The sequence below is a fragment of the Robinsoniella peoriensis genome (genome assembly GCF_000797495.1).
GTDB classification, from domain to species: domain Bacteria; phylum Bacillota; class Clostridia; order Lachnospirales; family Lachnospiraceae; genus Robinsoniella; species Robinsoniella peoriensis.
This window is the reverse complement of the sequence record NZ_JTGN01000011.1, coordinates 1-230,686: the sequence shown is the minus strand read 5'-3', so window position 1 is coordinate 230,686 and position 230,686 is coordinate 1. Positions and strand designations below refer to the sequence as shown.

195 protein-coding genes, 2 pseudogenes and 2 riboswitches (1 of these 199 cut by a window edge) are annotated in these 230,686 nt (G+C 40.2%); of the genes and pseudogenes, 161 read left to right on the top strand and 36 right to left on the bottom strand.

The features are described from left to right. Positions 1–722, top strand: the 3' portion of a protein-coding gene (locus QR40_RS21380; RefSeq protein WP_044296686.1) for a glycosyltransferase. The gene continues 151 nt to the left of window position 1, outside the view; only the last 722 of its 873 coding nucleotides appear in the window; the start codon falls outside the window, past its left edge; its stop codon occupies positions 720–722. Here QR40_RS21380 and QR40_RS30135 read toward each other — a convergent pair. Continuing rightward, a complete protein-coding gene (locus QR40_RS30135; RefSeq protein ID WP_052430981.1) occupies positions 719–1,747 on the bottom strand; it encodes a glycosyltransferase family 2 protein in 1,029 nt (342 codons plus the stop codon). The two genes, QR40_RS21380 and QR40_RS30135, sit on opposite strands and share 4 nt — an antisense overlap. A 137-nt stretch (positions 1,748–1,884) precedes the next feature. On the opposite strand from QR40_RS30135, the gene QR40_RS21370 reads away from it, so the two are divergent. The 12 genes from QR40_RS21370 to QR40_RS21315 all read left to right on the top strand — a co-directional run bounded on the left by QR40_RS21370 (position 1,885) and on the right by QR40_RS21315 (position 18,490). Next, a complete protein-coding gene (locus QR40_RS21370) occupies positions 1,885–2,508 on the top strand; it encodes a DapH/DapD/GlmU-related protein (RefSeq protein ID WP_081999007.1) in 624 nt (207 codons plus the stop codon). Positions 2,509–2,560: 52 nt separating this feature from the next. Continuing rightward, positions 2,561–6,322, top strand: a complete 3,762-nt coding sequence (locus tag QR40_RS21365; protein ID WP_044296685.1) for a hypothetical protein — start codon at positions 2,561–2,563, stop codon at positions 6,320–6,322. Between the two features lie 9 nt (positions 6,323–6,331). Beyond that, positions 6,332–7,498: a glycosyltransferase gene (locus tag QR40_RS21360; protein ID WP_044296684.1), complete on the top strand. Its 1,167-nt coding sequence runs from the start codon at positions 6,332–6,334 to the stop codon at positions 7,496–7,498. Between the two features lie 47 nt (positions 7,499–7,545). Beyond that, complete coding sequence (locus QR40_RS21355; protein ID WP_044296683.1) at positions 7,546–7,965, top strand: sugar 3,4-ketoisomerase; 420 nt, start codon at positions 7,546–7,548, stop codon at positions 7,963–7,965. Next, a complete protein-coding gene (locus QR40_RS21350; protein WP_044296682.1) occupies positions 7,966–9,063 on the top strand; it encodes a DegT/DnrJ/EryC1/StrS family aminotransferase in 1,098 nt (365 codons plus the stop codon). 7 nt (positions 9,064–9,070) lie between these two features. After that, the gene (locus tag QR40_RS21345; RefSeq protein WP_044296681.1) at positions 9,071–10,486 is read left to right on the top strand and encodes an oligosaccharide flippase family protein; all 1,416 of its coding nucleotides are present in this window, start codon (positions 9,071–9,073) and stop codon (positions 10,484–10,486) included. Between the two features lie 15 nt (positions 10,487–10,501). Next, positions 10,502–12,274, top strand: a complete 1,773-nt coding sequence (locus QR40_RS21340; protein WP_044296680.1) for a hypothetical protein — start codon at positions 10,502–10,504, stop codon at positions 12,272–12,274. A 66-nt stretch (positions 12,275–12,340) separates the two neighbouring features. Beyond that, positions 12,341–12,850 carry a GNAT family N-acetyltransferase gene (locus QR40_RS21335; RefSeq protein ID WP_044296679.1) on the top strand — a complete coding sequence of 170 codons (510 nt, stop codon included), beginning with the start codon at positions 12,341–12,343 and terminating at the stop codon, positions 12,848–12,850. A gap of 89 nt (positions 12,851–12,939) precedes the next feature. Continuing rightward, positions 12,940–14,037 carry a UDP-galactopyranose mutase gene (glf, locus tag QR40_RS21330; RefSeq protein ID WP_334291799.1) on the top strand — a complete coding sequence of 366 codons (1,098 nt, stop codon included), beginning with the start codon at positions 12,940–12,942 and terminating at the stop codon, positions 14,035–14,037. A gap of 3 nt (positions 14,038–14,040) precedes the next feature. Next, positions 14,041–15,618 (top strand): glucosyltransferase domain-containing protein, encoded by a 1,578-nt coding sequence (locus QR40_RS21325; protein WP_044296677.1) that lies wholly within the window; start codon positions 14,041–14,043, stop codon positions 15,616–15,618. 23 nt (positions 15,619–15,641) lie between these two features. After that, positions 15,642–16,592, top strand: a complete 951-nt coding sequence (locus QR40_RS21320; RefSeq protein WP_044296676.1) for a glycosyltransferase family 2 protein — start codon at positions 15,642–15,644, stop codon at positions 16,590–16,592. Between the two features lie 74 nt (positions 16,593–16,666). Continuing rightward, positions 16,667–18,490 carry a hypothetical protein gene (locus QR40_RS21315; RefSeq protein ID WP_044296675.1) on the top strand — a complete coding sequence of 608 codons (1,824 nt, stop codon included), beginning with the start codon at positions 16,667–16,669 and terminating at the stop codon, positions 18,488–18,490. A 216-nt stretch (positions 18,491–18,706) separates the two neighbouring features. On the opposite strand, the gene QR40_RS21310 is transcribed toward QR40_RS21315, so the two are convergent. Further along, a complete protein-coding gene (locus QR40_RS21310; RefSeq protein WP_044296674.1) occupies positions 18,707–21,526 on the bottom strand; it encodes a lectin like domain-containing protein in 2,820 nt (939 codons plus the stop codon). A gap of 129 nt (positions 21,527–21,655) precedes the next feature. After that, positions 21,656–22,576 (bottom strand): nucleotidyltransferase family protein, encoded by a 921-nt coding sequence (locus tag QR40_RS21305; RefSeq protein WP_044296673.1) that lies wholly within the window; start codon positions 22,574–22,576, stop codon positions 21,656–21,658. 181 nt (positions 22,577–22,757) lie between these two features. Here QR40_RS21305 and QR40_RS21300 point away from each other — a divergent pair, with 181 nt between their 5' ends. The 34 genes from QR40_RS21300 (at position 22,758) to QR40_RS21135 (ending at position 70,785) form a co-directional block, all read left to right on the top strand. Then, entirely contained in the window at positions 22,758–23,699 is a 942-nt protein-coding gene (locus tag QR40_RS21300; protein WP_044296672.1) for a glycosyltransferase family 2 protein, read from the top strand. Positions 23,700–23,756: 57 nt separating this feature from the next. Continuing rightward, the gene (locus QR40_RS30130; RefSeq protein WP_052430980.1) at positions 23,757–25,496 is read left to right on the top strand and encodes an InlB B-repeat-containing protein; all 1,740 of its coding nucleotides are present in this window, start codon (positions 23,757–23,759) and stop codon (positions 25,494–25,496) included. A gap of 235 nt (positions 25,497–25,731) precedes the next feature. Further along, entirely contained in the window at positions 25,732–27,255 is a 1,524-nt protein-coding gene (locus QR40_RS21290; RefSeq protein WP_044296671.1) for an amino acid adenylation domain-containing protein, read from the top strand. Next, positions 27,248–28,132 carry a formyltransferase family protein gene (locus QR40_RS30125; protein ID WP_052430979.1) on the top strand — a complete coding sequence of 295 codons (885 nt, stop codon included), beginning with the start codon at positions 27,248–27,250 and terminating at the stop codon, positions 28,130–28,132. The genes QR40_RS21290 and QR40_RS30125 overlap by 8 nt, the downstream gene beginning before the upstream one ends. 1 nt (position 28,133) lies before the next feature. Continuing rightward, positions 28,134–28,367 carry an acyl carrier protein gene (locus QR40_RS21280; protein WP_044296670.1) on the top strand — a complete coding sequence of 78 codons (234 nt, stop codon included), beginning with the start codon at positions 28,134–28,136 and terminating at the stop codon, positions 28,365–28,367. 3 nt (positions 28,368–28,370) lie between these two features. Next, the gene (locus QR40_RS21275) at positions 28,371–29,969 is read left to right on the top strand and encodes an MBOAT family O-acyltransferase (RefSeq protein ID WP_044296669.1); all 1,599 of its coding nucleotides are present in this window, start codon (positions 28,371–28,373) and stop codon (positions 29,967–29,969) included. A 116-nt stretch (positions 29,970–30,085) separates the two neighbouring features. After that, on the top strand, positions 30,086–32,812 hold the full coding sequence (locus QR40_RS21270) for a YfhO family protein (protein WP_044296668.1): 2,727 nt from the start codon (positions 30,086–30,088) through the stop codon (positions 32,810–32,812). A gap of 140 nt (positions 32,813–32,952) precedes the next feature. Continuing rightward, the gene (locus QR40_RS21265; protein ID WP_044296667.1) at positions 32,953–35,700 is read left to right on the top strand and encodes a YfhO family protein; all 2,748 of its coding nucleotides are present in this window, start codon (positions 32,953–32,955) and stop codon (positions 35,698–35,700) included. A 169-nt stretch (positions 35,701–35,869) separates the two neighbouring features. Next, on the top strand, positions 35,870–36,946 hold the full coding sequence (rfbB, locus tag QR40_RS21260) for a dTDP-glucose 4,6-dehydratase (protein WP_027296812.1): 1,077 nt from the start codon (positions 35,870–35,872) through the stop codon (positions 36,944–36,946). 64 nt (positions 36,947–37,010) lie between these two features. After that, positions 37,011–37,880: a glucose-1-phosphate thymidylyltransferase RfbA gene (gene rfbA / locus QR40_RS21255; RefSeq protein ID WP_027296813.1), complete on the top strand. Its 870-nt coding sequence runs from the start codon at positions 37,011–37,013 to the stop codon at positions 37,878–37,880. A 165-nt stretch (positions 37,881–38,045) separates the two neighbouring features. Then, positions 38,046–38,597 (top strand): dTDP-4-dehydrorhamnose 3,5-epimerase, encoded by a 552-nt coding sequence (gene rfbC / locus QR40_RS21250; RefSeq protein WP_044296714.1) that lies wholly within the window; start codon positions 38,046–38,048, stop codon positions 38,595–38,597. 13 nt (positions 38,598–38,610) lie between these two features. Further along, positions 38,611–39,417, top strand: a complete 807-nt coding sequence (locus tag QR40_RS21245) for an ABC transporter permease (RefSeq protein ID WP_027296815.1) — start codon at positions 38,611–38,613, stop codon at positions 39,415–39,417. Positions 39,418–39,432: 15 nt separating this feature from the next. Beyond that, a complete protein-coding gene (locus tag QR40_RS21240; RefSeq protein WP_027296816.1) occupies positions 39,433–40,728 on the top strand; it encodes an ABC transporter ATP-binding protein in 1,296 nt (431 codons plus the stop codon). 83 nt (positions 40,729–40,811) lie between these two features. Continuing rightward, positions 40,812–41,732 (top strand): class I SAM-dependent methyltransferase, encoded by a 921-nt coding sequence (locus QR40_RS21235; protein ID WP_027296817.1) that lies wholly within the window; start codon positions 40,812–40,814, stop codon positions 41,730–41,732. Positions 41,733–41,807: 75 nt separating this feature from the next. Continuing rightward, complete coding sequence (locus QR40_RS30120) at positions 41,808–44,852, top strand: glycosyltransferase family 2 protein (RefSeq protein ID WP_052430978.1); 3,045 nt, start codon at positions 41,808–41,810, stop codon at positions 44,850–44,852. Positions 44,853–44,889: 37 nt separating this feature from the next. Continuing rightward, positions 44,890–47,334 (top strand): glycosyltransferase family 2 protein, encoded by a 2,445-nt coding sequence (locus QR40_RS21225; RefSeq protein WP_044296666.1) that lies wholly within the window; start codon positions 44,890–44,892, stop codon positions 47,332–47,334. 31 nt (positions 47,335–47,365) lie between these two features. Then, complete coding sequence (locus tag QR40_RS21220) at positions 47,366–50,104, top strand: YfhO family protein (protein ID WP_044296665.1); 2,739 nt, start codon at positions 47,366–47,368, stop codon at positions 50,102–50,104. 4 nt (positions 50,105–50,108) lie between these two features. Further along, positions 50,109–51,293, top strand: a complete 1,185-nt coding sequence (gene rffA, locus QR40_RS21215) for a dTDP-4-amino-4,6-dideoxygalactose transaminase (RefSeq protein ID WP_044296664.1) — start codon at positions 50,109–50,111, stop codon at positions 51,291–51,293. After that, the gene (locus QR40_RS21210; RefSeq protein ID WP_044296663.1) at positions 51,286–53,277 is read left to right on the top strand and encodes a glycosyltransferase family 2 protein; all 1,992 of its coding nucleotides are present in this window, start codon (positions 51,286–51,288) and stop codon (positions 53,275–53,277) included. The genes rffA and QR40_RS21210 overlap by 8 nt, the downstream gene beginning before the upstream one ends. Before the next feature lie 93 nt (positions 53,278–53,370). Continuing rightward, positions 53,371–54,333 carry a glycosyltransferase family 2 protein gene (locus QR40_RS21205; RefSeq protein WP_027296821.1) on the top strand — a complete coding sequence of 321 codons (963 nt, stop codon included), beginning with the start codon at positions 53,371–53,373 and terminating at the stop codon, positions 54,331–54,333. Positions 54,334–54,433: 100 nt separating this feature from the next. Then, positions 54,434–55,834 (top strand): undecaprenyl-phosphate glucose phosphotransferase, encoded by a 1,401-nt coding sequence (locus tag QR40_RS21200; protein ID WP_027296822.1) that lies wholly within the window; start codon positions 54,434–54,436, stop codon positions 55,832–55,834. Between the two features lie 25 nt (positions 55,835–55,859). Then, positions 55,860–57,287 (top strand): LCP family protein, encoded by a 1,428-nt coding sequence (locus QR40_RS21195; RefSeq protein ID WP_052430977.1) that lies wholly within the window; start codon positions 55,860–55,862, stop codon positions 57,285–57,287. A gap of 4 nt (positions 57,288–57,291) precedes the next feature. Continuing rightward, entirely contained in the window at positions 57,292–58,230 is a 939-nt protein-coding gene (locus tag QR40_RS21190) for a glycosyltransferase family 2 protein (protein ID WP_027296823.1), read from the top strand. Positions 58,231–58,253: 23 nt separating this feature from the next. After that, a complete protein-coding gene (gene glmS / locus QR40_RS21185; RefSeq protein ID WP_027296824.1) occupies positions 58,254–60,080 on the top strand; it encodes a glutamine--fructose-6-phosphate transaminase (isomerizing) in 1,827 nt (608 codons plus the stop codon). A 255-nt stretch (positions 60,081–60,335) separates the two neighbouring features. Further along, positions 60,336–62,111: a S1C family serine protease gene (locus tag QR40_RS21180; RefSeq protein WP_052430976.1), complete on the top strand. Its 1,776-nt coding sequence runs from the start codon at positions 60,336–60,338 to the stop codon at positions 62,109–62,111. A gap of 146 nt (positions 62,112–62,257) precedes the next feature. Continuing rightward, entirely contained in the window at positions 62,258–63,733 is a 1,476-nt protein-coding gene (gene clpX, locus QR40_RS21175; RefSeq protein ID WP_081999006.1) for an ATP-dependent Clp protease ATP-binding subunit ClpX, read from the top strand. A 4-nt stretch (positions 63,734–63,737) separates the two neighbouring features. Then, positions 63,738–64,196, top strand: a complete 459-nt coding sequence (locus QR40_RS21170) for a signal peptidase II (RefSeq protein WP_027296826.1) — start codon at positions 63,738–63,740, stop codon at positions 64,194–64,196. Positions 64,197–64,258: 62 nt separating this feature from the next. Next, positions 64,259–65,383: an RNA polymerase sigma factor RpoD gene (gene rpoD, locus QR40_RS21165; protein WP_027296827.1), complete on the top strand. Its 1,125-nt coding sequence runs from the start codon at positions 64,259–64,261 to the stop codon at positions 65,381–65,383. A gap of 176 nt (positions 65,384–65,559) precedes the next feature. Then, the gene (locus tag QR40_RS21160; protein ID WP_044296662.1) at positions 65,560–66,705 is read left to right on the top strand and encodes an ATP-grasp domain-containing protein; all 1,146 of its coding nucleotides are present in this window, start codon (positions 65,560–65,562) and stop codon (positions 66,703–66,705) included. An 84-nt stretch (positions 66,706–66,789) separates the two neighbouring features. Beyond that, positions 66,790–67,995: an ATP-grasp domain-containing protein gene (locus QR40_RS21155; RefSeq protein WP_044296661.1), complete on the top strand. Its 1,206-nt coding sequence runs from the start codon at positions 66,790–66,792 to the stop codon at positions 67,993–67,995. Further along, the gene (locus QR40_RS21150) at positions 67,985–68,350 is read left to right on the top strand and encodes a transporter (RefSeq protein ID WP_044296660.1); all 366 of its coding nucleotides are present in this window, start codon (positions 67,985–67,987) and stop codon (positions 68,348–68,350) included. Before QR40_RS21155 ends, QR40_RS21150 begins: the two co-directional genes overlap by 11 nt. Further along, positions 68,343–68,687: an EamA family transporter gene (locus QR40_RS21145; RefSeq protein ID WP_027296831.1), complete on the top strand. Its 345-nt coding sequence runs from the start codon at positions 68,343–68,345 to the stop codon at positions 68,685–68,687. The genes QR40_RS21150 and QR40_RS21145 overlap by 8 nt, the downstream gene beginning before the upstream one ends. Before the next feature lie 53 nt (positions 68,688–68,740). After that, positions 68,741–69,838, top strand: coding sequence for a glycosyltransferase family 2 protein (locus tag QR40_RS21140; protein ID WP_063837266.1), 1,098 nt, complete (start codon positions 68,741–68,743; stop codon positions 69,836–69,838). Further along, positions 69,835–70,785, top strand: a complete 951-nt coding sequence (locus QR40_RS21135; protein ID WP_044296659.1) for an alpha/beta hydrolase — start codon at positions 69,835–69,837, stop codon at positions 70,783–70,785. The genes QR40_RS21140 and QR40_RS21135 overlap by 4 nt, the downstream gene beginning before the upstream one ends. Before the next feature lie 80 nt (positions 70,786–70,865). On the opposite strand, the gene QR40_RS21130 is transcribed toward QR40_RS21135, so the two are convergent. From QR40_RS21130 to QR40_RS21120, 3 genes are read right to left on the bottom strand one after another with little or no spacing between them, the layout of a single operon-like run. Then, positions 70,866–71,516: a hypothetical protein gene (locus QR40_RS21130; RefSeq protein WP_044296658.1), complete on the bottom strand. Its 651-nt coding sequence runs from the start codon at positions 71,514–71,516 to the stop codon at positions 70,866–70,868. Beyond that, positions 71,516–72,388, bottom strand: coding sequence for an ATP-binding cassette domain-containing protein (locus QR40_RS21125; protein WP_044296657.1), 873 nt, complete (start codon positions 72,386–72,388; stop codon positions 71,516–71,518). Before QR40_RS21125 ends, QR40_RS21130 begins: the two co-directional genes overlap by 1 nt. Then, positions 72,385–72,756, bottom strand: coding sequence for a GntR family transcriptional regulator (locus QR40_RS21120; protein WP_242849195.1), 372 nt, complete (start codon positions 72,754–72,756; stop codon positions 72,385–72,387). The genes QR40_RS21125 and QR40_RS21120 overlap by 4 nt, the downstream gene beginning before the upstream one ends. Before the next feature lie 221 nt (positions 72,757–72,977). On the opposite strand from QR40_RS21120, the gene nadA reads away from it, so the two are divergent. The 3 genes from nadA to nadC are packed head-to-tail and all read left to right on the top strand — an operon-like array spanning position 72,978 to position 75,937. Next, positions 72,978–73,886 (top strand): quinolinate synthase NadA, encoded by a 909-nt coding sequence (gene nadA, locus QR40_RS21115; protein ID WP_044296656.1) that lies wholly within the window; start codon positions 72,978–72,980, stop codon positions 73,884–73,886. 18 nt (positions 73,887–73,904) lie between these two features. Next, on the top strand, positions 73,905–75,089 hold the full coding sequence (locus tag QR40_RS21110; RefSeq protein ID WP_044296655.1) for an L-aspartate oxidase: 1,185 nt from the start codon (positions 73,905–73,907) through the stop codon (positions 75,087–75,089). Beyond that, positions 75,086–75,937 carry a carboxylating nicotinate-nucleotide diphosphorylase gene (gene nadC / locus QR40_RS21105; protein ID WP_044296654.1) on the top strand — a complete coding sequence of 284 codons (852 nt, stop codon included), beginning with the start codon at positions 75,086–75,088 and terminating at the stop codon, positions 75,935–75,937. Before QR40_RS21110 ends, nadC begins: the two co-directional genes overlap by 4 nt. A gap of 167 nt (positions 75,938–76,104) precedes the next feature. Here the strand turns inward: nadC and QR40_RS21100 are convergent, their stop codons facing one another. Next, positions 76,105–76,869 (bottom strand): SDR family NAD(P)-dependent oxidoreductase, encoded by a 765-nt coding sequence (locus QR40_RS21100; RefSeq protein ID WP_044296653.1) that lies wholly within the window; start codon positions 76,867–76,869, stop codon positions 76,105–76,107. A 207-nt stretch (positions 76,870–77,076) separates the two neighbouring features. Between QR40_RS21100 and QR40_RS21095 the strand changes: the two genes are divergently transcribed. After that, positions 77,077–78,168 carry a serine hydrolase domain-containing protein gene (locus tag QR40_RS21095; RefSeq protein ID WP_044296652.1) on the top strand — a complete coding sequence of 364 codons (1,092 nt, stop codon included), beginning with the start codon at positions 77,077–77,079 and terminating at the stop codon, positions 78,166–78,168. An 8-nt stretch (positions 78,169–78,176) separates the two neighbouring features. Here QR40_RS21095 and QR40_RS31915 read toward each other — a convergent pair whose 3' ends face one another. Together QR40_RS31915 and QR40_RS21090 are read right to left on the bottom strand one after the other, a co-directional pair. Further along, positions 78,177–78,320, bottom strand: a complete 144-nt coding sequence (locus QR40_RS31915; RefSeq protein ID WP_160295853.1) for a hypothetical protein — start codon at positions 78,318–78,320, stop codon at positions 78,177–78,179. 115 nt (positions 78,321–78,435) lie between these two features. After that, positions 78,436–79,329, bottom strand: coding sequence for an RNA polymerase sigma factor (locus tag QR40_RS21090; protein ID WP_081999005.1), 894 nt, complete (start codon positions 79,327–79,329; stop codon positions 78,436–78,438). Positions 79,330–79,553: 224 nt separating this feature from the next. On the opposite strand from QR40_RS21090, the gene QR40_RS21085 reads away from it, so the two are divergent. From QR40_RS21085 to QR40_RS21065, 5 genes are all read left to right on the top strand, one after another. Continuing rightward, positions 79,554–80,276, top strand: coding sequence for an ABC transporter ATP-binding protein (locus tag QR40_RS21085; RefSeq protein WP_027296839.1), 723 nt, complete (start codon positions 79,554–79,556; stop codon positions 80,274–80,276). Then, positions 80,273–81,016, top strand: coding sequence for an ABC transporter permease (locus QR40_RS21080; protein WP_027296840.1), 744 nt, complete (start codon positions 80,273–80,275; stop codon positions 81,014–81,016). The genes QR40_RS21085 and QR40_RS21080 overlap by 4 nt, the downstream gene beginning before the upstream one ends. Positions 81,017–81,150: 134 nt before the next feature. Beyond that, positions 81,151–82,023, top strand: coding sequence for a polysaccharide deacetylase family protein (locus QR40_RS21075; protein WP_081820433.1), 873 nt, complete (start codon positions 81,151–81,153; stop codon positions 82,021–82,023). 224 nt (positions 82,024–82,247) lie between these two features. Beyond that, on the top strand, positions 82,248–83,105 hold the full coding sequence (gene dapF, locus QR40_RS21070) for a diaminopimelate epimerase (RefSeq protein ID WP_027296841.1): 858 nt from the start codon (positions 82,248–82,250) through the stop codon (positions 83,103–83,105). A gap of 121 nt (positions 83,106–83,226) precedes the next feature. Continuing rightward, entirely contained in the window at positions 83,227–84,441 is a 1,215-nt protein-coding gene (locus tag QR40_RS21065; protein ID WP_044296651.1) for an LL-diaminopimelate aminotransferase, read from the top strand. 107 nt (positions 84,442–84,548) lie between these two features. On the opposite strand, the gene QR40_RS21060 is transcribed toward QR40_RS21065, so the two are convergent. Beyond that, positions 84,549–85,202 (bottom strand): DsbA family oxidoreductase, encoded by a 654-nt coding sequence (locus QR40_RS21060; RefSeq protein ID WP_044296650.1) that lies wholly within the window; start codon positions 85,200–85,202, stop codon positions 84,549–84,551. Between the two features lie 401 nt (positions 85,203–85,603). On the opposite strand from QR40_RS21060, the gene QR40_RS21055 reads away from it, so the two are divergent. The 4 genes from QR40_RS21055 (at position 85,604) to QR40_RS21040 (ending at position 90,425) form a co-directional block, all read left to right on the top strand. After that, complete coding sequence (locus QR40_RS21055; protein WP_027296844.1) at positions 85,604–86,341, top strand: DUF5058 family protein; 738 nt, start codon at positions 85,604–85,606, stop codon at positions 86,339–86,341. A gap of 12 nt (positions 86,342–86,353) precedes the next feature. Further along, entirely contained in the window at positions 86,354–87,034 is a 681-nt protein-coding gene (locus QR40_RS21050; RefSeq protein WP_044289769.1) for a hypothetical protein, read from the top strand. Between the two features lie 50 nt (positions 87,035–87,084). Then, positions 87,085–88,521 carry a M20/M25/M40 family metallo-hydrolase gene (locus QR40_RS21045; RefSeq protein WP_044296649.1) on the top strand — a complete coding sequence of 479 codons (1,437 nt, stop codon included), beginning with the start codon at positions 87,085–87,087 and terminating at the stop codon, positions 88,519–88,521. A gap of 458 nt (positions 88,522–88,979) precedes the next feature. Beyond that, complete coding sequence (locus tag QR40_RS21040; protein WP_044296648.1) at positions 88,980–90,425, top strand: aminoacyl-histidine dipeptidase; 1,446 nt, start codon at positions 88,980–88,982, stop codon at positions 90,423–90,425. A gap of 99 nt (positions 90,426–90,524) precedes the next feature. Here the strand turns inward: QR40_RS21040 and asnA are convergent, their stop codons facing one another. Next, positions 90,525–91,535, bottom strand: coding sequence for an aspartate--ammonia ligase (gene asnA, locus QR40_RS21035; RefSeq protein ID WP_027296848.1), 1,011 nt, complete (start codon positions 91,533–91,535; stop codon positions 90,525–90,527). Positions 91,536–92,298: 763 nt separating this feature from the next. Between asnA and aspS the strand changes: the two genes are divergently transcribed. From aspS to QR40_RS20970, 13 genes are all read left to right on the top strand, one after another. Next, entirely contained in the window at positions 92,299–93,630 is a 1,332-nt protein-coding gene (gene aspS, locus QR40_RS21030) for an aspartate--tRNA(Asn) ligase (protein ID WP_027296849.1), read from the top strand. 64 nt (positions 93,631–93,694) lie between these two features. Next, complete coding sequence (gene gatC / locus QR40_RS21025; RefSeq protein WP_044296647.1) at positions 93,695–93,988, top strand: Asp-tRNA(Asn)/Glu-tRNA(Gln) amidotransferase subunit GatC; 294 nt, start codon at positions 93,695–93,697, stop codon at positions 93,986–93,988. A gap of 46 nt (positions 93,989–94,034) precedes the next feature. Beyond that, the gene (gatA, locus tag QR40_RS21020) at positions 94,035–95,519 is read left to right on the top strand and encodes an Asp-tRNA(Asn)/Glu-tRNA(Gln) amidotransferase subunit GatA (RefSeq protein WP_044296646.1); all 1,485 of its coding nucleotides are present in this window, start codon (positions 94,035–94,037) and stop codon (positions 95,517–95,519) included. After that, complete coding sequence (gatB, locus tag QR40_RS21015) at positions 95,512–96,957, top strand: Asp-tRNA(Asn)/Glu-tRNA(Gln) amidotransferase subunit GatB (RefSeq protein WP_044296645.1); 1,446 nt, start codon at positions 95,512–95,514, stop codon at positions 96,955–96,957. Before gatA ends, gatB begins: the two co-directional genes overlap by 8 nt. A gap of 84 nt (positions 96,958–97,041) precedes the next feature. Further along, the gene (locus tag QR40_RS21010) at positions 97,042–98,403 is read left to right on the top strand and encodes an MATE family efflux transporter (protein WP_044296644.1); all 1,362 of its coding nucleotides are present in this window, start codon (positions 97,042–97,044) and stop codon (positions 98,401–98,403) included. 289 nt (positions 98,404–98,692) lie between these two features. Further along, the gene (locus QR40_RS21005; protein ID WP_044296643.1) at positions 98,693–101,134 is read left to right on the top strand and encodes a glycoside hydrolase family 31 protein; all 2,442 of its coding nucleotides are present in this window, start codon (positions 98,693–98,695) and stop codon (positions 101,132–101,134) included. A gap of 165 nt (positions 101,135–101,299) precedes the next feature. Next, positions 101,300–103,432 carry an anaerobic ribonucleoside-triphosphate reductase gene (gene nrdD, locus QR40_RS21000; RefSeq protein WP_330373840.1) on the top strand — a complete coding sequence of 711 codons (2,133 nt, stop codon included), beginning with the start codon at positions 101,300–101,302 and terminating at the stop codon, positions 103,430–103,432. An 18-nt stretch (positions 103,433–103,450) separates the two neighbouring features. Further along, the gene (locus QR40_RS20995) at positions 103,451–103,858 is read left to right on the top strand and encodes a C-GCAxxG-C-C family protein (RefSeq protein WP_027296856.1); all 408 of its coding nucleotides are present in this window, start codon (positions 103,451–103,453) and stop codon (positions 103,856–103,858) included. A 10-nt stretch (positions 103,859–103,868) separates the two neighbouring features. Further along, positions 103,869–104,597: a tRNA threonylcarbamoyladenosine dehydratase gene (locus tag QR40_RS20990; protein WP_027296857.1), complete on the top strand. Its 729-nt coding sequence runs from the start codon at positions 103,869–103,871 to the stop codon at positions 104,595–104,597. Between the two features lie 15 nt (positions 104,598–104,612). Beyond that, the gene (locus QR40_RS20985) at positions 104,613–105,485 is read left to right on the top strand and encodes an amidohydrolase family protein (RefSeq protein WP_044296642.1); all 873 of its coding nucleotides are present in this window, start codon (positions 104,613–104,615) and stop codon (positions 105,483–105,485) included. Between the two features lie 206 nt (positions 105,486–105,691). Continuing rightward, a complete protein-coding gene (locus QR40_RS20980) occupies positions 105,692–105,982 on the top strand; it encodes a DUF2325 domain-containing protein (protein ID WP_027296859.1) in 291 nt (96 codons plus the stop codon). Further along, a complete protein-coding gene (locus QR40_RS20975) occupies positions 105,967–106,554 on the top strand; it encodes a DUF3793 family protein (RefSeq protein ID WP_044296641.1) in 588 nt (195 codons plus the stop codon). Before QR40_RS20980 ends, QR40_RS20975 begins: the two co-directional genes overlap by 16 nt. A 40-nt stretch (positions 106,555–106,594) precedes the next feature. After that, entirely contained in the window at positions 106,595–107,026 is a 432-nt protein-coding gene (locus QR40_RS20970) for a flavodoxin (protein ID WP_027296861.1), read from the top strand. On the opposite strand, the gene QR40_RS20965 is transcribed toward QR40_RS20970, so the two are convergent. Continuing rightward, on the bottom strand, positions 107,027–107,884 hold the full coding sequence (locus QR40_RS20965) for an AraC family transcriptional regulator (RefSeq protein ID WP_027296862.1): 858 nt from the start codon (positions 107,882–107,884) through the stop codon (positions 107,027–107,029). Positions 107,885–108,056: 172 nt separating this feature from the next. On the opposite strand from QR40_RS20965, the gene kduI reads away from it, so the two are divergent. From kduI to QR40_RS20945, 4 genes are all read left to right on the top strand, one after another. Further along, entirely contained in the window at positions 108,057–108,917 is an 861-nt protein-coding gene (gene kduI / locus QR40_RS20960; RefSeq protein ID WP_027296863.1) for a 5-dehydro-4-deoxy-D-glucuronate isomerase, read from the top strand. A gap of 76 nt (positions 108,918–108,993) precedes the next feature. Next, entirely contained in the window at positions 108,994–109,797 is an 804-nt protein-coding gene (locus QR40_RS20955) for a gluconate 5-dehydrogenase (RefSeq protein WP_044296640.1), read from the top strand. A 23-nt stretch (positions 109,798–109,820) separates the two neighbouring features. Further along, positions 109,821–110,459 carry an RpiB/LacA/LacB family sugar-phosphate isomerase gene (locus QR40_RS20950; protein ID WP_027296865.1) on the top strand — a complete coding sequence of 213 codons (639 nt, stop codon included), beginning with the start codon at positions 109,821–109,823 and terminating at the stop codon, positions 110,457–110,459. 16 nt (positions 110,460–110,475) lie between these two features. Beyond that, on the top strand, positions 110,476–111,261 hold the full coding sequence (locus QR40_RS20945) for a DUF7402 domain-containing protein (protein ID WP_027296866.1): 786 nt from the start codon (positions 110,476–110,478) through the stop codon (positions 111,259–111,261). Here QR40_RS20945 and QR40_RS20940 read toward each other — a convergent pair. Further along, positions 111,256–112,788, bottom strand: coding sequence for a response regulator (locus tag QR40_RS20940; RefSeq protein WP_044296639.1), 1,533 nt, complete (start codon positions 112,786–112,788; stop codon positions 111,256–111,258). The two genes, QR40_RS20945 and QR40_RS20940, sit on opposite strands and share 6 nt — an antisense overlap. Next, positions 112,745–114,568: a sensor histidine kinase gene (locus QR40_RS20935; protein ID WP_044296638.1), complete on the bottom strand. Its 1,824-nt coding sequence runs from the start codon at positions 114,566–114,568 to the stop codon at positions 112,745–112,747. The genes QR40_RS20940 and QR40_RS20935 overlap by 44 nt, the downstream gene beginning before the upstream one ends. 200 nt (positions 114,569–114,768) lie before the next feature. On the opposite strand from QR40_RS20935, the gene QR40_RS20930 reads away from it, so the two are divergent. Continuing rightward, entirely contained in the window at positions 114,769–115,347 is a 579-nt protein-coding gene (locus QR40_RS20930; protein ID WP_044296637.1) for an HD domain-containing protein, read from the top strand. Between the two features lie 130 nt (positions 115,348–115,477). Continuing rightward, entirely contained in the window at positions 115,478–116,869 is a 1,392-nt protein-coding gene (locus tag QR40_RS20925) for an MATE family efflux transporter (RefSeq protein WP_044296636.1), read from the top strand. Positions 116,870–116,890: 21 nt separating this feature from the next. Here the strand turns inward: QR40_RS20925 and QR40_RS20920 are convergent, their stop codons facing one another. Further along, positions 116,891–118,678, bottom strand: a complete 1,788-nt coding sequence (locus tag QR40_RS20920; RefSeq protein ID WP_052430975.1) for a glycosyltransferase family 2 protein — start codon at positions 118,676–118,678, stop codon at positions 116,891–116,893. A 304-nt stretch (positions 118,679–118,982) separates the two neighbouring features. Between QR40_RS20920 and QR40_RS20915 the strand changes: the two genes are divergently transcribed. From QR40_RS20915 to QR40_RS20885, 7 genes are all read left to right on the top strand, one after another. Further along, on the top strand, positions 118,983–120,797 hold the full coding sequence (locus QR40_RS20915; RefSeq protein WP_242858569.1) for a cache domain-containing sensor histidine kinase: 1,815 nt from the start codon (positions 118,983–118,985) through the stop codon (positions 120,795–120,797). A gap of 13 nt (positions 120,798–120,810) precedes the next feature. Beyond that, entirely contained in the window at positions 120,811–122,334 is a 1,524-nt protein-coding gene (locus tag QR40_RS20910; RefSeq protein WP_027296872.1) for a response regulator transcription factor, read from the top strand. Further along, on the top strand, positions 122,331–123,581 hold the full coding sequence (locus QR40_RS20905; protein ID WP_044296635.1) for an ABC transporter substrate-binding protein: 1,251 nt from the start codon (positions 122,331–122,333) through the stop codon (positions 123,579–123,581). Before QR40_RS20910 ends, QR40_RS20905 begins: the two co-directional genes overlap by 4 nt. A gap of 228 nt (positions 123,582–123,809) precedes the next feature. Continuing rightward, positions 123,810–125,270: an extracellular solute-binding protein gene (locus tag QR40_RS20900; RefSeq protein WP_044296634.1), complete on the top strand. Its 1,461-nt coding sequence runs from the start codon at positions 123,810–123,812 to the stop codon at positions 125,268–125,270. 110 nt (positions 125,271–125,380) lie between these two features. Then, positions 125,381–126,268, top strand: a complete 888-nt coding sequence (locus QR40_RS20895) for a carbohydrate ABC transporter permease (protein WP_027296875.1) — start codon at positions 125,381–125,383, stop codon at positions 126,266–126,268. Between the two features lie 13 nt (positions 126,269–126,281). Next, positions 126,282–127,103: a carbohydrate ABC transporter permease gene (locus QR40_RS20890; RefSeq protein WP_027296876.1), complete on the top strand. Its 822-nt coding sequence runs from the start codon at positions 126,282–126,284 to the stop codon at positions 127,101–127,103. Between the two features lie 113 nt (positions 127,104–127,216). Next, positions 127,217–130,360, top strand: a complete 3,144-nt coding sequence (locus QR40_RS20885; protein ID WP_044296633.1) for an alpha-mannosidase — start codon at positions 127,217–127,219, stop codon at positions 130,358–130,360. A gap of 114 nt (positions 130,361–130,474) precedes the next feature. Here QR40_RS20885 and QR40_RS20880 read toward each other — a convergent pair whose 3' ends face one another. After that, complete coding sequence (locus QR40_RS20880; RefSeq protein WP_027296878.1) at positions 130,475–130,921, bottom strand: GatB/YqeY domain-containing protein; 447 nt, start codon at positions 130,919–130,921, stop codon at positions 130,475–130,477. A gap of 274 nt (positions 130,922–131,195) precedes the next feature. Between QR40_RS20880 and QR40_RS20875 the strand changes: the two genes are divergently transcribed. The 12 genes from QR40_RS20875 (at position 131,196) to QR40_RS20820 (ending at position 143,109) form a co-directional block, all read left to right on the top strand. Next, positions 131,196–131,405, top strand: coding sequence for a FeoA family protein (locus QR40_RS20875; RefSeq protein WP_044289772.1), 210 nt, complete (start codon positions 131,196–131,198; stop codon positions 131,403–131,405). Between the two features lie 15 nt (positions 131,406–131,420). Next, positions 131,421–131,642 (top strand): FeoA family protein, encoded by a 222-nt coding sequence (locus QR40_RS20870; RefSeq protein ID WP_027296880.1) that lies wholly within the window; start codon positions 131,421–131,423, stop codon positions 131,640–131,642. A gap of 99 nt (positions 131,643–131,741) precedes the next feature. After that, entirely contained in the window at positions 131,742–133,898 is a 2,157-nt protein-coding gene (feoB, locus tag QR40_RS20865) for a ferrous iron transport protein B (protein ID WP_044296632.1), read from the top strand. 105 nt (positions 133,899–134,003) lie between these two features. Next, entirely contained in the window at positions 134,004–134,186 is a 183-nt protein-coding gene (locus tag QR40_RS20860; protein ID WP_044289774.1) for a FeoB-associated Cys-rich membrane protein, read from the top strand. 114 nt (positions 134,187–134,300) lie between these two features. Further along, the gene (locus QR40_RS20855; RefSeq protein ID WP_044296631.1) at positions 134,301–134,672 is read left to right on the top strand and encodes a heavy-metal-associated domain-containing protein; all 372 of its coding nucleotides are present in this window, start codon (positions 134,301–134,303) and stop codon (positions 134,670–134,672) included. A gap of 148 nt (positions 134,673–134,820) precedes the next feature. Then, entirely contained in the window at positions 134,821–135,816 is a 996-nt protein-coding gene (locus QR40_RS20850; RefSeq protein ID WP_044296630.1) for an aldose 1-epimerase family protein, read from the top strand. A 256-nt stretch (positions 135,817–136,072) separates the two neighbouring features. Next, positions 136,073–136,285 carry a FeoA family protein gene (locus QR40_RS20845; RefSeq protein WP_027296882.1) on the top strand — a complete coding sequence of 71 codons (213 nt, stop codon included), beginning with the start codon at positions 136,073–136,075 and terminating at the stop codon, positions 136,283–136,285. A 171-nt stretch (positions 136,286–136,456) separates the two neighbouring features. After that, the gene (locus QR40_RS20840; RefSeq protein ID WP_027296883.1) at positions 136,457–136,894 is read left to right on the top strand and encodes a transcriptional repressor; all 438 of its coding nucleotides are present in this window, start codon (positions 136,457–136,459) and stop codon (positions 136,892–136,894) included. Positions 136,895–136,976: 82 nt separating this feature from the next. Then, the gene (locus QR40_RS20835) at positions 136,977–137,339 is read left to right on the top strand and encodes a metal-dependent transcriptional regulator (protein ID WP_044296629.1); all 363 of its coding nucleotides are present in this window, start codon (positions 136,977–136,979) and stop codon (positions 137,337–137,339) included. A 144-nt stretch (positions 137,340–137,483) separates the two neighbouring features. Then, positions 137,484–138,995, top strand: a complete 1,512-nt coding sequence (locus QR40_RS20830) for a 4Fe-4S dicluster domain-containing protein (protein ID WP_027296885.1) — start codon at positions 137,484–137,486, stop codon at positions 138,993–138,995. Positions 138,996–139,013: 18 nt separating this feature from the next. Then, the gene (locus QR40_RS20825) at positions 139,014–139,847 is read left to right on the top strand and encodes a tyrosine-protein phosphatase (protein WP_052430974.1); all 834 of its coding nucleotides are present in this window, start codon (positions 139,014–139,016) and stop codon (positions 139,845–139,847) included. A gap of 7 nt (positions 139,848–139,854) precedes the next feature. After that, a complete protein-coding gene (locus QR40_RS20820) occupies positions 139,855–143,109 on the top strand; it encodes a DEAD/DEAH box helicase (RefSeq protein ID WP_044296628.1) in 3,255 nt (1,084 codons plus the stop codon). Between the two features lie 120 nt (positions 143,110–143,229). On the opposite strand, the gene QR40_RS20815 is transcribed toward QR40_RS20820, so the two are convergent. Further along, positions 143,230–145,386 carry a glycogen debranching protein gene (locus QR40_RS20815; RefSeq protein WP_052430973.1) on the bottom strand — a complete coding sequence of 719 codons (2,157 nt, stop codon included), beginning with the start codon at positions 145,384–145,386 and terminating at the stop codon, positions 143,230–143,232. 88 nt (positions 145,387–145,474) lie between these two features. After that, on the bottom strand, positions 145,475–146,581 hold the full coding sequence (locus QR40_RS20810; protein WP_044296627.1) for an Ig-like domain-containing protein: 1,107 nt from the start codon (positions 146,579–146,581) through the stop codon (positions 145,475–145,477). 259 nt (positions 146,582–146,840) lie between these two features. Here QR40_RS20810 and QR40_RS20805 point away from each other — a divergent pair, with 259 nt between their 5' ends. The 4 genes from QR40_RS20805 (at position 146,841) to QR40_RS20790 (ending at position 151,339) form a co-directional block, all read left to right on the top strand. After that, entirely contained in the window at positions 146,841–148,226 is a 1,386-nt protein-coding gene (locus QR40_RS20805) for a L,D-transpeptidase family protein (protein WP_044296626.1), read from the top strand. Positions 148,227–148,488: 262 nt separating this feature from the next. Beyond that, the gene (locus QR40_RS20800) at positions 148,489–149,781 is read left to right on the top strand and encodes a TrkH family potassium uptake protein (RefSeq protein ID WP_027296890.1); all 1,293 of its coding nucleotides are present in this window, start codon (positions 148,489–148,491) and stop codon (positions 149,779–149,781) included. Between the two features lie 26 nt (positions 149,782–149,807). Next, the gene (locus QR40_RS20795; RefSeq protein ID WP_027296891.1) at positions 149,808–150,476 is read left to right on the top strand and encodes a potassium channel family protein; all 669 of its coding nucleotides are present in this window, start codon (positions 149,808–149,810) and stop codon (positions 150,474–150,476) included. Between the two features lie 59 nt (positions 150,477–150,535). After that, entirely contained in the window at positions 150,536–151,339 is an 804-nt protein-coding gene (locus QR40_RS20790; protein ID WP_044296625.1) for a MerR family transcriptional regulator, read from the top strand. Positions 151,340–151,459: 120 nt separating this feature from the next. Here the strand turns inward: QR40_RS20790 and QR40_RS20785 are convergent, their stop codons facing one another. Next, positions 151,460–152,482, bottom strand: a complete 1,023-nt coding sequence (locus QR40_RS20785) for a YeiH family protein (protein ID WP_044296624.1) — start codon at positions 152,480–152,482, stop codon at positions 151,460–151,462. 116 nt (positions 152,483–152,598) lie between these two features. Here QR40_RS20785 and QR40_RS20780 point away from each other — a divergent pair, with 116 nt between their 5' ends. After that, positions 152,599–153,522 (top strand): LysR family transcriptional regulator, encoded by a 924-nt coding sequence (locus tag QR40_RS20780; protein WP_044296623.1) that lies wholly within the window; start codon positions 152,599–152,601, stop codon positions 153,520–153,522. Continuing rightward, positions 153,501–153,611 carry an NUDIX domain-containing protein gene (locus QR40_RS32345; protein WP_242849173.1) on the top strand — a complete coding sequence of 37 codons (111 nt, stop codon included), beginning with the start codon at positions 153,501–153,503 and terminating at the stop codon, positions 153,609–153,611. Before QR40_RS20780 ends, QR40_RS32345 begins: the two co-directional genes overlap by 22 nt. A 41-nt stretch (positions 153,612–153,652) precedes the next feature. On the opposite strand, the gene QR40_RS20775 is transcribed toward QR40_RS32345, so the two are convergent. Next, a complete protein-coding gene (locus tag QR40_RS20775; protein ID WP_044296622.1) occupies positions 153,653–154,279 on the bottom strand; it encodes a class I SAM-dependent methyltransferase in 627 nt (208 codons plus the stop codon). A gap of 326 nt (positions 154,280–154,605) precedes the next feature. Between QR40_RS20775 and QR40_RS20770 the strand changes: the two genes are divergently transcribed. Genes QR40_RS20770 through QR40_RS20755 form a run of 4 tightly spaced genes read left to right on the top strand, consistent with a single transcriptional unit; the run spans position 154,606 to position 159,840 of the window. Further along, positions 154,606–155,952, top strand: coding sequence for an ABC transporter substrate-binding protein (locus QR40_RS20770; RefSeq protein WP_052430971.1), 1,347 nt, complete (start codon positions 154,606–154,608; stop codon positions 155,950–155,952). Positions 155,953–155,988: 36 nt separating this feature from the next. Next, positions 155,989–156,897: a carbohydrate ABC transporter permease gene (locus QR40_RS20765; RefSeq protein ID WP_027296896.1), complete on the top strand. Its 909-nt coding sequence runs from the start codon at positions 155,989–155,991 to the stop codon at positions 156,895–156,897. A 21-nt stretch (positions 156,898–156,918) separates the two neighbouring features. Beyond that, complete coding sequence (locus tag QR40_RS20760) at positions 156,919–157,767, top strand: carbohydrate ABC transporter permease (protein WP_330373838.1); 849 nt, start codon at positions 156,919–156,921, stop codon at positions 157,765–157,767. A 6-nt stretch (positions 157,768–157,773) separates the two neighbouring features. Continuing rightward, positions 157,774–159,840: a hypothetical protein gene (locus tag QR40_RS20755; RefSeq protein WP_044296620.1), complete on the top strand. Its 2,067-nt coding sequence runs from the start codon at positions 157,774–157,776 to the stop codon at positions 159,838–159,840. A gap of 39 nt (positions 159,841–159,879) precedes the next feature. Here the strand turns inward: QR40_RS20755 and QR40_RS20750 are convergent, their stop codons facing one another. Then, a complete protein-coding gene (locus QR40_RS20750) occupies positions 159,880–160,788 on the bottom strand; it encodes an AraC family transcriptional regulator (protein WP_044296619.1) in 909 nt (302 codons plus the stop codon). Between the two features lie 176 nt (positions 160,789–160,964). On the opposite strand from QR40_RS20750, the gene QR40_RS20745 reads away from it, so the two are divergent. Then, on the top strand, positions 160,965–162,365 hold the full coding sequence (locus tag QR40_RS20745) for a family 4 glycosyl hydrolase (RefSeq protein WP_044296618.1): 1,401 nt from the start codon (positions 160,965–160,967) through the stop codon (positions 162,363–162,365). A 114-nt stretch (positions 162,366–162,479) separates the two neighbouring features. On the opposite strand, the gene QR40_RS20740 is transcribed toward QR40_RS20745, so the two are convergent. Beyond that, the gene (locus QR40_RS20740; RefSeq protein WP_044289784.1) at positions 162,480–162,827 is read right to left on the bottom strand and encodes a DUF4491 family protein; all 348 of its coding nucleotides are present in this window, start codon (positions 162,825–162,827) and stop codon (positions 162,480–162,482) included. A gap of 28 nt (positions 162,828–162,855) precedes the next feature. Then, on the bottom strand, positions 162,856–164,277 hold the full coding sequence (locus QR40_RS20735) for a catalase (protein ID WP_200889765.1): 1,422 nt from the start codon (positions 164,275–164,277) through the stop codon (positions 162,856–162,858). 173 nt (positions 164,278–164,450) lie between these two features. On the opposite strand from QR40_RS20735, the gene QR40_RS20730 reads away from it, so the two are divergent. The 3 genes from QR40_RS20730 to QR40_RS30115 all read left to right on the top strand — a co-directional run bounded on the left by QR40_RS20730 (position 164,451) and on the right by QR40_RS30115 (position 168,049). Further along, positions 164,451–164,816, top strand: coding sequence for an ACT domain-containing protein (locus QR40_RS20730; protein WP_027296901.1), 366 nt, complete (start codon positions 164,451–164,453; stop codon positions 164,814–164,816). Positions 164,817–164,986: 170 nt separating this feature from the next. After that, entirely contained in the window at positions 164,987–167,488 is a 2,502-nt protein-coding gene (locus QR40_RS20725) for a CoA-disulfide reductase (RefSeq protein ID WP_044296617.1), read from the top strand. Between the two features lie 129 nt (positions 167,489–167,617). Beyond that, positions 167,618–168,049 (top strand): DUF6465 family protein, encoded by a 432-nt coding sequence (locus tag QR40_RS30115; RefSeq protein ID WP_052430970.1) that lies wholly within the window; start codon positions 167,618–167,620, stop codon positions 168,047–168,049. 54 nt (positions 168,050–168,103) lie between these two features. On the opposite strand, the gene QR40_RS20715 is transcribed toward QR40_RS30115, so the two are convergent. Then, positions 168,104–168,781 carry a Crp/Fnr family transcriptional regulator gene (locus QR40_RS20715; RefSeq protein ID WP_044296616.1) on the bottom strand — a complete coding sequence of 226 codons (678 nt, stop codon included), beginning with the start codon at positions 168,779–168,781 and terminating at the stop codon, positions 168,104–168,106. Positions 168,782–168,798: 17 nt separating this feature from the next. Further along, the gene (locus tag QR40_RS20710; RefSeq protein ID WP_044296615.1) at positions 168,799–169,284 is read right to left on the bottom strand and encodes a GNAT family N-acetyltransferase; all 486 of its coding nucleotides are present in this window, start codon (positions 169,282–169,284) and stop codon (positions 168,799–168,801) included. A gap of 378 nt (positions 169,285–169,662) precedes the next feature. Here QR40_RS20710 and QR40_RS20705 point away from each other — a divergent pair, with 378 nt between their 5' ends. The 9 genes from QR40_RS20705 to QR40_RS20665 all read left to right on the top strand — a co-directional run bounded on the left by QR40_RS20705 (position 169,663) and on the right by QR40_RS20665 (position 176,515). After that, positions 169,663–170,295, top strand: coding sequence for an ABC transporter permease (locus QR40_RS20705; protein ID WP_027296906.1), 633 nt, complete (start codon positions 169,663–169,665; stop codon positions 170,293–170,295). Between the two features lie 112 nt (positions 170,296–170,407). Beyond that, on the top strand, positions 170,408–171,310 hold the full coding sequence (locus tag QR40_RS20700) for a glycine betaine ABC transporter substrate-binding protein (RefSeq protein WP_027296907.1): 903 nt from the start codon (positions 170,408–170,410) through the stop codon (positions 171,308–171,310). A 22-nt stretch (positions 171,311–171,332) separates the two neighbouring features. Further along, positions 171,333–172,100, top strand: a complete 768-nt coding sequence (locus QR40_RS20695) for an ABC transporter ATP-binding protein (RefSeq protein ID WP_027296908.1) — start codon at positions 171,333–171,335, stop codon at positions 172,098–172,100. Continuing rightward, complete coding sequence (locus QR40_RS20690) at positions 172,097–172,714, top strand: ABC transporter permease (RefSeq protein ID WP_027296909.1); 618 nt, start codon at positions 172,097–172,099, stop codon at positions 172,712–172,714. Before QR40_RS20695 ends, QR40_RS20690 begins: the two co-directional genes overlap by 4 nt. Positions 172,715–172,735: 21 nt before the next feature. Beyond that, complete coding sequence (locus QR40_RS20685; protein ID WP_044296614.1) at positions 172,736–173,173, top strand: LytTR family DNA-binding domain-containing protein; 438 nt, start codon at positions 172,736–172,738, stop codon at positions 173,171–173,173. An 11-nt stretch (positions 173,174–173,184) separates the two neighbouring features. Then, positions 173,185–173,661, top strand: coding sequence for a DUF3021 family protein (locus QR40_RS20680; protein WP_044296613.1), 477 nt, complete (start codon positions 173,185–173,187; stop codon positions 173,659–173,661). A 209-nt stretch (positions 173,662–173,870) separates the two neighbouring features. Then, positions 173,871–174,620 carry an ABC transporter ATP-binding protein gene (locus QR40_RS20675; RefSeq protein ID WP_052430969.1) on the top strand — a complete coding sequence of 250 codons (750 nt, stop codon included), beginning with the start codon at positions 173,871–173,873 and terminating at the stop codon, positions 174,618–174,620. Continuing rightward, positions 174,608–175,495, top strand: coding sequence for an ABC transporter permease (locus QR40_RS20670; RefSeq protein ID WP_044296612.1), 888 nt, complete (start codon positions 174,608–174,610; stop codon positions 175,493–175,495). Before QR40_RS20675 ends, QR40_RS20670 begins: the two co-directional genes overlap by 13 nt. A gap of 186 nt (positions 175,496–175,681) precedes the next feature. Further along, positions 175,682–176,515, top strand: coding sequence for a DNA-formamidopyrimidine glycosylase family protein (locus QR40_RS20665; RefSeq protein WP_044296611.1), 834 nt, complete (start codon positions 175,682–175,684; stop codon positions 176,513–176,515). A 109-nt stretch (positions 176,516–176,624) separates the two neighbouring features. Here QR40_RS20665 and QR40_RS20660 read toward each other — a convergent pair whose 3' ends face one another. Further along, the gene (locus QR40_RS20660; protein WP_044296610.1) at positions 176,625–178,424 is read right to left on the bottom strand and encodes a BlaR1 family beta-lactam sensor/signal transducer; all 1,800 of its coding nucleotides are present in this window, start codon (positions 178,422–178,424) and stop codon (positions 176,625–176,627) included. Continuing rightward, positions 178,417–178,809, bottom strand: a complete 393-nt coding sequence (locus QR40_RS20655) for a BlaI/MecI/CopY family transcriptional regulator (protein ID WP_027296912.1) — start codon at positions 178,807–178,809, stop codon at positions 178,417–178,419. Before QR40_RS20655 ends, QR40_RS20660 begins: the two co-directional genes overlap by 8 nt. A gap of 199 nt (positions 178,810–179,008) precedes the next feature. Here QR40_RS20655 and QR40_RS20650 point away from each other — a divergent pair, with 199 nt between their 5' ends. The 18 genes from QR40_RS20650 to QR40_RS20565 all read left to right on the top strand — a co-directional run bounded on the left by QR40_RS20650 (position 179,009) and on the right by QR40_RS20565 (position 198,070). Further along, positions 179,009–180,181, top strand: a complete 1,173-nt coding sequence (locus tag QR40_RS20650) for an alanyl-tRNA editing protein (protein ID WP_044296609.1) — start codon at positions 179,009–179,011, stop codon at positions 180,179–180,181. Positions 180,182–180,368: 187 nt separating this feature from the next. Continuing rightward, positions 180,369–181,802 (top strand): NAD(P)/FAD-dependent oxidoreductase, encoded by a 1,434-nt coding sequence (locus tag QR40_RS20645; RefSeq protein ID WP_044296608.1) that lies wholly within the window; start codon positions 180,369–180,371, stop codon positions 181,800–181,802. A gap of 1 nt (position 181,803) precedes the next feature. Next, positions 181,804–183,060, top strand: coding sequence for an NAD(P)/FAD-dependent oxidoreductase (locus tag QR40_RS20640; RefSeq protein WP_044296607.1), 1,257 nt, complete (start codon positions 181,804–181,806; stop codon positions 183,058–183,060). 3 nt (positions 183,061–183,063) lie between these two features. Next, positions 183,064–183,423, top strand: a complete 360-nt coding sequence (locus tag QR40_RS20635) for a DUF1667 domain-containing protein (RefSeq protein ID WP_027296916.1) — start codon at positions 183,064–183,066, stop codon at positions 183,421–183,423. Positions 183,424–183,537: 114 nt separating this feature from the next. Continuing rightward, entirely contained in the window at positions 183,538–183,918 is a 381-nt protein-coding gene (locus QR40_RS20630) for a BMC domain-containing protein (protein ID WP_044296606.1), read from the top strand. A gap of 87 nt (positions 183,919–184,005) precedes the next feature. After that, the gene (locus QR40_RS20625; RefSeq protein WP_027296918.1) at positions 184,006–184,521 is read left to right on the top strand and encodes a EutP/PduV family microcompartment system protein; all 516 of its coding nucleotides are present in this window, start codon (positions 184,006–184,008) and stop codon (positions 184,519–184,521) included. Positions 184,522–184,699: 178 nt separating this feature from the next. After that, positions 184,700–184,814, top strand: a riboswitch (cobalamin riboswitch). A 132-nt stretch (positions 184,815–184,946) separates the two neighbouring features. Further along, the gene (gene cbiD, locus QR40_RS20620; protein ID WP_044296605.1) at positions 184,947–186,107 is read left to right on the top strand and encodes a cobalt-precorrin-5B (C(1))-methyltransferase CbiD; all 1,161 of its coding nucleotides are present in this window, start codon (positions 184,947–184,949) and stop codon (positions 186,105–186,107) included. A gap of 33 nt (positions 186,108–186,140) precedes the next feature. Next, entirely contained in the window at positions 186,141–186,659 is a 519-nt protein-coding gene (locus QR40_RS20615; protein ID WP_044296604.1) for a GNAT family N-acetyltransferase, read from the top strand. Between the two features lie 62 nt (positions 186,660–186,721). Beyond that, on the top strand, positions 186,722–187,405 hold the full coding sequence (cobI, locus tag QR40_RS20610) for a precorrin-2 C(20)-methyltransferase (protein WP_044296702.1): 684 nt from the start codon (positions 186,722–186,724) through the stop codon (positions 187,403–187,405). A gap of 1 nt (position 187,406) precedes the next feature. Continuing rightward, complete coding sequence (gene cobM, locus QR40_RS20605; RefSeq protein WP_027296922.1) at positions 187,407–188,171, top strand: precorrin-4 C(11)-methyltransferase; 765 nt, start codon at positions 187,407–187,409, stop codon at positions 188,169–188,171. After that, positions 188,168–189,223, top strand: coding sequence for a cobalt-precorrin 5A hydrolase (locus QR40_RS20600; protein ID WP_044296603.1), 1,056 nt, complete (start codon positions 188,168–188,170; stop codon positions 189,221–189,223). Before cobM ends, QR40_RS20600 begins: the two co-directional genes overlap by 4 nt. After that, positions 189,216–189,947, top strand: coding sequence for a precorrin-3B C(17)-methyltransferase (cobJ, locus tag QR40_RS20595; RefSeq protein ID WP_044296701.1), 732 nt, complete (start codon positions 189,216–189,218; stop codon positions 189,945–189,947). The genes QR40_RS20600 and cobJ overlap by 8 nt, the downstream gene beginning before the upstream one ends. Beyond that, positions 189,940–191,970, top strand: a complete 2,031-nt coding sequence (gene cobK / locus QR40_RS20590; RefSeq protein ID WP_044296602.1) for a precorrin-6A reductase — start codon at positions 189,940–189,942, stop codon at positions 191,968–191,970. Before cobJ ends, cobK begins: the two co-directional genes overlap by 8 nt. 84 nt (positions 191,971–192,054) lie before the next feature. After that, positions 192,055–193,431, top strand: coding sequence for a cobyrinate a,c-diamide synthase (locus QR40_RS20585; protein WP_027296926.1), 1,377 nt, complete (start codon positions 192,055–192,057; stop codon positions 193,429–193,431). Between the two features lie 67 nt (positions 193,432–193,498). Next, on the top strand, positions 193,499–194,473 hold the full coding sequence (gene cbiB / locus QR40_RS20580) for an adenosylcobinamide-phosphate synthase CbiB (protein WP_027296927.1): 975 nt from the start codon (positions 193,499–193,501) through the stop codon (positions 194,471–194,473). A gap of 61 nt (positions 194,474–194,534) precedes the next feature. Beyond that, positions 194,535–195,686 carry a pyridoxal phosphate-dependent aminotransferase gene (locus tag QR40_RS20575; RefSeq protein WP_330373835.1) on the top strand — a complete coding sequence of 384 codons (1,152 nt, stop codon included), beginning with the start codon at positions 194,535–194,537 and terminating at the stop codon, positions 195,684–195,686. Between the two features lie 149 nt (positions 195,687–195,835). Further along, a complete protein-coding gene (locus QR40_RS20570) occupies positions 195,836–197,347 on the top strand; it encodes a cobyric acid synthase (protein ID WP_044296699.1) in 1,512 nt (503 codons plus the stop codon). An 81-nt stretch (positions 197,348–197,428) separates the two neighbouring features. Further along, positions 197,429–198,070, top strand: a complete 642-nt coding sequence (locus QR40_RS20565; protein ID WP_044296601.1) for a precorrin-8X methylmutase — start codon at positions 197,429–197,431, stop codon at positions 198,068–198,070. 360 nt (positions 198,071–198,430) lie between these two features. Here QR40_RS20565 and QR40_RS20560 read toward each other — a convergent pair whose 3' ends face one another. Both QR40_RS20560 and QR40_RS33840 read right to left on the bottom strand, forming a co-directional pair. Beyond that, positions 198,431–199,648: an ROK family protein gene (locus QR40_RS20560; RefSeq protein ID WP_044296600.1), complete on the bottom strand. Its 1,218-nt coding sequence runs from the start codon at positions 199,646–199,648 to the stop codon at positions 198,431–198,433. A gap of 54 nt (positions 199,649–199,702) precedes the next feature. Then, positions 199,703–199,795, bottom strand: a pseudogene (locus QR40_RS33840) (DUF6783 domain-containing protein); the annotation flags it as partial. Positions 199,796–200,198: 403 nt separating this feature from the next. Here QR40_RS33840 and QR40_RS20555 point away from each other — a divergent pair. The 5 genes from QR40_RS20555 to QR40_RS20535 all read left to right on the top strand — a co-directional run bounded on the left by QR40_RS20555 (position 200,199) and on the right by QR40_RS20535 (position 207,125). Then, a complete protein-coding gene (locus QR40_RS20555) occupies positions 200,199–201,425 on the top strand; it encodes a uroporphyrinogen decarboxylase family protein (protein ID WP_200889764.1) in 1,227 nt (408 codons plus the stop codon). A gap of 25 nt (positions 201,426–201,450) precedes the next feature. Next, positions 201,451–202,608: a substrate-binding domain-containing protein gene (locus QR40_RS20550; RefSeq protein ID WP_044296599.1), complete on the top strand. Its 1,158-nt coding sequence runs from the start codon at positions 201,451–201,453 to the stop codon at positions 202,606–202,608. 72 nt (positions 202,609–202,680) lie between these two features. Beyond that, positions 202,681–204,156 (top strand): sugar ABC transporter ATP-binding protein, encoded by a 1,476-nt coding sequence (locus QR40_RS20545; RefSeq protein WP_027296935.1) that lies wholly within the window; start codon positions 202,681–202,683, stop codon positions 204,154–204,156. A gap of 9 nt (positions 204,157–204,165) precedes the next feature. Continuing rightward, the gene (locus QR40_RS20540; protein WP_044296598.1) at positions 204,166–205,149 is read left to right on the top strand and encodes an ABC transporter permease; all 984 of its coding nucleotides are present in this window, start codon (positions 204,166–204,168) and stop codon (positions 205,147–205,149) included. A 173-nt stretch (positions 205,150–205,322) separates the two neighbouring features. Next, positions 205,323–207,125 carry a glycerophosphodiester phosphodiesterase gene (locus QR40_RS20535; protein WP_044296597.1) on the top strand — a complete coding sequence of 601 codons (1,803 nt, stop codon included), beginning with the start codon at positions 205,323–205,325 and terminating at the stop codon, positions 207,123–207,125. A 16-nt stretch (positions 207,126–207,141) separates the two neighbouring features. Here the strand turns inward: QR40_RS20535 and QR40_RS20530 are convergent, their stop codons facing one another. Beyond that, positions 207,142–208,068 carry a DMT family transporter gene (locus QR40_RS20530; RefSeq protein ID WP_044296596.1) on the bottom strand — a complete coding sequence of 309 codons (927 nt, stop codon included), beginning with the start codon at positions 208,066–208,068 and terminating at the stop codon, positions 207,142–207,144. Positions 208,069–208,310: 242 nt separating this feature from the next. Here QR40_RS20530 and QR40_RS32665 point away from each other — a divergent pair, with 242 nt between their 5' ends. After that, positions 208,311–208,433, top strand: coding sequence for a hypothetical protein (locus tag QR40_RS32665; protein ID WP_276325452.1), 123 nt, complete (start codon positions 208,311–208,313; stop codon positions 208,431–208,433). Between the two features lie 209 nt (positions 208,434–208,642). Here the strand turns inward: QR40_RS32665 and QR40_RS33295 are convergent, their stop codons facing one another. From QR40_RS33295 to QR40_RS20505, 5 genes and pseudogenes are all read right to left on the bottom strand, one after another. After that, positions 208,643–209,440, bottom strand: a complete 798-nt coding sequence (locus QR40_RS33295) for a sirohydrochlorin cobaltochelatase (RefSeq protein WP_044290518.1) — start codon at positions 209,438–209,440, stop codon at positions 208,643–208,645. A gap of 264 nt (positions 209,441–209,704) precedes the next feature. Beyond that, positions 209,705–210,304 (bottom strand): annotated as a pseudogene (locus QR40_RS33290) (energy-coupling factor ABC transporter ATP-binding protein); the annotation flags it as partial. A 12-nt stretch (positions 210,305–210,316) separates the two neighbouring features. Beyond that, complete coding sequence (gene cbiQ / locus QR40_RS20515; RefSeq protein ID WP_044296595.1) at positions 210,317–211,102, bottom strand: cobalt ECF transporter T component CbiQ; 786 nt, start codon at positions 211,100–211,102, stop codon at positions 210,317–210,319. A gap of 45 nt (positions 211,103–211,147) precedes the next feature. Further along, a complete protein-coding gene (locus QR40_RS20510) occupies positions 211,148–211,486 on the bottom strand; it encodes an energy-coupling factor ABC transporter substrate-binding protein (RefSeq protein WP_044289789.1) in 339 nt (112 codons plus the stop codon). Continuing rightward, entirely contained in the window at positions 211,476–212,237 is a 762-nt protein-coding gene (locus QR40_RS20505) for an energy-coupling factor ABC transporter permease (RefSeq protein ID WP_027296940.1), read from the bottom strand. Before QR40_RS20505 ends, QR40_RS20510 begins: the two co-directional genes overlap by 11 nt. A 150-nt stretch (positions 212,238–212,387) precedes the next feature. Further along, a riboswitch (cobalamin riboswitch) is annotated at positions 212,388–212,572 on the bottom strand. 746 nt (positions 212,573–213,318) lie between these two features. On the opposite strand from QR40_RS20505, the gene hemA reads away from it, so the two are divergent. The 13 genes from hemA to QR40_RS20440 all read left to right on the top strand — a co-directional run bounded on the left by hemA (position 213,319) and on the right by QR40_RS20440 (position 226,325). Continuing rightward, entirely contained in the window at positions 213,319–214,548 is a 1,230-nt protein-coding gene (gene hemA / locus QR40_RS20500) for a glutamyl-tRNA reductase (RefSeq protein WP_027296941.1), read from the top strand. Between the two features lie 13 nt (positions 214,549–214,561). Further along, complete coding sequence (gene hemC, locus QR40_RS20495; protein WP_044296594.1) at positions 214,562–215,458, top strand: hydroxymethylbilane synthase; 897 nt, start codon at positions 214,562–214,564, stop codon at positions 215,456–215,458. Position 215,459: 1 nt separating this feature from the next. After that, positions 215,460–216,971, top strand: a complete 1,512-nt coding sequence (gene cobA, locus QR40_RS20490; RefSeq protein WP_044296593.1) for a uroporphyrinogen-III C-methyltransferase — start codon at positions 215,460–215,462, stop codon at positions 216,969–216,971. A gap of 51 nt (positions 216,972–217,022) precedes the next feature. Further along, the gene (hemB, locus tag QR40_RS20485) at positions 217,023–218,006 is read left to right on the top strand and encodes a porphobilinogen synthase (RefSeq protein ID WP_081999002.1); all 984 of its coding nucleotides are present in this window, start codon (positions 217,023–217,025) and stop codon (positions 218,004–218,006) included. Next, complete coding sequence (gene hemL, locus QR40_RS20480) at positions 218,006–219,283, top strand: glutamate-1-semialdehyde 2,1-aminomutase (RefSeq protein ID WP_044296592.1); 1,278 nt, start codon at positions 218,006–218,008, stop codon at positions 219,281–219,283. The genes hemB and hemL overlap by 1 nt, the downstream gene beginning before the upstream one ends. A 60-nt stretch (positions 219,284–219,343) precedes the next feature. After that, positions 219,344–219,973, top strand: coding sequence for a TIGR01906 family membrane protein (locus QR40_RS20475; protein WP_044296591.1), 630 nt, complete (start codon positions 219,344–219,346; stop codon positions 219,971–219,973). A gap of 33 nt (positions 219,974–220,006) precedes the next feature. Then, positions 220,007–221,023 (top strand): nucleoid-associated protein, encoded by a 1,017-nt coding sequence (locus tag QR40_RS20470; protein WP_044296590.1) that lies wholly within the window; start codon positions 220,007–220,009, stop codon positions 221,021–221,023. Between the two features lie 203 nt (positions 221,024–221,226). Then, positions 221,227–221,544: a PadR family transcriptional regulator gene (locus QR40_RS20465; protein ID WP_027296959.1), complete on the top strand. Its 318-nt coding sequence runs from the start codon at positions 221,227–221,229 to the stop codon at positions 221,542–221,544. 2 nt (positions 221,545–221,546) lie between these two features. Next, positions 221,547–222,419: a DUF1700 domain-containing protein gene (locus QR40_RS20460; protein ID WP_027296960.1), complete on the top strand. Its 873-nt coding sequence runs from the start codon at positions 221,547–221,549 to the stop codon at positions 222,417–222,419. A 2-nt stretch (positions 222,420–222,421) separates the two neighbouring features. Beyond that, the gene (locus QR40_RS30110; protein ID WP_027296961.1) at positions 222,422–223,198 is read left to right on the top strand and encodes a DUF4097 family beta strand repeat-containing protein; all 777 of its coding nucleotides are present in this window, start codon (positions 222,422–222,424) and stop codon (positions 223,196–223,198) included. Positions 223,199–223,259: 61 nt separating this feature from the next. Then, positions 223,260–223,445: a PspC domain-containing protein gene (locus tag QR40_RS20450; protein ID WP_027296962.1), complete on the top strand. Its 186-nt coding sequence runs from the start codon at positions 223,260–223,262 to the stop codon at positions 223,443–223,445. An 80-nt stretch (positions 223,446–223,525) separates the two neighbouring features. Beyond that, positions 223,526–223,732 (top strand): small, acid-soluble spore protein, alpha/beta type, encoded by a 207-nt coding sequence (locus QR40_RS20445; RefSeq protein ID WP_044296589.1) that lies wholly within the window; start codon positions 223,526–223,528, stop codon positions 223,730–223,732. A gap of 304 nt (positions 223,733–224,036) precedes the next feature. Beyond that, on the top strand, positions 224,037–226,325 hold the full coding sequence (locus QR40_RS20440; RefSeq protein ID WP_052430968.1) for an alpha-L-rhamnosidase: 2,289 nt from the start codon (positions 224,037–224,039) through the stop codon (positions 226,323–226,325). 19 nt (positions 226,326–226,344) lie between these two features. Here QR40_RS20440 and QR40_RS20435 read toward each other — a convergent pair whose 3' ends face one another. Then, positions 226,345–227,319: an AraC family transcriptional regulator gene (locus tag QR40_RS20435; protein WP_027296964.1), complete on the bottom strand. Its 975-nt coding sequence runs from the start codon at positions 227,317–227,319 to the stop codon at positions 226,345–226,347. Positions 227,320–227,521: 202 nt separating this feature from the next. Here QR40_RS20435 and QR40_RS20430 point away from each other — a divergent pair, with 202 nt between their 5' ends. The 3 genes from QR40_RS20430 to QR40_RS20420 all read left to right on the top strand — a co-directional run. Further along, positions 227,522–228,880, top strand: coding sequence for an MFS transporter (locus tag QR40_RS20430; RefSeq protein ID WP_044296588.1), 1,359 nt, complete (start codon positions 227,522–227,524; stop codon positions 228,878–228,880). A gap of 156 nt (positions 228,881–229,036) precedes the next feature. Beyond that, the gene (gene holA / locus QR40_RS20425; RefSeq protein ID WP_027296966.1) at positions 229,037–230,014 is read left to right on the top strand and encodes a DNA polymerase III subunit delta; all 978 of its coding nucleotides are present in this window, start codon (positions 229,037–229,039) and stop codon (positions 230,012–230,014) included. Between the two features lie 450 nt (positions 230,015–230,464). Continuing rightward, the coding region (locus QR40_RS20420; protein WP_044296587.1) for a transposase at positions 230,465–230,686 on the top strand (222 nt) is incomplete at its 3' end.

Below are 230,686 nucleotides of genomic sequence, written 5' to 3'. Positions count from 1 at the left end.
AACAACTTTATGCTAATAATAAAACTGTTATTTGTATTAAATCAGAAAAAAATCTTGGATTTGCGAAAGGAAATAATCTTGGATATAAATATGCGAAAAATAATCTTAGGTCAAGTTTTATAATAATTGCAAATAACGATACAATATTTGAACAACCAGATTTCGTAAATATTCTCAAAAAAGAGTATGCCCAGGAACAATATGGTTTGTTAGGACCAGATATTGTACGTATAGACGGGTATCACCAAAGTCCTTACAGACCAGAAATAATTAGTAAAGATCAGGTGAAGCGTTGGGTTTTAAACAGAAACATCTGGTATGTTTGTTTGAAGGTAAATAAATTTTTTTCTAAAGGTAATAATTCTCCGGTTTTACAGAAAATTTATAACAAAAGAGATAAGAAAAACAGAGCAGTAATTAATCATTCCCAAAGACAAAAACATGTAGTTCTTCAAGGTGCGTGCGTTATATATTCTCCGCTTTTTATCAAAAGATTTGATTATGGTTTTTATCCTGAAACTTTTATGTATTGTGAAGAAGATATTATAGCTTATCTATGTGAAAAAAATGGATTGGTAACAATGTATACACCTTCATTAAAAATTATACATGCAGAATCAGCGAGTACCTCGGCTAATACTGCATGTAAGATTGATAAAGAACTCTTCGTGACTAAGAATATATTAAAATCATTAAAGATTCTTTCCAAACTAATGGATTAGTTCAGATGTTTGGCAACAATTTCAGGAAATAATTTATATCCTAATAAACCTAGGTAATAAAGTATCGTTGGACTGATATAAATGATTACACCGGACATTTTCTCTAAAACACCAGAGTGATCACTTTTTAAAAATGGATATAAATGGCCATGGGTGTTTTGCTTAATACGTTTAAAAAGATTTTTATCATAATACTTGCAGCAAATCATGTTAAAGAGCATCCATAGCGATGTTCTGACTTTTCGATAGGATCCTTGATCTTTAATGTTCATATTCTCATGTTTTAAAATGCACCATATTAAATCTGCAGAATCCATGTTGCTTATTTTTTTAGGATCAAATATGCCTGTAGTTTTCATCTTCTGTAAAGCTGATACTTCATTCAATCTGTAATTGTATAAGGATTGACTAACATAGTGTCCGGTTTGACATGCATTATAATATTGGATTATCCACAGCATATCCTCGCCTACTTTTAAAGCTGTATTAAATCTAAGCTGAAGTTTTGAAACAATAGACATTCTAAACATTTTAGTGCATAAATAACCGCTGATATAATTACTGCAAAGAGTATATTCGTATAATTTTTCCCGAGTCATTTTACAATTTTGAGGTAGCACCATCGAAACAGTATTTCTGTTTTTAAGGCGATTATATCCGCAAAGTGATACATCCGTATTTTGAATAGCTTTTAATAACTCGCGCACAAAGTGTGGAGAAATAAAGTCATCAGAATCAATAAAAGTTAAAAAATCACCAGTTACATGATCAAGTGCAAGATTTCTTGCAGAGGAAACACCCCCATTGTCCTTGGAAAGAAATTTTATTCTGCTGTCTTTTGCTACATATTTTTTACAGATGTCTGGTGAAGTGTCTTTAGAACCATCATTTACTAATATGATTTCCAGGTTTGTATAAGATTGTGCTAAAACAGAGTCTAGACATTCTTCCAGATATGATTCTGCATTATATACAGGAATTATTATACTTACAACAGCTTTGCTTGAATTAGTTTGATTATACATAAATACCTCGCATATTTAAAAAGATAAGATTATTCTATCATAATAAATTTATCATAACAAGGGTTTTATATCTTTCTTGATAATCTAAGAGGTTATTATTAAACAAGTTTAAATTTTATAATGAAAAGAGATAAAAAATGAATTTAGATAATATTGCTAAAAGAATCGCACATATTTGTTCTTATATATATCCAGAAAAAATTATACGGGGATTAAAATATTTTAATAGATTAGTTTTAAGTGAAGTTTACAGTCGGAAATTTAACACTGCTGGTGCTGGCATATATATAAAACCACCGATTCAAATTAAAGGTTGGAAATATATTAATATTGGTAGAAATTTTAGGTGTGGATATAGATTGCGTATAGAAGCGTGGGATGAATATGAGAATGTAAAATATCAACCACAAATTAAAATTGGCGATAATGTAACCGTTGGGGATGATTGTCATATAGGTGCTATCAACAAAGTTATTATTGGCGATGATGTTTTAATGGGCAGCAAGATATATATAGCTGATCATTCTCATGGACAGGTCAAGGCAGAAGAAAAAGATATAAGGATGGTTCAGAGAAATTTACATTCAAAGGGATCAGTAGAGATAGGCAATAATGTTTGGCTTGGTGAAGGAGTTGCAATTCTTCCAAATGTAAAAATAGGTAGTGGAGCTATTATAGGCTCTAATAGTGTAGTTACAAAAGATATTCCTGAAAATGTGGTTGCTGTAGGGGCTCCAGCCAGAGTAATAAGAAATCTATAAAAATTAAGAAGTTATCAAGAGTAAATCAGATATTGAAGAAAGTTGGACTAATATGAATATAAGATTTAAACATATTATCATTAAGGATAAAAAGAGCAGATTAAATGTTTCTCGGATAATCCAATTTGTAATGTGCATTATCATACTAGGAACTATATTATATAGAATTCAAGACTACGATCAAATTATATATGTAAAAGAAGAGGCAAGAATATGGGGGGGGATGTTTTCTTTTTTTGACAATAATTGGTCTGATATTTCTGCAAATCCATCCCTTTTTTCTTTTGGATATAGTTTGATTTTGTTGCCTTTGAATGCAATATTTAGGGAACCTGCCAGTATGTATAAAGCAGCAATCATTTTAAATGCAGTATTACTATGTTGTACTTTTTTAATATCCGTCAGAGTTTCCTATCGTTTATTTCCAGATATTAGTCATATTAAAATTCTATTTATCTGTTTTTTGCTTATTCTTTATCCAGGATATTCAATTGTGCGATCGTTATCAGTTCCAGATATATTACTGTTATTTCTTTTCTGGGTAATCATATGGCTGTATATATCTATAATGGATCGTGTAACTAATTATAAGATTATTTTGTTGGGTGTAACAGCTATTCTTTCAGTAGCTATAAAAAGTTCTTTTATTACTTTGATAATTGGTATAGGACTGGCTATTATAATTTTATATAAGAATAAGGTGATTAATGAAAGGCAGAGTGCTTTGCTGGGATTTGAACTTATATTAGGAATTGTAATTATAAGCCTAATAGAGAAATACTGGTTGAAGTTAATTGGTTATGATGATAATAGGCTTATTGATAATAGTTTACTGGTATTAATAAATGGCATGGTAAAAGGATGGAATGATTTTGGCGTCGTGGGCTTTCTTCAGCAGTTATTAGCTAAATTATATGCATTAGGAATAAGTTCTTTTTTGTTTATTATGCCAGGGATCTTTTGTGTATATAAAAAAATAATAGCTGATAAACAAACAGATGATAAGAATAACTTGATTGTTGTGTTTTTAGGCTTTGTATTTATCAGTATGCTATATTTTTCTTGTTCATATGATCTTTCAAATAATACTATTGATTCTTTAGTTAATATTAGAGATCTTCAGGTTATTTCCGGACCTATTATATTATATGGTATATTAAAGGTATTGGATAACAAAAGCTGGTTGAAAGAGATGATTATATATTCTATGATCTTTATTGTAAGTACATTTACGCTTGCCAGTATAATGAAAACAGTTGGGAATATGTCAGTAGATGAATATAATTGTGGTATATTATCCTTGTTTTATCATAAAGATGTAAGCTTTTCAAGTGCATTGTTTCCAGGTGCTATTATGGCAATTATTATTGCATATATAAGTTTATATCTATATAAACAAAATTATACTATTATTTTATTGAGGAAGTTAAGCTGTTTTTTGTCCGTACTCTTAATTGCCGTGGTTTGCATTGTCATAACCAATTACTTGGATACTACTTTGATTTTAGACAGAATTAGTGAAGATAAAAAGGATAGTATGCAGATTGCAGAGTTATTGAAGTATAATCCTTATGATGGTAATATTTATTATATTAAAAGCGATCATGAGCAAGAGGACAAGATTTCAAGCTTGCAATTTTTATTACCAGATAGAAAAATAAATATTATTGATCCATATAGTAACGATGAAGATGACTCTGCTATGAAAAATTATGAAGAATATAGAAAAGATAAAAAAAATAAAAAAATTATGTATCTGATAACTTCTGGAAAGTCCACTAAGATTACAAAGTTCTCGGATGAATTTACAGTTTTGGAGAAAAATGCATCGTTTGCTTTACTTACTCAAAAGGGGAATGGAGTGGCTGAAGGAATTACTCCTTTTTATAAGGTAAGAGAATACATTCCAGACAATAAAAATATAGAGAATGATAATTCGAATACTATTCAAGATGAAGAGGTAAGCGAAAATAATATTTTATTATCAAATGGTACCTATCTGTGCAATGTTCGTATTTCTGCAGAGAGTAAATCTGATGATCAGGTAGGGTATGTAGAAGTTTTGGATGGAGATGATGTTTTGAATAGAGCGTTTTTTGATCTAAATGAATTAGGAAATGAAGGAGAATTTGATGTATTGATTAGAGTATCAAGCGCTTCTGATAGAAAAAATGTACACTTTAGAATTTCAGATAATTTGTCAAATAATCTATCGATAAATCAGATTGATATTCAAAAGACATCACCTTATTATACTGTAGGTTTGGATTCTTATGACAATCTCCATTCTATTCTGGATCAGATAAAAAAAATCGATGATGAGTGTCATGATAAAGGTATAATTAGTTTTGTATATGATGGTAGTATTGGTGATAATAATAATTTATTAGATCATGTTAAAGAAAGTTTGCCCAATTATCAGGTAAAAAAGGTAGATTTAGAAGAAATTAATAACGATAATTCTCAATATTTTTTGTTTTTTGCAAAAGGGAAAAATTATAGCTCATACATGGATGAGTTGTCAATTATAGCACGAAATGATGATTATATTTTAATGTGTAAGAATGATAATAAAAGAATTGAATACATTAAAGATAAAAATGGTTTTGTGATATCACAGGGGAGAGTAATGGATATTAGAGGTTTTTTAACCCAGCAAAAAAATGGTTATGATTATCAAAAACCGATAGAAATTCCCAGTGGAAATTATAATTATATATTTGAGGTAAATGTTAATGGCCAGCAATTGCCTGATGAAGCTATAGGGGATATTATATTAAAAAGCAAAGATACAATCGTTGTGGAAAAAACCATATACGGTAGAGATATTACCAATGAAGAGTCTAAAATGAGGTTTCAGGTACCTATTGCTGCTAGATCAAAATTAGCCAATGTTACTTATGAATTTACGACTGTAGGTACAAGTGATTTGCAAGTGCAACCAGTTGGTCTTGAATTGGAATCTACAAGACTTATGATAGGGACAGAAGAGAAAGATGGTTTGAAGCAAATGGTTAATTTACTGTCTGATGTCTCCCAAAAAAGTATTATACCAATAAATCTTTACTATGTTGCAACGAATAGGGAAATAGATAATAATATGCTATCAACAGAATATTTGCAAAGTGAGTTGAAAGGTGTTAAAATAGATAGCAAAACTCAAAATGAAGTTTTGGATCTTACAGAAGATGTATTTTTACTAAAATACAATTTTAATGGCAGTAACCTGGGTATGGCTAAAAAGTATACAATTGTCGCTCAAGAAGGAGCATATACTTTATGGGCATCAAGTCATGGTAAATTGTTATATGACGCTATTGAGGCCGGAGGTAAAATGCTATCTAACGGTGGGAAAGTACATGTAAGCTGTTTTAGTAATACAGATTTATCAGCAGATAATAAAAATACAATCGAGAATCTAAAAAAAGGTACTTATGAATTATATCTGAATCTGACTAAAGGTGATTTAGAGAAAGAAGCAAATGTAGTTATTCAATTTAAACAGATTAAGTCTGATTCTGAAATAAAAAAAGAAGTTGATGAGAAGATACAAGATATGATTGATGCAGGCGAGGTGGATGAGACTGCATTTAAGGATAAACACTTAAGGAAAGATGTTAAAGAGACAATTAGCAGTGAAGAAGTATTAAAAACATATAATGTAAAGGACTCTTTATTTAAGGATGTTTATTCAGTTAATGAAGCTGTCTCAATCATATTGGAGAAAAATATAAGTAAATTAAGCGTTGAAGTACTAAATCTAGGAGATAGCAATTTTACTGCAGAATTACAGTGGGTAGAGAGAAAAAATTAGGGTGATTGTATGAAAAAAAAATTATTAGTTACTGGGACGACTTTTCCCAGATGGAAGAACGATACAGAACCACGTTTTGTTTTAGATTTATCAAAAGCATTATTGAAATATTATGATGTTACAGTGCTGGTTCCAGCCACTGAAGGAGCTAAAAACCATGAGCTATTGGAAGGAGTTAATGTAATTCGGTATCATTATTTTCCTATTCATAAACTAGAAACTTTATGTTATCCAGGTGCTATTGTACCTAGAATAAAAGAAAAAAAGGTCAGAATTTTACTGGTACCATTTTTGTTTATAGGATTATTCATTAAGTTGAGTAAAATGTTGCCGGAATATGATATAGTGCATGCTCATTGGGTTATTCCTCAGGGTATAATACAAAGCTTCTTTAGAAAACCTTTTATTATAACCGGACATGGCGGAGATATTATGTCTATGAATCATGGAATTATTAAAAAATTAAAGACTAGAGCGTTAAAGAGAGCATCTTATGTCACAACCGTTTCAGAAGAATTAAAAAGTAAAGCGGAAAGTATTACAAATTTGGGAAACATAGAGGTGATTTCTATGGGATGTAATACTGAGAAGTTTGGTAAAAAATATGCCATTAATAATTATTTTAAACAAAATGATAAAAAAGTATTACTATTTGTTGGAAGACTTGCAGAGAAAAAGGGAATCAAATATTTGATAGATGCTATGAATGAAATTGATGCGTTATTATTTATTGTGGGAGAAGGACCGCTTAGAGGAATACTTCAAAAGCAGGCTGAACCAATAAATAACAAGATTAGGTTTTTAGGAGCTAAAACACACGAAGAACTAAAAGTATTATATGCCTCGGCAGATATTTTTGTTGCTCCCTCTATAACAGCAAAAGATGGCGATACGGAAGGTGTTCCAACCGTATTAATGGAAGCGATGGCATCAGGTCTTCCATGTGTAGCTAGTGATTCTGGTGGAATATCCAGTTTGATATCAAACGGAGAAGAAGGTTTCTTGGTCGAAGAGAAAAATGTAAACCAATTGGTCGATCGTTTAGGTATATTAGTTCAAGATGACAATTTAAGAATCAAGTTATCTGAAAAAGCAAGATTAAAAGCAGAGCAGTATGATTATAAAAATATAGCAGAGAAATACGCAGCAGTACTGAAAAAGGCGCTAAAAAATTAGCGTATAGTGCAGAGGTATGTCGATGTAATTATCAAGGAGGAAAAATTATGCAGGTAATAAAGTATGCATTTCAACAGCATGGAGATGAACGTGGACAATTAGTAGCATTGGAGGAACATAAAGATATTCCTTTTGAAATCAAAAGGGTCTATTATATGTATGATACGGGAATAGATGTACATCGGGGTTTCCATGCACATAAGTCTTTAGAACAAATTATGATCTGTATCCATGGATCATGTAAGGTGCTGTTAGATAATGGTGAAGAGAAAAAAGTGGTATTTCTTGAGAAACCATATGAAGGGCTTTATATTGCTAACAATATGTGGAGAGAAATGTATGATTTTTCTGAGGATGCAGTTCTACTAGTTTTAGCTTCTGATTATTATGATGAAAGAGATTATATAAGAAATTATGATGAATTTTTAAAAACCATTGCTGAATATACCAAAGGAGCGGATAAATAAATGAATGTACCATTTGTATCTTTTGAACCGATGCATAAAGAATTAAATACAGAAATATCAGATAAATTATTAGAAGTATTTCATAAGAATTATTTTGTTGGGGGTAATGAAATACAGGAATTTGAGAAAGAGTTTGCAGATTACTGCGGAGTAGAATATTGTGTTGGTTGTGGAAATGGTTTGGACGCATTATATTTAATATTAAGAGCTTATGGCATAGGAGCGGGAGATGAAGTTATTGTACCATCAAATACTTTTATTGCAACAGCTCTGGCGGTATCTTACACAGGTGCAACACCGGTATTTGTTGAGCCAAATATTGAGAATTATAATATAGACTCATCTAAAATAGAAGCAAAAGTAACATCGAATACAAAAGCGATAATTGCTGTTCATCTGTACGGCTGCCCTGCGGATATGGATGAGATAATGAAAATTGCTGCAGAGTATGATCTTAAAGTAATTGAAGATAGTGCACAGGCACATGGGGCACGTTATAAGGGAAAACGTACCGGAAGTCTAGGGGATGCAGCGGGCTTTAGTTTTTATCCAGGAAAAAACTTGGGAGCCTTGGGAGATGCAGGAGCTGTAGTCACAAATGATAAAGCTTTAGCAGAAAAAGTAAGAGCATTGGGGAATTATGGTTCGCTTGAAAAATATCATCATATTTATCAGGGAAGTAATACACGGTTAGATGAAATTCAGGCAGGTATTTTGAGAATTAAATTAAAAAGATTGGACGAGTGGAATAGATTTAGAATAGAGTTGGCATCAAAATATAAGAATGGTATCCAAAACGAGCATTTAGTATTACCAAATGAGAATCTGGATCGAGATCATGTATACCACTTATTTGTTTTGCGTACTGACAGAAGAAATGATTTAGAGATGTATCTGAATAGTAAGGGGATAGCAACAACGATTCATTATCCAATTCCGATTCATTTACAGGAGGCATATAAAAGTCTGAATATAAAAAAGGGAAGTTTACCAATAGCAGAGCAAATTTCAGAAACAGTTATCAGTATCCCTATGTATTATGGGATGGAAGAAGAACGCATTCAATATATCATAGATTCTTTGAATACATTCCAATAGGTGTGATATGAACAGACTTAAATTATTTTTAGAAAATTTTTTGATATATGGCTTAGGTAGTGTACTAAGTAAGGCAGTACCTTTATTAATGTTGCCTATAATAACTAGACTAATGCCGGACACATTTTATTTTGGGTTAAACGATATGTCATCTGTGGTAATATCATTTGGCTCTGCCTTAGCAATAATGGGCATGTATGATGCGATGTTTCGGATGTTTTTTGATAAAGATGATAAAGAATATCAAAAAGCAATATGTTCAAGTGCATTTGGATTTACCATTATAACATCAGTTATTATCTTTGGAATATTAATTATGTTTCGCAAACAATTTGCAAATTTATTTTTTGATTCTCCCCAGTATATGAATCTGCTTTTTTTATCTGCTATCAGTATATTGATTGGATCTACAAATACGATTGTTTCTGCACCAACAAGGATGAATAATCAAAGAAAACGTTTCTTAATAATTAATACGATAAGTCCGATTATTTCTTATAGCATATCTATTCCTTTGTTAATAAATAAGATGTATCTTATTGCGTTGCCACTGGCTGGTGTAATATCGGCTTGTTTTACAGAAATTATTTTTGCTGTATTAAATAGAAAGTGGTTCAGTTTTAAAAGCATAAAATTTAAATACATTAAACAAATGTTAGTAATAGCGTTACCATTAGTTCCTAATTTTCTAATATATTGGATATTTAATTCAAGTGATCGTCTGATGATAACCAAAATTATAGGTGCTGATTATACAGGTATTTATGCAATAGGTGGAAAGATAGGACAGATTAGTCAACTTATATATACTGCTTTTGCTGGAGGTTGGCAATATTTTGCCTTTTCTACTATGAAAGATAATGATCAAGTCGAATTAACATCAAAAATATTTGAATATTTGGGTATAATTACTTTTTCTTGTAGTATTATTATGGCTGTATTTAGTGAACTTGGTTTTAAGATTATTTTCACGGGTTCGTATGTGGAAGGAGCTATAGTGGCGCCATACTTATTTGCGGCACCTTTATTATTGATGTTATTTCAGATTGCTTGTAATCAATTTCTTATTATTAAAAAGACTTGGCCGAATATGTTTATTTTATTGGGTGGAGCATTACTGAATGTTATTATTAATGCTGTACTTATACCTACAATAGGAATAGAAGGTGCGGCTATAGGTACATTAGTTGGTTACGTGGTATCAGTGGTTGTTTGTATTATTGTATTAACGAAAATGGAATTGATTAGTATTTCAAACAAATTTTTTACATGTACAATGATAGTGGTTATTTATAGTGTGTTATGGAGACTAGTTTTTAAAAATAGCGTTTTAATAAGTGGTACTTTAGCAATTAGCGTAATTGGTATCATGATTTATTTATACCGTAATGAATTGAAATTTCTATTTAAAAAGAAAAAGTAATATTGAAGGAGATTTATGCAAAGTTTTTGTAATATTAATAAAATCAAATCAAATCATATTATATTGTCCGGGTTATGTTTATTTTTATTATTCTTTTTTTTAAAAGATATCGCTAAATTAAATGGAATAGTAGTTATAAATGATGAATTTGGATATTGGGGTATAGCTTCACATATAGCTGGTCATACTTGGTCTGGACTTTTGCCGACCGCACCATATTATGCATTTGGTTATAGTTTGCTACTGGTTCCTTTATATTGGCTGAATATAACACCTACGGCTATGTATCATATTGCAATAATATTTAATGCGCTGTTTATTCTTGCCAGTTATATCATTTCAATTTGCTGTATGAAAAAACTGTATCCTCAAATCTCTGAGCTGAAGTCTTATTTTATTTGCTTTGCAATAACGTTTTATACCAATAATATTATTCAAGCTCAAGTTGCGTGGTCTGAGACATTATTATATTTGCTAGTGTGGCTACTTTTCTATATTTTTATTTTAAACGTAGAAAAAGCAAAATTTTGGAATTATGCAACGGGAATATTAGTTGCTGTTTATATGTATTTTGTTCACCAAAGAATGATTGGGGTAGTATTGGTGTATTTGGTATTAATTATATTTAATAGTTTAAGTAAAAAAGTAAATAAAAAAGTACTGTTAAGTTCATTTGTTATATTTGCAACTTTATTTATTTTTGGAAATATAGTTAAAACCAATATTATAGCTAATGTTTTTACGAATCCTGAATTAGCATCTATGAATGATTTTGGGGGGCAGGCAGGTAAATTACATTCTATTTTATTTACAAAGAATGGGTTTTTAAACTTTTTACAAAGTATTGCAGGAAAATTTTACTACATTGGAGTTTCCACTTTACTCATTGGCTTAGGAGGTTTATGGGTACTAGGTGGAGATGTGCTATTACTTATAATTAATTTATTTAAGACAAAATTTAAGAAATATAATAATAATCAATTAGTTTCTTTATTTGCATTTTTGGCTTTTCTTTCTCTCTTTGTAATTGATGCAATTTCAATGTATAATAATGCAGGAAGATTGGATGTATTAGTCTATGGAAGATATATGGAGCCTGCTTTTGGTTTAATAATATTTTATGGTTTGACAGATTTGATTGTAAGTCAAAAGTCGAAAAGATTTGTCATACCTCAGATTCTTATTTTGTTGATTTTATCTTTTGTTGTAAATACAGGATTTATAGAGGCAAATTCTAAAATATTTAATGGATTTTGTTCATCAACTATTTATTTTTTCTTTAAATATGCATCTGATGTACCAAATCTTTCTTTTTATATTACTTTGCTTTTATTATTGCCGGGTTGCATTATATGGATTATAAATACAGGAAAAAATAAAAATGCAATTTATAATTTTCTGATTACTTTCTTCCTTGTAATAGTTTCCTGGGGGTGGTTATCCAGTTTTTCAGGTGCTCTTTATCAACAAGAAGAGGCACAAAATAATATTGGTCGAATTATTGAACTAATAAAAAGCAATCAAAAGGATGATTATAAAATCGCTTATATAAAGGATTCTAATGATGAGGCTTCCAGTTCAGGTGATATTAATATAAAATATTTACAATTTTATTTTCCTGGTAACACCATAGAAATTATAAATGAAAAAGAAGTAATTGATTATAAAGATAGAAGTGATCTTTTTTTGGTAATGGATAATAACTCAAAAGTTTTTGATAAGCTGGCAACAAAATATGAAATTATTGGAAATACAAATGTTTTTACTCTTTTTTTTGACAGCAAATAAACCCATTTAATAGAGTTTTTATATCTAATAATTGATTGATTTTATATTGAATATGGAGATTTATGTATGATACTTAGAAAATTGAATAAAAAGGATGCTCCTTTTATGTTGGAATGGATGCATGATAGCGATGTTACGTATTATTTAAGAAATGATTTTGCTAATATGAGATTAGAAGATTGTGAGTTATTTATAAAAAAATCTGAGTCAGATTTGAATAATATTCATTATGCGGTATGTAATAATATGGATGAATATATGGGGACAATCAGTCTCAAGAATATTAACAAAAGGGATGCTACTGCAGAATATGCAGTATCTTTTAGGAAGTGCTCAATTGGAAAAGGTCTTGCTAAAGAAGCCACAAAAGATATTTTACGTATTGCTTTTGATGATTTGCAATTAAATAGAATTTATTTGGATGTTTTATGTGATAATAAACGGGCTTTAAGGTTTTATGAGAAAATTGGTTTTATCAAAGAAGGAATATGGAAAGAGCATTTTTATTTACATGGAAAATACCGTGATGTTTTGTGGTTAAGATTATTAAGATCAGAATGGGAAAATGAGTTGTAATATTTATTAAATCAATATATGAGCAAAAGTGAAAGAGATATTTCTATTCTTGAGTGAGTTTGAGTATTATGAAAAGGGAGATGTAAAATATTATGTATGATTATTTGATAGTAGGAGCGGGTTTGTTTGGAGCTATATTTGCCCATGAGGCAATAAAAAAAGGAAAATCATGTCTAGTTATTGACAAGAGAAGCCATATAGGAGGTAATATATATACAGAAGAAATAGAGGGTATTCAAGTTCATAAATATGGTGCCCATATTTTTCACACAAGTAATAAAAAAGTATGGGATTATATAAATCAGTTTTCTGAATTTAATCGTTATACAAATTCTCCAGTTGCATATTATAAAGGAGAAATATTTAATATGCCTTTTAATATGAATACATTTAATAAAATGTGGGGGGTGGTTACACCTAATCAGGCAAAGAAAAAAATTATTGATCAGATTGAGGAGAGCGGTATTACAGATCCGAAAAACTTAGAAGAACAGGCAATTTCGTTGGTAGGAAAAGATATCTATGAAAAATTGGTGAAGGGTTATACACAGAAGCAATGGGGGAAATTGTGTACGGAACTACCAAGTTTTATAATTAAACGCCTTCCTGTTCGTTTTACTTATGATAACAATTATTTTAATGATTTGTATCAAGGTATTCCTATAGGAGGATATACGCAGATCATTGAAAAAATGTTAGAAGGTAGCGAAGTTCACTTAAATACAGATTATTTTGCTGTTCGGTCGGAACTAGATTCCATCGCAAAAAAGACAGTGTTTACTGGAATGATTGATGAATTCTATAATCACTATTATGGTACTCTGGAATATAGAAGTCTGGATTTTGAGACGGAAATAATTGATGAGGAAAATTATCAGGGAAATGCTGTAATTAACTATACAGAATTTGAAGTTCCATATACCAGAATAATTGAACATAAGCATTTTGAATTTGGTGAGCAAGAGAAAACAGTTATTACAAAAGAATATCCAAAACAATGGGAAGATGGGGCAGAACCATATTATCCGATTAATGATGATAAAAATAGTGAGTTGTTTGCAAAATATAAAGCGTTGGCGGACAAAGAAAAAAAGGTGATTTTTGGGGGTAGATTAGCTGAATACAAATATTATGATATGCATAATGTCATTCAACAGGCATTGGAGTGTGTGGAAAAGGAACTGTAAGATATGAAAAAGATGAAAAATATTATGAGGACAAATAAAAATATTATTTTTATAATGCTTGCGATTTTAACATTTCAATCAGTTATATATATGTATGCAGGTAATAAAAAAGAAGCTTTTCATATAGATGAATATTTAACTTATCAGTTATCAAATGGTGTATTTGGATTAAGTGATCCTATAGAGAATGGTAAAATTTATACTAATACAAATCCTTTTCTAAAGTGTTTTGTTGTAGATCAGGAGACTCGCTTTGATTATAAGGGGGTCTGGGAAAATCAAAGTAGAGATGTACATCCTCCTTTTTATTATACGCTAGTTCATACAGTATCTTCATTAATACCAGGTATTTTTACTAAATGGATAGGAATAGGAATTAATATTTTTTTAGCTTTATTTGTTACTATTTTAGTTTATTTTATAACAAAAGAGATTAGTAAAAAAAGTATATTATCATTGATTGTAGCAGCTACATTTGCTTTATCACCCGGAACAATCAATAGCATACTTTTTATTAGGATGTATGTATTTTTATCTATATGGGTTTTAAGCGTATCGTTTTTACATTTAAAATATTATAAGAAGCAAAAATTAGATTATAAATTCTATGTTTTACTTACAATTGTGTCAATTTGTGGAACTTTGACTCAATATTATTTTTTGATTTTTTTGTTTTTCATATGTTTATTTTTTGGTTTACATTTGATAAGAAAAAAATATTGGCAGGATGTTTTAAAATATTGTATATCATTAGCAATTTCAGGTATTCTATCAATAATAATTTTTCCATCAATGATAACACAAATTTTTGGAAATGGGTACAGAGGAATAGAATCGTTTCAAAATTTAGCAAGTTCAGATTTTGGAAACAGATTAGCAACATATTTTGAAATAATTAAGAACCAAATTTTTGGGAGCAGATTGAGTACAGCTATTCTGGTGATTTTAATATTATTGACTGTTAGTCTAAATTTAAAGAAAATAGAAGTAAGACTATTTTGGGTTTTCAAAAATTATATGGTTTTAATATTTCCTGTAGTTACATACTTTTTATTGGTGGTTAAAATATCTCCATATTTAACTGATAGATATGTGTTTTGTATTTACCCCTTTATTTGGATCTCATTTATTTTAATTATTTATTGGGAGTTCATTCAGATAAAAGGCAATAAAATGTTACATAAAGAATACATAGCTATTCTAATTATAAGTTCTTTTTTTATGAGTTATAGTTATAAATTAGGAATACCCTATATGTTTAAAGAAGAAGGTAAAAATATAGAGATTTCCAAAGAAAGTAGTCCTGATACATTACTTTGTATTTATGATAATCAGCAGTGGAAATTAATGTCTAGTTATTTAGAATTAGACAATTATAACAATCTGGTATTTATTCCAAATAATCAGATTAATATTTTAGAGATGAATAAATATAAAGATTTTGATAAAATACAGATTTATGTATCAGCTACATTAGATCAAGATGAAATTATACAGCAAATATTACAATTATATACTAGATATTCGACAGCACAATATTTATATAGCCCTAACTATGGTAATGTATATCAGCTACAATAAGTATTGCGTACAAGGAGAGAAAAATGGAAAAAATATCAGTTGTAGTCCCATGCTACAATGAAGAAGAAGCGATACCATATTTCTACAAAGAAATATGTGCAGTCGAAAAAAATATGAGTGAGTTTGAATTTGAAATTATTTTTGTAGATGACGGTTCTAAAGACCAAACACTAAAAATTGCAAAAGAATTTGCAGAGAAGGATCATCAAATTAAATATATTTCTTTTTCCAGAAACTTTGGAAAAGAAGCGGCAATTTTTGCCGGTATTTCAAAATCGACAGGAGATTATGTCGTAATTATGGATGTGGATCTGCAGGATCCTCCTCGTCTATTGCCTGAGATGATGAAAGCTATTAAAGAAGAAGGGTATGATTCTGTTGCCACCAGACGTGTAAGCCGAAAAGGTGAACCTCCTATAAGGTCGTTTTTCGCCCGGAGGTTTTACCGCATTATAAATCGAATATCAAAGACAGAAATTGTGGATGGTGCCAGGGATTATCGTTTAATGACCAGGCAGTTTGCAAATAGCCTGTTAGAAATAAAAGAGTACAACCGGTTTTCAAAAGGATTATTCGGCTGGGTTGGGTATAATACAAAATGGTTGGAATTTGAAAATGTAGAACGGGTTGCAGGAGAAACCAAATGGTCATTTTGGAAACTTCTATTATATAGCATAGAAGGAATCGTGGCATTTTCTATAGTACCACTATCTATTGCAACAATTTCAGGTTTGTTATTTTGTTTATTGGCATTTTTGTTTGTTATAATAATTTTTCTAAGAGCTTTGATTTTTCAGGACCCGGTAGCAGGTTGGCCATCTTTGGCTTGTATTATCTTATTTGTTGGTGGCATACAATTATTTTGTATGGGAATATTGGGAGAATATTTGGCAAAGACTTATTTAGAAGTAAAAGACCGGCCAATTTATATCTGTAAAGAATCAAATTTATTGGATGACAAGACAGAAAAATAGTTAAAAATATGGTAATAATTATTTTTGATATAAGAGTGTCATGTTTGAGGCTGTATAGATGAAAGGAAACGATTGTGAAGAAAACAATTACTAAACATAACTATATTTATCTGATCATAGCTTTTTTAATAGCGTTTTTACCAAGGGTATATTTGTGCTTACAGGAATATCCGGTACGTATGATATCGGACGAGATAGCAACCCTGTCAGGGGCAGCTCATTTTGCGGGATTAGACTGGTCAGCGGTGATTTCGAAAGCTGGATATTATGGAAGTGGATTTTATGGATTGTTTTTCTGGCTGTTTAAGTTGACAGATAATCCTTTCATAATATATAAGTGCATGTTGATTGGCGCATCTTTGGCGCAGGCTATTGTTGCTGTAGTTGCTTTTGTTATTATGCAGCGTCATTTTGAGATCCGAAATGGAAAGGTTCTATGTGTCTTTTCTATAGCTTGTTCTTATATGGTGGTGACGTTTCCGAACAGAACTTATAATGAACATATTTTGATACTATTAACCTGGATTGTAACTTTACTTTTTTTAGAATTAAAAAAGAGTATCGGACAGAAAGTTAAAACAAGTATCCTGACAGGAATACTAATGTTAACTCTGGCATATGGTCTAACAGTTCATACACGTGCATTGACTTTATGGATTGCCTGTGCGTTTGTGGTACTACTATATTTTTATTTATATAGAAGTTGGCTTGTATCTAAGCTGGTTGTATTGTTTGGCGGCATTATCGGTTATTTTGGAGGTAATCAGTTTGTAGCCTTGGTACAAAAGACTGTATGGGCAGCTGAAAATGGAGAGACTGTTCGTAACGGAGCGATTAATGTTTCTATTAACTTTAAAATACTGGATCCTACCACCTGGTTTTCAGCATTAGCTGTGTTCCTGGGTCAGCTGAATACTATTTCAGTTTTCACAGGAGGTTTCATGATTCTGTGTTTTGTCTTCATGACCTGGTTATTTTTCGGTATGCTTCGGGACAAGTTAAAAAACAAGAATCATACGATACTAGAGCACAAAGAACTTTATTTTCTAATTTCAGTTTATTTATTAGCTTGTGTTGGAATGACAATTGTAGCTCAAACAATCAGCTGGCTTCCCGGTGTAATTGAGGGAGTCAAAGATGGTTTTGGTACGGAAATATATGCAATGAAAGCAATCACGTACATCCGCTACTTTGGTCCTTATCTCGGTCCGGGAATCATGGTTGGATTTGTTTGTGGTTACAAAAATCTGGATTGGTTTAAACGTTATTTTAAACCTGCATTGATTATCTTTATCATACTGCAGGTATTTTGGTCAGGTGCAATTTTACCATTTATAAAAAATAATGGAGTTACAAAAGAAGTATTTATTGCTTTGTCACTCTCAAAACCAGGGCAAAAAGTAGATTTAATGACTTTCTTGCCAGGTGGTGTAATAACGATTGTCGTATTTTTACTGATTATTTATTTATATAAAAAAAATAAAACGATTATCCCGGTAATGATTGTGTGTGGTCTCTGTATGTTCCAGTATGTATATACCAGCGTCTATTTTGATCAATATGCGTCTAAAAAGAATATGAAGAAGGCCAATGCCGGATATGCTTTAGTACAGAAAATGGAAGATAAAGTTGAATTGCCAAAGAAATTATATGTTTATGATGCCACAAAAAAGACAGATCACCAGATCTTTTATCTTTATCAGTTTATGTTAAACCGTTATGAAGTGATACCGGAGCTTCCTGAAAGAGAAGATGACCAGGCAATTATTTTTAGCAATAGCGCTGAAGTGGAAAAGCTGTACCAAATGGGGTATCAGTGTATTCCATTGGATAAAAATGAATTTGTCTATGCCAAGGGCGAGTGGACAGGTGAAATACAGAAGTATTGGAAAAAGTAAAAAATCATTCTAAATAAAATAAATGGGCTGGCGGATAATAATTAATATTATCTGCCAACCCATTATTTTACTTATATATTAAGCGTCAAATAAGTATGTCAAATGTGAGGCATACATGATCCTGACTTAATAAAGAAATATCTGATATGGTATCATACAAAGAGTATTATAATATCACTCGGAAATATGAGTACTATAAACATACCTGCATTTCGTTTATTTTGTAATACTCTTAACCTCTGAATATGCCCCATATACTTTCTTACCCTTCACAACCCGGTAAGCCCTCACTTTATAATAATACGTTCCATTATCTATCAGATTATTATAATAAGTAGTACTTGTTTTGCCGGTAGTTGTTCGAACGCGCTTATATTCACCGTTTTTAGCGTTACTGCGGTATACCTGATAGCCGCTGGCTCCAGAGACTGATTTCCAGGTTACTTTTGCTTTAGAGCTGCCTGATAGGGTAAGTCCATTTAATTTTGGAGCCTGTGGAGCCGGCTTACAGGAACTGATATAGGAGCGGTTGCTGTATACTTTTTTGCCACCGGATACCTTATAAGAGCGGAGCTGGTAGTAGTAGGTTCGTCCTGTGGTCAGCCCTTTATCGATATAAGTGGTTGTTCCGGGGTTCTTAATTGTAGCTATTTTTTTATAGGTGCCATTTTTGCTTGTACTGCGATAAATTGCATAGCCTTTTGCACCATACACTTTATACCAGCTCAAATTAATACTTTTATATCCTCTGGCAGTGACCTTTTCAAAATTCGGCCGGGTTACTTTGATGGTAATACTTTTTGACAGACCATTTGATGTGGTTGCTGTTATTTTAGCGCTTCCATATCCAACGGCAGCAGCAGTTGCCTTTTTACCACCGGAAGAAGTTATTTTGACAACTTTTGAATTAGATGACTTCCAGGTGACAGAAGAAACCGTGCTTTTCTTAGGGGAAAATGCAGCATCTATGCTGATCTCTCTGCCTACATAAGTAGATGTTTTACTTGCTTTCAATGATAAATTTTTAGGTGAAACTGTTTTCAGATCAGATGTAAATGCTTTTATACGTACCGTATCACCTTTGGAACCGGCCATACTATGTGCATCCTGCCAGGTTTTATCGGAATCCTTTTGGATAAAACTTTGATTTTTATTTGAGGTGGAAATAAATCTCACCCAGGAGCCATTGGTATATGTGCGGTCCATGAAAATATACAGCGGGGAATCGCCGGGGGGTGTTAATTGAATTACAATAGCAAAGGTTTCTCCTTTAGACAGTGTTACCGGCTTATCCAGCGTAATTGTTTGATAACCGGCGTACTGACTTACTCCTTTTTGCGGCTTCGACAACATTTTTGTACCACTGGTTGGATTGGAGGCATCTTTGAGATTTTTATATATCTGAATCGAATAATTTACACCGGGAGTATAATGAGCAAAAGATACGGCTTCTAAAAGTTCATCCGCTCCCTTAGCATTCCCCATGGCAGTATAAACATTAGAAACGGAAGTGGTTCCACTATACATGTTATAGGAATTTCCGCTGGATCCATCATACTGGTAATTGTGATCATAGTTATCGACTAATCCAAAATCAAATGCAACACCTGTTGCATCCCCGTCTCCGCTGCTAATAAAAGCATCTTCATAAGAAATCCAGAAGTAGCCTTCTTTCCCCCAGTTGCTGCCCCAGCTGTTTTTGGCAAGCCATGCACCATTGCGGGATGGCTGCTTTCCGGAAAGGAAATTCGTTCTCTTATAATTATCATCCCAGCCAACAATTTCTACTGTATGGTTTTGGCTGTTTACAGCTCCTTTTGCCACATAACAATAGGAAGCAGTATTTGGGTTATAATAGTTAAAGTAATTATTGGGGTCAATGTACAAATTTGCTGCGATGGCACCTTGGGACAGAATCAGTGATTTCATGTCATCCATGGAAGCCGATGGGATAATATATGCATTTTGCAAATGTGCTTTATCAGAATAGGCTAAATCGGAATTTAAGCCGCCGGGAAATTTGAATGGATCATTGCTGTAAGGAGCTACCGATTCATCGGCTGCACCTACCCATTTGGCCAGGGTAAATATGGTAAATAAATTGTTACCACCTGTCTCCAGATAGTTTAGGTTTGGAGATATAGGAAGGTTTCTGTCATTGAGTGTAAGTTTAAGAGGATCATTCGCCGTATTATAGAAAAAGTATGCCAGATGCCGTTCGGAAAGATCCAGGGATGATGTAGCAAGCCCCTTTTTTAATAAGGATGTTTCACCGCAGGCGAGGGAAGAAAATGCCCAACAGGTATCCCATGGCCGCTGATCCCGCACGCCCGTTACAAATCCCAGATCACGGCTGCTGTAATAAGAAGGAAAGGATGCCCTGGCTCGGGGAGCAGTGCCGCCATTTGCATTTAAGGCGGGCATGCCAAAGGATGGAAGCGTTATCAGCTGGGGAGCCATGGATTGCTGCTGATCCAGTTCTTCCTGGGTCATGGGTCTTCCAAGCACGTAATCCAGATCTGGAATTTTCTCTGTTTCGGATTCCTTTTTACCAGCACGATTGGATTTCTTCTTCAATGAGCCGGATTTGTTTGATTGAGGCTCTGATATTGTGTCAGATTGTGGCTCGGTAATTGTCTGTGGTTCCGTCTGAGCGGAAGTCTCTGCAGAAGTTGGTAAATCAGTTTCCGGTGTTTCTGTACTCATTGACGGAGCTTCTGTAGTCGTTATGTTTTCTTCCGATATATCGGATTCATCTGATGTATTCGTTACTTCAGTTTCGCTGTTCATTTCAGCTCCACTGTTATTTTCTAAGTTGTTTTTTTTATCTGTGGTATTGTTATTGTTTGATATTTTATCTTTGTTATTGTTTGCTAATGTTTCAGATTCGTTTTCAGCAATCTGCGAAGCAGAAGCTTTTTGCTTTTGAATATTGACGCTTTCCGGCGTACCGGCAGCCAAAACAGTGTCTGCCGGAGCCATGGTAGAAAGTGAAATACTCAAAATAAGAGATATTGCTAATTTTGATTTTTTCATTAAATCACTCCTAAAGTCAAAAACCCCGCCGAAGGCAACGGGGCATAAAATTTGTTACATTGCAACAGGGGTGTGATCCTCACGGCAGTCACCAACTGTTCCCGTAAGCGTATCTATTTGGTTCGTTGCTCACCGTAATAAAGGGTTTGAATAAACGCCGTCTGCAATCAGTTTCCGGAAAGATGCTACTACGGTATCTTTGTCTTCTTTATATGTAACACCAAACCATTTATCATTTGTTTCTAATAAAGTTACCTGGGCTTTGCCAGATTTGATCATCTGATCAACGATAATCGGAAGCAGGTATTCTTTCTTTAAATCACCTTCTTTTATGCCGGAGAGAAATTCTGCAAAACCTGTTTCCAGCTCGTCCAGTAAATCCGGTGTAAAGCCCCACATATTCATGGAAACATAACTCTTGGCATCAATTGGTTTTTGTGTACCGTCTTCCAAACAGATCGCAGCACCTTCTTTTGTTTTGATGATGTCCGAAGTTTCATCTACATCTACGAGATGGTAATTTTGGTCGATATTACAAACGCCTCTGGTTACGCCTCCATTGTCGCTTAATGTATTGCCTAATATAAAGCCTGCCATACAGAAATTAAACTTACCGGGGACAGGAGCCCAGTTTTCTAAATAGTCATGAATTTTTACAAATGCTTCTTTTCCATAATAGTCATCTGCATTGATAACGATAAATGGGTCATTGAGCAAACCCTTACAGCAAAGTATTGCCTGTCCGGTTCCCCAGGGCTTTGTCCGGTCAGCAGGTTTGGTAAATCCTTCAGGAAGATCGTCTAATTCCTGGAAGGCGTAGGATACATCAGCAATTTTTTCGATGCGTCTGCCGATGATTTCCTTAAAATCTTTTTCCAGATCTTTTCGGATAATAAATACAATTTTATTAAATCCGGCTTCCAGGGCATCATGTATCGAATAATCCATGATGATTTCACCAGCTGGTCCAACAGGTTCCAGTTGTTTGATACCTCCTCCAAATCGGCTTCCGATTCCGGCAGCCATGATTACCAGTGTTGTGTCTTTCATAATTCTTCTCCTTGATATTGTTTTTTCATAATATAGTCAGTATAGCATATAAAAATGGAAATGAACATCCAAAAAGGGGATCTTAAGAAAAATTAATGTTAAATTCTTTGACGATGCCAATTTTTTGGTGTAATATTAATCCAAATGCTAAATAACTAAATTTGGAAAGGAATATAATATTATGGCTTTATTATCCGTAGTTATTCCAGCGTATAATGAGGAACGCATGGTGTCAAAAGCGGCAGAAGCGATTGGAAAAGTACTGGAAAAAGAACATATAGTCTATGAATTTGTTTTTGTAAATGATGGATCAAAGGACGAAACCTGGAATGAAATAGAAAAGCTGAGCAGGAAAAAAGAAAACATCATTGGAATCCATTTTTCCAGAAATTTTGGAAAAGAATCTGCAATATTTGCAGGGCTGGCCAATGCCGGCGGGGATTGTTGTGTTGTGATGGATTGTGACCTGCAGCATCCGCCGGAGACTCTGGTAGAAATGTACCATCTGTGGGAACAGGGGTATGAAATTGTTGAAGGTGTGAAAAAAAGCAGAGGCAGGGAGAGCGTACTCCACAAGGCCAGTGCGGGGATGTTTTATAAGATTATGTCACGTGCAGTAAAGATTGATATGTCCAGGGCATCGGATTATAAACTGATGGATCGCAAGGCGGTTAATTCTCTGCTGAATATGCCGGAAAGAAATGCATTTTTCCGGGCATTGTCTTCCTGGGTAGGATATAGGGGAACCACGGTAGAATTTGATGTTCATGAAAGAATCGATGGGGAATCTAAGTGGTCTACCTGGTCTTTGATAAAATATGCAGTTACAAATATTGTGGCTTTTTCGACAGCACCCATGCAGTTTGTAACAGTAGCAGGGGTTTTTGTGTTTTTCCTGGGTGTTTTTCTTGGAATTCAATCTTTGTATAAATATTTTTCAGGACATGCTGTGGAGGGATTTACCACTGTAATCCTGTTAATATTGCTGATTGGCAGTATCATTATGATGAGTCTGGGTATCATTGGTTATTATATTTCTAAGATTTATGAAGAGGTAAAGGGAAGACCAAGATATTTGATATCGAAGAAGGTTGGTGGACAGGGAAGCGTAACTGAAGATTAAATAAATGATGCGGATTCAGCAGGTCATTTAGAAAAGGATGTAACTAAAGGGGAAAAAATGATTTTAAGTAACAAAACAGGCAGATTACTAGGTTTGTTTTTTGGGATAGCAGTGATTGTCTTTCTGCTATATCCCATAAGGAACGTTTTTGCGGCTACATTGAAAAGTCCGGATGGATTTGACGGCATACAGTGGGAGTACGATCATGAAGCTTCTGTTGTGGATGAGAATGGATGGACACAGGCAATGTGCGCTACGGATAAGTATCTGGTGTGTTTGGAAAACGGACAAAAAGGGGAACCGGATACGCTGATAGCGTTTTATAAGACTGATAAAGATGAAGATGGTTATACTGTACCACAATACAGTTATGCACGACATACCAGAGTGACGGACTATGAACACGGAAACGGGATGACATTTAATCCCAATACAAATGAATTGTACATTGCTACAGGAAATCCCGATAATCCGGATAACTTTGGAAGTCTTATGGTAGCAGATGCAGATACGCTGGAATATAAGAGAACGATAAAAATATTAGATGAAGAGATATTTTTTTCGGGAGTTGATTATAATCCTCAGACGAACCAGTATATATTACAGATGGGACGATCCGGAGGATATTCTTTTTTGGTAACGGATGCAGATTTCAATATCTTATCTAAAATTGAAGGTGTGAAACGTACGACAGGAACTACGTTTCAGGACTTTTGTGTTTCGGGAGATTATATTATCAGTGTATCATATGAATTGAGCTCCGGAGTGAATAATTATATACAGGTCTATTCCATTTCTCAGGGAAAATTGTTAGGCAGGTATTATATTGATTTTGCAGATTATGAAGAGAAGCGGGAAGCAGAGGATATCTGTATGGTGGAACCCGGAAAATTTATTATTAGTACGGGGGTTGCTTCCCCCAGAAGAATCCGGTTTTATTCAGCAACCGTTCCGATTGTATATAATATAGAAGCGAAAGCGCAGAATGGCACCGTAAGTGAAAGCAATGCTCAGGTAGAACCAGGTGGGGAATACAAAATGACCTACCAGCCGAATAAAAATTATGAGGTGAAAAGCGTTACAGTAGATGGAAAAGAAGTTGATATTCAAAAATATCCTTCAGAATATACCTTTACGAATGTGAATGAAGATCATAGTATTTCTGTAGAATTTTCAAAAATACCAAAATATAAAATAGACACAAAGGTTACGAACGGTACTATACATAAGACAAAATCCGTATATCGGGATAAGAGTTATACAGTATCCTACCAGCCGGACGAGCATTATGAATTAGAGTCAATAGTAGTGGATGGAAAAGCGATTGACATTAAAGGCCATGAAACAGAGTATACTTTTGAGAATGTACAGGATCAGCATAGTATCGAGGTGAAATTTAAGGAAATACCTACTTTTGAAATTACTACAAAGGTGACCAACGGAAAGATAAGTGACGGCGCCGCGAAGGTATACCGGGATACTGGCTTCACGGTGGAATATCAACCAAAAGAAGATGCCGTATTATTAGGAATTCTGGTGGATGGCAGATTTGTCAGCAGGAGTGAATTTCAGGATTCGTATAAATTTGTAAATATCCAGGAAAATCATAAAATACATGTTATTTATATATCTGATTTCGTTCCTATGTGTATAATAATTGGAATAGTCATTCTAATACTGGTAATTGGATATACAATTTTGACCATTAGGAGAAGGAAGCGTCGTATTATTAAAGACAGGCGCAGAAGAAGGCGCAGGTTAGATCAGAAAGAAACAGATGAAAACAAGGAATTGTAATATTTTTGTCATATGCTTGTAATATTTGAAAAATCCGGAGATTTAAAAGTATAATTTAAAAAGCAAAGACATTGGGTGTAGGAGGCGCAGACTTCTGCACCCGTTTTTTGATTATAATCAAAAAATCATTAATGGTTAATTATTCATTTGCATGAGGAAAATGATTTACAAATATTGCAAATATATTAAAAATATGTTATTGTAGTATGAATCATGTTTGATCAGGGAGGTCATAATGCAGAGGAATATTTTGGATTTTCTGGAGAACGCTGCACTGCAGTATCCGGAGAAAAAAGCATTTTCAGATGAATTAAAAAGTATTACCTATAGAGAATTACAAGAGCAGGCGAAAGCGGCAGGAAGCCGATTGACAGAAGAAATGGGAAACAGAACAGGTAAGCCTGTCGTTGTTTTAATTGACAGGGATGTTGACAGTATCATTGCGTTTATGTCTGTGGTTTACAGCGGCAATTTTTATGTTCCGGTAGATGGGACAATGCCTGCTAAGCGTATTGAACTGATTCTGGAAACTTTATTGCCTGAAATAATAATAGCACCAGAAAAGTTGAGAAAAAATTTATCAGATGTTCCATATGAATGTAAAGTCTATGCCTTAGGGGAATTAAGCTGCCAGCCTGTTAATGAAAAAGAACTGGCGAGAATCAGAAAAGCGGGGCTGGATACGGATCCCCTGTATTCTATTTTTACATCTGGCTCCACCGGTGTACCAAAAGGCGTATTGGTAGGCCACCACTCCGTAATCGATCTGGTTGACAATTTTGCCAATGAGTTTCATTTTGGTCCTGATTGTATCTTTGGAAATCAGGCGCCATTTGACTTTGACGTGTCGGTAAAAGACATTTATTCTACACTTAAAAATGCAGCGACTATGTATATTATTCCGAAAGTAATGTTTTCATTTCCTGGAAAATTGATTACATATTTGAATGAGAAGAAGGTGAATACAGTAATCTGGGCTGCATCAGCCCTGCGTATTGTGCAGAATCTCAAAGCCCTTGATAAGGAATTACCCCGGCACTTGCGTACAATTATGTTCTCCGGTGAAGTGATGCCGAACCGTGTATTGAACTATTGGCGGAACTATCTGCCGGATGTTCAGTATGTTAACCTGTATGGTCCTACTGAAATTACATGTAACTGTACATTTTATAAGGTAGACAGAGCATTTCAGGATGAAGAGGTCCTTCCAATAGGTAAACCCTTCGAAAACACCGGTATCCTGTTGCTGAATGACAAAAATGAACAGGCAAAGGAAGATGAGACAGGGGAAATCTGTGTAAGAGGAAGTTCTCTTGCACTGGGATATTACAATAATCCGCAGAAAACCCGGGAGGCATTTTGCCAGAATCCACTGAATAATGTTTATCCGGAAATAATTTATCGCACCGGAGATTTGGGTAAATATGATAAAGAGGGAAATTTGATGTTCCTTTCCAGAAAAGATTATCAGATTAAGCATATGGGACACAGAATTGAACTTGGTGAAATAGAAGTAGTAGCCAATGCACTTCCGGTTCTGGATGCGGCATGCTGTATATATGATGAGATAAAAGAGAAAATTGTTATGTTTTATCAGGCGGGAGAAAAGTGTGACAGAGATGTTCTTAAATCTATGGGTCAGAGTCTCCCGAAATATATGTTTCCGAATAAATTAAAATATTATGAATCATTGCCGCTTAACAAAAATGGGAAGATTGACCGCGTATTGTTAAAAAAGGAATATATGGAAAATGAATAAGATGAATATTTGTTATAAGGAAATTATTGTGGTGGGAACAACCCAGCTCGCCGGTCAATGTCTTTCATTTGTGCGGGAAATGAATAAAGATATTTCGGTTTATTTTTGGGATACAGGAGAGAAAGCCAGCGATATTGTGCAGGAATCTTTCAGGAAGGATAATATATCCTATACCACAAAATCGAAAAGAGAGATAATGGATGAACTGAGAAACTGGGGTACGAAAACGTTGGTTTTCAGTATTATGAATCCATATTTATTTCCGGCTGCTGTGGTGGATAACAGTAATCTGAATATCATCAACCTGCATCATGCATTGCTGCCACGTCACAGAGGGCGTAATGGCGAAGCATGGGCTGTTTATGAAGGAGATCAGGAAGCCGGTATAACCTGGCATCGTGTGACACCCGGTGTAGACGATGGAGATATTGTGATTCAAAAACAAACACCTGTTACAGAAGACATGACCTCCATAAAATTGCTGCGTCTGCAGAATAGGCTTGCTTATGAAGGATTTACGGAAGTGTTAGTGGATTTGCTTACGGATAAAGCCGAATACCAAAAACAGATAATTCCCGGCGACAGCAAAATAAATTTGAATAAAAATGTTCCGGGAGGAGGATATCTGGACCTGCAGTGGACAGGGGAGCAGATAAGCCGCTTTCTCAGAACGATGGATTATGGTGTCTTAAAAACACTTGGAACCCCTAAAGTTGAATTTGAAGGCAAGACATATGCCTGGAAAAAGTACAAGATTGAAAGAGAGAGTACCAGACAAGATTCCGTTGTAATGCAGGATGACTGCTTACATATAGATAAAGACGGATATAGCATTTCATTAAAAAAAATATTTGAGACAGAGAAAGGAAGTAAATAGCATGAAAGAAGAATTAATGGAGATTTTGACAGAATTGAGACCCGATGTAGAGTTTGAAGCAGAGACAAAGCTGATTGACGATGGAGTACTGGACTCCTTTGATATTGTATCTTTGGTAGGAGAACTAAATGATGCATTCGATATTGAAATTAATGTAGAACATTTAATGCCGGAAAACTTTAATAATGTGGAAGCAATGCTGCAGCTGATCACTTCCCTACAAGAAGAGGATTAAAATATGGCTTTTGTATCAGGCTCATTCTTGGTTTTCCTTTTCGTAGTATTTACGGCATACTTTCTGACACCGAAGAAATACCAGTGGGTCGTGCTTTTGATTGCCAGCTATACTTTCTATGCATTTTCAGGTGTAAAGTTACTGTTTTTTTTAGTTCTGACAACACTTGTAACTTTTATGACGGGACGTTTACTGGGGAAGGTAAATCAACAAACCTCCCAGTACCTGGCTGCACAGAAGAAAAATCTCAGCAGGGAAGAAAAGAAAGAATATAAAAATAAACAGACTACAAAAAAGAGAAGGATATTATTTTACGCAGTTTTGGTGAATCTGGGTATCCTGATCTTTTTGAAATATTTTAACTTCCTGGCAGGAAATGTGAATTCAGTGATTTCATTGTTTGGAAGTAATGCTAAGATTCCGGTATTGAATCTGCTGCTTCCGCTTGGAATCTCTTTCTACACACTCCAGTCTATTGCTTATGTGGTAGATGTGTATCGAGGGAAGTATGAACCGGACGGAAATATAGCAAAATTTGCATTGTTTATGTCTTATTTCCCTCAGATTGTTCAAGGGCCAATTGCCCGTTATGATCAGCTGGCGCATCAGCTTTATGAATCCCATAAATTCGAGTATAATCGTGTTACACAAGGTGCGCAGCTGATTCTATGGGGATTTATTAAGAAGCTGGTAATAGCAGACCGTCTGGCTGTAATTGTGAATCCCATTTTTGATAATTATCAAAATTATGGTGGAATTTTACTGTTTATCGCAGCAGCAGGGTATGGATTTCAGGTATATGCAGATTTTTCAGGCGGTATGGATATTGCGCGTGGAGTATCACAGATCCTTGGCATAGATCTGGTTCTGAATTTTGAACGCCCGTATTTTGCGCGGTCTCTTGCGGAGTTCTGGCGCAGATGGCATATAACACTTGGAAGCTGGATGAAGGATTACGTATTTTATCCGTTATCCCTGTCAAAACAGTTTTCTAAGCTGGGGAAAGCTACAAGAAAAATTCTTGGCAATTATATTGGCAAAAAACTGCCAACTTTTTTAAGCATGTTTATTGTATTTATGCTGGTAGGTGTCTGGCATGGGTCGAGCTGGAAATATGTGGGATATGGACTCTGGAATGCTGTTATCATTGTCAGCAGTATTTTACTGGAGCCATTTTATATCAGCGTGGCGCAGAAATTCAAAGTAAACACTGAGTGTTTTGGATGGCGGTTTTTCCAGATGGTCCGTACATTTTTGATTTGCAGCTTTGGAAGATTTTTTTCCAGAGGGTTGTCATTTTTAGTTGCTGTCGATATGATTAAGAGAACATTCACGGAATTTAATCCCTGGGTGTTATTCGATGGAACGCTTTTAAATCTGGGATTATCTATTTATAACATATTAGTTTTGATTTTTATGATAATTGTAATGTTAATTGTTGGAAATCTTCAGGAAAAAGGGATACATATCCGGGAATCAATTGCAAGACAGAACCTGTATTTCCGGTGGATGATATATCTGGGTGCACTTATACTAGTATTAGTATTCGGGATATATGGTCCGGGCTATTCAGCAGCAGAATTTATATATCAACAATTTTAACGAGATTTGAAAGGCTATTGGAATCAGAAGCAGGGGCTTTTGTGAAAGGTAGCCTTTTCTTAACATTTCAGGAAAAGAAATAGGGGAGAATGAGAATACCAAAGTGAGGTTATGAAATGAATAAAATATTTTGTGGGTTAAGGAGCACTGATTCCGGAAGTTTAAGGAATCAACGGTTTCATTATTATGCGATTTATACAGTACTGTTTATTCCGGTGGCTTTTTTGTGTTTTTTTGGTTTTTTGTTAGATGGTAAATCCTTGATCTGGAAGGTTGATGGTCTGAATCAGCATTACAGTTCTCTGGTTTATTTTGGGAATTATCTAAGAAGTATTATTTCTTCTTTGTTTTCAACGGGGAAGTTATCCATACCTCTCTGGGACGCTAATATAGGATATGGTTCCGATGTTTTAAGTACCTTAAATTATTATGTCATTGGCGATCCGCTAAATCTTTTGTCCGTATTTGTGCCGGAATCCAAAGTGGAATATCTATATGAATTTTTGATATTCCTGAGAATGTATCTGGCAGGTATTGCCTTTTCTGCATATTGCAGAATGATGAAAAAAGGAAGATTCGCAACACTTTGCGGGACTTTTACATATGCATTTTGCGCTTTTGCACTCTATACAGCCGGAAGACATCCGTTTTTTATTAATCCAATGATATATCTGCCGTTGCTGCTAATTGGAATTGAAAAGATTTTTGCAAATAAAAAGCCTTTCTTTTTTATAGGAATGGTTTTTATATCAGGTATCAGTAATTTTTATTTTTTCTATATGCTAAGTATCCTCATAGTAATCTATGCGGTAATCCGATTCTTTTTCATTTATCGTGAGCATCGTGTTAAAAACTTCTTTTTGTGTCTGAGAAATTTTTCGGGTTATTATCTGACAGGGGTGCTGCTGGCATGTGTGGTATTTTTGCCCAATGCACGGGCTTTATTGTCCAGTGAACGTTTTCAGGTGGACAGAGCTTTTCAATGGTTTTATAATATCGATTATTATAAATCGCTGCCTTTTAATCTGCTGTCTTATAAGATGATAAAGAACTGGACACTATTTGGGTGTGCAGCTATTGTAATACCTGCATTACTATTGCTGTTTTGGGAATGGAAAAAACATAAAGAGCTGGTAATCGGTTTTGTGGTGTTGTCTGCATTCTTTTTATCTCCGGTGGTTGGACGGGTTATGAATGGATTTTCTTATGTTTCAAACAGGTGGTCATGGGGATATTGCTTTTTACTGGCATTCATACTGACAACCATGCTGCCGGATTTATTAAAATTAAAGAAGAAGCAGATTATATTTTTGTCATCCGGGTTAGTCTGCTATTTGATGCTATACCTGTTTCTAACAAGAAAAACAGGTATAGATAAGTCTTTGATACCTTCCTGGATCATTCTGGTAATTACGATTGTTGTTTTGGCAGTATTATCTGTGATGTACACAAAAGGCAGGATTTGCCGAAACAGGATGAAAATATGGTCTTATTTTACCGTTTTTGCTGTAACGGTTTCCAGTATAGTAGTATATGGTAATATGAATTATTTTCCGCGAAATAATAATTGGGATGTTTATGTGACAAAAGGAATGGCTTATCAGGAGGTGGCAAACAGCCAGTCAGGGGCAGCAAACAAGATCGGTGACGATGAGTTTAATCGATTTGAAATTCTGGATCAGGATTCTAATTCTCCGGCTACAAATATGGCGATGCTGAATGGAGTCGCTGGAACCAGCTTTTATTTTAGCCAGTCAGACTGTAATGTATACAGGGCTTTAAGCCAGAACGCCAATCGTTTTTACCACAGTTTTTCTTATAAAAGTCTTGATAACCGTGCGATGCTGGGTACTTTATCAAATGTAAAATATGAAATAATTGAGAAGGGGAAATCAGATAATATTTTTTATGGATATGAACCTTATAGTGATAAAAATACGGAGGGACTGAACTACCAGATATATAAAAACAATTACAGCCTGCCTTTTGGATATACTTATTCCGGTTATATAACTAAGGATGAGTATGAGAATATGAGTCCGTTAAAAAGACAAGAGGCAATGATGCAGGGAGCAGTTCTGGAGCAGGAACCGGCAGGTTTCAATAAAGCAGTCCCCCGATTTTCGGAACGTGAAATACCGTTTCGGATGAAATGCTCGAAAGACATATCCTATAAAAACGGAGTGTTTGTGGTGAAAAAGCCATCAACGGTAACCATAGAATTTGAAGGAGTGGATGCTTCTGAAACCTATCTTTACTTTGAAAGTCTGTTATATCATGGAAAAGGTGACGGCAATTCAATGGCATCTGTCAGTGTAAAAGCAAATGGAATAAGGAAATTTTTATATTTATTAACACCAAATCGCAGATATTTTGAAGGGGTACGCGATCATGCTGTTAATCTGGGATATAATAAAAAGGCATTGAATTCCATCAAAATTAAATTTAAGAATAAGGGAAAATATTCTTTTAAAGACTTGAAAGTGCTTTGCCAGCCAATGGATAATTATATTGGACACATAGAAGCATTAAAGGAAAATTATCTTCAAAACACAGAGTTTGCTGCGAATAAAATCTCCGGAACGATGGAATTGGATTCGCCAAAGTTACTTTGTCTGACCATTCCATATTCAAAAGGGTGGTCCGCTTATGTAGATGGTAACAAAACAGAGATTTTATGTACGAATACCATGTATAGTGGGATTATGCTGGGCAAGGGATCACATTTAATAGAATTAAAATATTTTACGCCAGGACTTAAGGCTGGACTTTTTTGTAGTGCGATAGGTGTGATTATTCTAATAGGAATCAAAAAGGGAAAGCGATGGAAAATGAATAAATAATCACGGCAGTTTTTCTTAATATTTCTTAAAAAGGAAAAGACAGATTGCATGTTTTTAATTAATTTGATAGAATTATGATATTTGAAAGTTACTTACAAAAGAGAAGAGTGTGCATTAGATATTAGAAGTGAGGTTATGAAATGGATGGGATAGTAAGTAAGTTAAAGAAATATGATTCCAAAAGTTTGAGGAATCAACGTATCAATTATTATGTAATTTATACGATATTGTTTATCGCAATTGCTTTTGCATGTTTCCTTGGGTTTCTGCTAGATGGGAAATCAATGATTTGGAAAGTTGACGGACTGAATCAGCATTACAGTTCACTGGCGTATTTTGGAAAATATTTAAGAAGTATTATTTCTACATTATTTTCCACAGGAAAATTGTCTATACCTCTTTGGGATCCGCATATAGGATATGGATCAGATGTATTGAATACCTTGAATTACTATGCAATAGGGGATCCACTCAACCTGTTGGCAGTTTTTGTTCCTGCATCAAAAGCGGATTACCTTTATGAGTTTTTAATTCTTTTAAAAATGTATCTTGCAGGAATTGGATTTTCTGCTTTTTGCAGGATGATGAATAAGGGGCGTTTTGCAACGCTTTGCGGAGCTTTTACCTATGCTTTTTGCACATTTGCTCTGTATACAGCAGGGAGACATCCGTTTTTTATCAACCCTATGATATACTTGCCGCTGCTTTTGATTGGAATAGAAAAAATATTTGCAAAGAAAAAGCCCTATTTTTTTATTGCTATGGTTTTTATATCCGGAATTAGTAATTTTTACTTTTTCTATATGTTAAGTATATTAATTGTAGTTTATGCAATTATCCGATTTTTTTTCATATACCAGGAGCACAGGATCAAGAATTTCTTTTTGTGTCTTAGAAATTTTGCGGGGTATTATATTACCGGAGCGCTGATGGCGTGTGCTCTGTTTTTGCCAAATGCACTGGCGTTAATGTCCAGTGAACGATTTAGTGTAGAACGTGCTTTTCAACTGTTTTATAACAGCCAGTATTATAAAGCGCTGCCATTTAATCTGTTATCAAATAAAATGATCGGTAATTGGACGCTGCTTGGCTGTGCGGTTATTGTAATACCAGCAGTATTTTTGTTAATTCTGGAATGGAAAAAACATAAAGAACTGGCAATTGGGTTTGTGGTTTTGTCTGTATTTTTTATGTTTCCGATTATTGGACGGGCAATGAATGGTTTTTCTTATGCTTCGAACAGATGGGAGTGGGGGTACTGCCTCCTGCTGGCATTTATTCTGACAACAATGATGCCTGATTTACTATGTTTAAAGAAAAAGCAGATAGCATTCATTTCCGGAGGAATTCTTTGTTACCTGCTGATCTACCTGCTCCTGACGATAAACAGGGGGATTGATAAATCTTTAGTTCCATCGTGGATTATACTATTTATTACCCTTGGAGTATTAGCTGCCATATCTCTAAATAAGAAGAAAGACAATATTTTAAAATGCAGTCCAAACAATCTGTCTTATCTCGCCGTACTTGCTGTGACGGTAGCCAGTATAGCAGTGTATGGCAATCTGGATTATTTTCCGAGAAAGGGTAATCTGGATATTTATGTAACAAGAGGAGAAGCTTACCATGAAGTGGTAAATGGACAGGCCGGGGCAGCGAACAAGATAGGAGACAAAGAGTTTAACCGCTTTGAAATTCTGGACCAGTCCCCCAGTTCTACAGCTGGAAATATGGCAATGCTGAATGGTGTCAGCGGAACCAGTTTTTACCTCAGTCAGTCTGACAGTAACGTATACAATGCTTTAAGTGAAAATGCCAACCGTTTTTACCATAGCTTTTCCTATAAAAGTCTGGATAACCGTGCAATGCTCGGTACTTTATCTAATGTAAAATATGAGATAGTGGAAAAGGGCAAATCCGATAATATATTCTATGGATATGAAACCTATACGGATGAAAAGACGGATGGGCTTGATTATCAGATCTATAAAAATAAATACAGTCTTCCTTTTGGTTACACCTATTCCGGCTATATAACAAAGGAACAGTTTGATAACCTGAGCCCTCTAAAAAGACAGGAAGCGATGATGCAGGGAGCGGTGTTAGAGCAGAAGGTTACAGATCTGAATGAGGCAGAGCCGCAGTTTACGGAGAAGGAAATACCATTTGAAGTAAAGTGCTCTAAAAATGTTACATACAAAGATGGTGTATTTAAAGTGAAGAAGGAATCTTCCGTGACCATAGAATTCAAGGGAGCAGAAGCATCCGAAACATATCTTTATTTTAAGGACCTGCTTTTTGAAGGAGGCAATGAGCGTAATTCGAAGGCATTAGTCAGCGTAGGGGCTAATGGCATACACAAGTATTTATATTTGCTGTCACCTGATCGAAGATCTTTTGAGGGAATACGGGACCATGCTGTGAACCTTGGCTATAGTAAAGACTCATTGAACTCAATAAAAGTGAAATTCAAAAATAAAGGCAAATATTCATTTAAAGACATGAAAGTTATCTGCCAGCCAATGGATAATTACCCTGCCCAGGCAGGAGAACTGAAAGCAGAGCATCTGGAAAACACAGAATTTGCTGCCAACAAAATTTCAGGTACCATTGACCTTGCTTCCTCAAAGCTTCTTTGTCTGACGATACCGTACTCAAAAGGCTGGACAGCTTATGTGGATGGCAAAAAAGCTGAAATTTTGCGTACGAATACCATGTATAGCGGTATTGTACTGAATAAGGGGAAGCACGTAGTGGAATTAAGATACTTTACTCCAGGACTTAAGGCAGGGCTGCTGTGTACACTGATGGGAGTGGTTTTTTTGGCAGTTATTATTATTTATCATAAAAAGAAAAAATCAGTGAGTACTGATAGAAAATCGGAGTAACTTATCAAAAACGGAAAACAGAAATGGGATAGATAATGGCAGACTGTGTGAAAAATTGCCGAAAACAAATATTCCTTGCTGTAACCTGCAATATTTGATATAATACCCGTAGCGCAATTCAAAACAGCGCATTTTGGCGCTTTATAAACAAAATTTGGAGGAATAAAAAGTGAGAACATATCTGGTAACAGGAGGGGCAGGCTTTATAGGCTCTAATTATATTCATTATATGTTTAAGAAATATGACAGCGAAATTCGTATCATCAATGTGGACTGTCTGACCTATGCAGGAAATCTTGAGAATTTAAGAAGTGTAGAAAACCGTGATAATTATACCTTTGTAAAGGCTGATATCTGTGACAGTGATGCCATTATGAAGATTTTTGCAGAAAATGATATTGACCGTGTGGTTCATTTTGCGGCGGAGAGCCATGTAGACAGAAGTATTAAGAACCCGGAAGTATTTGTTAAAACAAATGTGTTAGGAACTCTGGTGATGTTAAATGCGGCGAAGGCAGCCTGGGAGCTCCCGGACGGAACTTTTAAGGAAGGCAAAAAATTCCTGCATGTATCTACGGATGAGGTATACGGCTCCTTGGAAAAAGAGGATGAGTTCTTCTATGAGACAACTCCTTATGATCCGCACAGCCCATATTCCGCAAGTAAAGCTTCTTCCGATATGCTTGTAAAATCTTATATGGATACTTATAAGTTCCCGGCAAATATTACGAACTGCAGTAATAACTATGGACCTTACCAGTTCCCGGAAAAACTCATTCCGCTGATTATCAACAATGCACTGCAGGGCAAGAAACTTCCTGTGTATGGTGACGGCAAGAACGTAAGAGACTGGTTATATGTAGAAGACCATGCAAAGGGAATCGATATGGTTCAGGAACAGGGAAGACTTTTTGAAACCTATAATATAGGCGGACACAACGAAAAACAGAATATAGAGATTATTCATATTATCCTGAACACGCTGCAGGAAATGCTGCCCGAAGGGGATCCAAGAAAAGAATTAGTCAGTGAAAATCTGATTACTTACGTGGAAGACCGTAAAGGACATGACAGACGATATGCAATCGCACCGGATAAAATTAAAGCTGAAATCGGCTGGTATCCGGAGACGAAATTTGAAGATGGCATTAAGCTGACAATCAAATGGTTCTTTGAAAATGAAGATTGGATGAAAAATGTGACCAGTGGTGATTATCAGAAATATTACCAAGAAATGTACAAATAAGAAAGCATATAGCAGTGCCCGTACCAAGGCACTGCTCGTTTGCGTTAAATAGGAGGATTATAGAATGAAGGGTATTATATTAGCAGGCGGTTCCGGAACAAGATTGTATCCGCTTACAAAGTCAATTTCAAAACAGATTATGCCGGTTTATGATAAACCGATGATTTACTATCCGTTGTCCATTTTGATGCTGGCCGGAATCAAAGAAATTTTAATCATATCTACACCAAGGGATATTACGGTTTTCGAAGATTTGCTGGGAGATGGTTCACAATTGGGACTCCAGATGTCCTATGCTGTACAGACGGAGCCCAGAGGATTGGCAGATGCTTTTATTGTTGGTGAAGAATTTATCGGAAAAGATAGTGTAGCGCTGATTTTGGGAGATAATATATTTTATGGACAGAGTTTCTCTAAAATTTTAAGAGATGTAGCATCAAGAGAAAAAGGTGCTACTATTTTCGGATACTATGTCAGAGATCCGAGAGAATATGGTGTGGTAGAATTTGATGAAGATGGGAAAGCTTTATCTATTGAAGAAAAACCGGAACATCCAAAGTCGAACTATGCAGTTCCAGGATTGTATTTTTATGACAATGATGTAGTGGAAATTGCCAAAAACGTAAAACCGTCAGCCAGAGGGGAAATAGAAATCACCAGTGTCAACAATGAATATTTAAGGAGAGGTACCCTTCATGTAGAGACCCTTGGGAGAGGATTTGCGTGGCTGGATACCGGTAACCATGATTCACTGTTAGATGCAGCAGATTTCGTTGCGGCATTCCAGAAACGTCAAGGCCTTTATATTTCCTGCATTGAGGAAATTGCTTACCGCAGAGGATTTATAAACAAAGAGCAGTTGATTGAACTCGCTCAGCCGCTTCTTAAGACGGAATATGGCCAGTATCTTATGGAGATTGCAAACGGTCTGTAAAATTCCCGGCAGTCCATATATTTTTAAATTAAGATTTTTATGTAGTTGAAAGAGGTAAAGGCTGAAAGAAAATTATGATACAGAAAGGAAGCCACGATGTAATTCTTTCAGTGTATTATTGTGGCAGTATTGCAGGCTTGCCTGCAATATACAATGGGTAAAAAAATGGGTAAGATTACAGTAGAGACATGTGATATAGAAGGTTTAAAAGTGATTACACCTGCCGTTTTTGGCGATGAACGTGGTTATTTTATGGAGACATACAATTATAATGACTATAAAGAAGCTGGGATTGACATGGAATTTGTTCAGGACAATCAGTCAATGTCTAAAAAAGGTGTACTGCGTGGTTTACATTTTCAGATTAATTTTCCTCAGGACAAATTAGTTCGTGTTGTTTCCGGCGAAGTATTTGATGTTGCCGTGGACTTAAGGGAAGGATCTAAAACTTATGGAAAATGGTTTGGTGTAGTGCTTTCGGCAGAAAATAGAAAGCAGTTTTTTATACCGAAGAATTTTGCACATGGCTTTGTTGTATTGTCTGACACTGCAGAGTTTGCTTATAAATGTACGGATTTTTATCATCCGAATGATGAAGGCGGACTGGCATGGAACGATCCTGAAATTGGGGTTGAATGGCCGATTCCTGCTGATATGCAGCTCATTATTTCTGACAAAGATCAGAAGTGGGGCGGCATTGCGACACTGAAGAAATAATAGAGGTAGTTAAATGTTAAGTAGAATATTTTCCCTGCCGGCGGAGCTTTACCAGAATCGTAAACTGGTAATGCAGCTGGCAAAAAATGATTTTAAAACGAAATATGCAGGATCTTATCTTGGGATTATCTGGGCATTTGTCCAGCCGATTGTAACAGTTCTTGTATATGCGTTTGTATTTTCCAAATTAAGATCCGGACCGGTGCGGGACGTGCCATTTGTTTTATGGCTGGTTGCTGGTCTGGTGCCATGGTTTTTCTTTTCGGACGGACTAAACAATGGGACGAATGCTTTTATCGAGTACAGCTATCTGGTTAAGAAAGTAGTTTTTAAGATTAGTATTCTTCCCGTTGTAAAAGTAATATCTGCATTGTTTGTACATTTGTTCTTTATTTTAGTGGTTCTTTTTATGTATACGGTGTCGGGACACTATCCAACCCTTTATGCTCTGCAGATTATTTATTATACTTTCTGTATGTTTGTAATGGTATTGGCACTGTCTTATGTAACCAGTGCAATTGTTATTTTTTTCAGGGATTTAACCCAGATTATCAATATTGTTTTACAGGTAGGAGTCTGGATGACACCGATTATGTGGAATTTTGAGGATTTGCGCATAACAGGGATACTGGCAGTGATCTTTAAACTGAATCCAATGTATTATATTGTGTTTGGCTACCGCGAAGCTTTAATTGATAAAGTAGGCTTTTGGAATCATCCCTGGCAGACACTTTATTTCTGGGTTTTTACAGCAGTAATATTCTTAATAGGTGCCAAGCTTTTTAGAAAATTAAAGGTACATTTTGCAGATGTTTTGTAGGAAGAGGTAGAATAAATGGATGAAATAGCGATTAAGGTAGAAGACCTTACGAAAATATATAAGTTGTATGACAAGCCTTCCGACCGGTTGAAGGAATCACTGGGCCTTAGCAAGAAAAAAGTCCTTTCCAGAGACCATTATGCACTGCAGCATGTCAGTTTTGATGTAATAAAAGGTGAGACGATAGGTATTATCGGAACTAATGGCTCCGGTAAGTCTACGATTTTAAAGATTATCACAGGTGTGTTAAATCCAAGCGGCGGAAACCTGACAGTAAACGGCAGAATTTCAGCTTTGTTGGAGCTGGGTGCCGGATTTAATATGGAATACACTGGTATTGAAAATATATATCTGAATGGAACCATGATCGGTTTCACAAGAGAAGAGATTGAAAAAAAGATGGATGATATCCTGGAGTTTGCGGATATTGGTGAATTTATTCATCAGCCGGTTAAAACCTATTCCAGCGGTATGTTTGTCCGTCTGGCATTTGCAGTAGCGATTAATATAGAACCTGAGATTTTGATTGTAGATGAGGCGCTTTCCGTTGGAGATGTATTTTTCCAGACGAAGTGTTATCGTAAGTTTGAAGACTTCAAGAAGATGGGGAAGACGATTCTTCTGGTAAGCCACGATCTGAGCAGCATCAGCAAATACTGTGACCGGGTTATTCTTTTAAACAAAGGCAAGAAGCTTGCAGAAGGCGTGCCAAAACAGATGGTGGACATGTATAAAAAGGTTCTGGTAAACCAACTGGATCTGGATGCACAAGGGAAGCTGACGGAAGTTGTGCCGGAGAAAAAACCTGTTTTAGCAGCGGATATAGAGAATCAGGAAGAATGGAATCCGTCCTTTGATGTGAATCCGCATATTAATGAATATGGGGATAAGAAGGCCGAAATAATCGGATTTAATATATTAGATGAAAAAGGAATGTCCAGCAACACCATTGAAAAAGGAAGTTTGTGCACGATTCAGATGCGTGTGAAATTTCATGATAAGATTCATGATCCGATTTATGCATTTACCATTACCGATCTGAAAGGGACAGATATTACCGGAACCAACAGCTTATTTGAAAAAGTAAATGTACAGAGTAAAGGACCGGGAGAGTATCAGGAAATTGCATTTACCCAGCGTATGGATATGCAGGGCGGGGAATATATGCTTTCCCTTGGATGCACGGGATATGACCAGGTAGATTTTGTTGTACATCACAGGCTGTATGAGGTATGCAATCTGACAATCGTATCGACCAAGAACACAGTTGGTTTCTATGATGCGAATTCAAAAGTTGCGTTATTGAATTAGAGCGTGGAAGATCCAGGCTTTATGCTCTGGATGTGTGCTTCGAATAACGATACATCCGATACGGGAAGGGGAAAGGATTGACAATGCAGGAACAGGTGGGAAAAGTTCGTCTGGATTATAAATATTATCCGGGTGAAGATTTGTACAGCGACGGCAAAATTGAAGATATGCTTCTGGAAATTGCAAGCCGTTATGAAGAAGAGGAATTAAATCAGGTAATTGCAGACAGCAGGGATTGGTCGGTGTTATACCATATGTCTCATATCAGACAAAATATCATTGACTGGTTTCCGTTTCATAAACAGGGAGAGGTTCTGGAAATCGGCTCCGGATGCGGAGCGATTACGGGGGCATTGGCACGCAGGGCAAAAGAAGTTACCTGCATAGAACTGTCCAAAAAGAGAAGCCTGATCAATGCTAACCGTAACAGGCATTATGACAATATTAATATATGTGTTGGAAATTTTCAGGATATAGAAAAAAGTCTGGAAAAGAAATTTGATTATATAACTTTGATTGGTGTATTTGAGTATGCGGAAGGCTATATTGGAACGGATGAACCATACACAGAGTTTTTGCGTTTGATCGGAAGCCATTTAAAACCAGGTGGGAAAGTGATTATTGCTATTGAAAACCGTTTGGGGCTGAAATACTGGGCAGGCTGTAGAGAAGACCATGTAGGAACTTATTTTGAAGGCTTGGAAAACTATCCCAATACCAGCGGAGTGCATACTTTTTCCAAACCGGAACTGGAAGATATATTTAAAGAGGCTGGTTTTGCTGAGGCGGATTTCTATTATCCATATCCGGACTACAAGCTTCCGATGACAATATATTCAGATGAATATCTCCCGAAAAAAGGAGAATTGAATACAAATATCTGGAATTTTGACAGAGAACGGCTCCTTTTATTCGATGAAGAAAAAGTTTTTGATTCTTTGATAGACAGCCGCTTGTTTCCGTTGTATTCCAATTCATACCTGGCTATCTTAGAGCGTGTTTGAAAATTCATTCACGTCATCTGCATGCCCCGCTTTGCGGTCTGAATTTGCCAAATCAGAAAGGAACAAATAATTATTATGAAGAAAGTGGTATATTCCAAATTCTCAAATGAAAGAAGTAAAGCATTTGATATTCGTACAGATATCCTGATTGACGAACATAAGAAAAAAACGGTCCGTAAGGTACCCTGCTATGAGGAGGGAATTCCTCATGTGAATAATATAAAGAGGTGGTACGATGAACTGTCACAGATGTTTCATGGTACGAAGATCTCGGTTAATCATTGTGCATTGACTGAAGAAGGTGTCGAACTGGAATATCTGGAGGGGATGTATACTTTAGAAGAGGGGCTGCATCAACTTTGGCAGTCCGGTAAAAAAGATAAAGCGATGAAGTATCTGAATATCTATATTGAGATCATACGTGAAAGTGCTACTGAGCCCTTTCGGATGACGGAAGAATTCAGAGAAATATTCGGCAATCCTTGTCTTCCTGAGAATCAGTATTCTATGCCGGTATCCAATATCGATATGGTACTGGGTAATATTCTGGTGGGCAAAGGCTGGAATCTGATTGATTATGAATGGACCTTTGCTTTTCCGATTCCGGTAGACTTTGTGATTTTCCGTGTTCTTCATTATTTTTTACACGGAAATGAAGATATATCGAAGAATGATCTGACACAATATTACCGGCAGGAAGGTATCTGTCCGGACCAAATTCCGGTTTATCTGGAGATGGAGAAATCTTTTCAGGATTATGTAGTTCGCGGACATGTACCAATTCGTGAGATGTACAGCTCTATTTCTCAGGGATTTATTGACCTGAGAGGGGACGGTCTGGGAGTTAACTATCATCCAAAGACAAAGTTTGTAAGCACCTTGTATTATTCCGGGGGAGAAGTCTTTTCAGAGGAGCGGTCCTTACATCAGAAATTATATTTAGATAAAGAAGGCAGTTTTTCGGTTACCTTTGAAATTGAGAATCCGGGAGATATCGGTATGCTCAGGTGGGATCCTCTGGAGCGGGAAATCTGCTGCTGCAGAATAGATAACATCATTTCTGAGTGTATGACACAGATAGAACCTATGAACGGATTCCATCAGGGAGATGGGGATGTTTTCTGGGATTATGATCCGGCTTATATCATCCATGGCAACTTTAAAGAATTGCATTCCATTACCATTCAGGGACATATCGATATCCTGGATGAAAGAGAGATGGTTAAAAATCTGAAAGCACAGAGAAAAGAGCTGACAGAGCTGCGTGAAAAGGCCCATCGCTATCATGACAAGGGAAAAGAGCTGCAGGATCAGCTGCATGCCCTGAGACAGACAAAAGGCTTTCAGGCTATGGAAAAAATGCGTACGGCACGAAATTATGCCAAGTTTAAGGCAAAGCAGATGATGCCGCAAAAGCCGGATACAGAAGCTGTTAAACCGAAAACGCCTTACCAGAACTGGTTTGAGGCTCAGCTTCCAACGCAGGCTCAGTTAGAAAGCCAGAGAAAGCATCAGTTTCTTTATAAACCAGTGATCAGTATTTTGGTTCCCACGTATAATACACCGCTGAAATATCTTCATGAGATGATAGAATCCGTACAGTCACAGACCTATGGAAAGTGGGAGTTATGTATTGCAGACGGCAGCTGTGGAAATAAAGAACTGGAAGAGGCATTTGAGTCATATGCGAAAAAGGATGCCAGAATCAAATATGTTTTGCTGGACAGTAATAAAGGAATATCTGAGAATACCAATGGGGCAATCCCTTTGGCAACCGGTGATTATATAGCACTTTTAGATCATGATGATGTTTTGGCACCCAATGCGCTCAGTGAAATGGTGCAGGCACTGCAGGATAAGAAGACAGATATTGTATATTCGGATGAAGATAAGGTAAATGCAGATTTGACCGAACATATGGATCCCAATCTGAAGCCGGACTTTAGCCTTGACCTTTTGCGCTCCCATAATTATATCACCCACCTCTTTGTAGTGAAAAGTTCTATATTCCATGAAGTGGGAGGATTCCGTAAAGAATTTGACGGAGCACAGGATTATGATCTGATGTTCCGGTGCATCGAAAAGGCAAAAGTGATCAAGCATGTTCCTAAAATTCTTTATTATTGGAGAATGCACAGCAATTCTACTGCTGAGAATCCGGAAAGCAAAATGTATGCATATGAAGCCGGAAGAAAAGCGATTGAAGAGCACCTGAAACGGGTGGGAGTTAAAGCGGATGTGGAAAGAATGGATCTCTGGGGAATGAATCATGTAAAATATCATACGCCGGGTGATCCCCTTGTTTCCATTATTATACCAAATAAAGATCATACAAAAGATCTGGATCTTTGCGTGCGCTCTATTCTGGAGAAAAGTAATTATAAAAATATAGAATTTATTGTTGTGGAAAATAACAGTCAGAAGAAAGATACTTTCTCCTATTACGAGAAGCTTTCCCAGGAATTTAAAAATGTCCATGTGATTACCTGGGAGAGCGGATTTAATTATTCCGCCATCAATAACTTTGGTGTGAAGCATGCAAAAGGAGATTATCTGCTGTTTTTAAACAACGATACGGAATTAATCAGTCCGGATGGCATTCGTGAAATGCTGGGCTGCTGTATGAGAGAAGAAGTTGGATGCGTAGGAGCGAAATTGCTGTTTGCAGATGATACGGTTCAACATGCCGGTATTGTACTGGGATTTGGCGGATTTGCAGGACACGTCTTTTCCGGTATCGGGAAGGATGACTTAGGTTTTATGCTCCGCCCTGTAATTAACTGTAATTATAGTGCCGTTACGGCTGCATGTATGATGGTGCGCCGTGAGGTTTTTGAAGAAGTTGGATGTTTTAATGAAGATTTTGCAGTAGCATTAAATGACGTGGAATTCTGTATGAAAGTGCGCGCGAAAAAGTATCTGATTGTTTATAATGCTTTTTCACTGTGGCACCATTATGAATCCAAGTCCAGAGGCTACGAGGATACGCCGGAAAAACAGGCGCGTTTCCAGAAAGAAGTAGAGAAGTTCCGTTCTGTTTGGGGCCCGGTTGTAGATGCGGGTGATCCTTATTACAATCAGAATTTCTCAGTAAACCGTGCGCCATTTACCCTTTGGTAATCTGGCAGTATGGGGTGACGAATTTAGGAGGATACGGATGGACAGATTGTTTAATGTACAGATAGCCAGATTTCATCTGGCACACAGGGACTGCTATGTATTGCAGGGAATTTGTGAAGGAGATGAAATCACCGATAAAAATATTTCTGCATTTATGGACCGGAAGCGGCTTCCTGTGAAAGTTACGAACTTATCGGGGATAGAGGTACGGAAAAAATATCTGGCAAAGGGGCTGGAAATAGACCGGGAATATTTTATATGGATTAAACTTCCGAAAGAAATGGGCTCCCACAAAAAGTTATCCGTTTTCCAAAAGACAGAGGAGGAACAGAAGCGGATTTACAGGCTTCCTGTTTCCAACCTTTTAAAGCAGCAAAAAGAAGTGAATTTCTGTATTGATGCTATTCGTGCAGGAGCGGATGGGAAAATGTCCGTAAGTGGCTGGGCAGCGTCGATAGAACCTTATCAAGTTGAACTTAAGGACAGTAAAGGCTGTGAAATAGATGCAGAAATAAAATTCCACGAGCGTGTGGATCTGGCTGGTAATTTTCCTGAGGGGCATCTCTGCAATCAGGCCGGGTTCCAGCTGGAATATAGGAAACCGGCTTCGAAGGTGAAGATTACCGTTACAGCATGTGGGCTTAGTTCCGGCTATACGGTGGGTTCTTCTGCTGCCGGAAAATCAGGACAGCCATCGTATTTAACAAAAGGTATTGCATATCTGAAACGAAACGGTCTGGAGCGTGCCATGAAACGTACGATTGAAAAAGTAATGCGTGTGGATATGAATATTGAAGAGAACTATGGAAAATGGCGCAGGAAACATTTGATTTCCAGAGAAGAACTGGAAGAACAAAGGCGCACCAAGTTCGGGCTCAGACCCCTGATCAGTATCGTAGTACCATTATATAAGACACCTCTTCCTTATTTAAAGGAATTTGTGGAATCCGTACAAAACCAGACTTACGAGAACTTTGAACTATGTCTCTCAGATGGAAGCGGGGAGGATTCGCCTCTCGCTGAAACATTAAATGAAATGCAGAAAAAGGATTCCAGAATCAAGGTCATTTATCCGAAAAAGCAAATGCAGATTTCAGAAAATACTAATTATGCAATTCAGATTGCTACGGGAAATTATATTGCGTTTGCAGATCATGACGATTTACTGGCGCCGGAGGCGCTGTTTGAGTGTGTGAAAGCAATCAATAAAAATCCCCGTATTGACGTGCTTTATTCGGATGAAGATAAAATTACTATGAATGGAAAAGAATATTTCCAGCCTCATTTCAAATCAGATTTCAATATTGATTTACTATGCAGTATGAATTATATCAGTCATTTATTTGTTGTAAAAAAAGAACTTTTAAAACAGGTGGGATGCCTGCGTCAGGAGTTTGACGGAGCACAGGATTACGACTTTATTTTAAGATGTGCAGAGCAGGCAAAAGAGATCTGGCATATACCGAAAGTACTTTATCATTGGCGTGCCCATAAGGATTCCACTGCTGAGAATCCCGAGAGCAAGCTTTATGCTTTTGAGGCGGGAACACGGGCAGTGCAGGCGCATTACGACAGGTTTGGCATCGAAGCAGTTGTTTCAAGTGGAGCATATCTGGGGCTTTATAAGACCCGGTTTGTAATGCCGGAGGAGAAACCTCTGATCTCAGTAATCATACCGAATAAAGACCATTCTGCTGATTTAGATAAATGTGTCCGTTCCATTTTAACCAAATCAGCTTATCCTAATATAGAATTTATTATTGTGGAAAATAACAGCAGTGAAAAAGAAACATTTGATTATTACCGAAAACTGGAAGCAGAGCTTGCATGTGTGCATGTTGTCTGCTGGAAAGATGTATTTAACTACTCCAGCATCAATAATTTTGGTGTGAGACATGCAAAAGGAAGCTACTTACTGTTTTTAAATAATGATACGGAGATTATTAATGAAGATTGTCTGGAAGAAATGCTGGGCTACTGTATGCGGGATGATGTGGGAGCCGTAGGAGCCAGACTGTATTTTGAGGATAATACCATTCAGCATGCAGGCGTTATCATTGGATTTGGCGGGATTGCAGGGCATGCATTTATCGGGAGCAGACGTGATGATAATGGATATTTTTCCAGAATTATCTGTGCGGCTGATTTAAGCGCAGTAACAGCGGCATGCATGATGGTAAAAAGAAGTGTATTTGAAGAAGCCGGAGGGTTTGACGAGAACCTTCAGGTTGCATTTAATGATATAGATTTTTGTCTGAAAGTCAGGGCACTTGGTAAGTTAGTGGTGTATAACCCGTATGCAGAACTTTACCACTATGAGTCCAAGTCCAGAGGATATGAGGATACCCCCGATAAAGTCCAGAGGTTTAACAGGGAAGCCAACAGGTTTCTTGCTAAGTGGCCGGATATCCTGGAAAAAGGGGATCCTTATTATAATGTGAATTTATCGTTAGACAAGGCGGATTTCTCGTTGAAGATTTAATTAGGGAGAATTTCAGCAAGGGGAGTAACGTATGATACAGGAAAAAAATACAAGCAGTTTTAAGACGGCAGGGATTCTAAGCCTGATCATTTTAGGTGCCTGTCTTCTTATTTTTCAGAGTTATATATTTGGAAATGAAACCTTTGTCTTTGGAGACATAGGTTCTGATACAAAGCAGCAGTATCTGATGCAGTATAATACTATTGTGAATCATTTGCGAAACGGAAGTTTTTCTCTGTGGGATTTCAACAATGGTTTTGGGGTAAATATGTTTGGACTGAACCTGACAGATCCCTTTTTGATGGTGCTTTACCTGTTGGGTGTCGTGTTTGGACCGGAGCATCTGGCTTCGTATCTGGTATATTTCCAGATTTTTAAGATACTTCTTGCAGGTATCGCAGTCTATTATTATTTATCCTGCTTTTCACTTTCAGAATATGCAAAGCTTATTGCAGGATTTATGTATGCATTCAGCGGCTTCATGGTGGTCTGGGGGCAGCATTATCAATTTGCTACGGTAGTTGTCTTCTTTCCCCTGCTCTTACTCTGCATAGAAAAAACACTGGTATGTAAAAAATACAAACTGATTCTTGCCGCAGTCTCCGGTATTATTGTATTTGGAAGCTTATATTGGGGATATATGTGTCTGCTTGGAGGCGGCATATATTTATGTTTCCGGCTGATTCAGCTGAATGGATGGAAGCTTAAAGAAAAAATCATGCTTTTATTCAGTGATGGATGCTTTATGCTGTTAGGTGTGGGAATGGGAGCCATTAATCTTTTTCCGGTTGCCGCACTTTTGTTTGGAACAAGTGCAAGGCTGGCCTCCACCACGAGCCTTTCACAGCGGTTGCTGGCTTCTTTCAGTCTTTGGCCTAAAGATTACTATAAGACAGCATTATACAATCTGTTTTCCAGTAACCTGCAGTCGGGATCCACATATTCTTACAGTGGATTTTCAAATTATTATGAAGATATCCACCTGTTTTTATCTACCTTGTTTGTAATATTGTTATTTCAGTATTTGTTTACTATTCACAGGCAGAATACAGATAAAAAGCATAAAATAACCCAATATGCGGCAGTTATACTGATTGCAGTCAGCATTGGTCTGAAATGCGGAAGTATTATATTCAATGGATTTTCTTATGAATTCTCAAGGCACAGCTTTTTATTTATGCCGCTTTTCGCACTGGTCAGCGGGATGATGCTGGACCGGATAATAAAAGAAAGAAAATTAAATATTTTGGGGCTGGCTGCAGCATGTATTGGAATTATTGCGGTATATGGGAAGGCCTATACATATCTGAAAGAAGCAGGATATGGTGAAAATGCCTTTTTTATGCTTGTGACAGGAATAGGCATGGCAGTTGTCCTGTGGCTGTTTGTTCAGAAAAAATGGAAGATACCTTTCAGTAATCTCTATTTAATGCTGGTGGTTCTGTTATTTTTTAATGTCACCAGTGATACGGCATTAAATTATAAGAACAGGGATACGGTAAAGAAAGATGATACTTCTTATTTTGAAGGCACATATCATTCTTCCGTGGAGGAAGCGCTGGCATATTTAAAATCTATTGATTCTTCTTTTTACAGAGTAGAAAAGGATTTTATCTCTGCTTCCCACAGTATGGATTCGCTGGCGCAGTATTATCATGGGGTCAGTACTTATAATTCTACCCAGAATGGAAATATAGCAGCATTTGTAGACCGTGTATGGCCTCAGTTGTACAGTTTGGGGGATATCAATCATTACCAGTTTAAAAATGCGGTTCATGACAGTGATCTGGCAGCTCTTTGTAATGTGAAATACATTTTGACTAAGACGAAGGATTTAAATGTGGACGGCTATCAGTTTTTGCGTGAAGTGGGAGATATTTATATTTATAGAAATCAGAAAACTTCCTCCCTTGGTAAATTCTTTACAAAGACCATGGAAGAAGATGCATTTACCGCAAAGCGAAGCCAGTTTGATGTAGAAGGTTTATTGTCGGATGTTCTGGTACTGGATGAATCGGAAAGCCAAAAGAAGAGCGCTTTTCGGATTTCTGACAAACAATTAAAGGAATATCAGAAGAAAAAAGCAGCAGATTTGATTGCGTATGATAAAATAGATACGTCCGTATGCCAGGCAGGTAATCATGAAATTACAACCTATGACCAGCACTTTATTCATCTTCCGGTTAATCAGAAAACATTACAAAAATACCAGAGAGCAAAGCTTGAATTTACAATCGAGGTAGATTTCCCGACCTATGTGGAAATAAGTACAAACGATGACCGCCCTTACAGAGTGTATGTGAGAAAAGACGAACCGAAGAATATAGCATTAAACATTTTGCCGGATACGGAAAATATTACGATACAGATCAATGAAGGAAAAGTAAATGCAAAGCTGACAAATTTGAACGCTTACGGATATAAAGACTCTATTGTATACGATGAAGAAGCAAATATTGAAATTACAGATCCGAAGCGGGACAGTATGATTACAGGTAAAATTGAAGCACCGGTAGATGGTATGGTGATGCTGGCAATTCCTTTTGAAAAAGGGTGGTCCGTTTATCTGGACGGAAACAGGCAGGAAATAAAAAGGGCGGATTATGGCTTTATTGCCTTTGAAACTCCAGCGGGAAGCCATGAGGTGAAAATAGTATTTGATCCCCCTTTATTTAAAGAAGGAGTCATTGTAAGCATCATAAGCAGTATCATATTTATATCAATGCTGGTATGGAACATAAGGATAAGCAGAAATAGGAAAGAAGAGTAGTAAAATGATCGATTTTAATGTACCACCATTTACAGGAAAAGAACTGGACTATATAAAAGAGGCGATTGACGCAAGGAAAATCAGTGGTGACGGAAAGTTTACAAAGCGGTGTTCCCAATGGATGGAAGATCGTTTCCATGTAAAACATGCTCTGCTTACCACATCCTGCACCCATGCCCTGGAAATGGCGGCCTTTCTGGCAGAGATCCGGCCGGGGGATGAAGTGATTATGCCGGCATATACATTTGTTTCCACTGCGGATGCATTCGTACTCCAGGGCGCAAAGCTGGTATTTGTAGATATCCGGCCGGACACCATGAATATAGATGAACGTCTGATTGAACAGGCGGTAACGGAGAAGACAAAAGCCATTGTACCGGTTCACTATGCCGGGGTGGCATGTGCCATGGATGAGATTATGACAATTGCCGGGAGACATCATTTGGCTGTTATTGAAGATGCGGCGCAGGGTGTGGATGCTTACTACAAAGGCAAAGCCCTTGGTACAATCGGGGATTTTGGATGTTACAGTTTTCATGAGACCAAGAATTATTCTATGGGTGAAGGCGGAGCGATATTATTCCAGGGGGATGAATATCGTGAAAAAGCGGAAATACTAAGAGAAAAGGGAACCAACCGGAGTAAGTTTTTCCGGGGACAGATAGATAAATATACCTGGGTGAATTATGGTTCCTCATACCTGCCTAGCGATATGAATGCGGCTTATCTCTATGCCCAGCTGGAAATCGCAGATAAAATTACAAAGGATAGAATGAGAAGCTATGCATACTATCAGGAGGGCCTGAAGGGATTGGCGGATCAGGGATATTTAAGTCAGCCATCGGTGCCGGAATATGCGGTGCACAATGCCCACATGTACTATATTAAAGTGGAGAATCTTAAAGTGAGAAGCAGATTAATCGCCTATCTTCATGATAATGGCATACATAGTGTGTTTCATTATATTCCTCTGCATACTGCTCCGGCAGGTCTGAAATTCGGACGTTTCTGCGGAGAAGACTGCTATACCACTTTAGAGAGTGAACGCCTTTTGCGGCTTCCCATGTATTATGGTCTGGAGGAAAAGGATTTGGAACATGTGGTAAAAACAATAAAAAGTTTTTTCACAGGAGACAGCAGTTTTGCAGGTCAGCCTGCTTGTGCTATTCAAGGGGACAAAAATGAGTAAACATGCAAAGATTTCCTGGGGAAAGCTGGTAAAACGACTTTCTCCATATAATATTAAAAAAGCGTGTCTGTATCTGAAGCACTATGGCTTCAAGGAGTTTACGGTAAAACTTACAGAGCGTTTTGAACATTCGGATGTGGACTATCCTGTCTGGTTTGACAGGCACAAAGCATCGGCAGAGGAACTGGAACGGCAGAGAGAACAAAACTGGAAGAATCCGGTGAAATTCAGCGTGGTAGTTCCTGTTTACCGGACGCCGGAAGATTTTTTGCGCCAGATGATCGAATCGGTCTGCGAACAGAGTTATCCTCATTGGGAGCTGTGTCTTGCTGATGGCAGCGGAGACGACACGCAGACGGGTAAGATTATAAAAGAATATGTGAAAAGTGATGCCAGAATCCGGTATCAGAAACTGGAAGAAAATCTGGGGATTGCAGATAATACAAATGCGGCATTTACGATGGCTAAAGGAGAGTTCATTGTTTTGTTTGATCATGATGATCTGCTGGCACCAAATGCGCTGTACGAAGTGGCGAAGGCGATAGAGGAAAATCAGGAAGCAGAAGTTATTTATACAGATGAAGATAAAGTGACATCGGATCTTTCGGAACATTTCCAGCCGCATTTTAAGCCGGACTTTAACCTGGATCTGTTGAGATCGAACAATTATATCTGTCATCTGTTTGTGGTAAAGAGAAGTCTGGTAGAAAAAGCAGGAGGGCTTCGCAGGGAATTTGAAGGCGCCCAGGATTATGATTTTGTTTTCCGGTGCATCGAAGAGGCAAGTAAAGGGGAAATGCATGATCAGAGTGTGAACAAAAACCATGTTGATACTGATGGTTCCGGAAGTATCGCAGGCCGCCTTGCAATATGCAGAGGGTCAAAAGTAATACATGTCCCGAAGGTACTCTATCACTGGAGAATTCACAAAGCTTCCACAGCTGACAATCCCGCTAGTAAAGCCTATGCTTTTGAGGCAGGAAAACGGGCAATTGAAGCACATCTGAACCGATGCAAAGTAAAAGGAAGTGTTAGCCAGACAAAAGATATGGGATTTTACCGGGTTTCTTATGAAGTGACTCATAAACCGCTTGTCTCGATTATCATTCCCAATAAAGATCATGCAGATATCTTGCAGAGCTGTCTAAATTCCATCAAAGAAAAGACAACTTATCCGAATTATGAGGTTATTATTGTAGAAAATAATAGTAAAGAGGAAGAAACTTTTGCATTTTATAAAAATTTGGATGGACAAAATCGGATTCAAGTAGTATATTGGGACAAGGAATGTAGACTTTCCTCGGAATGTAGCCCTTCCTCGGAAGGTAGCAATACTTCCAGATTTAATTATTCGGCTATTAACAATTTTGGAATAGCAAAATCTTCAGGGGAATATATCATCTGCCTGAATAATGATATAACAGTAATAACACCGGGATGGATTGAAGAATTTTTAGGCCATGCAATAAGAGAAGAAGTCGGCATTGTCGGTGCAAGGCTTTATTACCCGGATGATACCATTCAGCATGCGGGTATTGTACTGGGGATCGGCGGAATAGCAGGCAGTATGTTTGTGGGACTGCCCAGAAGCCATAGCGGTTATCTGCATAAAGCCAGGCTGCAGCAGGATATGAGCGCAGTGACAGCTGCATGTATGATGGTCAGCCGCAGTGTCTATGAAGAAGTGGGTGGATTTGAAGAGAAACTGGCAGTTGCCTTTAACGATGTGGATTTTTGTCTGAAGGTTGGGAAAGCAGGCTATCTTGTGGTTTATGACCCCTTTGTGGAAATGTACCATCACGAGTCAAAGACCCGCGGACCGGAAGATACAAAAGAGAAAGTAAGACGTTTTCAATCAGAGATAGAATATATGAGAAGTCATTGGATTTCCCTCCTGAAACAGGGTGATCCTTATTATAACCCTAATTTTTCTTTGAAAACCTGGAATTATGAACTGAAAAATGAATTTTCAAACAGGCTTTAATACAGCAACCGCGCAATTTCCACAGACTGGTATTGAATGGCAAAAACTGATGCAGCGCTGTACTGGCCGGAAATGTCGCAAGAGGAATAGTTTATGTGTAAAGTATCAGTTGTGATACCAAATTATAATGGAATGATTTATCTGGATGACTGCCTGAGCGCACTGCGCAGGCAGACGGAGAAAGACTTTGAGATCCTGCTGGTGGATAACGGATCCGGTGACGGGAGCATTTCATTTGTAAAAGAGAAATATCCGGAAGTAAGATGTATAGCATTAAAACGAAATTATGGGTTTTGCCGGGCGGTTAATATCGGGATTCAGAAAGCAAAGGCACCTTACGTGATCCTGTTAAATAATGATACAAAAGCAGAAGAGGATTTTGTCAGGGCCCTGCTTGCAGATATAGAAATGCATCCAAACTGTTTTTCCAGCCAGGCGAAAATACTGCAGATGCATAATCCCGCTCTGATGGACGACGGTGGAAATTATTACTGTTCTTTAGGCTGGGCATTCGCCTGGGGAAAAGACATGCCCGCAAATCTGTATGATGAACCCCGCAGAATTTTTGCATCCTGTGCATGTGCTGCAATTTACCGAAAAAGTATTTTCTCGGTGATTGGATATTTCGATGAACGGCATTACGCATATCTGGAAGATATCGATATCGGATACCGGGCAAGGATTGAAGGATATGAGAACCGCTATGCACCTGGGGCAGTTGTGCATCATGTAGGAAGCGGAACCACCGGTTCCAGATACAATGAATTTAAAATCGGCTACTCAGCCAGAAATAATATTTATTTAATTTATAAAAACATGCCTTTTCTGCAAATACTATTAAATATACCATTCTTAATAACGGGAATTCTGGTGAAAACAGTATTTTTTGGCAGTAAAGGATATTTTAAAGAGTATATACAGGGAATTAGAAAAGGTTTCGCATTGGCGGAAAAAGGAAGTAAAGTTAAATTTAAAAAGAAAAATTTCAAGAATTATGTTAAAATACAATTTGAATTGTGGATTAATATCATAAAACGTCTGAAAAATACGAGATAAGTTCTAAAAAAGTTAGATATCAAATCGAAAAATGACAGTTGCCCTTTTTAGGGAGATATTGTATTATAGAACGTATGGATAAAGCGAGGAGTGAAGATTAGTGATTAAAGATAATCAAAAGTATTTAAATCGCTTTCATGTTGTAATTGATGGCTGTGTTATTGCGGTCAGTTACGTAGCGGCATGGTTTATCCAGTTTTGGCTGCTGGAGGATCCGGATATAGGTAAGCTTCCGGTGCAAACTTATATGTCCGCATTAATTCCATTAATACCAGGACTGCTGCTGCTTTATTATGCTTTCAGCCTTTATACTCCGAAAAGAGTGCAGGGCAGGCGGTTAGAATTTGGTAATATCATGAAAGCAAACAGTATTGCACTGTTGCTGTTTATACTTATTTTATATATGATACATGAAAACAACTTTTCGCGAAAGATGCTTTTCATTTTCTATGGCTTAAATATAGGCATGGAAATTCTGGTCCGTTATTTTATACGTAAAGTATTGATGAATATGCGGGCAAAGGGAATGAATCTTAAGCATATTATTCTGGTCGGATACAGCCGGGCAGCAGAGGAGTTTGTAGACCGGGTGAAGGAAAATCCGCAATGGGGTTATCTGATTCGCGGTATCCTGGATGATAATGTGGAAAGCGGAACCATGTATAAAGGTATTAAGGTTATTGGGCGAATAGATAATCTGCTGGTAATACTTCCGCAAAACAGGCTGGATGAGATAGCGATTACTCTGGGATTGAATGAATATTATAAATTGGAACGTATTGTTTCCTTATGTGAAAAGTCAGGTGTCCATACAAAGTTTATTCCGGATTATAATAATATAATTCCGACAAAGCCATATACAGAAGATCTTCTGGGACTTCCGGTTGTTAATATCCGCCACGTCCCGCTTACGAATACATTTAACATGATGGTAAAAAGAGCAGTTGACATTCTGGGAGGAACCTGTGCAATTATTTTGTTTTCTCCAGTCATGTTAATCGTTACCGGGGTAATCAAGCTGACTTCTCCGGGTCCCCTTATCTTTAAGCAGGAGAGGGTAGGGCTTCATAACAAGCCTTTTATGATGTACAAGTTCCGGTCCATGGAGGTACAAAAGCCAAACACAGAACAGCGCGCATGGACGGTTAAAAATGATCCGCGTGTTACCGGTATCGGAAAATTTATGCGGAAAACCAGTATTGATGAACTTCCGCAGCTTTTTAATGTCCTGAAAGGAGATATGAGCCTGGTGGGACCAAGGCCGGAGCGGCCGCAATTCGTAGAAAAGTTCAGAGAAGAAATACCTCGTTATATGATAAAGCATCAGGTACGGCCCGGGATGACCGGATGGGCACAGATTAATGGTTACCGTGGAGATACCTCTATCAGACGCCGTATAGATTATGACTTGTACTACATTGAGAACTGGACTTTGGGATTGGATATTAAAATCCTTTTTTTGACGATTTTCAAAGGATTTGTTAATAAAAATGCATATTAAAGATTAATTAGAGAAGGGGAATGAAATGTCAGATCGAAAGAAAAACCGCGAAAGCCAGAATAGAAACCAGGGCCGTCCGAATAATGGTCCGTATCAGAGCGGCCCAAATAATGGCCCATACCAGAACGGACCTTATAATGGTCCCTATCAAAATGGACCTTACAACGGTCCGAACAACGGGCAGTATCAAAATGGCCCATACAATGGTCCGAATAACGGATACCAGAATGGTCCGTACAATGGTCCTGGAAACGGTCCGTATAACAATGGACAGTACCAGCAGAATGGATCTTATAACGGACAATATCAGAATGGACCTTATCAGAACGGACCTTACAACGGGCCTGGTAATGGTGCGCCAAAGGGCAGAAAACCGAAAAACAGCAATGTAGCCCCTGCCGGTGGATATCCGGGAGGAAAGGATAAGAAGTCATCCAAGAGAAAAACCAGAAGAAGAGTCATTTTTGTAATTGAAATACTTGTTCTGCTGGTACTTGCAGTAGGATTATTTGTTGCTGCTAAATTCAGTAAATTAAAAACAGAAGATATTGCAGAAGGCGATATTATTATCAACTCAGAGATTCCTTCTGAGCAGGCAGCGGTCATGAAGGGTTACCGGAACATAGCTCTATTTGGCGTGGATTCCAGGGATGCGTCTACAACAGACTCCCGTAGTGATACGATTATGGTGGCAAGTATTAACAACGAAACAAAGGACATTAAACTGGTTTCTATTTACCGCGATACTTACTTAGACAACACGAACGGTGAATATCGGAAAGCAACAGAGTGTTATCAGTTTGGCGGACCGAAACGTTCTATGAATATGATTAATAAAAATCTGGACATGGATATCACCGATTATGTTACGGTTAACTTCAATGCAGTTGCAGAAGTGGTAAATGCACTGGGCGGTGTGGAAATCGATATACAGGAAGATGAGATTGTTCACCTGAATAATTATCAGGTAGAAGGATCCGAAGTAACGGGATTGGAAATTGTCCCCGTGGAAACAACAGGCCTTCAGACATTAAATGGTTTACAGGCATTATCTTACTGCAGAATCCGTTATACAGCCGGAGATGACTTTAAGCGTACAGAACGTCAGAGAACTGTATTAGAGCAGATCTTTAAAAAGGCAAAAACAGCAAATCTTTTGGAATTAAATAAAATTATAGACAGTGTGTTTGATAATATTTCCACAAGTTTAAGTGTTACCGAGATGGCTAGTCTTGCAAAAGACATCGCTTCTTATAACATGAGTGATACGACCGGTTTCCCGTTCGAGCAGATGCCGGCTAATATTGCCGCAGGCGACTGTGTAGTACCTGTTAATCTGGCCCAGAATGTAAAAGAACTTCATACGTATCTATTCGGCAGCGATGGCTATACACCTTCCAATACGGTACAGGAAATCAGTAACAAGATCATTAACGAAACAGGAATTCAATAAACCTATGAAAAATTATACAGTTGATGTTATCATCCCGACTTATAAGCCGGGAAAACAATTTCATATGCTGATGCAGATATTAACCAGGCAGGATTATCCCATACATTGTATTCGTATTATGAATACAGAGAAAAAGTATTTCCCGAAAGCAGGGATTTATGAGAAAATGCCGGGGGTGGAAATCCACCATTTATCTGCAGAAGAATTTAATCATGGCGGCACTAGAAATAGAGCCGCCACGATGTCTGATACGGACATTTTATTGTTCATGACTCAGGATGCCATGCCAAAAGATGAATTTCTGGTTTCGTCCCTGGTAAAAGCGTTCGAGCGTGAATCTGTGGGTGCGGCCTATGCCAGGCAGCTTCCAAACGATGACTGTAAGATTATTGAACGTTATACAAGATCCTTTAACTATGGAGATAAAAGTGTTGTAAAATCAAAAGAGGATCTTCCCGTTCTGGGAATAAAAACCTTTTTTTGTTCCAATGTGTGTGCCGCATACCGAAGGGAGCTGTACGCTGCACTTGGAGGTTTTGAAAAGCATACAATCTTTAATGAAGATATGATTATGGCAGGAAAGATGATAAAATCCGGCAGAGAGATTGCATATGTGGCAGAAGCTATGGTATATCACTCTCATAACTATGGGAATATGATGCAGTTTAAGCGTAATTTTGATCTGGCTGTCTCCCAGGCTGACCATCCACAGATATTTTCTATGGCAAGTTCCGAGAGCGAGGGAATGCGAATGGTAAAGCAGACCGCTGCATATCTTATGAAAATCCATAAACCCTGGCTGATCGCTGATCTGGTAATGAAAAGCGGGTTTAAATACCTGGGATACTTTTTAGGAAAACGATACAGGAGATTGCCGAAATGGCTGGTTTTGAAATGCACTATGAGTCCTAATTACTGGAAACAACAACAAAGCAACCGCTAAATGAATTATGAGGAGGAACAACTATGTGTGGAATTGTTGGTTATATAGGAGAGAGTCAGGCAGCACCAATTTTATTGGATGGCTTGTCAAAACTGGAATATCGTGGTTATGATTCTGCTGGAATAGCAGTTTATGACGGTACCTCAATTGAAATGAAGAAATCCACCGGGCGTCTGAAGATTCTGGATGAACTGACACACGGCGGCGCAACTATGCCGGGGATGGCAGGAATCGGACATACGAGATGGGCAACACATGGCTCACCGTCTGATGTGAATGCACATCCACATTTTAATAAAGATGCTTCCATCGTAGTTGTACACAATGGAATTATCGAGAATTATTTAAAGTTAAAGAAAAAGCTCCAGTCTAAAGGGTATGAATTTTTATCTGAGACAGATACGGAAGTGATTGCCCATCTTCTGGACTATTACTACAAAGGTGACCCGTTAGAGGCGATTACTAAGATTATGCACCGTGTAGAAGGTTCTTATGCCCTTGGAATCATGTTTAAAGAACATCCGGGCGAAATCTATGCCGTTCGTAAAGACAGCCCCTTAATCGTGGGACACAGCAAAGATGGCAACCTGATTGCATCCGATGTTCCCGCAGTGTTAAAGTACACCAGAAACGTTTATTTTATCCAAAATGAAGAAATAGCTATGCTGACGAAAGATGGCATGACCTTCTATAATATTGATGAAGAAGAGATCGATAAAGAATCAACAGAAATACAATGGGATATCAGTGCTGCGGAAAAAGGCGGATATGAGCATTTCATGTTAAAAGAAATGTATGAACAGCCAAAAGCGGTTACCGATACATTGAATCCAAGAATTAAAGGAAATGAAATTGTAATTGAAGAACTGGGAATGACCGAAGAAGAAATTAAGGCAATCCGTAAAATTTATATTATTGCCTGCGGTTCCGCTTATCACACCGGTGTCACTGCAAAATATGTATTTGAAGGTCTGGCTAGAATTCCGGTAGAAGTAGATCTGGCCAGCGAATTCCGTTATCGCAATCCGATTTTTGAGCCGGATACCATGGCAATTATCGTTAGCCAGTCCGGTGAGACTGCAGATTCTCTGGCTGCACTCCGTGAGGCAAAGGCGCATGGCATTAAGGTATTGGGAATTGTAAATGTAGTGGGAAGTTCCATAGCACGGGAAGCGGACAATGTAATGTATACCTGGGCTGGTCCGGAAATAGCAGTAGCAACCACGAAAGCATACAGCACCCAGCTGATTGCCCAGTATTTACTGGCATTAAAATTTGCCCATGTAAGAGGTAAAGTGACAGACAGCCAGATGGAAGAGTACATCAGGGAACTGAAAAGGCTGCCTCAGCAGATTGAAATGCTTTTAAACAACAAAGAAAAGATTCAGCGTTTTGCTAATCGTTATATTGCCGCAAAAGACGTATTTTTTATCGGAAGAGGAATTGATTATTCCATTTCCCTGGAAGGCTCTTTAAAGTTAAAAGAAATCTCCTATATCCATTCTGAGGCTTATGCAGCAGGTGAGTTAAAGCATGGCACAATATCCCTGATTGAAGAGGGAACGCTGGTAGCAGCAGTGCTTACCCAGGAAGACCTTTACAAAAAAATGATCAGTAACATGCAGGAAGTAAAGACAAGAGGGGCATTCCTTCTGGCAGTTACAAATGCAGACCACACTGATGTGGAGAAAACGGCTGATTATGTAATCTACATACCGAAGACAAACCAGTATTTTGCCAATTCACTGGCGATTATTCCGCTGCAGCTGTTCGGTTATTATGTAGCTCTGGGCAAAGGCTGTGATGTAGATAAGCCGAGAAATCTGGCAAAGTCTGTTACCGTAGAATAGTGGAATAAATGTAAGTATATGCATTCGTATATTGTTCCTGTATAGAATCAGTACGGGCGCAGTACAATAGGAAATACAGGATTTTAAATGCAGTCCGTAACTCCTAAAGTACTGCGTCCATATTTATTTTCAACATTTTTTGATATTTTTGTCGTTTCAAATTTTTTTAAAACATTTATCACAGATTGAACACATTTGGTTGTTAAACTGATACCAGAAAATAACAAAGAGGAAAAATACGAGGAGGTAATTCAAATGTATGATGAATTTAACGATAAAGAACAAAACAATGTAACAGGAGGTACTCCTTCTAATTCAGGAGAAGGATACAGACAGGACGAAGTGTATGAACAAAGTGATGCACAGCCATCAAACGAGAATATGGTTTACGATGCAGATGAGACTGCAGATACCATAGAATCACCGGAAACATCAGAAACTGCTGACACAGCTGAGGAACAGGCATATGCACAGCCAGATAATCAAATGACAAGTTCCCAGAATCAAAACGGGCAGGCTCAGAATAATTCATTTTATCATTACGCTTATGACCGGGATAACAGACAGGAAGAAGAACAGCAGCAGGATCAGCAGGGACAACAGCAGCACTCTTATGGCTCCTATCAGACAGGCGGCCAGAACCCGAATCCGCCCCGCTATGAAAAACCGAAAAAGAAAAAATCCATGATGTCCAAAATTGCAGTGGCAGCATCGGTAGCAGTTGTATTCGGTGTAGTGGCAAGCGCATCCTTCCAGATTACAGATTATGTAGGTGGAAAAGTATTCCCGCAGACAAAGCAAACAGAAGCGAAAATCAGTTCAACAGGAACAGTGAATGAGCTGAATAAGACTGCAGAAGGCAGCACAGTCAGTACATCATCCACTGATGTGGCAAAGGTTGCCGAAAATGCAATGCCTTCCATTGTAGCAATTACCAGTAAAACGGTAAAAGAAGTACAGACATATTTTTATGGAACTCAGGCACAGGAAGAAGAGAGCAGCGGCTCCGGTATTATCATTGGTAAAAATGACAAGGAGTTACTGATTGCAACAAATAACCATGTAGTAGAGGGTTCCGAAAACCTGACCGTATGTTTTACTGTAAATGTGGAAAATCAGGAAGATAAAGTAGTTCAGGCACAGGTAAAAGGAACGGATCCGGAACATGATCTGGCAATGGTAGCAGTACAGTTAAGTGATATTCCGGCAGATGTATTAAATCAGGTTAAAATAGCTGAAATCGGTGATTCTGATAACTTACAGGTTGGACAGCAGGCAATTGCAATTGGTAATGCACTTGGCTATGGACAGTCCGTTACATCCGGTATTATCAGCGCACTAAACCGTGAAGTCAGTGTTGAGACTACATCCGGAACAGTTACCAACAGTCTGATCCAGACAGATGCAGCGATTAACTTCGGTAACAGCGGTGGTGCTTTATTGAATATCAACGGTCAGTTAATCGGAATCAATTCTGTAAAAGCAGCATCTTCAGGAGTAGAGGGGATGGGATATGCGATACCGATTAATACTGCAAAACCGATCTTAGATGATTTAATGAACCGTACTACCAGATCAAAAGTGGAAAGCAGCGAAAAAGGTTATATGGGTGTGAAACCGGTGGATGTTTCTGAAGAAGCAAAACAGGTATATAATATGCCGTCCGGTGCCTTTTTATATGAAGTAGTAGAAGGTTCAGCAGCAGAAAAAGCTGGTCTGATAAAAGGGGATATTGTTACAAAGATTGACGGTATTTCCATAACATCTGCGAATGATTTATATGACAGAATGAATTATTACAAAGCAGGGGAAACAATTGATTTAGAGGTTCAGGCAGCCGATGGCGGTGAATACAAAGCCAGAACAGTCAGCATCACATTAGATAAGCAGAGTGCTGATACAACCAGCAATAATACAAATCCCCAGAGTGAAGATTCCTCAAACGGGCAGTCACAGCAGGATCAGATGACCCCAATGATTCCAAATCAGGGCGGTAATGGAATGGAGCAGTTCTTCAACTTTAATAATTAAGTGTCATTAGCAGAATAGTATAACCGTTCCAGGATTTGGAGATCCTGGAACGGTTTTTTATAGATTTTATAAAATCTTCACTTGTGCGAGCTTTTTGTCTATGATATAGTTACTTGTAGTAGTTTGTGCAAAAGAGAGGAAATAATATGTCAGATAAAAAAGATGAAATATATGATAAAGATGTAGTGGATGCTGTTGACTCTGATGATGAAGATATAACAGCAGATATTACAGAGACTGAGGAAAAAGTAAAGACAGAAAAAAATAAAGAAAAACCGGATGACGATGAATATGAAGAGGTCTGTTTTATATGCAGACGGCCGGAAAGCAAAGCCGGAAAAATGGTAAATCTTCCCAACAGTATTCATATCTGTTCGGAATGTATGCAGAAGGCATTTGATACCATGAACAATGGAAATATTCCATATAATGATCTGATGAATATGTCAAACATTAATATGGTAAATCTGTCAGAGCTTACGAATAAAATACCAAACCAGCAGAAGGTCAAGAAGAAAAAGCCCAAGGAGGAGCCTAAGAAGGAATTTGATGTAAAATCAATTCCCGCACCTCACAGGATCAAAGCCAGTCTGGACGAATATGTTATTGGTCAGGAAAAGGCAAAGAAAGTAATATCCGTTGCGGTATACAACCATTACAAGAGAGTGGCAACCGGAAATATGGATGACATTGAAATTGAGAAGTCCAATATGCTTATGATCGGACCTACCGGCAGTGGTAAAACATATCTTGTCAAAACCCTTGCAAGGCTTTTGGATGTTCCCCTTGCCATTGCAGATGCCACATCCCTGACGGAAGCGGGTTATATTGGCGATGATATCGAAAGCGTAATTTCCAAACTTCTGGCGGCTGCCGGCAATGATGTGGAGAAAGCGGAAAGAGGAATCGTATTTATAGATGAAATTGATAAGATTGCCAAGAAGAAGAATACCAATCAGAGAGATGTCAGCGGAGAATCCGTACAGCAGGGAATGTTAAAACTGTTAGAAGGTGCGGATGTAGAAGTTCCGGTAGGGGCAAACAGTAAAAATGCCATGGTACCTCTTACAACGGTAAACACCAGAAATATTCTGTTTATCTGTGGCGGAGCTTTCCCGGGACTGGAAGACATTATCAAAGAACGGTTAAACAAGCAGGCATCGGTTGGTTTCCGTGCGGATCTGAAAGACAAATATGATGAGGATCCCAACATCCTGGAAAAAGTGACGCTGGATGATATCAGAACATTTGGCATGATCCCTGAATTTATCGGGCGTCTCCCTATTGTATATACCTTACAGGGATTGACAGAGGAGATGCTTGTACAAATTTTAAAAGAGCCTAAGAATGCTATTTTAAAACAATATCAGAAGCTGCTTGCATTAGACGAAGTGAAATTGGATTTTGATGATGAAGCACTGGCATCCATCGCTAAAAAAGCATTGGAAAAGAAGACAGGAGCCAGGGCGCTTCGGGCTATTATTGAAGAGTTTATGCTGGATATTATGTATGAGATTCCAAAAGACGATAATATAGGCAATGTAACAATTACGAAAGCTTATATTGAACATACGGGAGGACCGCTGATCACCATGCGCGGAGTGCCTGCTCTGGAGGGATAAGCTTATGATATACATTCTGATACCGGTAATTATATTTATCACTGATTTTTTAATAAAAGACAAAATTGAGAAAACCAGAGAAATTGGAGAAGATGAAGAAATACTGGGCGGTAAAATCATTCTTCACAAATACCATAACAAAGGCGCTATGTTGAATTTTCTGGATAAAAAGCAGGAGTTTGTAGCCGGGCTTTCCACCGGGATGACGGTGGGAGTCCTGTTCGCTTATCTCTGGCTTCTGGGTAAAAAAGGAATGGGGTTATTAAAAACCGGATTCGCCCTGGTGCTCGGAGGTGCAGCAAGCAATATTTACGACAGGATAAAGCGTGGATACGTAGTAGACTACTTCAGCTTTCAGACAAAATGGAAAAAGTTTCGCCAAATTGTGTTTAATATATCGGATATATGCATTTTTGCGGGATCTTTTTTATTTATTTTGTGGAATCTCAGGAACAAAAGTTGACAGGATATGTCAAAAATGTTATGGTAATCTGTAGGAATACCATAGAGGAGAAAAGAAAGTTTATGGATGAATTACAAGAACAATTTTCAAAAGCATTAAAGGGACTTGTCGAAAAAGCAAAAGGTAAAAAAAATGTAATTGAATACAAAGAAATCAATGATGCTTTTGCAGGAATTGAGCTCAGTGAAGACAAGATGGATGCAATATTAGAATACTTGGAAAAGAGCAATATTGATGTATTACATGGTTCTGCAGAAGATGAAGCAGAAGAATTACTGATTGAAAATGATGATGATCTGCTGTTAGGTGAAGAAGAGGAAGTTGAAATTATCGATGATGTTGATGTCCTGGAAGGCGTCAGTACAGAAGATCCGGTACGTATGTATCTGAAGGAAATAGGTAATGTGCCTCTGCTTAGTACAGAAGAAGAAGTAGAACTGGCAAAACGTGTGGAAAATGGCGATGAAGAAGCTAAAAAATCACTGACAGAGGCAAATCTGCGTCTGGTAGTCAGTATTGCTAAAAAATATGTTGGCCGCGGTATGCCTTTCCTGGATTTGATTCAGGAAGGAAATATGGGGCTTATGAAGGCTGTGGACAAGTTCGATTATACCAAAGGATATAAGTTCAGTACTTATGCTACCTGGTGGATCCGTCAGGCGATTACACGTGGTATTGCCGATACCGGAAGAACCATTCGTGTTCCGGTACATATGGTAGAGACGATCAACAAGACCCTTCGTATGACCAGAACCCTGTTACAGGAATTAGGAAGAGAACCAACCGCTGAGGAAGTAGCGGAGAGATTGAATGTTCCGGTTGGAAGAGTAAGAGAAGTTCTGAAAATTTCCAGAGATCCGGTTTCTCTTGATACACCCATAGGTGAAGAGGATGATAGTCATTTAGGTGACTTTATAGAAGATGATTCAGCACTTTCACCTGCAGACTCTGCAGCGTTCTCCATGCTTAGAGAAGAGCTTGGCACTGCACTGGAATCCCTTACGGACAGAGAGCGTCAGGTAGTTAAACTGCGTTTTGGACTGGAAGATGGAAGAGCAAGAACACTGGAAGAAGTCGGTAAAGAATTTAACGTTACCAGAGAACGTATCAGGCAGATAGAGGCGAAAGCACTGCGCAAGCTGCGTCATCCGTCTCGTAGTAAAAGACTTAAAGATTTTCTTATTTAAAGATTAGACAGCATTTGGGCGTGCAGGCTGGTGTAATGAATTTCAAATACACTTTTGAGCAAGATAACGGGATTCGGGAGCCTCATTACAGAAGCTCCCTGGTCCCGCTTTTGTTGTACTGATACGGTTTGTCATTGGTTATAATGTGTGGATGAATAATCATAGGAAAGGTTATTATGAAAAAAATTGTCATTATCGGAGCAAATGATTTCCAAAACCCTCTGATATTAAAAGCGAAAGAGATGGGATACCAGACCCATGTGTTTGCATGGAAGGAAGGGGCTGTCGGAGAACAGACAGCAGATTATTTCTATCCGGTAAGTATTGTGGAAAAAGATGTAATACTGAAGGAATGCAAAAAGATCAGACCGGATGCGGTAGCCAGTATCGGTTCTGACCTGGCGAATATTACCGTGCAGTATCTTGCGGTACGCCTGGGACTTTGTGCAAACAGCGACAGATGTATCTTGTATTCCACTAATAAATATGAAATGCGCAGGGCATTTGTAAAAAATCATATTTCGGCGCCGTTATTTACGGTGGTGGATGAGAAACGAAATGTTGAACTGCCCCAGGGCATGACATTTCCAATTATCGTCAAACCCACGGACCGGTCCGGCAGCAGGGCGATTACCAAGGTTTTCCGGGAAGAAGAGCTAGAAGGGGCAATTACGGCAGCCATCTCTAATTCTTTTGAAAAGAAGGCGATTTTAGAAGAGTATATTGACGGAGAAGAATTCAGTTGTGAAGGAATCAGCTATGAAGGACAGCATACCTTTTTGGCAATTACCAGAAAGTATACTACCGGGGCACCTCATTTTATTGAAACAGGTCACCTGGAACCCTCCGGTCTGCCCCCTGAGACAGAAGCGAAGGTATTCCGGGAGCTTGGAATGGCTCTGGATGCCCTTGAAATCCGAAATGGGGCATCCCACTCGGAATTTCGAATTAATAGCAGGCAGGAAGTGAAAATCATTGAAATAGGGTCACGTATGGGCGGAGATTGTATCGGTTCCCATCTCGTTCCACTTTCCACCGGACAGGATTATCTGAAAATGGTTATTCAGACTGCTTTGGGTGAAAGACCAGGGCTGCTGGAAGAGCCGCTTAATCACTTTGCCAGAATCCAGTTTATTTTAGGAACCGGTGATCTGGAGAAATACAGGCATATAAAAGCAAAATATCCAAAAAATATAGTATTTACCAGCGAGATCCGGGAAATTGGTTCTCATAAGGTGGTTGACAGTGGAAGCCGATTTGGCTTTTACATTATAAAAACCGGGGACTTTTCCCATATGCAGGAGATTGAAGCGCTCCTATAAAAACTGGATTCTTCATTATTAGAAGGAAGTATTTGCAAACATGCTCCAGGGGATTAATACAGACAGGAAACCGAGGAAAAGTATATGAAAAAATTAATGATATTAGGCGCAAGCTATTCTCAGGTACCGCTAATCAGGGCGGCAAAAAAACTGGGATTTTATACAATCGCCGCAAGCATACCAGGTGATTTTCCTGGTTTTGAAGAGGCAGACGAGTTCTGCTATGCCGATATTTCAAAGCCGGAGGAGGTTTTGGAATATGCCAGGAAGTTACAGATAGATGGAATTACCACCTGCTGCCTGGATACCGGGGTGCCGGCTATTGGTTATGTATGTGACAAGATGGGACTTAAGGGACCGGGATACGAAACGGCATGCTGCTCTGTAAATAAATGGAAAATGAAAAAAGTTTTCGAGAGAGAAGCTGTAAGTACCGCCCGGTTCCGACTGGTGAAAAATCAGGAGGAACTGGAAAGGGCATTAGAGGAACTTAGCTTTCCTGTTATTGTGAAAGCAGTTGACCTGATGGGCAGCAGAGGAATCTTTAGAAGTAATACAAAAGAGGAAGCCATTGCAAATTACGGTAAAACAATGGAAGCAACCGGGAAGGATTACTGTCTGGTGGAAGAGTTTATTGAAGGTACAATTTTCGGTACTGAGGCGATGATTCAGGACGGAGAACTTGTATTTATGCTTCCAAACGGAATTGATGCCTATCAGGGTTTTACGCCTACCCCTGTTGGACATTATGTACCCCTTGAGAATATTAACCAGCTTTCACCCCAGATTTCAAAAGAAGTAGGAAAAGCTGTCCGTGCACTGGGAATTGACAATTGCCCGGTTAACTGTGATCTTATATTGAAGGATGGAAAAGTATACGTAATTGAAATCACTGCAAGAGCAGGAGCTACCTGCCTGCCGGAATTAGTGAGTATATACTATGGGATACACTATTATGAAATCATTGCCATGCTGGCAATGGGACTGGATGTCCGGGCTCTGTTTATTCGTGCTTCCATGATTCGTCCGGTGCCGAATCTTTCGAAGATATTAATTTCCGATAAGACCGGAACGGTTACCAGACTTGTAAACGAAAATGAGCCTTCCCAGGATATTATAGATTTGTCCTTTAACATCCGGGAAGGGGATCAGGTGAATAAATATAACAATGGCAGGGACAGAATCGGTCAGATTATTATAAAAGGTGATACCTTGCAGGCATGCAGGGAGCGTTTAGAAGAAGTGATGTCCAAAATCACCATAGAAGTGGATAACGAATATGGCAGATAAGACAAAAAACAAATGGTTCTATATAAAATTATTTACGGTTCTGCATATCAGTCTGCTGTTTAGTTCTCTAAGCGGAGTGGCATCTAAGATGGCTGCAAATCAGAAGTTTTTATCTCTGGAATTTTGCGGTTACTATGGTCTTGTACTGGTGATTATGTTCGTTTATGCATTTATCTGGCAGCAGATATTAAAGCGTATCCCGCTGACGGTAGCTTTTGCAAACAAGCCGGTAACTCTGATCTGGGGAATGATTTTCGGTAAAATAATATTTGGGGAGGTAATCACATGGAACATGCTGCTGGGAGCAGGGATTATCTTTTTTGGAATATATCTGGTGGTGACTTCTGATGAGTAAGCTCAATATTTCCATCTGTATTTTATTATCATCGGTTCTGATTTCTGCAATCTCCCAGATTATGTTGAAGAAGGCTACGATGAAGAAGTATAAGAGCATGTTATTTGAATATTTGAATCCCCTGGTTATCTTTGCATACGGGCTGTTCTTTTTATCAACGCTGCTGACCATGTTCGCACTGCGCTATGTACCGCTTTCCATGGCACCCATTTTAGAATCTACCAGTTACATATTTGTATCCGTAATGGGTTATTTCTTTTTGAAAGAGCGCTTTCCAAAGAAAAAATTAATCGGAATACTGGTCATACTCGTGGGAATATTAGTATTTTCTATGTAGCTGACACAGGTCATATACCCGCAGTAAGCTGGCGGGAATAAAGGAGTACTTAAATGTTAATATCAATTGTGATTCCCTGCTATAATTCCCAGGATACCATTGAGAAGGTAGTGGATTTATGCGTAGAGGAATTTAAAAAAATAGATGGTTACGAGTGTGAATTCGTACTGGTTAATGATTATTCAAAAGATAAAACTTATGAATCCATTAAACGCTGTGCCGATAAATATTCTTTTGTGAAAGGAATTGATCTGGCTAAGAATTTTGGACAGCATAATGCGATCATGGCTGGCCTTCAGCATACAAACGGCGAACTGATAATGGGAATGGACGATGATATGCAGACACATCCGTCCCAGATCCATAAGTTTATCGAGAAAATGAATGAAGGCTATGATCTGGTCTATGGCAGATATCAGACCCGGAAATTTTCCTGGCTTAAAAATCTGACCAGCAAAATCAGTGATTTTATTGTATGGCATATGATCGAAAGACCAAAGGGCATTACGGCATGCAGTTTTTGGCTTGCCAAGAAATATGTCAGAGATGAAATTATCAAATATGACAACTATAATTTATACCTGCAGGTATTGTTTTACCGTACCACAAACCACATTGCAAATGTGGATATCGAACATTTCAGCCGTGAGGTGGGTACTTCCAACTACACCTTCAAAAAGTTATTCCGGTTATTCTTATCCTGTATTAATTATACGGTAATCCCCTTGCGGATTTCCATGTTGCTGGGAGGCATCTTTGCAGTTATCGGTGTAATCGGGGCATTGGTTGTGTTTGTGCGCCGGATCTTAGATCCAACGATGGTTCTGGGCTGGTCTTCCCTTATGTGCGCCATGTTCCTGTTCTTTGGCATCGTACTGTTTATGCTGGGGATCGTGGGAGAGTATATTGGGAAAATTATGCTGAATCTGAATAAAACCCCCCAATATGTCGTCCGTGAGACAATCAACGTGACAGCGAAAAAACCGGAAATAAAACCTGAGATGGAACAGCAAATGAAACTGGAAATAAAACCGGAAATAAAACCACAAGTAGATGTGGAAATGAGGTCACAAGTCCGGACAGAAATAGAAACGAAAGAATATCAGGAAAACGAAGTAGCGGCAACCACAGACCGGGGAGAAACAGAATGAAAAACAAAAAAAAGAAACTGATCATTGGGATTGTTACTGTTCTTGTACTGGTGATAGTAGTGGTTCTTGGATTCATAGGCAATTATTTTTGCGATTATGCCTTAAATCCTAGCGTTATCAATGGAGTTGAATCCGATGATGAGATGGAAAAAACGCCGGATGATGATGAAAAGGATGCTGCCGGATCCTGGCTTTCCGGGGAAGCCGAGGATGTCTGGCTGACCAGTGATGATTCCTTAAAGCTTCATGCATATAAAGTAGATGCAAAAAAGCCTTCCAACAAATACGTCGTTCTCTGCCATGGCTACAAGGGCGAAGCAGCTGATATGGCCATTTATGGAAAACATTTCTATGAAAATAATTATAATGTCTTAATACCGGATGCCAGAGCCCATGGACAGAGTGAAGGAAAATTAATCGGTATGGGCTGGCCCGAGAGAAGAGATATCATTAAATGGATGAATACCATCATATCGGAAGAGGAAGATGCACAGATACTTCTGATGGGAGTTTCTATGGGAGCGGCAACGGTGATGATGACATCCGGAGAAGAAGATCTTCCCGCCCAGGTAAAAGCAGTGGTGGAAGACTGTGGTTACACTTCCGTCTGGGATGAGTTTGATCACCAGCTAAATGAAATGTTTGGGCTGCCTCCATTCCCGGTACTGAATGTGTCCTCTCTGGTAGTTAAAATCCGTGCCGGATATTTTTTAGGAGAAGCAAGTGCAGTAAAGCAGGTAGCAAAGAGCCATACCCCAACGATGTTTATTCATGGTGATCAGGATACCTTTGTACCCTTTGCAATGCTGGATAAGCTTTATGAAGCAGCAGCATGTGAAAAAGAAAAGCTTGTGATACCCGGAGCAGCTCACGGTGAAGCCAGAAAAACCGACAGCAAGACTTATTGGGATGCAGTTGATAAATTTGCCAAAAAGTATATTAAGTAAAAGCATAGAAATTAAAATGGTCCACAAGCTGGGTGTATTTGCTTGTGGACCTCTACGATAAAGGGTCTGTCAGACATAACTTACGTCTGATATATTTTTGAAGTAAAAAGCCAGATGGCAGCAGCCGATGTACCAATCGCCAGAATGCCTGTAATAATTGGGTAAATGTAAAAGTAAGGAGACTGGGCTATTAATAGAATTAAGTCTCCGGATTTTTGGTGAAGGGTAGGATAAATTACTGTTACGGCAATGATTAGACATATTACCTCACCAATAAAAAGTGTGTAGCGAACAATCTTATTATCTATCGTTAGTATCATCAGTGCAACATACCAGGCAAAAATAAAGGAAAAGTAATAAAAGAGTAAGGAACTGATCAAACCGGGCAGTGAACTCTGTGAATACATGTATATTAGATAATCAAATGTAAAAACTGTTTGGTCAAATATACATGTAAGTAAAATATACAAATAGCCCTTAATCAGCAAGTTTTGTACAATACTTTTTTGATGCAGCGGAGCGTACCGCAAAATGGAATGCTCCTCGAAGTAAACTCTTCTCAGTTTCTGTATTGTATATATAAATACCCATAAAGTAAGGGAGAAAACTCCATTTCCAAAGAAAAATGTCTGCGCCAGTAGAAAACATACCAAAATATAGGATAAAATTTGCGTATGCCCCACATCTGCAACTCGCTCCATTTTCTGATAGGCTAAAATATCCTTTACCATTACGCACCCTCCTCTGAAAAATATCTCATAAAATCATCGAATCCCGCTCTTACAAATCGTATTTCATCTGTATTCGTTCCCGCAATATCAGAAGGGCTGGATGATATCAAACCTTCATATCCAAAAGCAGTTTCTTTCATACCCACAATATTTTTTTTGAATTCCGGTGTCATACATTCCGTTGGACAGTGGAATAGCTGGTATTGTTCCAGTAGTGTATCTTTTTCCTCTGCAAATATAATTCTGCCTTTTTCCATAAAAACAACATAGTCTGCAATCCGTTCCACATCCACAGTCAGATTGGTGGAGAAAAGAATGGATTTCTCTTCATCCTGCATAAAATCCATCACCATATCTAAAATATCATCCTTAGACACGGTGTCCAGGTTCGCTGTAGGTTCATCCAGTATCAGTAAATCAGGATTACAGCTAATAGTCAGCAAGACCTGAAATTTCCGCTGCATACCTGTGGAGAAGTTTGCCAGTCTCTGATCCTCATTCAAATGAAACAAGTCTAAATATTTTTCAAACAAATCATATTTGAAATTCTTATAAAAGGGTGCAACTGCATTTGCGATCTGATCCGGAGAAAACCGCGGGTTATAAGCGAGGGCATTTGAGGTAAAGCTAAGCCGCTCCTTGATTAGGGGATTCTTAAGGCTTTTGTCAGTTTCAAAATAAGTGATGGTCCCTTTTTGGTATTTTTGAAGTCCCATGATTGCTTTCAGTAAAGTAGTTTTACCGGCACCATTTCTGCCGATCAGGCCGGTAATAGTACCAGTTTTTATCTCCAGATTGATGTCCGATAATTTAAAATCATTTTCATAAAAGCGAACTTCAAGGTCATTTAAAATAAGTGCGGATGATGTCATATAGATTCCTCCTCTACAAGTTCCCGAACCAGATTCATAAAATCTTCGTTACTAAAACTGATTGTTTTTGCGTAGTGATAAACGTCTTTCAGCTGCTCTTTCAACTGCATACGATAGGAATTTTTAATGAAAGAGGCATCCAGTTCTGCGGCGTAGACGCCTTTTCCATTAATACTGACGGCTATTCCAGATTTACAAAGCTCTTCATAAGCCCGTTTCACCGTAATGATTCCGATTTTGCATTCCTTTGCCAGCATACGGATGGAGGGAAGCTGGGTACCTGGTGGAATTCTACCACTTAAGATCTGCTCCGTTACCTGTTCCCTTATCTGCTCATAAATCGGAATTTCAGAAATAGGTGAGATCATAATATTCAATCGTAATCGCCTCCGTTCTTACCGTGACTATATCATAGACACGGTTTAAAGTCAATTATAATATTAAAAATCTTTTGTTTAAGGTAGGTAGGTATTACTTGTATTATATCCTCTTTTACAGGCTGCCCCAAAAAGTTATGACAACTGTCTTGTCACCTGTAAAGTTTTGTGGTATACTAATTCATCGAAACATATACAAAAGGGAGGTCAAGATGAACGAAAAGCAATTAAGAATCCAGGAATTAAAAAAGGAAAAAGATGCTGTGATCCTCGCGCACTATTATGTAAATGATGAAGTTCAGGAGATTGCAGACTATGTAGGAGATTCTTATTATCTGAGTGAAATTGCCACCAAGATAAAAGAAAAAGTGCTGGTACTTTGCGGTGTCCGCTTTATGGGAGAGAGCGCAAAGATTTTAAATCCGGATAAAAAAGTTTTAATGCCGGATATGCAGGCTGACTGTCCCATGGCACATATGGCTGATGCCCGTAAAATAGAAGAAATCCGCAGAAAATACGAGGATGTGGCAGTTGTCTGTTATGTGAATTCTACGGCGGAACTTAAGGTTCATTCCGATGTATGTGTAACTTCATCCAATGCATTAAAAATTGTCAGAGCATTGCCAAATAAGAATATTTTCTTTATACCGGATCAGCATCTTGGAACTTATGTAGCCTCTCAGGTGCCCGAAAAGAATATAATATTAAACGATGGTTATTGTCCGGTTCATGCAAGAATCACCGAAGAGGAAATCAAGGAAGCAAAAGCAGCCCACCCAAAAGCAAAAATTCTGGTTCATCCTGAGTGTCAGGCTTTGGTTACCGCGATGGCTGATTATGCAGGAAGTACATCCGGTATTATCGAATACGCTTCCAAAGATGATGCATCAGAATTTATCATTGTAACAGAAAAGGGTGTGTTATATGAACTGCAGCACAGGAATCCGGAAAAGAAGTTTTATCTTGTAAATGAAACACAGTGCTGCCCGGATATGAAAAAAATAACATTAGATAATATGATCCAGGCAATGGAAACCGGAGCCCCTTTAATTGAGTTAGAAGAAACATTTATAAACCAGGCGCATGCACCATTGAAGAAGATGCTGGAGCTTGCGAAGTAAGGAAGAAGATGGAGTATTATGAAAAAAAATTATGATGTAATCATTATTGGAACCGGAGTAGCCGGATTATTTAATGCATTGAATCTGCCGGAATATCTGGAGATTCTGATGATTACAAAGGCCGGATTAGAAGAGAGCGATTCTTTTTTGGCACAGGGCGGAATCTGTGTTCTGAAAAATGAAAATGATTTTGAGAGTTATTTTGAAGACACCATGAAAGCTGGTCATTATGAAAATACCAAAGAATCGGTAGAAGTCATGATCCGTTCTTCCAGGGAAATCATATCTGATTTACTGCGGTATGGCGTGGAATTTGAATCAGAAGAGGGAGAGCTTCGCTATACCCGCGAAGGTGCCCATTCCACTCCAAGGATTTTGTACCATGAAGATGTAACCGGAAAAGAAATAACAGGAAAGCTGTTAAAACAGGTTCTGGATAAAGAGAACATTACCATAATGGAACATACAGCCATGACAGATATTTTATGTCACAATAATGATTGTTATGGTGTTATAATAAAATTGGAAAACGGGCAGGAAACCACGGTTATGGCACATGATATTGTACTTGCCTGCGGAGGAATCGGGGGACGCTATCAGCATTCAACAAATTATCCCCATCTAACGGGAGATGCACTTACCATTGCAGGGAAGCATGATATTCGTCTTAAGAATTTAGATTACATACAGATTCACCCTACAACACTGTATTCTACCAAACCGGGCAGAAGATTTTTAATCTCAGAATCTGTCCGGGGTGAGGGGGCAGTATTGTATAATAAAGCAGGTGAGCGTTTTGTTAATGAACTGCTGCCCAGAGATTTGCTTACAAAGGAAATCTATAAGCAGATGGAAAAGGATGATACCCCTTATGTATTGTTATCAATGCAGACCATACAGGGAATAGATGTTACCAGGCGTTTTCCAAATATTTACCAGCACTGTCTGGATGAAGGTTTTGATGTTACAAAAGAATGTATACCGGTTGTACCGGCACAGCATTATTTTATGGGAGGAATTGATGTGGATCTGGATAGCCGTACTTCAATGGAGCATTTATATGCCGTAGGAGAAACCAGCTGTAACGGAGTCCACGGGAAGAACCGCCTTGCCAGTAATTCACTTTTAGAAAGCCTTGTTTTCGCAAAACGTGCTGCAAAGGATATATTGAGCAATCGATCAAAGGAGAAAATGATATCATGAATCAGATTACAACCAAATTAAATGTAGACAATCTTATCATGCAGGCATTGCGTGAAGATATTACCAGCGAAGATATCACCACAAATGCTGTTATGCGTGAGAGTAAACCAGGGAGAGCAGATCTTATCTGTAAACAGGATGGAGTAATTGCAGGTCTGGATGTGTTCACCAGAGTATTTGAGTTATTAGATGATAAGGTTACGGTAGAAAAGTTTTTTAAAGATGGTGACAAGGTTAAAAATGGGGACCTTTTAGCAGTCGTTACCGGAGATATCCGGGTGTTGCTATCAGGGGAGAGAACAGCTTTAAATTATTTACAGCGCATGAGTGGGATTGCAACGTATACAAGAAATGTTGCAGATCTGCTAAAGGGCAGTAAGACAAAATTACTGGATACCCGCAAGACAACTCCAAATATGCGTATTTTTGAAAAATATGCGGTAAAGGTAGGCGGAGGATATAATCATCGTTATAATCTCTCGGATGGAATCCTGATCAAAGATAATCATATCGGAGCAGCGGGCGGAGTAAAAGAAGCAATTCAAATGGCAAAAGAATACGCACCGTTTGTAAGAAAGATCGAAGTGGAAGTGGAAAATCTGGAGATGTTAAAAGAAGCGCTGGAAGCAGGTGCTGACATTATTATGCTGGATAACATGACTCCGGAAACCATGAAAAAAGCAGTGGAAATAGTAGACGGCCGAGCAGAAACCGAATGTTCCGGAAATGTCACCAAAGAAAATATTAAAAACATCATTGATGTTGGTGTTGACTATGTATCAAGCGGCGCCCTGACCCATTCAGCTCCTATTCTGGATGTGTCATTAAAAAATCTTCATGCTGTTTAATAAGATAAATACTGTTTAATAAGATAAATACTGTTTAATAAGAAAACCTCAGGAAGCATATCTACTATGTTCCCTGAGGTTTTTGTCAGCATCTGTTTAAAAATTTATTGATCATTCATTACGATACGCTCTAGTAGTCCATAAGGTAAAACGTATATCTGATAAATTTAAAGGCTGGTGCCGAAATCGATCACAATTTCCTGTCCGGTAATAGCCCTTGACTCGTCGCTGGCTAGAAAAAGAATTGCATTCGCTACGTCCTGTGGCTGGCAGACAGGAAGCTTCATATCTGTATGTTTTGCCATAGCGCCGAGCATATCCATGTCTAAGGTGGAATTTGCGGCACTGGCACCCATAGGTGTGGCTACAGACCCGGGACAAAGAGCATTGCATCGGATACCTTCTGATGCACACCGAAGAGCAGTATGTCTGGTGATGCCCAGGATAGCAGCTTTTGAAGCAACATAGGCAGCACCGCCTCCGCCATTAACGCCTGCAATGGAAGCGACATTCACAATAGAACCGGATTTATGTTTCAACATAACATTTAATACAGTTCGAATGCATTGGATGGTACCTTTGGCATTAATATTGATGACACGGTCCAGCTCATCATCCTGAACCCGGTCTACCGGAAGCAGACCAGAATCTAAGACGCCAGCATTATTGACAAGAATGTCGATATTACCGAATTTATCCAGAGTTACCCGAACTAAGGCAAGGAAACTTTCCGGGTTCGAGATATCGCTGGGAATAGAAAGTACAGAACCTCCTGCCTGTCTGATTTTTTCTGCTACAGCGTCTAATTGCTCTTTCCTTCGGGCAGTGATTACAACGTTTGCTCCTTCAGCAGCAAAAAGCAGAGCCGCAGCTTCCCCAATTCCTGAATTACCGCCTGTAATGATAGCGGTTTTATTTTCTAAACGTTTCATATAAAATCCCCTTTCTAAAAATAGTAATAATTATTGTTATTGATTATATCATAGCGCGAAACTTACCCTATGTCAATGGATAAAAGGTAGACATTTCCCAACAATATAAGTTATTGTATCCTATTTTGTAAAAAACAATAGAAGGCAGGTAGAATTTCAAGTATAATGAAATACTGTAACTTACAAATAAAAAGAAGGGGATAACTCATGAAAGAAATATTTCAAAAACTTACCGATGAATATGCAGAAAAATACCACTTTAGTGGGGCCTGTATGCTGAAATCCTCAGATGAAGTATTATTTTCCGCTGCATATGGGTGTGCCAATCAGGCTTATAAAATAAAGAACAGATTAGATACCAGATTTGATACGGCATCTGTGACGAAGACATTTACAGCTGCAGCAATTCTGCAGCTGGCTGATAAGGGAATCCTGATGTTAGACAGCAGGATTCGCGATCTCGTAGATCTGACAGGAACTAAAATCCCTGAAGATGTCCGCATTGAACATCTGTTAAACCATACTTCGGGAATCGCAGACGATGCAGATGAGGAGGCAGGAGAAGATTATTCCCTGTTATTTACAGAAAGTCCCAATTACGCTATCCGCAATTGCCGTGATTTCCTTAAGAATTTTGCTTTTAAAGACCCCTTTTTCAAAGCAGGTACAAATGTGAGATACAATAATTGTGCATTCATTTTGTTAGGTCTTGCAATTGAGAATATTACACATATGAATTATAGGGAATATGTAGAGAAGAACATTTTTGAGAAAGCAGGGATGAAGAATACAAGGTTTTGTGCAATGGATGAAATATGTGAAAACACAGCGGAAGGTTATGGGGATGTGTTTCGGAAAACAGAATCAGGTGATGAGATATGGAGTGGATTTAGAAAAAATATTTACAGCTATCCGCCCATTGGAGCTGCTGACAGCGGGGCATATACAACAGTAGAAGACCTGGACCGATTTATAAGAAGTATCAAAGCAAATACCCTTATGTCCCATGAATTTTCAAAAATGTTGTTGGAACCCCACTGTGATTTCACAAGAAAGTCCCAGTGGAATGAAGTGGCAGATGCAAGAGTTAGAATGGGGTATGCTTTCGAATTTCTTGAAATTAAGGATGATATTTTCTGCATTTATAAAGAAGGAATCAATGAAGGTGTATCGGCGATGTTTTCCTATTACCCGAAAGCAGATCTTACTCTAAGTATACTATCGAATCAAAATTGTGATGTGTGGAAAATGCACAGAGCTATGCAAACGGAAATTTATCATAATTATTATCATGCATGAAATAGCAACTAAAGCTTCTGTACAATATAAGTAATCACATTGGTGTGAATCATAACCTGCAGATCTTCTCTTGGGATCGTATAAGATTGGGCGGATGTTCTGTTTTGCAGTACGCGGCATTTGAAGAAACTTTTTTTCAGCAGATTTATCATGGTTTCTGTTGGAAGATTGATTTCAAATTGTTTCTTTCAGCATTTCTTATTTTATAAAGTGTATTCACATCTAATCTCCAGGAAATTTATTTATTCGAAAAAAAGTAATTGTATATTAGTTCACATTCTCTATTTTTGCATAACAATCCGTCTTTAGCAGATTCATAAAAAATGTTCTCGCATTTTCCGGTGTCCGGTAGTGGGGCATGCTGGAAAATGCAAGAGAGAGATCGTCTATTTGTTCCATTGCATTTTTACAGCTGATCAGGAGTTCTTCAGGGAGAACTTCCAGTGATGAGTATTCCAGGTTTTGCGGATTCAGACGGTGGGTTTCCATTGCGTAAGGGATACGTTTGCGGCAGCGGCAAAAGCCCTGTTTCCCAAGTTCACAATACTCATCCAGAAATGCAGCCATCTTTTTCCTTATGCGGGAGAGTCTCTGGCGATATGCCTCAGGGGTGATATTCAGTATTTCGCCTGCTATTTTGCTGTCCGCTTTAAACATGGTTCCCAGAATGAATATGCAGCGGCTGTCCGGATCCAGGCACTGCAGCATGACATTGGTACAGGATAATTTTAGTTCCTGCTCTAACAATGGCTGCTCAACATTTTGAGCCGGGTCAGGGATATCGTTTGCTGCACCGTTTTTAATATCATATCCATAGAATTCAAAGCTGAGAGGTCTCTTTGCAAACATACTTTTTTTGTAATTTTTTAAATGGTTTACAGCAATGCGAAAAGCCCAGGTGGTAAAGGAGCTTTCTTTGCGAAAAGTCTCTAAGTGGGTCATGATCCGGATGGTAATTTCCTGAACGGCATCTTCAGCATCCGGTATTGTTCCAAGCATTCTCAAAGACAGATTAAAGATTAAATCCTGTATAGAAACAAGGAGGGTTTCCATAGCGGATCTGTCACCGGATACAGCCAGATCAACGAATTCGTTCCACTCATCATTGGTGTAGTCTGTATCAGAATTATCATGATACAAATTTTTGGTTGTGTTTTCCATAGTTTTCTCCGTTGTAGTTTATTTGGGACAGGTAACTGTCTGATAGCAATAGTATAGCACAGACAAAGGCTGTACGAAAGTAGAAAAACGGTTACGGTTCAGTTGTAAATAAGACTTGACTCTCCCCTTACAGGAGCATATATCCTTACCTTTGCAACAGGAAAACTATTGTAAAAGTATGGTATTTGCAATAGGGAAAAGTGGTGCAACAGAAAGGAGAAACGATGGGAAATGTAATTGAAGTAAGACATTTAGAGAAACACTTTGGAGGAAAAACTGCTGTGAAAGATCTTTCATTTTCAGTAAGCAAAGGTGAGGTCTTCGGATTGCTGGGACACAATGGAGCAGGGAAAAGTACCACCATAGATTGTATGCTGGGACTGAAATCTTATTCAAAAGGTGAGGTTCATATTTTGGGAATGGATCCGGTAAAGAAGCGGAAAGTATTATTCGAACGGGTGGGTGTACAGTTGCAGCATACCTCATATCAGGATAAGATTAAGGTTGGTGAGCTATGTGAGGAGAATGCAGTGTTATATAAGAATCCTGGTAATTATCATGAACTTCTGGAACAGTTTGGACTTTCAAAATGCAAAGCCCAGTATGTATCCACGTTGTCCGGAGGGGAAAAACAGAAGCTGTCAGTTTTATTAGCGCTGCTCCCCAAGCCGGATGTGATCTTTTTAGATGAACTGACAACCGGATTGGATACCCTGGCAAGAAGAGAAGTCTGGAATCAGCTGGTGAAACTGAAGAAAGTGGGAGTGACGATATTTCTGACTTCCCACTACATGGATGAGGTAGAAGCGCTTTGCGACAATATCTGCATCATAAAAGAAGGAAAAAAAGTGGAGTGCGGTCCTGTGAAAACAGTGATTGAAAAAAGTCCTTATGATTCACTGGAGGATGCTTATCTTTGGTATATGGGAGAGGAGGTAGTTAAATGAAACGATTTTTAACACTGCTGAAAATTGAGGGGAAGATTGCAGTCAGGGGAATAGACGGAATCTTCTTTGGCGTCTTTATGCCGGTTGGAATTGCGATACTAATTGGTTTTATATGTGGGGATAAGCCTGCTTATGAAGGGGCTGCGTATACTTTCCTGGAGGCATCCTTTCCGGCACTTATTACGGTAGGAATCTGCGCAACTGCATTTATGGGAATTCCGCTTGGGCTTTCGGATTACCGTGACAAGAAGATATTGAAACATTTTTTTGTCACACCGGTCAGCCCGATGCTGCTTTTAATGGTACAGGTAGCTATTAATTTCCTTAATTCACTTGTTTCAGCCACGGCTATTTTACTGGTGATGAAGTTTGTGTTCGGATATCGGATGAGGGGGTCAAAGATAGGTTTTCTATTTGCCTATATTCTGGTTCTGATTTCCATGTATGCCCTGGGAATGATGCTGGCCAGTCTTTGCCGGACCCTTAAGGTGGCAAATCTGGTATGTACACTGATTTATTTCCCTATGCTGTTTCTCTCAGGAGCTACAATTCCTTATGAGATACTGCCCCAGGCATTGCAGAAAGCGGCAAACATTCTACCTTTGACCCAGGGGATTAAATTACTGAAAGGGTTCTCAATGGGGACCGGGAAAACAGAAATTTTAGTTCCCAGTATTATAATGATAACGGTAGCGGCGGCAGGAATTATCATTTCCATAAAGAAATTCCGATGGGAATAGTCTATTTATGAGTAGATGACTATCCACGAAAATTCAAACTGGCAAAAACAGATAGCTTGTATGTCGAAATTCTCATTATATTCTTAAATTGTGTCTCATATACTATAACCAGAACCGATATTTAGGAGTGGCATATGAGTGAGAAACAATCAAACCAGAATGTTGTCAGAGAATCAGAGCCGGGCCCGGATAAAGAGACTAAATTCCATCAATACAGAGGAATCGGCATTCTGCTCTTGTGCGCTGTTCTGGTAATGGGGGGGATTTACAGCTTTGGGGGAATTACCCTTCAGACGGCAGGGAGCAGTACGGTAGGAAACAGGGAACTTCCGATTTACTGTGTAGATACCCAGAAGAACCAGGTGGCACTGTCTTTTGATGCGGCCTGGGGAAATGAAGATACACAGGAGATACTGGATATTCTGGCAAAACATAACGTACATGTTACATTTTTCATGACCGGTGGATGGGTTGAGGCTTTCCCGGATGACGTAAAACGAATTGCAGCAGCGGGCCATGATCTTGGAAATCACAGTGAAAACCACAAAAATATGAGCCAGCTGAGTGATGAACAGTGCAAACAGGAAATTATGAAGGTACATGACAAGGTGAAAGCTCTGACCGGAATTGAAATGAATCTGTTTCGTCCGCCGTATGGAGACTACGATAATCATGTTATAAAAGATGCTTATGCCTGTGGTTATTTCCCGATACAATGGAGCGTGGACAGCTTAGATTGGAAAGATTACGGTGTGGAAAATATCATCCAGACTGTCACCCAGAATAAAGCATTGGATAAGGGTGCTATTATTCTTATGCATAATGGCGCAAAATATACAGCACAGGCTCTGGATACCGTCATTACCGGTCTTCAGGATAAGGGATACGAGATCGTACCGATATCCCAGTTGATTTATCAGGATAAATACCATATGGATCAGGCAGGAAAGCAGATCAGTGATGATATTCAGAACAATTCCAAAACCCAGACCAGCAGCGGGCAGTGATCAGAAACCGTAAGCCGGGCAGTCTCAGATGTATTGAGGCTGTCCGGCTTGCTGCCGGTTAAATCATGACTGTCACAGGTATTGTCATATAGCTGAATCTGCATACTTTTCAGGTGCCATAAATGGCAGCAGGGAGATTAAAATGGAATAAAAATATTGAGGTTTCAAATATATCATGCTATACTTATCACCGTAAATACCATATTTAAGCGAGGAGGGATATGATGAAATTTACAAAGATGCACGGAATCGGCAATGATTATGTGTATGTAAACTGCTTTGAGGAACAAGTTGCAGACCCGGGAAGGACAGCGGTATTTGTTAGTGACAGACACTTTGGAATTGGCTCAGACGGGTTAATATTAATCAAACCTTCTAAGAGGGCAGACTTTATGATGGACATGTATAACGCAGACGGCTCCCAGGGTGCAATGTGCGGAAATGGAATCCGGTGTGTGGCGAAATATGTGTATGATTATGGTTTGACCGATCAGACAGAGATCAGTATAGAAACAAAAAGCGGAATTAAATATCTGCATCTTACGGTAGAACAGGGTAAGGTGGCTTATGTAAAAGTAGACATGGGTGCGCCAATACTGGAATCCGGTAAAATACCTGTTATTTCCCAGAAGGATAAAGTAGTGGACGAGCCCGTTACCGTAGATGGAAAAACGTATCATATGACAGCGGTTTCTATGGGAAATCCACATACGATTGTCTATGTAGACGATGTGCAGGGACTGAAGATAGAAGAAATCGGTCCGGGCTTTGAAAATCATCCCTGTTTTCCGGATCGTGTAAATACGGAATTTGTTCGGATTATAGACAGACATACCGCCGAAATGCGTGTATGGGAAAGAGGTTCGGGAGAAACGCTTGCCTGTGGTACGGGTGCCTGTGCCGTAGCAGTGGCATCTATTTTAAATGGTTATACAGAGGATGAGGTAACCGTAAAACTGTTAGGCGGAGACTTAAAGATTGAGTGGGACCGAAAAGCAGACCGTGTATATATGACTGGTTCTGCTACCGTAGTATTCGACGGCGAGATAACTTTGCCGGATGAGTCGCAGAGCTGTCAGTAAGCAATTTTCAAACATGCTCTGGAAAAATAGACGAAGCATAGGTATAAGATAAGCACGAAACAAGCACGAAACAGGCATGAAACAAGCACGAAACAAGCATGTTATAAGCGAGGAGGCCGCTATGTTTAAAATCAATGATAATTATTTAAAATTACCGGGAAGTTATTTGTTTTCGACGATAGGCAAAAAAGTTGCTGCATTTACAGAAGCAAATCCGGATAAAAATATTATACGACTTGGAATTGGAGATGTTACTCAGCCACTGGCGCCGGCGATCATTTCAGCCCTGCATGATGCAGTGGATGAAATGTCCGATGCAAGAACGTTTCACGGCTATGCTCCGGATCTTGGATATGAATTTTTAAGAAGTGCCATTGCCAGAAATGATTATGAAGACAGAGGATGCAGCATTGCAGCCGATGAAATCTTCATCTCTGACGGTGCAAAGTGTGATTCAGGTAATATTCAGGAAATATTTAGTGTTGATAATAAAATTGCTGTATGTGACCCGGTCTATCCGGTTTATGTGGACACAAATGTAATGGCGGGAAGAACCGGAACGTATAATGCCGGAACCGAGACATGGAGTGATGTAATCTATATGCCATGTACAGCTGAAAATAATTTCGCACCCGAACTTCCAAAGGAGAGACCGGATATTATCTATCTTTGTTTCCCAAATAATCCAACGGGTTCTACGATTACAAAGGATCAATTACAGGTCTGGGTAGATTATGCCAATAAAGAAGGCGCCGTAATTATCTACGATGCGGCTTATGAAGCATATATATCTGAAGAAAATGTACCACATTCCATTTACGAATGTGTTGGAGCCAGAACCTGCGCAATTGAACTTCGCAGCTTTTCGAAAAATGCGGGATTTACCGGGACACGGCTTGGATTCACGGTTATTCCAAAAGAATTAAAAGCCGGAGATGTATCCCTTCATTCACTATGGGCAAGGCGCCACGGCACAAAATATAATGGTGCACCTTATATTATTCAAAAAGCCGGAGAAGCTGTGTATACGCCTCAGGGGAAGGAGCAGTTAAAGCAACAGGTATCCTATTATATGAACAATGCAAAAGTAATCTTTGATGGCCTGAAGGATGCCGGTTATACCGTATCCGGCGGTGTAAATGCACCATATATCTGGCTGCAGACTCCTAAGGGTATGACTTCCTGGGAATTCTTTGATTATCTGCTTGAAAAGGCAAATGTGGTTGGAACACCGGGTTCCGGATTTGGACCAAGCGGTGAAGGATATTTTCGTCTTACTGCATTTGGCAGTTACGAAAATACGGTTGCTGCTATTGATAGAATTAAGAAAATGTAATAACAATTAAAAAACAGTCCGAAATCCTGATAGGATCTCCAAAGCAGACTGATGAATATCAGACGCTTCTGCTTTTATGGGTCCACATCAAGGATTCCGGGCTGTTTTTAAAATCCGCAGTGCCCGTCTATACCGCAGCTCATTCCGGAAACAGATGTAGTTTCCTGCTGTAATAAAGCATCTGCAATTGCCTGTGCGTATACCTCCGGTGTATGGTAACCAGGCAGACGTGTATCCCCTATATAAATTACCGGAATACTGGTTATGTCATATTCTTCTGATAGGGCATTGAGCTCATCGAGCCGTGCAAGCTGCGATTTAGAAGTGATCTCTTCCAGAAATTCTTTTTCGTTTAGTTCCAGCTCTTTTGCGATGGCACCTAATACATTCAGGTCGCCGATATCTTTTTCATCTTCATAAAAGGTTGTAAATACTTTTTCCGTATATTCCTGTCCAACACCATGATCTTCGCAGTAAAGCAGACCTAAAAACGTATTCGTAGAATAAGGATGCGGAGAAAGTCTGGGAAGCTGCATTGGCAACCCAAGTTCCCTGGCCGCCGGGAGCAAAACTTCATCAAATCTTTTTAAGCGGGCTTCATCATGCATGGGGTCAGCCATTGGAGATGGCGGACGGCGCAGTTCATGAGGAATCCTTTCAAATGTTACATCCAGTCCATTTGCAGCCTGTTTCAGAGAAAAAAATTCCAGGTAACAGAATGGGCATACAAAATCAAAAAATACTTTAATTTTCAGACTCATTTTTTTTCCTTTCGATTTTCTGTTTCAGAATTTAAAACATTTTCAGTTATTTGCAATTAATTACACTCTGCTGCCTCCAAAAACGAACCGCCGGACACAGCCAGGGGTCAACATCCTGCTGAGAAAACCAGTTCTGTAGCCAGCTGACGGAGTTCATACAAGTTTCCACTCCCATTTTTCAGTACATCGTACTATCTACAAAGCGTCCCATAATCACTTAAACCCAAATTCAAGAAATTGTTCACTCTGGTATTATAGTATAACTCAAGGAATAGAACAAGTAAAATTCGGGGAAATAGGAACTATTCAAACAAGCAATTTTACTTCCTTTTTTACTGAATATGAAGTAAAATGGTATTAAGTTTTCTGTATAAACCCGAAAAAAGAGAGGAGATTTATTTATGGGAGAGTATTTGTCACAAGTTAATGCATTACCGTTCTATTTGATCGTAGGCGGGGTACTTTTGTTTATCGTAGTAATGTGTGTGGTATTTTTGGTAAAAAGCTACCGTGCAGGCATTGCCATAGGTATGGATAAAAAAGTATTAAAAAGAGCAATTACATCCAGTGCCACGTTTACCGTACTGCCAAGTATCAGCATATTATTAGGTGTAATTGCACTTAGCGGAACACTGGGAGTTCCGTTTTCCTGGCTTAGGCTATCCGTAATCGGTGCCCTGCAGTATGAATTGAACGTTGCGGAGATTTCAGCCACCAGTATCGGTCTTACAGGACTTAAAGTAAGCGAGATGTCGGTGCAGGCTTTTAGCACCATCGCACTGGTTATGACGGTGGGAATTCTGGGTGGAGTAATCTGCTGTATCTTTGGACTGAAGAAATATCTGGGAAAGGTACAAAAAACTACGACACAGAAAAAGACCGGTAAGCCTGGATTTGGGGCATATGCCACAATAGCGATGTTTATTGGGCTATGCAGTGCATACATAGGATCCTATGTGGGAACTTTTACATCCTCAGGGAATTATCTGCCGTTAGCAGTGGCCGGAATATCTGCTGTGGTAATGGCAATATTTGAGTATTTTACCCAGAAGAAACAAATGGCATGGCTGGATAATTTCAGTGTGGCTACCAGTATGCTGGTGGGCATGATTGCAGCTGTATTAATGAAATTGGCATAAGGAGGCAGAGTTATGGATCAGAATGCAAAAGAAGTATATTTACAAAAATTTAATCAGCAATTGCATATGTTAGGCAGAATTACGCTGGGAGTGGCAATCGTTTTACTGATAGGAGCACCCCTTTTAATGGGTCTGCTCTATGGGGTAATGCCGGATATGTCCGGATTTTTAAAAGGCATCATTAAGGTTGGGATTATTTACATTCCTGTAGCTATCGTGGAATTTCTGGTATATGCACCCATGCTTGGAACCGGCGGCAGTTATCTGACATTCCTTACGGGAAATGTTACGAATTTGAAAATTCCCTGCGCCATGAACAGCAGGGATATTGCAAAGACAGAAGTTGGGACAGTGGAAAACGAAATTATTTCTACTATCAGTATTTCTGTGAGTGCATTGGTGACCATGCTGGTTATATTTATAGGTGTACTTTTACTGGTACCGTTAACTCCGGTATTGCAGAATCCGGTGCTGACACCTGCATTTGACACGGTAGTTCCGGCATTGTTCGGCGCACTTGGTTTGAAGTATTTTATTAAGAGCCTGAAAATCGCATTTATACCTCTGCTTACAATGACACTGTTGTGCGTAATTGTTCCGGCTGCGATTCCCCAGACCAGTCTTCTGTTAATTCCTGCAGGCGGTATGGCACTTGGCATCGGATATTTGCTTTATCGTAAAAATATGTTGTAAACCGGAAAGAACAAAAAACAAAGAACGAAAAAGGAAAGAAGGATTTAATAATGTTGAAATGGATCGTATTAGCAATTGTGCTGATTATTGTTTTGCTGGCAGCAATCGTCTTAATCAGGGCATGTATGATGAAACCTACGGAAGCTTTGAACGCAACAATCGAAAAAGGAGATCCAAAACGTTCCAGACAATATGGAGAGCGGTTATCCAGAATGATTCAATGTGAAACGGTGTCCAGCAGATTTGAGGATGATAAAACAAAATTTTATGATTTTCATAAAGTATTGGAAGAGTTATTTCCGAATATTCATAAAGACTGTGAAAAACATGTTTTTAACGGAAGCCTGTTATTTAAATGGAGTGGAAAAGGTAAAGGGGATCCAATTTTACTGATGAGCCATCAGGACGTAGTGGAGGCAAACGGAACATGGGAACATCCTCCTTTTAGCGGTGAAATTGTAGGTGAAAATATATGGGGCAGAGGGACGGTAGACACAAAAGGCAGCCTGTTTTGTCTGTTAACAGCAGTAGAGGAATTGCTCAAAGAGGGATACAAGCCTCAATGTGATGTATATCTTGCCAGCAGCTGTACAGAAGAATTCAGCGGAGAAGGTGCCCCGTTAACTGTGAAATACTTAAAAGAAAAAGGAGTAAAACTTGGACTTCTGATCGATGAAGGCGGAATGATCATGTCAGAGCCCATACCCGGAGTGAAGGGCACTTACGCAATGGTAGGTGTTTTAGAAAAAGGATACGGGGATGTTAAGTTTACGGCGAAAGGAACCGGAGGGCACGCAAGTGCACCCGGCAAAAATTCACCGTGGGCGAGACTTGCGGCATTTATTAATGATGTGGAAAAACATCATCCGTTCCGTGTGGAATTTAGCCAGACAGTACTTGAAATGTTTCGCAGGCTGACCCCTAATATGAGCTTTGGAATGAAAGTGATATTTGCAAATCTCTGGCTATTCAAGCCGATATTAAAAAAAGTCATGCCCATGATCAGCCCGGCAGGCGCGGCAATGCTCCAGACAACGATAGCATTTACTACCGGAAAAGGTTCCGAGGGCTTAAATGTTCTTCCTCAGGAAGCATATGTAACAGCTAATCTTCGCTTTATTCCTCATCAGCCAACAGATGAGAGTATCGCATTAATTTCAGAGAAGGCAAAAGCATATAATCTGGAGACCAGTGTCATCTATAAAGACTACCCCTGCCCGGTAGTAAACTATAAAGGAGAACAGTTTGCAAAAGTAGAACAGACCATACACGAACTGTTCCCGGGTATCGGCGTCAGCCCATATATTATGACAGGTGGTACAGATGCAAAATATTATAAAGATATCTGTGCCGATTGTATTCGGTTTGCACCCCTGTCCATTACCAAACAGCAATATGAAAGTATTCATGGGCTGAATGAAAACATTAGTATGAATGTTCTGCCAAAAGGCGTTGACTTTTATAAGGCAATTATTCAGAAATCTTAAACGGTATAAGGCGATTACAAAGTAGTTGTGAATAGTAATACTTGCTGACAGTTACATTTGTGATTTCAATAATTGCAAGTATAGCCGCTTATTATATTTGCAGGTGGCTAAGTAAAGACAAGAAAGACAGCTAAACAAAAAACCCCCGCGGAGCACCATTCCGTGGGGGTTTGTGTATCCTATGGATACATAGTTACTTTGTATGAGTCTATAAATAGTTTGATCAAAATGTCAATGATTTTTATGCAATTTATTACTGTGCATAAATGACAGGACAAATGGTGTGTCAACTAAATGAAACCAAACGTGGAAGATATTTATTCTTGAAAATCTCTCATTAAAAAGTTATAATCATATTATTGGCGTTACGTTTTTGATTTTTCTAATAAAGCCAATCTATAAATTCAATTTACAAGTGGATAACATAAAAAAAAATATAGAGAAAAAGGAGCAGAACAATGGGTGTATTAAGTAATCTGGAACCAAATTCAGTTTTTAAATTTTTTGAGGAGATCTGCAGTATCCCTCATGGATCAGGAAATGTGGAGCAAATCAGCGCATACCTTGTAAAATTTGCAAAAGATAGAAACCTGGAATATTACCAGGATGAACTTAAGAATGTAATCATTATTAAGGAAGCTGCGAAAGGTTATGAGCAGGAAAAACCAGTAATTATTCAGGGACATATGGATATGGTTGCCGTAAAAACACCAGACAGTGATATTGATATGGAAAAAGACGGTTTATCATTAGGCATAGATGGAGATTTTATTTATGCTAAGAATACGTCTCTTGGTGGTGATGATGGAATTGCAGTTGCATTTGCGCTGGCACTGATGGATTCTGATTCGTTAGAGCACCCCAGATTAGAGGCTATACTCACCGTGGATGAGGAAGTTGGCCTGGATGGTGCAAAGGGCATTGATTTATCTATGCTGAAAGGAAAGCAGCTGATCAATATTGATTCTGAAGAGGAAGGTTTTCTGCTTACCAGTTGTGCAGGCGGCTGCAGTTTAAGATGCACCATACCTGTTGCAAGAGAAAAGCGGGAAGGAATCACTTATGAAATTTCGATGACCGGACTTCTTGGAGGGCATTCCGGAATTGAGATTCATAAAGAAAGAGGAAATGCAAACTGTCTGATGGGAAGACTCTTATATCAGACAGCGAAAGAAGTGCCGGTTTCCCTGGTTTCTCTGGAAGGCGGAGAAAAGGATAATGCAATTCCTAAAGTAGCGAAAGCAGTAGTATTGATAAGTGAATCAGATGCAGAGAACTTTGAAGCAGCAGTTAAAAAGTTTGAAGGGGCAATGCAGCATGAACTGGCTGTAAAAGATCCGGATGCGAAAGTGAAGATGGAGAAGAAGGAATCCGCGGTAAAGGACTGCCTTACCAAAGATGCATTTGACCGGGTAGCCACATATCTGATTGCAGTTCCAAATGGTGTACAGGCTATGAGTGCATCAATTAAAGGTCTGGTAGAAACTTCAGTGAATCTGGGTGTTATGAAGCTGGAAGAAAATGAATTTAAAGCAGCAGGAGCAGTCAGAAGTTCCGTGCAGACATCTAAAGATTATCTGATTGACAGGATAACCGGGCTCTGTGCAATGGCGGGTGGATCTTATTCACAGGAGGGAGACTACCCTGCATGGGAATATAAATTAGAATCTCCTTTAAGAGATAAGATGCTTTCCGTTTATCAAGATATGTATGGCAAAGATATGATTCCGCAGGCGATTCATGCCGGGCTGGAATGCGGACTTTTATCCGGTAAAATCGAAGGTCTAGATTGTGTGTCCATTGGACCGGATATGGTACATGTTCATACTACGGATGAGAAACTCAGCATCTCCTCTACCAGGAGAGTCTGGGAGTATCTGGTGGAAGTTTTAAAGAGAAAATAATAGAGTAAAGATAGAAAAGGAACGTCAGCAGGGGAGTAGTGATACCCTCTTGCTGACGTTCCTTTTTTGCATTTGCCTTTCGTATGGAAAACCGGAATATTACAGCAGGTCTATGTCATTATCCCGGGCTTTCTGCATTACGCTTTCAGGCCACAGGGAAGCCTGCACTTCACCGATATGTGCTTTTCTGAGATAGAACATACAGATGCGGGACTGCCCGATACCGCCGCCGATTGTGTATGGAAGTTCCTGATTCATAATTGCTTTTTGGAAAGGCATTTCTGCACGATCCGGGCAGCCGGCAATTTCCAGCTGTTTTTGTAAAGCATCTTCGTCCACGCGGATACCCATGGAAGACAGTTCAAGAGCAATATCAAGTACCGGATAGTAGACAATGATATCACCGTTTAAGGACCAGTCGTCATAATCCGGTGCTCGGCCGTCATGTTTTTCACCGGAAGCAAGAATACCGCCGATCTGCATAATAAATACGGCACCTTTTAATTTAGCAATATTGTATTCACGTTCCTTTGGAACACAGTCCGGATACATATCCTCTAATTCCTGGGAAGTAATGAAGAAAATTTCTTTTGGGAGGATTTCTTCGATGTAATCATACTGAATTGCCATATATTTCTCTGTTTTTTTAAGAGACTTATAAACAGTGCGCACAACTTCTTTCAGAGTCTCCTCATTTCGTTCTTCTTTTGTAATGATTTTCTCCCAATCCCATTGATCAACATAGATGGAATGGATGTTATCGGTATCTTCATCACGACGGATAGCACTCATATCCGTATACAGGCCTTCTCCATGAGAAAAACCGTATTTTTTCAATGCATATCGTTTCCATTTAGCGAGAGAGTGTACAATTTCAGCTGGGGCATCGCCCTGTTCTTTAATGCCAAAGCTGACCGGACGCTCTACACCGTTTAAATTATCATTCAGACCGGAATCCGGAGTAACAAAAAGAGGTGCGGACACACGCAGCAGATTCAGGCGTTGTGCAAGAGACTGCTGAAAGAAATCTTTAACTGTTTTGATCCCGATCTGTGTATCGTGCAGGTTCAACTGGGATTTGTAACCTTCTGGTATCATTAATTGTTCCATTTGTGACATCTCCTTTAAAGATAATATTGTGTTTCTTCCGAAGACGGACTGGTATGCCGCCAGACAAAAGAAGGATGAACTGTTGACAGATGTTAAAACAATGGTTTCATGTTATCATAAAACGTGGGTGTTTGTAAATAGATTTTGGAGGTTGTTGATAAAAGACGATAAATAAAATATTTTTTAAAAACCCCTTGCAATCCCAAATAATCTGTGATAGAATCTGTCATTAATAAAGCAAATGCATTGAAAGAGACTCTTGTTACTGAAACTTGACAGGAATACGGCGTCACCGACTGAGAGCGCTGTTTAAGGGAAAGAACAAATAGGGAACACTCTGGAGCAGACTGGTTGAAGGATAAGTAGTATTTTACAGCTTATCACAGTAGGTCAGTACGTAGCACGCGTTAAGTGTATGAGAGAGACAGGTATTGCAATTGCTGTATCTGTAACGCGGGTGGTACCGCGGGAATTATGATAATCCCGTCCCGGAATACGAAAGTATTCCGGGACTTTTTGCGTGGCTGCAAAGGATAACAGTTCCGGGAAAGCTTTCGAACTACAACTGACGTCGAATAACAATTAAAAAAACTGTCGTAAAGGTGCGAATGGGAATTACAGGCTGAGTCTGTGTTTCTTGACCCCTTGCGGCAGTTTTTCAGTCAAATACCCCGCTACAAGCAAGAAGGCATCAAATTTGCAGCACCGCGGGAATAAATGTTTATTCGACAGTATAACGTTTATGGAAAGAAAGGGGAACATGATGGAATTCTTAAGTGGAGTCATGAAAAAAGAAGTGCTGGAGATCAGCAAATTGTCATCGGAGGATTATATTGGCAAAGAGGTGAAGGTAAATGGTGCCATTCATTCCATTCGCGATATGGGAGAGGTTGCATTTGTGGTATTGCGAAAAAGAGAAGGCTTGCTGCAATGTGTTTTTGAAGAAGGAGTGTCGGCAGGGAGGCTTAAGGATTTGAGGGAAGCAGAAACAATTGAAGTTGCCGGAGTGGTCCGGTCAGAAGAACGGGCTCCGTGGGGATTTGAGATCAGAATCATCAGCTTCCGGATTTTAAGCGAACCTGCAGAAGCACTTCCGCTGGCAATTTCAAAATGGAAAATGAATGCTTCTCTGGAAGCAAAACTGAATATGCGTCCGATTTCTCTTCGAAATGTACGGGAACGGGCTAAATTTAAAATTCAGGAGGGGATTGTCAGAGGATTCCGGGATTTTCTCTATGAAGAAGGATTTACCGAAATCAGAACGCCGAAGATCGGGGCAAAAGGTGCAGAGGGCGGTTCCAATATTTTTAAACTGGATTATTTCCACCGGCCGGCAGTTCTGGCACAAAGCCCACAGCTGTATAAACAGATGATGGTGGGGGTGTTTGACCGGGTCTTCGAGACAGCGCCTGTGTTCCGTGCCGAAAAGCATAACACGAAACGCCATCTGAATGAGTATACCAGTCTGGATTTTGAAATGGGCTATATTGACAGCTTCCAGGATATTATGGGAATGGAAACAGGATTTTTACAGTATACCATGAGGCTTTTGGAAAAGGATTATGACAGGGAACTGAAAATTCTGGGGGTAGTGCTTCCAAATGTGGATAAGATTCCGGCAGTTCGATTTGATGAGGCAAAAAGGCTGGTTTCTGAAAAATATGATCGAAAGATCAAGAATCCCTTTGACCTGGAGCCGGAAGAGGAGATTTTGATCGGGAGATATTTCAAAGAAGAGTTTGATGCAGACTTTGTATTTGTAACCCATTATCCTTCTAAAAAGCGTCCTTTTTATGCGATGGACGATCCGGCGGATGCGAAGTTTACTTTAAGCTTTGACTTATTGTTCAAAGGAATGGAAATTACAACAGGGGGTCAGCGTATCCATGAATACCAGATGCTGATGGAGAAAATTGCAGCAAAAGGGATGTCTGCGGAAGGTTTAGAACAATATCTGGATACCTTCAAACACGGTATGCCGCCACATGGGGGACTTGGGATCGGGCTTGAAAGACTTACGATGAAGCTTTTGGATGAGGAAAATGTGAGGGAAACAACTTTATTTCCAAGGGATTTATCAAGACTTGAGCCTTAAGACACACTTTAGTACAGCATTACGCAATAATAATATAATTGAATAGAAAGCAGGAAGAAGGATTATGGCAAATGAGATCAATGATGAAACAATCGAATACGTTGGAATTCTGGCAAAGCTTGAGCTGTCTGACGAAGAAAAAGAGCAGGCTAAAAAAGATATGAACAGTATGCTGGATTATATAGATAAATTAAATGAACTGGATACGGACAATGTAGAACCGATGTCCCATTTATTTTCCACCCATAACGTTTTCCGTGAGGATCAGGTAGATAACGGGGACGAGAGAGAAATGATTCTGGCAAATGCTCCGGAACAGAAAGACAGTATGTTTAAAGTACCGAAAACGGTAGATTAGACAGGCTGCATATTGTGATGGTTCATAAAGAGAGGAGATTCAGATGATGAGTTTAAAAAGTCTGACGGCACTGGAACTGGCTAAGAAGATAAAGCAAAAGGAAATATCCGTAAAAGAAGCCGTTTGTGCATCCCTGGCGCAAATCGGTGAAGTAGAAGATAAGGTGCATGCATTTGTTACCGTGGATAAAGAAGGGGCGTTAAAAAGAGCAGAAGAGGTACAAAGAGAGATCAGTGAGGGAAGGCTGACATCACCTCTGGCGGGAGTACCGGCAGCCGTAAAGGATAATATATGTACCCAGGGAATCCCCACGACCTGCAGTTCTAAGATTCTGCATAATTTTGTGCCGGGATACTCCGCACAGGTCATTTCGAACATGGCAGAAGCTGGAGTGATTATTTTAGGAAAAACAAATATGGATGAATTCGCCATGGGTAGTACCACAGAGACTTCAGCATTTGGCGTTACCAGAAATCCCTGGAATACCGGGCATGTTCCGGGGGGATCTTCAGGCGGATCCTGTGCAGCCGTATCTGCCGAAGAATGCTTTTTCGCACTAGGTTCTGATACTGGAGGATCTATCCGCCAGCCCAGTTCGTATTGTGGGGTTACGGGTTTGAAGCCCACTTATGGAACGGTCTCCAGATATGGTTTGATTGCCTATGGATCATCCCTGGATCAAATCGGTCCGGTGGCAAAGGATGTTTCTGACTGTGCAGCAATTCTGGAAACCATTTCTTCCTATGACAGAAAGGACAGTACTTCCATTTTGAGAGAAAGTTATGACTTTACGACAGCATTAAAAGATGATGTAAAAGGAATGCGGATTGGAATTCCAAGAGATTATTTTGGAGAAGGACTGGACGTCCAGGTAAAGGAAGCTGTTCTTGGAGCAGCAAAAGTGCTTCAGGAAAAAGGTGCAGTGGTGGAGGAATTTGACTTAAGTATGGCAGAGTATGCGATTCCGGCCTATTATGTTATTGCTTCGGCAGAGGCAAGCTCAAACCTCTCCAGATTTGATGGTGTAAAATACGGTTATCGTGCCGAGGAATATCAGGGTCTGCATAATATGTATAAGAAAAGCCGTTCCCAGGGCTTTGGGGCAGAAGTAAAACGGCGTATCATGCTGGGATCCTTTGTATTAAGTTCCGGATATTATGATGCTTATTATCTGAAGGCACTTCGTACAAAGGCTTTAATCAAACAGGCATTTAATCAGGCATTTCAGAAATTTGACGTTATCCTGGGACCTACTGCTCCTTCTGCCGCACCTAAGCTTGGGGAAAGCCTCTCTGATCCTCTGAAGATGTATCTGGGTGATATTTATACAATTTCAGTAAACCTGGCGGGACTTCCGGGCATTTCAGTACCCTGCGGCAAAGATAAAAAAGGATTGCCCATTGGAGTTCAGTTTATCGGCGATTGTTTTGAGGAGAAGAAAATCATTCGGGCTGCCTACAGTTTTGAGCAGAGCAGAACGTATGAAGCGCCTCTTATAGCTGGAAAAGGGGAGGAAAGTGTTCATGAATAAACAATATGAAACAGTAATCGGACTGGAAGTTCATGTAGAATTAGCTACGAAAACGAAAATTTTCTGTTCCTGCCAGACCACATTTGGCGGTGCACCCAATACCCATACCTGCCCGGTCTGCGCTGGGATGCCTGGAAGTCTGCCGGTTCTTAACAAACAGGTTGTGGAGTACGCACTGGCGGTAGGGCTTGCTGCAAACTGTAAGATACACCAGCATTGTAAATTTGACCGCAAAAATTATTTTTATCCGGACAATCCGCAAAACTATCAGATCTCTCAGTTGTATCTGCCAATCTGTTATGATGGTGGAATTGAAATAGAGACAGAAAACGGAAAGAAAACCATTGGGATTCATGAAATCCATATGGAAGAGGATGCCGGAAAACTGATTCACGACGAATGGGAAGACTGTTCACTGGTGGATTATAACAGAAGCGGGGTGCCATTGATAGAAATTGTTTCGGAACCGGATATGCGAAGTGCAGAAGAAGTAATTGCTTATCTGGAAAAGCTGCGCCTGATTATCCAATACCTTGGAGCGTCGGATTGCAAGCTGCAGGAGGGTTCCATGAGAGCGGATGTCAATCTGTCTGTAAGAGAGGCAGGGACAGCAAAACTTGGTACGCGTACAGAGATGAAAAACCTGAATTCATTTAAAGCGATTGCACGGGCGGTTGAGGGTGAACGTGCCCGGCAGATTGAATTGTTAGAGGAAGGGAAAAAAGTCATTCAGGAAACCAGAAGATGGGATGACAATAAAGAATATTCCTATCCAATGCGGTCAAAAGAAGATGCCCAGGATTACCGCTACTTTCCGGATCCCGATCTTATGCCTATTGTGATCAGTGATGAGTGGATACAAAAAATAAAAGAAGCCCAGCCGGAACTTCGTACGGAAAAACTGCTTCGTTATAAAAAAGAATTTGATATTCCGAATTATGATGCGGGCATTTTAACTTCATCCAAAAAACTGGCAGATCTCTTTGAAGCGGCTACCGCAATCTGCAATAAGCCAAAGAAGGTATCCAACTGGCTCATGGTGGAGACGCTGAGACTTCTGAAAGAAAAGAACAGGGAGCCGGAAGATCTCACCTTCTCGCCGGAAAATCTGGCAAAGCTGGTAGAGCTTGCAGATGACGGAACGATTAACAGCAGTGTTGCCAAAGAGGTGTTTGAGCATGTATTCGAAGAAGATGCTGATCCGGTGCAATATGTAGAAGCACATGGATTAAAGACAGTGAATGATGAGGGAGCATTGAGAAGTGCCATTACCGATATCGTAGCCGCAAATCCGCAGTCAGTTACTGATTATAAAAATGGAAAAGAAAAAGCAATTGGATTTCTGGTAGGGCAGACGATGAAAGCAATGAAAGGAAAGGCAGATCCCGGGACGGTGAACAAAATTTTAAAGGAAATATTAAGTGAAAATCCACTTTAAAAAAAACTTGTAATTTGTCAGAACACTGATATAATAGCTTATACACGCGTAATTTAATGACTGAACAAATGCGAGGGAGGGGCTATGTATCAAATTAACAGTAAAGAAGAAAAAAAACAGTTTTACAAATTAGTTGCCACACTGGTTTTGCCTATGGCATTACAGAATTTGATTAATGTCGGTGTAACCTCTGCCGACGTTATCATGCTTGGAAAGGTCGGAGAGACTGCACTTTCAGCATCTTCTCTGGCAGGCCAGGTATATTTTATTATGACTCTGATATTTTTTGGACTGACTTCAGGGGCTGCAGTTCTGACAGCTCAGTACTGGGGAAAAAAGGATATCCGGTCTATCGAAAAGATTCTGGGTATTTCCATGCGCATTGCACTTTGTGTAGCGGCAGGGTTTATGATTGTGGTATTGGTGTTTCCGTATCAGATTATGCACATTTTTACTTCAGAGCCGGATGTAATCCAGGGGGGTGTGGAATATTTAAGAATTACCGTATTTTCTTATTTATTTGCAGCCACAACACTGGTTTATCTGAATATTATGCGAAGTATCGAGCGGGTTATTATTTCTACGATTGTCTACATGGTTTCGCTGCTGGTCAATGTGGCTCTTAATGCCGTTTTCATTTTTGGATTGCTGGGATTTCCTGCAATGGGAATAAAGGGTGCGGCACTTGCCACTTTAATTGCAAGGATAACAGAGTTTGTGATTGTAATGTTCTATTCCAGGAAGATGAACCATACCGTACGTTTCCGAATTAAGGATTTCTTTGTGAAAGATAAGCTTTTAATGAAAGATTTCCTGGTTTATGCAGTGCCTGTAATCCTCAATGAAATGTTCTGGGGACTGGGCGTCTCTATGCTGACAGCGGTAATCGGACATCTGGGAAGCCCGGCAGTTGCGGCTAATTCGGTTGCACAGGTGGTAAAACAGCTGGCAATGGTAGTAACTTTTGGACTTTCCAATGCTACGGCTATTATGATAGGTAAGGTGATTGGAGAGGGCAGGGAAGATCTTGCCAAACTTTATGGCAAACGATTTGTAAAGCTGTCATTGGCTTTGGGGCTGGTTGGCGCCGGCGTCATTTTAACCATATCCCCGATTGTAAGAGCCAATCTGACTTTGAGCGAACAGGCACAGGGATATTTAAGGGCGATGATGTTTGTAATGTCTTACTTTGTAATAGCGCAGGCATATAATACAACCATGGTTGTAGGGGTTTTCCGTGCAGGCGGCGATACCAAATTCGGGCTGATTCTGGATTTGGCTACTCTTTGGGGATTTGCCATCTTCTTAGGCGCGATTGCAGCATTTGTATTTAAGGCACCGGTTATTGTAGTATATATCATACTGTTAAGTGACGAGATCGTAAAGCTTCCGGCGACGACCTGGAGGTATCGAACCTACAAGTGGGTAAAAAATGTCACGCGGTAGAGGCTGATTTATATTCGCCATTAAAGAGCCGGGCGTGGTGCTGCAAGATACAGTTCCTCCGCTCGCGGCGGGGTATCAGGCTTAAAAATAGAATTATATAATGAAAGAAGCACTTACATGCAAATGCATCAGTATTATGCGTGTAGGTGCTTCTTTTTATAGTGGTCAAATCCGTCCAAATTTAAGCGCAGAAAGTCCATGACTGATATTGTTTATCTACTATACAAAATAGACTTTCTTCTATATACTATAATTATAAAGAAAAATACAAAGTGTTGCAGGAGGGTCTATGAAAGTATCGGAAATTATAAAAAATACAGATGGAATTATAATTAAAACAGATCAGGGGAACTATGGATTTTATGGAATCAGAGAAGATATTATCCGCGTAGTGTATACAAAGAAGGAAAATGTGGAAAATCAGTCACTGCTGGTAGAACCTGTGGTATATCAGAAGTCGGTAAAACCGGAATTTTTAGAAAGTGAAACGGACATCGTAGTATATACCACAAAATTAAGGGCAAGATGGCAGAAAGAAACCGGCATCTGTATTTGGGAAGATACACAGACAGGCAGAGTTTATGTGGCGGAGACATTAAAGCAGCTAACTCAGACGGATGTAATCCGATATACGACCCAGGGAGAGAAACCGGTTGTAAAAAGAGTAAAAACAGTAGATGGCGAGCGGAGTTTTATAGAGAATCTGAAACAGGTCAAAGACCGGGTGGCATATCGTGCAAAACTGGGATTCCATTGGGAAGAGGAAGAGGCTATTTACGGTTTGGGACAGGGAGAAGAGGGGATTTACAATCACAGAGGGCAGAATCAGTACCTCTACCAGCATAATATGAGAATCCCTATGCCAATGTTCGTATCCAGTAACGGATACGGTGTTCTGTCAGATTGTTGTTCTATTATGACATTTCAGGATGATATTAACGGTTCTTATCTCTTTATGGATACGGTGGATCAGCTGGATTATTACTTTATCGCCGGAAAAACAATGGATGGCATGATAGATGGATACCGTTATCTGACGGGAAAGGCTGCAATGCTGCCAAAATGGGCATTTGGGTATGTGCAGTCTAAGGAAGCATACCATACAGACCAGGAAATTCTGGAAGTCGCAGAAGAATACCGCAGAAGGGGAATCCCGCTGGACTGCATTGTACAGGATTGGAATACCTGGGTTCCCGGGCTCTGGGGGGAAAAGAAACTGGACCCGTCCCGTTACTCTAATATGAAGGAAGTTAACCGGAAACTGCATGAGATGAATATTCATACGATGGTTTCCGTTTGGCCGAACATGGCTGAAGGAGGAGTAAACCATCAGGAGTTCGCAGATGCCGGGTACATTCTGGGAGATTATTCCACTTATGATGCATTTGATGAAAATGCCAGAAAGCTCTATTGGAAACAGGCAAGTGAAGAATTGTTTTCCAGTGGTTTTGATTCCTGGTGGTGTGATTCTACCGAGCCTTTCAGCGGACCGGACTGGAGCGGGGAAGTAAAGCGTGAGCCATGGGAGCGCTATGATCTGGTAGGAAAGGAACATAAGAAATATCTGGATGCCACCAAAACAAATGCATTTGCCCTGATGCATGCAAAAGGGATTTTTGAAAACCAGAGAGAAGAAAAACCGGACAAACGAGTATTGAACCTGACCCGTTCAGGCTATGCATCCCAGCAGAAATATGGTGTTGTTCTCTGGTCCGGAGATATTTCGGCAACCTGGGAGGTATTGCGTCAGCAGATTGCCGAGGGACTTAATATGGCAATGAGCGGAATGCCCTATTGGACACTGGATATCGGTGGATTCTTTGTTGTAGGAACGGCATGGTGGAACCGGGGATGCAATAACAGCGATAATCCTAATCCATTGTGGTTCTGGAAGGGAGGATATAATGAAGGGGTAGCTGATAAGGGCTATTGTGAGCTCTATACCAGATGGTTCCAGTTTGGCACCTTCCTTCCCATGCATCGCTCTCACGGGACGGATACTCCAAGAGAAATCTGGAATTTCGGGGAGAAAGGCAGTGAGTTTTATGATGCAATTGAAAAATTTATTCGCCTGCGTTACCGTCTGATGCCGTATATCTATTCACTTGCCGGAAATGTCTATCTGGATAACAGCACAATTATGAGAAGTCTGATGTTTGATTTTGCTGATGATGATAAGGTAAGAAACAGGGCAGATGAATATATGTTTGGCCCGAATCTGTTAATCTGCCCTGTTATAAAACCGGTGTTCTACGGAGTTGGCAGTGTTTTGCTTCAGGAAGAAAAGAAACAGAAGGTATATCTTCCAAAAGGCTGCAGCTGGTACGACCTGTGGACAGAGAGCAAGACAGAAGGCGGACAGGAGATTGAGACAGATATTACCATGGACAGGATTCCGGTATATGTTAAAGCAGGCAGTATTCTTCCCCTTGCGCAGGAAGAACTGCAATATGCCCAGCAGGAATTGCAAAAGCCGGTGGCAATCAAAATTTATCCTGGTGCAGATGGAAGTTTCCGGCTTTATGAAGATGCGGGAGACGATTATGGTTATGAAACAGGAGAATATTCCAGAATCCAATTTACTTACTGTGACGCAGAGAAAACATTGTGCATATCAGAACGGGAAGGTTCTTATCCGGGTATGCAGGAGCAGCGTGAATTCGAAATTATTTGCTGCGGGGAACATAAGAAGGTCCTTTATACTGGCAAAGAGGTAAATGTGTCTCTTTAAAGGGGAAGGGATAGATTTTAATTGGGGTTTAAGTTTATCCTGAGAAACTATATTTTTCCCCTTTACTATCATGGTAATTTAGTATATACTGTTTAAGATCAACATCTTGTGATGCGAATGATGAAAACAATATTAGAATACCATATATAGTAAAGGGGAATCATTATGTTTGTAATTAAAAAAGATGGTACACAGGAAGAATTTAATGTAAATAAGATTATAGCAGCTGTCAATAAGTCTGCAGAACGTATCTTGTATAATTTTGATGATGAAGAGATTCAGTTTATCTGTAAATTTGCAAAAGAACGTGCCAATAAAATGAACAGGGATGGAATTACTATCCAGGAAATGCACAATATAGTTGAAGGAGCACTGGAACAGGTGAACCCAAGTGTTGCCAAAAGCTACCGGGATTACCGTAATTACAAACTGGACTTCATACATATGATGGATGATGTCTATACCAAGAGCCAGTCAATCCGTTATATCGGTGATAAGAGCAATGCCAATACGGACAGCGCATTGGTGGCTACCAAGAGAAGTCTGATCTTTAATGAATTGAACAAAAATTTATACCGCAAATTTTTTATGACAAGAAGTGAATTGCAGGCATGCAAAGACGGATACATCTATATCCACGATCAGTCAGCAAGGTTAGACACCATGAACTGCTGTCTGTTTGATGTGGCAACGGTGTTAAAAGACGGGTTTGAAATGGGAAACGTTTGGTATAATGAGCCAAAGACCCTGGATACTGCATTCGATGTTATGGGCGATATTATTCTGAGTACCGCTGCGCAGCAGTATGGCGGATTTACCGTTCCGGAAGTAGATAAAGTGCTGGGCCCTTATGCAAATAAAAGCTATGAGAAATATAAAAAAGAGTTTTTAAGTTACGCAGATCCGTCTTGGCAGGGATATGAGGAAAAAGCAGAAGTTTATGCTGCAGACAAGGTAAAGCGTGATTTTGACCAGGGATGGCAGGGAATAGAATATAAGCTGAACACAGTGGGATCTTCACGTGGAGACTATCCGTTTGTTACCGTTACCATGGGACTTGGCGAGGGGCGTTTTGAACAAATGTGCAATATATCGCTGCTTAATGTACACAAAGAAGGACAGGGAAAACCTGGAAACAAAAAACCGGTATTATTCCCGAAAATTGTTTTCCTCTATGATGAAAATCTTCACGGTCCAGGGAAAGTCTGTGAAGAAGTATTCGAATCCGGAATTGAATGTTCTGCTAAAACAATGTATCCCGACTGGCTTTCCATGACCGGAAAAGGTTATATATCCAGTATGTACAAACAGTATGGCAGAGTTATCAGCCCTATGGGGTGCAGGGCATTTTTAAGCCCCTGGTATGAAAAAGGCGGGATGTATCCTGCTTCGGAACAGGACAAACCTGTATTTACGGGACGTTTTAATGTAGGTGCAGTCAGCCTCCATTTGCCTATGATTCTTGCAAAATCAAGAGCAGAAAGCAGGGATTTCTATGAGGTTCTGAATTATTATCTGGAAATGATCCGAAGCCTTCATATCCGGACCTATGAGTATCTGGGAGAAATGAAAGCTTCTACGAACCCGCTGGGTTATTGTGAAGGCGGATTTTATGGGGGAAGCTTAAAGCCAACAGATAAGATCAAGAAGATTTTAAAACCGATGACCGCATCCTTTGGCATTACGGCATTAAACGAACTTCAGCAGCTTTACAATGGAAAATCCATCGCCGAAGACGGTGCATTTGCATTGGAAGTCTTAGAGTATATTAATAAAAAAGTTACGGAATTTAAAGAAGCAGACGGTTATCTGTATGCAATCTACGGTACTCCTGCTGAGAGCCTCTGCGGACTTCAGGTAGAGCAGTTCCGCAAACAGTTTGGGATTGTGGAAAATGTATCTGACCGCCCTTATGTAAGCAACAGTTTCCATTGTCACGTAACAGAGGACCTGACACCGATTGAAAAGCAGGATCTGGAAGGACGGTTCTGGGAGCTATGCAATGGCGGTAAAATACAGTATGTCCGTTATCCGATTGATTACAACAGGGATGCTATTAAAAGCCTGATCAGAAGAGCAATGGATCTGGGATATTACGAGGGTGTCAATTTATCTCTGGCATATTGTGATGACTGCGGCCATCAGGAGTTAGAAATGGATATCTGTCCTATCTGCGGAAGTACTAATCTGACGAAAATAGACAGAATGAATGGCTATCTGTCCTACAGCCGTGTACATGGTGATACCAGGCTGAATGAAGCTAAGATGGCGGAAATTGCAGAAAGAAAGAGTATGTAAAAAGCAGGAGGAACAAGGATGTCAAACAGAGTAGAAAAAGCTTTAGAAAACCATAAAAAAGGGATGAATTGCTGTCAGGCAGTTGTTTGTGCATTTGCAGATGCAGTAGATACAGACGAAAAATTACTGTTTATGGCAGGAGAAGGATTCGGAGCCGGTATGGGTGGTATGGAATGTACCTGCGGAGCCGTATCCGCAGCGGTTATGCTGGCTGGAATGAAAAACAGCGGGGGTGACATGTCCAATCCCACTACCAAGGGAAAAACCTATGGCTTTTCCAAAGCAATCGTAAAAGAATTTGAAGCTAAAAATGGTTCTGTAGTCTGTAAGGATCTAAAAGGCCTGGAAACGAAAAAGGTTCTGCGTTCCTGTGACGGCTGTATCGAAGATGCAGCCAGAATTGCAGAAAAAGTGTTAGGACTATAGGAGAGAGCAGATGTCGGAACAATTAGTCAGAACAGAACTGCTTCTTGGAAAAGAAGGGGCAGACCGTCTTTTAAACAGCCGGGTAGCAGTATTTGGAGTGGGCGGAGTGGGTGGATTTGCTATTGAAGCACTTGCCAGAAGCGGCGTGGGTACCCTGGACATTATCGACAATGACCAGGTGTGTGAATCCAATCTAAACCGTCAGATTATCGCACTGCACAGTACTATCGGTATGAATAAAGTAGATGTGATGAAAGAGCGGATTGCGGATATTAATCCTGAAATCCGGGTGAATGTACATCGCTGCTTTTACCTGCCGGAAAATGCTGACAGCTTTGATTTTACCTTATATGACTATATCATAGATGCAATTGATACCGTAACCGGAAAAATACAGCTGGTAATGCAGGCGCAGGCGGCAGGCACGCCAATCATAAGCTGCATGGGTGCAGGCAACAAACTGGACCCGGCACGTTTTGAAGTAGCGGATATATATAAAACAAGTGTATGCCCCCTTGCAAAGGTGATGCGCAAGGAATTAAAGGCAAGAGGCGTTAAGTCTTTAAAAGTGGTGTATTCCAGAGAAGAAGCCAGTAAACCTGCGCAAACCATTGCAGAAGGCAACCGCAGGGCGATTCCTGGGAGTATTGCCTTCGTACCTTCAGTGGCAGGGTTGATCCTGGCAGGGGAAGTCGTAAAAGATCTGGTTAACCCCTCTAAGACAATTTCATCCAAGTGATAGAAGGATATAGATATGTTTGGTGAATGTCATGCCCATATGCTGATGAATGGGTATAATTATAAAGAAGCAGTAAATTGTCACAGCAAGTGCGTATGTAAGGAGCTTGTTCGCAGTTATTTTCAGGAATATGTAAGACGGGATGTAACGTTTATCCGGGACGGCGGAGATGCTCTGGGTGTGTCCCGCTACGCAAAAGAAATCTCCGGTGAATACGGGGTGGATTACCGGACTCCTGTTTTTGCGATTCATAAAAATGGATATTATGGCGGCATTGTGGGCAGGGGATTTGATACCATGACAGAATATCGGGGTCTGGTGCAGGAGGTAAAGGCATCAGGCGGGGATTTTATTAAAATAATGGTTTCCGGAATCGTGGATTTCAAGGAGTTCGGTGTGATTACCGGCTCCTGCCTGAAACGGCATGAAATACGGGAAATGATACATATTGCTCATGAAGAAGGCTTTGCAGTCATGGTACATGTAAATGGCAGACAGGCATTTCTGGATTCCGTAGAGTGCGGGGCGGACAGTGTGGAGCATGGGAATTTTATTGATGGGGAATGTATCGATGCCCTTTTGGAAAATAAATCCGTGTGGGTGCCTACCTTAGTAACCATTAGAAATCTACTGGGATGCAAAAGGTATGAAGATGTCACTGTAAAGAAAATCTATGATCTGTCAGCGGAAAATGTGAAGTCTGCATTTTTAAAGGGAGCTTTTCTGGCGCTTGGCAGTGACGCAGGTGCTTATATGGTATCTCATGGAGCCGGAATCTATGATGAGTATCAGGCGTTTAGAGAAATTCTGTCTGATTATGAGACACAGGAAGTAGATCGCCGGCTGTACACAGGAGAAAGTCAAATCAGAAATAGATTTCATTTTTAAAAAAGCAGTTTTCCGGATAATGGATCCGGAAAGCTGCTTTTTAAAAAGTAACCATACATAAAAAGTGAAAATTGAGAAATCCTATCAGTAAAGCTCTAATGCGGATTTTTCTCAATAAGGGGTATTGTATATTTATGTAAAATAGATTATGATACCTGTAGTTAGCAACGACTAACCCCAAAAATACAAATATGAGGAGGTTCACAATGAGTGTTGTAATAATTGGTGGAAATGAAAGAATGGTCTGTCAGTATAAAGAAATTTGTAAAGCCCATAATTTTAAAGCAAAGGTATTTGCAAAGATGGCAGCTGATTTAAAAAGCAAGATTGGAAAGCCGGATCTGATTATCCTCTTCACATCGACTGTTTCGCATAAGATGGTACATTGTGCCATACAGGAAGCAAACAGAAACAATATCGCTGTGGAGCGTTCTCATTCCAGCAGTGCCAGTGCATTGAAGGAAATATTAGGAGGGTTTACATGCCAGCAGAATTAATTCTTGACTATTTATCCAGCAGCAGTGCATGGGAGCAGCTTTGTTTTCAGGTGGTATTTCAATGTGCACCGGTTTTAAAGGGTGTTAAAGCATCTAATCTGATTACGCTTCCAAAAGGAATGTGGCTGCATCTTTTTAACATATTAAAGGATACTGACATTTCCTGTAAGATTTTATATACAGGAAGTAAAAACGAGGTAATCTTTCTATACCGCGAAGACAGGCTAAACTCAATTTTAGAAGATAAAAAAGCCTGGGATTTTGTACAAAGCTACGGATATGCAGATATGGGTATGCCGGAAATTTTAAAAAGACTGCGCAGCAGATATGAATTATTTATGCGCAGGACCGGGGATTTTCCGCATGAGCTTGGTATCTTCCTGCAATATCCCATTGAAGATGTAAAGGCATTTATTCAAAATGGCGGAAAGAACAGCTTATTGTCCGGTTATTGGAAAGTTTACCATAATCCAATGCAGGCAGCACAGGTATTTCGGACTTACGATGAGGTGCGGGATCATGCTGCAAGCGAATTTATGAAGCATAAAAGTATACGACAGGTGGTATGCTAGAGCGTGTTTGGAAAATGCAGACAGAAAGAAGGAGAATATAATGAAGACAATTAAAGTGGTATATTGGAGCGGAACAGGCAATACACAGGCAATGGCGCAGGCGATTGCAGAAGGTGTTGAAAAGGGAGAAGCAAAAGCGGATCTTCTGGATGTGGATACAATTAAGGCAGATGATCTGAAGGATGACAGCATATTTGCAATGGGCTGCCCGGCAATGGGGGATGAAGTGCTGGAAGAAGGAAGCATGGAGCCTTTTATGGAAGAACTGGAGAGCAATTTGTCCGGTAAACAGGTTGCTCTCTTTGGTTCTTACGGATGGGGCGACGGCCAGTGGATGCGTGACTGGGAAGAACGTGTTACCGAAAAAGGCGGAAAGCTGGTTGAGGGCAAAGGGCTGATGTGCTGTGAAGAGCCGGATGACCAGGTATTAGAAGACTGCCGCAAGTTAGGTGAAAAGCTTGCAAAATTGTAATCAGGTTGAAAACTGGGCATATTTTTTTGGTGATATGCCCACTGCTTTTGTAAATGATTTTAAAAAATTACTGTAATCGTTAAAACCACATTGCTCACAAGCCTCACTGACGGTACAGCCGTCAGTCAGCAGAGCCTTGGCAATGGTGATCCGCTTCGCCGTAATATATTTATTTATGGTAGTTCCCGTTGCCGATTTAAAAATGCGGCAGATATAAGAAGGACTTAAAAAAAACTGCTCTGACAATTCATCAATTGTGAGAGGGTTTTTTATATTCTGGTTAATGTAGGTTAAAATCTGGTCTACCTGCTGATGATAGGTAGGCGTCTCGTCGGATAATTCTTTTCTCTGGTTCTTGTAAAATACCTTGTTCAAAAATACCATCAGTTCAATAAAAGCACAGCGTTCGGTCAGATCAGAGCCAAAACCATCTGTCTGGCAGATTTTATGGATAAAATATAAAAATCGTTTTTGTTCTTCTTCGTTCAGGCTCAGTTTATGATCCGTACCCGGATTGCGGCAGGAAAAACAATGATTTAAATCGGTCTGGTCAGAAGAGAGCCTTTTTAGAAAATCCGGATAAATGGAAAGGACAACCCGTTCGTGGACCTCAGAATCAATCTGGGTCAGATGATGGCTTTCGTATTGGTTAATGAAAAAAATATCTCCCGGCTGAATGGAGTAGAAACGGTTATCGATTAAAAACTGTTTGCCTCCGGAAACTGAGAAATAGATCTCATAACAGTTATGAATATGCATCTTCATCGGTTTTTCTTCGTTATATAGATGGGCTATGGAGAAATACTGCCTCTCCAGACAGGATTCAATGGCTGCTTTGCAGGAACTGTATTCTTTCATTTCAAAACCTCCCTTAAAATAGATTACCTCTTTTTCCTTACTATACAGGAAAAGTTCAAAATTTGCAATATTTAGATCAAAAAACAACAGGAAAGAGTAATAATGATATGTTATGATTGTTTCATAAGAGAAATTTATAATTCCGGTAAGGTAAAAAGAAAGGATAGTTGACATGGAACTTAGAACAGCAGCATCCCCAAGAGATGTAAAACATTATACAACAGACCGTTTAAGAGAGGAATTTTTAATTCAGGATTTATTTGTTCCCGGAAAAATGAAAATGGTATACAGCCATATTGACCGTATTATTACAGGAGCGGCAGTTCCGGTGGAACCGGTTATGCTCACAGCGGGAGAGGAATTAAGAGCCGATTATTTTTTACAGCGAAGAGAAATGGGTGTGATTAACATTGGAGCGCCGGGAAAGATAACGGTAGACGGCAAAGTATTTCATATCATGGAAAAAGAAGGAATGTATATCGGTATGGGTGCAAAGGATATCACTTTTGAGAGTGACGATGCAGACGTACCGGCTAAGTTTTATTTTAACAGTGCACCGGCACACACTGCATATCCCACAGTACATATTAAGCCTGAGGGAGAAGCCAGTGAAGGTGTTGTAATTGTAAAAAATGAAAATAAAGTGGAGCTGGGGTCTCTTGAAGAGGCAAACCACCGCACGATCTGTAAGTATATTCTGCCAGGGCAGGTAGAAAGCTGCCAGTTGGTAATGGGAATGACAAAACTGGAACCGGGCAGTGTGTGGAATACCATGCCCTGCCATACCCATGACAGACGTATGGAAGTGTATCTGTATTTTGATATGCCGGAAGATGCATTTGTAATGCATTACATGGGAGAGCCAACGGAGACAAGACATATCGTAATGCGCAGTGAAGAAGCAGTTATTTCTCCAAGCTGGTCCATTCATTCCGGATGTGGTTCCAGAGCCTATACCTTTATCTGGGGAATGGTTGGAGAAAATCAGGACTTTGATGATATGGACGGCGTGGCCAACAGAGATATCCGGTAACGTGGAGACCTGTTTCGTGCAGTATATTTAGCAGAGAACGTGGGAAGCGTTTCCCATTAGAATAGAGGAGAATCAAATGAATATTTTAAATACATTTTCATTAGAAGGTAAAGTGGCGCTGGTAACAGGAGCGGCATACGGAATCGGATTTGCAATGGCAGAGGCTTTTGCTCAGGCAGGGGCAAAAATTGCATTTAACTGCAGAGGACAGGAGCATATGGATAAAGCTCTTGCTGATTATAAAGAAAAAGGAATTGACGCACATGGCTATATCTGCGATGTTACAGATGAAAAGCAGGTACAGCAGATGGTAGCAGACATAGAAGAAGAACTGGGAACCGTTGATATTCTGGTGAATAACGCTGGCATCATTAAGCGGGTTCCAATGTGTGATATGAGTGTGGATGAATTCAGACAGGTTATCGATATTGACTTGAATGCACCATTTATTATGTCAAAAGCTGTGATCCCTGCTATGATCAAAAAAGGTCATGGAAAAATTATCAATATTTGTTCTATGATGAGTGAACTGGGGCGGGAAACTGTCTCTGCTTATGCAGCAGCAAAAGGCGGACTGAAGATGCTTACTAAAAATATTGCCTCTGAATACGGTGAATATAATATTCAGTGTAACGGCATAGGACCAGGTTATATTGCAACACCTCAGACCGCACCGCTTCGCGAACCTTCCGAAGACGGCAGCAGACATCCTTTTGACCAGTTTATTATTTCCAAGACACCTCAGGCACGTTGGGGAACCCCGGAAGACTTAATGGGACCGGCAGTATTTTTAGCATCGGATGCATCAAATTTTGTAAATGGGCATGTACTGTATGTTGACGGCGGAATTTTAGCATACATAGGAAAACAGCCGAAATAAGAATAGATAAGGAGTAAACTCAGATGAAAATAGCATTAATCAATGAAAACAGCCAGGCAGCAAAAAATGCCATGATTTGCGATACCTTAAAAAAAGTTACAGAGCCTATGGGACATGAAGTTTATAATTATGGGATGTACAGTGACAAGGATCCACATCAGCTGACATACGTGCAGAATGGTATTCTTGCAGCAGTTTTGTTAAATTCAGGAGCAGCAGATTATGTAATTACAGGCTGTGGAACGGGAGAAGGCGCAATGCTGGCATGCAATGCATTTCCAGGCGTACTTTGCGGACATATCGTGGATGTTTCCGATGCATATATGTTTGCACAGATCAATGACGGTAATGCCATTGCGCTGCCATTTGCAAAAGGTTTTGGCTGGGGGGCGGAATTAAATCTCCAGTATATTTTTGAAAAATTATTCGAAGGGGAAAGCGGACAGGGCTACCCAAGAGAGCGTGCGGTACCGGAACAGCGGAATAAAAAAATTCTGGACGAAGTTAAAAAGGTCACTCATACCGGTATGACAGACATTCTTAAGAATCTGGATCAGGAGTTAGTAAAAGGCGCTTTAAGCGGAGATAAATTCCAGGAATATTTCTTTGCAAACTGCAAGTGTGATAAAATCGCAGATTGTGTAAAGACAATTCTGGCATAACAAAAGGAGCAGCAATATGCTAAGTATTAAAGTATTGGACAGGGATGATAAAACAATAGCAGTCAGCCGGGGAGAAGAGGAAGTGAACCTGGTGTGTGCAAGAGAGTACAGGGAAGGCGACCGTATTATCCTGGAAGTGGATTGTGAACAGGGATATCTGTGGCTGCAGGTGGATGATGCTCTCGGCAAGTCCCTGGTGTACGTGACGGGAAATGTGGCATTCACTATTCCGTTCGGGGAAAAAAGAATCAGCTATTCACCAAAAGCATTTTACGGAACAAAGCACCTGATTACAGCCAGAACTGCAAAAGATTATGAGGTTAAAGCTTATCGCAATCTGGCATATAATATTAATGACCAGCATGGGGATACCAATTGTTATCCTCATGCCACGGCTAACGTGGAGACCAGAGGGGAGGCTGTTTTTGCAGCCAGAAACGCAATTGATGGAGTGACGGTAAACAGCAGTCATGGGGAATGGCCCTATGAGTCCTGGGGAATCAACAGACAGGATGATGCGGTTATGAGAATTGATTTTGGACGTACTGTAGAGGTTGATCAGGTGGTGCTTTACACCAGAGCGGACTTCCCCCATGATAACTGGTGGAAAAAAGCAGTCCTCACTTTCTCAGATGGAAGTACTCTGGAATTAGACATGAAAAAAAGCGCTTTGCCCCATATAAAAGCTTTCGAGAAAAAACAGATTAACTGGGTTGAAATCAGCCAGTTAATAAAATCAAAAGAGCCATCGCCATTTCCGGCGCTGACCCAGATGGAAGTATACGGTACAGACCTTCTATAATAGCCTGCCCGCATAAGCAGAAGGCGTCTTGCCGGTCTCATTTTTGAAAACCCGGCTGAAATACCTGGCGTCCTCATAGCCTGCGGCGGCAGCTATGGATTTAATATCTGCATCGATGTCTTTTTTTAAAAGCTGCTTTGCATGTTCCATGCGAAGATTAGTCATATACTGCAGCGGCGAAATGCCGCTGTTTTTTTTGTATATACGGTTAATATAAGAAGAAGTATAGCCAAAGCGTTCGGACAGATCATTTAGTGAAATCTTACAGTTGAAATTATCTTCAATATATTTTTTCAGATTCTCATAAAGGGAGTCTGCATTCATCCCCGGGGTATGTTGCCGGATGATTTCCATTAGCGATGAAGAGACGTCTGCACAGAGAGCCTCCGGGTCTTTGTATGTATAGAACCTGCATAGTATCTGTGACATATAATTCCGGCATATATTTTCTTCTACGTGAAATAAGGATGGAAGCGCATGATAAATTTCATACAAAAAGGAATCTGTGTATGCAGCAGGAGCGTGAAGTTTGTGGTATTCAAAAATGCCGTCTTTTGTATATTTTAAAAGCTGTGTCGAAGTGCTAATCTGATGCAGGTATGCACTTAAATTCTTTTGCAGGTTCTGTACCTGCGAAAAATCCGGCAGCGTATCACTGATGCAGCAGTAGCCCCTGGAAAAAGAGGGAACTGTAGTTTCATAGAAATGGCGGATCAGCTTTGCCGTATTCCAGATCTCGCTGCATGGAATCAGGGTAGGGCATACTTCTATGTGAAACGGAACATCAGATACAGCAGAAGCCATATAGCGGTAAAGAGCCAGGGCAAAGTGTTCTGGTGTAAAGGAAGCATTTGTTGTATAAATAATGACGAATTTCTGGAGGCTGTAAGTTTCATCGATCAGCCAGGCATGCTCCAGCTTCTGCCTGCCTTTTAAAAATCCAGGGATATCAAAATCTTCCCAAAGGATCTGGTAATCCCGGCTGATCTGAGGTGAAGTAAACTGGGAAGGCTTGCTGCCAAGACTGATTAGTGCCAGTATAAAACGGCCTTCATGAAAATAATAAGGCCAGCAGGCACTTTCTTCATCACCCTTTAAGGTCATTGAAAGAATATTGCGTTCTTTAGAGTGTCTTTCCAGCTGTATTTTTTGAGCCAGGCGGGTCAGAAGCTCTTTTAAGTCTTCCTGTGACACCGGTTTTAATATGTAATCCTCCACATTGTATTTTATTGCCGTTCTGGCATATTCAAAATTGCTGTAACCACTTAAAATCACAATATGGATTCCGGGATAGCGCTCCCGCACCTGGCAGATTAATTCCAGACCGTTAATTCCCGGCATTTCAATATCAGTAATTAAAATATCCGGCTGTGACACTGCCAGTAGTGCCAATGTTTCATTTCCGCTTTGTGCCTTGCCGATTACAGAAACAGATTCAGAAGAATTTTCCACTTTTTTGACTATATTATTCAGAATGATCGGTTCATCTTCCGTTACAATTACGGTTATTGTCGCATTCGTACTCATTTATATTCCCTCCTATTTTAATGAAAGCTCCCTGGTCTGTATTTTTGATCTCAAATACAAACAGATTGCTGTAAAACAGCTTTAGCCGCAGATATATATTGGCGATACCCATCCCGTTTATTGTCAGTTCGGGATAATTTTCTTCTTTGTTCAGGCTTTCGATTTTCTGATTTACCTGGTTGATTGCCTCATCCGTAAATCCGTTCCCGTTATCCCTGATTTCGGTATACCAGTAATTTTCTTCCAGCCAGGAATGAATCTCTATCTGCAGTGTTTTTCCGTCCTCTCTGGAATATTTTACACTGTTTTCTACCAATGGCTGAATAATCAGGCGGGGGATAGGCAGAAAGCAGAGCCCCGGTTCAATGTGATAATCAAAGGAAATTTTGTCACCAAACCGGATAGACATCAGGTCAGTGTAATTGCGCGTATGTTTTAATTCCTGTTCAAAGGTCGTGTTTTTGGAATAATCTTCGGTTATATAACGCAGCATCTGAGTTAGCTTGATACACATATCAGCTACCTGCATATCATCGTGCTCTTCCGCCATAATGGAGATAATAGTCAGGGAGTTGTATAGAAAATGTGAATCCATCTGTGCCTGCAGTGCCATAATCTGAGCGTGGACAGATAAAGTCTTGGATTTTACAATATCGTCCAGGGATTCTTTTAAACGGACCTGCATCCGGTTATATGCATCGCTTAACAGTTCCAGTTCATTTAAGTTGCTGTCGGGCACATAAGCGGATTCTTCTGAAATGGAGTCCAGTTCCAGATGGGAGATGCTGTCTTTTAAGCGTATGATGGGTCTGGTAATACTCTGGGCTACCCGGTAAGATATTGTCGTCAGCAGTAAAAGTGACACGGCTGCAATCAGGATACCAATGTTACGGTAAAAATGCTGATTGGTGAGGATATAAGAATCGGGAGTAATCAAAAGTGTAGTGAATCCCGTGAAATCAGAAGTATGCGTAGTAACAATCTCACGTTCTTTCGTATTTGGATTTATAAAGCTGGTTTCATTTTTGAAATCCAGTGAAATATAATGGTTAAGCAGCTTCTGATCCAGGTCATAGGGATAGATTAACTTTTTGTTTTTATCAAATATCAGAACTGTTTCCGCATGACGGTTAAAAGAATAAATGGTGTCAGAAATTACCCGGTCCAGTGTATAGTAATTAATCTGTATTTCTATGACGGCCTTTGGGATAGTCAATGCATAACGTCCAAAGCAGCGGAGCATGGAAATGGTGTGGACATCCTTGTCAATCTTATAAATGGTACCGCTGTCGGTAGGCATTATATTTTTTGCCCCATTTAAGTCAATGGTAGGCTGTATTAAATCTTGTTTTATGCTGGAAGTAAGTTCATAAGGCTGATAGTCATAACGCTGGCCAAATGTAATCAGATGATTATCTTCCAGATTCAGGATATTCATGTGGAAAAATTCAAAATCATAACCGCATATTGTGTAAATGGTATTCTGAAATGCCCGGTCAAATGCCAGTTTGCGCCGGGCAGCATTTTCAAAAACATATTCCCGCACTACATCAGATTCCAGCATCTTCTTTTGGAGGACATTTATATTGTCAAAAGTCTGCTCAATCTGATGGGATATAATTTTTGTACTTTGCCTGGAGGTTGCCGTATAGTTTTTCACAAAAGTATTGTAAGAAACAAAATAATACAGAAAGCTGGTAAATAGAGTCAGTAATAAAATAATTGACCCATAGGATAAAAAAATCTTGGTTTTAATAGAAGAAAATAAGTTGGCCTTCATAAGGGTGTCCTCACTGTGTAAATTGTATAGTAAATATGTAAATATAATCTGCTCTTTGTTAATATAACACATAGAGACAAGGATGGAAAGAGAGAAAACGGTACTGATGGGTGGACAATCCGGACATATTATTGACTTTTTTTAAAATACGCTTATAATTACAACTAAATATTCTTTTATTGTATAAGGAGGGAAAACAGATGCAGACAAAGGTAACCAGGGAAGAAGCACTGGAATTATTAAAAAAATATAATCAGGAACCATTTCATATGGTTCACGCGCTCACGGTAGAAGGAGTAATGAGATGGTATGCCAAAGAACTGGGGTATGGAGACGAGGCAGATTTTTGGGGAATGGCAGGTTTGCTGCATGATATTGATTTTGAAAAATATCCGGAAGAACATTGTATAAAAGCACCGGATTTATTAAAGGAGATTGAGGCAGAGGAAGAGCTGATTCATGCAATTTGCAGCCATGGTTATGGAATTGTGGTGGATGTAAAACCAGTACATGAGATGGAAAAGGTACTGTTTGCTGCCGATGAACTGACAGGACTGATTGGTGCGGCAGCGCGCATGCGTCCGTCTAAGAGTGTTATGGATATGGAAGTATCCAGCCTGAAAAAGAAATTTAAGGATAAGAAATTTGCTGCAGGCTGTTCCAGGGATATTATTAGAACAGGAGCAGAACAGCTGGGCTGGGATCTGGATAAGTTATTTGAAATGACAATTCTGGCAATGCGTAATTGTGAAAAAGAAGTTTGTGAAGAAATAAAATAAATTTCTTACCGGGTTGCACGGCAGCTGGGCTTTATTGGAACGATTGGCATCAAATGCCCATATATATATGGAAAATTAAAGAGGAGAGGCGGTATTGCAGAAGAAACTGTAATATATAAAAGGTATAAAAATGGAACAGATTCAACAAAAGAAAGAAAATCCCCTGGGTTATCTCCCAATTGGGAAGTTATTAGGAAAATTTGCGCTTCCGGCAGTTATTTCCATGCTGGTAAATGCACTTTATAACATCGTGGATCAAATCTTCATCGGTCAGGGTGTAGGCTATCTGGGTAATGCGGCAACAACCATTGCATTTCCCGTTGTAACTATCATTTTAGCGGCGGCTACGCTGTTAGGTGCCGGCGGAAGTGCATTTGCAGCCATTAAGCTGGGTGAAAAAAAGGAAGACAAGGCAGAGCAGACATTGGGAAATGTCTTTATTCTGCTTGCCGGAATCGGAGTTTTAGTTGCAGTTCTGGGATTGATTTTTCTGGATCCCCTGCTGAAAGTATTTGGCGCTACCGAGAACACAATGGCTTATGCAAGAGAGTATACGGCGATTATATTGATTGGTGCACCGTTTAATATGCTTGGCATCGGACTTTCCAATATGGCAAGAACAGATGGAAATCCCTCACTGTCCATGTATAGTATTGTAATTGGTGCCGTACTAAATACCATATTAGACCCTATTTATATTTTTGTTTTCCACTGGGGGGTTACCGGAGCAGCGATCGCAACGATTACATCTCAGATTTTATCAGCAGTAGTACTGTTTATTTATTTTATCAGAAAGAGCAATATGCGTATTCGTATCTGTAATTTTAAATTAAGCGGATATATTTGCCGGAATGTGTTAGTTCTGGGGATTTCCAGTGGTATTACCCAGATTGCTGCGACTATCCTGCAGGTTGTACTAAACAATTCCCTGGTCTATTATGGTGATCAGACCAGTGTAGGCGGAGATGCGGCACTTAGTGCAATGGGAATTGTCTCTAAAGTGGGAATGATCCTTGTGTCAATCTGCATCGGAATCGGTATCGGTTCCCAGCCGATCCTGGGATTTAACAAGGGTGCCAATAACCCCAGGAGAATACGTAAGACATACATATGTGCAATAGGAGCGGCAACGGCCGTATCCATTGCAGGGTGGATTGCCTGTCAGCTGTTTCCATATCAGATCTTAATGTTATTTGGAACGTCAGATGCAAACTTTACGAATTTTGCAGTAAAATGCACCAGGATTTATATGCTTGGAATTTTTACAGCCGGTTTTCAGGTCGTTTCCACCAGTTATTTTCAATCCACCGGGCAGCCCATGAAGGCGTCTGTATTGTCCATGCTGCGGCAGTTAATTCTCCTGATCCCGTTTATCCTGATTATGCCTCTGTTTTTAGGATTGGATGGCATATTAATTGCAGGCCCGATGGCGGATATTATTTCCGCATTGATCGTTGCTGTATTTGCAGTTCATGAGTTGAAAAAGCTGTCAAAGAGCTGCGCAACTAACCCCACAATTTAATAAATCTGTTACTCAAAAATTTTAGCATGAAGCGGAATCCAGATATATCATGGTTTTTTCAACATTAAAACTTGGCTGCAAATGCTCTACATATACACCTACAATCGCTCTTTTTTGATTCAGATTCAGCCAGTCATATTTAAAAAGTCCCTGACTGCCGGACATTTTCAGCGTACCGTCCAGATAGACATCCAGGTCCTGATACTGCATCCGTATTCTGACTTTTGTGAAATATAGAGGAGCCTGTACATGGATATACATTCCTGATTCTAAAAAACTCATTACCTCTCCAGGATAGCTCTCTGTTTCTGTTTCAACCGTTATTTTATGTCCGCTTTTTACCGTGGAGTAATCACTGCGGGGAGTATTTCCGATGTGATATGCAACCCGGATACAGATTACAATGCCCATAAAGTTATAGATACTCCATACCAGATTAACGACGAAAGGAATAAGCGTTATATACCCCAGGTGGAGGAATAGACCTCCTGTAATCCAGGAAAACAGGGTAATTGCCGCAATTACCATATGAGGCAGGATTACCTGTGCCTGAAAATGGGAACGGTCATCTCTCATTTCTTTGGGTGTAACGGCAAAGTTTAAACTTGCACTGAAGAATTCCCGTAAAACAGAGAGACACATGTGGGGTGCCATTGCTATTTCATAATAATGAGCCCACTTCAGACTTCTGGTATTGGATATCATAGCGTAGAAAGACATCATCTGACCAATAAAAAACGGCAGGAAGAAAGTCAGGATTCCTGCAAGGTCCGCCTGCATTGCCAGTTTGGTCGTCAGAAGAAACCATATCGGGCAAAAGGTAAAGATCAATTTGGAGAATCCGGTATACCAGTAAATGTCTCCACCCAGATAAGCCAGCTTCTGCCAGTTGCTCAGACCCTTCATGCGCAGAGGGTGGTATTCTCTGGAAGTCTGGATATTTCCCCTGCACCACCGGTCTCTCTGGATCACAAGATCAGTATAAGTGGAGGCTGTGAGTCCCAGTACCAGCACCTCATTAATAAAGACAGACTGGTAACCGGCAGCCTGTAAAAGCATGCCTACAGCCATATCTTCAGTGATCGTATTAGTAGGATACATACCAATGTCCATAATACTATCCCTTCGAAAAACAGCATTTGTGCCTACGTGGAGGACTGCACCTACGGCAGCACGTGACTCCTGGATTTCACGCATAAAAAAATCCTGTTCATTGGGAATTTCTCTTCCCAGATTACGCTGATACATGTCTTTGTTGTAATAGACTTGTGGTGTCTGTACAAAAGCTGTTTCGGCATCGGAAAAATAACCTACCGTATGTTTCAGAAAGTTTTTAGAGCAAATCATATCCGCATCCAGGACCGCAAATAATTCTCCGGAAGAGTGCAGAAGAGCATTATTCAGATTTCCTGCTTTAGCGCCTTCATTGGATCCCCGGGTCATATAGTTGACGCCGCAGCGGGCAGCCAGTCTTTTCATATACCTGCGCTGTCCGTCATCGCAGATGTAGATATTAAGATTATCCCTTGGATAGTCCAGATTAAGGGCTGCTAAAACCGTAGTTTCCACCAGATCTTCCCCTTCATTGTAAGTACAGATAAAGATATCAACTGTGGGGATATGGCCGCCAAAGTCGTCAAGTGACTTTTTCTTAAGTTTATATTTCCTGCTTAATAGCAGCTGGGATATGAGAAACTGGGCAATTCCCAGAAGCTCCCCGCCAAGCAGCAGCGCTCCTAAACACAATTCCATAATACTTGCAGTTGGAATTACGGTCACTCTCCAGATAATATAGATAAAAGTAATCATAAAATTCCACCAAACCAATATTCTGGAGCTGCATCTGTTTCGTTTAACTAGATAGGAAATTAGAAAAGAGCCGCCAACGGCAGCAAGGAAATATAAGAATCCCATTTATGAATACACCTCGTTTGGTTTTATTGATTTATTGCAGTCATTTACCTTATAGTATTACTTGGATTTTGGGAAAGTATGCAGACCTTTTTACACGATCCCAATGTATCACTATATTTTATGTACAAATGGTACAGACTTATGGTAAAATATTCCCCATAAGACCATGAACATTCATAACAGGAAATGGGGAGGTTAAGTGAAGATCTTACACAAAGCGGTAAAATGGTTTGGATCACAGGGGATTGCCAAGAAAATTCTCATTGTTCTTTTGGTAGTTTCCATTATTCCAATTTTATGTATACAGTTCATTTCTTACAAAATCAGTACGTCTACCATTAAGGCGCAGACGGGTGAACTTATACTGGCAAATCTGGAACAGTCGGCAAACAGTGTGGAAAATTTTCTGGAAACTTATGATAAGTTAATTATGAATATTTATACGGACAGTGATTATGTTACCTATCTTAAACCCATTAATACATGGGATTCCGGAGAATTTTATGCTGCAAAGCATGAGCTGGTAAACCGTCTGCAGAATATTTCATATGTAAATCCGGATATTTTGGGAATTGCTATTGTTGGATTATATGGGGATACCGTGTTTTATGACAGCGTAACGGCTTCCGGAAATGAGAACTTCTGTTTCGAAGGAGATAAAATGAGGTATAGTCCGCTGTTTCAGGAATCCATGGAGGAAAAGCACACGATTTATTCGAAAAGCTATCATAAAATGGATTCGGAATATGGGGAAAAGAACTATCTGTATATTGCCCATCAGCTTACGGATTTTAACAGTTATGGAGAGGGACCGATTGGAAGTATCATTATCTGCGTAGATGAGGCAGCTTTCGGAGAGGTGTATGCCCAGGGAAATCATACGGAGTCAAATGTTACTTTTGTAGTGAATAAAAACGGCGATATTATTTCTTATCCGGAAAAGGCTTATGTGGGAGCTAATATTTTTGAGGATGAAAAGGATGAGGACAATATCGGTCAGGCGTCAAAAGAGTATATTCAGAAAATTAAATATGAATCCAAAAAGAAACTGGAAGTCAATTTTAAAAGTATCCGGGACGGTGAATTCTATATTGTCAATGTGCAGGATTTGAATTACACCTTATCCAATGTGTGGTATATATCCGTTTTGATTATTTTAATCGGACTTTTGGTAGGAATCCTGTGTATGCTGATAGCCATTTCCTTTTCGGATATGACGGATAAATCAGTAAAAAAAATACTCCATGGGATGAATAAGGCATATAAAGGGGATTATGATGTCCGGATAGAGATGGAGGGAAATGATGAATTTGCCCAGATCTCCGATCATTTTAATCACATGATCCAGAAAATCAAGAAATCCAATGCGATGGAGAAGGAAGCGATTGTCCGGGAAAAGAATGCGGAGATAAAATCACTGGAGGCACAGATCAATCCGCATTTCTTATATAACACGCTGGATACCATCAATTGGATGGCGATTGCCCACGAAGAGTTTACCATCAGCCGTATGCTTACAAGTCTTGCAGTGATACTGCGTTACAGCGTCCATAAGAGCAATGAGATCGTGGAACTGAGCAATGAGCTGGAATATCTGAAGAAATATGTTTATTTACAGCAGCAGCGTTTTGATTATTCTTTTCAGTGCATTCTTCATGTGGAAGAAGAAGTTCTGAATTGTAAAATACATAAGCTTTTAATACAGCCGCTGATTGAAAATACGATAGTTCATGGATTCCCGGGCAACACGGGATTTGATGAGATCAATCTTAGGATTCACAGGATTGATGATACGAATATAGAAATTGTAGTAGAAGACAATGGAAAAGGCATGGAACCGGAACTTGCAGAATTCTTTAATCACTTTGATTATCGCAAAGAGAGGATTGAATCCAGCATAGGAGTCCGTAATGTAATTACCAGAGTGAAACTCTATTATGGAGAATCGGGACATTTTCATGTTGTTTCCAGTGAAAACGGCACATCGGTAACGATTACAATTCCATATGAGTAGGGAGGATGAGAGTATGCGTATTATAGTTGTGGAAGATGAACCTAATACAAGAGAAGGTTTAATCGGGATTATCAATCGGTATACGGAGCATGAAATAATCTATACGGCGGTAAATGGGAAGGAGGGTTTGGAAAATATCAGATCTCTGAAACCGGATCTGGTCGTAACGGATATCCGGATGCCGGTTATGGACGGGCTTACGATGCTTCAGACACTTCATGATGAAGGAGAGGAGTTTCAGTCATTACTTCTGACCGGCTATTCAGAGTTTGAGTATGCACGGAAAGCCCTGAAATTAAATGTGACAGAATATATTTTAAAACCGCTTGATATTGAAGAATTCTTAAAAATACTGAAAAGAGTAGAAAATAAAATAGAAAAAACGAAGATAGAACGGGTTTCAACCAGCCAGCTTTTATGGAGTTATCTGACTGGCACAGAGGATGAAAAACACAAAATTCTGCCGGTAATAGAAGAGTCTTTACAGGTAAATAAAAAAGTGCAGATTTCTCTTTTTCTGGTGAAAGGAAGCAGTGTGGCAAGAGAAAGTACTACAGAAATGATGGAAGAGACTAATTCTGTGCTGGATGCCATGTGTATGGAAAATTACTATGTGATATTTTTGTCCCAGGATGTAGGATTTCTTGTCATAGTACTGGATACCGAGCGAAACCGCAGTTTAAAACGGATTTTTCAAATGCGGGTACTGGAGAAAATAGGGAAAATATCGGAATGTTTTTGCAGTTATACCACCATATATGGTGTGACCGGGCTGGATGAGAAGGTTCAGGATTTAAAGGAATTGATGCGCCATGCGTTTTCCTTTCCTTCCGGTACAATTTTGGATGAAGAACTGCTGGCAGGATTTCAATATGAAAATATAGAATATCCGGATTCTCTGGAACGTGCCGTGTGCAGGGAGGTGCGCAGTGGTAAAGCAGAGCGCATACAGGAACTGGGCGAACAGTTTAAGAAAGGCGTGATCCAAAGCAAGGGGCACCCGGAATGTATCAGGGAGTTTACGGTTCGGTTTACCGCAGGTCTGCTTCGGGTTGTGAATGAGCTGAAGGAGAATCTGGAAAAAGACAATGGGATTCAGTATATTGTAGGAAATATGGCTAAAAGTAATTCCAGGGAAGAGCTGGAACATCAGTTTGATAAAGTCATGAAGACACTGTCTTTAAATGAAGATGACTTGTCCGGGCTTACGGAAAACGGAATGATTCTGAATGTGATAACATTTATCCGTGAAAATTATGCCAGGGATATCACCTTATCGGAAACGGCGGCGATGTGCGGTGTAACCCCGGAGTATTTAAGTAAGATATTCTACCGGGAAATGAATGTGAATTTTGTGGCATTCTTACAGAACTTCCGTATCAGTATGGCGAAAAGGCTGTTAAGCCTTGGAAAATGTAAGATAGGAGAGGTGTCAGAAGCGGTGGGCTTTCATGATCAGAAATATTTTGTGAAAGTATTTAAGAAAATTTGTGGTGTTACGCCTTCCGATTATAAAAAGGAGATGAACAGCCAATGAAGCTAAGATGGCTATTGGGCGGTGCGGCGGCATGTGTCCTCGTTATGCTGGTTATTACTTATATTGGGTTTTCTTCCAAAAATAATAAAGGGGTAAAAGGGGAAGAGGGCACAGAGCAGATTATCCGGATTCTGGCACCTGACGAAGGCAGTGTTCATAAACAGGCGCTGGAAGAAACAGCACAGAACTATTCCCGGATCAGAGGGAATAAGCAAGTGGAAATCCAGTTCATTTCCCAGGAAAATTATCAGAAAGAAATTTGTATGAGAACGGATGAGGGAACCAATACAGACCTGATCATCTGTGAAAATACAATGATGCCTTCTTTAATTGATATGGGCATATTAGAGGATCTGACTTCTTATGTGGAAGGTAATGTAAAATTAAGATACCAGCAGAATCTCTGGACCAATGCCATCAGCGACGGGAAATACTTTGGGGTACCATTTACGAATGATCCCTATGTATTGTTTTACAATAAAGACCTGATGAAAAAAGAGAGTCAGGCAGTGCCAAAAACCTGGGATGAGTTATTAAACGTATGTGATCATATCAAAGGGCTTGGAAACTATGGATTTGGATTTGCGGCAAAGCAGCCGGAGGAAGTGACATCATTTTTCATGCAGGTGTTATACTCCTGTGGCGGCTCCCTTCGGGAAGTTAATGGAAGTGCAGGGAATCAGGTGTTTCAGTTTCTGCTGCAGCTAAAAAACAGAAAACAGATTTCACCGGATACCATAAACTGGAGTCAGTCAGATCTGGCACACGAATTTGCAAAAGGGCATATCGCAATGATGGCAGGAAATGCCAGCATGGCTTCCGTACTGAGAACAAGCCGCCTGGGATTCGAAGTGGGGGTTGCCGGGATGCCCTCGGGGAAAAAGGAAGCGTATTTACTTCATGGGAAGAATATCGGAATTACAAAATCTGCCGATGTAGAAGAAGCAAAAAAATTTCTGGACTATATCAGGGAGCTGGATGTTGCCAATTTTCTTACGAAAGAAATGGATTCCGTTCCGGTTCTGGTTGAAGGGGTATATGAACAGAAAAAAATAGGTCCTGGCAAAGAACTTGTATCGGATTATATGAAAAATGGAGTCACAAAAGGCGCATATGATTCCTGGTTTGACATATCCGCAGCCGTGGCAAATGGGATTTATGAAATATTGCATGAACGGAATGTAAGTGTACAGGAAATTGGTGACGCCATGCAGGATAAAGTTCGTGTAGCTATTATTGATAAATAGGATAATTTACAAATGATAATATGCAAAAATGTTGTGAAAGTGTATAAAGAAAAATGCCTTCACAACATTTTTTTGACAAAAAATGAGCAAAAAAGTATAGACGAAGATTAAAAATGTACCCCTTTTTCAAAAATGTGGAATTTTCAAAACGAAATTGGGATGATAATATATAGACAGCTTAAGAAAAGCAATGGGACATGAAAAAGTAAAAAAAAGGAGCGATGAAGTATGAAAAGAAAAAAATTGGTGAGCGTTATGATGGCATCCGCAATGGTATTAGGATTGACAGCCTGCGGTGGTTCAGGTGGTGGAACGGATTCCACGACAGCAGGTACTTCCAAGGAGACGAAAGCTGAGACAGCAGCAGGTTCTGAAACAGCTGCAGGCGATGAGACTAAGGCAGCCGGTGACACAGCTGCAAGCGGAGATGCCAAGACAATTACCTTTACTTTCCGGGATGACGGACAAGGTGAGAAAAGTGCTCTTTGGCAGTGGATTCAGGATGGATATGACAGCTGGGATAAAAAAGATTCCGTGAAACTAAATATTTCTCCGATTGTCGCAAGCGAAGGCGATTATTTCGCTAAAATAGCATTACAGCTTCAGGATCCAAGTACTTGTCCGGATTTAGTTTGTGAAGATACTTTCCAGCTTCCAAATGACGTAAGTGCAGGTTATCTTACTGATTTATCAGATTATGTAAAAGATTATACGGAATGGAACGATGGTACATACTATGAATCCATGAAGAATGGTGTTTCTAAGGATGGCAAACCATATGGTATTCCATATTGTACAGATACAAGAGGACTTTGGTATAATAAAGATATCTTCAAACAGGCAGGACTGCCGGAAGATTGGGCACCGAAGTCCTGGCAGGAGGTTTTAGATGCATGCAAGACAATCAAAGAGAAAGTGCCGGATGTTGTTCCTTTCTGGTGTAACTCAGGTGTAGCTACCGGTGAAGCAACTTCCATGCAGACATATGAAATGCTCCTTTATGGAACAGGCGAAAGATTAATCGATGACAGCGGAAAATGGATCGTAAAGAGCCAGGGTATGTTAGACTCCCTTAACTTCTTAAATGACATTTACTCAAACGGATACGGCCCATCCTTATCGAAAGTATTAAATGGGCAGGCTTCCAATACCTCCGCAAGAGAATACCTGCCGCAGGGTAAACTGGCAATCTCCTTGGATGGAAGCTGGATCACAGGAAACTGGGAAGATACAGGCGCTTCACCATGGCCGGAAGCAAAAGACGTAATGGGATTTGCTCCAATGCCAACCAGCACAGGTCAGGAACCGGGAACAATTACCTTAGCAGGCGGCTGGGCATTATCCATTCCTGAAAATTCAGATGCAAAAGATATTACCTTTGAATTTATCAAACATTTAATGGATCCGTCTATTTATACAAAAGCAGTTATCGCACAGGGTAACATTGCAACCAGAACTGATGTAGCAAAAGATGCTGATTATTCTGCAAAACCATTTAAACAGATCTCAACAGATTTCCTTGCTACAGCTGAATTCAGACCTCAGAACGATCAGTACTCCACCGTTTCCACAAGTATCCAGTCCATGGTAGAAGCAGTAGTATCCGGCACGAGCCCGGAAGATGCAATTGCACAGTATGGAACAGAAGTAAAGCGTGCTGTTGGGGATGACAATACTGTTGAAAAATAGTAATTAAATGCAACGGGCGGGGTTAATCAGAATAGATTGAAACCCGCCCGGTCTTATTGAAAGGTGAAAGAGATGCTCATTTCACGAAGAAAGAAAAGGGGGCTGTGCTGATGGCTAGACCAAATAGAAAGGCAATGGTAATGGATGAAGCCAAGAAATCCATTTTGTTATTGCCGGCAATTGTACTGTTAATCGCGTTCTTTATTATTCCGATTGTATTAACTGTTTATTACTCTTTTACAAATTTAGCACTTAGTGGTTCAAATGCGGCGAATTTTCAAATAGTGGGACTGGAAAATTACATAAAAATGCTTACAGATCCAAATACCTTAATCGCCATTAAAAATACTTTGATTTTCTTAGTTGGAAGTTTAATTGGGCAGTCCGTATTAGGATTTACGATTGCCTATTTGATGAAAAATAAAGCAAAGACCTTTCGTAGTATCGTAGGTCCCTGCATCCTGGCAGGCTGGGTTATGCCTGAGATTGTTGTAGCATTATGCTGTTCCTCTTTCTTCCAGGAATCCGGTACACTCAACATGATTATGGGTGCAATACAGATTGAGCCCATCGCCTGGCTGTACCAGCATCCAATGGCTGCCGTTGTAGCTGCAAACATATGGCATGGAACTGCATTCTCTATGATGAACTTTCAGTCTGCACTGGATAATGTATCCGGAGATATCGAAGAGGCTGCAAAAGTGGACGGAGCAAACCGCAGGCAGACACTGCTTCGGATTATCGTACCCTGTATCAAAGATACCATTGCAACCAATACCATGTTAAATACCTTATCAACACTGGGTGTATTTGGATTGATCTACATTATGACTGGCGGAGGACCGGGTAATTCAACCAGTACACTTCCAATCTATATGTACAGACAGGCATTTACCAGCGGACAGATGGGTGCCGGAACAGCAATTGGTATGTTAATCTTAGTAGTTGGTATTGTCTGCAGTATCATCTATGCAAGAATATTGAAATCAGACGATTAAGGAGGGAAATTATATGCATGAAAAAACAACAAAGGGAATCCATTATGCAATCCTGAGCTGTATTGCATTGGTATTCATACTTCCACTTCTCTGGGTTGTTATCGCCTCCTTAGATACGAACGCAAGTGAGGCAATTAAGGCACCTACGCAGTGGACATTAGAGAATTACAAATCAGTACTTTCGAACAAAACGAATTTAAAAGGTTTTGGTATCGGGCTTTTCATCTCCTTTATCCAGGCAACCATCGTAGTAATTGTATCCGGGCTTGGCGCTTATGCTCTTTCAAGATACCGCTTAAGTTACCGCAAAGGGTTCATGTACGTGATCCTTTTTATGACCGCACTTCCGATGACGGCAGTTATTGTTCCTGTATACAAAATGTTTTTATCAATAGGCTTGCTAGATAGCATCTGGGGTGTTATTCTATTCCTGAGTGCTTCATCACTGCCCTATGGAATCTGGCTGATGAAAAATTTTATGGATGGCGTTCCGGTAGAGCTGGAAGAAGCCGCATGGGTAGATGGAGCAACTACCTGGCAGTCAATTCGAAAAGTAGTGGCGCCGCTTATGTTCCCGGGAATTTGTGTTGTATTTATATATACGTTCTCAGGAAGCTGGGGGAACTTCTTTATTCCCTATATCTTATTGAGTACACCTGCTAAGCAGCCTGCATCAATTCTCTTATATCAGTTCTTTGGAAATAATGGAATGGTTCAGTACGGACAGCTTGCAGCATACTCCGCAGTATATGCTTTACCCTCAATTTTACTTTATATCCTGTCTCAAAAATATATGTCAAAAGGATTTACCATGGCAGGGGCAGCAAAAGGATGATATTATACATGTGCCATACATCAGAGCCTGCTTGAAGCAGACTCTGATAAGGCACGTGATGTAGTTATAATAATGCAGATATCTTAATATCTGCCATAAAGAGGAGGTAACTCATGGTTTTAATTAAGGAAAGGATAGGAAAACTGATCGAAGACTTACATGAATTAATCTATCCGGAATCAGTTAATATCCAGAATTACAAAATGATTCAGACCACGGAACGTTTTACTGACATTACAGGTTTGGACACCAGTGCATGGCAGGAATTTTCCAGGGAACAGATTTGGGGCGGACACCGGGAGTATTACTGGTTTGAGACAACCGTAACGATACCCGATAGCTTGCATGGCAAGTGTGTAGTTTATGAACTAATCACCGGAAAAGAGAGCGAGTGGGATGCAACGAATCCACAGTTCTCTGTTTATGTGAATGGAGAAATGAAGCAGGGAATGGATGTGAACCACAGGGAAACGGTTCTGACAGAACATGCTGCTGCAGGCGAAAGCTATCGTATCGTCTTATCTGCATTTACGGGGGACCAGAATTTCAGCCTGAAGCTGGATTCAAAGTTAAAAACATTAGACCGGAAGACAGAAAAATATTTTTATGATATTTCTGTGCCGTTAAATGTTGCAAGGCTGTTAAACCCGGATGACAAAGCATACATAACAATTATTACAAGGTTAAACGAGTCTTTGAATCTGCTTGACTTAAGAAAAGAATATTCCGAAGAATATTACGATTCACTGGAAAAAGCACAGGAATACATTACAAAAGAATTCTATGAAAAAGAGTGTGGGAGCAGTGATGCAGTTGTTTATTGTGTAGGCCATACCCATATTGATGTGGCATGGCTCTGGTCACTGGCAGTGACAGAAGATAAGGCGGTCAGAAGTTTTTCAACGGTACTGGATCTGATGAAACAGTATCCCGAATACATTTTTATGTCCAGCCAGCCCCAGCTTTATAAATATGTAAAAAAGAATGCCCCAGAGGTATATGAACAGATCAAAGAAAGAGTAAAAGAAGGCAGATGGGAACCGGAAGGCGGCATGTTTGTAGAGGCGGATTGTAATATTGCATCCGGCGAGGCACTGGTCCGTCAGTTTATGTATGGACAGAAGTTCTTCCAGGAAGAGTTTGGCGCAGATAATTCAATTCTCTGGCTTCCGGATGTATTCGGATATTCGGCAGCGCTGCCCCAGATTATGAGAAAATGCGGGCTGCCATATTTTATGACAACGAAGATCAGCTGGAATGAATTTAACAAAATGCCCTATGATACCTTCGAATGGGAAGGAATTGACGGCAGCAGGGTTTTGACTCATTTTGTATCAACCAGGGATTATAAAAAAGGCGCAGTGGAAGGCGGATTCGAAACGGAGCATTTTACCACCTATAACGGAGATATTAATCCGTCTCAGATCAAAGGCGGGTGGGCACGTTACAGCCAGAAATATCTAAACGAAGAAATCTTAAATTCCTTCGGCTATGGTGATGGCGGCGGCGGTCCTACTGCAAAAATGCTGGAAAACCATAGAAGATTAGAAAAAGGAATACCAGGTTGTCCGAAAACAGTTATGAGTACAGCCAAGAATTACTTTGAAGTTCTGGAAAAGAATGTGAAGGATCATAAATATCTGCCATCCTGGGTTGGGGAATTATACCTGGAATACCATAGGGGAACTTATACTTCCATGGCATGTAATAAGAAATATAACCGAAAAGCAGAATTCGCATATGAAAATGCAGAACTATACGGAATGATGGATCAGGATCTGACAGGAAATGCCTATCCTGACCATAAGCTTCACGAAGCATGGGAAGTAATCTTACGAAATCAGTTCCATGATATTCTTCCTGGATCCTCCATCAAAGAAGTATATGATGATTCTAAGGCAGAATACGAAAGTATATTTGCAATAAACAAAGATCTGGTAACCAATGCATTAAAAAATATTACAGACAAAGTGCAAGCTCCAAAGCATTCCATTGTAGTATATAATCCCAACAGTATGACAGCAGATGAGATCGTCAGCTTTCCGTGTCCGCAGGGGATGACAAATGCTGCCGTATACGACGGAGAGCGGCTGATTCCATCCCAGACAGCACATACCGGAGAAATTATTTTTAAGGCAGACAGTGTTCCGTCAAAAGGTTACAAGACATTTTATCTGAAAGAAGAAGAGTCAGAGGAAAGCGGCACTATGCAGGTTACTTCCACACATCTGGAAAATGACTTCTTTGCTATTACATTAAATGAAAAAGGACAGTTTGCATCCATTTATGACAAAAAAGCAAAGCGCGAAGTGCTGCAGCCGGGAAAAGCAGCCAATGTGATCATGACTTACGAAGACAGGCCTCATAATTACGATGCCTGGGATGTAAATAATTACTATGTTGAAAAATCCTGGGAAGTAGATCAGGTAGAAAAAATAGAAATCGCAGAAAACGGACCGGTAAGGGCTTGTATTAAGGTACAAAGAAAATACCTGGATTCCACAATTACCCAGTCTATCTGCATCTATCAGGATATTCCAAGAATTGACATCAAAAATGAAATCGACTGGAAGGAACACCAGATTTTCATGAAGACTTTATTCCCGGTAGATGTTCATACCAGCGAAGCTACATTTGATATCCAGTATGGTAATGTGAAACGCCAGACACACTATAACACATCCTGGGATTATGCTAAATTTGAAGTCTGTGTACACAAATGGCTGGATGTATCCGAAGACAATTATGGTGTAAGTATGCTCAATGACTGTAAATACGGCTGCAGTGTACATGATGGTGTAATTGGAATGTCAATGCTGAAATCTGCATGTTATCCAAATCCGGAAGCGGACAAGGAGTTCCATGAATTTACTTACTCCTTCTATCCTCACGAAGGCGACTGGAGAAGCGCAGGCACCGTAAAACAGGCTTACCAGCTCAATAATCCTCTTACAGCAGTAGTAAAAGAGAATGAAGGCGGAGAATTAAAAGATATCTACTCACATGTATCTTCCGATCAGGATAACGTTGTTGTAGAGGTTGTGAAAAAAGCAGAAGAGGGAGACGCTCTAATTGTGCGTCTGTACGAATGCTTCAACCGCAGAACCCACGCATCCCTGACCTTTGCAAAAGATATTGTATCCGCATGGGAATGTAATATGATGGAAGTGAATGAAGTGGAAACAGCTGTTGTTGGCAATAAAATAGAATTTAATATGAAACCTTATGAAATCAAGACATTTAAAGTTATTTTCTGACATGCTCTAGCTTTACAGGGAACAGGTTAAGGACGCTTAGTGAAATCTGTTAGAATACAATAAAGAAGGGGTGCGGCATACAGCATGCCACATCCCCGGATATGATCGGTAAAATTACTGCATCAAACTTCCCAATATCTGATTCACAAGTTTGCCATCAGCCACACCTTTAACCTTCGGCATCAGTTCTTTCATAATCCGGCCTTTGTCCTTACCGGTTGGAGCATCGATGCCAAGGCTTTTCAGCACCTCTGAAATAACAGACTTAATCTCGTCTTCGTCCATCATATGCGGCGCAAATTCTTCATATACAGCGATCCGTTTCTTGCATTCTTCTACAATATCAGTACGGTCGGCAGGCGTTAGTTCCAAGGTTTCTTTTGTCTGCTTAATCTCTTTTAATACCACTTCATTTTCTTCCTGCTCTGTCAGATCTTCTCTTTTGTCGATGGCCTTATTTTTTAAAGCGGACAACAGCATGGAAAGTGAATCTTTTCGTTCTTTTTCTCCGGCTTTCATAGCGGCAACCATAGCGCTTCTTACTTCATCTATTTTACTCATTGTGACCTCCTGTAAATAATTTAATAAATATATTTTTGATATACCTTTTATTATAGGAAGCGTGAAAATAAAAGTCAAGGAGAAATCTTTTGAAGGCATTCCCAAAACCGGTAAATATAGGTTTTGATAATTTTTTTCATTTTTTAAAAAAAAACTATTGATTTATTCTGAAAGTTAGTATATACTAACCATTGAAAAGAAGATTAGCGAAAGCTAACTGAAAGAAAAATAGCAAGGAATATTATAATTCTTACGGATGAGGTGGTGAGTAGTGATGCCTTTAACAATGGCGAGTACCGGAGAAATGAACGTTATTAAAAAAGTTGGCGGAAAAGAAGACACCAGAAGATTTCTGGAGAATCTTGGTTTTGTAACAGGAGCGGCTGTTACGGTTGTATCTGCGATTCAGGGAAATGTGATTGTGAATATCAAAGATTCCAGGGTTGCAATTAATCAGGATATGGCAAAAAAAATCATGATTTAAGAGGAGGAGAATGTAATGGCAACATTAAGAGATGTAGCTTGTGGAAACACAGTTACGGTAAGGAAGTTAAATGGCGAAGGTGCATTGAAGCGCCGCATTATGGATATGGGTATTACGAAAGGCTGTAAGGTTTTTGTTCGAAAAGTAGCCCCTCTCGGAGATCCTGTGGAAGTGACTGTGCGTGGATATGAGCTGTCCCTTAGAAAACAGGATGCTGAAATTATTGAGGTTGAATAAGGTGGTATAGAGAGTTGTTATAAATATGGAGTTCCATGAACTCTATTATTTTTGAAACAGAGTTAGGTGAAACTAACTATAAAGGAGGAAAAAGAGAAGATGGCAATTCGTATTGCACTTGCAGGTAATCCAAACTGCGGTAAAACAACGATGTTTAACAGCCTGACCGGCTCCAATCAATATGTTGGCAACTGGCCAGGAGTTACTGTTGAGAAAAAGGAAGGTAAATTAAAAGGGCATAAAGATGTGATTATCACAGATTTACCCGGAATTTATTCCTTATCTCCATATACCCTGGAAGAAGTAGTAAGCAGGGACTATATGCTGGATGAAAAACCGGATGTAGTGATCAATCTGGTGGACGCTACGAACCTGGAAAGAAATCTTTATTTAACTACACAAATCCTGGAGCTTGGTATTCCGGTGATTATAGCACTTAATATGATTGATCTTGCTAATAAAAATGGTGATAAAATCAATGTCGGAAAGCTCTCAGAAGCATTGGGATGTGAAGTCCTGGAGACCTCAGCACTAAAAGGCATTGGATTAGCTGAGGTGTCAAACAGAGCGGTTGCTCTGGCGGCTAAACAAAAAACAATGACTTCCCAGCATAAATTTTCCGATAAGGTAGAGAGTTATCTTACAGATATTGAAGATCAGCTTCCTTCAGATCTACCTTCAGAACAGGTTCGCTGGTACAGTATTAAAATGTTTGAAAAAGATCCAAAAGTCATAGAAAAACTTTCGCTTTCTGCAGACAGCAGTAAAGTTATCAAAAATGTTGTGGAAGTGGCTGAAAACGAGATGGATGATGATACAGAAAGTATTATTACCAATGAAAGATATGAGTACATAGAAAAAGTGATTCATAATTGTCTGAAGAAAAAACAAAAAGGGATGACAACTTCAGATAAAATTGATAGAATAGTTACAAACCGTTGGCTGGCACTGCCAATCTTCGCAGCAATTATGTTTTTGGTTTATTATGTTTCCGTAACTACAATTGGTGCAGTGGTAACAGATTTTACAAATGATACTTTATTTGGTGCTTGGATTCAGCCGGCTGTACAGGCAGGTCTTGAAAATATAGGCGCTGCAGAATGGCTGATATCTCTGGTAGTAGACGGTATTATCGGCGGCCTTGCAGCCCCCATTGGATTTGCACCGCAGATGGCAATTTTATTCCTGTTCCTTTCTGTATTAGAAGATTGCGGTTACATGGCGCGTGTTGCATTTATCATGGACCGGGTATTCCGCAGATTCGGACTTTCCGGTAAGAGCTTTATTCCGCTTTTGATCGGTTCCGGATGCGGCGTTCCTGGAATAATGGCAACAAAGACGATTGAAAATGAAGAAAACCGTAAAATGACTATTATGACTACCACATTTATTCCCTGTGGAGCAAAACTGCCGGTTATTGCCTTAATTGCAGGTGCCATTATGGGCGGTGCATGGTGGATGGCTCCGCTGATGTACTTCATTGGAATCTTTGCTGTTGTAATTTCCTGTATTATGTTAAAGAAAACAAAATTATTCGCCGGAGAAGTATCTCCGTTTGTTATTGAATTACCCCAGTATCATATTCCGGATGTGAAAACAGTGCTGCTTCATGTTTGGGAACGTGTATGGAGCTTCCTGAAGAAGGCCGGAACGATTCTGTTCCTCTGCTGTATGGTAATGTGGTTCCTTGGAACTTTCGGTTTTGCCAATGGACAATTTGGAATGGCAGCATCCGAGAATGACAGCTTACTGGCTATTATCGGCGGATTTATTGCACCGATCTTTGCACCTCTCGGATTTGGCAACTGGAAGGCAGTGGCATCTTCCCTTTCCGGTTTCGTTGCCAAAGAAGGTATTGTCAGCACCATGGGCGTTATTGCCGGAATGTCAGATGCGGCAGAAACAGATGCCACATTATGGCAGACTGTTATGACATTCTTCCCAAGTGCCATTGCTGCATTCTCCTTCCTGGTATTTAACCTGTTGGATTCTCCGTGCCTTGCAGCTATCAGCACAATGGCAAAAGAATTCAGAAGTAAAAAATGGACCGCATTTGCTATCATATATCAGAACATATTTGCTTATGCAGTGACTTTAATGATCTTTCAGTTTGGTACGGCCTTCACAGGCGGTGGATTTACAGTAGGAACTGCAGTTGCAGCAATTATATTGATTATTTTCCTGTTTATGCTGTTCCGTCCGGCTTACAATCCGAACAAACACAAACAGGCATCCGGCAAGATGGCGAGAGCGTAACAGCATGGTATAAATTCGAACTTGCACGTAACTGTTTATCCGGTACATCATTGTAAACGCTGCAATGTTGTACGAACTTTATGAATGTAGAAAGAAGGAGGTTTTATGTTAAGTTGGATCACTGCGAATGCAGCAACCGTTAGTATATCAATTGCGATTCTGCTTGTCGTAATCCTGGATGTGCGCTATATCATCAAGCAAAAAGAAAAAGGTGGTATGTGTGCCGGCTGTTCCGGATGCGGCGGGAGTTGCAAGAGTTGTAAACCTCAGCATAAAAAGATAGGTTAAACACTGGATTGCGGGGCGGAGGTATGGGATTAAAGCAGGAAGCTGCTCTGGTTCCATGCATCTGCACCCGCATTTCCTGTACATATCTGAAAATGGAAGAGAGGAGAAAATTTCATGAATCCGGCAAATCTTATTATAATCCTGATTATTGCGGCAGGTGTATTTTTGGCTATCCGTCCCACTATCAAACATATGAAAGGGGAGGGGAGCTGCTGCGGCGGAGGTTCTTCGGATGGTTCCAAAAGAAAGAAGAAGAAACTTACAGAGCCTAAATGCGGAGAAAAGGTTATATACGTGGATGGAATGCACTGCCAAAATTGTAAAGAGAGAGTGGAGGATGCAATCAACCAGATTGATGGTGCGGCAGCGGTGGTACATCTGAAAGAGAAAAGAGCAATTGTTTCGATGAGTCGGGAGATTGCGGATGAACCGCTTATAAAAGCAATTGAAAGTGCAGGTTATCGGGTAAAGAAAATAAATCCGTAAAAACGCACATAGAAGAGTTGAAAATTTTAGTAAAAATAGCAATTGAAAATTCCTGAAAAGCCGATACAATTGAATTAGTAAAACTAATTTACAAAAACTAATTTAGCAAAAATCAAGGAGTCTTAGGAGATAAGGCGCAGGAGGGAATATGCAGAAAACGGAATTAAAAAAAATGGGCAGTATACAGCAAATGGCATATGTACGGAATATAGAATTCAAAGAGGGGCGTGCCTGTGGCATGAAGGCATTTCAGGTGAAGTCCGGTAATATTCAGTTTACGGCTGCCCAGGATAAATGCCTGGATATTGTGGAACTGTCTTACAAAGGAAGAACACTGAACTTTTTAAGTAAGCCGGGTTTACAGAACCGTCAGCATTATGATTCCAGTGGTTTTGAAGCGCAGCGCAGTATAATGGGCGGCCTTTTCTTTACCTGTGGAACTGATAATGTAGGAACACCGGAGCCAGAGGCGAATCCGCCGCTGCCAATGCATGGAAGCCTTCGTTCAACACCTGCAGAGCATGTCTGCGCAGATGCTTACTGGGCGGATACGGAGTATCATATCAGGATATCAGGAGAAATGCGTCAGGCACAGCTTTTTGGTGAAAATGTCGTATTGAGAAGAACAATTGAAACTGTTTTGGGTTCCAATGTGATTCATATACATGATGAATTTGAGAATCAGTCATATGAAGAGGTACCGTTTATGCTGCTTTACCATTGTAATGCAGGTTATCCGTTGCTGGATAAGGGAACTGTGATTGATATACCGACTGATCAAACGGTTCTAAGAGGAGAAGACAGCCAGACCTGTCTGAACTGGAGAGAAATGGAAGAACCGGAAGATGGAAAACCGGAAGAAGTATTTTTTCACCAGGTTCAGGCAGATGAAAAAGGTGATACATATGCAGCTGTCATCAACAAAGATATGGGGCTGGGGCTAAAAGTTCATTTTAACAAAAACCAGCTCCCCAACCTGACCCAGTGGAAATCAGCCGCTTCCGGGGACTATGCTCTGGGACTGGAACCTTGTAACTGCCGAGTTAACGGCCAGTCCTGGGAAAAAAAGAACAATACGCTGATGACGCTGAAAAGCGGAGAGAAAAAAGCTGTTGATCTAAAATTTGAAATTATAGAGCTGTAATTAAATTTTTTGAACCAAACAATTTTCAGACAAAAGAGAGGTGCAGTCATGTGTCTCTTTTTTTGTTTGACCGGCAGGGTTTTCTGTATTAAGATATCACCAAAAATTTTGTTGATCAATTTCATGGAGTTAGCTAAAACTAACAAAATAATATTTATTATCAGTAAAGACTTGACTTTTTCTGAAAGTTAGCATAAGATAACTATATAAAAATGATTGACCATTACATACTTTAGAGTTGGAAAGGAGCGGTATTATGCCATTAGCGTTAGCAGCGTCCGGTGATAGAAGAATTGTAAAATCTTATTATGGTTCTGAAGAAATGAAGCGCCATCTGGAATCGCTTGGATTTGTCAAGGGACAGGAAGTCGAGGTTCTGGGGGAGAACGCCAGCGGAATGACCTTAATTATAAGGGGAACCCGTATAGCATTAAACCGCAGCCTTGCTCAGAAGATTATGGTGGAATAGTCTGTGACCATGCGGCTTCCATACAGAATCTATGTAAATAATGGTAAATTAGCAGAATAGATGTTATATTCTGCTAATTTTTACAGCAGTGGTTAGTTACAACTAACTGAAAAACAGCTGGCATAGATAACATTTACCTTTTAAAGTAAAAGAAAGACAGGAGTGATCTAGTTGAAACCAAAAGAATATGACAGTCAGCCGATTCAAAAGCTGATCAATAAAAAAGAACTAATCATAAATGAATTACGCAGCAAAGGGCTTCGAATCACGAAGCAGAGAAAATTAATCATTGATATTATACTGGATGAAGAATGTACCTGCTGTAAGGAAATATATTATCAGGCGCATGGCAAGGATTCTTCTATTGGGATCGCCACGGTATACCGGATGGTGAAAACTTTAGAGGAAATAGGAGCAATAGACAGAAGGAATATGTACCGACTATCCTATGATCAGGAGGCAGGTATTAATAATGGATGTACGATTTTATTAAAAAGTAATGCTACCATCCGTTTGTCCAGGGAACAATGGGCAGAGGTGCTGGAAACAGGATTAAAGAAAAAAGGATTTTTAGCAGAAGATAAAATAGAGGCGGTTTTAGTGCAATAAAGATAGAATATAAGAAAATTGCTGGACGAAAGCCTCCAAATCGTATATATTATAAGGTAATAACTATTGGAGGTGAAACTTGATGTACGAGTCCGGAGAGAATTATTTAGAGACGATATTAATGCTGAAAGAAAAGAACGGTACGGTTCGTTCAATCGACATTGCAAGAGAATTAGAATTTAGTAAGCCCAGTGTCAGCAGGGCAGTAGGAATTTTAAAGGAAAACGGATACATAACAGTAGAAAGCGGCGGAGAGTTAGAACTGACATCGGAAGGTTCTAAACTTGCGCAATCAATATATGAGCGACATAAACTTCTGACGGAGTTTCTGATGAAGGCTGCAGATGTATCAGAGGAAATTGCGGAAAAGGATGCATGTAAAATGGAGCATATCATAAGTCAGGAAGTGTTTCAGGGAATAAAAGAGTATCTGAGTAAGAGTTGACAGGGAAAGCAGGTTTCAACTTGTCACGAGGATAAAAATATGTTAATATAATAGAGCGGCAAGGAGGTCAGAGCGAAATAATGTCTGATCTTTTTTGCGTTTTTTACTATAAATAATAAAATGAATGGAGGATACGCAATGAAGATGCGAGGGATTTATACATCCGTTAACGATATTAGAAGACGAGTATTTACTGAAGTTGCAAGACTTTCGTATGAAGGCGGGGATTATTCCAGGATAGAAGAAGTTCCGTTTCAAATTATTCCGGGTGAAGTTGCTTCTTACCGGGAAAGTGTGTTTTTGGAAAGGGCTATTGTAGGAGAGAGGCTTCGCCTATCCATAGGCCTGCCGCTTCGTAAGATGACAGAACATGCACCTATATCAGATGGAATTGAAGAAAGTGCCATTGCAGAAAAGTATTACGATCCGCCCCTTGTAAATATAATAAAGTTTGCCTGTCATTCCTGTCCGGATAATGTAATCCGTGTAACAGATGCCTGTCAGGGGTGCCTTGCTCATCCGTGTGTGGAAGTGTGTCCCAAAGATGCGGTTTCCATAAAAGAGGGCAGATCCATTATTGACCAGGATAAATGCATTAAATGCGGCAAGTGCATTAAGGTATGCCCTTATAATGCCATTATGAAAATAGAACGCCCCTGTGCAAGAGTATGCGGGATGGATGCGATTGGTTCTGATGAACTTGGACGGGCAGATATTGATTATGATAAATGTGTTTCCTGCGGTATGTGCCTGGTAAACTGTCCGTTTGGTGCGATAGCAGATAAAGGCCAGATCTTCCAGACCATACAGGCAATTAAAAGTGATGTTCCGGTATATGCTGCGATTGCACCGGCATTTGTTGGGCAGTTCGGTCCAAAACTGACGCCGGAAAAACTGCGTGATGCATTTAAACAGCTGGGATTTGAAGATGTAGTGGAAGTTGCAATCGGAGCGGATCTGTGTACCATCGAAGAAGCCAAAGATTTCCTTGAAGAAGTTCCGGAGAAACAGCCATTTATGGCAACATCCTGTTGTCCGGCATGGTCTGTAATGGCGAAAAAACTCTATCCTGATCTGGCACCATACATTTCAATGGCATTAACCCCTATGGTTTTAACTGGCCGTTTAATCAAAAAGAAACATCCGGGCTGCAAGGTCGTATTTGTAGGTCCTTGTGCTGCGAAAAAGCTGGAAGCAAGCCGTAAATCTATCCGAAGTGATATTGATTTTGTATTGACTTTTGAAGAATTGATGGGTATGTTTGAAGCCCGGGATGTGGATTTTGATGCGATTACCAATGAAAGTAAACTGTCCGAATCCAGCGGTGACGGAAGAGGATTTGCAGTCAGCGGAGGTGTGGCGAATGCTGTTGTGAACTGTATAAAAGAGTTAGAACCTAACCGGGAAGTCAAAGTAGTGAGCGCAGAAGGCCTGCGGGACTGCAAAAAAATGCTGATGATGGCAAAAGCAGGAAAGTACAACGGGTATCTGTTGGAAGGAATGGCATGTCCGGGAGGATGCGTAGCAGGAGCCGGAACATTGCAGCCAATCATTAAGTCTTCCGCTGCAGTTAATATCAATAAAAAGAATGCACCTCACCAGGGGGTGTTGTCAAGCGATTATAAAGAGTATCTGGAAAAACTGGAAGAGGAATAGCAGTAAAGGAGGCAGGGGATGATGGTAAACGGACAGCGGATTGTGTTAGAAGGTGTACCCAATGCAAGAGACCTTGGCGGGTATTTGACGGAAGACGGCAGGGTGATTAAAACCCATAGACTTATACGTAGCGGAGCACTGTGGAATTTAACGAAGAAGGATCAGGAGATTCTGATCAGGGAATATGAAGTGAAAACGGATATTGATTTTCGTTCCCATATGGAAGCTGACCAGAAACCGGATCCACAGCTTCCCGGTGTGCGTTATGTGCAGATTCCTATTATCGACGAGTCGGCAGCAGGAATTACAAGGGAGAATGTGAACGGGCTGGAAGATATGATTCTAAAAGCCAGTGATTACATTCTGAAGAGCAGCAAAGCAGCCGGTGAATTTATGAAGAAGACCTACCGGGATCTGGTAACGAATGAATATTCCATAGCTCAGTACCGTAAATTTTTTGATACAGTATCCAGCCATGTGGAAGGTGCTGTACTGTGGCATTGCAGCGTGGGTAAAGACAGAGCCGGAGTCGGAGCGGCATTGGTTCTTCTTGCCCTCGGAGTGTCAAGAGATACGATTATGGAGGATTATTTGCGGACAAACCAGTTTCTGAAGGAAGAGACAGAGCATTTGATAGCGGCTGTGGCAAAAGTCCATAATAGTCCGGAGCTTTTAAAAGCAGCAGCTGAGATAAATGGTGTCTGCAGGGAATACCTGGAAACAGTATTTCAGGCTATGGACGAAAACTGGGGATCAGCCGATAAATTTTTAGAAGAACAGCTGGGACTCACTTCTGAGAAAAGAGAACAATGGACAGAGCGGTTTACTGAACTGCCTGAAATATACAGGTAATGGATAGATGAAGATTGATATTAAAACTATAAAAGATAACTGTTATAATAAATCTTATATCAAAGGTGTTTCGCTGAATGAAAATGGGATGGTCTACGGCGTACATTCCGATATGGATGAATCTTCCGGTATTTTTCATGCCAGCGGGGATGTGGAAGGAAGTTCCGGTACAGATTACCATGTCTGGTTTGATTATGATGTGGAATCAGAAGATTTCCTGGAGTATGAATGTGAATGTCCTGCATTTTTTAAATATCCAGGTATGTGCAAACATTGTGTGGCCCTTGCACTAAAGTATGCCTCATCCACCAAGTCTAAGGCACTGTATGATTTTGAAAAATTCAAAATTCAGCAGTTAAAGTCTAAAAAAGTTCATACGGCGCCGGAATTATCCAAGCTTATCTTTGAATATACCATGCAGAAGAAAGCACAGTTTCTGCAGCCGGATGTTACGGGTAATATAGATCTTGAGCCAACCCTGATACGGGACTATTCCGGTTGGTCACTGGGGTTTCGTGTCGGTGCAGAAAATAAATATGTTGTAAAGGATATCCATTCATTTCTGGAGGCGATAGACCGGAATGAAAAGGTGGATTATGGGAAAAAGTTAGGCTTTATCCATGAAATGGGTGCTTTTACAAAACAGGCGCAGGAGATCATTTCCTATCTGAAAAAGTATATAGGTGAGTACCGTTACTACCACAACAGCACTTATTATATGCCCAGTATGCGATATTTTAAAATATCGGATGAAGCAAGGGGGGCTTTTTTACACATGATGGTGGATAAGTCCTGTAATCTGGATGATTATCTGACCAGAGATAAGGAGTTATTTGTGGTAAAGGAAAATCCCACGCTGTATTTTGGATTGGAACGGTTGGGCGAAGGCGGAGGATTTTCCCTTGTGGTTCCGGAAGAGGAAGCGTTTCTGGGAAATGGGAAGCTGTATCTGCGAAGCGGCAGAACCGTATACGAGTGCGATGCCGATTTCACGCGGGAGATGGGGTCTGTCTGCAGAATAGGCAAGATCAATAAAGAAGTGGTTCTGGATGTGGAAGAAAAGGATATGAGTTCTTTTTGCAGTTCTTTACTGCCGGTTCTAAAAAAATATACACAGCTTAAAGTGGATGGGGATCTGGATAAATATATTCCCCATGAAGCACTTATTAAAATTTATATTGACTATGACCAGGGGTTTATTACCGCAAAAATGGAAGCGGAATATGGTGAAAAGGTCTATGATCTTACGGAACATTATGATTTCAGTAATGCTTTTCGGGATATTCAAAAAGAAGCGATGGCGGTAAAAACGGTTGAATCTTATTTTGAAGGGATCAGTACAGATAACCGTTTTTGGATTGATGAAGAAAATGAGGATATGGTTTACCATCTTCTGACTACCGGTATTTACCAGATAGAAAAAGCGGGAGAAGTATATATTTCGGAAGCTTTTCAGAAGCTTAAGGTTACCGGGGCCTCCAAGATTACAGTGGGAATTTCGGTAAAAGGCGGATTGCTGGATCTTCAGGTAGACGCGGGGAATCTTTCGAAAGAAGACCTGAAGGGGATGCTTCAGAGTTACCGTCAGAGAAAAAAATACCACCGATTAAAAAATGGTGATTTCATAGAACTTGAGGATAATGGACTGGCAGTTATATCTGAGCTGGCTGACGGACTGAACTTAAAAGCCGGAGAGATTTCCGGCGGATCTATTGAGATACCAAAATATCGGGCGTTTTATCTGGATCAGGTTCTGAAAAGTGAAGGTACGGAGGTTCATCGGGATGCATCATTTAAGTCTATGATCCGTAATATGAAGGATGTGGAAGACAGTGATTACGAAGTACCGGTTTCTTTGAAGAAGGTTATGAGAAATTACCAGAAGACGGGATTTCGATGGCTGTGTACACTGGATGCTATGGGATTTGGCGGGATATTAGCTGATGATATGGGGCTTGGAAAGACGCTTCAGATTATAGGTTTTCTCTTGAAGAAGAAAGAAGACAATGAGAAAAAAGAGCCCACCCTGATTGTATGTCCGGCCTCTCTTGTTTATAACTGGGAAAGTGAGATAGAGAAATTTGCACCGGATCTGAATGTATTAGTTTTGGCCGGGGGCATGGCAGAACGAAGAGATCTGCTAAGAGGATATAAGGATTTTGATGTTATCGTAACTTCCTATGATCTTTTAAAGCGTGATATCGAAGAATATGAGGGCAAACATTTTTTTGCCCAGGTAATTGACGAAGCACAAAATATTAAAAATCACACAACCCAGGCATCAAAGGCTGTTAAATTCATCCAGGCGGAAGTGAAATTTGCACTCACCGGAACCCCCATAGAAAATCGGTTGAGTGAGTTGTGGAGTATTTTTGATTATCTGATGCCGGGATTGCTGAACAGCTATGAAAAATTCAAAACAGAGTATGAAACACCAATCGTCCAGGCAAAGGATGAGATTGTGACCAGGCGTCTGCAGAAAATGATTAAGCCCTTTATTCTGCGGCGGCTTAAGTCTGAGGTATTAAAAGACCTTCCGGAAAAAGAAGAAAATGTTATTTATTCCAAATTGGAAGGAGAGCAGAATGAGCTCTACCGCGCCAATGTAAACAAGCTTTTGGAAACCCTTAATCAAACCAGCAAAGAAGAATTCCAAACTGGCAAAATACAGCTTCTGGCACAGCTTACCAGACTTCGCCAGGTCTGTTGTGCACCGTCACTGGTGTATGAGGATTATAAGGGGGGAGCGGCAAAACTGGATACCTGCATGGAATTGATAAAAAATGCAGTGGAAGGCGGTCACAAAATACTGGTATTTTCACAGTTTACAAGTCTTTTTGGGCTTCTGGAGAAAGAGCTGGAAAAGGCAAAAATCAGAAATTACAAACTTACCGGAGCAACTGCAAAATCCAGGAGGGCGCAATTGGTAGCGGAATTTAATGAAAATGATGTACCGGTATTCCTGATATCTTTGAAGGCGGGAGGAACGGGACTCAATCTCACCGGTGCAAGTATTGTAATTCATTTTGATCCCTGGTGGAATGTAGCGGCGCAGAATCAGGCAACTGACAGAGCACACAGGATTGGACAGAAGAATACGGTGAGTGTCTACAAACTAATAGCAAAAAATACCATTGAAGAAAAAATACTTCTGCTTCAGGAAGCGAAAAAGAATCTGTCAGATCAGATTATTTCGGAAGATGGCGTGTCCGTATCTAATTTATCAAAAGAAGATTTTATGGGTATATTGGAAACTGTTTAAGGTTTTATAATACAAAGAGTCAGCAGATACGCCGGGGTGGTGGTTATCTGCTGACTCTTTGCATGGCTGAAAATAATAATTGCGTAATATGAAATCATTATATTTATTCTACCTGAAAGTTTAATGATGATTCACTTGGGCGGCAGTAAACACGGCAACAGAACGTGGTTCCAGCCGGAAAGCATGATCTTCCATGACTGCCATATCAGAGGATTGGATGCATGTTCTCAGCGGATTTTCTTCGGCAGTATTGACTGCAAGCTGCCATTTCAGCGGCTCCTGCAATGAAGGAAGTGTGATAGTCAGTGGTTCCCAGTAAACATTGACAGCCAGATACACAATATCATCCCCTGACTCATCGGGAAGCCGTCCGGAAAACAAAATACCGATCATTTTTGATTCGGAAGTAACATGGCTTTCATAGGGATTTAACTGGTGAATACTGATGGCTTCCAGATTACAGAAACTGGGTGCGAGGCTGCATCTAATCGCAGGGTGGCTGCGGCGAAATGTTATCATATAGGAAAAAAAGTCAAACATATCCTGGTTTTTTTCCAGCAGAGTCCAATCCAGCCAGGAAATTTCATTATCCTGACAATAGGGATTATTGTTCCCAAACTGAGTATTGCAAAATTCATCTCCAGCCAGGAACATAGGGGTGCCACGGCTGCACATCAGTACGGCACAGGCATTTTTGATCATCCGGTGACGTAATTTTAAGACTTGCGGATCTGTGGTATCACCTTCTGCGCCGCAGTTCCAGCTGCGGTTATCATTGGTTCCATCCGTATTATTCCATCCGTTTGCTTCATTGTGCTTCTCATTATAAGAATAGAGATCATATAAGGTGAAACCGTCGTGGCAGGTCAGAAAATTAACAGATGCATTATAGCCCCGCTGTTTGGGGTCATAGAGGTCCGGAGAGCCGATAATGCGTTTAACGGCTTCAGGAGCAAGCCAGTAATCCCCTTTTAAAAAGCTCCGAAGATCATCCCGGTATTTTCCGTTCCATTCCGCCCAGCGGTGCCAGGACGGGAAGGTACCCACCTGATAGAGACCACCTGCATCCCAGGCTTCCGCAATCAGTTTTACATTGCCAAGTATCGGATCAAATGCAAGACTTTGCAGCAGCGGAGGTTTGCTCATTGGAGAACCGTCTTCGTTACGGCCCAGGATGGCAGCAAGGTCAAAGCGAAATCCGTCAACCCGGTAATTGGTGACCCAGTAGCGGAGACATTCCAGTATCATCTGCTGGACGATGGGGTGATTGCAGTTTAAGGTGTTGCCGCATCCGCTGAAGTTATAATATTTTCCGTCCGGCGTCAGCATATAATAGATATTGTTGTCAAATCCTTTAAAAGAAAAATACGGTCCGGCTTCATTTCCTTCTGCCGTATGATTAAAAACTACATCTAAAATTACTTCTATGCCGTTTTCATTGAGAGACTTTATCAGATTTTTAAGCTCCAGTCCTTCCTGGTTCGCTTCGTTATGGGAGGCGTAGCTGGTATTGGGAGAAAAAAAGCCCACGGTATTATAGCCCCAGTAGTTTAGAAGTTCTTTTCCGTTCACTTCCCTGCGGTCGCTCATTTCATCGAATTCGAAAATCGGCATCAGTTCAACCGCATTTATTCCCAGCCTTTTTAAATATGGAATTTTTTCCTTTAATCCGTCAAAAGTTCCCGGATGCTGAACTCCTGAGGAGATATGTTTTGTAAATCCCCGGATATGAAGCTCGTAGATGACCAGATCTTCCATTGTAATCAGGGGCTGACTGAAGTTGCCCCAGTCAAAGTTGTTTTTTACGACCCGTGCCCGGTACTGGACATCACATGAGGATTGCACACCCCACACACTTTGTCCGGTTACAGCTCTGGCATAGGGATCCAGCAGCGGCTTTGTCTTATCGAAAATGAACCCTTTTTCCGGCTGGTAAGGGCCATCCAGACGAAAGGCATACTCGAAATCCGCCATATTCAGACCAAATACAATCATAGAAAAGACATGCCCGATCTTATAAGTATCGGGGTATTTCAGGACGGCATAGGGTGAGCATTGTCCGGGATGGTAGAGCAGCAGTTCGCAGGAGACGGCATTATGGGAATGAACGGTAAAACTGATTCCACCCGGTATAGCAGTGGCGCCGTTAATTTCATAAAATCCTGGACGAACCTTGTATCCTTCTACTGTATCTAACGGAAGGAGATGGTTGCTCATCATAGAAGGCAGTACTTTTGTGGAATACTCTTTTGTTGAAATTACTGTGGATTTTTTCATTATTATACCCCCTGCATATCGCAGGTTCCGCCTGCGATACTGCATTATTAAGTAGTTAAAAAGATGCCGCATTGGCTGCGGCTGATGCTTATTTGCCGATAGCATCCAGAATATAGTCCAGTTCTTTGGCGCAGGTAGACCGTTCATAGTGAATACCGTCTATAGTCTCGAAGCCGGTTTTATTCAGATAGCGGTAGGTATTGATTACACTGGTGCCAAAAGCCGCTTTTAATTTACGGTTAAAAGTCCGGATCTGAGCATCTGTATGATAAGTGAAGGTGCTGTCCACAGGTGTAATAGTAGTAATATAAATTCTGGTTTGTGGATACTGATTCATAAGCTCCCGACAGAGGGCAATGTATCCTTCAATATCCTGCATATCGTTGACCCCCATGCAGATGACGGCAGTTCGTCCGGGATCTTTATCCAGGAACTTTTTTAATTCTACAAATGCGGTGTTTTGAAACCACGGAAGCCTTGCACCGCTTTTTGTAATAAATTGAATGTTTTTCGTACGGTCATCCAGGATCTGTTCTTTACCTTTTGTCCTGGAAGCTCCAACAAAGACAGTTGAGCTTTTTCCCTGTGCAGATCGATTACTTACACGTATGGTACAGGAGGCTGATGACGGATTTTTCACAGATGAAGCTGTTATAACAGCTGTTCCGGTCTGCAAAGCTTTTATATTGCCGGCGCTGTCAACCGACACTGTTGCGGGGGCGCTGGAAACAAATGTTACCCGGTCAGCTGCCATTATTTTCCCGTTTTTATAAGGAGTGATCTTATTTGACTCACCTGCAAAGAGGTTCTGTACATATTTTTTAAAGGTAATTTCTGGTTTTTTAGGGGACACAATTACCGTACATCTTGTTTTCACTGATGCAGCTCCTTTTACGGAGCAGACGATGACTGCTTTGCCAGGTTTTATACCGGTAATCAGTCCTTTGGAAGATATTTTAGCTACTTTCATATTAAGAGAGCGGTATTTTATCTTTTTTCTGGTGGCATTCTGCGGTACCACATGTGCAATACATTTTACTGTCTGGCCTTCTTTTACGGAAAGAGCAGGACGCTTTAATTTGATAGAGACAGGAGGAACTTTGGAAAACCTGCCTGCAGAGACATTCATATTAAGGGAAAAGAATGTGGTAAGTACCAGCAAAACGAGACACAATTTTTGGAATTTCTTATGCATGATTCAATCCTTCACTTGCTGTTAATATTTTATTCATAGATGTAACCCATTATACACAAGGAAAAAAGCATTAGCAACATCTATAATATGAACTTTTGCTTAAGTTTTCATACATGACTTTTATATATTAATCTGGTATGATATACTGTATGAGAGCCTGTCATGTAACGATCATGCAGCAGGCAGTTATCAAACATGTTCAGGCTAAAGAAAATCAGTGTATCGTGAGCTGAAAAAGTACGACATAAGGGGTGAAAAAATGAAGGGAAATACTAAGAAGAAAAAAATAATTTTAGGGGTAGTAATTGGATTTTTCGTGATTATAATTGGTGTTTACCTGGGAATTGCAGTTTATTTTACGAAGCATTTCTACGGCGGCACGGTTATAAACGGTCTGGATTGCAGTAATGCAACCGTTGCCCAGGTAGAGGATAAGATACAGGAGAGTATCCTTGTATACAATCTTACTTTAAAAGGACGTGATAACTTTGAAGAAGTGATTACGGCGGAACAGCTGGGTTTTCAGTACACAGATGAAGAACAGGAAGTAGAGAAGCTCTTAAAAGCCCAGGAGCCATTTTTATGGTTTTTACATATGGGAAAACAAGAGAATTACGAAACATCGGTTAATACTTCCTATGATAAAGAGCTGGTGTCTTCACTGGTTAAGAATTTAAAGTGTTTTAAGGATGGAAATATCGTGGAACCGAAAGATGCTTACATAGAAGAGACGGCCACCGGCTTTGAGATCGTCCCGGAAGTGGCGGGAAATACCATGGATCAGGAGCAGGTGAAACAGGCAATTATTGATGCGGTAGACAAACATAAAACAGAACTATCTTTTGAAGAAGCAGGACTTTACAAGAATCCTGAAGTCTACAGCAACAATGAAAAAATGGTTAATCAGGTGGAAGAACTCAACCGCTTAACCCAGGCAGAGATTACTTTCGATTTTGTTGACCGTAAGATGGTAGCAGACAGAGGTCAGATCAGAGAATGGCTGGTTGAAGGGGATAATGGAGAATACTCCATTGATGAAGATAAAGTAAGGCAGTGGGTCAATAAAATGGCGGCGGAAACGGATACGTTCGGACTCAGCAGGGAATTTAAGACCTCAAAAGGAGATACGATCACTTTGGAGGGCGGAGACTATGGCTGGGCGACGGATGTGGATGCTACAACCGAGATTTTATTAGAGGCTTTAAAAGCAGGCAAGGTGGAGACTCTGGAACCGGAATATGTCTATACCGCTATGGACCGGTCCACAAATGATATTGGTGATACTTACGTAGAGGTAAGCATTGAAGAACAGCGGATGTGGTGTTATAAAGACGGAGACCTGATTGTAGACACTCCGATTGTAACCGGAAACTCTTCCAAAGGATGGGATACGCCGAAGGGTGGATGCTGGGCAATAGATGCCAAGAAGCGTAACGCGATTCTAAAGGGAGAAGGTTATGCATCACCCGTAGATTACTGGCTGCCATTCAATGGGGACGTGGGTATCCATGACCTGAACCGTCCTGCATTTGGCGGAGAGATCTATAAGACAGATGGTTCTCATGGATGTGTGAACACGCCCTATGATAATGCAGAAAAAATTTATGAAGCAGTAGAGATTGGAACACCGGTTATTGTATATTAAAAAATACCTTGACGTTTTCTATACAGTTAAATATAATAGAGTCAAATAAATTTACTGATAAGTTAGAGAAAGGATTTTTGCAATATGGACAGTTCAGAAGATAATGATGGCATTTGTGATATATGCAGGGGACGTTTAGGGCAAAAACCTTAGAAAATAATGGAAAGAGGCATAATCTGATTTTTACGCAGATTATGTCTTTTTGTGCATTTTAAGTTTTTTGAGTTCGGTATTTGCATAATGAAATCACAGGAGGAACGAAATGAAATTTTTTAAAAAGCAATCACCGGGAAGGTTGATTGCGTTGGGATTTGCATTGGTTATTTTTGCAGGTGCTTTGATTTTGATGCTGCCCATATCGGTAAATGATGGGGCTGAAGTAAGTTTTATCAATGCCTTATTTACATCCACCAGCGCAGTCTGTGTAACGGGCTTAATTGCCATTGACACGGCAGAGCATTTTACAGTGTTTGGAAGAACGGTGGTGGCACTTCTGATTCAGATAGGCGGTTTAGGAGTTACGGCTGTCGGTGTTACTTTTATTCTTGCAGCCGGAAAACGTGTGGGAATTAAGGGGAGGCTTTTAGTAAAAGAAGCCATGAACCTGAACAGTTTTAAAGGCGTTGTGCGTCTGGTTAAGGCTGTGTTACTTATGACCCTGTGTTTTGAAGGAGCCGGAGTAATTTTAAGTTTTATTGTATTTGTACAGGATTTTCCACCGCTTGATGCACTTGGCATCAGTTTATTCCATTCGGTGGCAGCATTTAATAACTCCGGATTTGATATTCTGGGAGGATTACAAAACCTGATACCATATCAGAATAACGTACTTTTAAACCTGACTACCTGCGGGCTGATTATTTTTGGCGGTTTGGGATTTCTGGTTATTTTAGATATAATTAAGACACGTTCTTTTAAGAAACTAAGGCTTCATTCTAAAGTAGTTATTACCATGAGTATTTTCCTGCTGGCTATTGGTACGATTCTATTGAAGCTGACAGAAGATATCACCTGGCTGGGAGCATTTTTCCAGAGTGTTTCCGCACGTACAGCAGGATTTAGTACATATCCAATCGGCAGCTTTACAAATGCCGGGTTGTTTGTTCTGACTATTTTAATGTTTATCGGAGCTTCACCGGGATCTACCGGAGGCGGTATTAAAACCAGTACTTTTTTTGCATTGATGCAGGCTACCAAAAGCTCGGCTACGAATCAGCACAGTGCAGCATTTCGCCGTAAGATTCCCACAGAGGTAATCACAAAGGCTTTTATCATTACGTTCCTGGCGCTGCTTGTAGTATGTACCGGTACATTTGCACTATGTATTTTAGAGCCGGACTGTTCTTTTATTCAGTTGTTTTTTGAAGTGACGTCTGCATTTGGTACAGTGGGATTGTCTACGGGAATTACACCGGATCTTTGTGTGGCAAGTAAAGTGGTACTGATTATTACCATGTTTATCGGGAGGCTTGGACCGCTGACCATTGCATCTTTATGGGCATTTAAGGCAACTTCGAATGTAAGTTATACAGAAGAAACAATTATTATAGGTTAGCAATATAAAACAGAAAGGTTAACATTATGAGAAAAAATAGAGAAACATATTCCTATGGTATTATTGGGCTTGGAAGATTTGGGACGGCACTTGCCAAAACACTTGCAGAGGCAGGAGAAGAGGTTATCGTAATTGATAATACGGAAAGTAAAGTAAAAGAGCTGAGACAATTTACGGAAAATGCCTTTGTGGCGGAGACGCTTACCAAAGAAGTTCTGGAAGAAATTGGAATACAAAATTGTGATACGGTGGTAGTCTGCATAGGTGAGAAAATTGATACCAGTATTCTGACGACCCTGAATGTGGTAAGCCTGGGAGTACCCAGAGTCATTGCAAAGGCGATCAGCCCGGATCAGGGAGCTGTCCTTGAAAAAATAGGGGCACAGGTAGTATATCCGGAAAGTGATATGGCTGTGCGTCTGGCAAACAGGCTCCTGGCAAACAGTGTTTTAGATTACATTTCTTTAAATAATAATGTGGAAATTACAGAAATTAAATTATCCGGCTCCCTGGTGGACAAAAGTATCCTTGAAGCAGATCTTCGCCAGAAATATGGGCTGAATATCATTGCAATTGAGAGAGAGAATAAAACAGACATTGAGATAAACCCCAATTACCGTTTTTCGGAGGGAGACATTATTGTTGTAGTAGGGAAAAAAGATAATGTACAGAAATTTGAAGATTCATTGAATTAAAAGGATTGACATTCCACCGCGCAGGAAGGTTTACAATGAGTGTAACAGGGAGGCGGAACATGTATAAGATAAGTGAATTTTCTAAAATCACCCGGTTAACGGTGAAAGCGCTTCGTTATTATGACGAAGCGGGTATCTTAAAACCATCCCACAGAGCCGAAAACGGTTACCGTTATTACAGTGAGGTAGATTTTAAGAAAGCAGAACTGATTCAGTTTCTGCGAAATTTGAGTTTTGGTATTGCGGAAGTGAAGGATATTATGGAAAATTGCAGAAGTACAGAAGATATATCCTATTATCTGGAAGAAAAGCAGGATATGATCCGCAGGCAGATTCAAAAAGAAAAGGAACTTATCCGCCGGATGGACCGCTATTTGAAACCCAAAGACGCGGAGGTGGAATCTATGGAATATAAAATTGAGATCAAAAGTTTCCCTGCTGTCACAGCGGCATCGATAAGATTTAAGGGAAGGTATCAGGATATGGGCAAGTATATGGCTGAGATTTACAGGGAAATCAAGGGAAAAGGAGCCGGCGAACCATTTTGCTGTTACCATGACGATGATTTTAAAGAAGAAGCAGATATTGAGATCTGTGTGCCTGCAAAAGGTCTGACAGAGGGAAAGAATATCAGATCCAAACAGCTGCCGGCTGTAAATAAGGCAATCTGTACCATGCACACAGGTAGTTATGAAGGACTTCACAGAGCATACAAGGCATTGCTCGACTATGCCAGGGAGAAGGGTTATACTTGCATTACGCCTTCCAGAGAAGTGTATCATAGGGGACCTGGAATGATCTTTAAGGGAAATCCGAGTAAATATGTCACAGAGATCATCATTCCGGTGGAATATTCGGAATAGGAATCCGGGATTTCCGGAAAAATGAAAGCCCGTTACCGCATCAGGGGATTGCGAAAGCAGCCGCCCGGGTGCGGTATTTTTATGAAATGGAGTATATTTGCTTTAAAAAGTATAGCGCACTTAAAGCAGGAAGAGCAGGACAATTGCCAATACAGTCTGCATGGTGCCAACCAGTCCCCCATACAGCATTGATTTTGGGCCTTCATCCAAAAGATCCTGGAATTTCACCCGCATACCAATAGCTGCCAGGGCTATGATTTCAAACTGTCCGCTTATCAATTTTGCAGCTTTTATCATCGGAAGGGGTACTATGCCTATACTGCTTATAATACTGAAAATGAAAAATCCAATGATAAACCAGGGAATCCCACAGGAAATTCTTGTACTTTGCGTGCTCTTCCCGGGTTTCTTTATAAAGAGCTTTTCCCCATCAGCAGTGTTCATTTTGGAAAAAACCAACGCCACTACAACCAGGAATACAATTCTGATAATCTTAAATATGGTTGCCATCTGTACCACGTCATCATTGATAAATTTAGCGGATGCAATAACCTGGCCAATGGATTGCAGCACTCCGCCAATCATACCGGAAGCATGAATTGTCTCATTATGGTATAAAATGCCTGTGATGACCGGCAGAATTACCATCAGAAAAGTGCCGGTAATATTTACAATCGTAATGGAAATCCCTTTATCTTTGGCATCTGCGTCAATCACCGGAGAAATTGTTCCAATGGCGGAGGAACCGCAGACTGCATTTCCGGCGCACATCAACAGACAGAATTTTTTGCGAAAGCCCAGCCGTTTGCCGATGAGGTAGGTCCCGGTAATGGTAAGGGACATTTGCAGTGCAATAAAAATTATGCCGGAGATACCTACACCAAGGATATCGGACAGATGAAGTGTCAGCCCGGTGAGTACAATGGAATACTCCAAAAGCATAGATTCAGAGAATTTACATCCTTTATTCAGGGATTTCCTGTTTAAAAATGTATTGCCGCAAAGAATGCCGATGCCGATGGCAAACAGGGCAGAGCCCACAGCAGGTACAAATGAACTGATTATCTGAGCGATACATGAGATAATCAGGCAGACGATGAATCCTGGAATCAAATTTTTCAGTGGTTCCGTAAATTTTTTCAAAACATTCACTCCTTTATACTATTTTTCAATTCCTGTTGATTTTACCATCATTTGGTTATAAAATAAAATTATTAAATTTTATAAAACTATAATATATATTTATATTAAGGAGACGTATGTTAGATTTTAGAATAAAAACTTTTCTTGAATTATGCAGATTAAAAAATTATACAAAGACGGCACATTCCCTGCATATTACCCAGCCGGCAGTTACCCAGCATATTCAATATCTGGAACGGGAATACGGGATGAATTTTTTTGACCATGAAGCAAGAGAACTTACACTTACGCCAAAAGGACAGATATTCTACTGGTCGGCACTGACAATGGAGGCGAACAGCCGAAAAATTCATGAGTTAATGCAGCAGCCTGTTGCAGCCGCCAGGTATTTCAGGTTTGGAGCTACCCTGAGTATTGGGGAGTATCTGATGCCGCCTATTTTAGCCGCGTATCTAAAAGAGTATCCCCAAAACAGATTGTCCATGCTGGTTGAAAATACAGCGGCACTGCTGAAAAAACTGGATGGAGGTGAAATAGATTTTGCAGTTGTAGAAGGACGGTTTGACAAGAATGCCTACAGTCACGTGCTTCTGGCAAACGAAAAATTTATTGCAGTGTGTGCCGCTGATTTTCCCATACAGGAAGAAATGCTGATGGATGATATCACGAAGTATCCGCTGATTATAAGGGAAAAAGGTTCGGGAACGAGATGGATTCTGGAGGATATACTGGCTGAACACAATCTGAGCATCGGGCAGTTTGAAAAGCTGAGTGAAATGGGGAATTTTGCAGTCATCAAACATCTGGTACAGGAAAAGCTGGGATTGACATTTGCCTACGAATCTGTGGTGAGAAGAGAAATCAGAGAAGGAAAATTAAAAAAGGTAACGATACAAAACTTCCAGGCGGCACGTGAATTTAACTTTGTATATCTAAAAGATAGTATTTTTGAAAAGGAATACCTGGAATTTTACCGGTATTGTATGACTGGTGTGGGTTTACTCCTTGGGGAGGGCACGTGGAGCCTCATGAATCCATAGAGGGGTGTGCCATCCGGGAAGTAAAAGAAGAAACCGGTCATATTTCCTTTGCACCGGGGTGCCGTGAACGTTTTGGCCAGTTGTTTTAAAGAGGGAATTGTTGAAAAGTTAAAAGTTTGGCAAGTGCTGATTATTTTTCTCCAATGACACATAACCACCCATGTTTGGGATGTTTACGGACGCGAATTTTTGAAAAACCAGCTTCCAGCATCGCTTTTTTCAAACCAAGTGCAGAAGGAATATGCATTTTCAAAAGCTTTGTCACTTCCGAATATTTGTCAGGATCATCGTCTACAGACTGTACCATTTCACATATAATTGCCAATCTGCCGCCGGGCTTTAAAACCCGGAGTACTTCTTTTAAGTCAGAATGAATGTCCGGCCAGAAATAAATGGTTTCAATAGCGGTTACCAGGTCGAAAACATGATCCCGAAATGGCAGGTTGGAGACACTGGCTTTTAAAATATCTGCCCTTCCATTTGCAATAAAATGGCTGTTTTCTTTTAGTGCACGTTCGATACAAAGAGGAGAGTAGTCTACACCGTAGACTTTTCCCTGGGGAATTAACTTCAAAAGGCGACGTACTGCTTTTCCGCCTCCGCATCCAATATCCAGCGCTTTGCAGTCCGGCTCTGGATCCAGCTGGTAAAGTGCCCATTTTGTCAGGCGGGCATGTCCTAAATTCATTTTATGAATCATCAGACTGCCCCATGTCCCTTCCGGGCGGCGGGCATTTTTTGTGAGATTTTTTATCATATTCGATGGCTCCTTTTCCGGAGTATTATTCCAATACGTTTCATGCATTTTTCAAATACTCTCTTGTGTAAAAGTTCGTACAATCCATTATAAAGCGGGCAGGGGAGTGTGTCAACTCTTGGTCAATCAAAAAAAATGCCAGAAATTTCAGGGTTTGTTTTGTCCAATTTGCACAAATAAAAAAGTAAATATAGTTTGAAAATGATGGAAAATCAATTTTATTTATGCACTTTTTATATGTATATTGACTTAAAAGAAAGTTTCGTATAGAATGTCAACATATCAGGACAAACGAAAGAAAATAAGAAGAAATGGAGAGGTTAATTATGAAAATGAAAAGAGCTTTAGCATGGTTATTGGCGGGGACTATGGTTGCTGGTTTGACGGGGTGCGGCGGCAGTTCGGACAGCAAAAGTACGGAGGTGTCAAAAGATGGCACCCGGGAAGAAACACAGGCGGGTTCCGGGGAAGCTTCCGGAGACCAGATTACCTTACGTATGGCATGGTGGGGATCACAAAGCCGACATGATGCCACCAATAAGGTAATTGAAATGTATGAGGAACAGAATCCAAATGTAAAAATTGAAGCGGAATTCTATGATTTTGACAGCTATTTTACAAAGCTGGATACTTTAGTGGCTGCTGATGATGTATGGGATATTTTCCAGCTGGGAGGCAATTTCCCCAAATATGAAAATAACATAGAGATGCTTGGCAGTTATATCGATAATGGGACAATTGATGTAAAGGATACCACGGAGTCATTTTTGAAAACAACCCAGAATAATAACGGGGATCAGGTAGGTATCTCTATTGGAACAAATACATATGGAATCGCATATGATCCTGCTGTTTTTGAAGAGGCCGGATTGACAGAACCATCCGATGACTGGACCTGGGAGGAGTGGAAGCAGGACTGTCTTACAATCACAGAAAAGCTGGGGATTTTTGGTACTTCCAAAATGGATAACTTTATTGCCGGGGTGACCCAGAGAGTGTCTCAGACAGAAAAAGATGCCAATTTCTTCAATAAAGAAGGCAATGGGCTTGCCTGGTCAGACGCAAAGCCGATGGCAGATTATCTCTCTATGATAAAAGAACTGACCGATGCAGGATCATATCCCGATGCAGGAGCAATTAAAGAAATAAAGGATATTGAAAATGATTATCTGGTTACGGGAGATGCAGGTATGACCTGGGTTGCGTCCAACCAGATCAATTCCATTATCAATGCTGCGGGAAGAGAAATCAAGATTGCACCGGTTCCCCGTATTACAAAAGACGGCGCTTACGGCATGATTGTTCAATCCTCACAGATGCTTTCTATTTCAAAAAACTCCAAACAGAAAGAAGAAGCAGCAAAATTTGTAAATTACTTTGTAAATGATTTAGAGGCAAATAAAGTGTTAAACGGAGAGCGCGGTGTTCCTATCATGTCTAAGGTAAGAGAGGAAGTAAAAGCGCAGGCGGATGACGCAAATAAGGTGATTTATGACTTTGTTGATAAAATTGGTAAATTCCCTTTGGAGGACAGTAATGTAATCAGTCCGGAACCCAAGACAGAAATTGAAGACCAGGATAAGCTGTTAGTAGAAAAAGTGCAGTATGGAGAATTAACACCGGAGGAAGCGGCACAGAAATTAGTAGAATTTGCCCAAAGCAAATTTAATTAAAATTGCTGACATCCATGGAAGAAAAGGAGAATGGATATGGAAAAGAAACAAAGCAGTAAATTCCAGAAGTTTATACATAACAATAATACGGCAGGTTATCTGTTTTCACTGCCATTTATCGTTGGATTCCTGGGATTTACCCTGATTCCAATATTAGTATCCATGTACTATTCGGTAACAGATTACAAATTAGGGCAGGATGCTTCTTTTATTGGTATGCAGAATTATTTAAGTCTGCTGACGGACGAGCGATTTATGAATTCGATGAAAGTGACCGTTATTTACGTTGTGATTTCCGTTCCCGTAAAATTGGCATTTGCCCTTCTGGTTGCATATCTGTTGACAAAGAAGAGAAAAGGCGTTACTTTTTACCGATCTTTATATTATGTTCCCTCATTGATCGGCGGCAGTATTGCAGTAGCCCTGGTATGGAAGACAATCTTCTCTACCAGAGGCCTTGCCAATGCTATTCTCACCGGAATAGGCATGAAGAAGATTTCCTGGCTTGGAGATCCAAATGCGGCAATGGGAATTCTTATTGCTATGGCTGCATGGCAGTTTGGTTCCTCTATGATTATTTTTGCAGCAGGGCTAAAGGAAATTCCCGGAAGTTATTACGAAGCGGCAGATATTGACGGAGCAAATAAATTTCAGAGGTTCTTCAAGATCACCCTGCCATGTCTGTCCCCTATTATTTTATATAATCTGGTAATGCAGACAATATCAGCATTTATGTCTTTTACCCAGGCATTTGTAATTACCCAGGGCGGACCAAACGATGCAACGAATTTCTACGCGTTATATGTATATAAACATGCGTTCCAGTATTCCAATATGGGTTATGCCAGCGCTATGTCCTGGATTATGCTGGTTCTGATCAGTGTCGTTACACTTGTGATATTTAAATCGTCAAAATTCTGGGTATTCTCGGAATCAGACCAATAGGATGAAGGAGGATAAGCTGACATGGGAATGAAAACAAAACATCGCTTTGGCACTTTCTTCTACCATCTGTTTGTATGCGGATTTGGGCTGATTATGATTTATCCGGTTCTCTGGATGATCAGTGGTGCTTTTAAGAATAACATGGAAATTTTAAATGGCGGGCTGAAACTTTTGCCCCCTAACTGGAGATTTGAGAATTTTACAAATGGATGGTCCGGGTTTGGAGGAATATCTTTTGGGAGATTTTTTGCAAATTCGTTTATTGTAGCTGGTATCTCTACGGCGGCGACCGTATTTAGTTCGGCATGTGTCGCTTATGCATTTGCCAGAATCAAATTCAAGGGAAGCAAGATCTGGTTTACTGCCATGATTTGTACTATGATGCTGCCTGCTCAGATTATTCTGGTGCCGCAGTATATTATATACAACAGGCTTGGCTGGGTGGGAACTTTTTTACCTCTGATTCTGCCCCATTTCTTCGGACAGGCATTCTTCATCTATCAGATGATGCAGTTTGCAAAAGGGATTCCAAGAGAACTGGATGAAGCAGCAACCATAGACGGATGCAGCAAATATTCCATTTTTACCAGGATCATTTTCCCGCTGCTAAAGCCATCTATTGTAACAACGGTAATCATTCAGTTTTACTGGAAATGGGATGACTTTATGGCACCTATGATTTATCTGAATAAACCTAAGATGTATACGGCATCCATCGCAATTAAACAGTTTGCAGATGCTTCCTCTACAACGGATTACGGTGCGATGTTCGCAATGTCCACCTGTTCCCTGATTCCTGTATTTTTCATTTTCCTGGTTTTTAACAAATATCTGGTGGAAGGAATCAGTACCAGCGGATTGAAAGGATAGAATGCTATGATTGACAGACAGTTGCTGCTGAGCAGGCACAATCCCCATCTTGTTTGTGCCAGTATAGAGTCACCGTTAACGGTGGGAAACGGAGAATTTGCGTTTACCGTGGATGTAACCGGGCTGCAGACTTTTTACGGGGAGCAAAAGGAAGCCCATGTACCACTTTGCACTATGAGCCAATGGGGATGGCATACCGCACCGGCAGGAGAAAACAGAGACATTTATTTTAAGCCCTCCCAGGTAGTAAAAACAAAATACAAAAATGGAGACAGGATAGTCAGCTATGCATCTGACTGTCAGCCGGGAAATGAAGAAATCTATCATTGGCTGCGTGAAAATCCCCATCGACTTAATTTATGCAGGCTGACTTTTCTGTGGAATGGGGAAGAGATACCTTCATCGGATATTACAAATGTGGATCAGACGTTGTCCTTGTATGAAGGAATTATAACAAGCAGATTTACCATCTGTGGATACCCGGCAGAGGTGAAGACTATCTGTGCCGGAGAATGGGATGTACTTGGAATTCAAGTGGATTCAGAAGCATTGAAGACAGGGGAGCTCACCGTGGGGATCATGTTTCCTTATGGCAGCAGTGATATTACGGCATCCGACTGGGAACATGGGCAGTGGCATCAAACCAGGAGAGCGGATGGGGATTGTACCGATTTAAAAGGAATGGTACATATTCACCGGATACTGGACAGAGATCAGTATCATGTGATGTTAAACAGGGAGAGTGAGTCTGCACTGGCAACGGATAACAGTCATTGCATAAACCTTAGAAATTATGGCAGGATACTGACTTTTACCATAGGATTTTCGGCTGGTAAACAGGTGCAGATACCGGATTATGAACAGGTGAAAAGCAGCAGCCGCAGGGAATGGAAGAAGTTCTGGGATATCTGTGGAATGATCGATCTCCACCGGTCAAAGGATAAGAGAGCCCTTGAACTGGAGCGCAGGATCATTCTTTCCCAATATCTGCTGAAGCTGCAATCCTGTGGGTCCATGCCTCCCCAGGAAACGGGGCTGACCTGCAACAGCTGGTACGGAAAGTTCCATCTGGAAATGTACCCCTGGCATTGCGCCTGGTTACCGCTTTGGAATCAGGGAGATCGTTTAGAAAAGAGCCTGGACTGGTACCGGAAGCATCTTCAGATAGCAAAAGAGAATGCAGCTGGGAATGGTTACCGGGGGGCAAGGTGGCCGAAGATGGTAGCTTATGATGGGGTAGACAGTCCTTCTTTTATAGCAGTGCTGCTGATCTGGCAGCAGCCCCATATTATCTATATGCTGGAACTGGTTTATCAAAATGGCGGCGGGCAGAAACTGCTGGAGGAGTACTGGGAGGTGGTGAAAGAAACAGCAGACTTTATGTGTGACTTTACCATTTGGAACGAGATGACCGGATATTATGACCTGCCGTCACCGCTGATTCCTGCCCAGGAGGAACATGATCCCGGGACAACGAAAAATCCCACCTTTGAATTAGAATACTGGCATTTTACCCTGCATATTGCTGCCAGGTGGGCAGAACGTCTGGGGAAAGAGTCGGAAAACTGGATCTATACTGCAGAACATATGGCACCGTCATCAGTGAAAGCGGGGGCTTATCTGGCATGTGAGACCTGTCCTGCCACCTTTGAAGAGTGGGGGCGTGACCATCCGTCCATGACCGGAGCATATGGTCTGATTCCCGGAGACCGTATTCTTAAGAACCGGATGAAAGCAACTTTAAAGAAAGTCTTTGACTGCTGGGACTTTACCACAATGTGGGGCTGGGACTTTGCTATGATGGCAATGACTGCCATAAGGCTGAATGATCCGGAAACTGCAATTGATATTCTGCTGAAAGACTCTCCCAAGAATTCATATGTAATTAGCGGAAACAACTATCAGGCGGGACGGACGGATCTTCCTCTGTATCTGCCGGGAAATGGTTCGCTTCTGCTGGCTGCGGCTATGATGACTGCCGGTTATGCAGGATGCAGGAAAACATTGCCCGGATTTCCAGAGAATGGAATGTGGGAAGTGGAATACGAAAATATACATCCCTTTCCGTATTAATTTTTTTGTTCTAACAGGGAAATCATGGAATAAATTGTATCAGGATTCCATAATTTCCGCACCAAAGGATTTTGGACGGGGCAGTGCAATGCTTTTATTGAATTGCTTCCGGTATTTCAGGGGAGAAGTTTCGGTATGCTTACGAAAGATCTTTTCAAAATAGGTGATGCTTTCATAGCCCAGCCGTTCTGCAATCTCCGTGATACTTAAATCCGTTTCCGCGAGCAGAACCCGCGCCTGCTGTATGCGGTTTACATTGATATATTCATTGACCGTATAGCCGGTTATTTCCTTGAAAATTCTGCTTAAATAGCTTTTGCTCATATAAAAATGATCGGCTATATGGGCAAGTGAACAGGCGGAATCATAATTTGCGGTAATAAAGGAGGCCACTTCCGACACCTTCTGATGAGTAGCTGATGTGGAAAGTGCAGTGGTTGGAGCAGATGAAACACTGTTTGACCAATGGCGCATGGCAAAGAACAAAAGTCTGGCAAGCTTTGTCATCGTCATCATCCGGTATCCGGGATCACAGGTATACATTTCATCTGCGATTCCATCCAGGAGGGATAGGACATATTTCTGCCGGGGAACATCCAGCTGCAGTACCCCCTGGTTTTTTCGGAAAAACTCAGCCAGAGAAAGTTCCCCTGTAGAAGCAAGAAATGTAGAAAAAGGCTCATCCAGAAATTCGATCACAATACGTTCATGGTAGGAGTCGCCGTACTGACCGGTCTTGTGGATCTGGTTGCGGTTTATGAAGACCAGGCTTCCCTTTTTAATGTGGTAAGTTTGTTTTTCTATAAAATAGTAGCGCTCACCTTCCACCAGATAATAGATCTCATATTCATCATGGGTGTGTTTGGATGGCATGGTAAATTCGTAATCTCGTACGACCCGGTCAATCATAATACCGTCGATACTTTCACTATACAGGACTTTGCGCATATTTGTCTCCTTTGTATGAATAATCTAGTACTCTATCGTTACTGTCCGGATGTACTAGATATAGAATATATAAAACATTATATTATATTTTGTCGTAATGTCCAGTAGTTCATAAAGCTGCAGGTATCGGGTACGCATTGAAAACAGTAATTAATTTAAAGAAAGCAGGTAATCGCATGAAGTATAATCACGACAAAGCATCAGATGTACAAATAACTTATATCGGGGGAGGTTCCAGAGGATGGGCATGGACATTTATGACGGATCTGGCTATGGAACCCCGCATGAGTGGTACCATCCGCTTATATGATATCGACAAAGAGGCTGCAAAAGCAAATGAAGTCATTGGAAATCATGTAAGTGAACGCAGCGAAGCGGTGGGAAAATGGGAATATAAAACTTATGACAGCCTGCAGGCAGCACTGTCAGGTGCAGATTTTATTGTGATTTCCATTTTACCGGGGACTTTTGAAGAAATGGCAGCAGATGTGCATTTGCCCGAAAGACTTGGAATTTACCAGTCAGTAGGTGATACGGCAGGTCCGGGAGGAATGATCCGTGCACTGCGGACGATTCCCATGTTTGTTGAAATCGCAAAAGCAATCCGTGACCATGCACCAAATGCCTGGGTAATAAACTATACCAATCCAATGTCTCTGTGTGTAAAAACCCTGTACGAGGTCTTCCCCGGGATAAAGGCTTTTGGATGCTGTCATGAAGTATTTGGCACCCAGAAAGTATTAAAAGGCATTTTAGAAGATACTTATGGATTGGAAGAGGTCAACCGCAGAGATATACAGGTGAATGTTCTGGGTATTAACCATTTTACGTGGTTTGACTATGCATCTTATAAAGGAATGGACTTGTTCCCGGTGTATCGGGATTATATAGAGAAGCACTTTGAAGAAGGGTATGTGGAAAGAGATACCAATTGGGCAAATGCATGTTTTGCATGCTCACACCGTGTGAAGTTTGACCTGTTTCGAAGGTATGGTCTGATTGCAGCAGCAGGAGACCGTCATCTGGCAGAGTTTATGCCGGGAAATGAGTACCTGAAAGATCCAGATTCAGTAGAAGAATGGAAATTCGGACTGACAACAGTTGAGTGGAGAAAAGAAGACCTGAAAAATCGTCTGGACAAAAGTAAAAAACTGCTGACACAGGAAGAAGAAGTGGAATTAAGGCCTACCGGAGAAGAAGGGATTCTTTTGATAAAAGCATTATGCGGGCTTGAACGGGTTATCAGCAATGTGAATATTCCAAACAGCTTTGGACAGATTCCCAATCTTCCGCTGGGTGCAGTGGTAGAAACAAATGCAGTGTTTGAACGGGATGCCATCCGCCCGGTTGTAGCAGGCGGGATACCGGATTCCGTAAAAACCCTGATTATGCCGCATATTGAAAATCATGAATATATCATGGAGGCAGCCATGAACTGCAGTAAAGAAGCTGTTGTAAAAGCATTTCTCAATGATCCGGCATTTACAGGTAAAAACTGCAGTGAAGATGATATTCGCTCTTTAGCCAATGATATGATTGCTGCAACAATGGGTTATCTTCCAGGTGGGTGGAAATAACAGAAAAATTAAGAAAGGCGGTCCCATTATCTGATATGATACCTCTTAAGCAGACAAGGTAATAACCAAAATCTACTTAGGAGGTATTTTCATGGGGAAATAGGGAATTAGTTATTATGAAACACTTTTGGAAGACTTCTTACAGGGCTTTTTCATTTTAAATTTTAATTTTAATTTTTCCGGGCGGTCTGGATTCTTTGGAAACCAGCCTTTGGCAACCCGCTCTTCCTGTTCTTTTAATTCTACGATGCTCCAAAAACAGGTGAAGCTTAAGATACTGAACAGGGAAGAGAACATGGTGTTTTCAATATTAACGGTAAGGACTAAGCAAAGAACTCCGGCAAGCAGGAAGAGTGGCCAGATTTTACTGGAGAAGTAGTATTCTCCTTTGATGACGATGGGATGAAACACGCCAATGGTCAAAAATGCAAATAAACCAATCAGTAAACCTTCAAAATACATAAGTTTGTTTCCTTTCTTATTATGAGAATTAATGCTGTCTTTGATACCAGCACATACATTCCTGAACTCGGGTTCCATATTCCTGATTCGCTGCGAACAGGTAGCTGAGCACGCATTTCTGAATATTTTCAGAAGTGGTATACAATTCGGAAGCAATGTTGTCAACCAGATGGTCACGTGCTTCCTGACAAAGAGAAAGATAACGTTCCCCAGCCTGGGTGAAATTGTCTTCTTTTAGAATTTCAGAGCGTTCAATGGAGCCGGAGATACATTCCCCGGTGCCGCTGGAAACCAATTGTCCTGGTGTCCATTTTTCTTCATGATTGACCGGAACATCCCTGAAATCCGGACCAATTCTTCTTCGCTGTGCATCCCAGTAGATAAAGGAACGTCCCTGCAGCATCTTATCTGCAGAAAGCTGGATTCCATCAATCAGGTTAGAAGGGGAAAAGGCAGCTTTTTCTACCTGCTGCTGATAATTATCCACATTGCGGTCTAAGGTGAGGCATCCTACCCTTGAAAGAGGAAATTGTTCCTGATTCCAGACTTTTGTGTCATCTAAAGGATCAAATGTGAGGCTGCAGGCTTCGTCCACATTCATGAACTGAACGCAGAGTTCATACTGGTAGGTTTCACCCCCGGCCAGGGTATTGTATAATTCTTCCCCTGCAATATTGGGATTTTCGCCAGCCAGTTTTGCTGCTTCTTCCCGGGTTAAAGTACATTCCTGACAGGATGGTATCCAATGGTATTTTACATAACGCCGAACTCCTTTTTCATTCTCCCAGACGTAAGTATTGACGCCGTATGTACGCATACAACGAAAACTTGCCAGCGTCCCCAGATCTGAATACAGAAGGGTTACAAAATGAGTCGCTTCCGGAGTTTCCGCCACGAAATTCCAAAATGCCTGTGCATTTGGAATGTTGTTTACCGGTGACGGTGACAGGGATTTGATGGCAGCCGGGAATTTCATGGCATCTCTTACTAAGAATACAGGAATATGGTTGCAGAGAAGATCAAAAACGCCGCAGTCTGTATAGAATTTGGTGGAAAATCCCCTTACATTCCGGGCGGTGTCCGGGGTTCCTTTTGTACTCACGGCAAAAGAAAACCGTGAAAAGGTGTAGGTTACCTGACCTGGTTTCTGTAAAAAGGATGCTTTGGTATAAGGGCGCATAGACTGATAGGCCGTAAAGTATCCAAATGCTCCATAGCCTTTCGTATGTACAGCTCTTTCTATGATTTTTTCATGGACAAAGGTCTCAAGAGTTTCATGCAAAATGGTGTCCTGTAAAAGTACGGGGCCGCCTGGACCAACTGTCTGAGCGTGTTCAACCATGTTATGATTCCGGCATTTTTGGGAAGGGGAATGGGAATCCTGGGTGCATCGGTTCTGACCCATATTGCATCGGTTAGGCTGAGAACCGTATTGATAGTGATGTGGCATGGGAAGTCTCCTTTTTAAATATCGCTTTTTTATTATATGGTAATTTATATAAAATGCAGCTTGGACATTGAAAAGGCATTCATTTTTTTATGAAAGTCTTGTAAAGAATGAAGCAGCATTGTAAAATAAATGCATATAATTGGAATATTTGATTTCAGGAAGGATAAAATAATATGTATATAAGATTATTAGAACCAAAATTTAGTGTGTGCAAGCTTAAGGCAGGGGCAAAGATCCCATATGACGAAGAATTTGTATTTACAGGGAAAACGGACGAAGAATTGTCCCTGGTCTGCCCGGAAAATATGGTTCCGGACCAATTTTTAGAGCGGGAAGACGGATGGAGAGGATTTCGGATAGAAGGGGTGCTGGATTTCTCCATGATTGGAGTTATTGCCAAGCTATCGAAACTGCTGGCGGAACATGAAGTGGGGATTTTTGTAATATCCACCTTTAATACAGACTACGTTTTTGTAAAAGAAGAAAATTGGAAAAAAACAGTTGCGACTTTAAAAACAAACGGATACGGGATACGATAAGCAGGAAATGGAAGAGATAAAAATCTTCCATTTTTTTGTTTTGTGACTTGATCACGGTAAATGAGAATTAGAACCATTATAATGATATTAAGATAATGATCTTGCGGCGAAACCGATGGAAACCAGTTTTTGCCGGAGTCAAAAATGATCAGAATAGAGGTAATGATAATATGGGTAAAAAAACAGTGATTATTGGCGGGGTTGCAGGTGGAGCCACCACTGCGGCACGCCTTAGAAGACGCGACGAATCAATGGAAATAGTTGTATTTGAAAAAGGGGGCTATATTTCTTATGCAAACTGCGGTCTGCCTTATTATATCGGAGATGTAATCAAAAGCCGCGATGCACTGCTTTTACAGACACCCCAGGGAATGAAAAAGAAATTCAATATAGATGTCCGTATTTACAGCGAAGTTATAAAAATACAACCGGACCGCAAATGTGTTACGGTTCAGAATCTTGAGACAAATGAAACTTATGAAGAAGTATATGATAATCTGGTTATAGCAACAGGGTCATCCCCGCTAAAGCCGCCGATTAAAGGGATTGACGGAGAAGGAATCTATACACTGTGGACCGTACCGGATACCGATAAAATAAAGGCATTTGCAGAGGAAAAACATCCCCAAAGAGCAGCAGTCATCGGCGGAGGATTCATCGGTCTTGAGATGGCTGAAAACTTGCACCGGGCAGGAATTGAGGTAACCATTATCGAGATGCAGGATCAGGTGATGGCGCCAATTGACAAAGAAATGGCGCATCTTCTCCATGAAAACATGCAGATGAACGGTGTGGAAGTGATATTGGGTGATGGGGTTTCCAGCTTTGAAGACCGGTTAGGTACAACACAGATTACCTTGGGAAGCGGGAAAGTAGTAACGGCAGATCTTGTAATTTTATCCATTGGAGTACGCCCAAACAGTATCCTGGCTAAGGAAGCCGGGCTTCAGTTAAATGAACGGGGCGGCATTGTGGTAGATGAATACTTAAGAACCACAAATCCGGATATCTATGCGGTAGGAGATGTGATCCAGGTTGAAAATTTCGTATTAAAGAATCCTGCAATGGTTCCTCTTGCAGGACCTGCAAATAAGCAGGCAAGGATCTGTGCTGATAATATAGCCGGGGATAAAAAGAAATATCATGGTTCCCAGGGAACCTCCGTAGCACAGGTCTTTGACCTGACTGCTGCAGCAGTGGGAGTAAATGAAAAGACCCTGAAGAAAATGGGCAGGGTAAAGGGCGAAGATTATGAAACGGTCTTGATTAACCAGAAGTCCCATGCCGGTTATTATCCCGGTGCAGTCCCTCTTACATTAAAAATGCTGTTTGACATGGAAGGTAAAATTTTAGGGGCGCAGATTGTGGGTCAGGACGGTGTAGATAAAAGAATCGATACATTAGCAGTCACCATGCGTTTAAATGGAACCATATATGATCTGGAAGAGTTGGAACTTTCTTATGCTCCGCCTTATTCCTCAGCAAAAGATCCGGTTAATATGCTGGGATTTACAGCCCACAATGTACTGGATCACATGGTTTCTTTTATTGGATGGGATGAAATGGATGAACTTCAGGAGCAGGGGGAAGAAAATACGGCTTTTACAATCCTGGATGTCACCGAGGAGATGGAACGTCTGGTATATCAGATTCCCGGGTCTTATCATATTCCGCTTGGAGAACTCCGGGGAAGAATGGGAGAACTGGAGAAAACCCGGATGATCATCGTATACTGTGCCATAGGAGTCAGGTCTTACAACGGAGCCAGGATACTGATGCAAAATGGATTTGAAAACGTAAAGGTATTGTCCGGAGGTACTGGTTTCTATAAATCAATGCATTATGAGGACAGGGAAGACGAGGAGGATTCAGAAGAAATGGTAAAGGATGATATAAAAGCAGCGCAGGTAAAAGCAGAATCCGTTCCAGCACAAAAAGAAATGAAAATTCTGGATTGCTGCGGACTTCAGTGTCCGGGGCCTATTATGAAAGTAAATGAAACCCTGGGAGAAATGGAAGAGAATCAGATCCTGCAGGTTTCTGCAACGGATATGGGATTTGTCAGAGATATTGAAGCATGGTGTAAAAGAACAGGAAATACATTTGTTAATTCGGAGCGGAAAGACAGAGAGAACCTTGTCTATATCAAAAAAGGAACCAATGTGTGCCAGGGAGTTTCCCAGGCAGATGCTGTAAGCCTTCCACAGGGTAAGACTTTAATTGTATTCAGCGGAGATCTGGATAAAGTGCTGGCTTCCTTTATCATTGCAAATGGAGCAGCAGCAATGGGCAGGCCGGTGACCATGTTCTTTACCTTCTGGGGATTGAATGCACTGCGTAAAACAGAAAAACAGTCTGTCAGGAAACCATTCATTGAAAAAATGTTCGGTGCTATGATGCCAAGAGGAACCAGGAGATTAAAACTATCCAGGATGAATATGGCTGGTATGGGTACGAAAATGATGAAGAAAGTAATGAAGGATAAAAATGTAGAATCACTGGAAGAATTAATGCAGCATGCCATGGCAAGCGGGATTAAACTGGTGGCATGCACCATGTCAATGGATGTTATGGGAATAACCAGAGAAGAGCTGATAGACGGTGTGGAACTGGCAGGTGTGGCGTCGTATCTTGGGGACGCGGAAGAGGCTAATGTGAATTTGTTTATATAGGCATTATGTGGAGAGATAACCTTTTAAAGTAATCATGATGTTCCATGTTTCTCCTGCAATTTTAAAAAATTTTGACATTTTCCGAAAATAATACTATAATAACTGTCGGAAATTCAACAGGAGGAACATATGGCTAAAAAAAGACATTTAAAGAAGAAAAATAAGATGATGACAGCTAATGTCATTGAAAATGAAACAAGAGAAGAAGCGAAAGAAGTTACAAAAGAAGTAATTCCAGAGGCAGCATCAGTGCAAACAGCGCAGGCTGAAGTGGTTCAAAATGAAGAAAGTGTAATATCTGTTCAGAAAACAGCAGAAACTGATTCTATGACAACGGGCACGGCAGCTAAAAAACGGGCATCGAAGAAAACGAATTTTTACGTGCAGTTTCGTGATGCAGAATATAATGAACAGGATATCATTGCCCAGGTGAAAAAGATCTGGAAGGATGCCGGCAATCGTATTGCGGATTTGAAGACTATGGATGTATATGTTAAGCCGGAAGAAAAAATGGTATATTATACAATTAATGAAGAACTGAGTGCATCATTCGCACTGTAAAAAACAGGTGGACCCAAAACGTAAATGTTTTGGGTCCACCTGTTTTTAGATGAATTACAGAAGTTCTTTTAATCTTTTCTTATCCAGCAGCCGGATACCGCCTCTTGATAATTCCACAAATCCTTCTGAGGAAAAGTACTTTAGCATACGGGAAACGACTTCTCTGGCACTTCCTGTATATTTTGCAATTTGCTCGTGAGTCATTTTGATTATATCTGACTTTGTACGGCTGCATTCGTCCAGCAGGAAGATTGCCAGACGCTTGTCAAAACTCATAAATAAGATCTGCTGCATCGCCCACATAACATCAGAGAAACGTTCGGTTGCCAGTTTATATGCGTAGGCTTCCACATGTATATTTTCTTCCATAAGCCTGGAGACAGCAGAAGAGTTAATCAGGAGTATTTCACAGTCCCTGGCAGCGTCAATATATACATCAAAGGTAATGGTATGAAGAACGCAGGAAGCGGATAAGATACAGACTTCACCTGCACCCAGCCGGTATAGTGTCACTTCTTTTCCGGTTTCCGAAAGTAAATAAGTTCTCATTTCACCGCTTTTAATGATGAGCATGCCGATACAGTCATTTTCTCCAAGGTGTATATGGCTGTCTCTGGAATAGCTGGCAGAGAATACATTTTGAGCAAGAATTGTCTTCTGTGGTGTGCTTAAATGATTCCAAAAGGGCAGGTATTTTTCTAAAAGCATGAAATTCTGTTCCAAATGTTCCATATTAACTCCTTTACAATCTAAATCTCACGCTGGAAAGCAATACGTTTTGAGCCGTCCTCCAGAAAAATGACCCCGCAGCGGATAAAACCGTTTTTCTTTAAAGCTTTCTGCATGGGAAGATTATCGTCGTGGGTATCAATTTTAAGGTTGCCGCACTGCTGAAAACACCACTGAAAGCAAAAAGAAGCGACTCCTTTTGTGCCTGCTGCGGATGTAATGCGGTGAATAACGCCATAAGGCTTCTCGTTTAACCAGCGGCCGTCAAAGATTTCCCGGTAAGAAAGATCTTCTCCTACTTTAAAATAAAAGGTTCCCGCGATTTTGCCGTTTTCTATGCACACATAACTGCAGCCATCTGCAATGTCTGAACTGACAAGTTCAATGGATGGATAGTTATTTCCCCATTGGGAGGGGTTGCCGTTTTTCGCCATAAAGTCTCTGGCATCTGCATATAACTGCAGTAATGTATCTAAATCACCGGGTGTACTTTTTCTTATTTCCATTTTTAAAATCCTTCCTGTAATAAAATTAAAAATCTATTAAGCAGATAGTGAATAGAACCTGTAATATTATACTTTTATTCTATCCTAAGAAATACAAAAGAACAAGCCGGAGTTTAGATAATAAATTATATTCCAGTAAAACTACAACACTTTACATAGGGTATAATTTAATATTTTGTGAAGTTATTGCAAATAATGAATAATAAAATGTCATATAGCATACCACAGATTTCGGTATTTTATGTAAATATTGATCTTTTTTTGAAAATAAATGGGATTCTTGTCATTGCCGTATGCAGAAATCTGCGGTAAAATGGAGACATGCTTAAGAGCATGTTTGTAAATTGCACTGAAGACTAAAAAGAAGGGACACCTGTTATGTGGCAGCAAATCATAGATTATTTTACAAATAACATGGATACTTATCTGACGGCAGTAGGGGAACATGTATTAATCAGCCTGCTTTCACTGTCAATCGCGCTGGCAGTGGGCATACCTGCAGGCATATATTGTGCACATACGAAGAGATTTCGCAAGTGGATTACCGCGTTTTTTAATGTGCTCCGTATAGTACCAAGCTTTGCCGTTTTAATATTATTAATCCCCATTATGGGAACCGGAATGCGTCCTGCTATGACGGCGCTGGTAATACTGGCAATTCCGCCTATACTTATGAATACCAATGCAGGATTTGAAAGCACACCCGAATTTATGCTGGAAACAGCCAGGGGTCTTGGCATGACAGACAAGCAGATTTTTAAAAAAGTACGGATACCTCTTGCACTGCCGTATATCCTGATTGGAACAAAGACAGCATTAGTAGAAATTATTGCCAGTGCAACACTGGCTGCATATATTGGCGGTGGCGGATTGGGGACAATTATTTTTACCGGTCTTGGATTAAACAGGACTGATTTATTATTGATTGGTGGAATTTCGGTAGCGCTGTTATCCCTTTTTTCCGGTTTTCTGGTGTCAGCAGCAGAAAAGTGGATTGTCAGATACCGCTAAAAGGGTGGATATCACCAGATTAAATACGATAACAAAATAACAATACAGAAACAAAATAACAATACAGAAACAGAATAACAATACAGAAACAGAATAGTCAAGGAGAATGAAAATGAAAAAAGGTAATAAAGTTTTGAAGAAAGCATTAGCAATTTTTATAGCTGCATCCCTTATGGTTGGGATTGCCGGCTGTGGCAATAGTAAAAGTGAGGAAAAGAGCATTAAAGTGGGGTCAAAAGATCTTACGGAGAACCTGATCGTAGCTGAAGTTTATGCCCTGGCATTAGAAGATGCCGGTTTTTCGGTAGAGAGAGTCATGGATATAGCGGGTTCTGTTGTTCATACATCTATCATGAATGGAGAAATTGATTTGTATCCGGAATATACAGGTACCGGTTTGATCTCTATCTTAAAAATGGATCCTATGACAGATGCACAGCAGGTGTATGACACGGTTAAAGAAGAATACGAAAAGCAATATAAATTGATTTGGCTGGATTATTCCCAGGCAAATGACGGACAGGGTCTGGTTATCCGAACAGATATAGCAGAAAAATATGGAATTAAAACCATATCAGATCTTCAGAAAAATGCATCTGAGCTTCGGTTTGCATCCCAGGGTGAATTTGATCAGAGAGAAGACGGGATGCTGGGCCTGGAAAAGCTCTATGGGCCATTTGATTGGAAATCATCAAAAGTGTATGACGGAGGACTGAAGTATTCTGTACTGGAAAATGATGAGGCAGATGCAGCACCGGCATATACAACAGAAGGCCAGCTGGTAAAAGATGAATTTACCCTTCTGGAAGATGATAAGAAGCTCTGGCCTCCATATAACTTAGCTCCGGTTGTACGGGAAACGGTGTTGAACACTTATCCGGAAATAGCGGACATCTTAAATAAGATCAGTGCTACTCTGGATACGAAGACCGTTACAAAATTAAATGCGGAAGCAGATGTGGAAAAACGGGAATATGAAGAAGTGGCAAAGGAATATTACGACAGTATAAAATAATGCAGTCAGCGGAGGCATTTGAGTGAAGAAAGCAATCGAATTTATAAATGTAAGTAAAAAATTTGACAATACCGGATATTTTGCAGTGAATGATGTAAGCTGTGAAATCGGACAGGGTGAGTTCATAACGATATTGGGCTCTTCCGGTTGTGGGAAAACGACTTTATTAAAGATGGTCAACCGTCTTTATGAACCGGATAAAGGTTCTGTCAAAATCTTTGGAGAGGATATCAGCTCCAAAGATCCGGTTCTTCTTAGAAGAGAGATCGGTTATGTCATCCAGCAGGTTGGCCTTTTCCCACACATGAACATTGGGGAAAATATTGCCACGGTTCCAAGGCTTCTGAAATGGCCGGAGGAAAAGATAAATGAAAGGGTTCAGGAATTGCTGGAAATGGTGGGATTGTCTTATTCGGAATATGGTAAAAGATACCCTTCTCAGCTCTCGGGTGGACAGCAGCAAAGAGCAGGACTTGCAAGAGCCCTGTGCGCAGATCCAAGGATCATGCTGATGGATGAACCTTTTGGAGCCATCGACGCTATTAACCGTATGAATCTTCAGGAGGAACTGCAAAAAATTCACAGGGAATCCAAAAAGACGTTTCTCTTTGTAACACATGACATTAATGAGGCATTTAAACTTGGCAGCCGGGTAATTATTATGAACGAAGGAAAGATCAGACAGTTTGATAAGCCAGAGAATATCGTCAGGAATCCATCAGATGAATTTGTAAAATCCCTGATCGATTCCACACGTAAACAGGAACAATTCTGGGAGGCATTTACATGATCACATATCTGGTAAAATACCATGATAAGTTATTAAAGGCATTGGCAGAACATATTGAAATCGTTATAATCACGCTGCTTTTATCTGTGATACTGGCATCAGTGTTAACAATATTATCGATGTATTTCCAGTGGATATCAAAAATCTTAATCGGATTTTTTTCTATGATTTATTCCATACCAAGCCTTGCCCTGTTTGCAATTTTAATACCGGTAACGGGACTGGGCAGGAATACTGCAATTATAGTACTGGTCATGTATAATCAGTATCTGCTGCTGCGCAATTTTATAGATGGGCTGAATCAGGTGGATGCATCCGTGATAGAAGCTGCAACAGGAATGGGAATGAGCCGGATGCAGATTCTGGTTAAGGTTCGGATACCGCTGTCCCTGCGGCCCTTGTTTACGGGGATACATCTCGCTGTTGTTTCAACCATTGGAATCGCTACGATCGCAGCAACGATCAATGCAGGAGGACTGGGCAGTATTCTGCTTGACGGACTGCGGACCTTGAATGTAAACAAGATTTTATGGGGAAGTATTCTGTCGGCAGGGCTGGCAATTATTGTAAATGCAGGATTAAGCAGGCTGGAGAAACACATGGCAAAAAGATAAAGGAATAAGGCAGGTACAGGGATGAAAATAATAATTGAAACACCGCTCCAGGATGAAGAAGATAAAATTATTATTTCAATGCATAAACTGAATGAAAATGTACTGAAGCTGATATCAGCACTTAAAATGCAGCAGGATACTCTGATAGGATATAAAGAAGAGCAGATGTACCGGATCCATCCCCATGAAGTCTATTATTTTGAATCAGTAGATAATAAGTCTTATATGTATTGCAGAGAAGCGGTTTACGAAATAAAACAGAAGCTGTATCAGATCGAAGAAGTCTACGGGTACAGTGATTTTCTTAGAATATCCAAATCAGTGATCATCAATATGGACAAAGTCAGTTCCATAAGACCCGCATTTGGAGGCCGATTTGAAGCGATGCTGGAAAACGGGGAAAAGATTATTATTTCCAGGCAGTATGTACCTGCATTGAAGAAAAAAATGAATGTTTAGGAGGGATTGGGATGAAAAAAGGACTGGCACCATGGGTGAAAGAATTCGTACATGATTTTTGTGCAATTACCACTGGAATACTGATTATGGTAACGCTGGCAACCATGGGTGGAAATTCCGGTATTATGATTCCTAAAAATATTTTTGGACAGATATTACTCCTGGCGATCTTAACATCTGTTTTCAACGTTATCTTATATCTCTGGACGCCAAAAAGCAGAGGCAGTGCTATTTTAAGAAGAAGCGTACATCTGGCATGCATAATTGTTACTGTGATGCTGTTTATCTCATTTTCCAACTGGGGAATGAATTCCTGGAAAGAAAAAATTATTATACTGGCGGAAGTTCTGGTAGTCTATACAGTCGTAGTTCTATTGTCTTTTTTTAAATCCCATAAGGAGGCAAAAGAGCTGGATAGGGGATTAAAAGAATACCATAAGAGAAAGAAAGACATACTTGATTCTAAAGAGTATGAGAAAAATAAATAGCAGCTTACCTTTTGTTTTATACCACTTATACCTCAAATAGAACAGGTCGCATTGCGGCCTGTTGTTTTTTTGCAAAAAGATAATAGAATAGAAAAACATAGAGGTATCCGGGAGATGGAAAATAAAAGCAGAAAGGAATGCCGCCGCACGATCTTACTTTTTGTTTAAGTGGGCGGTAATACAGAGAAATCTGTGAAAAAGGTGATCATATGAGTAACATCATTGAAGTATTCAATTTGAAAAAATCTTACCAGGAAACAGCCGCGGTCAAAGACCTTTCTTTTACCATAAAAAAAGGAGAACTGTTTTCGCTGCTGGGGCCCAATGGTGCCGGGAAATCTACAACGATTGATATTTTGTGTACTTTATTAAAACCAGACGGGGGAGAGGTAAAAATAAATGGTTTCAGGGCAGGTAAGGAGGATCTGCAGATTAAAAATGATATTGGAATTGTATTCCAGGACAGTATATTGGATGCATCTCTAACTGTTAGAGAAAATTTATATCTGCGTTCTAAATTTTATATCAAGAAAAAATCCCGGATTCAGCAGGCAGTCCATGAAGCTGCACTTGCCGTATCTGCTATGGAATATATTGACCGCCCGTACGGGAAATTATCGGGCGGGCAGAGAAGGAGAGCAGATATTGCAAGAGCTATGGTACATAAGCCAAGTGTACTGTTTTTAGATGAACCCACTGCCGGCCTGGACCCACAGGTTCGTCATGATGTATGGGAGATGATATTGCGATTAAAAGAGGAAAGGAACATGACGATTCTGTTAACGACACACTATATGGAAGAAGCTGCCGTTTCGGATCGCATTATTATGCTGGATCATGGCCTCGTGGCAGCAGGAGGCACACCTATGGAACTTAAGGAGAAATATCAGGTCAATACCTTAGATGAAGTATTCTTAAAAGTTGCAAAAAGAGAGGAGGTTTTATCATGCAGGTACTGATGATACGCAATTGTAAAATATTTTTCCGCAATAAAAAGGGAGTTTTTTCTTCTCTGATTGCAGCTCTTGTAGTGATTGCCTTATATGTGTTTTTCCTGGGCGACAATATGAAAAAAAGCCTGATGGAGGTTGAAAATGCAGATAATATAATTAATGCATGGATCATGTCCGGTTTTATATCGGTAGCTTCTATGACAACCACATTAGGAGCAATGGGGCTTATGATCCGGGATAAAGAAAATGGCTGTATAAGAGATTTTTTTTGCTCCCCGGTTAAGGCGTGGCAGATTGCCGGCGGTTATGTGCTTAGTTCTTATATCGTAGGGGTTCTTATGAGCATATTTACTTTTATCGCAGCAGAAATTTATATAGTATGCAGAGGTGGGCAGCTGTTGGATATCTTATCTTTGATGGAAGTGCTGGGTGTGATCCTGATCACGGTTCTGGCATCCAGCGCAATTATGTATTTTATAATAGTACTCTTCAGTCATTCCGATACATATGCAACTGTATCTTCTGTAATCTCACCCCTGGCTGGTTTTCTTACGGGCATTTATATACCGGTGGGAACCCTGCCGGAGGTGTTGCAGACGGTCGTCAAATGTTTTCCTATTTCTCATGGGGCAGCGCTGATGAGACAGGTGATGATGAAAGAACCTATGGATTCAGGTCTGTCAGGAGTATCGGAGGAATTTGTGACTGAGTTTAAAGACACGCTGGGTGTAACGCTTAAAATGGGCAGTGATAATGACCGTGTATGGATTCATATAGTGGTATTGCTGATAACTGCAGTGATCTTCTTCGGTCTGGCGGTATTAATTGTGAACCGGAAGAAAAGTTGGGGGAATGCTGAGAAAGGGACGCTTTGTAAATAGATGTAGTGCTGCCCGCTTGACCTGCATTATCCAATATCTACAAAGCATCCCTTACTCAACAAAACCCAAATTTAAGTTGAAACTGTTCGCTGTAGCGCTAAAACAGCAATGAAATGGTAGCTATTTATCATTGGATGCTTTATAATAAATGCAAATATGCATTTTAGAAAGGATGGTGTGCGACCAATGTTGGAATTACCGGAAAGCCAGGTAATGGCAGATCAGCTAAACAGAACCATAAAAGGAAAAACAATAAAAAGCGTTACTGCAAATCAATCACCACATAAATTCACCTTTTATTTTGGAGATCCCCAGAAATATGACAGCCTGCTTTCCGGCAGGCAGGTGGGAGAAGCTTATGCGCTGGCGGGGCAGGTGGAAATAGCACTTGGTGATGCCAGACTGCTGTTTACAGACGGAGCAAATATCCGCTATTTAAAAGAGGGGGAGAAACCGCCTGTGAAGCATCAGTTCTATTCTGAATTTACAGATGGTACAGCGCTGGTCACTACAGTGCAGATGTATGGAGGAATCCATGTATTCCTGGAAGGTCAGAATGATAATCCCTATTATCTGGTGGCAAAAGAAAAACCGACTCCCTATATGGAAGAATTTAACCGGGCATATTTTGAAACCTTATATGAAAGTGTAAAGCAAAATATAAGCGTGAAAGCATTCCTGGCAACTGAACAGCGCATCCCCGGTTTGGGGAACGGAGTATTGCAGGATATTCTTTTTCATGCAGGAATTCATCCAAAGGTAAAAATTGAAAATATCGATGAAACAAAACGGGATATTCTTTTTAAAAGTCTGAAGAAGACTTTGTTGGAAATGAAAGAAAAGGGAGGCAGGGATACGGAAAAGAATCTTTTTGGAGTTTACGGCGGTTATCAGACTTATCTCTCAAAGAAGACACTGGAAGAGCCATGTACAACGTGCGGCGGCTGGATTTCCAGACAGGCATATCTGGGAGGAAATATATATTTTTGCCCAAAGTGTCAGCCGTTGGATGGAAGGTAGCAGAAGACACAAAAGAAGAAGCTCAAGATAAACTTACCGAAAAATTTAAGCTGCCAAAAGAGGAAACAGGTCTGTCCTGATAAACATCGGGACAGACCTGTTTTTAAAATTATTTCCCAATATAAAGGTTCTTAGCCTGCAGGATCTCCAGTGAGATTTTGCTTGCCATACTACCATTAGCAAAATCCGCTCCCTGGATATTTGTGGCAAAGAAGAAGGTATTGCCGTCTTTTTCAAGAAAACCGATAAACCATCCATTTACATTTTTGCCTTCCACATCCCCGGTTCCTGTTTTTCCGTATAAAGAGGTTCCAAAGGAGTCGGATATATGAAGGGCATTTTTTACAGCCTGTATATTATTGGCTTTAAATTGCAAATCATTACGGTACATTGCGGATAATTGTTCCACTTGTTCTATTGGAGAAATTTTTAGGGAAGATTCCATCCAATAACGGGAAATACCTCCGGAGAGATCCTGGTTTCCATAACCGACTTCGTGAATATAGTTTTGCAGTGCCGGCAAACCCGTTTTTTGATCGACAGCCTGGAAGTACCAATTGACGGAGTTTGACATAGCAGAGTCCAGGTCGTGGTTTTGATTCCATGATTCAAAAGGATATTCAGTCTGATCCCAGGCGATAGAGGAATCTTCAGGATTAATGCTGCCGGATTCCAATCCAAATAAAGCGCTGTATATTTTGTAAGTAGAATCAGGGGATACTCTTTTAGAACTTGCATCTTTGTTATATATACTCCAATAGTCTGCATTTTGGTCATATAGTACGAAACTGCCGTCATATCCCTGGAAATAGGAGCCAAGATCTTCATATTCAACATTTGTGTTGTTAAAATGATATGCATTGCCGGCAGATGCACCCAACGCCAACAGTGGTGCACTTCCTATTACAATAGAAAGAGCCATGGTAAATATTAGGCAGCTTTTTAATTTTAACCACTTACTTTCGGGATGAAAAGATGCAATATGAATGATACGCTTTTTTATCTGCTTTTTGGTGCCACCCATTCCGGCTGCGGAAGAAAAAGAAGAGTGAGACAGCTTTTCGGCAAAGTTTAGCAAAGTATACCCATAGTCAGCGTAACTGTTTTCATCAATTGTTCGTAGGACCGCAGCGTCGCATGCAACTTCCCTGTCATTACGCATTTCCTTAAGTGCCAGCCAGACCAGAGGATGAAACCAGTATATAATCCGGGCTAGGCACATCAGATAATTTACGGTAACATCACGGTGCTTGTAATGCTGTAATTCGTGTAACAGAATAAAACGGATATCCTTATCCTGAGATCCGGTTATCATATGGATCGGGATTACAATACAAGGTTTTAATAATCCGACTGAAATTGGTGATTGGATAAAAGCACTGCTGTACAGACGAATATTTTTAGAGATTCCAATGGTACCTCTGCATTCGTTATAAATAATCTTGACCTGCGGGTTCTGTACCGGAAGAGCGGATTTGATGACCTGCCTGATCCTGAGCTGGGAGCGCAGTGTCAATATAGCCATGATTAAAATGCCTGTTCCCCAGATAAGACATAGCAGGTAATTCAGCATGGCAGGAGTCTCATGCTTTACCGACACCGTAAAATCCTGCATCCAGTTAGCAGCAGTTGAAGCAGTGGCAGCGGTACCGGCATTTATAGCTGTATTTCCAGCTGTGCTTCCGGAAGAACCCAACTGCAGGAACCAATGCCAGAGGCCGCTGAGCCCGTCTGATTTGACAGGGAGAAAAGGCAAAGCCAGCATAATAAGCAGTAAAAACCAGATATTGTACTGTACCCGCAGGGACAGATGTTTTTTGCATAATTTCTTAACCAGCAGGATTACGGATACAAAAACCGAGATGGCTGCGCTGATAATTAAGAAACGGATGACAAGAGCATCAATCATGAATACCTCCATTCTGGGATTTTTTCGAAAGCAGATTTTGCAAATCCCGGATTTCCGCATCGGATAAATTATCTTTTTCCAGGAAGTTTGTCATCATCGAAGTTAAATTCCCATTATAAAACCGTTTCAGGAAAGAATCATTTTCATGATCCAGATATTCATCCTCCTGAACTAATGGTGTATAAACAAAAACGCGGCTTTCTTTTTCATAGGTCAAAGCTTCTTTTTGAACCAGCCGCTTTAATAAAGTCTGAATTGTTTTAGGACTCCAGGTAGTAGTCTTAGTCAGTTTATCCGTCACTTCATTTGTGCTGATCGGTGCATATTTCCAAACAATTTTCATCACTTCATATTCAGCTTCGGATATTTGCGGTAATTTTTTCATTCATGGATCCTCCTTAGATACTACAATTGTAATATAAATAGTATAGTCGGATTATCGGGTAATGTCAAATAAATCAAGCTATTTTATAATGACAATAAATCCCGTGCAGATTTATAATGTTTTCATACAATCATACTGGCAAAAGAAATTCAATTGCGTTATACTTGAGACATGATTATAAAGGCAGGAGAATAGGAAGATGACAGAAAAATTATTTTATGAAGACAGCTATATGCAAACATTTGAAGCGGATGTTTTAGCTTGTGAACGTTTTGATGATAATTATAAGGTGGAATTAGATAAAACGGCATTTTTCCCGGAAGGCGGCGGACAAAGCGGAGACCGTGGTTTCCTGAATGGGATTGCAGTATCGGATACCTGGGAAAGAGATGGAATCGTATATCACATCATAAATCAACCCATCAGTCCTGGAACCCGTGTATCGGGTGAGATTGACTTTAAGGAGCGTTTTTCCAAGATGCAGCAGCATACGGGGGAACATATTATTTCCGGTATTGTGTGCAGGCGCTTTGGATATAACAATGTGGGATTTCATCTTGGAAGCGAAGTTGTAACAATGGATTTTGACGGGGGATTAAATGAGGACGAATTATCAGAAATAGAATTTCAGGCGAATGAAATTGCTTCATCTAACAGAAAAGTGGAGATATCCTACCCGGTGAAAGAGGATCTTATAAAGATGGAATACCGCAGTAAAATTGAGATTGAAGGACAGGTTCGGATTGTAACGATTCCCGGTGTGGATGTATGCGCCTGCTGCGCACCTCATGTGAAATATACAGGCGAGATTGGCATCATTAAAATTGTGGACGCGCAAAAATACAAAGGCGGGACCAGAGTCAGTATGCTATGTGGATTCCGTGCTTTAAACGACTATCGGACCAAAGACCGGAATATAAAACAAATATCCGTATTCCTGTCTGCAAAACCGGAACTGGCAGCAGAGGCAGTAGTACGGCAGAAAGAAGAACTGCAGCTTTTAAAAGACAGGCTGATTTATTTTCAGGGTAAATACATAGAAGATAAAGTAGACAGAGCACCTGCCGGGGAGGAAGAGAAGGCAGGGATGCTTTTGTTTGAAGAAGATCTGGACAGCAATATGATGCGGAAATATGTAAATCTTGCCTCTGCTAAAACAGATGGGATCTGCGGATGCTTTGTCGGCAATGACCAGAATGGATACCGCTATGTACTGGGCAGTGAGAAACTGGATGTAAGAAAAATCTCCGCACAGATGAACCGCGATTTGGAAGGGAAAGGCGGCGGAAAGCCTGTGATGGTTCAGGGGTCTGTAAATGGAACGAAAGAGCAGATATTAGAAGTGATTCGAAGAGCGTTGTCAGATTTTTAGACGTCTGACAGACAGGAGAAGTCTTTTCTTTTACTGCATAATTATTTAGAGGACGAAACGGGGCAGCGAAGAGTATGGAGACAGGGCTGAAAGAAAAAAATAGAAAGGAAGCCACATAATCATTCTTTCAACTTATTTTAATAGTGGCGGTATTGCAGGGGGCCTGTAATACGCAGAGGGTATAAGCATGATGGATGTAATTATAATCGGGGCAGGGGTAATCGGCTCGTCCATTGCCAGAGAGTTATCCAGATATCAGCTTGATATCTGTGTGTTAGAAAAAGAACCGGATGTTTGCTGTGGAACATCAAAAGCAAACAGTGGAATTGTCCATGCGGGACATGATGCCAAACCGGGCACGCTAAAAGCCAGGTTAAATGTTCTGGGTAATGAGATGATGGAGGATACAGCCAGAGAATTGGATATTCCATTTAAAAGAAATGGTTCTGTTGTGCTGTGTTTCTCAAAAAGTGAAACGGGCAGGCTTGAGCTGCTTAAGGCACAGGGCGAGCAAAATGGGGTAAAAGGGCTTCGCATTATAACAGGAACGGAAATGAAAGAAATCGAGCCAAATATATCAGATGAGGTACAGGCATTATTATATGCGCCTTCAGGCGGGATTATCTGCCCGTTTGAACTAACGGCTGCCATGGCTGAAAATGCATTTGTAAATGGAACTGCATTTTACTTTGATACCGAGGTAAGGGGCATTGAAAAATCCGATGCCGGGTATAGGGTGGCAACAAGTAAAGGAGATTTTGAGGGAAAGGTAGTTATTAATGCTGCCGGTGTAAATGCAGATGTGTTCAACAATATGGTGAGCAGCAGAAAGCTTTCAATTGTACCGAGAAAAGGGGAGTATTGCCTGTTGGATAAGAAGGCAGGAAATTTTGTAAATACTACGGTGTTTCAACTTCCCACAAATTTGGGAAAAGGTGTTTTAATCACACCTACCGTACATGGAAATTTAATGATAGGACCTACAGCAGAAAATATTACCGATCGGGAAGATACCGCTACAACGGCAGAAGGTATTGCCCAGGTAATTGACAAAGCGTTAAAAAGTTCCGAAAAAGTGCCTGTCCGACAGGTGATTACATCTTTTGCCGGACTGCGGGCACATGAAAAGGGAAGGGATTTTGTCATTGGAGAGGCAGAGGATGCACCCGGGTTTATCAATGCTGCAGGAATAGATTCACCAGGGCTTACCAGTGCGCCGGCCATTGGTGTTATGGTTGCAGAAATAGCAGCAAAAAAAATGAAAGCCGTTAAAAAGACAGACTTTCAGGCTGAAAGAAAAGGGATACATTTCCTAAGGGATATGGAAGCAGAAGCGGCTAATGTTCTGATTGCAGAAAACCCAGCTTACGGAAGAGTGGTCTGCCGTTGTGAAACCATCACAGAAGGAGAAATTCTGGATGCGGTGCGCAGGCCGCTGGGAGCGAAAACCTTAGACGGAGTCAAACGCCGGACAAGAGCAGGTATGGGAAGATGCCAGGCGGGATTTTGTTCTCCCAGAGTATTGGAAATTCTGTCAAGGGAGCTTGATATACCTCAGGAAGAGATATGCAAGTCCGGGAGAGGTTCCAATGTAATTGCTGACAGCAAAAGGGAGGAGTAAAATGGAATATGATATCATTGTAGTTGGCGGAGGTCCTGCCGGACTGGCGGCGGCAATAGCAGCAAAAGAAAATGGAATAGGGCATATTTTAATTCTGGAGCGGGAAAATGAGCTTGGTGGAATTCTGAATCAATGTATCCATAATGGTTTTGGACTGCACACTTTTCAGGAAGAATTGACTGGACCGGAATATGCAGCCAGATACATCGAAAAAGCAGCGGATTATAATATTTCGTATAAATTGGAAACCATGGTGCTTAGCATATCTGAGGATAAAGAGGTGACAGCCGTCAATCCGAAAGACGGTATCCTTCAGTTACGCGCGAAAGCGGTGGTTTTGGCAATGGGATGCAGGGAGCGTCCAAGAGGTGCCTTAAATATCCCGGGATTTCGTCCGGCGGGAATTTTTTCAGCGGGAACTGCCCAGCGGCTGGTCAATATAGAAGGGCGGATGCCCGGAAAAGAAGTAGTTATTCTGGGTTCCGGTGATATTGGTCTGATTATGGCAAGAAGAATGACCCTTGAAGGGGCTAAGGTGAAACTCGTGGCAGAACTAATGCCTTATTCCGGAGGTTTGAAACGTAACATTGTACAGTGCCTGGATGATTTTGGGATTCCCCTTCGTCTGAGCACCACGGTCGTAAAAATTCATGGGAAAGACCGCCTGAGAGGGGTAACAACAGCAAAGGTGGGAGATAACAAAAAGCCCATTGCAGGGACCGAAGAATATCTGTCCTGTGATACGCTGTTATTGTCGGTAGGATTAATACCAGAGAATGAACTGTCTGTAAATCTGGGGCTTGATATGGTTCCGGCGACAAACGGACCGCAGGTGGATGAAAGCATGCAGACAAGTGTCAGTGGAATATTTGCATGCGGAAATGTCCTGCATGTACATGATCTGGTGGATTTTGTATCACAGGAGGCTGCCTGTGCCGGAAAGGCTGCGGCTAAGTATATTGCCGGAGGACTGCAGGAAGATAAGGGGATAGAAGTAACCGGAACACAGGGTGTGCGCTATACTGTTCCCGGATTCATACATCCGGTTAATATGGAGGAAGAAATAATTTTGCGATTTCGTGTGGGTAATGTGTATCAAAATAATTATATCAGCATGTATTTTGATGAGGAACGGATACTTCACAGAAAGAAAAAAATAATGGTACCGGGAGAGATGGAAGAACTAAAGCTGAAAAAGTCTGATTTAGACAGATTTCCTGCCCTGCAGTGTATTACAGTGAAGATAGAGGAGGCATAGAGCATGGAAAAAAGAGAATTAACCTGTATTGGCTGTCCGCTGGGATGCGCTCTGACGGTAACACTGGAAGGAAATCAGGTGCAGCAGGTGGAGGGAAATTCATGCAGGAGGGGCGAGGCATATGGCAGGAAAGAATGCACCCATCCCACCAGAATTGTAACTTCAACGGTAGCAGTAAAGGGAGGCAGCATTGCCAGGGTATCCGTGAAAACAAAAACAGATATCAGCAAAGATAAAATTTTCAGCTGCATGAAGGCGCTTAAGGGCATCGAAGTTCAGGCTCCTGTGCATATTGGAGACGTGATTTTGAGTAATGTGGCAGGTACGCAGACAGATATCGTAGCAACAAAAAATGTATTCTAAAAACAATTAAAAACAAAAGGAAAAACTTTAAAATTGTCTTGTATTATGTGGGATTTTGTTGTATTATTAAGATATTAAATGGTGCGAAAATAAATAGCAAAGAAGGGGTACAGGATGAATTTAGATGGTTTTAATACACCTGGTGAGCATAAAATGCGTATCGTACAGGAATTGGTACCTGGCAAACAGGTAACACTGGCACACGTGATCGCCAGCCCGGATCCGATTGTTTACCGCAAGCTGGGATTAGACCCACAGCTGGATTATCAGCGTGCAGCAATTGGAATTTTAAGTATGAGCCCGGCAGAGATTTCAGTTATAGCTGGGGACATGGCAGTGAAGACAGCCAATATTGATCTTGGATTTATTGACAGATTCAGCGGAACACTAATTTTCACCGGCAGAATTTCGGAAGTAGAAGCTGCAATGCAGGCAATTAATAAATATCTGGAAGAAAAGTTAAAATTTACGATTTGTGAAATTACCAGAACTTGATGGAACTTTGCAGGTGAAAGTAAATCGTTTTCACACTGCTGATTTGGGAATGGCACAAGCCAGATTGCACTATTCAGGGGAATAAATATGAAAAAAATTATATTAATGGGAAGAAGCGAGTGTGGTAAGACGACGCTTCGTCAGGCACTCAAAGGTGATACCATCCATTACCATAAAACACAATACATAAATCACTTTGATGTTGTCATAGACACGCCCGGAGAGTACGCAGAGACAAACCGCCTGGGACGTGCCCTGGCACTTTATGCCTATGAAGCAGACGTGGTGGGACTTTTAATTAATGCAGATGAACCATATTCTTTGTTTCCTCCCTGTGTCACTGCGTGTTCGACCAGGCCGGTAATTGGAATTGTAACACAGATTGATTCCCCGACCGGTGATCCTGACCGTGCCGAACGCTGGCTCAGACTTTCCGGATGTGAGACGGTGTTTCGTGTAAGTTCTTATACCGGAGAAGGAATCTGGCAGATTCTGGATTATTTAAGAGATCCCGGAGATGTCCTGCCATGGGATAAAGATGAGGCGGAAAAGCCTAGGAAAGTTCTTTCAACAAAATTCGCAGATGAAGAAGAAAATGAATAGTGATATGGTATATAGGGAATGAAAGCTTGGTGTTTACATACCTTTTTTGAGGTGCATTTGTGAAATGTACTTTGGGATTGGGTGAATGTCAGGCTTTTTATATTGAGAAAACAATTGCCCGGTAAATCCTACAGTTTCAGTTGACAGAATCCACCGTAAATAATATAATAATTTGTAGAAAAATAGAGTCAATATAAGTTCCTGCCCCGGCAGGATAATAGGGAAGACGGGTGAAAGTCCCGCACAAGTCCGTTACTGTATAGTCAGATACCTGCTTATGTTGTTTGTATTGTATTTCCCTGCGGCAACCGGGGAGTATATTTTTTGTATGGAAACCGTTGTCTGATAGTGTATTTGACAACGGATTTTTTGTTGTACAATCATTTTCTGGCTTCTTATTTGTAACAAAATGGAAAGGATCATTTATGGATCAGGATAATGGATTACAGGATTATTATATTATTAAAAATAATAAAAAGCTGAAATATGGATATACCACCGGCTCCTGTGCAGCAGCAGCAGCAAAGGCGGCAGTTATGATGCTTTTGATGAAAAAAGATGTGGCTAAAGTTGATTTAATGACGCCAAAAGGTATTTTGCTCCATTTAACGCTGGAAGAGATTAACCGGGGAGATGGTGAGGTTACCTGTGCAGTGCGTAAGGATGGAGGCGATGATCCGGACGCTACAACAGGAGCTCTTGTCTATGCAAAAGTATGGAAAACAGCAGAGAAAGGGGTTACTATTGATGGTGGCAAAGGAGTTGGAAGGGTTACGAAGAAAGGCCTGGAGCAGCCGGTAGGTGCAGCAGCCATTAACAGAGTGCCCCGCCAGATGATCCGGGAAGCCGTCACCGATATCTGCGAAGAACAGGATTATCCGGGGGGAATTGCAGTGGAAATATCCATACCGCAAGGGGAAGAAATTGCAAAAAAAACATTTAATCCAAGGCTTGGCATAGAAGGAGGCATTTCCGTTTTAGGTACCAGCGGTATTGTAGTACCGATGAGTGAAGCGGCATTGATTGCCAGTATCCGTCTTGAAATGGAGATGAAGAAAGCAAATGGAGCAAAATATCTGGTGATTACTCCCGGGAATTATGGAGAAGCTTTTTCCAAAGACCACCTGAATATTGATCTTACCAATTCCATGAAATGCAGCAATTATGTGGGTGATACAATTGATATGGCGGTAGAGCTTGGAATGAAAGGCATATTGTTCATAGCACATGTTGGAAAATTTATAAAAGTCGCAGGCGGAATTATGAACACCCACTCCAGGTGTGCAGATTCCAGGGCTGAGATTATGGCAGCCAATGCTGTCCGGGCGGGTGCGCCAATAGAAGCAGTTCAGAAAATTCTGCGGACGATTACAACGGAAGAAGCATTAGGCATATTAAAGGACTATGGCTGCATGGAAGAGACTATGAGTCATGTACTGGAAAAGATTGATTTTTATTTAAATAACCGTTCTTATGGAAGTCTGAAAACAGGCGTTATTCTTTTTTCCAATGAATACGGAACCCTGGGTATAACGGGCAGTGTACCGGAATTAATGGGCCATTTTGAGATGAAAGAAGGAAGTTAAGTAAATTTTAAATAGAAAGGAAGCCGCAGTAAAATGATATTGGAGACAGAGAGATTATATTTGCGGGAGATGGAACAGGAAGATTTTCCGGCTCTTTGCAAAATGTTAAAAGATCAGGAAGTTATGCGCGCTTATGAACATGCCTTTGAGGATCAGGAAGCGCATGAATGGCTGGATCGTCAGATCATGAGATATCGGCAGTATGGGTTTGGTTTGTGGGCCGTTATCTTAAAAGAAAGTAATGAAATGATTGGGCAGTGCGGCATTACCATGCAGGATATAGATGGCGTGGAGGTTCATGAAGTGGGGTATCTGTTTCAAAAGGCTTACTGGCATCAGGGTTATGCATCGGAAGCAGCCGCTGCATGTAAAAAATATGCATTTGAAGTATTAGGGGTGAAAGAAGTATATTCGATAATACGTGATACAAATATTTCTTCCCAAAATGTCGCCAGAAGAAATGGAATGACACAAAAAGGACAGTTTGTTAAGCATTATTACGGCATAGATATGCCACATTATATATTTTCAGTAAAAAGAGATCAGACATAAAAAATTATGTAGGAGAAAGGAAGCCACAGAGCGGCGGTATGCATGTGGCAAAGGATGACAAAATGACAGGAAAATTATTTGGTTTGGGAATCGGACCGGGAGATCCGGAATTACTGACATTAAAAGCAGTCCGCATCATTCAGGAGAGTGATGTGATTGCAGTGCCGGGAAAAGTGAAAGAAGAAAGTGTAGCATATCAGATCACAAAGCAGGCTGTGAAGGAACTGGATGAAAAAGAGATTATAGCCGTACATATGCCTATGACAAAAGATCATGAAAAGCTGGAAGCCAGTCATAACGAAGGTGCAGACCAGGTTGAAAAATATCTGAAAGAAGGAAAAAATGTTGCCTTTTTAACGCTGGGTGATCCAACGGTGTATTCCACTTATTTATATATACATAAAAGAATTCAGGACCGTGGATATGAAGTAGAGATCGTGAGCGGTATTACTTCGTTTTGTGCAGTTGCCGCCCGCTTAAATATGGGGCTGGTAGAAAAGGCAGAGCCGTTGCACGTCATACCGGCATCTTATCAGATTGAAGATGCTTTACAGCTTCCCGGTACGAAGGTACTGATGAAAGCAGGTAAAAAGATGGCCAGGGTAAAAGAAGAACTGCGAAATAGGAATGAAAGTGCAGTTATGATAGAAAACTGCGGCATGGAAAATGAAAAGATCTACCGTTCGGTGGAAGAAATACCGGAAGATGCCGGATATTACTCATTAATTATTGTAAAGGAGAACTAAAATGGTACATTTTGTAGGAGCAGGTTCGGGAGCGGCAGATTTAATTACAGTCCGCGGGAAGAAATTATTGGAAGAGGCAGATGTTATCATTTATGCAGGTTCTCTTGTGAATCCGCAGCTTCTGGATTATAAAAAGGAGGACTGTACAGTTTATAACAGTGCGAAGATGACTTTGGAAGAGGTATTGGACGTTTTCTTTGAGTCTGAGGAAAAAGGTCTTACTACGGTAAGGCTGCATACGGGTGATCCGTGTCTGTATGGAGCAATTCGTGAGCAGATGGATGTCCTGGATGAAAAGAAGATCCAGTATGATTACTGTCCCGGAGTGAGTTCCTTCAGCGGTGCGGCATCTGCACTAAATCTGGAATATACGCTGCCAAATGTATCACAAAGCGTTATTATTACCAGAATGGCAGGCCGTACACCGGTACCGGAAAAAGAAGAAATCGCCTCTTTTGCAGCACATCAGGCAACCATGGTTGTTTTCTTAAGTACAGGGATGCTGGAAAAATTGTCAGAGCGTTTGATTGCCGGTGGATATACCGCAGATACACCTGCTGCCATCGTATACAAAGCTACCTGGGAAGACGAAAAAGCATTTGTCTGCACAGTGGGAACACTGGCGAAAACGGCAGCAGAGAATAATATTACGAAAACAGCGCTTATGATCATTGGCGATGTGGTAAGCCACAGCCATTATGACCGATCAGAATTATATAACCCGGCATTTACAACAGAGTTTCGGGAAGCCACGGAGTTAATATGAAATTAGCAATGATAAGCTTTACCCAACGGGGGAGCAGGCTCTGCCGCAATCTTTCGGAAGCTTTGGCAATGCAGGGGTACTGCTGTGAAGCGTTTGCAATTAAAAAATACGCCGGGGCGCATCAGTTAATGCCTTTGACAAAACCGCTTCAGGAATGGACGGGAGAGATGTTTGCCAGTTGTGATGCCATTTGCTTTATTGGGGCGTCGGGGATAGCAGTTCGCAGCATTGCTCCTTTTGTAAGGGATAAGACAAAAGACCCTGCCGTAGTTGTCATGGATGAGAAAGGCATTTTTGCAATTTCTCTGTTATCAGGGCATCTGGGCGGTGCTAATGATCTGGTGGGAGTGCTTGCCAATCTGACGGGTGCTATTCCTGTTATTACAACTGCTACGGATGTAAATGGCAGGTTTGCCGTAGATGTATTTGCGAAGAAAAACAGATTGTATATTGAAAATATAACTTATGCAAAGGAAATTTCTGCAGATGTGCTGGATGAAAAGCCAGTGGGATTTTACAGTGATTTCCCGGTGCTGGATCAGATACCGGATGAAATCATTCCGGTAACCAAAGAGCAGGTATTCGAAGGGACCAATGGGATATCAGTGTCTCTGCATACCGAAAACCAGCCATTTAAACAGACCCTGCATCTGATACCCCAAATTGTAACCATTGGAATCGGCTGCAGGAGAGGAACGGATGAATCAGAGATTGAGAAAGCCGTGCTTGACTCCCTTAGCGAAGCAGGGGTGTCCATACATGGAATTGAACAGATTGCAAGTATCGATCTGAAGGCTGAGGAACCGGGGATCCTGGGTTTCTGCGAAAAATATAATATCCCCTTTATTACTTACAGCAAAGATGAACTTTTAAAGGCAGAAGGAGTTTTTACGGAATCCGAATTTGTGAAAGAAATTACAGGGGTATCTAATGTCTGCGAAAGAAGTGCACAACTTGGCAGTTTAGGCGGCAGATTAATACAAAAAAAGAAAGCGGTACATGGCATTACAACAGCCATTGCCCTAAGAGAATGGAGTGTTGAATTTGAATAAAATATATGTAGTTGGAATTGGACCGGGAGAATATGAACAGATGACTATGCGTGCGGCTAATGCACTGAACAGCTGCGATACCATTATCGGATATACTGTTTATGTAGACCTGGTAAAAGAACATTTTGCAGGAAAAGAATTCCTGACCACACCTATGACCAAAGAGGTGGATCGCTGTGTACTCGCATTTGAGGAAGCAAAAAAAGGAAAAAATGTAGCAATGATCTGCAGCGGAGATGCCGGTGTATATGGTATGTCCGGTCTGATGCTGGAGATCGGTTCCGGGTATCCTGAGATTGAGGTAGAAGTAATCCCGGGTGTCACTGCTGCTACCGGCGGAGCGGCTGTACTTGGCGCACCTTTGATCCACGATTTTGCATTAATCAGCTTAAGTGATCTTTTAACACCCTGGGAAAAAATTGAAAAAAGGCTTATCCTTGCTTCGGAAGCCGATTTTGTTATTTGTTTGTATAATCCGTCCAGTAAAAAACGTCATGATTATCTGCAAAAGGCCTGTGATCTTATGATGCAGGCAAAGGCAGCGGAAACAGTCTGCGGTATTGTAATGAATATTGGCAGAGAAGGAGAAACCATGCAGGTAATGACTTTAAAAGAACTGCGTGATACAAAAGTCGATATGTTTACCACCGTATTTATCGGTAATTCCCAGACAAAGGAAATAGATGGGCAAATGGTTACGCCGAGAGGATACAGACATGGATAAGATCCTTATATTTGCAGGGACAACAGAAGGCCGTGAACTTGCAGGGTATTTGTGCACCGGGACAGTGGATAAGGATGTGGAAATTCATGTATGTACAGCCACAGAGTATGGCGGGCAGCTGATTTCTTCAAATGTTATGTCCGATGCAGATAAAGAAGCAGCTCCCGGAATGAAAGTGCATACCGGGCGGTTAACCACAGGACAGATGGAAGATTTGATGAAAGAGGAACAGATTACTCTGGTAATCGATGCCACCCATCCTTATGCAGTAGCTGTTTCCGAAAATATCCAAAATGCCTGTAAACAGTGCGGCACTGAGTATTTACGCCTTTTAAGAGGAAATAGCAATATCCGGGAGAATAAAGATATTACTGTCGTTTCTTCCATAGATGAGGCAGTGGAATTTCTGAAAAATACAGAGGGGAATGTGCTTGTTACAACCGGAAGTAAGGAACTTGCAAAATATACGGCAATCCCGGATTACCAGAACCGCATTTTTGCCAGGGTGCTGTCTACACCAGAAGTTGCAGCAGCATGTGCAAAGTTAGGTTTTCAGGGTAAAAACCTGATCTGTATGCAGGGTCCATTTTCAGAAGAATTAAATATTGCCATGTTAAAGCAGATAAAAGCTTCTTATCTGGTTACAAAGGATTCCGGAAAATCAGGGGGATTTGAAGAAAAAATAACGGCTGCCAGACGAGCGGGAGCACAAGTTATTCTGATTGGCAGACCGGTAGAGGAAACCGGATATTCCATGGGAGAAATACTGGAACTGTTAAACCGGAGATTCGGTATATTAAATCAGAAAGAAAAGAAAGAACAACGTCTGGTATCTCTGATTGGTATTGGTATGGGTACGCCGGAAAATATGACAAGAGAAGCATTTGGCGCCTGTGTGGAAGCAGATGTTCTGATTGGGGCAAAGAGAATCCTGGATACAGTGGCAGAGCTTGGCAAACCCGTTTTTGCAGCCTACAGGGATAATGAAATCAAAGACTTTGTGGAACAGCATCCGGAATATAAAAAGATCGCAGTCTTGTTGTCGGGCGATATTGGATTCTACAGCGGGGCAAAAAAAATGCTGGATATATTTGAGGAATTCAGGACGGAGGTTTATTCCGGAATATCTTCCGTTGTCTATTTCTGCGGTAAACTGCATACGGCCTGGGAGGATGTTCATCTGATAAGTCTTCACGGCAGAGAGGCAAATGCAATTGCAGCAGTGAAGCGTTATAAAAAGGTATTTGCACTAATCGGGCAGCAGGATGGTGTAAATCAGCTGTGCAGGAACCTGTGCAGTTATGGGTTCCCTGATGTGATGGTGTATGCCGGAGAAAACCTATCCTATTCCAATGAACGTATTCTAAGTGGTACGGCGAAGTCTATGGCACAAGAATCCTTTGAAAAACTTTCCGTGGTATTGATAGAAAATCAGGATGCTTCCATGGTGGTCACTCATGGTATCGAAGATGAAGCATTTTTAAGAGATAAGGTGCCGATGACAAAGAGTGAAGTGCGCAGTATTTCATTATCAAAACTTCGTTTAAAAGAGGATTCCGTGATCTATGACGTAGGTGCAGGGACAGGTTCTGTTTCTGTTGAAATGGCGCTGCAGTCATATAATGGCTTTGTTTATGCGATTGAAAAGAAGAAAGAAGCAGTAAATCTGATTGGTGAAAACAGGAAAAAATTTGCTGTTCCAAATCTGAAAGTGATAGAAGGGCTGGCACCGGAGGCATTAGAAGATCTCCCGGCACCGACCCATGCGTTTATTGGAGGTTCCTCAGGAAATCTGAAACAGATTATGGAATTGATTCTGGCTAAGAATCCTGCAGCAAGAATTGTAATCAATGCCATTGCCCTGGAGACGGTGGCAGAAGCGCTGCACTGCCTGAAAGAACTTCCGGTTAAAGAAACGGATATTGCTGCAGTGTCAGTAGGGAAATCAAAAGAAGTAGGACATTATCATATGATGATGGGGCAGAATCCGGTTTATATTATTTCCTGTACAGGGAATCACTAGTGCCTTCCGGTGTATTTATGCCGGAGGCACTAGAGAGGGAATGAATTTTCAAATGCGCTGGAGCCTGCTTCGAAAGGAGGCAATATGCATCAACCGAGAATTTTAATCACCGCAGGTGCAAGCGGCAGTGGAAAAACTCTGATTACCTGCGGCATTCTGCAGGCACTGCGTGAGCGGGGAATGGAAGTTTCTTCCTTTAAAAGCGGTCCTGATTATATAGATCCCATGTTTCATAGCAAAGTAATTAAAGCAAAATCTGCGAATCTGGATCTGTTCTTTACCAATCCGGAGGTGACCAGATATCTGTTTACCAGAACAGCAAAAGATACCGATATTTCTGTGATGGAAGGAGTAATGGGGTTCTATGACGGACTGGGAGGAACTTCTGTGACCGCCAGTACTTATGAACTTGCAGTGGCGACGGATACTCCATCGGTAATGGTTGTAAATTGCCGCGGAATGAGTATATCGGTTCTTGCACAGATAAAAGGATTTGTGGAATACAAACCGGACAGCCATCTAAAAGGAGTGATCCTGAACCAGATGTCGCCAATGCTCTATCCAAAAATAAAGGCTGCCATTGAGGAAGAAATTGGAATCCGGGTGTACGGTTATGTACCTAAGATAACAGATTGTCTCATTGAAAGCAGGCATTTGGGGCTGGTTTTGCCGGATGAAGTCAAAGATCTGGAAGCCAAGCTGAAAAACCTTGCTTCCGTGTTGGAAAAGAGCCTGGATATAGACGGTCTGATTGAGCTGGCAGGTACGGCACCGTCCATCAGCGGCAATCCACCGAAAATGGAAAAGGTGGAGGGAAATCCGGTTATTGCAGTAGCTTTAGATGAAGCTTTTTGTTTTATATATCAGGACAACCTTCGTATTCTGGAAGAAATGGGAGCTAAACTGGTATATTTCTCTCCGCTGGCAGACTCGAAGATTCCGGATCAGGCAGATGGATTGCTGTTATATGGAGGTTATCCGGAGCTGTATGCAAATGAGCTGTATCAAAATAAAATTATGCGGCAGGATATTAAGGAGAAAATAGAGTCCGGACTTCCCTGTATGGCGGAATGCGGCGGATATATGTATCTGCATGAAGAGATGGAAGATATGAATGGGAATACCTATGAAATGGCAGGGGTGATTTCCGGCAGGGCATACCGTACCGAAAAGCTTGGAAGGTTTGGATATATCGATTTAACACCACGGGAGGATCAATTACTGGGGATGGATATCGGTACTATAAAGGCGCATGAGTTCCATTATTTTGACAGTACAAATACGGGCGGCAGTTTTTATGCCAGAAAGCCTGTGGGCAAACGGGAGTGGGAATGTATCTGCAAAACAGATCATATGATTGCAGGTTTTCCACATTTGTATTATTATTCCAATCCCGGGGTGCCATACCGGTTCTTGAAAGAGTGTGTATCGTACAGAGCATTACAGGAAGATCCGTTATGATCCACCGGTTGTGTCATAAGCCGGTAAACAGCGGTAAGTAACGAAGCGAGAGTGGAGGAAGAGAAGGATGCTATCATCCATATTAGCATTAATATTAGGTTTTCTGCTGGATCTGCTTATTGGAGATCCGCATTTTATCTATCATCCCATCCGGCTGGTGGGAAATCTTATTTCAGTTACGGAAAAAGGGCTTAGAAAACTTTTTCCGAAAACAGAAAAAGGAGAACTTACAGCAGGCGTTGTACTGGTTGTGATCGTTGCAGGAGTAACGACAGCGGTACCATGGCTGATCTTGTATCTGGCAGGTTTGGTAAACAGTACATTGGTTTTTATTTTACAAACAATTATGTGCTATCAGCTTTTGGCAACGAAATCTTTAAAATCAGAGAGTATGAAGGTCTATGACAAGCTAAAAGAGAAAGATCTGGAAGGCGGCCGGTATGCAGTGTCTATGATCGTGGGACGTGATACCAAAAGTCTGGATGAAACCGGAGTAACGAAAGCAGCGGTAGAAACAGTTGCAGAGAACACTTCAGATGGAATCATCGCCCCAATGCTTTTTATGGCAATCGGCGGTGCTGTATTTGGATATTTTTATAAAGCGGTCAATACTATGGATTCTATGGTAGGATATAAAAATGATAAATATCTTTACTTTGGCAGATTTGCGGCAAAGTTAGATGATGTGGTCAATTATATTCCGGCAAGGCTTTGTGCATATCTCATGATAGGGGCATCCTTTCTTGCGGGGCTTTCGAGTAAAGATGCCTTCCGGATCTATAAACGGGACCGTTATAATCACGCAAGTCCCAATTCCGCACAGACAGAGGCGGTAATGGCAGGAGCACTGCAGATACAGCTGGCAGGTGATGCCTGTTATTTTGGAAAATTGTATAAAAAGCCAACGATTGGAGATCCGATCCGGGCGGTAGAGCCTGAAGATATTAAACGTGCAAACGTTTTGCTTTATGCTACTGCCATACTATCTTTATTTGCATTCGCTGTGGTAAAACTGGCAGTATGGGGATTTATCTTTATGTAATTAGATAAAGAAAAGAATCAGGAAGAGTGGAGCGTGTACAGGCTCCCGAGAGGACAAGGAAATGGTTATCAATAAACACAAACATGTCGGAGACATCTATTCCTCGGAAATGGTTATCAATAAACACAAACATGGTGAAGACATCTATTCCTCGGAAATGGTTATCAATAAACACAAACATGGTGGAGACATCTATTCTCAGGAAGTAAAAATGGATTATTCTGCGAATATCAATCCCCTGGGAATACCAAAAGCAGTGGTTCAGGCGGCATACGAAGGAATTTTAAATTCGGCAAATTATCCGGATATCCACTGTGGCAAGCTTCGGGAGGCATTGTCTTCACAGGAAGGAATTGAGAAGGATCATATCATCTGTGGAAATGGCGCGGCGGAGTTGATTTTTTCCCTGTCGGCAGCAATCAAACCGAAAAAAGCATTACTGGCAGCACCGGGATTTGCTGAGTATGAGCAGGCACTTCGTGTCAATGGCTGTGAGGTGGTTTATTATCTGTTAAGTGAGGAGCAGGGATTTGAACTTCAGGAGGATTACCTGGAAGCCATTACACCGGATTTGGATTTGTTATTCTTATGTGTTCCAAATAACCCCACAGGTCTGACCTGCCCTAAGAATTTTTTGGATCAGATCCTGGAAAAATGCCGGATATGCGGAGTCTGGATGATTGTAGATGAATGTTTTAATGACTTTTTAGATGATGCTGCGGCTTATACCATGAAGAAGGAAATTGCTTCCAATGATCATTTGTTTATATTAAAGGCATTTACAAAACTCTATGCTATGGCGGGATTACGCCTGGGGTATGGATTCTGCAGCAATCAGGCTTTATTAGAGAAAATGACGGAAACGGTACAGCCCTGGAATGTATCCATACCGGCACAGATGGCGGGGACAGCAGCACTTCGTGAAGTTGGTTTTGTAGAAAACAGCAAGGCGCTGATCCGGGAGGAACGTCAGTATTTATCATTGAAATTGAAGGAGCTGGGATTTAAGGTTTATGATTCAAGCGCCAATTTCCTGTTTTTCTATGGTCAGGAGAATCTGGCACAGGAATGTAAAAAGCTGGGTATTTTAATTCGGGACTGCAGTAATTATTATGGTCTGAAAGCGGGTTATTTCCGCATTGCCGTTAGAACGCATAAGGAAAATGAAGAGTTAATCGGGATCATGCAGGAGATTGTAAATACACAAAATTAATGCAGTATTGCAGGCTGGATCTGCGATATGCGGGAGGTTAAGGTTGAAAGAAAATTATGATATAGAAAGGAAGCCACAGTGTGATTCTTTCAACCTGTTTTATTGTGGCAGTATTGCAGGCAGGACTGCAATATGCAATGGGTATAAATATGGCAAAAGCAATTATGGTGCAAGGGACCATGTCTAATGCAGGTAAGAGTCTGTTAGCGGCGGGGCTTTGCAGAATTTTTAAGCAGGATGGATACAAAGTAGCACCTTTTAAATCACAAAATATGGCTTTAAATTCATTTATAACGGAGGAAGGCCTTGAGATGGGCCGTGCCCAGGTGATGCAGGCAGAAGCTGCCGGTATCAAGCCATCTGTATACATGAATCCCATTCTCTTAAAACCCACAAACGATATTGGTTCTCAGGTGATTGTAAATGGGGAAGTTGTGGGGAATATGAGCGCAAGAGAGTATTTTGCATATAAAAAGAATCTGGTTCCGGATGTGCTGCGCGCATATCATAAACTGGAAGCAGATTACGATATTATTGTAATCGAAGGTGCAGGAAGTCCTGCTGAAATTAATCTGAAGCAGGAAGATATTGTAAATATGGGCATGGCGAAAATGGCAAAAGCGCCTGTTCTTCTTGTAGGAGATATTGACAGAGGTGGTGTATTTGCACAGCTGGTTGGTACAGTGATGCTTTTGGAAGAAGATGAAAAGGCAATGATAAAGGGCCTGATTATCAATAAATTCCGGGGAGACAAGACAATTCTGGAACCGGGAGTTGCAATGCTGGAAGAAAGGGCAGGTATTCCTGTAGTAGGAGTAGCGCCCTATCTGCAGATTGAAGTGGAAGATGAAGACAGCCTGACGGAGCGTTTCTCCGGTAATCAGGAAGTCGGATTAATTGACATAGCAGTGATCCGCTTGCCGAGAATATCCAATTTTACAGATTTTAATCCGTTCGAAAGCATGGAGGGTGTTTCGCTGCGCTATGTACATTCAGTTTCCGAGCTGAAGAATCCGGATATGATTATCTTACCGGGCACTAAAAATACCATGGAAGATCTGCTGTGGATGCGTCAGAATGGTCTGGAGGCAGCGGTGCTTAAGCAGGCAGCTGCAGGAAAGATTATTTTTGGGGTCTGCGGCGGATACCAGATGTTGGGTGAGACGCTGTCAGATCCAAGTGGAGTAGAAGCAGGCGGAGAGATCAAAGGTATGGGACTTTTGCCTATGGATACTGTATTTGAAAAAGAAAAGACAAGAACCAGGGTATCCGGTACCTTTGGCGAGATAGACGGAGCACTAAGCAGCCTGTCCGGTGTAAGACTGGAAGGCTATGAGATTCATATGGGAAGCAGTACTTTAAAAGAAGGCTGTGTACCTTTAACATCCATATCCGATGGAGTAACCCATTCAAAGGAGAAACCGGACGGAGCGTACAGAGATCATGTATATGGCTCCTATGTACACGGCATATTCGATAAAGAAGAGGTTGCTAAGGAAGTAATTATGTCTCTTGGAAGAATGAAAGGTATTGATGCAACAGAGATTACCAGTGTAGACTTCCAGGAATTTAAAGAGACCCAGTATGATATTCTGGCTTCCGAACTGAGAAAGCATTTTGATATGAAGGAAATATACCGCATTTTAGAAGCAGGTATTTAAATATTTTTGATCGCCTGTATCAGCAGACATTTAAGCATGAAACTCGTTGGAAAACCGCAGACCGCGTAATGGGAGGACATCATGAAAGTAGAATTAGAAAATGTAAAACCCAGGGATATAGAAAAAAGAAGTTTTGAGATAATTACAGAAGAGCTGGGAACAAGACAGCTTCCTAAAGAACAGGAGCTGATCATCAAACGCTGCATCCATACCAGTGCAGATTTTGAATATGCCGACAATCTGTGTTTCAGTACAGAGGCAGTTACCAAGGCAATTGAGGCTATTAAAGAGGGTGCATGTATCGTAACCGATACCCAGATGGTAAAAGCAGGCATTAATAAAAAGGCCCTGTCTAAATATGGCGGAGAGGTATACTGCTTTATGGCGGATGAAGATGTGGCACAGACTGCCAGAGATAACGGAAGTACCAGGGCCACCGCAAGCATGGACAAAGCAGCTGCAATGGGAAAAAAGCTGATCTTTGCCATTGGAAATGCACCTACGGCATTAGTACGGATCTATGAACTGATCGAAGAGAAAAAGTTAGATCCCGAATTAATCATCGGTGTTCCGGTTGGATTTGTCAATGTAGTACAGTCCAAAGAATTGATTATGCAGACAGAAGTCCCTTATATTGTTGCCCGGGGAAGAAAAGGCGGAAGCAATATAGCAGCCTGTATCTGTAATGCGCTGTTGTACATGATTGATGATAACCGGGATTAACAATGCTTATGCCGGCATGAGAAAGAATAAGTCATAATAGGATAGAATAAGTTGGAAAAGGTCAAATTTAGATAGAAAAGGAAAGAACTGCCGGAATATATAAAACCGGCAGTTTTTTAATGGGTTAGATGATCATGCTGCCGAAAGGGGAAGGTAACTTGAGAACGGAATTTGTTTTTCATTCTGTAACCAGAAAAAGGAGCAAACTTTCATCTTCTTTTACGCAAACAGCCGAAACATACTGCGCAGCATCCAATAAAGAACAGCCTGCCACCCCCATCTTTCTGTACACTACCTATCATTTATAAAGCGTCATAATCAGCTAACCCCCAATTTAAGATGAATCTGTTCGCTGTAGTACTAGGAAAAGCAGAGAGGCAGTTCAAAATGAAAAATTTTATCTGCTACGATTGAGATAGACCCAATCAGAGACGCTTTTCCAATAAAGGTTGATTTTTGTACCTTTATGCTGTGATAAAAAGGCTGGGGTCTTAAAATAGCAAGCTTTTGTGCTAACAGGTCTTCCATTATACTGCCGGGTACGTTAAACGGATAGTCGATGATAATGGTAGAAAGATCTAAAATATTCAAAGTATTGGTGATTGCCTGGGCAATGTAGGTGCTGAATTGATCTAATGCCAGGATGGCAAGTGTATCTTTCGTGTTCGCTGCATCCAGTATTTGTATCCAGGAGGGAGCACTTAAAGGTGTAAGGGGAGATCCGGGATATAAGTATTTTAACTCCTGTATTCGATAACGAAGCTGCTTTATATTAGCATAAAGCTCTAAGCAGCCGGCATTTCCGCATTCACATCTGGGGCCTGCAAAGTTAATGGAAGTATGTCCAAGCCCGCCATTCTGCCCAAATTCTCCATCATATAATTTATTGTCCAGAACAACTCCCGCCCCAATTCCATTGGTAATATGCAGGTATAAAAAATTGGCAACGGAGGAGGCATCTCCATATAATTTTTCAGCCAGGGCACCTGCATTGGATTCATTCATCAGATAAGTCGGGATCTCTGTTAATTTAGTCATCTCAGAGATAATCGGCATAATCTCAATATTGTGAAAAAACGGCGGTCTTAGAATTAAGCCATTTTTACTATCCAGAGGGCCGATAGAGGAGATGCCAATAGCAATGATATTGCGACTGGTACTGTCTTTTAACGTTACAAATGCCTGATAGAGATATTGGATAACCTCATCGCTGCTAAGGACATTACTGTCCAGAGGGACATTAACAGGAGGCAGGATAAGGGTTCCGCTTAAATCCCCCAGTGCGATCTGAAGAAAATCCCGCTCGATCAGCATTCCGCAGATACAGGGGGAATGCTCGGACAGCTTCAGGGAAAGAGGTTTTCGGCCGGAAGAGGTAGCCTCTTTTTGATTTTCAAATTCTGATATATAATCTGAAGAGATTAATTCCGATACGATATTGCTGATGGACATTTTAGACAGTCCAGTGATAGAAGCAAGCTGGGTTCTGGAGAGTCCATAATGAGTCGCTATTATTTTTAAAACCAACATACGGTTACTTGCTTTCAAATCTTGTGCATTAGATCCTATGGTATCCATAAAATTCTCCTTCTTAAAAATTAATATGGTCATAATCAATTTATATAAATCTAATTATAACTGAAAGATGTAAATCAGTATATACCTTTTATTAGTGCCTGTTTTAAAATTCATTCCTGTCATTTCTACGCCCCACTTCCCGGTATATTAGCTTCAAATTCAATAGCCCGCCTATGAGCTCTTCCTTTGGAACGAATCTCCCGCAAAGTGTGAGCGCAGCTGTCAGAAAGAAATTTTAAAACACGCTCTCGTAGTCCATAAAGATAGAATTCACAATGAAGCATGGTGAATTTCATCAGTTTATCCTCAATCTTTTCAAATTTCACAATAATCATAATCTATAAAAATTGTTTTAATATAAAATGAGTTTAACAGATATTCGAATATATGTAAAATCAATATATTATCATCAAATTATATTTGTGATAATTGCATATAATATGATTTATAATATTGTAAAATACATACAAAATGATTACATAAAAGAAAAATGACTTGATTAATTAGTACAACGGTGATACTATTAAGAAAAAGCAGGGAGGTTAAAATAATGAATTCGCGGGAAAGAATAATAGCGGCACTGAACCACCAAAAAGCAGATGTTATTCCAATTGATTTTGGTGCCATGAGATCTACCGGTATCAGTATATGGGCATATCAAAGTCTAAAAGAGCATCTGGGCCTGGATACAACCACTACAAAATTATATGATGTCTTTCAACAGTTGGCGGAACCGGAGAAAGAGATCCTGGACAGGCTGGGAGCAGATGTGGTTCAGGTACACCGCCTGGCTTCAGCATTTGGGGTGAAAATTGACAGGTGGAAAGAAGGAGATAATGGAAGGGGGATCAAATGTATGGTACCGGAAGACTATCATCCGATACCAATGGAAAACGGAGAACTAACGATACAAAGGGAAGGAAAAGTATTGGCAAAAATGCCAAGAGAAGGATTTTATTTCGATCAGACCTGTCATCCGTTAGAGTCTGCTGAAGATGTAGAAGATTTGGAAAATTATACATTTCCAGTCATCACGGAAGAAGAGATCTGCTATATGGAACAAAAGGCAAAAGAAGCTTTCGAGAATACGGACAGAGCCGTTTTAATGGAATTCGGAGGAAATATCTTAGAGGCCGGAGAAACAGATTTTGGATTTGAAAATTTCTTTATGAATCTCTTAGCAGAACCGGAATTAGTACATACCTACTTAGAGAGGTTATCTGACTCTTACATTGAGAGCCTGAAGAAACTCATGCCCAGAGTTCATAAATATATTCAGATCATACAGTTTGGGGATGATCTCGGTTCACAGGAGTCCACTTTGATTTCTAAAGAAGTTTATAGGGAAATGATTAAACCTTATCACAAGAAAATATTTAGTTATATCAGAGAGAATTATCCTGAAGTTAAGGTATTTCTACATAGCTGCGGTGCAATTTTAGAATTGATACCGGACTTAATCGATGCCGGTGTGCAGATACTCAATCCTATTCAGATTGCGGCAAAAGGAATGGATCCCGAGACTCTGGTGGACCGGTTTGGCGACGATCTGGTATTTTGGGGCGGAGGAGCGAATACCCAGGTAACGTGTAATTATGGAACGGTGGAAGAGATACAGGCAGAAGTGAAAAAGTTAATACAGATATTTTCAAGAAAGAACGGCTACGTTTTTAACCAGGTGCACAATCTGCAGGCAAATGTACCGCCTGAAAAAATACTTGCAATATATGATGCGGCACAGGAATACCGGAAAGAACACGGAAATGTATTCAATTAAAAATTAAATTGCGGAGGAATACGGGATGAAGGTAAAAAAATTATTAGCAGTTATGATGGCATTGGGGATGACATTATCATTAGCAGCATGTGGAAGCGGGGCAGCTGGAACCACAGCAACTCAAAAGGAATCCGTTAAGGAAACAGAAGCGAAAACAGAAACAAAAACAGAAACAAAAACAGAATCAAAGGCAGACGGGACAGAAGCGAATGAAGCTGAAACAGCGGCAAAAGAAACAGACCAGTCAGCAGCAAAAGAAGCAAAGAAAGATCCAAAAGATATTAAAGTAGCGGGGGTTGTATTTCAGGAAGACCAGTTTATGATGCTGATGCAAATGGGGTATCAGGCAGCGGCAGATTATTATGGAGTAACCTGTATGCTTAGTAATACCAATAACGACCAGGCAAAAGAGGCAGAATTAATTAATACCTATGTAACCCAGGGAATTGACGGTATTGCAATCTCGCCGCTGAATGAAACTTCATCCATTCAGACTCTTAAAATGGCAAATGAAAAAGGTCTGGAAATTGCAGTAGGAAATACTCAGCTTAAAGATGCTCCCTTTGTATGCGGCGGGTTTACATCGGATAATTATAACTTAGGAGAATTAACGGGAAAAGAAGCAAGAAAATATATTGAAGAAAAACTGGGCGGAAAAGCCAAGATTGCCATCGTAGAATACAAATCATTACTTCCGGAACAGTCCACGGCTAGAAGAACCGGATTTGTTGACCAGTTAGAAGGACTGGATGTGGAAATTGTAGCGGATCAGGATGCATGGCTTCAGGACACGGCAATCCAGGTAGTGGGGGATATTCTGACTGCAAACGAATCAAAAGGCGGAATTGATATGATCTGGGCTGCAAATGACGGAGGCACAATCGGGGCCACTATGGCTGTGAAAAATGCTGGAAAAGCAGGAACTACCGTTGTCTTTGGTACCGATGCGGCAGAACAGCAGGCAGCATTTATTCAGTCTGACGATAACATTCTGCAGTGTGTTACGGGTCAGGATCCGTATACTATCGGATATAATACAATGGAGGTTTTGATTAAGGCCATTATGGGCGAAGAGGCTTCTTACGGAAAAGAAGTTGTAGTACCGGGTATTGTTTTAACCAGGGATGATATTCCTGCTGTACAGGCTTTTGAAAAAGATCTGGCTGAGAAGACAGGTAAATAGGCTTTGGGGCTGCCGTTGGAGCATATTGTAAGATATGCTCTATGGCAGCCCTGGAAAATGAGAGGTGAAACCATGAGTGTTTTGAAAGCAGAAAATATAACAAAGGTTTACCCTGGAACAGTGGCACTTAACGATGTGACAGTATCTTTTGAAAGCGGAAAGGTTCATGCATTTATAGGTAAAAACGGATCCGGAAAGTCTACGTTAGTAAAAGTTTTCTCAGGAGCGGTAGAACCCACAAAGGGAAATTTTTATTTAGATGATGAGAAGCTAAAGCTCAGTTCTCCGCAGGAAGCCTTCAGCAAGGGAATTGCGACTGTTTATCAGGAATTAAGTCTGATCCCGGGGCTCTCGGTAGCCGAGAATATTTTAATGGGAAGGCTTCCTATGAAAGGGAAGTTTATCGACTGGAAAGAAACGTATAAGCGTGCCCAGGCAGTTTTGGAAGATTTAAAAGTAGATATATCCCCAAAAGAAATGGTGGCAAACCTGAGTTTGTGGCAGTGCCAGATGGTTGAAATTGTAAAAGCAATGAGCTCGAGTCCCAAAGTGCTAATGTTGGACGAGCCTACATCATCACTGGCAAATCATGAAATCACGCTGTTATTTGATATGATACGGAGACTTAAAGAGAAAGATGTCATTATCATTTACATATCGCACAGACTCCAGGAGCTGTGGCAGATAGCCGACACCTGTACCGTTCTGCGGGATGGTATATTTATCGGAAAAACAGTCATGAAAGATACCAGTCATAAAGAACTGGTAAAGATGATGTTCGGAAATGTAGAAATCAAGACAAGGCCGCAGGATCTGGTAGCGGGAAAAAAAGATATTCTGAAAATCCAGGGACTAACAAGAAAGAATGTGTTTTCCGATATATCCTTTTCCGTCAAAGAAAATGAAATTCTGGGAATAGCCGGGATGTTGGGAGCAGGCAGGACAGAACTGTTAAAATCAATCTTTGGGGCAGATCCTTTTGACTCCGGCAGAATTGAGTTTTATGGAGAAGAAATCAAAAATCCAAATCCGGTAAAGATGAGAAATAAAGGATTTGCATTAACTCCGGAAGACAGGAAAAAGGAAGGACTGGTTCAGATCATGTCCGTTTATGGAAATCTGTGTGTAGCCAGCATTGATTATCTTGGCAAACACAAATTTATCCAGAGAAACAAAGAAAAGGAATATGTCAGCAGGCAGATTGAAGGATTACAGATAAAAGTTCCCGATGTACAGCTTCCGGTATTGTCTCTGTCCGGAGGAAACCAGCAAAAAGTTGTTGTGGGAAACTGGCTGAATACAAATCCTAAGATTATGTTTTTCGATGAGCCCTCCAGAGGAATTGACGTAAATGCAAAACAGCAGATCTTCCAGATTATCTGGGAACAGTCACGAAAAGGCGTATCCAGTATTATGGTATCTTCAGAACTGGAAGAACTACTGGAGGTCTGTCACAGAATTTTAATTATGTATGAGGGAAAAATCATAAATGAAGTATACCCAGAAAACGTGACTGCGGAAGAATTATATGCGTTGTGTATGGGCTAGGAGGTCAATATGAAAACAAAAAGTGTTGATATTAAAAAAATCTTAAAGTCCAATGTGATGGAAGTAGTACTGTTAATTATTACGATCATCATTGCATTCACAGCGACAGGCTTTTTTACCAGTTCTAACTTACTTGGAATTCTGAGAAGTTCAGCTTTAAAAGGTGTAATTGCATTTGGAATGACGATGGTTATAATCTGCGGGGAAATAGATCTGTCCATTTCATCTACGGTGGCGCTGTCGGGAATTATAACGGCACTGACTGCAGGAAAACTGGAAGCACTCGGGATCATGCCGCTGGCATATGGAGTTATTGCAGGGATGATTCTGGCAATTATTATAGCTGCTCTGGTAGGGGTGTTTAATGGCTATTTGAGAACCAGATTTAACATACCTACATTCATCATTACACTGGCGATGATGAACGTCCTGTACGGAGCTGCAGCGCTTCTGTCAAAAGGTTTTCCATTAACGTCTCTTCCGGCGTGGTATAATGTTTTAGGAGCCGGATCAATAGGTCCTGTGCCGGTACCGGCAATCATTTTGATTTTCATATTTATTGTTGTACATATCATTATGTCTTATACCACATTTGGTAGGTCTGTATATGCGGTTGGCGGGAATCCGGAATCAGCAAGACTTTCAGGCATCAATGTAAAAAAAGTGAAGATTCTCGTAATGGTCGGAGTACAGGTATTGGCGGCGCTGGGCGGAATAATGTGTTCATCCCAGGTAATGTCAGCGGCACATAACTTTGGAAAAGGATGGGAGATGGATGTCATTGCATCCGTAATCATTGGCGGAGCCAGCATGAATGGAGGAATCGGCAAGGTAAGAGGAACCTTTGTAGGTATCATTTTTCTTGGAATCTTATTAAATGGAATGACCCTTATGAACGTAAGTGAATATATCCAGTATATTGTAAGAGGCGGTTTAATCTTAGGTGCAGTATTAGTAAATGCAATACAGTTTAGCAGATCAGGTGAAGCGTAAAAATATATAATAACTTTCATTTAGCAGGTGTTTATGTCTATAAAAATGGAATACTAACTGGTGTACTTTGATTATCGGGTATGCCAGTTATTTTTATTTCCTTTACAAAAAATGACAAATTATGATATTATAGGAAACATATTTTAAAAACATTCTGGTGGATAGGAGCTCTTATGATTCAAAAGTTTAAAAAAATAATACAACTAATACGCTGGGATTGGACAACATTGCTGCTATTTGAGGCGATTTATAAAATGATTTGGATGACAGGGCTGGTTATTCTCCAGGATGGGTTAGAAGAACTCATGTCCCGGGCGAATTTATATTATATTACCATGGATAATGTAGGACGTCTGTTTTCAGCTCCAATCCTTATATTAGGACTTCTGTTTTTGCTGTTTTTACTTGCATTCTTTATATATATGGAAATAACAGGAATTATCATTTATTTTGATCACAGCAGAAGAGATGATCCGGTCAAAGTGCGGGGACTGCTTTTTCAGTCAATGAAAAAGGCGTTTGTAGTCTTTAAACCTTTCAACCTTCCATTGCTGGTATTTGTAATATTGTTTATGCCCCTTGCGGGAATCCCTTTTACATCGGGGCCTTTTCAGGGATTTGAGATCCCGGGGTTTATTCTGGATTTCATTTTGGAAAATAAAGTATTAAATGTTGTATTTCTGATCGTCATGCTGATTGTGGTGATAATTGTATTTAGGCTGATATTCAGCCTGCATGAGGTTGTACTTGAAAATAAAAGTTTCTTTGGCGGATGCAAAGAAAGTGTTCGAAAAACAAGGAAAAAATTTATACGCCGAATCTTCTCGTTTATAATTTGGAATATACTTTACATTGTCTTCGAAATTATTGTAGCTGCAGCTGTAATTGCAATCCTTTTGGCGGCTGCCAGGTTCTTCCATACCGGGTTAGAAGCAAGAGATTATTTCTGGTTTAATTTAACAGTTTGGAGCGGACTTGGAATTGTACTTAGCACTATTGGCCTGGCTGTCTGCAATCTGGGCTTTATATCAGTGTATTATTATGAGCTAAGTGAGTGCGAGCCTGTTGAGCGCAGTAAAGATGACAAACATATTTTACAGAGGCTGTTAAAAAAGGTAGTCATTCTTGTCATGGTATTTCTGATTCTGGGAATGTACATTGATAACACACCATATGCGGTAAGCGTTGCCATGCTCCGGGATGATAAGGCACATGTTGACATAGTTGCCCATCGTGGGGGGGCTATGTTTGCTCCGGAAAATACCCTTGCTGCGCTGAGAGAATCCATCGATAGTAAGGCAGATTATGCTGAGATTGATGTCCAGGAAACGAAAGACGGAGAGTTAGTAATTATGCATGATTCTAATTTTGAACGTACAACCGGCGTTAAGAAAAATGTATGGGAAGTCAATCTGGATGAAGTCAGGCAGTATGATGCAGGAATCCGTACTGCCTACCGCTATAAAGGAGAAAAAATCCCCACTCTAGAAGAGATGATACAGGAAGCGGGAACCAAAATTAAGTTAATGATTGAACTGAAAAGTTCGGGACATGAACAAAATCTGGAACAGAGTACGGTTAACCTCATCCGGCAATACCAGTATCAGGAGCAATGTATGATAGTCTCCATGGACCGAAAAATACTGAAAAAAGTAAAAGAGATTGCACCGGAAATAAAAACAGGTTCCATATCTGCAGTTGCTTATGGAAAAATTGAAAATATAAAGGAAGCAGATGTATTCAGTCTGGAAGCAACGTTTGTAACAAGAAGCCTGATCAACCGTTTAAAAGACTCTGGAAAGCCAATTTATGTATGGACGCTAAATAACGAAAAATCTATTCGAAAATATGTAGATATGGGAGTGGATGGTATTATAACCGACAACCAGTACCTGGCAAGCTACGTCTTAGATACCAGAGGACAGGATCTGATGTTAGATGGAATAGTAGATAAAGTATTAGGTAAACAGGAATAAGAACAGATCGAAGTTCTTACTTCACAGAAATGCTGTGGAGCGAGAACTTCCGGAAACGGCTTTCTTTTGCATCGGTAGAAGTATAGTATGTACCGGCAGCCATAACCAGGAAAGCCAATACAAAGCTCAGATGGGGAATTTCCCGGAAAATGATCAATGAAAGGAATACTCCGATAAATGGCGAAATAGAGTAATATGCGCTGGTTTTTGCCGCTCCCAGGCTTCTTTGGGCATATACATAGCAGAATATACTTAAGCCATATGACACAAAACCTAAAATTAGGGTGAAGAAAATATAAAGGGCAGGGATACCATTTTCATGAAGCAGAAAAGAAAGCAGTAACGAACCTGTACCGGAACCAAAACCTTTGAGGATTACAACTTTCAGCGGGCTGTTTTTCGAAAGCATACGGGTACAATTATTTTCAAATCCCCAGCATACACACGCTCCCAGTACAAAAAGAGAGCTATAGGAGAAAGAAAGGCTTCCCGGTTCAGGCAGAGATAAAATCAGGCTGGAGAGAGTAATCAATCCGATACCGAACCAGAGGCGACCTGTGATTTTTTCCCGGAATAAGGTAAAAGCAATCAGGGAAGTTGCTACAATCTCAAAATTATTTAAAAGAGATACATTGGCGGCGGAGGCTTTCGACAACCCCGTCATTAATAAAAATGGAGCCGCAATATCTAATAAAATCATACCTGCAATATAAGGAAAATCCCGTTTTATAAAGGGCGTGTCTTTCGATATGGGAACAACCTTTTTCTGAATCAGGTTAATGGATGCCATACCAATCCCGGCGCCCAGATAGAGCAGGGATGCCATGAGTGCAGGCGGTATTTCTGATAACAGAAGTTTAGAAATCGGAGAACTTATGGAATAAAGAACAGCCGCAGCAATTGCGCTTAATACAGCAATATGTTTTTTAATTTTTATTTTCATAATCGGCACATCCTTTCTATACATATCCCCTATGGGGGGATATGTATATTATAGCACTGCAGCACAATGAATACAAGGGTCTGGAATATAAATTTTAGCATCCGCCCTGTTATTTGTACCTATCTAAATGATAAACAAAGGATGTTTTAATTCTCCTGAATTCTGGGGAATTAAAACATCCTTTAGATAAGAAAGCAATGTTGGGGTTTAGCTGAGAAGGGGACGCTTTGTAGATGTAGGTAGTGTACGGAAAGAGAAGGGGACGGACCAGACATTGGTTTGGAAGGCTTACCGCAGAACTGGCATTTCCTAACCTTCCCGGAGCACTTTTTGGCGGCACGCGGGCATTCGCTCCGAAATCCTGATGCATTTCGCAGCTCACTGCCCGCTTACAATCCGATGGGAGAAGTACTGCATTTTGCAATGCAGTACTGGTCGAATTGTATCCGCCAAAAAGCACACCGGGAAGGTAAGTAAATGCTCAGCTCTGCTATACGCCTCCCAAACCCATCTTTCCGTACACTACCTACATCTACAAAGCGTCTTAATCAGCTAAACCCAAATTGTACCTTGTCTATTTTTCATTTAAAGTCATCATAATATGATTGATAAATAAATCCCGGATACTTGCATATTCGCCCAGGCCTTTTAATACACATTCAACGGTATAGCCGGCTTCTTTTAACTGGCAGTACCAGGATTCAGGATCATCACCTGCCATATCATTTCTGGCATGATCACCTGCCACGATCATGAATGGTGCCAAAACAACTTTTTTCGGTCTCTTTGCCGCAATCATTTTTAAGATAGAAGACATGGAAGGATAGGCTTCCACAGTACCCAGGTATATATTTTGATGTCCATAATCCTTAAATGCATAATCCAGAGCGGCATAGATAGCATTGGCATAATGTGTTGTTCCGTGTCCCATCATAACCAGTACTTCGTCTTCGGAAAGAGAAGAGAATTCGCCTGCAATCGCCTGTATCACAGTCTGATTATCTTCTTCTGTAGTAAGAAGCGGATTCCCAAACCGTATGGAATGAAATGATTCCTGGTAAGACAGAGCATCTTCCTGCATCAGATCATTTTCAATTCCGTTGATTACATGAGTGGGCTGAACGACAACATCGGTAATCCCGTCTGCTTTCATCTGTTCCATGGCTTCTTTTACATTGTTGATGTGGATGCCATCCCTTTTTTTAATCTTCGCTAAAATCATTTTACTTGTCCAGGCACGGTAAATTTTAAATTCCGGAAAAGCAGCCTGGATAGAATTTTCAATAGCATCAATGGTTACTTTCCTGGTTTCATCATAGCTGGTTCCGAAGCTAACTACCAGAATTGCCTGTTTTTTGTTCGTGTCTTCCAATTTCGTTCCTCCATAGTGTGGTTTTGTACTTATTTTTTCAATATAGCCTTCCAGTGTGGATAGGCTTTTTGGCAGTGGGAGAGAGGGGAGAAGAACTCCCTTCTTACATAGGCTTTCAAATAGCTGAATTGCAGCCGGCTGTTCCAGATTCGTCTGGTGAAGGATGGATTTATTGACGAAGACTTCTTCCGGAGCGCCTTCCATATAAACAGTACCATCTTTAAACAACACCACGTCATCAGCCCATTTTAGTGCAAAATCCACATCGTGGGTGGAAATAATGACCGTAATTCCCTGATTGGTTAATTTATCGATGATCTGGTTAACCAGAGTCGTATGTTTGGGGTCAAGTGCAGCAGCCGGTTCGTCAAATATAATAACATCCGGGTGCATAACCAGAATGTCTGCAATCGAAACCTGTTTTTTCTGACCGCCGCTTAACGCATGGGTAGGCTTGCTGCGAAAAGGGGTGATCTCAAGGTGGTCAATAACTTCTTCCACTTCTTTTTTAGCGGTTTGCTCATCAACACCTAGATTCAGGATGCCAAAAGAAATTTCCTGGTATACGCTGGCGGAGAACAGCTGATTATCCGGATCCTGAAATACGATGCCTACCTTACTTCGAAGACTTAACAGGCCTTTGCGGCTGTAGTCATAGGGCGATCCATAGAAGTACATTGTTCCGCTTTGCGGGCGGTGTATGCCGTTCAGACACAGAAAAAAAGTGGATTTACCGGAACCATTTGCCCCCATAAATGCGATTTTTCTTCCTTTTCGTATTTCCAGGTTGATTCCTTTCAATGCCTGATTGCCATCTTCATAGGCATAACATACGTTTTCAGCTTTAAGGATAATATCATTCATAAGTTTTCTCCTCTATATATGTAATCCGCAGATACGCAGTATCACGGATATGATAATCAAAGTCAGTTCAAATACGATCAAATAAATAATATGTTTTTTCTTTGCAGGATAATTTTCTTCCAGTACATGGATTGTACCGTCATAACAGCGGGACTCCATTGCATCAAATAAAAAGGAAGATTTTTTGAAAGCACGGATAAATAATGCTGAGATCAGGTTGCCCATAGATCTGCAGGATGTTTTTAAATTTACATTTCCAAGACGGGAGCGCTGTGCACAGGTCAGGGAATCGGCAATATCTAATAATACGAAAATAAACCGGTAAATGAGCAGCATCAGCTCTATTAATAGTTCAGGACAATGGATTTTACGAAAAACCGTCAGAATGTCTGTAATGGGTGTGGAAAGGGATAAAAAATACAAACAGGAAACACTTGCCAAAGCAGTAAGAATCAACTGTGCCGCAAATAGCAGGGAAGACCGGCTGCTTGTGATAAAGATATTCCCCACCGGAATAGCAAATGCTGAGAGTGGGGTTTTTGAAAAGTTGATAATAATGGCGATGGTGCTTAAAAATAAAAAGATAAGCGGTATTCGCATCAGCCTGATATAATGGGAAGGGGATATCCCGCCAACGTGTATGGTGAGATATCCCATTGCAAATAAAATGCAGACAGAAAGTGCAATCGAACGATCTATTACACAAAACAGAAGTGTAATTATTGCAAGAGCTGTTTTAACTGAAGCATTTGTGTACCTTAATTTTGAAGTATAACATAGCTTATCGATGATAATCATTTTATTAACCTTCCCAATATGTAGTATTTAGGAGAACCCAGTAATTTAAGCTTTGGCCTTTTTTGCTTTACTCAAAGTTCCTTTGCTCTCTTCTTCTTTTTTTGCATGCTTTGTGCGTTCACGCAGCATACCGATGCAATAACCGAATACACCTGCGCCAAGAGCAGCCTGCAGACAGAAGAGAAGACTTTCTGTTTCTCCGCCCGGTGGCTCTAAAAGAGGAGATGCCCAAGGCTGATAATTAGGGTCAATCTGAGTGATTGCTTCTTCAGCAGCGCCATCAGCACCGCCGAATTCTGAGTCCTTATTTAATGCCAGAGGTACTACGGCGATCAATACACAGATTAAAAGCAGGATAATGACTGTTTTTCCTTTACCGCCCATTAACCACACCTCCTTTGAAATAACCAAGATCTGTTAATTCAGATTTGGCATAAGATTCCAGACCAATCATAACGACAGCTGTAATAATACCTTCGATAATAGCAAGTGGAACCTGAGTAACAGCGAAAATACCCATGAACTTCGTAAGGGAAGCCATAAATCCGCCAACCTCCGAAGGGTACGCAATTGCCAGCTGGAAGGATGTAATCATATAAGTAAATAAATCTCCAAGGCATGCTGCCAGGAATACGGATACCAATTTATTTACGTTAAACTTCCGGCACAGTTTGTAGATACCAAATGCCAGGAAAGGACCTGCGATTGCCATGGAAAAAGTATTGGCACCTAATGTGGTAAGGCCGCCATGTGCCAGCAGAATCGCCTGGAATAATAAGACGATGATACCAATGATACTCATAGCGCTTGGTCCAAATAAGATAGCTCCCAGTCCTGTTCCGGTTGGATGAGAACTGCTTCCTGTTACGGATGGAATCTTTAAAGATGATAATACAAATGCAAATGCGCCTGCAATCGCAAGGATTACTAACACTTTGCGGTGTTCAGCAAGGGTTTTTTTAATGGAAAAAAATCCTGCTACTAAAAAAGGAACACATAACACACCCCAGATAATACAGTATGTAGGTGCGAGGTACCCCTCCATAATGTGCATTGCATTAGCAACAGGAGCAATACCAAAAGCTAATGCAAATGCGCCGGCTAAAACAACCAGTTTTCTTTGTTTCAAACTCATTCTTCTTTCCTCCTACATAAAAAAATCGCCTGATCTTCAAATTAGTTTAGAAGATAGGCGTATGGTCAGAAAATCTTGAAGACGGGCATAGATATCTATGGACATCGACAAAATAATCTGGGCACACCTAGCCATCGTTCGTAACTATGTGTAAATCTCTTATCGCAGGCAGGTCTTCTGACTCAGGCGTTAACATATCAGTTCGTCTTCCCATTCTCTAACAGTGACATTATGAACGAATACTATTCCTATACAGCGGCGCGACCGTGCGGGCATTTCACCCGACTTTCCTATTCTCTGCTTATAAAGCAGCACCTGTCGATATTCAATTATGACAAAATTTTACCATGTACAGTTATAAAAGTCAATAAAATATCTTGACTTTTCCGGCAGATAAAGCCAGTAAAATGAAGAAAAAATACGATGAAGCTACGCAGAAAATGTCTGCCACTTTTTGTTGTATGGTTATGCACCGATATATGTCTGCTTAAAAGCAACATACCGCAGAACAAACAATAAATATGCAATATGAGATGTATAAAAATAAAACTATTGCAATTATGAAAAATATGTGATATAATAAGCCACAAGCGGAAAGAAACCATATCCTACACCACGAATCACCTGCCCACAGGGCAGTCAAAGATCATAAATCAAGTAGATTTCTCTACGAATATTTCCAATTTGCCAAAATTGAATTCAATTCTAAAACAATATTTGTATGCATGTATGTTAATTCATAAATCAGGATGTGCTTTTCTTAAATATAACCGCTGTATTTTGAAAGTCAGAAGGGAGGGACAAGCGATGAATCAAATGTCTATCATTTTTATGATAGGCGGTTAAGAAAAAGTGGCCGTACCGGTTTTCCTGTACGGCTATTTATCCATGAGGAATTTTACGGGATTTTGTATCCTGTTTTATATAGAAAAAGGTACGGAATGGATTGTATATTTTTAAATTTATTGTTTGATTTTGTAAAATGTTGTGCTATGATGATTAAAGATTGTTACTATTCAATTACAAATTGTTAGAAAATTAGTATGAAAGACTTAAGAAAAAGAATGTTGAGGAATGTTTTATGGGGATTCAGATGATAGGTATTGACCACAGCAGGGCAGTATTGGATGTACGGACAATTTTTTCTTTTACAAAAAAGAGTACCGCCCAGGCTTTCGGGGAACTGAAAAAAATTGAAGGCATACAGGGGAGTATTATTATTTCTACCTGTAACCGAATGGAATTATGGGTGAGCTGCCTGGAAGATTTTAAAGGTTCTTTGTATGAGATTTTGTGTGAGATACGCCAGGTGCCTAAGGAGTTGTACCGGGAATACTTTGTGGAGCGTCGGGAAGAGGAGGCGGTACGGCATTTGTTCGAGGTATCCTGCGGGCTGAAATCCAAAATTTTAGGCGAAGACCAGATCATAACCCAGGTAAAGGATGCGCTTTCTTTTGCCAGAGAACACTATGCCACCGATAATGTCCTTGAAATATTGTTCCGCATGGCGGTTACAGCAGCAAAAAAGGTGAAAACCAATGTGACGATGTCTACTGCTAACCAATCCGTGATTCATCAGGCGATAGAAGTATTGAAAAAGGAAGGATATACATTTCGTGGTAAGAAATGCATGGTCATTGGGAATGGCGAGATGGGAAAGCTGACGGCCACGGTAATGTGTCAGGAAGGTGCTGATGTAACGGTTACCGTAAGGCAGTATCGCAGCGGTATCGTAGAAATTCCACATGGCTGCAGGAGAATTGATTACGGAGAACGTATGTCCCTGTTTGGAGAGTGTGACTATGTCGTCAGCGCAACAGCAAGTCCTAACTATACACTAAAAGAACATTGTGTCAGGGAGGCGGACGTCTGTCATGATATGGTGCTGATTGATCTGGCAGTACCAAGGGATATTGAGCCGTCAGCCAGAGAGCTTCCCCATATAAAGTTATATGATATTGATTATTTTCATATAGATATGCAGAATGAGAAATTAAAAAAGAATATCGAAGATGCCAGAATGATTCTGCAGGGTCAGATCAATGAATTTTTTGAATGGTATGAATGCAGGGACATGATTCCCAAAATTCAGGATATCAGGAACAGTGCCGTAATTGATTTGAAGCTACGCATCCAGAAGATTTTAAAAGATCTGCCGGTGGAGCGGGATATTCAGACTAGTTTACAGGAAAGCATTGAGTCTGCGGCAGGGAAAGTGGTGAATAAAATGATGTTCGGACTGCGGGATGAAGTCAGTAAAGAAACCTTCCGGGAATGTGTGGAAGGATTAAATAAAGTATATGAAAGCTAGAGGGGAAAGTAATATGGGCAGAAGTATATGTATCGGCAGCAGGGAGAGCAGGCTTGCTGTAATACAGACGGAGATGGTTATGGAGCATATCAAAAATAACCATCCGGAAATAGAAGTGGAAATGCTGACGATGAAGACCACGGGGGATATTATTCTGGATAAAACCCTGGATAAAATCGGCGGCAAAGGTTTATTCGTAAAAGAACTGGACAAAGCGCTTTTGGATCGAAGAAGTGATATGTCTGTTCACAGTTTAAAAGACATGCCGATGGAAGTGCCGGATGAACTGCCAATCGTAGCTTATTCGAAAAGGGAAGATCCAAGAGATGTGCTGGTACTGCCAAAAGGCGCTGCGCAGTGGGATTCTTCTCTTCCGATAGGATGTTCCAGCCTGCGCAGAATCCTGCAGATGAAAGAAATATTTCCAAATGCGCAGTTTAAGACCGTACGTGGGAATGTTCTGACGCGCCTGAAAAAACTGGATGATGGAGAATACAGTGCACTTCTTCTGGCAGCAGCCGGTCTTAAGAGGCTGGGATTGGAAGAGCGTATCAGCCGGTATTTTGAGCCGGAGGAGATGATGCCTGCAGCAGGTCAGGGGATCCTGGCAATTCAGGGAAGAGCCGGAGAAGACTACGGATTTTTAAAAGATTATGCAGATGAACAAGCCGGTTACGCAGCAGAGGCAGAACGGGCTTTTGTAAGAGAATTAAACGGGGGATGCAGTTCTCCGGTAGCAGCACATGCAGTTGTAAAAGAAGGAAAAATTACCCTGATAGGGCTTTATTATGATGAAGAATCAAATACTTATCTCAAGGGCAGCAAAGTAGAGACTGTCTCAAATGCCGCGAAAGCGGGAGCAGCTTTGGCAAGGGAATTGCGGGAGCAATACAGAAAGGAAGGCAACTGATATGGCAGGAAAAGTTTGGCTGGTTGGCGCAGGGCCATCCGACCCGGGATTATTTACAATAAAAGGAAAACGGGTATTAGAAGAGGCGGAGGTAGTCGTATACGATGCACTGGTTGGACAGGGTGTGCTGGGGATGATACCCTCATCTGCAAAACTGATCGACGTTGGTAAACGTGCAAATCGTCATACCATGCCTCAGGAAGAAATAAATCAGGTTTTGGTAAAAGAGGCATTAGGCGGAAAAAAGGTTGTAAGACTGAAGGGGGGAGATCCCTTTTTATTTGGACGGGGCGGAGAAGAACTGGAATTGCTGAAAAAGAATGGCATTCCATATGAAGTGGTTCCTGGTGTTACAAGTGCATTGTCGGTTCCTGCATATAATGGAATTCCAGTAACCCATAGAGATTTTTGTTCCTCGTTACATATTATTACAGGTCATAAACGACAGGGGCAGCCATATGATATAGACTTTGAAGCACTGGTAAGAACCAGGGGAACTTTGGTATTTCTCATGGGAGTAAGTTCTCTGGGAGATATTTGCCGGGGGCTTATGGATGCCGGAATGAATGGGGATATGCCGGCGGCTATTTTACAAAAGGGAACTACTGCCAGACAAAAACGGATTGTAGCTACGGTAGCTGATCTGGAGAAAGAAGTAGAGCTTCAGGGAATCGAAACGCCTGCAATTATAGTAGTAGGCAAAGTATGTGCATTGGCAGACGAATTTTCCTGGTTCGAAGATCTTCCGCTGGCAGGCAATAAGATTCTGGTAACGAGGCCAAAGCAGCTAATGTCTGTTATGAGCGAGAAACTTCGTAAAAAAGGAGCAGAGGTATTAGAACTTCCTGCTATACGCACGGAACCTGTCCGTACAAATGAGAAACTGAAAAAATGTCTTCGGGACATGAAGCAGTATCAATGGGTGGTTTTTACCAGTCCTACCGGAGTACAGGTGTTTTTTGACAAATTAAAGGAAGAAAAGATAGATATCCGAAGTCTGGCAGAGACGAAAATTGCAGTTATCGGGCAGGGAACCGGAAAAGCACTTGAAGACCGGGGCTTTTATGCAGACCTCATGCCGGAAATCTATGATGGAAAAACGCTGGGAGCTGCCTTGGCAAAAGAATGTACCGGAACAGAGAAAATTCTGATACCAAGAGCCAGAATGGGCAGTCAGGAATTACTGGCTGAGTTAAAAACGGTAAAAGGAGTTCAGATTCAGGATGTGGCAACCTATGACACGGTTTATGAAACCCAGGAACTGATCGATGAACAAAAAGAATTTAAGCAGGGTAATATAGACTATGCAGTCTTCACCAGTGCGTCAACGGTCAGAGGATTTTCTCAGGCGGTCAAAAATATCGATTACACCAAGGTAAAGGCAGTATGTATTGGAAAGCAGACCGCGGCAGCTGCAGCTGAACTTGGGATGCAGACTGCAGTAGCCAGAATGGCAACAATGGACAGTGTAGTGGAGTGTCTGGAAGAGCTTTGTTCGACAGAGCGTGTTTAAAAAATACCGTATTGCATCAATATTTATAAATCAGAAAGAAGAGATTATAAAATGGATATGTTAATCAGGCCAAGAAGAATCAGAGGAAATGAAGTATTAAGAAAGATGGTGCGCGAAACCAGGATGGATAAATCATCCTTGGTTTATCCGATCTTTATACGGGAAGGGGAACAGATAGAAGAAGAAATTCCCTCCATGGAAGGACAGTATCGCTATAGTGTGGACCGTATGAATTTTCAACTGGAACGATTGAATAATGCCGGGGTAAAAAGTGTGATGTTCTTTGGCATCCCGGATGAAAAAGATGAAGTGGGAAGTGGAGCCTATGATGAAAATGGGATTGTGCAGAGGGCGCTGCGGGAAGCCAGGAAAAACTTTCCTGATATGTATCTGATCACAGATGTCTGTATGTGTGAATATACTTCCCATGGCCACTGCGGTGTTCTCCGGGGGCAGGATGTGGATAACGATGCAACGCTTAAGCTTTTGGCAGATACAGCGCTGTCCCATGTTGAAGCAGGAGCCGATATGGTAGCGCCTTCAGACATGATGGATGGAAGGGTGCGTGCCATACGTGAAATGCTGGATCGAGCCGGGCACCTGAATACCCCCATAATGTCATATGCGGTAAAGTATGCCTCTGCATTTTATGGGCCGTTCCGGGATGCAGCCGGTTCTGCTCCATCTTTTGGTGACCGCAAAACATACCAGATGGATTTCCATAACCGGAAAGAAGGAATCAAGGAAGCGCTTCTGGATATAGAGGAAGGTGCGGATATTATTATGGTAAAACCTGCAATGTCTTATCTGGACATGATATCGGAAGTTTCTAAAATAGTGAATGTACCGGTAGCAAGTTACAGTGTCAGCGGGGAGTATGCAATGGTAAAGGCTGCTGCTAAAATGGGATTTATCGATGAAGAAAAGATTATCCAGGAGATGGCAGTCAGCGCGTATCGTGCAGGAAGTGATATTTATATTACATATTTTGCTAAGGAACTGGCGAAAATGATGGATGAAGGGAGAATAGGCTAATGACAAAATCAGAATCTCTTTTTAATGAAGCCGTAAATTTTATTCCGGGCGGAGTGAACAGCCCTGTGCGGGCATTCGGTTCTATCGGGGAGGCACCACGATTTATTGAGCGTGCAGACGGTGCATATATGACAGATGTAGATGGCAACAAGTATCTGGATTACGTTTGTTCCTGGGGACCAATGATCCTGGGACATAATCACCCGGAAATTCTGAAAAGTGTTCTGGATGCCTGTAAGGATGGTTTGAGTTTTGGTGCTGCAACCCGCAAGGAAGTAGAAATGGCAGAACTGATCTGCGAGATTGTGCCTTCGATTGAAATGGTGCGTATGGTAAACTCGGGGACAGAAGCCGTAATGAGTACAGTTCGTACAGCAAGAGGATACACCGGCCGAAATAAAATTGTAAAGTTTATGGGATGCTATCATGGACATTCTGATGCTATGCTGGTAAAAGCAGGATCCGGGGTCATGACAAGCGGTGTTCCGGACAGTGCGGGTGTTCCGGCAGGATGCACGGAAGATACTCTTTCTGCAATTTATAATGATTTGGAAAGCGTAAATGCTTTATTCCAGGAGATGGGTAAAGATATTGCTGCTATCATTGTGGAACCGGTAGGAGCCAATATGGGCGTTGTACCCCCATCAGAAGGATTTCTTAAAGGCCTTCGCGAACTGTGTGATAAATATGGCAGCCTTTTGATTTTTGATGAAGTCATCACCGGTTTCCGTCTTGCGCTGGATGGGGCACAGGGATTCTTCGGGGTAAAGCCGGATCTGACAACATTTGGAAAAATCATAGGTGCCGGTATGCCGGTTGGAGCATATGGCGGAAGAAAAGAAATTATGGAAATGGTTTCACCTGTAGGAGCTGTCTATCAGGCGGGAACATTGAGCGGAAATCCGGTGGCAATGGCAGCAGGACTGGCACAGCTTCACATCTTAAAGGATCATCCGGAAATTTATACGAATTTAAATGCCATGGGTGATTGGTTCTATGCAGAAATTGACAATATATTAAAAGAAACCAATGCAAACTGTACGATCAATCACGTAGGTTCGCTTGGATGTGTATTTTTTACAGAGAATCCGGTAGATAATTATGCTTCTGCTAAAACATCGGATACGGCAGAATTTGCCCGTTATTGTAAATATATGATGGGGCATGGTATTTATCTTGCACCTTCACAGTTTGAAGCAATGTTTTTATCAGCGGCTCATACAAAGCCTGAGTTAGAACAGACACTGGAGATTATCAAAGCTTATTTTGCAGGATAGTGCTGCATTTTCAGACACGATTTGATATAGAAAAACGCGTGCTGGAGGAAAGAAGATAATATGAAAAAAACCGTAAGCAACTGGGTACTGGCATTGATTTATATGTTATTTATTATCTCTTGTTCGGTAATACTGACATTGAATTTCAGGCCATTGTATTATTTTGACATTGACCATCTGAATATCAGCGAGATGTCAGGCTTACCAAAAGAGGAAATAAAGGAAAATTACGATGCATTGATCGATTATAATGTCCTGCCTGGAAAAAGTGAGCTGAATTTCCCAACCCTGGCAATGTCTGAACCCGGAAGGATTCATTTTGTAGAAGTAAAACGAATCTTCGTAGCTTTTGAAGTTATCGGGATCGTAGCCCTGATTTTGGGAATTGCCGGCACTATATGGAAACGTAAAAGAAAAGAATTCGGTTTCCTGAAAATTGCCGGAATCCTTACAGTTGCGGTGCCGGCTGTACTTGGAATATTTATTGCAGCAAATTGGGATAAGGCATTTGTGACGTTTCACCACATCTTTTTTAACAATGACTATTGGATATTCGATCCGGTTAAAGATCCGGTAATTACAATTTTACCGGATACTTTTTTCCTTCATTGTGCAGTTATGATTCTCGGGGGTGTGGTACTTGGTGCCTTAATCAGCGCTTTCTGCTATCGTAAATCCCGTAAGTTATAAAGCTATTATCGAAATAAAAAACAGGAGTGTATTATGGAAAAAGAAGATATCCGGATAACGAATGCGATTGTTCATATTATGGATTCTACCATTGGAATGCCGGTTTTATCAGATGCAGTACTGGATCATGGATCCGATCTGGGTGATTTTTTGAGAAGCCATATCCATCGTATTATAACCGGAGATGAAATTAAAAACTGTAGTTTTATGAAAGATGAATCAAAAGTATATGAACTTTTAAAAGAATGGGACGACGAGAATTTCGTCTTAATCTCCCAGGAGATCGGAAAGCTTTTATATACGATTATGAATCAGAATATTGAAATTCCACCAGCTGACTTGATGGTGGTTACATATACAATAGAGCAGCACCCATATCTGGCGCTGTTGAAAATGAATTATAAAACCTCTTATACCCATATGACAAACGAAGATCCCTGGGGTAATAATAATGATATTATCAAACAAAAGGCAATTCTTCCGGGGGAAACACAAAAGCTCACAGAAGCAGCAGTCATCAATATGGAGGACTTTGCTATTTCTTTAATTGAAAAGAAATACGACGTTAATGGAGTGAAAACCAATTATTTTTCTTCTTTGTTTCTGGGGTGTAAAGGAACATTATCTTCCAAAACTAAGCTGGCGATAGTGGCAAGGGTGGTTGAGGATGTTCAGAAGAAATATTACAATGAATCCGAACAATTTGAAGTCCAGATGGAGACAAAGAGTATCATCAACCAGGAACTGGCGGAAAAAGGCAGCCTGGATATTCCGGTGGTAATGGATAAGATTTTTAAGGAGAAAGCCGAATTAAAAGAAGAAGTGCAGGAAAAGATGGAGAAGTATAATCTAACCAGCGAACCGGTTGCTCCCCAAAATCCAAATACTACTAAAAAATTTGGAAAGCAGCATCTCATGACCGATACCGGGATTGAAATTAAGATTCCAATGGAAGAGTATAATAATAAAAATGCTGTTGAGTTTATTACAAATCCGGATGGGAGTATTTCGGTTTTGATTAAGAATATTGGGAGTATTACAAGTAAATAGAGGTAAAATATCCACGAATGTTCCGCGTTTTGGGCATTTGTGGATTTTTTTATTTTTTTTAAAAATAGTTATTGACAAACCAATATTATATGTCATATAATATAGTCACAAAGCAATACTATACACCATATAGTATTGAGATAAAAATAATATAAGAACTTAAATAGTATTGTTTATCAAATAACAACGAAGGAGTTGATGGCATGGTATTTAACACAGGCGCGGCCCTGCTGGATGCAATCGTACTTGCTGTTGTATCAAAGGAACCGGAAGGAACATATGGATACCGAATTACCCAGGATGTGCGAAGTGCTCTGGATGTTTCGGAATCAACTTTATACCCGGTACTTAGACGACTGCAAAAAGATGATTGTCTGGAAGTATATGATATGGAATGCGGAGGAAGAAACAGACGGTATTACAAAATCACAGAAAAAGGTACCGTACAGCTGAATCTGTATAAGACAGAATGGAAGCAATATTCTTCAAATATTACGAAGATATTTACAGGGAGGGCATAGGAATGAATCGCGAAGAGTATATGAAACAATTAGAATACTTGCTGCAGGATGTACCTGACAGTGAGAGAGAAGAGGCTCTTGCGTATTACCAGGATTATTTTGAGGATGCAGGAGAGTCGGAAGAAGTAAATGTAATTGCTACTCTGGGCAGTCCGGAAAAGGTAGCAGCAATGATTAAAGACGGGTTAAACGGATCAGATGATGAAGCAGGTGAATACACGGAAAGCGGCTATCAGGATGACCGTTTTCGTGAAAATAATAAGGTGCCGGAACCCAGAGGCGGATATCAAAAAGATGAGCAGGAAACCCAGTCCGGAGATAGCGGATATCAGAGCAGTAACGGATATCAGAGTGGCAGCAGTTATCAGAACAGCGGCGGATATCAGAGCAGCAATTCTCAGAATGGAACAGGATATAACAGACAGAGTTATGACCGCCAGTCCTATGGTGGAAGTACACAGGGCTACGGATATGAGGATGAACGCGGAAAAGAGCAAAAAGGATTTGGTACAGGTAAGATTATATTGATTGTGCTGCTTTGTATATTTGCAGTGCCGGTTGGGATACCGATTCTGGCAGCAGGGTTTGGACTGGTAATGGGAATTTTAGGAGTTCTGTTTGGTGTAGGTGTAGCAGTAATTGCTGGAACCTTCGCATGTTTTGTAACCGGTGTGGTATTAGTGGGAGTTGGTATTGCAAAAATGTTTGTAGCGCCGCCTATCGGTTTTCTGCTTGGAGGACTCGGATTACTTGCTCTGGCAGTTGGATTGCTTTTACTGCTGCTGGCTTTCTGGGTAGTTGGAAGAGTGGTACCCTGGATGCTTCGTGGAATAACAAGTCTCTGCGGCAGATTATTTAGAAGGAGGAGAGGTTAATTATGAAAACATTTACAAAGGTCTGCTTAATTATCAGCGGAGTATTAGCAGCACTGGGCCTGGCATTTTGCATCGTGGCAGTAAGCCTGGGAGTAAGTTTCAGTGATCTGAGCAATGTATCTTTTCCTTCTAAATACGGATGGGGATGGAATTCTTCAAATCATAATTTTTTCTGGGGCGATAAAGGCAATCAGAAAGTAAAGGATATGGACGAAACTTTTCGGGATATCGATAAACTTAAGATTGACATCGGCGTTGTGGATATGGTAGTAGAATCATATGATGGAGATGAATTCCAGTTAGAAGCCAGAAACGTGCCGGAAGGGTTTCAGTGTAAAAAAGAAGGAAGCACGCTGGTAATTAAGGAAGAAAGTAATCATTCCTTTAACATAGGGGCAAATTTCGAGACGGCAGAAGTGACGCTTCGGATTCCCAATAAGAGTGTATTCAAGGAAGCGGATTTTGAAGTGGGAGTTGGACGTTTAGAGGTATCTGATTTTGAAGGTAAAAAAGTTTCCATTGACTGTGGAGTTGGCAGTATGTCATTAGACGGGACAATAACAGGTGATGCCGATCTGAATTGCGGTGTAGGCAGAATCAGTATGAACCTGACCGGAAAAGCAGAAGATTTTGATTATGATATTGACTGTGGCATTGGTAATGTCAATATAGATGGTGAAAGCTATTCCACATTAGACAATGATAAAAAGATTGACAATGGCGCAGATAAAGAAATGAAGATTGAATGTGGTGTTGGAAGCATAGAGGTTAATTATTAATATATGAAAGAACAGATTAGCGCATAATAATAAATATTGTTAATATAAGGAGGAATTCAGTATGGAACCCAGAAAATTATATAAATCAAAAGGTAATCGTTGGATTTGCGGCGTATGTGGCGGAATCGGAGAATATTTTAAAGTAGATCCAACAATCATCCGTTTGCTGATGGTATTGCTTGGATGTACAACTACAGGAATTATAATTTACATTGTTGCAGCCATTATTATACCGGATGAATATTAAAAAGTTAATGAAAAGAATTGAATAAAAGTAATGAAACAGGCCATACTCCTGATAAAACAGAAAGGGGTATGGCTTAATTTATGTCAAAGAAAAAAGAAAAACCAATTGAGTTAGATAACTTGACGCCAGAGGAAGAATTAAAATATGAAATTGCAGAGGAACTTGGATTATTGGATAAGGTATTAGAATCCGGGTGGAAGACCTTATCAGCAAAAGAAACCGGACGCATCGGAGGATTAATGACGAAGCGGAAAAGGGAACTGAAAAAGGAAGCATTGCAAGGGTAGGGGAAATTCCCCTGCTCTTTTTCACGTTCCATATCCCGCCCAAAGGTAAGGAGGACGCAAATAAAGCCAGTAGTAAAGCTTTCGGACATGTTAAGTGTGAAAACCATGCGCAGGACGACATCCCTGCCAGAAAGGAACAGGCAGATAAGGAGGGAATGGTCCAAAATAAAAGCACAAAAGTTATAAAAATAGGCGAAAATGAAACAGTATGCTCCGTGAATATATTGTATAATGCAATCAAATGGGTGGATAAATTTACAAAATGAGCCTTCAGGATTGAAATAAAAATGAAGGGAAAATATTTATGAAATCATGGAATAAGATGTTTCTGGAACCAGAACTGTTGATTTCTACAGAAGAGCGGCAAAATGCTTCTTATGTACGAAAATGTTTTATGTTAGAGAAGAGTGTGCAAAAAGCAGTGCTATATACAACCGCTTGTGGAGTGTATAAGGCATTCTTGAACGGAAAAGAAGTAGACAATCAGATATTGCTGCCCGGACTGACAGATTACTCAAAAAGATTGCAATATCAAAAGTATGATGTGACGGAGCAGCTACAATTAGGTAAAAATGTGATTTGTGCAGAAATAGGAGATGGCTGGTATCGAGGTCGCGTGGGTTTGGCAGAGAAGATCTACTATTATGGCAAAAAAATTAAATTTTTTTGTTTTCTGCAGATTGAGTATAAGGATGGAACAAAACAGGAAATAAAGTCAGACTGTAGTTGGAAAGCAACGCAGGATGGTCCGATACGTAAAAACGATCTGAAAACAGGTGAGGAATATGATGCAACACGGGAAATGCATAATTGGAAAGATATAGATTATGATGACAGCTTATGGCATGGAGTCTGTTGTGGAGAATACAACGGAGAATTAGTTCCGTCCGAAGGTGAACGTGTGTTGGAACAGGAACATTTTTGGCCGACAGTTATTCAGACACCGGATGGAAATACGGTTTTGGACTTTGGACAAAATCTTTCAGGATATGTAAAATTCAAGGTGAAAGGACCTGAAAATCATAAGGTACGTTTGGTTCATGGAGAGACGCTTGATGAAAATGGCAATTTCACATTAAAAAATCTTGAGCCGGAAGGGTCAGATGAAATGGACCAGCCTTTTGGACAAATGATTGATTATAAATTAAAAGAAGGATATCAGGAATATAAGCCTACATTTGCACATTGTGGTTTTCAATACGTAAAGCTTGAAAATTGGCCGGAAGAAGTAAAGGCCGAAAATTTTGAAGCGATTGCAGTTTATTCAGATATTCGTGTGAATGGTGAATTTGAATGTTCAAATGAATGGATTAATAGACTGGTAGAAAATGTAAAATGGAGTCAAAGGAGCAATTTTGTTGATATTCCAACAGATTGTCCTACGAGAGAGAGAACCGGATGGACCGGAGACATTTCTATATTTGGAGAAAGTGCGTGTTATTTATCTGATCCGAAGAAATTTATACTGAAATGGCTAGAAGACGTGAGGCTGGAGCAAAGAGAAGATGGCGCTGTCTCATATATGGTTCCAGACTTTGGATTAATGGATGAGGCGTATGGCTCAGCAGGCTGGCAGGATGTCATCTACACATTACCTTGGACTTTATATCAGTTTTATGGTGAAAAAGAGATTTTGGAAAAGTATTATGATTCCATCAGATGCTTAGTGGACTTTAACCAAAAGAGAGCGCTTGAAATTCATGATGCTAATAAAAATAGAACCGAAAGACATCGCAAATTTATCATCGACACAGGATTTCATTTTGGAGAATGGCTTGAACCGGGAAGTGTTATGATTGAGGATGTGAAGACTGCAATTGAACATCCGGATGAAGAGGTTGCAACGGCATATTTTGGATATTCAGCGAAAATATTGTCGAAGATTGCAGGCATACTTCATAAAGAAGATGACGAGAGAAAATATGATGAGCTATATAGAAATATATGTGAGGCTTATCAAAAAGAATTTCTGAAGAATGGGCATGTAGTTTCTGATAGACAGTGCCGTTTTGTAAGACCGGTTGCATTGGATCTTGTGACAGAAAGTGAAAAAAGAACCATCGTAAAAGATCTAAATAAAAAAATAATTGCAAATGAATACAAAATCGGAACAGGCTTTCTGACGACGGCAAGCATACTTCCTATTTTGACAGAATACGGGTATATAGAGACTGCATACAAAATGCTGGAAAATACAAAACAACCGGGTTGGCTGTACGCAGTTACAAAAGGCGCAACAACGATATGGGAAAACTGGATCGGAAAAGATGAAAAAAATGTACCGAGAGATTCCATGAATCATTATGCACCGGGTAGTGTCGTAGCGTGGTTATTTAATACAGTAGCAGGAATTAAACCATTAAAGCCGGGATTTGAACTAATTAAAATTAAGCCACTTCCGGGAGGCAGTCTGCAGTTTGCAAATGCCAGTATCCAGACATGCAAGGGAAAAGTGGTATCTTCATGGAAAATTGAATCGGATAGATTTCTTCTTCATGTAGAAGTACCGGAAACTGCGCAGATTTATATGCCGGATGGCAGTGTTTGTGGAGTGTCAGCAGGAAAGCATGATTTTTCCTGCGCATACCAATAGTTATTATATCAATTAGTTTTTATATCAAATAGTTATTTCTGAATTTAAGAGGGGTTATCCCCTCTTTTTGTTTGAAAATCTGAATAAAATGTGATTCGTCATGAAAACCAACACGATAACCGATTTCACTGATTGCCAGATTCGTTCCGTTTAATAGAATTTTTGCCTGATGAATTCTATATTGCAGCAGATATTCTTTTGGTGAAAATCCCATATATCTTTTGAATTCTCTGGAAAAATGCGATCGACTGAAACCAAAATCAGAACTAAGCTGTTCAAATTGAATATTTTCGCCATAGTTTTCTTTAATATATTCTACAATATTTTTCATAATATCAGACTGCACCTTTTTCTGTTCCATAAAAGACAGATCTGAATTCAAAAGATCCGTGAGCAAAAGTGTAAAAAGACAGGAGGTCTGATATTCAGCGTAGGGTACAATTTTATTTATAGATTTTAAAATATTTGACTGATACAATTCAAAGTTAGGACAGGAGACAGATGAAAACTTCACATTATCGTTCTGTATAAAGTGTTCAAAGAAGTTATTTGCCTGTGGTCCGTTAAAATGAAATACAGTAGTTTTCCAGCTTTTCCCATGTGTTTTGTAATGATGTGGAAGAGTACAGTCTATAAAAAATCCCTCCCCCTTTTTTAATATGTATTTTCTGTTTTTATATTCCAGAAATCCTTCGCCATCTAACGTGTAGCAGATTTCGTATGAATTTACATTTTTTCTTTTGGTGTAATAGTTTTCATCCATGTCAAAAATGGCAAAGAATTCAGGGTAAAATAAATTTGTCCGTGCATTCTGGCTACATAAAAAAGGTGGATGAACATGAAATGAACCGGAAATAGCAAAATCGGCACTACAGAAGTCTTCTAAATACAGCGTGCCGGAATCTTCTGCTGTGTTTGATGCGGTATAAAAATCTTTGGCACAGCGATAGACAGTCTGTGTTTGATGAGATTCTAAAGATGAATAATCGTACATAATTTCCTCCATAGCACAAATGTTATATAAAATGAAGCATTTTTGATAATTATATTTTGGGAACATGTTATAGTTATAGTAATCCAAAAAGCTCATAAAGTAAAGAAATAAAGAATACTAGACCTTGGAAAATTTATCTCACACCCATTGAAATAAAGAAAAAGGTAAAAGTAAATAAGTTATATTAAGGAAGGGAAAAACAATGAACAATAAGATAAAAAAGTATCAGGTATTAACTTATGGTATGGGCAGTTTGGGAAAAGATTTGGCAGGAGGATTGATTTCAACATTTCTACTTGTGTTCTTCACGGATGTGTTTGGAATTTCAGCAGGCGTTGCCGGAATGATATTGATGTTGACACGAGTTTGGGATGCAGTAAATGATCCGATGATGGGAACAATCGTTGATCGGACCAATACGAAATTGGGTCGTTATAGACCTTATCTGTTGATTGTTCCAGTTTTTATGTGCATTTTTTATTGGCTTACATTTACAACCCCGTCATTTGACAGTATGACTGGGAAGATTGTATGGGCCACTGTTACATATACATTGGCAGGGATGGCATTCACGGCATACGATGTTCCTTTATGGGGAATGATTCCTGCTATTTCGAATGATCCAAACGAACGAAACAAATTGATAACATCACAGAGAACATTTACATTTATCGCTTATCTGCTGGTAGGTACATTTACCTATCCGTTAGTGGCAAAACTTGGTGGTGGTGTTGAACTTGCAAATACAAAATTAGGATATTCAAGACTTGCTTTAATTTTTGGGATAATAGGAATTATATTTGCTTGGATTACATTTGCAACAAATAAAGAAACGACAAATATTTCAAAGGAAAAGACTTCTATCAAAGAAATGTTTGGAATACTGAAGGCTAATAAGCATGTACAGTTATTGCTCGTAGCAAGTTTCTGCACTTACTTAACAACATACATCATCAGTTCTGTAAATGTATATTATTTGACGTATTATCTGGGAAAACCGAATCTAATTTCAGTATTGATGTTCGTATCGATGGGAGCAACGGTTGTAGGTATGTTCTTCGCAGTTGGATTTGCAAAACATTTTGGCAGAATGAAAGCAACAGTTGCTAGTATTATTATTGGTGTTGTAGCAAGCTTATTAATGCTGTTATTAGGAAAAAACTTAATTATTTTAATGATTTTATTGGTTGTTTACGGTATTGTAATCAGTATACCAACTGTAACATTGACAAGCATGATTGCAGATGCGGGTGATTATACAGAATGGAAGACGAATGTGAGAATTGATGGTGTTATTTTCTCGTTGAATTCTTTTGTAACAAAACTGGGTATGGCAATCGCCAGTGGATTTGCCGGGTTATTCTTATCATGTATCGGCTATGTGCCACAGGCGGAAACACAGTCAGCAGCAACACTAATGGGAATCAATATTATGCGATTTGCGTTTCCGGTTATTCCATTACTGATTTGTATCGTATTATTGAAAAAATATAAATTAGATGATGCAACGATGGATACGTGCCGTGCGGAGCTTTTAAGGAGAAGAGAAACAGAATTGTAGTGACTATGCAGATCATGAGATCTATATGCGGGAAGCAATCTATGAGCTGTGTAAGGGAAAGACATTCCCTGTTGTCAGAACAGAAAGAATAGTTGAATTCTATCTTCATTTCTTTTATAATAAGAAAATGATGAAAGTTAGGATGGTTACATATCTATGAAAAGTTTACTGGAAGATTTAAATAAAGGAGAATTTAAGAAGGCTTACCTTCTCTTTGGTGAAGAGACATACTTAAAGAATCTCTATAAGAATAAACTAAAGGATGCCCTGATACCGGAAGGGGATACGATGAATGTTACTTCTTATGAAGGAAAGAGCATTGATGTGCGGTCAGTGATAGATCAGGCTGAGACCATGCCTTTTTTTGCAGACAAGCGGTTTATATTAATTGAAAACAGCGGTTTCTTTAAAAATGCAAATGTTCAGATGGCAGAGTATATTCCTCAGATTCCGGAGTCAACCTGTATGGTATTTGTGGAAAATGAGGTTGATAAGCGGGGAAAGGTCTATAAGGCTGTTAAGAGTGCAGGAAGAGTAGTAGAGCTTGGAAGACAGGACGAGAAGACATTGACCAGATGGATCCTTGGTGCGCTTAAAAAAGAGCATAGAAATATTACAGAGGCTACCATGCATTTGTTTATGGAGAAAACCGGGACAGACATGGAGAATATTCAAAGGGAACTGGAAAAGCTGGTCTGTTATACCATGGGGCGTGATGTGATCACGGCAGAGGATGTTGAGACGATATGTACTACAAGGACGGTTAACAAGATATTTGACATGATTAATGCCATTGCGGAAAAGAGACAGAAAAAGGCTCTGGATTTATATTATGACCTGTTGGCTTTAAAAGAGCCGCCTATGAGAATATTATTTCTGATTACAAGACAGTTTAATTTGCTGATGCAGGTGAAAGAACTGCGAAATCAGGGATTTGATACCCAGGCATTAGCACCTAAGATAGGGCTTCAGAGTTTTATTGCCAGAAATTATGTGCGGCAGGCTGAATCCTTTACACTGGATCGGCTGAAAGAGGCAGTAAATGATTGTGTGGAGGCGGAAGAGGCGGTTAAGACAGGGCAGATGAATGATGTTATGAGTGTAGAACTGCTGATTGTGAAATACAGCCATTAGTACTGCTGCGCACTAGTTTAGTTTAAATTGGGGTTTTGCTGAGTAAGGGGGACGCTTTGTAGATTGAAGTAGTGTGCGGAAAGAGAAGGGGGCGGACCATGGCAGGCGTTTGGAAGGCTTACCGCAGAACTGGCATTTTCTAACCTTCCCGGAGCCCTTTTTGGCGGCACGCGGGCATTCGCTCCGAAATCCTGATGCATTTCGCAGCTCACTGCCCGCTTAGTATTCGATGGGAGCCAGTCGAATACTATCCGCCAAAAAACACTCCGGCAAGGTAAGTAAATGCTCAGATCTGCTATACGCCTTCCAAACGCCTGCCATGGTCCACCCCCTTCTCTTTCCGGGATGCAGTTTATTGATACAAAGCTGGTTTTCTCGAGGGCACTGAAAAAGTAGATATTACCGTCTATTTTTGATATAATGTATGTATCAAATAAAGGCGGTGTTTTTATGGTAGATCAACAACAAAAATTAGTATTAAGTTCCTACATGAAAATATATGAATTGGTGGTTCCCAGGAATAATCTTCTCCGACAGATAAAAGAACTCGTAAACTTCGGATTTATTTATGAAGAGTTAATTGATAAATATTGTCTTGATAACGGACGTAATGCAGTTCCACCTATCCGCATGTTTAAATATCTGCTGTTAAAAGCAATTTATGATCTATCG

Coding starts and splice junctions, on each gene's coding strand:
- QR40_RS20540 (WP_044296598.1), top strand. CDS start 204,166: ATGAAAACAAAAAGTGTTGATATTAAAAAAATCTTAAAGTCCAATGTG.
- rfbA (WP_027296813.1), top strand. CDS start 37,011: ATGAAGGGTATTATATTAGCAGGCGGTTCCGGAACAAGATTGTATCCG.
- QR40_RS30135 (WP_052430981.1), bottom strand. CDS start 1,747: ATGTATAATCAAACTAATTCAAGCAAAGCTGTTGTAAGTATAATAATT.
- QR40_RS20470 (WP_044296590.1), top strand. CDS start 220,007: ATGGAAAAAGAAGATATCCGGATAACGAATGCGATTGTTCATATTATG.
- QR40_RS20820 (WP_044296628.1), top strand. CDS start 139,855: ATGAAGATTGATATTAAAACTATAAAAGATAACTGTTATAATAAATCT.
- QR40_RS30120 (WP_052430978.1), top strand. CDS start 41,808: ATGAAGAAAGTGGTATATTCCAAATTCTCAAATGAAAGAAGTAAAGCA.
- QR40_RS21345 (WP_044296681.1), top strand. CDS start 9,071: ATGAACAGACTTAAATTATTTTTAGAAAATTTTTTGATATATGGCTTA.
- QR40_RS30130 (WP_052430980.1), top strand. CDS start 23,757: ATGATTTTAAGTAACAAAACAGGCAGATTACTAGGTTTGTTTTTTGGG.
- QR40_RS20925 (WP_044296636.1), top strand. CDS start 115,478: ATGGAACAGATTCAACAAAAGAAAGAAAATCCCCTGGGTTATCTCCCA.
- QR40_RS20945 (WP_027296866.1), top strand. CDS start 110,476: ATGCTAAGTATTAAAGTATTGGACAGGGATGATAAAACAATAGCAGTC.
- QR40_RS20450 (WP_027296962.1), top strand. CDS start 223,260: ATGGAACCCAGAAAATTATATAAATCAAAAGGTAATCGTTGGATTTGC.
- QR40_RS20950 (WP_027296865.1), top strand. CDS start 109,821: ATGAAAATAGCATTAATCAATGAAAACAGCCAGGCAGCAAAAAATGCC.
- QR40_RS20505 (WP_027296940.1), bottom strand. CDS start 212,237: ATGAGTTTGAAACAAAGAAAACTGGTTGTTTTAGCCGGCGCATTTGCA.
- QR40_RS20900 (WP_044296634.1), top strand. CDS start 123,810: ATGAAAAGAAAAAAATTGGTGAGCGTTATGATGGCATCCGCAATGGTA.
- QR40_RS21075 (WP_081820433.1), top strand. CDS start 81,151: ATGAGTGAGAAACAATCAAACCAGAATGTTGTCAGAGAATCAGAGCCG.
- QR40_RS21300 (WP_044296672.1), top strand. CDS start 22,758: ATGGCTTTATTATCCGTAGTTATTCCAGCGTATAATGAGGAACGCATG.
- hemL (WP_044296592.1), top strand. CDS start 218,006: ATGACAAAATCAGAATCTCTTTTTAATGAAGCCGTAAATTTTATTCCG.
- QR40_RS20815 (WP_052430973.1), bottom strand. CDS start 145,386: ATGAAAAAATCCACAGTAATTTCAACAAAAGAGTATTCCACAAAAGTA.
- QR40_RS21135 (WP_044296659.1), top strand. CDS start 69,835: ATGAAAAACAAAAAAAAGAAACTGATCATTGGGATTGTTACTGTTCTT.
- nadC (WP_044296654.1), top strand. CDS start 75,086: ATGAATCAGATTACAACCAAATTAAATGTAGACAATCTTATCATGCAG.
- QR40_RS21080 (WP_027296840.1), top strand. CDS start 80,273: ATGAAACGATTTTTAACACTGCTGAAAATTGAGGGGAAGATTGCAGTC.
- QR40_RS30125 (WP_052430979.1), top strand. CDS start 27,248: ATGAATAAGATGAATATTTGTTATAAGGAAATTATTGTGGTGGGAACA.
- QR40_RS21055 (WP_027296844.1), top strand. CDS start 85,604: ATGGGAGAGTATTTGTCACAAGTTAATGCATTACCGTTCTATTTGATC.
- QR40_RS20550 (WP_044296599.1), top strand. CDS start 201,451: ATGAAGGTAAAAAAATTATTAGCAGTTATGATGGCATTGGGGATGACA.
- QR40_RS20800 (WP_027296890.1), top strand. CDS start 148,489: ATGAAATTTTTTAAAAAGCAATCACCGGGAAGGTTGATTGCGTTGGGA.
- QR40_RS20850 (WP_044296630.1), top strand. CDS start 134,821: ATGCAGAAAACGGAATTAAAAAAAATGGGCAGTATACAGCAAATGGCA.
- QR40_RS20890 (WP_027296876.1), top strand. CDS start 126,282: ATGCATGAAAAAACAACAAAGGGAATCCATTATGCAATCCTGAGCTGT.
- QR40_RS20655 (WP_027296912.1), bottom strand. CDS start 178,809: ATGAAAAAATTACCGCAAATATCCGAAGCTGAATATGAAGTGATGAAA.
- cobI (WP_044296702.1), top strand. CDS start 186,722: ATGACAGGAAAATTATTTGGTTTGGGAATCGGACCGGGAGATCCGGAA.
- QR40_RS21310 (WP_044296674.1), bottom strand. CDS start 21,526: ATGAAAAAATCAAAATTAGCAATATCTCTTATTTTGAGTATTTCACTT.
- QR40_RS21130 (WP_044296658.1), bottom strand. CDS start 71,516: ATGGTAAAGGATATTTTAGCCTATCAGAAAATGGAGCGAGTTGCAGAT.
- QR40_RS21340 (WP_044296680.1), top strand. CDS start 10,502: ATGCAAAGTTTTTGTAATATTAATAAAATCAAATCAAATCATATTATA.
- cobA (WP_044296593.1), top strand. CDS start 215,460: ATGGCAGGAAAAGTTTGGCTGGTTGGCGCAGGGCCATCCGACCCGGGA.
- QR40_RS21140 (WP_063837266.1), top strand. CDS start 68,741: ATGTTAATATCAATTGTGATTCCCTGCTATAATTCCCAGGATACCATT.
- cobM (WP_027296922.1), top strand. CDS start 187,407: ATGGTACATTTTGTAGGAGCAGGTTCGGGAGCGGCAGATTTAATTACA.
- QR40_RS21145 (WP_027296831.1), top strand. CDS start 68,343: ATGAGTAAGCTCAATATTTCCATCTGTATTTTATTATCATCGGTTCTG.
- holA (WP_027296966.1), top strand. CDS start 229,037: ATGAAAAGTTTACTGGAAGATTTAAATAAAGGAGAATTTAAGAAGGCT.
- QR40_RS20475 (WP_044296591.1), top strand. CDS start 219,344: ATGAAAAAAACCGTAAGCAACTGGGTACTGGCATTGATTTATATGTTA.
- QR40_RS21220 (WP_044296665.1), top strand. CDS start 47,366: ATGATACAGGAAAAAAATACAAGCAGTTTTAAGACGGCAGGGATTCTA.
- QR40_RS20955 (WP_044296640.1), top strand. CDS start 108,994: ATGAATATTTTAAATACATTTTCATTAGAAGGTAAAGTGGCGCTGGTA.
- QR40_RS21210 (WP_044296663.1), top strand. CDS start 51,286: ATGAGTAAACATGCAAAGATTTCCTGGGGAAAGCTGGTAAAACGACTT.
- QR40_RS21225 (WP_044296666.1), top strand. CDS start 44,890: ATGGACAGATTGTTTAATGTACAGATAGCCAGATTTCATCTGGCACAC.
- QR40_RS21275 (WP_044296669.1), top strand. CDS start 28,371: ATGGCTTTTGTATCAGGCTCATTCTTGGTTTTCCTTTTCGTAGTATTT.
- QR40_RS20635 (WP_027296916.1), top strand. CDS start 183,064: ATGGAAAAAAGAGAATTAACCTGTATTGGCTGTCCGCTGGGATGCGCT.
- QR40_RS20630 (WP_044296606.1), top strand. CDS start 183,538: ATGAATTTAGATGGTTTTAATACACCTGGTGAGCATAAAATGCGTATC.
- QR40_RS20440 (WP_052430968.1), top strand. CDS start 224,037: ATGAAATCATGGAATAAGATGTTTCTGGAACCAGAACTGTTGATTTCT.
- rpoD (WP_027296827.1), top strand. CDS start 64,259: ATGGATGAATTACAAGAACAATTTTCAAAAGCATTAAAGGGACTTGTC.
- QR40_RS20575 (WP_330373835.1), top strand. CDS start 194,535: ATGGTTATCAATAAACACAAACATGTCGGAGACATCTATTCCTCGGAA.
- QR40_RS20870 (WP_027296880.1), top strand. CDS start 131,421: ATGGCAACATTAAGAGATGTAGCTTGTGGAAACACAGTTACGGTAAGG.
- QR40_RS20875 (WP_044289772.1), top strand. CDS start 131,196: ATGCCTTTAACAATGGCGAGTACCGGAGAAATGAACGTTATTAAAAAA.
- kduI (WP_027296863.1), top strand. CDS start 108,057: ATGGAACTTAGAACAGCAGCATCCCCAAGAGATGTAAAACATTATACA.
- QR40_RS20825 (WP_052430974.1), top strand. CDS start 139,014: ATGATGGTAAACGGACAGCGGATTGTGTTAGAAGGTGTACCCAATGCA.
- QR40_RS20745 (WP_044296618.1), top strand. CDS start 160,965: ATGAAGTATAATCACGACAAAGCATCAGATGTACAAATAACTTATATC.
- QR40_RS21010 (WP_044296644.1), top strand. CDS start 97,042: ATGTATCAAATTAACAGTAAAGAAGAAAAAAAACAGTTTTACAAATTA.
- QR40_RS20660 (WP_044296610.1), bottom strand. CDS start 178,424: ATGATTGATGCTCTTGTCATCCGTTTCTTAATTATCAGCGCAGCCATC.
- glmS (WP_027296824.1), top strand. CDS start 58,254: ATGTGTGGAATTGTTGGTTATATAGGAGAGAGTCAGGCAGCACCAATT.
- QR40_RS20990 (WP_027296857.1), top strand. CDS start 103,869: ATGTCGGAACAATTAGTCAGAACAGAACTGCTTCTTGGAAAAGAAGGG.
- gatC (WP_044296647.1), top strand. CDS start 93,695: ATGGCAAATGAGATCAATGATGAAACAATCGAATACGTTGGAATTCTG.
- QR40_RS20730 (WP_027296901.1), top strand. CDS start 164,451: ATGTATATAAGATTATTAGAACCAAAATTTAGTGTGTGCAAGCTTAAG.
- hemA (WP_027296941.1), top strand. CDS start 213,319: ATGGGGATTCAGATGATAGGTATTGACCACAGCAGGGCAGTATTGGAT.
- QR40_RS20775 (WP_044296622.1), bottom strand. CDS start 154,279: ATGATAAAAAATCTCACAAAAAATGCCCGCCGCCCGGAAGGGACATGG.
- QR40_RS21205 (WP_027296821.1), top strand. CDS start 53,371: ATGTGTAAAGTATCAGTTGTGATACCAAATTATAATGGAATGATTTAT.
- QR40_RS21085 (WP_027296839.1), top strand. CDS start 79,554: ATGGGAAATGTAATTGAAGTAAGACATTTAGAGAAACACTTTGGAGGA.
- QR40_RS21280 (WP_044296670.1), top strand. CDS start 28,134: ATGAAAGAAGAATTAATGGAGATTTTGACAGAATTGAGACCCGATGTA.
- QR40_RS20780 (WP_044296623.1), top strand. CDS start 152,599: ATGTTAGATTTTAGAATAAAAACTTTTCTTGAATTATGCAGATTAAAA.
- cbiB (WP_027296927.1), top strand. CDS start 193,499: ATGCTATCATCCATATTAGCATTAATATTAGGTTTTCTGCTGGATCTG.
- QR40_RS20570 (WP_044296699.1), top strand. CDS start 195,836: ATGGCAAAAGCAATTATGGTGCAAGGGACCATGTCTAATGCAGGTAAG.
- QR40_RS21320 (WP_044296676.1), top strand. CDS start 15,642: ATGGAAAAAATATCAGTTGTAGTCCCATGCTACAATGAAGAAGAAGCG.
- QR40_RS20585 (WP_027296926.1), top strand. CDS start 192,055: ATGCATCAACCGAGAATTTTAATCACCGCAGGTGCAAGCGGCAGTGGA.
- QR40_RS20680 (WP_044296613.1), top strand. CDS start 173,185: ATGAAAAAAGGACTGGCACCATGGGTGAAAGAATTCGTACATGATTTT.
- QR40_RS21270 (WP_044296668.1), top strand. CDS start 30,086: ATGAATAAAATATTTTGTGGGTTAAGGAGCACTGATTCCGGAAGTTTA.
- QR40_RS21090 (WP_081999005.1), bottom strand. CDS start 79,329: ATGGAAAACACAACCAAAAATTTGTATCATGATAATTCTGATACAGAC.
- QR40_RS20940 (WP_044296639.1), bottom strand. CDS start 112,788: ATGAGTACGAATGCGACAATAACCGTAATTGTAACGGAAGATGAACCG.
- QR40_RS20715 (WP_044296616.1), bottom strand. CDS start 168,781: ATGGAACATTTGGAACAGAATTTCATGCTTTTAGAAAAATACCTGCCC.
- QR40_RS21235 (WP_027296817.1), top strand. CDS start 40,812: ATGCAGGAACAGGTGGGAAAAGTTCGTCTGGATTATAAATATTATCCG.
- QR40_RS20670 (WP_044296612.1), top strand. CDS start 174,608: ATGCAGGTACTGATGATACGCAATTGTAAAATATTTTTCCGCAATAAA.
- QR40_RS20725 (WP_044296617.1), top strand. CDS start 164,987: ATGGGTAAAAAAACAGTGATTATTGGCGGGGTTGCAGGTGGAGCCACC.
- QR40_RS20935 (WP_044296638.1), bottom strand. CDS start 114,568: ATGAAGGCCAACTTATTTTCTTCTATTAAAACCAAGATTTTTTTATCC.
- QR40_RS21005 (WP_044296643.1), top strand. CDS start 98,693: ATGAAAGTATCGGAAATTATAAAAAATACAGATGGAATTATAATTAAA.
- QR40_RS20765 (WP_027296896.1), top strand. CDS start 155,989: ATGGAAAAGAAACAAAGCAGTAAATTCCAGAAGTTTATACATAACAAT.
- QR40_RS21305 (WP_044296673.1), bottom strand. CDS start 22,576: ATGAAAGACACAACACTGGTAATCATGGCTGCCGGAATCGGAAGCCGA.
- QR40_RS20905 (WP_044296635.1), top strand. CDS start 122,331: ATGAAGCTAAGATGGCTATTGGGCGGTGCGGCGGCATGTGTCCTCGTT.
- QR40_RS20965 (WP_027296862.1), bottom strand. CDS start 107,884: ATGAAAGAATACAGTTCCTGCAAAGCAGCCATTGAATCCTGTCTGGAG.
- QR40_RS21325 (WP_044296677.1), top strand. CDS start 14,041: ATGAAAAAGATGAAAAATATTATGAGGACAAATAAAAATATTATTTTT.
- QR40_RS20675 (WP_052430969.1), top strand. CDS start 173,871: ATGAGTAACATCATTGAAGTATTCAATTTGAAAAAATCTTACCAGGAA.
- QR40_RS20920 (WP_052430975.1), bottom strand. CDS start 118,678: ATGATTACTTTTATCTATATTATCTGGAGAGTGACCGTAATTCCAACT.
- QR40_RS20735 (WP_200889765.1), bottom strand. CDS start 164,277: ATGCCACATCACTATCAATACGGTTCTCAGCCTAACCGATGCAATATG.
- rffA (WP_044296664.1), top strand. CDS start 50,109: ATGATCGATTTTAATGTACCACCATTTACAGGAAAAGAACTGGACTAT.
- QR40_RS31915 (WP_160295853.1), bottom strand. CDS start 78,320: ATGATAAATCTGCTGAAAAAAAGTTTCTTCAAATGCCGCGTACTGCAA.
- QR40_RS20975 (WP_044296641.1), top strand. CDS start 105,967: ATGCCAGCAGAATTAATTCTTGACTATTTATCCAGCAGCAGTGCATGG.
- QR40_RS20790 (WP_044296625.1), top strand. CDS start 150,536: ATGTATAAGATAAGTGAATTTTCTAAAATCACCCGGTTAACGGTGAAA.
- aspS (WP_027296849.1), top strand. CDS start 92,299: ATGGAATTCTTAAGTGGAGTCATGAAAAAAGAAGTGCTGGAGATCAGC.
- QR40_RS20880 (WP_027296878.1), bottom strand. CDS start 130,921: ATGAGTAAAATAGATGAAGTAAGAAGCGCTATGGTTGCCGCTATGAAA.
- QR40_RS20510 (WP_044289789.1), bottom strand. CDS start 211,486: ATGGGCGGTAAAGGAAAAACAGTCATTATCCTGCTTTTAATCTGTGTA.
- QR40_RS20970 (WP_027296861.1), top strand. CDS start 106,595: ATGAAGACAATTAAAGTGGTATATTGGAGCGGAACAGGCAATACACAG.
- QR40_RS20895 (WP_027296875.1), top strand. CDS start 125,381: ATGGCTAGACCAAATAGAAAGGCAATGGTAATGGATGAAGCCAAGAAA.
- QR40_RS21195 (WP_052430977.1), top strand. CDS start 55,860: ATGTCAGATCGAAAGAAAAACCGCGAAAGCCAGAATAGAAACCAGGGC.
- QR40_RS20690 (WP_027296909.1), top strand. CDS start 172,097: ATGATCACATATCTGGTAAAATACCATGATAAGTTATTAAAGGCATTG.
- QR40_RS21065 (WP_044296651.1), top strand. CDS start 83,227: ATGTTTAAAATCAATGATAATTATTTAAAATTACCGGGAAGTTATTTG.
- QR40_RS21160 (WP_044296662.1), top strand. CDS start 65,560: ATGAAAAAAATTGTCATTATCGGAGCAAATGATTTCCAAAACCCTCTG.
- QR40_RS20615 (WP_044296604.1), top strand. CDS start 186,141: ATGATATTGGAGACAGAGAGATTATATTTGCGGGAGATGGAACAGGAA.
- QR40_RS20760 (WP_330373838.1), top strand. CDS start 156,919: ATGGGAATGAAAACAAAACATCGCTTTGGCACTTTCTTCTACCATCTG.
- QR40_RS20700 (WP_027296907.1), top strand. CDS start 170,408: ATGAAAAAAGGTAATAAAGTTTTGAAGAAAGCATTAGCAATTTTTATA.
- QR40_RS20885 (WP_044296633.1), top strand. CDS start 127,217: ATGGTTTTAATTAAGGAAAGGATAGGAAAACTGATCGAAGACTTACAT.
- QR40_RS20445 (WP_044296589.1), top strand. CDS start 223,526: ATGTCAAAGAAAAAAGAAAAACCAATTGAGTTAGATAACTTGACGCCA.
- QR40_RS20650 (WP_044296609.1), top strand. CDS start 179,009: ATGACAGAAAAATTATTTTATGAAGACAGCTATATGCAAACATTTGAA.
- QR40_RS20835 (WP_044296629.1), top strand. CDS start 136,977: ATGTACGAGTCCGGAGAGAATTATTTAGAGACGATATTAATGCTGAAA.
- QR40_RS21170 (WP_027296826.1), top strand. CDS start 63,738: ATGATATACATTCTGATACCGGTAATTATATTTATCACTGATTTTTTA.
- nrdD (WP_330373840.1), top strand. CDS start 101,300: ATGTTTGTAATTAAAAAAGATGGTACACAGGAAGAATTTAATGTAAAT.
- QR40_RS21370 (WP_081999007.1), top strand. CDS start 1,885: ATGAATTTAGATAATATTGCTAAAAGAATCGCACATATTTGTTCTTAT.
- QR40_RS21110 (WP_044296655.1), top strand. CDS start 73,905: ATGAAAAAAAATTATGATGTAATCATTATTGGAACCGGAGTAGCCGGA.
- hemC (WP_044296594.1), top strand. CDS start 214,562: ATGGGCAGAAGTATATGTATCGGCAGCAGGGAGAGCAGGCTTGCTGTA.
- QR40_RS21240 (WP_027296816.1), top strand. CDS start 39,433: ATGGATGAAATAGCGATTAAGGTAGAAGACCTTACGAAAATATATAAG.
- QR40_RS21365 (WP_044296685.1), top strand. CDS start 2,561: ATGAATATAAGATTTAAACATATTATCATTAAGGATAAAAAGAGCAGA.
- nadA (WP_044296656.1), top strand. CDS start 72,978: ATGAACGAAAAGCAATTAAGAATCCAGGAATTAAAAAAGGAAAAAGAT.
- QR40_RS21180 (WP_052430976.1), top strand. CDS start 60,336: ATGTATGATGAATTTAACGATAAAGAACAAAACAATGTAACAGGAGGT.
- QR40_RS20685 (WP_044296614.1), top strand. CDS start 172,736: ATGAAAATAATAATTGAAACACCGCTCCAGGATGAAGAAGATAAAATT.
- clpX (WP_081999006.1), top strand. CDS start 62,258: ATGTCAGATAAAAAAGATGAAATATATGATAAAGATGTAGTGGATGCT.
- QR40_RS21355 (WP_044296683.1), top strand. CDS start 7,546: ATGCAGGTAATAAAGTATGCATTTCAACAGCATGGAGATGAACGTGGA.
- QR40_RS20705 (WP_027296906.1), top strand. CDS start 169,663: ATGTGGCAGCAAATCATAGATTATTTTACAAATAACATGGATACTTAT.
- QR40_RS20910 (WP_027296872.1), top strand. CDS start 120,811: ATGCGTATTATAGTTGTGGAAGATGAACCTAATACAAGAGAAGGTTTA.
- QR40_RS20750 (WP_044296619.1), bottom strand. CDS start 160,788: ATGCGCAAAGTCCTGTATAGTGAAAGTATCGACGGTATTATGATTGAC.
- QR40_RS20860 (WP_044289774.1), top strand. CDS start 134,004: ATGTTAAGTTGGATCACTGCGAATGCAGCAACCGTTAGTATATCAATT.
- QR40_RS21245 (WP_027296815.1), top strand. CDS start 38,611: ATGTTAAGTAGAATATTTTCCCTGCCGGCGGAGCTTTACCAGAATCGT.
- QR40_RS20545 (WP_027296935.1), top strand. CDS start 202,681: ATGAGTGTTTTGAAAGCAGAAAATATAACAAAGGTTTACCCTGGAACA.
- QR40_RS21150 (WP_044296660.1), top strand. CDS start 67,985: ATGGCAGATAAGACAAAAAACAAATGGTTCTATATAAAATTATTTACG.
- QR40_RS20930 (WP_044296637.1), top strand. CDS start 114,769: ATGCAGACAAAGGTAACCAGGGAAGAAGCACTGGAATTATTAAAAAAA.
- QR40_RS20435 (WP_027296964.1), bottom strand. CDS start 227,319: ATGTACGATTATTCATCTTTAGAATCTCATCAAACACAGACTGTCTAT.
- gatB (WP_044296645.1), top strand. CDS start 95,512: ATGAATAAACAATATGAAACAGTAATCGGACTGGAAGTTCATGTAGAA.
- QR40_RS21120 (WP_242849195.1), bottom strand. CDS start 72,756: ATGATCTCACCTATTTCTGAAATTCCGATTTATGAGCAGATAAGGGAA.
- QR40_RS20980 (WP_027296859.1), top strand. CDS start 105,692: ATGAGTGTTGTAATAATTGGTGGAAATGAAAGAATGGTCTGTCAGTAT.
- QR40_RS20555 (WP_200889764.1), top strand. CDS start 200,199: ATGAATTCGCGGGAAAGAATAATAGCGGCACTGAACCACCAAAAAGCA.
- QR40_RS20740 (WP_044289784.1), bottom strand. CDS start 162,827: ATGTATTTTGAAGGTTTACTGATTGGTTTATTTGCATTTTTGACCATT.
- QR40_RS20995 (WP_027296856.1), top strand. CDS start 103,451: ATGTCAAACAGAGTAGAAAAAGCTTTAGAAAACCATAAAAAAGGGATG.
- QR40_RS21060 (WP_044296650.1), bottom strand. CDS start 85,202: ATGAGTCTGAAAATTAAAGTATTTTTTGATTTTGTATGCCCATTCTGT.
- cbiQ (WP_044296595.1), bottom strand. CDS start 211,102: ATGATTATCATCGATAAGCTATGTTATACTTCAAAATTAAGGTACACA.
- QR40_RS20645 (WP_044296608.1), top strand. CDS start 180,369: ATGATGGATGTAATTATAATCGGGGCAGGGGTAATCGGCTCGTCCATT.
- QR40_RS20985 (WP_044296642.1), top strand. CDS start 104,613: ATGTTTGGTGAATGTCATGCCCATATGCTGATGAATGGGTATAATTAT.
- QR40_RS21125 (WP_044296657.1), bottom strand. CDS start 72,388: ATGACATCATCCGCACTTATTTTAAATGACCTTGAAGTTCGCTTTTAT.
- QR40_RS20665 (WP_044296611.1), top strand. CDS start 175,682: ATGTTGGAATTACCGGAAAGCCAGGTAATGGCAGATCAGCTAAACAGA.
- QR40_RS21335 (WP_044296679.1), top strand. CDS start 12,341: ATGATACTTAGAAAATTGAATAAAAAGGATGCTCCTTTTATGTTGGAA.
- cobK (WP_044296602.1), top strand. CDS start 189,940: ATGGATAAGATCCTTATATTTGCAGGGACAACAGAAGGCCGTGAACTT.
- rfbC (WP_044296714.1), top strand. CDS start 38,046: ATGGGTAAGATTACAGTAGAGACATGTGATATAGAAGGTTTAAAAGTG.
- QR40_RS30115 (WP_052430970.1), top strand. CDS start 167,618: ATGGCTAAAAAAAGACATTTAAAGAAGAAAAATAAGATGATGACAGCT.
- QR40_RS21350 (WP_044296682.1), top strand. CDS start 7,966: ATGAATGTACCATTTGTATCTTTTGAACCGATGCATAAAGAATTAAAT.
- QR40_RS21050 (WP_044289769.1), top strand. CDS start 86,354: ATGGATCAGAATGCAAAAGAAGTATATTTACAAAAATTTAATCAGCAA.
- QR40_RS20770 (WP_052430971.1), top strand. CDS start 154,606: ATGAAAATGAAAAGAGCTTTAGCATGGTTATTGGCGGGGACTATGGTT.
- QR40_RS20535 (WP_044296597.1), top strand. CDS start 205,323: ATGATTCAAAAGTTTAAAAAAATAATACAACTAATACGCTGGGATTGG.
- QR40_RS21040 (WP_044296648.1), top strand. CDS start 88,980: ATGGGTGTATTAAGTAATCTGGAACCAAATTCAGTTTTTAAATTTTTT.
- QR40_RS20845 (WP_027296882.1), top strand. CDS start 136,073: ATGCCATTAGCGTTAGCAGCGTCCGGTGATAGAAGAATTGTAAAATCT.
- QR40_RS20805 (WP_044296626.1), top strand. CDS start 146,841: ATGAAGGGAAATACTAAGAAGAAAAAAATAATTTTAGGGGTAGTAATT.
- QR40_RS21360 (WP_044296684.1), top strand. CDS start 6,332: ATGAAAAAAAAATTATTAGTTACTGGGACGACTTTTCCCAGATGGAAG.
- QR40_RS30110 (WP_027296961.1), top strand. CDS start 222,422: ATGAAAACATTTACAAAGGTCTGCTTAATTATCAGCGGAGTATTAGCA.
- asnA (WP_027296848.1), bottom strand. CDS start 91,535: ATGGAACAATTAATGATACCAGAAGGTTACAAATCCCAGTTGAACCTG.
- QR40_RS21100 (WP_044296653.1), bottom strand. CDS start 76,869: ATGAAACGTTTAGAAAATAAAACCGCTATCATTACAGGCGGTAATTCA.
- QR40_RS20430 (WP_044296588.1), top strand. CDS start 227,522: ATGAACAATAAGATAAAAAAGTATCAGGTATTAACTTATGGTATGGGC.
- QR40_RS21155 (WP_044296661.1), top strand. CDS start 66,790: ATGAAAAAATTAATGATATTAGGCGCAAGCTATTCTCAGGTACCGCTA.
- QR40_RS20830 (WP_027296885.1), top strand. CDS start 137,484: ATGCGAGGGATTTATACATCCGTTAACGATATTAGAAGACGAGTATTT.
- QR40_RS20600 (WP_044296603.1), top strand. CDS start 188,168: ATGAAATTAGCAATGATAAGCTTTACCCAACGGGGGAGCAGGCTCTGC.
- QR40_RS20565 (WP_044296601.1), top strand. CDS start 197,429: ATGAAAGTAGAATTAGAAAATGTAAAACCCAGGGATATAGAAAAAAGA.
- QR40_RS20530 (WP_044296596.1), bottom strand. CDS start 208,068: ATGAAAATAAAAATTAAAAAACATATTGCTGTATTAAGCGCAATTGCT.
- QR40_RS21290 (WP_044296671.1), top strand. CDS start 25,732: ATGCAGAGGAATATTTTGGATTTTCTGGAGAACGCTGCACTGCAGTAT.
- QR40_RS20625 (WP_027296918.1), top strand. CDS start 184,006: ATGAAAAAAATTATATTAATGGGAAGAAGCGAGTGTGGTAAGACGACG.
- QR40_RS20465 (WP_027296959.1), top strand. CDS start 221,227: ATGGTATTTAACACAGGCGCGGCCCTGCTGGATGCAATCGTACTTGCT.
- QR40_RS20810 (WP_044296627.1), bottom strand. CDS start 146,581: ATGCATAAGAAATTCCAAAAATTGTGTCTCGTTTTGCTGGTACTTACC.
- QR40_RS20755 (WP_044296620.1), top strand. CDS start 157,774: ATGATTGACAGACAGTTGCTGCTGAGCAGGCACAATCCCCATCTTGTT.
- QR40_RS20640 (WP_044296607.1), top strand. CDS start 181,804: ATGGAATATGATATCATTGTAGTTGGCGGAGGTCCTGCCGGACTGGCG.
- QR40_RS20710 (WP_044296615.1), bottom strand. CDS start 169,284: ATGGAAATAAGAAAAAGTACACCCGGTGATTTAGATACATTACTGCAG.
- gatA (WP_044296646.1), top strand. CDS start 94,035: ATGAGTTTAAAAAGTCTGACGGCACTGGAACTGGCTAAGAAGATAAAG.
- feoB (WP_044296632.1), top strand. CDS start 131,742: ATGGCAATTCGTATTGCACTTGCAGGTAATCCAAACTGCGGTAAAACA.
- QR40_RS20460 (WP_027296960.1), top strand. CDS start 221,547: ATGAATCGCGAAGAGTATATGAAACAATTAGAATACTTGCTGCAGGAT.
- QR40_RS21265 (WP_044296667.1), top strand. CDS start 32,953: ATGGATGGGATAGTAAGTAAGTTAAAGAAATATGATTCCAAAAGTTTG.
- QR40_RS21190 (WP_027296823.1), top strand. CDS start 57,292: ATGAAAAATTATACAGTTGATGTTATCATCCCGACTTATAAGCCGGGA.
- dapF (WP_027296841.1), top strand. CDS start 82,248: ATGAAATTTACAAAGATGCACGGAATCGGCAATGATTATGTGTATGTA.
- cbiD (WP_044296605.1), top strand. CDS start 184,947: ATGGATCAGGATAATGGATTACAGGATTATTATATTATTAAAAATAAT.
- QR40_RS21095 (WP_044296652.1), top strand. CDS start 77,077: ATGAAAGAAATATTTCAAAAACTTACCGATGAATATGCAGAAAAATAC.
- QR40_RS20795 (WP_027296891.1), top strand. CDS start 149,808: ATGAGAAAAAATAGAGAAACATATTCCTATGGTATTATTGGGCTTGGA.
- QR40_RS20560 (WP_044296600.1), bottom strand. CDS start 199,648: ATGGATACCATAGGATCTAATGCACAAGATTTGAAAGCAAGTAACCGT.
- QR40_RS21045 (WP_044296649.1), top strand. CDS start 87,085: ATGTTGAAATGGATCGTATTAGCAATTGTGCTGATTATTGTTTTGCTG.
- QR40_RS20855 (WP_044296631.1), top strand. CDS start 134,301: ATGAATCCGGCAAATCTTATTATAATCCTGATTATTGCGGCAGGTGTA.
- hemB (WP_081999002.1), top strand. CDS start 217,023: ATGGATATGTTAATCAGGCCAAGAAGAATCAGAGGAAATGAAGTATTA.